General features: G+C 66.1%; 216 protein-coding genes, 1 other RNA gene and 4 pseudogenes (2 of these 221 only partly in view). 118 read left to right on the top strand and 103 right to left on the bottom strand.

The window, feature by feature from the left end:
• Positions 1–296 carry the 5' portion of a hydroxymethylglutaryl-CoA lyase gene (locus ACGLHS_RS01895; RefSeq protein WP_394478145.1) on the bottom strand. Its footprint begins 673 nt before the window's first position, so 296 of the gene's 969 nt are visible here — the first part of the coding sequence; the start codon lies at positions 294–296; its stop codon lies beyond the left edge, outside the window.
• Between the two features lie 126 nt (positions 297–422).
• On the opposite strand from ACGLHS_RS01895, the gene ACGLHS_RS01890 reads away from it, so the two are divergent.
• From ACGLHS_RS01890 to ACGLHS_RS01880, 3 genes and pseudogenes are all read left to right on the top strand, one after another.
• Entirely contained in the window at positions 423–1,331 is a 909-nt protein-coding gene (locus tag ACGLHS_RS01890; RefSeq protein WP_394476358.1) for a LysR substrate-binding domain-containing protein, read from the top strand.
• 133 nt (positions 1,332–1,464) lie between these two features.
• Positions 1,465–2,358, top strand: a pseudogene (locus ACGLHS_RS01885) (MBL fold metallo-hydrolase); the annotation flags it as partial.
• Complete coding sequence (locus ACGLHS_RS01880) at positions 2,352–3,092, top strand: DsbA family protein (protein ID WP_394476356.1); 741 nt, start codon at positions 2,352–2,354, stop codon at positions 3,090–3,092. The pseudogene ACGLHS_RS01885 and the gene ACGLHS_RS01880, both read left to right, overlap by 7 nt.
• A gap of 24 nt (positions 3,093–3,116) precedes the next feature.
• Here ACGLHS_RS01880 and ACGLHS_RS01875 read toward each other — a convergent pair whose 3' ends face one another.
• From ACGLHS_RS01875 to ACGLHS_RS01840, 8 genes are all read right to left on the bottom strand, one after another.
• Complete coding sequence (locus tag ACGLHS_RS01875; protein ID WP_394476353.1) at positions 3,117–3,821, bottom strand: ABC transporter ATP-binding protein; 705 nt, start codon at positions 3,819–3,821, stop codon at positions 3,117–3,119.
• Positions 3,814–4,575 carry an ABC transporter ATP-binding protein gene (locus ACGLHS_RS01870; RefSeq protein WP_394476351.1) on the bottom strand — a complete coding sequence of 254 codons (762 nt, stop codon included), beginning with the start codon at positions 4,573–4,575 and terminating at the stop codon, positions 3,814–3,816. Before ACGLHS_RS01870 ends, ACGLHS_RS01875 begins: the two co-directional genes overlap by 8 nt.
• Entirely contained in the window at positions 4,572–5,570 is a 999-nt protein-coding gene (locus ACGLHS_RS01865; protein ID WP_394476349.1) for a branched-chain amino acid ABC transporter permease, read from the bottom strand. The genes ACGLHS_RS01870 and ACGLHS_RS01865 overlap by 4 nt, the downstream gene beginning before the upstream one ends.
• The gene (locus ACGLHS_RS01860) at positions 5,571–6,443 is read right to left on the bottom strand and encodes a branched-chain amino acid ABC transporter permease (RefSeq protein WP_093236938.1); all 873 of its coding nucleotides are present in this window, start codon (positions 6,441–6,443) and stop codon (positions 5,571–5,573) included.
• A gap of 139 nt (positions 6,444–6,582) precedes the next feature.
• Positions 6,583–7,755: an ABC transporter substrate-binding protein gene (locus ACGLHS_RS01855; RefSeq protein ID WP_394476347.1), complete on the bottom strand. Its 1,173-nt coding sequence runs from the start codon at positions 7,753–7,755 to the stop codon at positions 6,583–6,585.
• A 167-nt stretch (positions 7,756–7,922) separates the two neighbouring features.
• Complete coding sequence (locus tag ACGLHS_RS01850) at positions 7,923–8,909, bottom strand: PDR/VanB family oxidoreductase (RefSeq protein WP_093236936.1); 987 nt, start codon at positions 8,907–8,909, stop codon at positions 7,923–7,925.
• 44 nt (positions 8,910–8,953) lie between these two features.
• Positions 8,954–9,730 carry a GntR family transcriptional regulator gene (locus tag ACGLHS_RS01845; RefSeq protein WP_394476344.1) on the bottom strand — a complete coding sequence of 259 codons (777 nt, stop codon included), beginning with the start codon at positions 9,728–9,730 and terminating at the stop codon, positions 8,954–8,956.
• Positions 9,727–10,848, bottom strand: coding sequence for a Rieske 2Fe-2S domain-containing protein (locus ACGLHS_RS01840; RefSeq protein ID WP_394476342.1), 1,122 nt, complete (start codon positions 10,846–10,848; stop codon positions 9,727–9,729). Before ACGLHS_RS01840 ends, ACGLHS_RS01845 begins: the two co-directional genes overlap by 4 nt.
• A gap of 146 nt (positions 10,849–10,994) precedes the next feature.
• On the opposite strand from ACGLHS_RS01840, the gene ACGLHS_RS01835 reads away from it, so the two are divergent.
• The 4 genes from ACGLHS_RS01835 to ACGLHS_RS01820 all read left to right on the top strand — a co-directional run bounded on the left by ACGLHS_RS01835 (position 10,995) and on the right by ACGLHS_RS01820 (position 16,393).
• Positions 10,995–12,116: a 5-methyltetrahydropteroyltriglutamate--homocysteine S-methyltransferase gene (locus tag ACGLHS_RS01835; protein ID WP_093236933.1), complete on the top strand. Its 1,122-nt coding sequence runs from the start codon at positions 10,995–10,997 to the stop codon at positions 12,114–12,116.
• A 27-nt stretch (positions 12,117–12,143) separates the two neighbouring features.
• A complete protein-coding gene (locus ACGLHS_RS01830) occupies positions 12,144–12,818 on the top strand; it encodes a glutathione S-transferase family protein (RefSeq protein WP_394476339.1) in 675 nt (224 codons plus the stop codon).
• 37 nt (positions 12,819–12,855) lie between these two features.
• Positions 12,856–14,235 carry a phospholipase D-like domain-containing protein gene (locus ACGLHS_RS01825; protein WP_394476337.1) on the top strand — a complete coding sequence of 460 codons (1,380 nt, stop codon included), beginning with the start codon at positions 12,856–12,858 and terminating at the stop codon, positions 14,233–14,235.
• 388 nt (positions 14,236–14,623) lie between these two features.
• A complete protein-coding gene (locus ACGLHS_RS01820; protein ID WP_394476335.1) occupies positions 14,624–16,393 on the top strand; it encodes an Ig-like domain-containing protein in 1,770 nt (589 codons plus the stop codon).
• Between the two features lie 42 nt (positions 16,394–16,435).
• Here the strand turns inward: ACGLHS_RS01820 and ACGLHS_RS01815 are convergent, their stop codons facing one another.
• Positions 16,436–17,542 (bottom strand): ROK family protein, encoded by a 1,107-nt coding sequence (locus tag ACGLHS_RS01815; RefSeq protein WP_394476333.1) that lies wholly within the window; start codon positions 17,540–17,542, stop codon positions 16,436–16,438.
• 111 nt (positions 17,543–17,653) lie between these two features.
• Here ACGLHS_RS01815 and ACGLHS_RS01810 point away from each other — a divergent pair, with 111 nt between their 5' ends.
• Positions 17,654–19,207: a glycine betaine ABC transporter substrate-binding protein gene (locus tag ACGLHS_RS01810; protein WP_394476330.1), complete on the top strand. Its 1,554-nt coding sequence runs from the start codon at positions 17,654–17,656 to the stop codon at positions 19,205–19,207.
• A gap of 7 nt (positions 19,208–19,214) precedes the next feature.
• On the opposite strand, the gene ACGLHS_RS01805 is transcribed toward ACGLHS_RS01810, so the two are convergent.
• The 7 genes from ACGLHS_RS01805 to ACGLHS_RS01775 form a co-directional block, all read right to left on the bottom strand.
• Positions 19,215–20,651, bottom strand: a complete 1,437-nt coding sequence (locus tag ACGLHS_RS01805) for an aldehyde dehydrogenase family protein (protein ID WP_394476328.1) — start codon at positions 20,649–20,651, stop codon at positions 19,215–19,217.
• A 94-nt stretch (positions 20,652–20,745) separates the two neighbouring features.
• Positions 20,746–22,107, bottom strand: a complete 1,362-nt coding sequence (gene gudD / locus ACGLHS_RS01800) for a glucarate dehydratase (protein ID WP_394476326.1) — start codon at positions 22,105–22,107, stop codon at positions 20,746–20,748.
• 16 nt (positions 22,108–22,123) lie between these two features.
• Positions 22,124–23,110, bottom strand: a complete 987-nt coding sequence (locus ACGLHS_RS01795; RefSeq protein ID WP_394476324.1) for a Bug family tripartite tricarboxylate transporter substrate binding protein — start codon at positions 23,108–23,110, stop codon at positions 22,124–22,126.
• Positions 23,111–23,123: 13 nt separating this feature from the next.
• Positions 23,124–23,579, bottom strand: coding sequence for a nuclear transport factor 2 family protein (locus ACGLHS_RS01790; protein WP_394476322.1), 456 nt, complete (start codon positions 23,577–23,579; stop codon positions 23,124–23,126).
• A gap of 43 nt (positions 23,580–23,622) precedes the next feature.
• Positions 23,623–24,534 (bottom strand): 5-dehydro-4-deoxyglucarate dehydratase, encoded by a 912-nt coding sequence (gene kdgD, locus ACGLHS_RS01785; RefSeq protein ID WP_093236925.1) that lies wholly within the window; start codon positions 24,532–24,534, stop codon positions 23,623–23,625.
• A gap of 148 nt (positions 24,535–24,682) precedes the next feature.
• Positions 24,683–25,672, bottom strand: a complete 990-nt coding sequence (locus ACGLHS_RS01780; protein WP_394476318.1) for a Bug family tripartite tricarboxylate transporter substrate binding protein — start codon at positions 25,670–25,672, stop codon at positions 24,683–24,685.
• 114 nt (positions 25,673–25,786) lie between these two features.
• The gene (locus tag ACGLHS_RS01775) at positions 25,787–26,671 is read right to left on the bottom strand and encodes a FadR/GntR family transcriptional regulator (RefSeq protein ID WP_394476316.1); all 885 of its coding nucleotides are present in this window, start codon (positions 26,669–26,671) and stop codon (positions 25,787–25,789) included.
• Positions 26,672–26,787: 116 nt separating this feature from the next.
• On the opposite strand from ACGLHS_RS01775, the gene ACGLHS_RS01770 reads away from it, so the two are divergent.
• The 22 genes and pseudogenes from ACGLHS_RS01770 to ACGLHS_RS01665 all read left to right on the top strand — a co-directional run bounded on the left by ACGLHS_RS01770 (position 26,788) and on the right by ACGLHS_RS01665 (position 50,682).
• Positions 26,788–27,537, top strand: a complete 750-nt coding sequence (locus ACGLHS_RS01770) for an amino acid ABC transporter permease (RefSeq protein WP_394476314.1) — start codon at positions 26,788–26,790, stop codon at positions 27,535–27,537.
• A 29-nt stretch (positions 27,538–27,566) separates the two neighbouring features.
• A complete protein-coding gene (locus ACGLHS_RS01765) occupies positions 27,567–28,190 on the top strand; it encodes an amino acid ABC transporter permease (RefSeq protein ID WP_394478143.1) in 624 nt (207 codons plus the stop codon).
• On the top strand, positions 28,174–28,902 hold the full coding sequence (locus ACGLHS_RS01760) for an amino acid ABC transporter ATP-binding protein (RefSeq protein ID WP_394476311.1): 729 nt from the start codon (positions 28,174–28,176) through the stop codon (positions 28,900–28,902). Before ACGLHS_RS01765 ends, ACGLHS_RS01760 begins: the two co-directional genes overlap by 17 nt.
• 57 nt (positions 28,903–28,959) lie before the next feature.
• Entirely contained in the window at positions 28,960–29,754 is a 795-nt protein-coding gene (locus ACGLHS_RS01755; RefSeq protein WP_394476309.1) for a transporter substrate-binding domain-containing protein, read from the top strand.
• A 13-nt stretch (positions 29,755–29,767) separates the two neighbouring features.
• A complete protein-coding gene (locus tag ACGLHS_RS01750; RefSeq protein WP_394476307.1) occupies positions 29,768–30,586 on the top strand; it encodes an NAD-dependent epimerase/dehydratase family protein in 819 nt (272 codons plus the stop codon).
• Positions 30,576–31,466 carry an SMP-30/gluconolactonase/LRE family protein gene (locus ACGLHS_RS01745; protein WP_394476304.1) on the top strand — a complete coding sequence of 297 codons (891 nt, stop codon included), beginning with the start codon at positions 30,576–30,578 and terminating at the stop codon, positions 31,464–31,466. The genes ACGLHS_RS01750 and ACGLHS_RS01745 overlap by 11 nt, the downstream gene beginning before the upstream one ends.
• A gap of 58 nt (positions 31,467–31,524) precedes the next feature.
• Positions 31,525–32,517, top strand: coding sequence for a TRAP transporter substrate-binding protein (locus ACGLHS_RS01740; RefSeq protein WP_394476302.1), 993 nt, complete (start codon positions 31,525–31,527; stop codon positions 32,515–32,517).
• A gap of 142 nt (positions 32,518–32,659) precedes the next feature.
• Positions 32,660–33,154, top strand: coding sequence for a TRAP transporter small permease (locus ACGLHS_RS01735; RefSeq protein WP_093236917.1), 495 nt, complete (start codon positions 32,660–32,662; stop codon positions 33,152–33,154).
• Positions 33,145–34,497, top strand: a complete 1,353-nt coding sequence (locus ACGLHS_RS01730; protein ID WP_394476299.1) for a TRAP transporter large permease — start codon at positions 33,145–33,147, stop codon at positions 34,495–34,497. Before ACGLHS_RS01735 ends, ACGLHS_RS01730 begins: the two co-directional genes overlap by 10 nt.
• Before the next feature lie 18 nt (positions 34,498–34,515).
• A complete protein-coding gene (gene garD / locus ACGLHS_RS01725) occupies positions 34,516–36,096 on the top strand; it encodes a galactarate dehydratase (protein ID WP_394476297.1) in 1,581 nt (526 codons plus the stop codon).
• 25 nt (positions 36,097–36,121) lie between these two features.
• Entirely contained in the window at positions 36,122–36,883 is a 762-nt protein-coding gene (locus tag ACGLHS_RS01720; protein ID WP_394476295.1) for an SDR family NAD(P)-dependent oxidoreductase, read from the top strand.
• Between the two features lie 54 nt (positions 36,884–36,937).
• A complete protein-coding gene (locus ACGLHS_RS01715; protein ID WP_394476293.1) occupies positions 36,938–37,918 on the top strand; it encodes a tripartite tricarboxylate transporter substrate binding protein in 981 nt (326 codons plus the stop codon).
• Positions 37,919–37,946: 28 nt separating this feature from the next.
• Positions 37,947–38,939 (top strand): Bug family tripartite tricarboxylate transporter substrate binding protein, encoded by a 993-nt coding sequence (locus tag ACGLHS_RS01710; RefSeq protein WP_394476291.1) that lies wholly within the window; start codon positions 37,947–37,949, stop codon positions 38,937–38,939.
• Between the two features lie 150 nt (positions 38,940–39,089).
• Positions 39,090–39,941 carry an archaetidylserine decarboxylase gene (gene asd, locus ACGLHS_RS01705; protein ID WP_093236911.1) on the top strand — a complete coding sequence of 284 codons (852 nt, stop codon included), beginning with the start codon at positions 39,090–39,092 and terminating at the stop codon, positions 39,939–39,941.
• Between the two features lie 177 nt (positions 39,942–40,118).
• Positions 40,119–40,421 (top strand): annotated as a pseudogene (locus tag ACGLHS_RS01700) (winged helix-turn-helix transcriptional regulator); the annotation flags it as partial.
• 214 nt (positions 40,422–40,635) lie between these two features.
• Positions 40,636–40,986, top strand: coding sequence for an FKBP-type peptidyl-prolyl cis-trans isomerase (locus ACGLHS_RS01695; protein WP_394476288.1), 351 nt, complete (start codon positions 40,636–40,638; stop codon positions 40,984–40,986).
• A 218-nt stretch (positions 40,987–41,204) separates the two neighbouring features.
• Entirely contained in the window at positions 41,205–41,777 is a 573-nt protein-coding gene (gene grpE / locus ACGLHS_RS01690; RefSeq protein ID WP_093236909.1) for a nucleotide exchange factor GrpE, read from the top strand.
• Between the two features lie 118 nt (positions 41,778–41,895).
• Positions 41,896–43,833 (top strand): molecular chaperone DnaK, encoded by a 1,938-nt coding sequence (gene dnaK, locus ACGLHS_RS01685; RefSeq protein ID WP_394476285.1) that lies wholly within the window; start codon positions 41,896–41,898, stop codon positions 43,831–43,833.
• A gap of 108 nt (positions 43,834–43,941) precedes the next feature.
• On the top strand, positions 43,942–45,081 hold the full coding sequence (gene dnaJ, locus ACGLHS_RS01680) for a molecular chaperone DnaJ (RefSeq protein ID WP_093236907.1): 1,140 nt from the start codon (positions 43,942–43,944) through the stop codon (positions 45,079–45,081).
• A gap of 803 nt (positions 45,082–45,884) precedes the next feature.
• Entirely contained in the window at positions 45,885–47,807 is a 1,923-nt protein-coding gene (locus ACGLHS_RS01675) for a PrkA family serine protein kinase (protein WP_093236906.1), read from the top strand.
• A 47-nt stretch (positions 47,808–47,854) separates the two neighbouring features.
• The gene (locus ACGLHS_RS01670; protein ID WP_093236905.1) at positions 47,855–49,147 is read left to right on the top strand and encodes a YeaH/YhbH family protein; all 1,293 of its coding nucleotides are present in this window, start codon (positions 47,855–47,857) and stop codon (positions 49,145–49,147) included.
• Entirely contained in the window at positions 49,144–50,682 is a 1,539-nt protein-coding gene (locus ACGLHS_RS01665) for a SpoVR family protein (protein WP_093236904.1), read from the top strand. Before ACGLHS_RS01670 ends, ACGLHS_RS01665 begins: the two co-directional genes overlap by 4 nt.
• Positions 50,683–50,701: 19 nt before the next feature.
• On the opposite strand, the gene aroQ is transcribed toward ACGLHS_RS01665, so the two are convergent.
• A complete protein-coding gene (gene aroQ / locus ACGLHS_RS01660) occupies positions 50,702–51,142 on the bottom strand; it encodes a type II 3-dehydroquinate dehydratase (RefSeq protein WP_394476281.1) in 441 nt (146 codons plus the stop codon).
• 40 nt (positions 51,143–51,182) lie between these two features.
• Positions 51,183–52,154, bottom strand: coding sequence for a LysR family transcriptional regulator (locus ACGLHS_RS01655; RefSeq protein WP_394476279.1), 972 nt, complete (start codon positions 52,152–52,154; stop codon positions 51,183–51,185).
• 158 nt (positions 52,155–52,312) lie between these two features.
• Here ACGLHS_RS01655 and ACGLHS_RS01650 point away from each other — a divergent pair, with 158 nt between their 5' ends.
• Genes ACGLHS_RS01650 through ACGLHS_RS01605 form a run of 10 tightly spaced genes read left to right on the top strand, consistent with a single transcriptional unit; the run spans position 52,313 to position 59,467 of the window.
• A complete protein-coding gene (locus tag ACGLHS_RS01650; RefSeq protein WP_394476276.1) occupies positions 52,313–52,990 on the top strand; it encodes a Rieske 2Fe-2S domain-containing protein in 678 nt (225 codons plus the stop codon).
• Between the two features lie 11 nt (positions 52,991–53,001).
• Positions 53,002–53,844 (top strand): aromatic ring-hydroxylating dioxygenase subunit alpha, encoded by an 843-nt coding sequence (locus tag ACGLHS_RS01645; RefSeq protein ID WP_394476273.1) that lies wholly within the window; start codon positions 53,002–53,004, stop codon positions 53,842–53,844.
• Positions 53,841–54,491 (top strand): glutathione S-transferase family protein, encoded by a 651-nt coding sequence (locus ACGLHS_RS01640; RefSeq protein ID WP_394476271.1) that lies wholly within the window; start codon positions 53,841–53,843, stop codon positions 54,489–54,491. Before ACGLHS_RS01645 ends, ACGLHS_RS01640 begins: the two co-directional genes overlap by 4 nt.
• A gap of 52 nt (positions 54,492–54,543) precedes the next feature.
• Positions 54,544–55,650, top strand: a complete 1,107-nt coding sequence (locus tag ACGLHS_RS01635) for an S-(hydroxymethyl)glutathione dehydrogenase/class III alcohol dehydrogenase (RefSeq protein WP_187108800.1) — start codon at positions 54,544–54,546, stop codon at positions 55,648–55,650.
• Positions 55,651–55,672: 22 nt separating this feature from the next.
• Entirely contained in the window at positions 55,673–56,593 is a 921-nt protein-coding gene (locus ACGLHS_RS01630) for an alpha/beta fold hydrolase (RefSeq protein WP_394476268.1), read from the top strand.
• Positions 56,590–57,468 carry an S-formylglutathione hydrolase gene (gene fghA / locus ACGLHS_RS01625; RefSeq protein WP_394476266.1) on the top strand — a complete coding sequence of 293 codons (879 nt, stop codon included), beginning with the start codon at positions 56,590–56,592 and terminating at the stop codon, positions 57,466–57,468. The genes ACGLHS_RS01630 and fghA overlap by 4 nt, the downstream gene beginning before the upstream one ends.
• A gap of 36 nt (positions 57,469–57,504) precedes the next feature.
• Positions 57,505–57,999 carry a GNAT family N-acetyltransferase gene (locus ACGLHS_RS01620; protein ID WP_394476264.1) on the top strand — a complete coding sequence of 165 codons (495 nt, stop codon included), beginning with the start codon at positions 57,505–57,507 and terminating at the stop codon, positions 57,997–57,999.
• Between the two features lie 25 nt (positions 58,000–58,024).
• Positions 58,025–58,414, top strand: a complete 390-nt coding sequence (locus ACGLHS_RS01615) for a VOC family protein (protein ID WP_394476261.1) — start codon at positions 58,025–58,027, stop codon at positions 58,412–58,414.
• 22 nt (positions 58,415–58,436) lie between these two features.
• Positions 58,437–58,859, top strand: a complete 423-nt coding sequence (locus ACGLHS_RS01610) for a TfoX/Sxy family protein (protein ID WP_394476259.1) — start codon at positions 58,437–58,439, stop codon at positions 58,857–58,859.
• Positions 58,856–59,467 carry a 3'-5' exonuclease gene (locus tag ACGLHS_RS01605; RefSeq protein ID WP_394476257.1) on the top strand — a complete coding sequence of 204 codons (612 nt, stop codon included), beginning with the start codon at positions 58,856–58,858 and terminating at the stop codon, positions 59,465–59,467. The genes ACGLHS_RS01610 and ACGLHS_RS01605 overlap by 4 nt, the downstream gene beginning before the upstream one ends.
• Before the next feature lie 10 nt (positions 59,468–59,477).
• On the opposite strand, the gene ACGLHS_RS01600 is transcribed toward ACGLHS_RS01605, so the two are convergent.
• Positions 59,478–60,206: an alpha/beta fold hydrolase gene (locus tag ACGLHS_RS01600; RefSeq protein WP_394476255.1), complete on the bottom strand. Its 729-nt coding sequence runs from the start codon at positions 60,204–60,206 to the stop codon at positions 59,478–59,480.
• Between the two features lie 138 nt (positions 60,207–60,344).
• On the opposite strand from ACGLHS_RS01600, the gene ACGLHS_RS01595 reads away from it, so the two are divergent.
• From ACGLHS_RS01595 to arsH, 4 genes are read left to right on the top strand one after another with little or no spacing between them, the layout of a single operon-like run.
• A complete protein-coding gene (locus ACGLHS_RS01595) occupies positions 60,345–60,668 on the top strand; it encodes a helix-turn-helix transcriptional regulator (RefSeq protein WP_093236891.1) in 324 nt (107 codons plus the stop codon).
• Between the two features lie 21 nt (positions 60,669–60,689).
• Positions 60,690–61,976, top strand: coding sequence for an arsenic transporter (locus tag ACGLHS_RS01590; protein ID WP_394476252.1), 1,287 nt, complete (start codon positions 60,690–60,692; stop codon positions 61,974–61,976).
• Positions 61,977–62,015: 39 nt separating this feature from the next.
• Complete coding sequence (arsC, locus tag ACGLHS_RS01585; RefSeq protein ID WP_394476249.1) at positions 62,016–62,447, top strand: arsenate reductase (glutaredoxin); 432 nt, start codon at positions 62,016–62,018, stop codon at positions 62,445–62,447.
• Positions 62,416–63,150: an arsenical resistance protein ArsH gene (arsH, locus tag ACGLHS_RS01580; protein ID WP_394476247.1), complete on the top strand. Its 735-nt coding sequence runs from the start codon at positions 62,416–62,418 to the stop codon at positions 63,148–63,150. The genes arsC and arsH overlap by 32 nt, the downstream gene beginning before the upstream one ends.
• A gap of 18 nt (positions 63,151–63,168) precedes the next feature.
• Here arsH and ACGLHS_RS01575 read toward each other — a convergent pair whose 3' ends face one another.
• Complete coding sequence (locus tag ACGLHS_RS01575; RefSeq protein WP_394476244.1) at positions 63,169–64,140, bottom strand: helix-turn-helix domain-containing protein; 972 nt, start codon at positions 64,138–64,140, stop codon at positions 63,169–63,171.
• A gap of 130 nt (positions 64,141–64,270) precedes the next feature.
• Here ACGLHS_RS01575 and gnd point away from each other — a divergent pair, with 130 nt between their 5' ends.
• The 5 genes from gnd (at position 64,271) to ACGLHS_RS01550 (ending at position 72,557) form a co-directional block, all read left to right on the top strand.
• Positions 64,271–65,692, top strand: a complete 1,422-nt coding sequence (gene gnd, locus ACGLHS_RS01570) for a decarboxylating NADP(+)-dependent phosphogluconate dehydrogenase (protein WP_394476242.1) — start codon at positions 64,271–64,273, stop codon at positions 65,690–65,692.
• A gap of 7 nt (positions 65,693–65,699) precedes the next feature.
• Positions 65,700–66,254, top strand: coding sequence for a GNAT family N-acetyltransferase (locus tag ACGLHS_RS01565; RefSeq protein WP_394476240.1), 555 nt, complete (start codon positions 65,700–65,702; stop codon positions 66,252–66,254).
• Positions 66,255–66,474: 220 nt separating this feature from the next.
• Complete coding sequence (locus ACGLHS_RS01560) at positions 66,475–69,711, top strand: efflux RND transporter permease subunit (RefSeq protein ID WP_394478140.1); 3,237 nt, start codon at positions 66,475–66,477, stop codon at positions 69,709–69,711.
• A gap of 93 nt (positions 69,712–69,804) precedes the next feature.
• Entirely contained in the window at positions 69,805–71,064 is a 1,260-nt protein-coding gene (locus ACGLHS_RS01555) for an efflux RND transporter periplasmic adaptor subunit (RefSeq protein WP_394476238.1), read from the top strand.
• A complete protein-coding gene (locus ACGLHS_RS01550; protein WP_394476235.1) occupies positions 71,061–72,557 on the top strand; it encodes an efflux transporter outer membrane subunit in 1,497 nt (498 codons plus the stop codon). Before ACGLHS_RS01555 ends, ACGLHS_RS01550 begins: the two co-directional genes overlap by 4 nt.
• Here the strand turns inward: ACGLHS_RS01550 and ACGLHS_RS01545 are convergent.
• Complete coding sequence (locus tag ACGLHS_RS01545) at positions 72,508–73,602, bottom strand: PA0069 family radical SAM protein (protein WP_394476233.1); 1,095 nt, start codon at positions 73,600–73,602, stop codon at positions 72,508–72,510. The genes ACGLHS_RS01550 and ACGLHS_RS01545 overlap by 50 nt on opposite strands.
• A gap of 121 nt (positions 73,603–73,723) precedes the next feature.
• On the opposite strand from ACGLHS_RS01545, the gene ACGLHS_RS01540 reads away from it, so the two are divergent.
• The 6 genes from ACGLHS_RS01540 (at position 73,724) to ACGLHS_RS01515 (ending at position 77,973) form a co-directional block, all read left to right on the top strand.
• Positions 73,724–74,329, top strand: coding sequence for a GbsR/MarR family transcriptional regulator (locus tag ACGLHS_RS01540; protein WP_394476231.1), 606 nt, complete (start codon positions 73,724–73,726; stop codon positions 74,327–74,329).
• A 60-nt stretch (positions 74,330–74,389) separates the two neighbouring features.
• Complete coding sequence (locus ACGLHS_RS01535; protein WP_394476229.1) at positions 74,390–74,824, top strand: thiol-disulfide oxidoreductase DCC family protein; 435 nt, start codon at positions 74,390–74,392, stop codon at positions 74,822–74,824.
• 72 nt (positions 74,825–74,896) lie between these two features.
• Complete coding sequence (locus tag ACGLHS_RS01530) at positions 74,897–75,853, top strand: class I SAM-dependent methyltransferase (RefSeq protein WP_394476226.1); 957 nt, start codon at positions 74,897–74,899, stop codon at positions 75,851–75,853.
• Positions 75,854–75,936: 83 nt separating this feature from the next.
• A complete protein-coding gene (locus tag ACGLHS_RS01525) occupies positions 75,937–76,986 on the top strand; it encodes an SRPBCC domain-containing protein (RefSeq protein WP_394476221.1) in 1,050 nt (349 codons plus the stop codon).
• Positions 76,983–77,618, top strand: coding sequence for a DUF4166 domain-containing protein (locus ACGLHS_RS01520; protein ID WP_394476218.1), 636 nt, complete (start codon positions 76,983–76,985; stop codon positions 77,616–77,618). The genes ACGLHS_RS01525 and ACGLHS_RS01520 overlap by 4 nt, the downstream gene beginning before the upstream one ends.
• 7 nt (positions 77,619–77,625) lie before the next feature.
• The gene (locus ACGLHS_RS01515) at positions 77,626–77,973 is read left to right on the top strand and encodes a DOPA 4,5-dioxygenase family protein (RefSeq protein ID WP_093236875.1); all 348 of its coding nucleotides are present in this window, start codon (positions 77,626–77,628) and stop codon (positions 77,971–77,973) included.
• Here ACGLHS_RS01515 and ACGLHS_RS01510 read toward each other — a convergent pair.
• Both ACGLHS_RS01510 and ACGLHS_RS01505 read right to left on the bottom strand, forming a co-directional pair.
• A complete protein-coding gene (locus tag ACGLHS_RS01510) occupies positions 77,970–79,292 on the bottom strand; it encodes a Rieske 2Fe-2S domain-containing protein (RefSeq protein WP_394476215.1) in 1,323 nt (440 codons plus the stop codon). The two genes, ACGLHS_RS01515 and ACGLHS_RS01510, sit on opposite strands and share 4 nt — an antisense overlap.
• A 13-nt stretch (positions 79,293–79,305) precedes the next feature.
• A complete protein-coding gene (locus ACGLHS_RS01505) occupies positions 79,306–80,292 on the bottom strand; it encodes a Bug family tripartite tricarboxylate transporter substrate binding protein (RefSeq protein ID WP_394476213.1) in 987 nt (328 codons plus the stop codon).
• 109 nt (positions 80,293–80,401) lie between these two features.
• Between ACGLHS_RS01505 and ACGLHS_RS01500 the strand changes: the two genes are divergently transcribed.
• Positions 80,402–81,223 carry a helix-turn-helix domain-containing protein gene (locus ACGLHS_RS01500; RefSeq protein ID WP_394476211.1) on the top strand — a complete coding sequence of 274 codons (822 nt, stop codon included), beginning with the start codon at positions 80,402–80,404 and terminating at the stop codon, positions 81,221–81,223.
• 38 nt (positions 81,224–81,261) lie between these two features.
• Here ACGLHS_RS01500 and ACGLHS_RS01495 read toward each other — a convergent pair whose 3' ends face one another.
• A complete protein-coding gene (locus ACGLHS_RS01495) occupies positions 81,262–81,918 on the bottom strand; it encodes a glutathione S-transferase (RefSeq protein WP_093236871.1) in 657 nt (218 codons plus the stop codon).
• 80 nt (positions 81,919–81,998) lie between these two features.
• Between ACGLHS_RS01495 and ACGLHS_RS01490 the strand changes: the two genes are divergently transcribed.
• From ACGLHS_RS01490 to ACGLHS_RS01460, 7 genes are all read left to right on the top strand, one after another.
• The gene (locus ACGLHS_RS01490; RefSeq protein ID WP_394476209.1) at positions 81,999–83,216 is read left to right on the top strand and encodes a polyhydroxyalkanoate depolymerase; all 1,218 of its coding nucleotides are present in this window, start codon (positions 81,999–82,001) and stop codon (positions 83,214–83,216) included.
• 93 nt (positions 83,217–83,309) lie between these two features.
• Positions 83,310–83,444 (top strand): hypothetical protein, encoded by a 135-nt coding sequence (locus tag ACGLHS_RS01485; RefSeq protein WP_256327138.1) that lies wholly within the window; start codon positions 83,310–83,312, stop codon positions 83,442–83,444.
• 205 nt (positions 83,445–83,649) lie between these two features.
• Positions 83,650–84,558 carry a universal stress protein gene (locus ACGLHS_RS01480; RefSeq protein WP_394476206.1) on the top strand — a complete coding sequence of 303 codons (909 nt, stop codon included), beginning with the start codon at positions 83,650–83,652 and terminating at the stop codon, positions 84,556–84,558.
• A gap of 7 nt (positions 84,559–84,565) precedes the next feature.
• Positions 84,566–85,192 carry an N-acetyltransferase gene (locus ACGLHS_RS01475; RefSeq protein WP_394476204.1) on the top strand — a complete coding sequence of 209 codons (627 nt, stop codon included), beginning with the start codon at positions 84,566–84,568 and terminating at the stop codon, positions 85,190–85,192.
• A gap of 193 nt (positions 85,193–85,385) precedes the next feature.
• Positions 85,386–85,907 (top strand): contractile injection system protein, VgrG/Pvc8 family, encoded by a 522-nt coding sequence (locus ACGLHS_RS01470; RefSeq protein WP_394476202.1) that lies wholly within the window; start codon positions 85,386–85,388, stop codon positions 85,905–85,907.
• A gap of 119 nt (positions 85,908–86,026) precedes the next feature.
• A complete protein-coding gene (locus ACGLHS_RS01465) occupies positions 86,027–86,908 on the top strand; it encodes a hypothetical protein (RefSeq protein ID WP_394476200.1) in 882 nt (293 codons plus the stop codon).
• Positions 86,905–87,630 carry a putative type VI secretion system effector gene (locus tag ACGLHS_RS01460; RefSeq protein ID WP_394476199.1) on the top strand — a complete coding sequence of 242 codons (726 nt, stop codon included), beginning with the start codon at positions 86,905–86,907 and terminating at the stop codon, positions 87,628–87,630. Before ACGLHS_RS01465 ends, ACGLHS_RS01460 begins: the two co-directional genes overlap by 4 nt.
• Before the next feature lie 82 nt (positions 87,631–87,712).
• On the opposite strand, the gene ACGLHS_RS01455 is transcribed toward ACGLHS_RS01460, so the two are convergent.
• Positions 87,713–88,675 carry a LysR family transcriptional regulator gene (locus ACGLHS_RS01455; RefSeq protein WP_394476198.1) on the bottom strand — a complete coding sequence of 321 codons (963 nt, stop codon included), beginning with the start codon at positions 88,673–88,675 and terminating at the stop codon, positions 87,713–87,715.
• 101 nt (positions 88,676–88,776) lie between these two features.
• Between ACGLHS_RS01455 and ACGLHS_RS01450 the strand changes: the two genes are divergently transcribed.
• From ACGLHS_RS01450 to ACGLHS_RS01440, 3 genes are all read left to right on the top strand, one after another.
• Positions 88,777–89,874 carry an adenosine deaminase gene (locus tag ACGLHS_RS01450; RefSeq protein ID WP_394476197.1) on the top strand — a complete coding sequence of 366 codons (1,098 nt, stop codon included), beginning with the start codon at positions 88,777–88,779 and terminating at the stop codon, positions 89,872–89,874.
• 11 nt (positions 89,875–89,885) lie between these two features.
• Complete coding sequence (locus ACGLHS_RS01445) at positions 89,886–90,878, top strand: Bug family tripartite tricarboxylate transporter substrate binding protein (RefSeq protein WP_394476196.1); 993 nt, start codon at positions 89,886–89,888, stop codon at positions 90,876–90,878.
• A gap of 115 nt (positions 90,879–90,993) precedes the next feature.
• Positions 90,994–91,977: a nucleoside hydrolase gene (locus ACGLHS_RS01440; RefSeq protein ID WP_394478138.1), complete on the top strand. Its 984-nt coding sequence runs from the start codon at positions 90,994–90,996 to the stop codon at positions 91,975–91,977.
• Positions 91,978–92,019: 42 nt separating this feature from the next.
• On the opposite strand, the gene ACGLHS_RS01435 is transcribed toward ACGLHS_RS01440, so the two are convergent.
• Positions 92,020–92,472, bottom strand: coding sequence for a CBS domain-containing protein (locus ACGLHS_RS01435; protein WP_394476195.1), 453 nt, complete (start codon positions 92,470–92,472; stop codon positions 92,020–92,022).
• Positions 92,473–92,615: 143 nt separating this feature from the next.
• Between ACGLHS_RS01435 and ACGLHS_RS01430 the strand changes: the two genes are divergently transcribed.
• Genes ACGLHS_RS01430 through ACGLHS_RS01420 form a run of 3 tightly spaced genes read left to right on the top strand, consistent with a single transcriptional unit; the run spans position 92,616 to position 96,197 of the window.
• Positions 92,616–93,920, top strand: coding sequence for an O-acetylhomoserine aminocarboxypropyltransferase (locus tag ACGLHS_RS01430; protein WP_394476193.1), 1,305 nt, complete (start codon positions 92,616–92,618; stop codon positions 93,918–93,920).
• A gap of 8 nt (positions 93,921–93,928) precedes the next feature.
• Positions 93,929–95,326, top strand: a complete 1,398-nt coding sequence (locus ACGLHS_RS01425) for a hypothetical protein (RefSeq protein ID WP_394476191.1) — start codon at positions 93,929–93,931, stop codon at positions 95,324–95,326.
• A 55-nt stretch (positions 95,327–95,381) separates the two neighbouring features.
• Positions 95,382–96,197 (top strand): alpha/beta fold hydrolase, encoded by an 816-nt coding sequence (locus ACGLHS_RS01420; RefSeq protein ID WP_394476189.1) that lies wholly within the window; start codon positions 95,382–95,384, stop codon positions 96,195–96,197.
• Here ACGLHS_RS01420 and ACGLHS_RS01415 read toward each other — a convergent pair.
• A complete protein-coding gene (locus tag ACGLHS_RS01415) occupies positions 96,181–96,843 on the bottom strand; it encodes an NAD-dependent epimerase/dehydratase family protein (protein ID WP_394476187.1) in 663 nt (220 codons plus the stop codon). The two genes, ACGLHS_RS01420 and ACGLHS_RS01415, sit on opposite strands and share 17 nt — an antisense overlap.
• A 14-nt stretch (positions 96,844–96,857) precedes the next feature.
• Entirely contained in the window at positions 96,858–97,244 is a 387-nt protein-coding gene (locus tag ACGLHS_RS01410) for a thioredoxin family protein (RefSeq protein WP_394476185.1), read from the bottom strand.
• Between the two features lie 102 nt (positions 97,245–97,346).
• Here ACGLHS_RS01410 and ACGLHS_RS01405 point away from each other — a divergent pair, with 102 nt between their 5' ends.
• Positions 97,347–97,685, top strand: a complete 339-nt coding sequence (locus ACGLHS_RS01405) for an Mpo1-like protein (RefSeq protein ID WP_394476183.1) — start codon at positions 97,347–97,349, stop codon at positions 97,683–97,685.
• 31 nt (positions 97,686–97,716) lie between these two features.
• Here ACGLHS_RS01405 and ACGLHS_RS01400 read toward each other — a convergent pair whose 3' ends face one another.
• On the bottom strand, positions 97,717–98,928 hold the full coding sequence (locus ACGLHS_RS01400; RefSeq protein ID WP_394476181.1) for a YihY family inner membrane protein: 1,212 nt from the start codon (positions 98,926–98,928) through the stop codon (positions 97,717–97,719).
• Positions 98,929–98,990: 62 nt separating this feature from the next.
• Between ACGLHS_RS01400 and ACGLHS_RS01395 the strand changes: the two genes are divergently transcribed.
• Both ACGLHS_RS01395 and ACGLHS_RS01390 read left to right on the top strand, forming a co-directional pair.
• Complete coding sequence (locus ACGLHS_RS01395) at positions 98,991–99,398, top strand: DUF2069 domain-containing protein (protein ID WP_394476179.1); 408 nt, start codon at positions 98,991–98,993, stop codon at positions 99,396–99,398.
• Positions 99,395–100,825: an FAD-binding oxidoreductase gene (locus tag ACGLHS_RS01390; protein WP_394476177.1), complete on the top strand. Its 1,431-nt coding sequence runs from the start codon at positions 99,395–99,397 to the stop codon at positions 100,823–100,825. The genes ACGLHS_RS01395 and ACGLHS_RS01390 overlap by 4 nt, the downstream gene beginning before the upstream one ends.
• Positions 100,826–100,964: 139 nt before the next feature.
• On the opposite strand, the gene ACGLHS_RS01385 is transcribed toward ACGLHS_RS01390, so the two are convergent.
• Genes ACGLHS_RS01385 through nthA form a run of 3 tightly spaced genes read right to left on the bottom strand, consistent with a single transcriptional unit; the run spans position 100,965 to position 102,672 of the window.
• Complete coding sequence (locus ACGLHS_RS01385; protein WP_394476175.1) at positions 100,965–101,348, bottom strand: nitrile hydratase accessory protein; 384 nt, start codon at positions 101,346–101,348, stop codon at positions 100,965–100,967.
• The gene (gene nthB, locus ACGLHS_RS01380; protein WP_394476173.1) at positions 101,345–102,010 is read right to left on the bottom strand and encodes a nitrile hydratase subunit beta; all 666 of its coding nucleotides are present in this window, start codon (positions 102,008–102,010) and stop codon (positions 101,345–101,347) included. The genes ACGLHS_RS01385 and nthB overlap by 4 nt, the downstream gene beginning before the upstream one ends.
• Positions 102,007–102,672, bottom strand: a complete 666-nt coding sequence (gene nthA / locus ACGLHS_RS01375) for a nitrile hydratase subunit alpha (protein ID WP_394476171.1) — start codon at positions 102,670–102,672, stop codon at positions 102,007–102,009. The genes nthB and nthA overlap by 4 nt, the downstream gene beginning before the upstream one ends.
• Before the next feature lie 75 nt (positions 102,673–102,747).
• Here nthA and ACGLHS_RS01370 point away from each other — a divergent pair, with 75 nt between their 5' ends.
• Genes ACGLHS_RS01370 through ACGLHS_RS01360 form a run of 3 tightly spaced genes read left to right on the top strand, consistent with a single transcriptional unit; the run spans position 102,748 to position 105,235 of the window.
• The gene (locus tag ACGLHS_RS01370) at positions 102,748–103,590 is read left to right on the top strand and encodes a thymidylate synthase (protein ID WP_093236851.1); all 843 of its coding nucleotides are present in this window, start codon (positions 102,748–102,750) and stop codon (positions 103,588–103,590) included.
• A gap of 5 nt (positions 103,591–103,595) precedes the next feature.
• Positions 103,596–104,117 carry a dihydrofolate reductase gene (locus ACGLHS_RS01365; protein WP_394476169.1) on the top strand — a complete coding sequence of 174 codons (522 nt, stop codon included), beginning with the start codon at positions 103,596–103,598 and terminating at the stop codon, positions 104,115–104,117.
• Positions 104,114–105,235, top strand: coding sequence for a phosphatidate phosphatase App1 family protein (locus ACGLHS_RS01360; protein ID WP_394476167.1), 1,122 nt, complete (start codon positions 104,114–104,116; stop codon positions 105,233–105,235). The genes ACGLHS_RS01365 and ACGLHS_RS01360 overlap by 4 nt, the downstream gene beginning before the upstream one ends.
• Positions 105,236–105,244: 9 nt before the next feature.
• Here ACGLHS_RS01360 and ACGLHS_RS01355 read toward each other — a convergent pair whose 3' ends face one another.
• Entirely contained in the window at positions 105,245–106,510 is a 1,266-nt protein-coding gene (locus tag ACGLHS_RS01355) for an NADH:flavin oxidoreductase/NADH oxidase family protein (RefSeq protein WP_394476165.1), read from the bottom strand.
• Between the two features lie 45 nt (positions 106,511–106,555).
• Between ACGLHS_RS01355 and ACGLHS_RS01350 the strand changes: the two genes are divergently transcribed.
• Positions 106,556–107,050 (top strand): MerR family transcriptional regulator, encoded by a 495-nt coding sequence (locus ACGLHS_RS01350; RefSeq protein WP_394476163.1) that lies wholly within the window; start codon positions 106,556–106,558, stop codon positions 107,048–107,050.
• Positions 107,051–107,100: 50 nt separating this feature from the next.
• Positions 107,101–107,340 carry a hypothetical protein gene (locus ACGLHS_RS01345; RefSeq protein WP_124465467.1) on the top strand — a complete coding sequence of 80 codons (240 nt, stop codon included), beginning with the start codon at positions 107,101–107,103 and terminating at the stop codon, positions 107,338–107,340.
• Between the two features lie 36 nt (positions 107,341–107,376).
• Here ACGLHS_RS01345 and gdhA read toward each other — a convergent pair whose 3' ends face one another.
• The 3 genes from gdhA to ACGLHS_RS01330 form a co-directional block, all read right to left on the bottom strand.
• Positions 107,377–108,720 carry an NADP-specific glutamate dehydrogenase gene (gdhA, locus tag ACGLHS_RS01340; RefSeq protein ID WP_394476161.1) on the bottom strand — a complete coding sequence of 448 codons (1,344 nt, stop codon included), beginning with the start codon at positions 108,718–108,720 and terminating at the stop codon, positions 107,377–107,379.
• 187 nt (positions 108,721–108,907) lie between these two features.
• Complete coding sequence (locus tag ACGLHS_RS01335) at positions 108,908–109,288, bottom strand: hypothetical protein (RefSeq protein ID WP_394476159.1); 381 nt, start codon at positions 109,286–109,288, stop codon at positions 108,908–108,910.
• The gene (locus ACGLHS_RS01330; RefSeq protein ID WP_394476157.1) at positions 109,285–109,932 is read right to left on the bottom strand and encodes a phosphatase PAP2 family protein; all 648 of its coding nucleotides are present in this window, start codon (positions 109,930–109,932) and stop codon (positions 109,285–109,287) included. The genes ACGLHS_RS01335 and ACGLHS_RS01330 overlap by 4 nt, the downstream gene beginning before the upstream one ends.
• Before the next feature lie 310 nt (positions 109,933–110,242).
• On the opposite strand from ACGLHS_RS01330, the gene ACGLHS_RS01325 reads away from it, so the two are divergent.
• From ACGLHS_RS01325 to ACGLHS_RS01310, 4 genes are all read left to right on the top strand, one after another.
• Entirely contained in the window at positions 110,243–111,265 is a 1,023-nt protein-coding gene (locus tag ACGLHS_RS01325; protein WP_394476155.1) for an RNA methyltransferase, read from the top strand.
• Between the two features lie 151 nt (positions 111,266–111,416).
• On the top strand, positions 111,417–113,303 hold the full coding sequence (locus ACGLHS_RS01320; protein WP_394476153.1) for a hypothetical protein: 1,887 nt from the start codon (positions 111,417–111,419) through the stop codon (positions 113,301–113,303).
• A gap of 204 nt (positions 113,304–113,507) precedes the next feature.
• On the top strand, positions 113,508–114,293 hold the full coding sequence (gene xth, locus ACGLHS_RS01315; protein WP_394476151.1) for an exodeoxyribonuclease III: 786 nt from the start codon (positions 113,508–113,510) through the stop codon (positions 114,291–114,293).
• 12 nt (positions 114,294–114,305) lie between these two features.
• On the top strand, positions 114,306–114,863 hold the full coding sequence (locus ACGLHS_RS01310; protein WP_093236840.1) for a hypothetical protein: 558 nt from the start codon (positions 114,306–114,308) through the stop codon (positions 114,861–114,863).
• 27 nt (positions 114,864–114,890) lie between these two features.
• Here the strand turns inward: ACGLHS_RS01310 and ntrC are convergent, their stop codons facing one another.
• From ntrC to ACGLHS_RS01245, 13 genes are all read right to left on the bottom strand, one after another.
• Positions 114,891–116,441 (bottom strand): nitrogen regulation protein NR(I), encoded by a 1,551-nt coding sequence (ntrC, locus tag ACGLHS_RS01305; RefSeq protein ID WP_394476148.1) that lies wholly within the window; start codon positions 116,439–116,441, stop codon positions 114,891–114,893.
• Positions 116,442–116,465: 24 nt separating this feature from the next.
• Positions 116,466–117,545: a nitrogen regulation protein NR(II) gene (glnL, locus tag ACGLHS_RS01300; RefSeq protein WP_093236838.1), complete on the bottom strand. Its 1,080-nt coding sequence runs from the start codon at positions 117,543–117,545 to the stop codon at positions 116,466–116,468.
• Between the two features lie 13 nt (positions 117,546–117,558).
• A complete protein-coding gene (locus tag ACGLHS_RS01295) occupies positions 117,559–118,071 on the bottom strand; it encodes a hypothetical protein (RefSeq protein ID WP_394476146.1) in 513 nt (170 codons plus the stop codon).
• A 146-nt stretch (positions 118,072–118,217) separates the two neighbouring features.
• Positions 118,218–119,633 (bottom strand): type I glutamate--ammonia ligase, encoded by a 1,416-nt coding sequence (gene glnA / locus ACGLHS_RS01290; protein WP_093236836.1) that lies wholly within the window; start codon positions 119,631–119,633, stop codon positions 118,218–118,220.
• A 146-nt stretch (positions 119,634–119,779) separates the two neighbouring features.
• A complete protein-coding gene (locus ACGLHS_RS01285; protein ID WP_394476143.1) occupies positions 119,780–120,580 on the bottom strand; it encodes a competence/damage-inducible protein A in 801 nt (266 codons plus the stop codon).
• Entirely contained in the window at positions 120,577–121,467 is an 891-nt protein-coding gene (locus ACGLHS_RS01280) for an EI24 domain-containing protein (protein ID WP_394476141.1), read from the bottom strand. Before ACGLHS_RS01280 ends, ACGLHS_RS01285 begins: the two co-directional genes overlap by 4 nt.
• 50 nt (positions 121,468–121,517) lie before the next feature.
• Positions 121,518–122,492: a sterol desaturase family protein gene (locus tag ACGLHS_RS01275; RefSeq protein ID WP_093236833.1), complete on the bottom strand. Its 975-nt coding sequence runs from the start codon at positions 122,490–122,492 to the stop codon at positions 121,518–121,520.
• Between the two features lie 9 nt (positions 122,493–122,501).
• Positions 122,502–123,311: a polysaccharide deacetylase family protein gene (locus ACGLHS_RS01270; protein WP_394476139.1), complete on the bottom strand. Its 810-nt coding sequence runs from the start codon at positions 123,309–123,311 to the stop codon at positions 122,502–122,504.
• Positions 123,295–124,311: a YncE family protein gene (locus ACGLHS_RS01265; RefSeq protein WP_093236831.1), complete on the bottom strand. Its 1,017-nt coding sequence runs from the start codon at positions 124,309–124,311 to the stop codon at positions 123,295–123,297. Before ACGLHS_RS01265 ends, ACGLHS_RS01270 begins: the two co-directional genes overlap by 17 nt.
• 90 nt (positions 124,312–124,401) lie before the next feature.
• A complete protein-coding gene (locus tag ACGLHS_RS01260) occupies positions 124,402–125,151 on the bottom strand; it encodes a pseudouridine synthase (RefSeq protein WP_394476137.1) in 750 nt (249 codons plus the stop codon).
• Between the two features lie 61 nt (positions 125,152–125,212).
• Positions 125,213–126,949, bottom strand: coding sequence for a gamma-glutamyltransferase (gene ggt / locus ACGLHS_RS01255; protein ID WP_394476135.1), 1,737 nt, complete (start codon positions 126,947–126,949; stop codon positions 125,213–125,215).
• Positions 126,950–126,993: 44 nt separating this feature from the next.
• Positions 126,994–128,595 carry a methyltransferase regulatory domain-containing protein gene (locus ACGLHS_RS01250; RefSeq protein ID WP_394476133.1) on the bottom strand — a complete coding sequence of 534 codons (1,602 nt, stop codon included), beginning with the start codon at positions 128,593–128,595 and terminating at the stop codon, positions 126,994–126,996.
• Between the two features lie 195 nt (positions 128,596–128,790).
• Positions 128,791–129,084, bottom strand: a complete 294-nt coding sequence (locus tag ACGLHS_RS01245; RefSeq protein WP_394476131.1) for a hypothetical protein — start codon at positions 129,082–129,084, stop codon at positions 128,791–128,793.
• A 50-nt stretch (positions 129,085–129,134) separates the two neighbouring features.
• Here ACGLHS_RS01245 and ACGLHS_RS01240 point away from each other — a divergent pair, with 50 nt between their 5' ends.
• Positions 129,135–129,419, top strand: coding sequence for a hypothetical protein (locus ACGLHS_RS01240; protein WP_394476129.1), 285 nt, complete (start codon positions 129,135–129,137; stop codon positions 129,417–129,419).
• A gap of 294 nt (positions 129,420–129,713) precedes the next feature.
• Here ACGLHS_RS01240 and ACGLHS_RS01235 read toward each other — a convergent pair whose 3' ends face one another.
• The 15 genes from ACGLHS_RS01235 to ACGLHS_RS01165 all read right to left on the bottom strand — a co-directional run bounded on the left by ACGLHS_RS01235 (position 129,714) and on the right by ACGLHS_RS01165 (position 152,309).
• On the bottom strand, positions 129,714–129,953 hold the full coding sequence (locus ACGLHS_RS01235; protein ID WP_394476127.1) for a hypothetical protein: 240 nt from the start codon (positions 129,951–129,953) through the stop codon (positions 129,714–129,716).
• Positions 129,954–130,093: 140 nt separating this feature from the next.
• Positions 130,094–130,324 (bottom strand): hypothetical protein, encoded by a 231-nt coding sequence (locus ACGLHS_RS01230; RefSeq protein WP_093236824.1) that lies wholly within the window; start codon positions 130,322–130,324, stop codon positions 130,094–130,096.
• A 190-nt stretch (positions 130,325–130,514) separates the two neighbouring features.
• Positions 130,515–131,789, bottom strand: a complete 1,275-nt coding sequence (locus ACGLHS_RS01225; protein ID WP_394476125.1) for a TCR/Tet family MFS transporter — start codon at positions 131,787–131,789, stop codon at positions 130,515–130,517.
• Complete coding sequence (locus tag ACGLHS_RS01220) at positions 131,786–132,841, bottom strand: rhamnosyltransferase (RefSeq protein ID WP_394476123.1); 1,056 nt, start codon at positions 132,839–132,841, stop codon at positions 131,786–131,788. Before ACGLHS_RS01220 ends, ACGLHS_RS01225 begins: the two co-directional genes overlap by 4 nt.
• Entirely contained in the window at positions 132,838–134,112 is a 1,275-nt protein-coding gene (locus ACGLHS_RS01215; protein WP_394476121.1) for an acyltransferase family protein, read from the bottom strand. The genes ACGLHS_RS01220 and ACGLHS_RS01215 overlap by 4 nt, the downstream gene beginning before the upstream one ends.
• Positions 134,113–134,302: 190 nt before the next feature.
• Positions 134,303–134,524, bottom strand: coding sequence for an MbtH family protein (locus tag ACGLHS_RS01210; RefSeq protein ID WP_394476119.1), 222 nt, complete (start codon positions 134,522–134,524; stop codon positions 134,303–134,305).
• Between the two features lie 22 nt (positions 134,525–134,546).
• On the bottom strand, positions 134,547–135,866 hold the full coding sequence (locus ACGLHS_RS01205; protein WP_394476117.1) for a glycosyltransferase: 1,320 nt from the start codon (positions 135,864–135,866) through the stop codon (positions 134,547–134,549).
• Positions 135,867–135,874: 8 nt separating this feature from the next.
• Entirely contained in the window at positions 135,875–143,362 is a 7,488-nt protein-coding gene (locus ACGLHS_RS01200) for an amino acid adenylation domain-containing protein (protein ID WP_394476115.1), read from the bottom strand.
• A 949-nt stretch (positions 143,363–144,311) separates the two neighbouring features.
• Complete coding sequence (locus ACGLHS_RS01195; protein ID WP_394476113.1) at positions 144,312–144,965, bottom strand: SMI1/KNR4 family protein; 654 nt, start codon at positions 144,963–144,965, stop codon at positions 144,312–144,314.
• A gap of 184 nt (positions 144,966–145,149) precedes the next feature.
• Positions 145,150–146,607 carry a mechanosensitive ion channel gene (locus tag ACGLHS_RS01190; RefSeq protein ID WP_093236817.1) on the bottom strand — a complete coding sequence of 486 codons (1,458 nt, stop codon included), beginning with the start codon at positions 146,605–146,607 and terminating at the stop codon, positions 145,150–145,152.
• 247 nt (positions 146,608–146,854) lie between these two features.
• Positions 146,855–147,268, bottom strand: a complete 414-nt coding sequence (locus ACGLHS_RS01185; protein WP_394476111.1) for a PaaI family thioesterase — start codon at positions 147,266–147,268, stop codon at positions 146,855–146,857.
• A gap of 24 nt (positions 147,269–147,292) precedes the next feature.
• Positions 147,293–147,676, bottom strand: a complete 384-nt coding sequence (locus ACGLHS_RS01180; protein ID WP_394476109.1) for a PaaI family thioesterase — start codon at positions 147,674–147,676, stop codon at positions 147,293–147,295.
• A gap of 274 nt (positions 147,677–147,950) precedes the next feature.
• Positions 147,951–149,294, bottom strand: coding sequence for a fosfomycin efflux MFS transporter AbaF (gene abaF / locus ACGLHS_RS01175; RefSeq protein WP_394476107.1), 1,344 nt, complete (start codon positions 149,292–149,294; stop codon positions 147,951–147,953).
• Positions 149,295–149,613: 319 nt separating this feature from the next.
• Positions 149,614–150,531 carry a dihydrodipicolinate synthase family protein gene (locus ACGLHS_RS01170; RefSeq protein WP_394476105.1) on the bottom strand — a complete coding sequence of 306 codons (918 nt, stop codon included), beginning with the start codon at positions 150,529–150,531 and terminating at the stop codon, positions 149,614–149,616.
• A 692-nt stretch (positions 150,532–151,223) separates the two neighbouring features.
• Positions 151,224–152,309 (bottom strand): acyltransferase family protein, encoded by a 1,086-nt coding sequence (locus ACGLHS_RS01165; protein ID WP_394476103.1) that lies wholly within the window; start codon positions 152,307–152,309, stop codon positions 151,224–151,226.
• Positions 152,310–152,568: 259 nt separating this feature from the next.
• Here ACGLHS_RS01165 and ACGLHS_RS01160 point away from each other — a divergent pair, with 259 nt between their 5' ends.
• From ACGLHS_RS01160 to ACGLHS_RS01145, 4 genes are all read left to right on the top strand, one after another.
• Positions 152,569–152,790 carry a thermonuclease family protein gene (locus ACGLHS_RS01160; RefSeq protein WP_394476099.1) on the top strand — a complete coding sequence of 74 codons (222 nt, stop codon included), beginning with the start codon at positions 152,569–152,571 and terminating at the stop codon, positions 152,788–152,790.
• 979 nt (positions 152,791–153,769) lie between these two features.
• Positions 153,770–154,585: a hypothetical protein gene (locus ACGLHS_RS01155; protein WP_394476097.1), complete on the top strand. Its 816-nt coding sequence runs from the start codon at positions 153,770–153,772 to the stop codon at positions 154,583–154,585.
• A gap of 74 nt (positions 154,586–154,659) precedes the next feature.
• On the top strand, positions 154,660–155,217 hold the full coding sequence (locus ACGLHS_RS01150) for a thermonuclease family protein (RefSeq protein WP_394476095.1): 558 nt from the start codon (positions 154,660–154,662) through the stop codon (positions 155,215–155,217).
• Positions 155,218–155,362: 145 nt separating this feature from the next.
• Positions 155,363–156,799 carry a hypothetical protein gene (locus ACGLHS_RS01145; RefSeq protein ID WP_394476094.1) on the top strand — a complete coding sequence of 479 codons (1,437 nt, stop codon included), beginning with the start codon at positions 155,363–155,365 and terminating at the stop codon, positions 156,797–156,799.
• 92 nt (positions 156,800–156,891) lie between these two features.
• Here the strand turns inward: ACGLHS_RS01145 and ACGLHS_RS01140 are convergent, their stop codons facing one another.
• The 4 genes and pseudogenes from ACGLHS_RS01140 to ACGLHS_RS01125 form a co-directional block, all read right to left on the bottom strand.
• Positions 156,892–157,473 carry a hypothetical protein gene (locus ACGLHS_RS01140; protein ID WP_394476092.1) on the bottom strand — a complete coding sequence of 194 codons (582 nt, stop codon included), beginning with the start codon at positions 157,471–157,473 and terminating at the stop codon, positions 156,892–156,894.
• Entirely contained in the window at positions 157,470–157,808 is a 339-nt protein-coding gene (locus tag ACGLHS_RS01135; protein ID WP_394476090.1) for a hypothetical protein, read from the bottom strand. The genes ACGLHS_RS01140 and ACGLHS_RS01135 overlap by 4 nt, the downstream gene beginning before the upstream one ends.
• A pseudogene (locus tag ACGLHS_RS01130) lies at positions 157,807–158,289 on the bottom strand (head maturation protease, ClpP-related); the annotation flags it as partial. The gene ACGLHS_RS01135 and the pseudogene ACGLHS_RS01130, both read right to left, overlap by 2 nt.
• Positions 158,286–158,720, bottom strand: a pseudogene (locus tag ACGLHS_RS01125) (phage portal protein); the annotation flags it as partial. The pseudogenes ACGLHS_RS01130 and ACGLHS_RS01125, both read right to left, overlap by 4 nt.
• A gap of 176 nt (positions 158,721–158,896) precedes the next feature.
• Here ACGLHS_RS01125 and ACGLHS_RS01120 point away from each other — a divergent pair.
• Genes ACGLHS_RS01120 through ACGLHS_RS01105 form a run of 4 tightly spaced genes read left to right on the top strand, consistent with a single transcriptional unit; the run spans position 158,897 to position 160,028 of the window.
• Entirely contained in the window at positions 158,897–159,130 is a 234-nt protein-coding gene (locus ACGLHS_RS01120) for a hypothetical protein (protein WP_394476088.1), read from the top strand.
• A 54-nt stretch (positions 159,131–159,184) separates the two neighbouring features.
• The gene (locus ACGLHS_RS01115) at positions 159,185–159,334 is read left to right on the top strand and encodes a hypothetical protein (protein WP_394476087.1); all 150 of its coding nucleotides are present in this window, start codon (positions 159,185–159,187) and stop codon (positions 159,332–159,334) included.
• A complete protein-coding gene (locus ACGLHS_RS01110; RefSeq protein WP_394476085.1) occupies positions 159,331–159,561 on the top strand; it encodes an excisionase in 231 nt (76 codons plus the stop codon). The genes ACGLHS_RS01115 and ACGLHS_RS01110 overlap by 4 nt, the downstream gene beginning before the upstream one ends.
• Complete coding sequence (locus ACGLHS_RS01105; RefSeq protein ID WP_394476083.1) at positions 159,558–160,028, top strand: Arm DNA-binding domain-containing protein; 471 nt, start codon at positions 159,558–159,560, stop codon at positions 160,026–160,028. Before ACGLHS_RS01110 ends, ACGLHS_RS01105 begins: the two co-directional genes overlap by 4 nt.
• A gap of 407 nt (positions 160,029–160,435) precedes the next feature.
• Here the strand turns inward: ACGLHS_RS01105 and ssrA are convergent.
• The 4 genes from ssrA to ompA all read right to left on the bottom strand — a co-directional run bounded on the left by ssrA (position 160,436) and on the right by ompA (position 163,007).
• Positions 160,436–160,822, bottom strand: a transfer-messenger RNA (tmRNA) gene (gene ssrA / locus ACGLHS_RS01100).
• 12 nt (positions 160,823–160,834) lie between these two features.
• Positions 160,835–161,503 (bottom strand): phosphoglycolate phosphatase, encoded by a 669-nt coding sequence (gene gph / locus ACGLHS_RS01095; protein WP_394476081.1) that lies wholly within the window; start codon positions 161,501–161,503, stop codon positions 160,835–160,837.
• Positions 161,500–162,228 (bottom strand): bifunctional 2-polyprenyl-6-hydroxyphenol methylase/3-demethylubiquinol 3-O-methyltransferase UbiG, encoded by a 729-nt coding sequence (gene ubiG, locus ACGLHS_RS01090; RefSeq protein WP_394476079.1) that lies wholly within the window; start codon positions 162,226–162,228, stop codon positions 161,500–161,502. Before ubiG ends, gph begins: the two co-directional genes overlap by 4 nt.
• A 128-nt stretch (positions 162,229–162,356) precedes the next feature.
• Positions 162,357–163,007: an outer membrane protein OmpA gene (gene ompA, locus ACGLHS_RS01085; RefSeq protein ID WP_093236810.1), complete on the bottom strand. Its 651-nt coding sequence runs from the start codon at positions 163,005–163,007 to the stop codon at positions 162,357–162,359.
• A 224-nt stretch (positions 163,008–163,231) separates the two neighbouring features.
• Between ompA and gyrA the strand changes: the two genes are divergently transcribed.
• From gyrA to ACGLHS_RS01030, 11 genes are all read left to right on the top strand, one after another.
• Positions 163,232–165,877 carry a DNA gyrase subunit A gene (gene gyrA, locus ACGLHS_RS01080; protein ID WP_394478136.1) on the top strand — a complete coding sequence of 882 codons (2,646 nt, stop codon included), beginning with the start codon at positions 163,232–163,234 and terminating at the stop codon, positions 165,875–165,877.
• Complete coding sequence (locus ACGLHS_RS01075) at positions 165,874–166,452, top strand: DUF2059 domain-containing protein (protein ID WP_394476076.1); 579 nt, start codon at positions 165,874–165,876, stop codon at positions 166,450–166,452. Before gyrA ends, ACGLHS_RS01075 begins: the two co-directional genes overlap by 4 nt.
• 70 nt (positions 166,453–166,522) lie before the next feature.
• The gene (gene serC, locus ACGLHS_RS01070; protein ID WP_394478134.1) at positions 166,523–167,590 is read left to right on the top strand and encodes a 3-phosphoserine/phosphohydroxythreonine transaminase; all 1,068 of its coding nucleotides are present in this window, start codon (positions 166,523–166,525) and stop codon (positions 167,588–167,590) included.
• 25 nt (positions 167,591–167,615) lie between these two features.
• A complete protein-coding gene (pheA, locus tag ACGLHS_RS01065; RefSeq protein WP_093236806.1) occupies positions 167,616–168,737 on the top strand; it encodes a prephenate dehydratase in 1,122 nt (373 codons plus the stop codon).
• Positions 168,738–168,751: 14 nt separating this feature from the next.
• Positions 168,752–169,642 (top strand): prephenate dehydrogenase/arogenate dehydrogenase family protein, encoded by an 891-nt coding sequence (locus ACGLHS_RS01060; protein ID WP_093236805.1) that lies wholly within the window; start codon positions 168,752–168,754, stop codon positions 169,640–169,642.
• Between the two features lies 1 nt (position 169,643).
• Complete coding sequence (locus ACGLHS_RS01055; protein WP_394476073.1) at positions 169,644–171,698, top strand: bifunctional 3-phosphoshikimate 1-carboxyvinyltransferase/cytidylate kinase; 2,055 nt, start codon at positions 169,644–169,646, stop codon at positions 171,696–171,698.
• A gap of 196 nt (positions 171,699–171,894) precedes the next feature.
• A complete protein-coding gene (gene rpsA, locus ACGLHS_RS01050) occupies positions 171,895–173,583 on the top strand; it encodes a 30S ribosomal protein S1 (RefSeq protein WP_007829366.1) in 1,689 nt (562 codons plus the stop codon).
• Between the two features lie 76 nt (positions 173,584–173,659).
• Positions 173,660–173,986 carry an integration host factor subunit beta gene (locus ACGLHS_RS01045; RefSeq protein WP_394476070.1) on the top strand — a complete coding sequence of 109 codons (327 nt, stop codon included), beginning with the start codon at positions 173,660–173,662 and terminating at the stop codon, positions 173,984–173,986.
• 46 nt (positions 173,987–174,032) lie between these two features.
• A complete protein-coding gene (locus ACGLHS_RS01040; protein WP_093236802.1) occupies positions 174,033–174,368 on the top strand; it encodes a lipopolysaccharide assembly LapA domain-containing protein in 336 nt (111 codons plus the stop codon).
• Positions 174,358–175,527 (top strand): lipopolysaccharide assembly protein LapB, encoded by a 1,170-nt coding sequence (gene lapB / locus ACGLHS_RS01035; RefSeq protein ID WP_093236801.1) that lies wholly within the window; start codon positions 174,358–174,360, stop codon positions 175,525–175,527. Before ACGLHS_RS01040 ends, lapB begins: the two co-directional genes overlap by 11 nt.
• 128 nt (positions 175,528–175,655) lie before the next feature.
• On the top strand, positions 175,656–175,976 hold the full coding sequence (locus ACGLHS_RS01030) for a ComEA family DNA-binding protein (RefSeq protein WP_394476067.1): 321 nt from the start codon (positions 175,656–175,658) through the stop codon (positions 175,974–175,976).
• Positions 175,977–176,137: 161 nt separating this feature from the next.
• Here the strand turns inward: ACGLHS_RS01030 and ACGLHS_RS01025 are convergent, their stop codons facing one another.
• Genes ACGLHS_RS01025 through ACGLHS_RS01015 form a run of 3 tightly spaced genes read right to left on the bottom strand, consistent with a single transcriptional unit; the run spans position 176,138 to position 178,445 of the window.
• Complete coding sequence (locus ACGLHS_RS01025) at positions 176,138–177,109, bottom strand: aspartyl protease family protein (RefSeq protein WP_394476065.1); 972 nt, start codon at positions 177,107–177,109, stop codon at positions 176,138–176,140.
• Between the two features lie 28 nt (positions 177,110–177,137).
• Entirely contained in the window at positions 177,138–177,764 is a 627-nt protein-coding gene (locus ACGLHS_RS01020; protein WP_394476063.1) for a class I SAM-dependent methyltransferase, read from the bottom strand.
• Between the two features lie 48 nt (positions 177,765–177,812).
• Positions 177,813–178,445: a DedA family protein gene (locus tag ACGLHS_RS01015; protein ID WP_394476061.1), complete on the bottom strand. Its 633-nt coding sequence runs from the start codon at positions 178,443–178,445 to the stop codon at positions 177,813–177,815.
• Positions 178,446–178,672: 227 nt separating this feature from the next.
• On the opposite strand from ACGLHS_RS01015, the gene ACGLHS_RS01010 reads away from it, so the two are divergent.
• The 3 genes from ACGLHS_RS01010 to lnt are packed head-to-tail and all read left to right on the top strand — an operon-like array spanning position 178,673 to position 182,252.
• Entirely contained in the window at positions 178,673–179,338 is a 666-nt protein-coding gene (locus tag ACGLHS_RS01010) for a response regulator transcription factor (protein ID WP_093236796.1), read from the top strand.
• Entirely contained in the window at positions 179,335–180,723 is a 1,389-nt protein-coding gene (locus ACGLHS_RS01005; RefSeq protein WP_394476058.1) for a sensor histidine kinase, read from the top strand. The genes ACGLHS_RS01010 and ACGLHS_RS01005 overlap by 4 nt, the downstream gene beginning before the upstream one ends.
• Positions 180,687–182,252, top strand: coding sequence for an apolipoprotein N-acyltransferase (gene lnt / locus ACGLHS_RS01000; protein WP_394476056.1), 1,566 nt, complete (start codon positions 180,687–180,689; stop codon positions 182,250–182,252). Before ACGLHS_RS01005 ends, lnt begins: the two co-directional genes overlap by 37 nt.
• Here lnt and ACGLHS_RS00995 read toward each other — a convergent pair.
• Positions 182,239–182,442: a hypothetical protein gene (locus ACGLHS_RS00995; protein WP_394476054.1), complete on the bottom strand. Its 204-nt coding sequence runs from the start codon at positions 182,440–182,442 to the stop codon at positions 182,239–182,241. The two genes, lnt and ACGLHS_RS00995, sit on opposite strands and share 14 nt — an antisense overlap.
• A gap of 114 nt (positions 182,443–182,556) precedes the next feature.
• The gene (locus tag ACGLHS_RS00990; protein ID WP_394476052.1) at positions 182,557–183,081 is read right to left on the bottom strand and encodes a hypothetical protein; all 525 of its coding nucleotides are present in this window, start codon (positions 183,079–183,081) and stop codon (positions 182,557–182,559) included.
• 463 nt (positions 183,082–183,544) lie between these two features.
• On the opposite strand from ACGLHS_RS00990, the gene ACGLHS_RS00985 reads away from it, so the two are divergent.
• The 10 genes from ACGLHS_RS00985 to mnhG all read left to right on the top strand — a co-directional run bounded on the left by ACGLHS_RS00985 (position 183,545) and on the right by mnhG (position 193,224).
• Positions 183,545–184,513, top strand: a complete 969-nt coding sequence (locus tag ACGLHS_RS00985) for a TRAP transporter substrate-binding protein (RefSeq protein WP_394476050.1) — start codon at positions 183,545–183,547, stop codon at positions 184,511–184,513.
• 89 nt (positions 184,514–184,602) lie between these two features.
• On the top strand, positions 184,603–185,136 hold the full coding sequence (locus ACGLHS_RS00980) for a TRAP transporter small permease (RefSeq protein ID WP_093236790.1): 534 nt from the start codon (positions 184,603–184,605) through the stop codon (positions 185,134–185,136).
• Between the two features lie 51 nt (positions 185,137–185,187).
• On the top strand, positions 185,188–186,501 hold the full coding sequence (locus ACGLHS_RS00975) for a TRAP transporter large permease (protein ID WP_394476047.1): 1,314 nt from the start codon (positions 185,188–185,190) through the stop codon (positions 186,499–186,501).
• A 42-nt stretch (positions 186,502–186,543) separates the two neighbouring features.
• The gene (crcB, locus tag ACGLHS_RS00970; protein ID WP_093236789.1) at positions 186,544–186,921 is read left to right on the top strand and encodes a fluoride efflux transporter CrcB; all 378 of its coding nucleotides are present in this window, start codon (positions 186,544–186,546) and stop codon (positions 186,919–186,921) included.
• 78 nt (positions 186,922–186,999) lie between these two features.
• A complete protein-coding gene (locus tag ACGLHS_RS00965) occupies positions 187,000–189,939 on the top strand; it encodes a monovalent cation/H+ antiporter subunit A (protein WP_394476044.1) in 2,940 nt (979 codons plus the stop codon).
• Entirely contained in the window at positions 189,939–190,289 is a 351-nt protein-coding gene (locus tag ACGLHS_RS00960; protein WP_093236787.1) for a Na+/H+ antiporter subunit C, read from the top strand. The genes ACGLHS_RS00965 and ACGLHS_RS00960 overlap by 1 nt, the downstream gene beginning before the upstream one ends.
• Before the next feature lie 41 nt (positions 190,290–190,330).
• Positions 190,331–192,016: a monovalent cation/H+ antiporter subunit D gene (locus ACGLHS_RS00955; protein WP_394478132.1), complete on the top strand. Its 1,686-nt coding sequence runs from the start codon at positions 190,331–190,333 to the stop codon at positions 192,014–192,016.
• Positions 192,013–192,504: a Na+/H+ antiporter subunit E gene (locus ACGLHS_RS00950; protein WP_394476041.1), complete on the top strand. Its 492-nt coding sequence runs from the start codon at positions 192,013–192,015 to the stop codon at positions 192,502–192,504. Before ACGLHS_RS00955 ends, ACGLHS_RS00950 begins: the two co-directional genes overlap by 4 nt.
• Positions 192,501–192,779: a K+/H+ antiporter subunit F gene (locus ACGLHS_RS00945; RefSeq protein WP_019654754.1), complete on the top strand. Its 279-nt coding sequence runs from the start codon at positions 192,501–192,503 to the stop codon at positions 192,777–192,779. Before ACGLHS_RS00950 ends, ACGLHS_RS00945 begins: the two co-directional genes overlap by 4 nt.
• Before the next feature lie 61 nt (positions 192,780–192,840).
• Entirely contained in the window at positions 192,841–193,224 is a 384-nt protein-coding gene (gene mnhG, locus ACGLHS_RS00940; protein ID WP_093236785.1) for a monovalent cation/H(+) antiporter subunit G, read from the top strand.
• Between the two features lie 22 nt (positions 193,225–193,246).
• Here mnhG and ACGLHS_RS00935 read toward each other — a convergent pair whose 3' ends face one another.
• From ACGLHS_RS00935 to ACGLHS_RS00905, 7 genes are all read right to left on the bottom strand, one after another.
• A complete protein-coding gene (locus ACGLHS_RS00935; RefSeq protein WP_093236784.1) occupies positions 193,247–194,263 on the bottom strand; it encodes an XdhC family protein in 1,017 nt (338 codons plus the stop codon).
• A gap of 14 nt (positions 194,264–194,277) precedes the next feature.
• Complete coding sequence (locus ACGLHS_RS00930) at positions 194,278–194,946, bottom strand: CoxG family protein (RefSeq protein ID WP_394476037.1); 669 nt, start codon at positions 194,944–194,946, stop codon at positions 194,278–194,280.
• A gap of 60 nt (positions 194,947–195,006) precedes the next feature.
• On the bottom strand, positions 195,007–196,221 hold the full coding sequence (locus tag ACGLHS_RS00925; protein ID WP_394476035.1) for a VWA domain-containing protein: 1,215 nt from the start codon (positions 196,219–196,221) through the stop codon (positions 195,007–195,009).
• A gap of 23 nt (positions 196,222–196,244) precedes the next feature.
• Positions 196,245–197,147, bottom strand: a complete 903-nt coding sequence (locus tag ACGLHS_RS00920) for an AAA family ATPase (protein ID WP_394476033.1) — start codon at positions 197,145–197,147, stop codon at positions 196,245–196,247.
• Positions 197,148–197,214: 67 nt separating this feature from the next.
• The gene (locus tag ACGLHS_RS00915; protein WP_093236780.1) at positions 197,215–198,006 is read right to left on the bottom strand and encodes a xanthine dehydrogenase family protein subunit M; all 792 of its coding nucleotides are present in this window, start codon (positions 198,004–198,006) and stop codon (positions 197,215–197,217) included.
• A 20-nt stretch (positions 198,007–198,026) separates the two neighbouring features.
• Complete coding sequence (locus ACGLHS_RS00910; protein ID WP_394476030.1) at positions 198,027–200,411, bottom strand: xanthine dehydrogenase family protein molybdopterin-binding subunit; 2,385 nt, start codon at positions 200,409–200,411, stop codon at positions 198,027–198,029.
• A 13-nt stretch (positions 200,412–200,424) separates the two neighbouring features.
• Positions 200,425–200,922, bottom strand: a complete 498-nt coding sequence (locus tag ACGLHS_RS00905) for a (2Fe-2S)-binding protein (protein WP_093236778.1) — start codon at positions 200,920–200,922, stop codon at positions 200,425–200,427.
• 179 nt (positions 200,923–201,101) lie between these two features.
• On the opposite strand from ACGLHS_RS00905, the gene ACGLHS_RS00900 reads away from it, so the two are divergent.
• On the top strand, positions 201,102–202,241 hold the full coding sequence (locus tag ACGLHS_RS00900) for a helix-turn-helix domain-containing protein (protein ID WP_394476027.1): 1,140 nt from the start codon (positions 201,102–201,104) through the stop codon (positions 202,239–202,241).
• 97 nt (positions 202,242–202,338) lie between these two features.
• On the opposite strand, the gene ACGLHS_RS00895 is transcribed toward ACGLHS_RS00900, so the two are convergent.
• The 10 genes from ACGLHS_RS00895 to ACGLHS_RS00850 all read right to left on the bottom strand — a co-directional run bounded on the left by ACGLHS_RS00895 (position 202,339) and on the right by ACGLHS_RS00850 (position 211,790).
• Positions 202,339–202,716, bottom strand: a complete 378-nt coding sequence (locus ACGLHS_RS00895; protein ID WP_093236776.1) for a nuclear transport factor 2 family protein — start codon at positions 202,714–202,716, stop codon at positions 202,339–202,341.
• 90 nt (positions 202,717–202,806) lie between these two features.
• Complete coding sequence (locus ACGLHS_RS00890; RefSeq protein WP_176800980.1) at positions 202,807–203,172, bottom strand: DUF2845 domain-containing protein; 366 nt, start codon at positions 203,170–203,172, stop codon at positions 202,807–202,809.
• A gap of 69 nt (positions 203,173–203,241) precedes the next feature.
• Positions 203,242–204,714, bottom strand: coding sequence for a M81 family metallopeptidase (locus tag ACGLHS_RS00885; protein ID WP_394476024.1), 1,473 nt, complete (start codon positions 204,712–204,714; stop codon positions 203,242–203,244).
• Positions 204,711–205,829 carry an ABC transporter substrate-binding protein gene (locus ACGLHS_RS00880; protein WP_394476022.1) on the bottom strand — a complete coding sequence of 373 codons (1,119 nt, stop codon included), beginning with the start codon at positions 205,827–205,829 and terminating at the stop codon, positions 204,711–204,713. The genes ACGLHS_RS00885 and ACGLHS_RS00880 overlap by 4 nt, the downstream gene beginning before the upstream one ends.
• Entirely contained in the window at positions 205,826–207,106 is a 1,281-nt protein-coding gene (locus ACGLHS_RS00875; RefSeq protein ID WP_394476020.1) for a Zn-dependent hydrolase, read from the bottom strand. The genes ACGLHS_RS00880 and ACGLHS_RS00875 overlap by 4 nt, the downstream gene beginning before the upstream one ends.
• A 40-nt stretch (positions 207,107–207,146) precedes the next feature.
• Entirely contained in the window at positions 207,147–207,863 is a 717-nt protein-coding gene (locus ACGLHS_RS00870; protein WP_394476018.1) for an ABC transporter ATP-binding protein, read from the bottom strand.
• A complete protein-coding gene (locus ACGLHS_RS00865) occupies positions 207,860–208,630 on the bottom strand; it encodes an ABC transporter ATP-binding protein (protein ID WP_093236770.1) in 771 nt (256 codons plus the stop codon). The genes ACGLHS_RS00870 and ACGLHS_RS00865 overlap by 4 nt, the downstream gene beginning before the upstream one ends.
• A complete protein-coding gene (locus ACGLHS_RS00860; RefSeq protein WP_394476015.1) occupies positions 208,627–209,592 on the bottom strand; it encodes a branched-chain amino acid ABC transporter permease in 966 nt (321 codons plus the stop codon). The genes ACGLHS_RS00865 and ACGLHS_RS00860 overlap by 4 nt, the downstream gene beginning before the upstream one ends.
• Before the next feature lie 5 nt (positions 209,593–209,597).
• Positions 209,598–210,458, bottom strand: a complete 861-nt coding sequence (locus ACGLHS_RS00855) for a branched-chain amino acid ABC transporter permease (protein WP_093236769.1) — start codon at positions 210,456–210,458, stop codon at positions 209,598–209,600.
• A gap of 126 nt (positions 210,459–210,584) precedes the next feature.
• The gene (locus ACGLHS_RS00850) at positions 210,585–211,790 is read right to left on the bottom strand and encodes an ABC transporter substrate-binding protein (protein ID WP_394476012.1); all 1,206 of its coding nucleotides are present in this window, start codon (positions 211,788–211,790) and stop codon (positions 210,585–210,587) included.
• A 207-nt stretch (positions 211,791–211,997) separates the two neighbouring features.
• Here ACGLHS_RS00850 and ACGLHS_RS00845 point away from each other — a divergent pair, with 207 nt between their 5' ends.
• The gene (locus ACGLHS_RS00845; RefSeq protein WP_093236767.1) at positions 211,998–212,762 is read left to right on the top strand and encodes a FadR/GntR family transcriptional regulator; all 765 of its coding nucleotides are present in this window, start codon (positions 211,998–212,000) and stop codon (positions 212,760–212,762) included.
• 12 nt (positions 212,763–212,774) lie between these two features.
• Here ACGLHS_RS00845 and ACGLHS_RS00840 read toward each other — a convergent pair whose 3' ends face one another.
• Together ACGLHS_RS00840 and ACGLHS_RS00835 are read right to left on the bottom strand one after the other, a co-directional pair.
• Entirely contained in the window at positions 212,775–213,233 is a 459-nt protein-coding gene (locus ACGLHS_RS00840) for a GNAT family N-acetyltransferase (protein WP_394476009.1), read from the bottom strand.
• Between the two features lie 20 nt (positions 213,234–213,253).
• Entirely contained in the window at positions 213,254–214,225 is a 972-nt protein-coding gene (locus ACGLHS_RS00835) for a LysR family transcriptional regulator (RefSeq protein ID WP_093236765.1), read from the bottom strand.
• A 107-nt stretch (positions 214,226–214,332) separates the two neighbouring features.
• On the opposite strand from ACGLHS_RS00835, the gene ACGLHS_RS00830 reads away from it, so the two are divergent.
• On the top strand, positions 214,333–215,688 hold the full coding sequence (locus ACGLHS_RS00830) for an aspartate aminotransferase family protein (protein WP_093236764.1): 1,356 nt from the start codon (positions 214,333–214,335) through the stop codon (positions 215,686–215,688).
• Positions 215,689–215,704: 16 nt separating this feature from the next.
• Positions 215,705–217,222, top strand: a complete 1,518-nt coding sequence (locus tag ACGLHS_RS00825) for a CoA-acylating methylmalonate-semialdehyde dehydrogenase (protein WP_394476004.1) — start codon at positions 215,705–215,707, stop codon at positions 217,220–217,222.
• 13 nt (positions 217,223–217,235) lie between these two features.
• Here ACGLHS_RS00825 and ACGLHS_RS00820 read toward each other — a convergent pair whose 3' ends face one another.
• The 6 genes in view from ACGLHS_RS00820 to ACGLHS_RS00795 are tightly spaced (at most 33 nt apart) and all read right to left on the bottom strand, a layout consistent with a single transcriptional unit that may run on beyond the window.
• Entirely contained in the window at positions 217,236–218,624 is a 1,389-nt protein-coding gene (locus ACGLHS_RS00820) for an FAD-dependent oxidoreductase (protein WP_394476002.1), read from the bottom strand.
• A gap of 16 nt (positions 218,625–218,640) precedes the next feature.
• Complete coding sequence (locus ACGLHS_RS00815) at positions 218,641–219,090, bottom strand: GNAT family N-acetyltransferase (RefSeq protein WP_394476000.1); 450 nt, start codon at positions 219,088–219,090, stop codon at positions 218,641–218,643.
• Positions 219,087–219,656 carry a phosphonate degradation HD-domain oxygenase gene (locus ACGLHS_RS00810; RefSeq protein WP_394475997.1) on the bottom strand — a complete coding sequence of 190 codons (570 nt, stop codon included), beginning with the start codon at positions 219,654–219,656 and terminating at the stop codon, positions 219,087–219,089. Before ACGLHS_RS00810 ends, ACGLHS_RS00815 begins: the two co-directional genes overlap by 4 nt.
• 2 nt (positions 219,657–219,658) lie before the next feature.
• Complete coding sequence (gene phnY / locus ACGLHS_RS00805) at positions 219,659–221,107, bottom strand: phosphonoacetaldehyde dehydrogenase (RefSeq protein ID WP_394475995.1); 1,449 nt, start codon at positions 221,105–221,107, stop codon at positions 219,659–219,661.
• A 33-nt stretch (positions 221,108–221,140) separates the two neighbouring features.
• Entirely contained in the window at positions 221,141–222,367 is a 1,227-nt protein-coding gene (gene phnA / locus ACGLHS_RS00800; RefSeq protein WP_394475993.1) for a phosphonoacetate hydrolase, read from the bottom strand.
• 1 nt (position 222,368) lies between these two features.
• Positions 222,369–222,531, bottom strand: the final stretch of a protein-coding gene (locus ACGLHS_RS00795; protein WP_093236757.1) for a phosphonate utilization associated transcriptional regulator. Its footprint extends 566 nt past the window's final position; the window shows 163 of its 729 coding nt (coding positions 567–729); its start codon lies off the right edge, out of view; it ends in the stop codon at positions 222,369–222,371.

Raw genomic sequence — 222,531 nt, 5'->3', positions numbered from 1 at the left:
CGCAGCGCGCCCTTCAGATTGGGCACCAGCACCGACGCGAAAAGCCCCGGCAGCGTCTTCGCATACGCCAGCAGTTCGGCGGTGTCCGCCAGTTGAGGCAGCAGGTGGGCGGGCACGAAGGAGCCGACCTCGATCTCGCGCTGACCCGCCGCATGCGCGGCGCGAATCCATTCGCGCTTGTGCGCCGTGGGCAGCACGCGCGCAATGCTCTGGAGGCCATCGCGCAGCCCCACTTCACGAACAACCGCGCGCGGCGGCAAGAAGGCATGCGTGGCAGGCGCCCCAAAAGCTTCGATCAAGAGACTGTCTCCGTGGGTGATTTGCCGCCGATATTAGGATTTCCCATCGGATTCAGAAGGTAGATTTTGGAAGCCGATCAGTTCCAAAATGGAACACCACATCCACCGGCCCACCACACGCGCATGAGAGACCTCGACCTGACCACCCTTCGCCTGTTCGTCTCCGTCTGCGAAACGCGCAGCATCGCGCGCGCCGGCGAGCAGGCCAGCATCGTCGGCTCGGCGATCAGCAAGCGCCTGGCGCTGCTCGAAGAGACGGTCGGCACGCCGCTGCTGCTGCGCAAGCGCCGCGGCGTGGTACCGACGCCGGCCGGCGAAACGCTGCTGGAGCACGCCCGCGCCATGCTCGGCAGCGCCAACCGCATCGAGCGCGACATGGCGGCCTATGCCGGCGGCGCGCGCGGGCATGTGCGCATCCTGGCCTCGGCCTCGGTGATGGCCGAGTCGCTGGCCGAAGACGTTGCCGACTTCCTGCAAGACCCGGCGCACCGCAACATCCGCGTCGACATGGAAGAGCGCGTGAGCCCGGAGATCGTGCGCGGCATCCGCGAAGGCAGCGCGTCGATCGGCCTGTGCTGGGACGCCGCCGACCTCGAGGGGCTGGAGTCGCGCGGCTACCGCACCGACCACCTGGCCATCGTCGCGCATCCCTCGCACCCCGTGGCGCAACACGGCCATGTGCGCTTCGAGCAGGTACTCGACCATGAATTCGTCGGCATGCCCGCGCTGAGCGCCGTGCAACTGATGCTGGCGCGCGAGGCGGCGGTGGCGGGCAAGCCGATGGTGCACCGCGTGCTGGTGTCCAACTTCGATGCGGCGCTGCGCGTGGTGCGGGCCGGGCTGGCGATCAGCGTGGTGCCGGCGGAAGTGGCGCGGCCCTTCACCGACGCCTACGGCCTGCGGCTGATGCCGCTCACCGACGCCTGGGCGCGGCGCCGGTTCGCGATCTGCTTTCGCGATGAAGCGACGCTTTCGCCCTCGGCGCGTTTGCTGGTCGCGCACCTCGAACGGCGCGCGACCGACGCGCCCTGAGTTGCCTGATTCGTCCGAAAAGAGAAACTATCCATTGCGATGGAGCGGGTTTTTATTTCGTTTCCCGCAACCTAACATTCGAGGCTCATTCGACGCTGTCACGCCTTCCACCTTCCAACGAAAGACCATCATGTTGTTCCGCAGAGCCCTTCTTTCCGCCGCCGCCCTCGCCGCCACGCTGAGCCTCGCCCCGCTGGCCGCCCAGGCCGCCGAGCCGCTCAAGCTCGACGTGTACAACCCCGGCGCCAAGTCGATGTTTCCGGTGTCGTCCGAGCTGGTCACCGGCCAGACCGACGCCGTACTGATCGACGCACAGTTCCAGCGCAACGACGCCGAAGCGCTGGTGCAGAAGATCAAGGCCAGCGGCAAGAAGCTGACCACGGTCTACATCAGCCACAGCGACCCCGACTACTACTTCGGCCTCGACGTGATCCAGGCCGCCTTCCCCGACGCGAAGATCGTCGCCACGCCGCAGACCGTGGCCGCCATCCAGGCCTCGAAAGACGGCAAGCTCGCGCACTGGGGCCCGATCCTGAAGGACAACGCGCCCAAGGCGCTGGTCGTGCCGCAGCCGCTGACCGGCGACAGCATCGAACTGGAAGGCCGCAAGATCCAGGTCGTCGGCCTCGACGGCCCCACGCCCGAACGCAGCTTCGCGTGGATTCCCTCGCTCAAGGCGGTGGTCGGCGGCATTCCGGTGTCGGCCAACATCCATGTGTGGGTGGCCGACACGCAAACGCCGCAATCGCGCCGCGACTGGATCAAGACGCTGGACCGCATCGCAGCCCTGCACCCCAAGACCGTGGTGCCCGGCCACTACCTGCCGAACGCCAACGGCTCGGCGCCGTACACGGTCGCTTCGGTGAAGTTCACGCGCGACTACCTGAAGGCCTTCGAGGTGGAAGCGAACAAGGCCAAGGACTCGGCCGCGCTCATCGCCGCGATGAAGAAGCGCTACCCGAAGCTCGAAGACGCCTCGTCGCTCGAACTGGGCGCCAAGGTCATCAAGGGAGAAATGAAATGGCCGCAGTGAACGAGGCTGCGAACGCGGTCACGCTGCACTACATCTTCGATCCGCTCTGCGGCTGGTGCTATGCCGCCGCGCCGCTGGTCGAAGCCGCGCGCAGCGTGCCGGGCCTGAAGGTCGCGCTCCACGGCGGCGGCATGATGACCGGCGCCAACCGGCGCCCCATCACGCCGCAATGGCGCGACTACGTGATGCCGCACGACCGCCGCATCGCCGAACTCACGGGCCAGCCTTTCGGCGAGGGCTACTTCGAAGGGCTGCTGCGCGATACGGGCGCGGTGATGGATTCCGAGCCGCCGACCACCGCGATCCTCGCGGCCGAATCGCTGCGTGCGGGTGGCGGGCTCGACATGGCCCATCGCCTGCAGCGCGCGCACTATGTCGAAGGCCGCCGCATCGCCGATGCGGATGTGATCGCGGCACTGGCCGTCGAACTCGGCTTCGATGCCGAGGCCTTCGCCGTGTCGTTCAAGCAGCTCTCGGGCGAAGCGACCGCGAAGCACATCGCGGAAAGCCGCCAGCTGCTGCAACGCGCGGGCGGCCAGGGCTTTCCGACCTTCGTGCTGACGCAGCCCGATGGCAGCGCCGGCCGCGTCGACATCGGCCCCTGGCTGGGCCGCGCGGAAGACTGGAAGGCGCAGCTCGCCGAATTCGTCGGGCCGTCGCAAGTAGCGGCCGCTGCAGGCACCGACACAACGCCGCCGATGTGCGGCCCCGACGGCTGCGCGATCTGAAGGCCTGAGGGCTGCGAAGGCCCGCTAGCGCGCCACGCCCAGCAGCCGGTCGAGCACCTCGGGCTGGGTGCGCAGCACCGCGGCCTTGTCGGTGTGCACGATGGTCCCGTGGTCCAGCACCACCGCCTCATCGGAGATCGCAAGGATCGCCTGCGGATGCTGCTCCACGATGATCGCGGCCAGCCCTTCGTCCTGCGTGATGCGGCGGATGGCGCGCAGCAGCTCTTCCACGATGATCGGCGCCAGCCCTTCGAGCGGCTCGTCGAGCAGCAGCAGCTTCGGGTTCAGCACCAGCGCGCGGCCGACGGCCAGCATCTGTTGCTCGCCGCCTGAAAGCTGCGTGCCCAGGTTGGTCTTGCGTTCGGCCAGGCGCGGAAACATCTCGTAGACGCGCTGCGGATTCCACTTGCCCGCCCGCTCCACCGCCGTCAGGTTCTCGTGCACCGTGAGCGACTTGAAGATGTTGCGCTCCTGCGGCACCCAGCCGATGCCGGCCGCGGCGCGCTGGTGCGGTGCCAGCTTGTGCAGCGCCAGCCCACTCAGCGCGATGCTGCCGCCGTGCTGGCGCGTCGCGCCCGCCAGCGTGTTGATCAGCGTGGTCTTGCCGGTGCCGTTGCGGCCCAGCAAGGCCAGCGTCTGGCCTTCGCCGAGCGTGAAAGCCACGTCGTGCAGCACCACGGCCTCGCCGTAGCCGGCGCTCAGGTTTTCTATTCGCAGCAGTTCAGACATGGGCGCTTTCTCCGTGGCCCAGATAGACCTCTTTGACCTTCGGATCGTTGGCGATGGTTTCAGGATCGCCCTCGGTCAGCAACGTGCCGTTGACCAGCACGGTCATGCGGTCGGCAAAGCTGAAGACCAGGTCCATGTCGTGCTCGATCAGCAGCACCGACACGTCGGCCGGCAACGCGGCCACGGTCTGCAGCAGCTCTTCGCGCTCGCCGGCCGGCACACCCGCGACGGGTTCATCCAGCAGCAGCACGCGCGGCTCGCAGGCCAGTGCAATGGCGATCTCCAGCAAGCGGCGCTTGCCGTAGGCCAGATGCTTGACCTGCTGCTTCGCCACGTCGCTCAGATGGAACTGTTCGAGCAGTTGCGTCGCACGTTCGGCCACCGCCTTGCTGGAGCCCAGCGGACGCCACCACTGCGCACCGATGCCCTGGTGCTGCGACACCACGAGCGCCAGCGTTTCAAGCGGCGTCATCGAATCGAACAACTGGTTGATCTGGAAGGTGCGCACCAACCCGCGCGCCACGCGCTTGTGCGGCGCCAGGTTCGTGATGTCTTCGCCGAGCAGCGTGATGCGGCCTTCGGTCGGCGTGAGCACCCCCGTCAGCTGGTTGATGAGCGTGGTCTTGCCCGCGCCGTTGGGACCGATCAGCGCGTGGCGTGCGCCGCGCTTCAGGTCCATCGTCACGTTGTTGGTGGCCGTGATGCCGCCGAAGCGCATCACCAGCCCATGGGTCGAGAGCACGGTATCGCTCATGCCGCACCGCCCTTCTTCTTGCCGGCGCCGAACCAGGTCCAGGGCTTGAGCAGGCGGTCGCGCCCCACGAGCACCAGCAGCACCAAAATCAGCCCGATCCAGAACATCCAGTACTGCGGCGTGACGGCCGACAGCCAGGTCTGCAGCAGCTTGAACACGATGGCGCCGGCCACACCGCCATACAGCCAACCCACGCCGCCGATGACCAGCATCAGCAGCACGTCGGCCGAGCGGTCGAAGGCCAGCACGTCGAGCGAGGCGAAGCCCGTGGTCTGCGCCAGCAGCGCGCCGGCGGCACCGGCCACGCCGGCGGCGATGGTGTAGACCGTCGCGAGCCGCGACACCACCGGGATGCCGATGGCCATGGCGCGCAGCCGGTTGTCGCGAATCGCCTTGAGCGTGGCACCGAACGGCGAATGCACCAGCCGGCGCATCAGCAGGAACAGCACCAGCATCACGGCCAGCGAATACCAGGCGGCTGTGCGGCCGTACAGGTCGAAGTCGAACAGGCCGAGCACCGGCCCCATCACCACGCCCTGCAGGCCATCGGCACCACCGGTGAGCCAGTCGAGCTTGTTGGCCAGTTCGAGCAGCAGCAGCGCGGTGCCGAGCGTGACCATCAGCCGCGTGAGATCGCTGCCGCGCAGGATCGTCACGCTCGCCACGAGCCCCAGCACGGCCGACAGCACGGTCGCCACCACGAGGCCCACCGTCGGGTCGGGCATGACCAGCTTGGCGAACAACGCCGCCGCGTAAGCACCGAAACCGAAGAACGCGGCATGGCCCAGCGACACGATGCCGGTGTAGCCCAGGATCAGGTCGAGCGACATCGCGAACAGCGCGACGATGGCGATCTCGTTGACCAGCAGCGAATGCGAAGGCATGAACAGCGGCAGCGCGAAGGCCACGGCCCACACCACGAATTCAAGCGGACGCCAGCGCGCCTTGCGCAGCAGCGCCGACTGGAAATCGACCGAAGAAGAAGGCGCGCTCATTCAACGGCCCCCTTTGCGCGTGAACAGGCCTTGCGGCCGCCACATCAGGATCAGGATCATCAGCAGGTAGACGGTGAACGCCCCCATCTTCGGAATGAAGTACTTGCCCGCCACGTCGGCAATGCCGAGCAGCAGTGCGGCCGCGAGCGGCCCGGTGATCGACGAGGTGCCGCCGACCGAGACCACGATCAGGAAATAGATCATGTACTTGAGCGGGAAGGTCGGATCGAGCCCGAGAATTTCCGCGCCCAACGCACCGCCCAGCCCCGCAAGGCCGGAGCCCACGGCAAAGGTCAGCAGGAACACGATGTTCACGTTGATGCCCAGCCCCGCCGCCACGCGCGGGTCGTCGACCGCGGCGCGCAGCCGGCTGCCGAAGCGGGTCTTCGACAGGATGAGCTGCAGCACCACGGTGAGCACCGCGCACACGCCGATGATGAACAGGCGGTAGTGCCCCATGCCCAGCAGGAAGGCGCCGTCGCCGATCTCGGTGCGCCCGCGCAGCCACTCGGGCAGTTGCACGTTCTGCTGCGAAGAGCCGACGAAGTAGTCGATGGCGGCCACGGCCATGAAGGCCAGGCCGATGGAAAACAGCACCTGGTCCAGGTGCGACTTGCCATACATCGGCCGGTAGAGCGTGCGTTCGAGCAACGCCCCGGCCAGTGCGACGACGATGAATGCGAGCGGCAGGCAGGCCAGGAACGGCACGCCGAACTTCTGCATCGCGAACACCGTCAGGTAGCCGCCCGCCATCGCGAAGGCACCGTGCGCAAGGTTGATGAAGTTCATCAACCCGAGCGTCACGGCGAGCCCGACTGCAAGCACGAACAACAGCATGCCGTAGGCGATGCCGTCAAAAAGAATGGTCAACATATCAGCTACTCACACAATGGCTGCGCATCGCGGTCTGTTCGGGAAACACCGAGGAACCGGCTTCGCCGGGCCTCAGGTGTTGCCCCGGTGGGGGTTGGCGAAGCGACACGAAGTGCGCGCAGCCTGGGGGCGAGCCTTGTTACTTCGCCTTGCCCGGGTCCTTCACGCTCTTGATCACGTCGAACTCGACGTTGTAGAGCTGGCCGTCTTTCTTCTCGACCTTGCGCAGGTACACGTCCTGCACGATGTCGCGCGTCTGCGCATCGATCAGCACCTGACCGCGCGGGCTCTCGAAGACCTGGCCCTTCATGGCCGCCAGCAGCGCTTCGCCGCCGCCCTGGCCCTTGGTGGTCTTGAGCGCTTCGTAGATCACGCGCATGCCGTCATAGCCGCCCACGGCCATGAAGTTGGGGCGCATCTTCGGGTTGGCCTTCTGGAAGGCTTCGACGAACTTCTTGTTCATCGCCGAGGGGTGCGCGGCCGAGTAGTGATGCGAAGTGACCACGCCGAGCGCGCCGTCGCCCATGTCGTTGAGTTGATCGTCGTCCGTCACGTCGCCGGTGGCGATCATCTTGATGCCGGCCTTGTCCATGCCGCGCTCCAGGAACTGCTTCATGACCGCAGCGCCCGCGCCCGAGGGCACGAAGACGAACAGCGCATCGGGCTTGGCATCGCGCACCTTCTGCAGGAACGGCGCGAAGTCGGGGTTGCGCAGCGGCACGCGCAGCTTCTCGATCACCTTGCCGCCGTTGAGGATGAAGCGCTCGCTGAAGAACTTCTCGGCGTCGTTGCCGGGGCCGTAGTCGGCCACCAGCGTCACGACCGTCTTCACGCCGTTCTTGGGTGCCCAGTCGCCCATGGCGACCGACACCTGCGGCAGCGTGAAGCTCGAACGGATGATGTAGGGCGATGCCTCGGTGATGCTCGACGTGGCGGCGGCCATCACGACTTCGGGCGTCTTCGACTGGGTGGCGATGGGCGCCACGGCCAATGCGAGGGGCGTGAGGCCGAAGCCGGCCAGCACGTTGACCTTGTCGTTCACCACCAGCTCTTGCGCCAGGCGCTTGGTCACGTCGGGCAGGCCGGTGTCGTCCTTGACGATCAGCTCGATCTTCTTGCCGGCGACGGTGTCGCCGTTCTGGGCCATGTACAGGCGCGCCGCGGCCTCGATCTGGCGGCCGGTGGAGGCCGACTGCCCCGTCATCGGGAGGATCAGGCCGATCTTGAACTTGTTGTCCTGGGCACTGGCCAGGGACATGGAAAGCGCAAGCGCCGAGAGGGCTGCGGTCTGGATGAGATGGCGCCTTTGCATGGAAATCTCCTTAGGGGGCGGGAAACGGAACCGGGGCTATTTTCAACACTTTGCAACATTCGGCGGAGCAGGCAATCACCTACCCGGCCTCCGCCGCGAGGCTTTGTTGCGCGATCAACAAATGAACTGCGCGATGATCGCGCAACGCTGTCTTCGACTTGAAAGAATCAGCTGTCGGCGCGGTACGCGGAGTCCAGCGTGAGCGTACCCACCGCGCGTGACACGCACGCGCAGATGCGGGTGGCGGCCTGTTTTTCGTGCTCGCCGAGGAACACGTCGCGGTGGTCGATCTCGCCGTCGACGGCGAGCACGTCCATGGCGCACAGGCCGCACTCGCCGCGCTTGCAGTCCCACAGCGTCTGCACGCCGGCCGCGTCGAGGGCTTCGAGCAGCGTGCAATCGGCCGGCACGGTGATGGCCAGGTCGTGCCGGGGAATGCGGACCTGGAAGGATTGCGTTGCCAGCCGGCCGCTGCTGCCGAAGGTCTCGAAGCGCAGGTCTTCGAGGGGGCGGCCGGCCGCATGCCAGGCGCGCTTGACGGCCTCGAGCATCGGCACCGGGCCGCAGGTGTAGAGCTGGCCGCCGGGCGGCAGCGCGGCGATGGCGGCGGCGAAGTCGATGGGCGCCGAGCCTTCGTGTGCGGCGACGCCCTCGCCCAGCGCTTCGCGCAGTTGGTCGAGGTAGCCGAACTCGCCCGCATGGCGCGCGCCATAAAGCATCTGCACCGGCACGCCGCTGCGCCGCGCATGGGCACCGAGGCGCTGCGCCATCAGCACCAGCGGCGTGATGCCGATGCCGCCCGCCACCAGCAGGTAGCCGGGTGCCGAGAGGTCGAGCGCAAAGTGGTTCTGCGGCGCGCTCACCTGCAGGCGGTCGCCCACGGCCAGCCGCCACATCGCGAGCGAACCGCCACGGCCGTCGTCGAGCCGCTTGACGGCGATGCGCCAGCACTGGCCGTCGCCCTCGCCGACCAGCGAATACGAGCGGGTCTGCACACGGCCCTGCGCCGTCATCACCTGCACCTGCAGGTGAGCGCCGGGCTCATAGGCAGAGGCAAAGCCCGCATCGGGCCGCAGCTCGAACTCGCGCACGGTGGGCGTGACGTCGCGCAGCGCAACGACCTGCGCCTGCATCCATTGAAGATCGCTTTTCATCGGGGGAACACCAACAAGCAAACAGGGAAAGGAAAAGGGGTCAGTCAGCCGCGGCGGCGGATCAGTTGCACGCCGGGCAGCGGGCGTTGCTCGGCGGTGGGCGTGCCATGCAGCGCCTCGCGCAGGTTGCGCCGCGCGATGCGGCTGTGCTCGCGCATGAGCGCTTCGGCGCGCGAGCCTTCGCCGGACTCGATGGCATCGAGCACCTGCACGTGCTGGTCTTGCGCGATCACGAGCATGTCGCGCGCGGCCGGCGAGTTGGCCTGCACGATCACGAAGCCCGAGGGCGAAGCGAACGGCAGGTTGACCACCCGCTCCAGCTGTTGCGCGATGACGGGGCTGCCTGCCATTTCGCAGAGCAGCGCATGAAAGCGCTCGTTGTGCGTCACGTAGCGCGAGAAGGCCGCGTCGTCGAGCGCGGGCTCGCGCAGCAGTTCGTCGATGCGCGTGAGGCAGGCGCGCGCTTCGCGCAGCACCACGGGCGCCGCGCCGCGTTCGGCCGCCAGCCGCGCGACCAGCCCTTCGAGCGTGCCGCGCAGCTCGATGGCGTCGGCCACGTCGCGCTCGGAAAAGGTACGCACCGCATAGCCGCCGTTGGGCAGCGCTTCGAGCAGGCCTTCCTGTTCGAGCCGCATCAGCGCGGTGCGCACCGGCGTGCGCGACACGCCGAGCTGTTCGGAGATGGCCACCTCGGCAATGCGCGCGCCGCCGGGCAGGTCGCCCGCAAGGATCATTTCGCGCAGCCGCAGCTGCGCCTTCACGGCCTGCGAGCTGCCGCTGTCGCCGGGTTCGCCGGCGGGGGAAACGGTGGCGACCTTCATGCTGTCTGCGCCTGTGTTTGCGCTGCCTCGATCGGGCGAATCGGAATCGCGGCACGCGCGGGCTTTTCCTTCTCGACCATGCGGTCGATCAGCCGGCGCGCCCACATCGAACCGGCGTCGATGTTGAGGTTGTAGAACTGATGGTCGGGGTGGTCGTCCATCGCCTTCTGCTGCGCTTCGAGCACGAGTTCGTCTTCACGGAAGATGCCCGCCACGCCTTCGCGCAGCTCGTGCGTCAGGCGTTGTTCGCCCAGGCAGTAGTTGCGCGCGAAGGCCCAGAAGTACAGGCAGGTCTTGTCGGTCTCGGGCGTGATGGTGTTGAGCACGTAGCCGTTGACGCCCTTGCTGCGGTCGCCGGGGTTGCCGTGACTGGGCACCGCGCCGCTGCCCGCCTCGGCCACGCCGACGTCGATGTTCACCGTGCACGGGCCTTCGAAGCGAATGATCTGCCAGCGGTCGACCTTGCCGGTGTAGCCGCGTGCATGGCGGATCTGGCCGCCCCAGAACGGCGGTGGGTCGATGCTTTCCATCCAGCGCGTGACGGTGGCCGAGCGGTCGCCGTGCGTGGCGACGAAAGGCGCCTCGGCCACTTCGCGGTTGCCGATCGAGGAGCCGTGCACGAAGGTCTCGTGCGTGAGGTCCATGAGGTTGTCGACCACGAGCCGGTAGTCGCAGTTGACGCGGATCATCTTGCCGTCGCCGGCCCAGGCGGGGTCGTCGTTCCAGTGCATGTCGGGCACCAGCGCCGGATCGGCCTTGGCCGGATCGCCGGGCCAGATCCACACGAAGCGGTGCTTCTCGACCACCGGAAAGCTGCGCACGCAGGCCGAGGGGTTGAGCGTTTCCTGGCTCGGCATGTGGGTGCAGCGGCCCTGGCTGTTGTAGACGAGGCCGTGGTAGCCGCAAACCAGTTCGTCGCCTTCGAGGCGGCCGAGCGACAGCGGCATGAGGCGGTGCCAGCAGGCGTCTTCGAGCACGGCGACCTGCCCGTCGGTGCGGCGGAACAGCACCACCTTCTGGTTGCAGATCGTGCGCGGCAGCAGGGCGTGACGCACTTCGACGTCGTAGGCAGCGGCGTACCAGGCGTTCAATGGAAAGGCGGTCGTGGGCGTTTTCATGAATACTCAATGTATACAGAAATTAAGAAATTTCCAGCTCAAATCGCCAATTCGAGGGTAAATACCGAGTTATCTGTATACAAACAAGGTAGCTTCGAAGGCTTTACGATTTGCCGTTCGTTTCCCAGCCACGACGGAGTTCATCCATGTCCCAGCACGCCGCCCTGCCCGCCCGCTACGACCACGTGGGCAGTTTCCTGCGCCCCAAATACCTGCTCGAAGCACGCGAGCAGAAGGCCAAGGGTGAGATCACGCCCGAGCAACTGCGCAAGGTCGAAGACCAGGCCATCACCGAGATCGTCAAGTTCCAGGAAGACATTGGCCTCAAGAGCATCACCGACGGCGAGTTCCGCCGCACCTACTTCCACATCGACTTTCTCGACCAGCTCGGCGGCGTGAAGACCGACATTCCAGTCACCATCCGCAAGCCCGACGGCACCGAAGAACTGGCGCCGCCCGCGATGCGCGTGATCGACAAGGTGCGCCACGTCAAGGACATCCAGCTCGCCGACTTCCAGTACCTCAAGAGCCAGGTCTCGGCGGGCCGCACGCCGAAGGTGACCATTCCTTCGCCGACCATGCTGCACTTCCGCGGCGGCCGCGCCGGCATCAGCAAAGAGGCGTATCCCGAACTCGACCCGGTGTTCTACGACGACGTGGCCAAGGCCTACGGCGACGAGCTGCGCTCGCTGGCCGCCGCCGGCTGCACCTACGTGCAGATGGACGACACCAACCTCGCCTACCTGTGCGACGAGCACATGCGCGAAGCGGCCCGCAAGCGCGGCGACGACCCGAACGAACTGCCGCACCGCTACGCCGCCTTCATCAACAAGGTGGTCGCGCAGAAGCCGCCGGGCATGCTGCTGGCCATGCACCTGTGCCGCGGCAACTTCAAGAGCACGCACGCGGCCGCCGGCAACTACGAGCCCGTGGCCGAGGCGCTGCTGAAAGAGATGGACCTCGACGCCTACTTCATGGAATACGACGACGCCCGCTCGGGCGACTTCAAGCCGCTGCGCTACCTGCCCAAGGGCAAGACGGTGGTGCTCGGCCTCGTGACCACGAAGTTCGGCCAGATGGAAGACAAGGACGAGCTCAAGCGCCGCATCGAAGACGCCGCCAAGTACGTGCCGCTCGAGCAGCTCGCGCTGTCGCCGCAGTGCGGCTTCTCGAGCACCGTGCACGGCAACAACATCGCGGTGGAAGCGCAGCGCAACAAGCTGCGCCTGGTGGTCGAGACGGCGCAGGAGGTCTGGGGCTCGACCTGAGGCGTTGTTTCTGGTGAAGTCGGGGGCATGACGACTCACATCTATTCCGGCCCCCTCAGCATGTTCGGCGCCAAGGTCGAGATCGCGGCACGCGAAAAAAACGTGCCCTTCGAACTGGTCATGGTGCCCTTCGTCGAAGGCGACGCCTACGAGCCCAAGCACCCCGAGGTGCTTCGGGTCAACCCCGTCAAGCAGCAGGTGCCCGTGCTGGTCGACGACGAGGTTTCGCTGTTCGATTCGACGCAGATCTTCGAGTACCTCGAAGACCGCTACCCCGCACCGGCATCGCTCGCACTGTGGCCCCAAGGCATTGCCGAGCGGGCCCGCGCGCGGCAGCTGGAGCAGAAGTCCGACGAGGTCTTCTTTCCGAACGTCATCAAGCTCTTCGGCCTGCAGGAGGCCATGCAGAGCCCTCCCGCGATCGCGGCCTGCGCCGGCTGCGCGCGTTTCTACGAAGAAATGGAAGGCCTGCTGGGCACGCGCGAGTACCTCGCGGGCCCGTATTCCTTCGCGGACATCGCCTTCTACATGGCGCACGTGTTCGCCGACCGCAAGGGTGCCGGCATGACCAGCGCCACGCCGCGCCTCGTGGCTTGGCGCGACCGCGTGGGCGACCGGCCGGCCGTGCGCGCGGTGGTCGATCCGATGATGCGGTTCCTGGCCTCGCAAGGGCGCGGCGTGCCGGCCTTCCTGCAGCGCTGACCGGGCGAGAGCGCGGCACTGAGGCATCATCGGCCCCATGCCGAATACAAGGTTCGACTGGCTGCCTTCGCCGTCGCAGCATTTTCTCGTCGTCACTTTTGCGCTGCTGGTCTATGTGCTGACCACGCGCGCACGCCGCGAACAGCGCGCCCCCACCACGGCCATTGCCTGGGTCATGGGGCTGGTACTGCTGCCCTATTTCATCCTGCCGATGTACCTGCTGTTCGGCCAGCGCAAGCTGCGCCCGGCGGGTTCGCCACGGCCGCCGCGCTCGGTGCCGCCGGGGCACTGGGCGGCCGACCTGATCGAGAGCTTCGGCCTTGCGCCGCCGGGGCGCTGCGCGATCCGCATGCACGCCGACGGCGAGGCCGCGCGCGAAGCACTGTGGCAGGTGATCGACGGCGCACGCGAGCGCATCGACGTGTGCACCTTCATCATCGGCAACGACGATCTCGGCCATGCGGTGATCGCGCGGCTGGCGCAGCGCGCGCGCGAAGGCATCAAGGTGCGCGTGCTGCTCGACGGCTTCGGTGCGCTGTCGCTGCCGCGCCATCACTTCGACCTGCTGCGCGCGGCGGGCGGCGAGGTGGCGGTGTTCCGCCCCTTCTTCAGCCTGCGCCGTATCGGCCCGCGCAACCTGCGCAACCACCGCAAGTTCACCATAGCGGACGACGCCTGGCTCTGGTCGGGCGGGCGCAACCTTGCGGGCGAATACTTCACCGGCAACGCCAAGCACCCCGAAGCCTGGCGCGACCTGTCCTTCGACCTGCACGGCAGCGTGGCCGCAGCCGCCTCGCGCCAGTTCGACCACGACTGGACCTCGGTGCGCCCGCGCAAGGCGCGAGCGATCACGGCCGAAGACGTGCCCGAGGGCCCGGGCACCGCCATGGCCCAGTTCCTGCCGAGCGGCCCCGACCAGACCGAGGACACCGCGCACGCCCTCTTGATCGACGCGTGCTTTCGCGCCGAGCACCGCCTGCTGGCGATCACGCCCTACTTCGTGCCCGGCGACGGCCTGCGCGATGCGTTGCGGCTGGCCGCGCGGCGCGGCGTGCAGGTGACCATTGCCATGCCCGCGCAATCGAACCACCGCCTGGCCGACTTCGTGCGCGCCCGCGCCATGCGCGACCTGGCGCGCGCCGGCGTGAGCTTTCGCATGCTGCCCTTCATGGCCCACGCCAAGGCCGTGGTGGTCGATGACGAACTGGCGATGTGCGGCTCGATCAACCTCGACCTGCGCAGCCTGCTGCTCAATCACGAGGCGAACGTGGTGTTCTACGGGCAGGCCGACATCGAATGGCTGGCCGAGTGGATCGAGACCACTGCCTCGGCCGGCGAGCCCTACCGCGCGCGGCGTCCGGGCCTGGTGCGTGACGTGGCCGAGGGGCTGCTGCTCACCGTCGCTTTCCAGCTCTAGGCCCTAAACCCTAGCCAGCCACCGCAGGGCATCCGATGCCCTTTGCCGTGACAAACTGCCCAAATAATAGGCAGGCACTACAGCGGGGCAAGCCCCATTCCTACGGGCCCAAAATTTAAAATTGAGGCCTTACTGGTTACCGCAACGTCGTGTTGGGGAATGAGCGGTCCGCTCTTCATCTCATCGACAGGCAACCAGCCCCCGCACTTCGGAAGCATCGGCGCCCTTCAGGGCGCATCGCCTTCGGCGAATTCGATGTGATGCAAAAGCGTGACCGGCAAAGGTGGTCTCGGGCGGGGTTTGCGTGCTTCGTGCAGCCCGGGTCCATCGGGTCGCCTGAAGCGACTCCCCTTTGATTTTTGCCGAGTCCCCCTGCGGGAAAAAATCGATGCGATCCGTTGATTCGCTGCTGGCGCGTGCGCGCCGGCTGGGCGCAGCCATGCCTTTTTTTGCATTGGCCTGCGCGATGTTGCTGCTGCTTTCCGTGTGCGTGCCCGCCCGGGCTGCTATGGACGAGGTCGGCCGTGCCACGCCCAGCGTGCACCGTCTGAAGTTCTTCGTCGACCCCCAGCTGGTGGCCGACATCGGCGTGCCCGAAGCAGGACGCCGGCTTGCACAGTACGTGGCCGACATCAACACGGTGTTCACGCGCGAAACCGTGCGCAGCTTCGTCTTCGATCCCGCGAAAGACCTGCGCGTCGTCGCGCCGGGGTCGGCGCCGCAGTGCGGCTTCAATGGCGTGGCCGAGCGCGAGGTCGTGCTGTGCGTGTCGAAGTCGCAGAGCGGCTACAGCCACGGCGGCCTGACCACGAGCACCACCTTCCCGCCCAAGGGCGTGACCTGGAACCTCAACTGGACCGCCATTCACGATCCGCTGCGCCTGACGCGCACGATCTCCCCCGCCGCGCCCGAGTCCACCGAGAAGGACTACCTCGGCCGCCAGCTCAAGACCCTGCTGCATGAGCTCGAACACGTTTTCGGCGCGGGCTCCGGCGAGTACTACAACGCCACCGCCGTGACCGACACCACCGGCATCGCGCCGAAGGCCGACCTGGAACTGGCGAACCCGACCGACCGCTACTGGTGGCCGCGCCAGCACTGGCGGCTCGACCCCTTGCTGGGCACCGTCTTCGAGGAGCGCTTCGACCCCGCCGCCAACCGCGTCGCCACGCTGGAGATGATCCGCTTCACCGCAGGCACCAAGGCCAACATCAACACCGACTGGAGCGACTGGCCCCGGCTCGGCACCTCGAAGTACATGGCCGCAACCACCGCCACGCAGGTGCGCGTGACCGACGCCGCGACCGGCGCCGCACTGGCCGGCGCGCTGGTCTCGGTCTGGCGCGACCCCGGCGCGCGCAAGCCGCTGGAGCTTCTGGTGCAAGGCGCGACCGACGCGAACGGCCGCTTCGCCTTCGACTGGCACTGCGGCTTCAGCTGCTTCGCCGTCGGCAAGACGAACCTGCTGGTGAAGGCGCAGTCGCCGGAGCGCGCACCGGGCGCGACCTGGTTCACGATCTTCGATGCCTTCGAGCAGAAGGCCGTGCAGGGCCAGTCGGCCTTCACCATCGACCTGCCGCTCGGCGTTCGCGACACCGACAAGCCGACCGTGTCGCTCGCCGCCCCGGCCATGGCCACGGTCGGCCAGCCCACCACCCTTGCGCCGGTGGCGATCGACAACGTCGGCGTGGCCGGCGTCAAGGTCGTCGGCACCAACAGCCTGCCGATCTGCACCTTCACCGCGCCGCCGTACACCTGCACGTGGACGCCGACCACACCCGGCACGCAGACGATCCACGTGATCGCGATCGATGCGGCGGGCAATGCGTCCGTCGCATCCGCCAACGTGATCGTCAACCCGCCGGCCGACACCGTCGCTCCGAGCGCGACGCTGGCCGCGCCGCAGGACGCGGTGGTGGGCATGGCAACGCGGCTGTCCGCCACGGCTTCCGACAACGTCGGCGTGGCCGAGCTGAAGTTCATCGTCGACGGCCGCACCATGTGTGCGCTGAAGGCCGCGCCCTATGTGTGCGCATGGACGCCCGCGAAGGCCGGCGCCGCCAACATCGAGCTGCGCGTTGCCGACGCGGCCGGCAACATCGTGGCCACCTCGGCCAATGTCCGCGTCGATGCGGGCCTGCGCCCCGAAGACATGTAGTGCAAGGCGAGGCGGCGAGAAAGAACGCCGTCGCCTTGCTTGTCACCCCCGGTTGGTGAAGCTCGCGTTGCCCAGCCCCGTGCCGATGGTCAGCACGCCCCAGTGCCGCACATCGCGCATGAAGGGCAGTTCACTCAGGCCCTGCACCACCGCGTCGTTGTGCATCAGCACCAGCGTCGCGCCCGAGTCCATCATCGGCATGCGGCGCCACAGCGCGCTGGGCAGATGGAAGGCCTCGCTCTCCCAATCGCCGGGCAGGTTCTGTGCGCCGCGAGCAATCGAGCCGTCCTGCCGGATCAGCCCCGGGCAGCCGATGCCGATGAAGGGCGCGAGCCGGATCTTCTTGCGCTCGCTGTAGACCACCATGTCTTCGAGCATGTCGGCGATGTGCTCCACCATGCCACCGCGGTTCGGCCCTTCGTCGGCGTGGCGCCATTTCTCGCGCCGCACCACCTCGGCCAGCGAGAAGTCGGGCGCCCTGCGGTGCCGCGTCTTGACGATGCCGCAGCGCACGTTGGTGCCGCCGATGTCCAGCGCGAGGATCGCGTCGTGCTTCTTCAGCATGGCGGGCGGCGTGAGATGCACCCAGCCGATCAGGCCGCCGTCGTCCACGTTGTGCGACAGGCGGCCAAGCTGCACGTGCAGGCCCATGTCTTCGAGGATGGCCCCCGCTTGCAGAATCGCGCGCTCGCCCACGTCGCTCTCGGGAAAGCCGCCACCGACCACGATGCGCTGCACCTTCCGCCACGAAGGCTGACGCATGAAACGCTGGATCACGAAGGCCAGCTCTTCCGCAAACTCCTCGATGGCGCCGTGCATCACGTCGGCGGCTTCGGAGGCCTTCTTCTCCTGCAGCGCGCGGTCGAGTTCCTTCTTGCTGAGGTCGCGCGAATGCGATCGGCCCAGCGGGTCCTTGCCAGCCTTGCGGCGTCGCTTGCGCCAGCGTTCGAGCAGCTCCCTGAAAGCCGTCTGGCTCGCCTGGTCGCCGACGAAGCCGTCCTTGTCGCGCAACTGCAGGCTGTAGCCGTCGACCTGCAGGCCGGGCAGCTTGCGCAGGCCGTGGACGTCGGGGCCGGGCAGGTCGCTCTTGTGCGGCTTGTGCGGTTGGGGTCTGGTCTTGGCTTTGGTCTTGGGCTGCTTGGACTTCATGGCTGCTAACTATGGACGGCCGCACAGCGCCGGCGCATCGGCTCCGCGCACCTCGGCGTGTAGGAGACGGACGGGTACTCCGCGCAAAGAGATGTCTATACACTGGCCCGGATGCCCCTGCACCGCCGCCTCTGGCACACAGCCCTGTTGCTCTCCCTTGCCTGGCTTGCGGCCATCTCGCCCGCGCAGGCCGCCGACGAGCCGCTGCGCGTCGGCTCCAAGCGCTTCACCGAGTCGTACATCCTGGCCGAGCTGCTGGCACAGACGGCCGCGCCGCACACCGCATCGCCGCCCATGGTGCGGCAAGGGCTGGGCAACACGGCGATCGTCTACGAGGCGCTGCGCTCGGGCGCCATCGACCTCTATGCCGAATACACCGGCACCATCGCGCTCGAAATCCTCAAGGGCTCGCCAGCGGAAACGCGCGAGGCCATGAACGCCGCGCTCGCGCCGATGGGCCTGGGCGTGGCCATTCCGCTCGGCTTCAACGACGGCTATGCGCTGGCGGTGCGGGCGGCCGATGCCGACCGGCTCGGCCTGCGCACGCTGAGCGACCTGGCGAAGCACCCCGAACTCAAGCTCGGCCTGTCGAACGAATTCCTCGGCCGCGCCGATGGCTGGAAGGGGTTGGCCTCGCGCTACGGCTTCACGCAGACGCCGACCGGCCTCGACCACGGCCTGGCCTACGAGGCGGTGGCCGCCAAGCAGATCGACGCCATCGACATCTACACCACCGACGCCAAGATCGACCACCTCGGCCTGCGCGTGCTCGAAGACGACAAGAAATACTTTCCGCGTTACGACGCGGTGGTGCTCTACAGGCTCGACCTGCCCACGCGGCTGCCCAAGGCATGGGCCGCGCTGCAAGCGCTCGAAGGCAAGGTCGACGAGCACGCAATGATCGCGATGAATGCGCGCGCCGAACTGCAGAGCGCGCCCTTCGACGTGATCGCGCGCGACTTCATCGCCAGCACCGGCAAGACCGGCGCGGCACCGGCGCAGGAAGCCCGGCGCGGCTTCACCGCCAAGCTGTTCGGCCCCGACCTCTGGAAGCTGGCGCGCCAGCATTTGCTGCTGGTGGCGTTGTCGGTGGGCGTTGCCATCCTGATCGGCGTGCCCATCGCGATCCTGGTGTTCTCGCACGTGCGGCTGCGTGCCGTGGTGCTCGGCATCGCGAGCCTGCTGCAGACCGTGCCGTCGCTGGCGCTGCTGGCGGTGCTGATCTCGATGCTCGGCGCCATCGGTGCCCTACCCGCGCTGATCGCGCTCACGCTCTATTCGCTGCTGCCGATCATGCGCAACACGGTGACGGGCCTGGCCGAAGTGCCAAACGGCCTGCGGCTGGCCGGCACCGCGCTCGGCATGACGCCGCCGCAGAGCCTGCAGCTCGTGCTGCTGCCGCTGGCGCTGCCCACGCTGCTGGCGGGCGTGCGGACGGCCACGGCGATTGCCATCGGCACCGCGACCATCGCGGCCTTCATCGGCGCGGGCGGTTTCGGCGAACGCATCGTGACGGGGCTGGCCCTCAACGACCGCGAGCTGCTGCTGGCCGGCGCGCTGCCGGCCGCCGCAATGGCGCTGCTGAGCGAAGGCATCTTCGAACTGCTCGAATTCGCGATGCGCCGCCGCAGGCGCGCACCGCCAAGCTCGCTGCCGCCCGCCTGAAGATCGGTCAGGCCAGCGTGTAGGCGGTCTTCACCGTGGTGAAGAACTCCTGCGCGTACTTGCCCTGCTCGCGCGGGCCGTAGCTGCTGCCCTTGCGGCCGCCGAAGGGCACGTGGTAGTCGACGCCCGCCGTCGGCAGGTTGACCATCACCATGCCGGCCTGGCTGTGGCGCTTGAAGTGCGTGGCGTACTTCAGCGAGGTGGTGGCGATGCCGGCCGAGAGGCCGAACTCGGTGTCGTTGGCGGTGGCCAGCGCCTCTTCGTAGTTCTTCACGCGGATCACGCTCGCGACCGGGCCGAAGATTTCTTCCTTGTTGATGCGCATGGCGGCGGCCGATTCGCTGAACAGCGCGGGCGACATGTAGTAGCCATCGGTCTCCAGCTTCAGGCGTTCGCCGCCGGCTGCCAGCGTGGCGCCTTCGCCCTTGCCGATGGCGACGTATTCCATGTCCTGGTCGAGCTGCGACCTCGAAGAGACCGGGCCCACGTCGGTGCCTTGCGCGAGCGCATCGCCGACCTTGATCTTGGCCATGCGCGCCTTCATCGCCTCGATGAACTTCGGGTAGATGCCTTCGGTCACGATGAGCCGGCTCGATGCGGTGCAGCGCTGGCCGGTCGAATAGAAGGCGCTCTGCACGCTCAACTCCACGGCTTGTGCGAGGTCGGCGTCGTCCAGGATCACCTGCGGGTTCTTGCCGCCCATTTCGAGCTGCACCTTCTTGTGGTTGGTGACGCACTGGATCGCGATGTTGCGGCCCACGCCCACCGAGCCGGTGAAGCTGATCGCATGAATGCCGGGGTGATTCACCAGCGCCTCGCCGATCACGCTGCCACGGCCCATCACGAGGTTGAACACGCCGGCCGGAATGCCCGAGCGGCTGATGATCTCGCTCAGTGCCCAGGCGCTGCCCGGCACGAGGTCGGCAGGCTTGAGCACCACGCAGTTGCCGAAGGCCAGTGCCGGTGCGATCTTCCACGCAGGAATGGCAATGGGAAAGTTCCACGGCGTGATGAGGCCGACCACGCCGACCGGCTCGCGCGTGATCTCGACGCCGATGTTGGGCCGCACCGAAGGCAGCACCTCGCCCGACAGGCGCAGGCATTCGCCCGCGAAGAACTTGAAGATCTGGCCCGCACGCGTGGCTTCGCCGATGCCTTCCGCCTTGGTCTTGCCCTCTTCGCGTGCGAGCAGCGTGCCCAGCTCTTCCTTGCGCGCCAGGATCTCGTTGCCGATCTTGTCGAGCGCGTCGGAGCGCGCCTGGATGCTGCCCGTGGCCCAGGCCGGAAAGGCCGCGGTGGCGGCGGCCACGGCGGCATCGACATGCGCCGCGTCGCCTTGCGTGTACTGGCCCAGCACATCGGCCAGGTTGCTCGGGTTGACGTTGGGGCTGTAGCTTGCGCCGGCACGCCATTCGCCCGCGATCAGGTTGTCGAAGTTCTGCATGAGGGGGTTCCTTGCTTTGCTGCTGCTCGATGAAAAGAAAGAAGCCGGAGCGATGAGGCTCCGGCTGCGGGAATGGAAAACGAAGGCTACGCTTTCAACGAACCATGCATGGTTTCTTGTTGTCGAAAGTCCAGTCGGGAATCAGGTATTGCATCGCCTGCGCATCGTTGCGCGCGCCGAGGCCGTGCTTCAGGTAGAGCTGGTGCGCCTTCTCGACTTCGTCCATGTCGAGTTCGATGCCCAGACCGCCGCGCGTCGGCACCTGCACGAAGCCGCCTTCGATCTGCAGCGGTGCCTTGGTCAGGCGCTGGCCGTCCTGCCAGATCCAGTGCGTGTCGATGGCCGTGACCTTGCCGGGTGCAGCGGCAGCCACGTGCGTGAACATCGCGAGCGACACGTCGAAGTGGTTGTTCGAATGCGAGCCCCACGTCAGGCCCCAGGCCTGGCACAGCTGCGCCACGCGCACCGAGCCCTGCATGGTCCAGAAGTGCGGATCGGCCAGCGGGATGTCGACCGATTGCAGCGAGAGGCTGTGCACCATCTCGCGCCAGTCGGTGGCGACCATGTTGGTCGCGGTCGGCAAGCCGGTGGCACGGCGAAACTCGGCCATCACCTCGCGGCCCGAGAACACGCCTTCGGCGCCGCACGGGTCTTCGGCATAGGCCATCACGCCGTGCAGGTCGCGGCACAGGCGGATCGCATCGGCAAGCAGCCAGCCGCCATTCGGGTCGAGCGTGACGCGCGCCTTCGGAAAGCGCTCGTGCAGCGCACAAATGGCCTCGACTTCTTCTTCGCCGCGCAGCACGCCGCCCTTGAGCTTGAAGTCGGTGAAGCCGTAGCGCGCATGCGTGGCTTCGGCCAGGCGCACGATCGATTCGGGCGTCATGGCTTCTTCGTGGCGCAGGCGGAACCAGTCGTTGTCGGCGCCGGGGTCGGTCTCGTAAGGCAGGTCGGTCTTCTTGCGGTCGCCCACGTAGAAGAGGTAGCCGAGCATCTGCACCGCATCGCGCTGCTGGCCTTCGCCGAGCAATGCTGCCACGGGCACTTCGAGGAACTGGCCCAGCAGGTCGAGCAGCGCGGCCTCGACGGCGGTGACCGCGTGGATGGTCACACGCAGGTCGAAGGTCTGCTGGCCGCGGCCGCCACTGTCGCGGCCGGCAAAAGCGCTGCGCAGGCTGTTGAGCACGGCGTTGTGGCGGCCGATGGGCTGACCCACGATGAGGCCGCGCGCATCTTCGAGCGTCTGGCGGATCTTCTCGCCGCCCGGTACTTCGCCGACGCCGGTGTGGCCGGCGCTGTCGGTCAGGATCAGCAGGTTGCGCGTGAAGAAAGGGCCATGGGCGCCGCTGAGGTTCATCAGCATGCTGTCGTGGCCCGCAACGGGCACCACGCGCATGCCGGTGACGACGGGCGCGCCCGACACGGCGTTGGAAACAACGGATTCAGGACTTGTCATCTTCGGGCTTGCTGCTTCAGTCTGCAGTGATGTGGCGTGTGTCGATGAGCGTCTTCCAGCGCGTCCATTCGCGCAACTGGAAGGCGGTGAAATCTTCGGGCGTGCTGGCGACGATTTCAAGACCCTGCTCGAGCATGCGCTTCTTCGTCTCGGGGTCTTGCATGGCGGCGATGACCGCGTCGCTCAGCTTCTTCTTCAGCGCGGGCGGCAGCCCCTTCGGCGCGGCCATGCCTTGCCATGAGTAGACCTCGGCGCCTTTCACGCCGGCTTCGGCCAGCGTGGGTACCTCGGGCAGCACGGGCGAGCGCTTGTCACCGGTGACGGCAATGGCGCGCAGCTTGCCCGCGCGGATGTGCGGCAGCACGGCATTGACGTTCTGGAACGAGAAGTCGACCTGGTTGCCCAGCAGGTCGTTGACTGCCGGCGCACCGCCCTTGTAGGGCACGTGCACGCCTTCGGTTTTCGTCTGCTGCCAGAAGAGTTCGGCCGAGAGATGGTCGGACGAGCCGTTGCCCGAACTCGCGAACGAGACCTTGCCCGGCGTCTTGCGCAGCAGCGCGAGCACGTCGGCCACGGTGCGCTCGGGCCGCGCGACATTCGCGACCAGCACGTTGGGCGCCTGCACGGGCACGCTGATGTAGTCGAAGTCTTTGGTGGCGTCGTAGGGCACGCTCTTTTGCAGATGCGGCGTGACGACGAAGGCGCCGAGCGACGACACGAGCAGCGTGTAGCCGTCAGGCGCCGCGCGCTTGACGAAGCCGGTGCCGATGGTGCCCGTGGCACCGGGGCGGTTGTCGACGACGAAGCTGCCGCCGAGCTTGTTCTGCAGTTGCAGCGCCAGCGCACGCGCCACCATGTCGGTGGAGCCGCCGGCGGGGAACGGCACGACGATGGTCACCGGCTTCTGCTGCGGCCATGCATCGGCCTGGGCCGAGGCATGCAGGGGAAGCAGCGCGGTGGCGGCGAGCGCGAAGCCCGTCGCAAGAAGGTTTCTTCTGTTCATTCGTGCATCCCGGTCAGGGCGCAACGCGCACGGCCTGGCGCGCGAGCAGCTTCCAGTCGCCGCCCTGCTTCTGCCAGACGCCGAGGATCTTCAGGCTGACCTTGCCGGGCTTGCCCGAATCGTTGGTGTCGGCCGTGAAGGTGTGGCGCACGATGGCGGTATGGGCATCGACGACCTTGATGGTCTGGTCGGTGATGGCGATGGTCACGAAGTCGGACTTGCCGTCGAGCAGGTCGCTGATGAAGCTGGCCTTGGTGTCGACCTTGCCGCCCGAGTGGCCGTAGCTCAGGTCGTCGGCCACCAGCGCGCCGAGCGCGGCGGCGGTCGGATCGACCATGGCCACGCGCAGCCGCTCGGCGGCCGCTGCCACATCGGAGGGCGCCGATGCGGCACTGCCCGCGGGCATCATCGCGCAGCCCGAGAACATGGCGGCCGCGGCAGCCACCAGCAGGAACTTCTTGAGGCACATGACGTGTTGTCTCCGTCTTTCTTGTTGTCGCCGTCGAAGTTTTTTACTGCGGGCCGAGCGTGGCGATCAGCGCCTTGAGCTGCTCCATCTCGGCGGGCTTCAGGTCGGTGAGCGGTGCGCGCACCGGGCCGGCGTCGTGGCCGACGATCTTGGCGCCGGCCTTGACGATGCTCACGGCATAGCCAGGCACGCGGTTGCGCAGCTCGAGGTAAGGCATGAAGAAGTTCTTCAGCAGGCGGTGCTGCGTGGGCAGGTCGTCGTTGGCGACCGCGTGATAGAAGTCCATCGCCGTCTTCGGAATGAAGTTGAAGACCGCCGACGAATACACCGGCGTGCCCATGGCCTTGTAGGCCGCGGCATAGACCTCGGCCGTGGGCAGGCCACCCAGGTAGGCGAAGCGGTCGCCCATCTTCTGGTAGATCGCGACCATGGCTTCGATGTCGCCCACGCCATCCTTGAAGCCGACGAGGTTCGGGTTGCGCTCGGCCAGGCCGGCCAGCGTGTCGGGCTTGAGGCGGCTGGTGGCGCGGTTGTAGACGATCACGCCGAACTTCACGCTCTTGCACACGGCCTCGACGTGCGCGGCCAGGCCTTCCTGGCCGGCTTCGGTGAGGTAGTGCGGCAGCAGCAGGATGCCGTGCGCGCCGGCCTTTTCGGCCGCTTGTGCGCACTGGATGGCAAAGCGCGTCGGGCCGCCGGCGCCGGCAATGATCGGCACCTTGCCGCGGCAGGTGTCGACCGCCGTCTGGATGATGCCGGGGTACTCGTCGCCGGTGAGCGAGAAGAACTCGCCCGTGCCACCGGCCGCGAACAGCGCACTGGCGCCGTAGGGCGCGAGCCATTCGAGGCGCTGCTGGTAGCCCTTCTTGTTGAAGTCGCCGTTGCTGTCGAAGTCGGTCAGCGGAAACGAGAGCAGGCCGGAGCCCATGATGGTCTTGAGTTCTTGCGGGTTCATCGGGGATTCCTGGAAAGAGGGAGAAAAAAACTTGAAGGAGCGGGAAGGCGGCTGCCGCCGGGCCGCCCCAAGGCGAGCCGCGCCTCCCCCTCGGGGGGTGGCGAACTACACGGAGCGAAGCGAGTGAGAAGCCGGGGGGCAGGCATGACTAGTCGAGCCGAACGTTGGCTTGCTGGATCACCTGCGCCCAGCGCACGCGCTCCTTGGCGAAGAACTGGTCCTGCTCGGGCGCGGTCATGGTCACGACCTCGGCGCCCTGCCCCGCGAGGCGGGCCCGGATGTCGGGCGTGCGGATGATGCGGGTCAGCTCGCGGTTGAGCCGCGCGACTACCGCGTCGGGCGTGCCGCGCGCCGCGACCACGCCCTGCCAGGTGCCCGACTCGTAGCCGGGCACGCCTTGCTCGGCGATGGTCGGCACGTTGCCGATCAGCGGCATGCGCGTGGCCTTGGACACGGCGATCAGCTTGAGCTTGCCGGCCTGCACCTGCGGGTAGGTGGCGAGCATGCCGTTCATGAGCACCTGCGTCTGGCCCGAGACGGTGTCGAGCACGGCCTGCACGCCGCCCTTGTAGGGCACGTACTCCCACTTGGCGCCGACCTTGCGCTGCAGTTCGATGCCGGCCAGGTGCGCGGTGCTGCCGCTGGCGGTCACGGCAAAGTTCAGGTCGCTCTTCTTCGACAGGTCGACGAGTTCCTTGAGCGTGCTCGCCTGCACCGACGGGTGCACCACCAACAGGTGCGGCGAGTAGGCCAGCATGGCCACGCTGCGCAAATCTTTCGACGGATCGAAAGGCAGCTTGGGGTACAGCGACGGGCTGATGGCCAGCGCGCCGAGGTCGCACAGCATCAGCGTGTAGCCATCGGCCGGCGCCTTGGCCAGCAGGTCGGCGCCGAGGTTGCCGTTGGCACCGGCGCGGTTGTCGATGATCACCGACTGGCCCAGCGCCTCCGACAGCGGCTGGCTGATGGACCGCGCAATGATGTCGGACGATCCGCCCGGCGGGTACGGAACGATGAGCCTGAGCGGCTTCGACGGCCAGTTGCCGCCGCCGCCCTGCGCGAATGCGCGCACCGGCAAGGTGGCGGCCAGCGTCGTGGCCAGTGCGGCACTGAGCGCGCCGCGTCGGTTGAGGGTCATGCTTGCTGCCTCCTGTTGTTCGATCTGCCTCATGGCTTCGCCCGGATGCCGGACAAGAGATCAGTCATCGTACAACTAGAGAAACAACTTGTCCAGCAGGCCGGACAAGAAAATTCAGCGGGAGGGGGTGTTGTCTGACGAAGCGGCGCCCGCAGCCGTACCCGCTGCAGCCGCTTCGGCCTTCGCCTTCTGCTGCGCCGCCTCTTGCGCCATGCGCAGGCGTTCGCGGCTGTTGGTCAGGTGGATGCGCATGGCGGCGCGCGCCGACTCAGGGTCGCGGCGCGCGATGGCCGCGTAGATCTCTTCATGCTCGCGGTTGACGCGGCTCAGATAAGGCGCCCCGCCCTCGTGCGTGCGAATCGCGCTGATGCGCGTGCGCGGAATGATCGTGGTACCCAGGTGCCGCATGATGTCGGCGAAGTACGGGTTGCCGGTCGATTGCGCGATCTGCAGGTGAAAACGGAAGTCGGGCGCCACCGTGTCACCGGCCACCGTCACGTTGTGCTCGAAGTCGTCGAGCGCCTGCCGCATGGCCACCAGCTGCTCGTCGGTGCGCCGGCTGGCGGCGAGCCCGGCCGATTCGGTCTCCAGGCTGATGCGCAGCTCGAGCACGGCCAGCACATCGACGGAGGCGGCGATCTCGCCGGGGTCAAGGCGAAACACCCCGCCCGCCCGCGGCTGCAGCACGAAGGTGCCCACGCCATGCAGCGTCTCGACCAGCCCGCCGGCCTGCAGCTTCGACAGCGCCTCGCGCACCACGGTGCGGCTCACGCCATAGGCTTGCATGATGGCCGACTCGGTCGGCAGCTTGTCGCCGGGGCGCAGCGACTGGTTGCGGATCTTCTCGCCCAGGTCTTCCACCAACCCGTGCGCCAGGCCCCGCGCACGCGGACGCGGGCGCCCCACGAAGGCGGCGCCGGCCGCCGCCGGAGCGGCAGAAGCAGCCGTTTCCGCCGCCTCATCTGACACCAAGGGATTACCCGCAGTCGACTGAACCATGGCCACGATGATAATCTCCAATTAGTTGTACGACAACAGATAACTTATCACTCTGACCCCTTAGCAGCCGCTTCGCATGCCTCGCAGGGGGCATTGGCGATCTCTGCGGCACTCACATGAAGTATTCCCTCGACTTCGCTCCGTTGGCATCGTACTGGCCCGTTTTCATCAACGGCGCATGGCTGACGCTCAAGATGACCGCGCTCGCGGTCGTCGTCGGCGTTTGCGTCGGAACGCTCGTGGCCTTTGCCAAGCGAAGCAGGATCAAGCCGCTGTCGCGCGCCTGCACCGTCTACATCGAGATCGTGCGCAACACGCCCTTCCTCGTGCAGATCTTCCTCCTGTACTTCGGGCTGGCCAGTTTCGGCGTGCGCATGCCGACCTTCGCGGCGGCCGTGCTCGCAATGGTCATCAACATCGCGGCCTATGCGGCGGAGATCATTCGGGCCGGGCTCGAGTCGGTGCCGCGCGGGCAGATCGAGGCGGCCGAATGCCTGGGCCTTTCGAAATGGCGCATCGGCTGGCACGTGATGCTGCAGCCATCCATCGAGAAGGTGTACCCCGCCCTCACGAGCCAGTTCCTCCTGATGATGCAGGCCTCGGCCATGGCCTCGCAGATCTCGGCGGAAGAACTCACGGCCATCGCGAACACCGTGCAGTCGGACACCTTCCGCTCGCTCGAAACCTACATCGTGGTCGCGGCGCTGTACCTCGTGCTGTCGCTCTTCATCAAGCTGGTGACCTGGGCGCTGGGCGAATACCTGTTCCGTCGCCGCCGCGTGGTGCGGCGCGCCGCTGCGCAAGCGGGCAAGGCGCAACCGGCGGCCTCGACGGCCACCGTCGCGATCCACGGGAGCGCCGCGTGAGCCTGGGGCACTTCACCTTCACGCACCTGATGTACCTGGTGCAGGCCATCGGCTGGACGCTGGTGCTCTCGGCCATCGCCTTCGCGCTCGGTGCGGTCGGCGGCTTCGGCCTGATGCTCGCGCGCATCTCGCCGCGTGCGTGGCTGCGCTGGTTCGCGGTGGTCTACATCGAATGCATCCAGGGCATTCCGTTGCTGATCCTGTTGTTCATCGTGTACTTCGGGCTGTCGGTGTATGGCCTGTCGCTGCCCTCGCTGGTGGCGGCCGGGCTGGCGATGATGATTTACGTGAGCGCCTACCTGGGCGACATCTGGCGCGGCTGCATCGAGGCCATGCCCAAGCCGCAGTGGGAGGCCTCCGAGTGCCTGGCCCTCTCGCGCTGGCAGACGCTGCGCCTCGTGATCATTCCGCAGGCCGTGCGCCTGTCGCTGCCGCCCACGGTCGGCTTCCTGGTGCAGATCATCAAGATGACCTCGCTGGCCTCGGTGATCGGCTTCGTCGAGCTCACGCGCGCCGGCCAGATCATCAACAACACCATCTTCCAGCCCTTCCTGGTTTTCTTCCTGGTCGGCGCTTTCTATTTCGCCCTGTGCTATCCGCTGTCGCGCTGGAGCGAAGCGATGGAGAAGAAGCTCAATGTCGCCAATCGTTAAGTTGGATCACGTCTACAAGAGCTTCGGGGCCAACCAGGTCCTGAAGGGCGTCTCGTTCGAGGTCGCCAAGGGCGAGATGATCGCCATCATCGGCGCCAGCGGCTCGGGCAAGAGCACAGCGCTGCGCTGCATCGACCGGCTCGAGGTGATCGACAAGGGCACCATCGAGGTCTGCGGCATCCGCGTCGACAGCCCCGGCGTCGACCTGAAGCAGCTGCGGCTCGAAGTGGGCATCGTGTTCCAGAGCTACAACCTGTTCCCCCACCTCACGGTGCAGGAGAACATCATGCTGGCGCTGCGCCACGTGAAGAAGCAGTCGCGCGGCGAAGCGCACGACGTTGCCCTGCGTGTGCTCGACCAGGTGGGCCTGAAGGAAAAGGCCGGCGCCTACCCCGAGCAACTCTCCGGCGGCCAACAGCAGCGCGTGGCCATCGCACGCTCGCTCGCGATGTCGCCCAAGGTGATGCTGTTCGACGAGGTCACCTCCGCGCTCGACCCACAGCTCACCGGCGAAGTGCTGCGCGTGATGGAAGACCTTGCCGCCGGCGGCATGACCATGCTGCTCGTCACGCACGAGATGGCCTTCGCCAAGCGCGTGGCCGACCGAATCATCTACATGCACCAGGGCACCGTCTGGGAGACCGGCCCCGGCGAAATGCTCGACGCACCCAAGACGCAGGAGCTGCGCGCCTTCCTGAACAACGGGCTGTAAGCAGGCAGCCCGGGTCAATTCATTCGCTCCCACACCAGACAACACCAGGAGATATTCATGAAACTCGGCACCACCTTCACCCGCACATGCATCGCGCTGGCCCTCGTGGCCGGCGCTGCGCAGGCCGCCATGGCCGACCAGCTCGACGACATCAAGAAGGCCGGCAAGGTGCGCGTGGCCATCGCCATGGGCACGCCGCTCTTCAGCTTTGCCGATGCCAACCTGCAGCCCACCGGCTCCGACGTGGACACCGCCACGCAGCTCGCGAAAGACCTGGGCGTGAAGCTGGAGATCGTGTCGATCACCAACGCCGCGCGCGTGCCCACGCTGCAGGCCCAGCGCGCCGACCTCGTGATCGCCGACCTGTCCATCACGCCCGAGCGCGAGAAGGTGGTCGACTTCTCGGTGCCCTACGCCGTCATCAGCATCATCGTGGGCGGTCCCAAGAGCATCAAGGTGACCGACTACGCCGACCTGAACGGCAAGCGCATCGGCCTGACGCGCGCCACGGTGAACGACACGCTCACCACGCAGCAGGCCAAGGGCGCCGAGATCGTGCGCTACGAAGACGACGCCACGCTCATCACCTCGATGGTCACCGGCCAGATCGACCTGTTCTCCAGCACGCCGTCGAACCTGAGCGAGATGGTCAAGCAGGCACCGGCCAAGAACCTGGAGCTGAAGTTCGCGCAGAAAGATTTCGACCTGGGCATCGCGCTGAACAAGGAGCAGCCCAAGCTCAAGGAATGGGTCAACAACTGGGTCGTGACGAACCAGAAGAACGGCAAGCTCAACGCCATCTACAAGAAGTACCACGGCCGCGACCTGCCCGAGCGCATCACCAAGCTGTGAACGGACAAGAACGATGCAAGACAAGAACAAACTTCATCGCCTGCTGCTGACCGGCGCGGCCGGCGGCCTGGGCAAGGTGCTGCGCGAGCGGCTCAAGCCGTATGCCGACGTGCTGCGGCTCTCGGACATCGCATCGCTGGCCCCGGCCACCGACGCGCACGAAGAGGTCGTGCCCTGCGACCTGTCGGACAAGGCGGCGGTCGATGCGCTGGTGAACGGCTGCGACGCCATCGTGCACCTGGGCGGCGTGTCGGTCGAGCGGCCGTTCGAGGAAATCCTCGAAGCCAACATCAAGGGCGTGTTCCACATCTACGAAGCCGCGCGCCGCCATGGCGTCAAGCGCGTGGTGTTCGCCAGCTCGAACCACGTGATCGGCTTCTACAAGCAGAGCGAGCACATCGACGCGCACGCCGCGCGCCGGCCCGACGGCTACTACGGCCTGTCGAAGTCTTTCGGCGAAGACGTGGCGCAGTTCTACTTCGACCGCTGGGGCATCGAGACGGTGAGCATCCGCATCGGCTCGTCGTTCCCCGAACCGGCCAACCGCCGGATGATGAGCACCTGGCTGAGCTACCGCGACCTGACCACGCTGATCGAGAAATCGCTGTTCACGCCCGACGTTAAGCACACGGTGGTCTACGGCATGTCGAACAACCGCGACGTGTGGTGGAACAACAGCGCGGCCGCGCATCTGGGCTTCGTGCCGCAAGACAGCTCGGAGGTGTTCCGCGACAAGGTCGAGGCACAGCCACCCGTCGCGCCGACCGACCCGAACGCCATCTACCAGGGCGGCGCCTTCACCGCACAGGGCCCGTTCGGCGATGCGCGCTGAACTCGTCCTCGACGCGCGCAACGGCACCGGCGAAAGCCCGGTGTGGCATGCGGGCGAGCAGGCGCTCTACTGGGTCGACATTCCGGCGCGCACGCTGAACCGATGGCACGCGGGCGAAGGCCATGCGAAGTGGACGACGAACGAAATGATCGCCTGCATCGCGCCGCGCGCCGACGTGGCCGGCGAATGGATCGCCGGCATGGAAAGCGGCCTCTTCTCGCTGAAGCCGCAAGCCGACGGCACGCTGGCCGCCACACCGTTGGCGCCGGTCGAACACGCGGCCCCGGCCATGCGCTTCAACGATGGCCGCTGCGACCGCCAGGGCCGCTTCTGGGCCGGCACGATGCTGCTCGACATGGCAGCGGGCGCACGCGTCGGCCGCGTCTACAGCTACGGCAAGGGCGACAGCAAGGCCACCCAGCGACTCGACGATTTCATCGTGCCCAACGGCCTGGCCTTCAGCCCCGACGGCCGCACGATGTACCTCTCCGATTCGCACCCCACGGTGCAGGCCATCTGGGCCTTCGACTACGACACCGACAGCGGCACGCCGAGCAACCGCCGCCTGTTCGTCGACATGAAGCCCCTGCCCGGCCGCCCCGATGGCGCGGCAATGGACGTCGACGGCTGCTACTGGATCTGCGGCAACGACGCCGGCCTGGTGCACCGCTTCACGCCCGACGGCCGGCTCGACCGCTCGCTCGAAGTGCCGGTGAAGAAGCCCGCGATGTGCGCCTTCGGCGGCGCGGGCCTCGACACCCTTTTTGTCACCTCCATCCGACCCGGCGGCATCGACCTGTCGGACCAACCACTGGCCGGCGGCGTGTTCGCGCTGCGGCCCGGCGTGCAGGGCATTGCGGAGCCCGCTTTCGGCATCTGACCCCGTTCATCGATTCATCCGCTGCGTTTTCTTTTCATCCACCGAGGAGCCATCAAAAATGAAATCACTACAAATGAAGAAGCTGTCGGGCCTGATCGCGATCGGCCTGATCGCCCTCACGGCAAGCAACGTCACCATGGCGCGGACCTTCCGTTCCGCCGAGGTGCACGCCAAGGACTTCCCGACCAACCAGGCGGTGAAGTTCATGGGCGATGAGTTGTCGAAGGCCACGGGCGGCAAGGACAACATCAAGATCTTTGCCGACAGCTCGCTGGGCTCCGAAAAGGACACGGTCGAACAGGTGAAGATCGGCGCGCTCGACATGGTCCGCGTGAGCAGTGCGTCGTTCCACGGCATCGTGCCGGAGTCGGTCATTCCGTCGCTGCCCTTCCTGTTCCGCGACATCGAGCATTTCCGCAAGGCGATGTACGGCCCGGCTGGCGACAAGGTGCTGGCCGCCTTCGAGAAGGCCGGCTTCATCGGCCTGTGCATGTACGAAAGCGGCGCGCGTTCGGTGTACGCCAAGAAGCCGATCAAGTCGGTGGCCGACATGAAGGGCCTGAAGATCCGCGTGCAGCCTTCCGACCTGATGGTGAGCCTGGTGAGCGCCACGGGTGCATCGCCCACACCCATGCCCATCGCCGAGGTCTACACGGGCCTGAAGACCGGCCTGGTGGACGCCGCCGAGAACAACTACCCCTCGTACGAAGAGGCCAAGCACTTCGAGGCCGCACCGGTCTACTCCGAGACCATGCACGTCATGACGCCCGAAGTGCTGGTGTTCTCCAAGAAGATCTGGGACACGCTCACCAAGGAAGAGCAGGCCGCGATCCGCAAGGCCGCCAAAGACTCCGTGCCCTACTACGTGAAGCTGTGGGAGCCGCGCGAGAAGGACGCCAAGGCGGCCGTCATCAAGGGCGGCGCCAAGATCGTCGCGGCCTCCGAGATCGACCGCAAGGGCTTCGTCGATGTCGAGAAGCCGGTGTGGGACAAGTTCGCGACCACGCCGGAGCAGAAGGCGCTGGTGCAGGAAATCGTCAACACCAAATGAGGCCCACGGTCTTGCGCCCTCCCCTTCCGGGGGAGGGTTGGGGTGGGGGCACGGCGGCTTTGGCCACTGAATGGCGCTCATTGGGCGCAGCCTCCATCCCAACCTTCCCCCGAAGGGGGAAGGAGCAAGACAGGAAACCCCCATGCACTTGCTGACCCACCTGAACGCGCGGCTGTCCCGCTGGGCGATGTACATCGCGTGCGCATGCCTTGTCGGCCTGCTCGCGGTCGTCGTCTACGGCGTGGTGCTGCGCTACGTCTTCAACGACGCCCCGCCGTATGTCGAGCAGGTCGCGCTGCTGCTGGTGATCTCGGTCGCCATGTTCGGCGCCTCCGCCGGCGTGCGCGACGCAGGGCACATCGGCCTCGATTCGCTGGTCAAGGCGCTGCCCGAGAAGGCGCAGTTCTGGTGCAAGGCGCTGGTCTATGTGCTGACCATCGGCTTCGCCATTGCGCTGTTCGCGGGCGGCGCCGAGATGGCTGTCTCGACGCGCGAATCGACGATTCCCACGCTGGGGATTTCCGAAGCCGTGCGCTACGTGCCCGTTCTCTTCGCGGGGGTGCTGATCACCCTCTTTTCTCTCGAGCACCTGGCTGCTCAATTCACCGGCCTGAAGGTCGTTCCATCATGGCATTGACAGTGCTGTCGCTGAGCTTCGTGCTCTTCCTGCTGCTCGGCATGCCGGTGGCCTTTGCCATCGGGCTGAGCTGCCTGGCGACCTTCGCGTACGAAGGCCTGCCGTTCGAGACCGCCATCCAGATGATGGTGTCGGGCATGAACGTGTTCTCGTTCCTGGCCATTCCGTTCTTCATCTTCTCGGGCGAGCTGATGCTGCATGGCGGCATCGCCGACAAGATCGTCGCCTTCGCGCGCAGCCTGGTCGGCCACTGGAAGGGCGGCCTGGGGCTGGCCAACGTGGTGGCCTCCACGCTCTTCGGCGGTGTCTCGGGCTCGCCGGTGGCCGACACCTCGGCCATGGGTGGCGTGATGATCCCGATCATGAAGCGCGAGGGCTACAGCGCGGCCTATGCGGTGAACGTGACGACGCACGCGTCGCTCTCGGGCGCGCTGATGCCGACCTCGCACAACATGATCATCTATGCCTTCGCCGCGCAGGCCGCGGTGGGCACCATCGACGGGCACATCATCAAGGGCGTGTCCATCGGCGACCTGATGTTCGCGGGGCTGATCCCGGTGTTCTGGATCATGGTGTGCATGCTGGTGGCCGCCTACTGGCAGGCCGCCAAGCACGGCTACCCCAAGCGCACCGACGGCAGCACGATGGTCGAGCGCTTCCCGGGCTGGGGCACGGTGTCCAAGACCTTCCTGGCAGCGATTCCCGGGCTGCTGGTGATCGTGATCATTTTGGTGTGCGTGATGCAGGGCGTGGCAACAGCCACCGAGGCGGCGGCCATCGCGGTGACGTACTCGTTGTTGCTCACCGTGGTGGCCTACCGCACGATGACGCGCGAAAAGCTCTTCAAGTCGCTGGCCAAGGCCTCGAAGACCACGGGCGTGATCCTGCTGCTGATCGGCGTGTCGAACATGCTGCGCTACCAGATGGCCTACCTGGAGATTCCTGACGCCATCGAGACGGTGCTGCTGGCCGCAACCTCGAGCCCCTGGCTGATGCTGCTGTACATCAACATCATCCAGATCTTCCTGGGCATCTTCCTGGACATGGCGGCGCACATCCTGATCACCACGCCGCTGTTCTTGCCGCTGGCGATCCAGATGGGCGTGGGCCCGGTGCAGTTCGGGATGATGCTGCTGCTGAACTGCGCACTGGGCCTCGTGCACCCGCCGGTGGGCACGGTGCAGTTCATCGGCTGCGCGATCGGCAAGATATCCATCGGGGAGGCAACGAAAACGGCCTGGCCCTACTATCTGGCGATCTTCATCGCCATCACCCTGGTGACCTACGTGCCGGCCTTCTCCACATGGCTGCCCACGATGCTGACCGGCCACAAGGTGCTGTAAGCAACAAAGGCCCTCACGATGAGCAACGCCGCCGCCGGAGCCTCGCCGCTCTACATCCGCATCCATGTCAACGACAACGTCGCCATCGTCGCGAACGATGGCGGCCTGAAGGCCGGTGCCACGTTCACCGACGGCCTCGTGCTGGTGGACAACGTGCCGCAGGGCCACAAGGTGGCGCTGACCGACCTGGCCGAAGGCGAGGCGATCGTCCGCTACAACGTGGTGATCGGCTACGCGCAGAAGGCGCTGCCGCGCGGCAGCTGGGTGCACGAGCGCGTGATGCGCATGCCGGTGGCACCCGAGCTGGACGGCCTGCCCATCGCGACCGTCAAGCCCCCTGCCCTGCCGCCGCTGGAGGGCTACACCTTCGAGGGCTACCGCAACGCCGACGGCTCGGTGGGTTCGCGCAACATCCTCGCCATCACCGAGACGGTGCAGTGCGTGGCCGGCGTGATCGACTTCGCGGTGCAGCGCATCAAGGCCGAGCTGCTGCCGAAATACCCGAACGTCGACGATGTGGTAGCGCTCGCGCACGGGTACGGCTGCGGCGTGGCCATCGATGCGCCCGACGCCATCGTGCCGATCCGCACGCTGCGCAACATCAGCCTCAATCCGAACTTCGGCGGCGAGGTGATGGTGGTGAGCCTGGGCTGCGAGAAGCTGCAGCCCGAGCGGCTGCTGCCGCCGGGGAGCATTCCCATTGCCGACAAGCGCGGCGAAGCCGATGGCGATGCGGCGCTCGACGTGGTCTGCCTGCAGGACGACGAACACATCGGCTTCCTGTCGATGATCGACTCGGTGATGCGGCAGGCCGAAACCCATCTGGCGCGCCTGAACGCCCGCCGCCGCGAGACCGTGCCTGCCAGCGAGCTGGTGGTGGGCGTGCAGTGCGGCGGAAGCGACGCCTTTTCGGGCGTCACCGCCAACCCCGCCGTGGGCTTTTGCACCGACCTGCTGGTGCGCGCGGGCGCCACCGTGATGTTCTCGGAAGTGACCGAGGTGCGCGACGGCATCGACCAGCTCACCTCGCGCGCGTCCTCGCCCGAAGTGGCCGAGGCCATGATCCGCGAGATGGCCTGGTACGACGCCTACCTGCAGAAGGGCCGCGTCGACCGCAGCGCCAACACCACGCCGGGCAACAAGAAAGGCGGGCTCTCGAACATCGTCGAGAAGGCGATGGGCTCCATCGTCAAGTCGGGCTCGGCGCCGATCACGGGCGTGCTGGCGCCGGGCGAGAAAGCCACGCAGAAGGGCCTGATCTACGCCGCCACGCCGGCCAGCGATTTCATCTGCGGCACGCTGCAGCTGGCGGCCGGCATCAACCTGCACGTGTTCACGACTGGCCGGGGCACGCCTTACGGGCTGGCCGAAGTGCCGGTCATCAAGGTGGCCACGCGCAGCGACCTCGCGCGCCGCTGGCACGACCTGATGGACGTGAACGCGGGCCGCATCGCCGATGGCGAAGCCAGCATCGAGGACGTGGGCTGGGAGCTGTTCCGCCTGATGCTCGATGTGGCCAGCGGCCGCAAGAAGACCTGGGCCGAGCACTGGAAGCTGCACAACGCGCTGGTGCTGTTCAACCCCGCGCCTGTCACCTGAACACCTTCATACGGAGCTCATCATCATGGAAGACCTCAAGGGCAAGACCGCGCTCGTCACCGGCGCCAGCACCGGCATCGGCGCCGCGGTGGCCATCGCGTTCGCAGCGCGCGGCATGCGCGTGGCGGTGCACTACAACAGCTCGGCCGATGCGGCGAACCAGGTGGTCGCCACCATTCGCGCAACCGGCGGCACGGCCTTCGCGGTCAAGGCCGATGTGCGCGACACCGCCGCGATCCGCGACTGCGTGAAGCAGACGGTGGCGGAGTTCGGTCGCATCGACGTGCTGGTCAACAACGCCGGCAGCCTGGTCAAGCGCGTGCCCATCGCCGAATTCGACGATGCACTGTTCGACGAAGTGATGCACATCAACGCGCGCTCGGTGCTCGCCTATTGCCGCGAGGTCGTGCCGCTGATGCGCGCGCAGGGCGGCGGCAACATCATCAACGTGACCTCGGTTGCGGCGCGCACCGGCGGTGGGCCGGCCGCGTACCTGTACGCGGGCTCGAAGGGTTTCGTGAGCACCGCGACGCACGGCCTGGCGAAGGAACTGGTGGGCGACCGCATCCGCGTCAACGCGGTGGCGCCGGGCGTGATCCAGACGCCCTTTCAAGACCGCTTCTCGACGCCCGCGATGCTGGAGAACTTCCGCGCCAGCATTCCGATGGGGCGCATCGGCACGTCCGAGGAATGCGTTGGTGCCTTTCTGTATCTCGCCTCGGAAGAGCTCTCGGGCTATGTCACGGGGCAGGTGATCGAAGTGAACGGAGGGCAGTACATGCCCTGAGTTCCATCGCTTTTTCTTTTCTGCAACCCAAGACCAATAACGGAGACAAGACAGATGACGACGAAATTTCTGCGCAAGCTCGCGGCCCTCTCGGGCGCGGCCTGCCTCGTATTCGGTGCCGCGGCGCCCGCCGCGCAAGCCGCCGGCAACGACTACCCGAACCACACGGTCGAGCTGATCGTGCCCTACCAGCCCGGCGGCGGCACCGACGCGCTGGCCCGTGCCTTTGCCGACGCGAGCCGCAAGCACATGTCGGAGAGCATCGTCATCGTGAACCGCCCCGGCGCGGGCGGCGCCATCGGCTGGAACGAGGTGATCCATTCGCGGCCCGATGGCTACAAGCTGGCGGTGCTCACGGTCGAGCTGCTGACGCTGCCGCACCTGGGGCTGGCCAAGTTCAACTACGACGACTTCCAGCCGATCGCGCAGCTCAACGCCGACCCGGCCGCCATCACGGTGAAGGCCGACTCGCCCTACAACACGATCGAAGAGTTCCTGGCGGCTGCCAAGAAGAAGCCGGGCGAGATGGGCGTGGGCAATTCGGGCACCGGCTCGATCTGGCACCTGGCCGCCTCGGCGCTGGAAGACAAGACGGGCGCGAAGTTCAACCACATCCCGTTCCAGGGCGCGGGCCCGGCCGTGCTGGCGCTGCTCGGCGGCCACGTCGACGCGGTGGCCGTGAGCCCTGCGGAGGTGTCGACCTATGTGCAGGCCGGCAAGCTCAAGATGCTGATGGTGATGGCCGACAAGCGCCTGGCCGCCTTCGACAAGGTGCCCACCGCCAGGGAGCGCGGCATCGACATCTCGATCGGCACATGGCGCGGCCTCGGCGCGCCGAAAAACACGCCGCCCGACGTGATGGCCAAGCTGCGCGACATCGCCGCCAAGACCGCGAAAGAGCCGCTGCTGCGCGAAGTGATGGACAAGCAGAACCTGGGCTACGCCTACACCGACGGCGCCGCCTTCAAGGAAACGCTGGCCAAGGACAACGAGTACTTCAAAGCGCTGATCAACAAGCTCGGCATCAAGCCCTGAGCCGCATGGCGATGAAAGAGACAAGACCATGCAACGCCGCACACTGATCCGCACCGCCCTCGCCTCTTCGCTTGCTACCGGCCTTCCGGCATTCGCGCAGAGCAGCAACAACTGGCCGACGGGCAAGACCATCACGTACCTCGTGCCCTTTCCCGCGGGCGGCACCACCGACGTGCTGGGCCGGCTGATCGGGCAGAAGCTCGGCACCGCGCTGGGCACAACCGTGATCATCGACAACAAGGGCGGCGCGGGCGGCAGCGTGGGCTCGGAGGTGGGCGCACGCGCGGCGCCCGACGGGTTCACGCTGGTCGGCGGCACGATCAGCTCGCACGCGATCAACGTGAGCCTATACCCGAAGATCGGCTACGACCCGATCAAGTCGTTCGCGCCGGTCACGCTGATCGGCACCAACCCGGTGGTGCTGGTGGTGAACCAGGCCAGCCCCTACAAGACCTTGAAGGACGTGATGGCCGCGAGCAAGGCCAGGTCGGGTGGGCTGTCGTCGGCCTCGGCCGGCACGGGGACCTCGCAGCATCTGGCGCTGGAGTTGCTGGCCTACAGGTCGGGCGTGAAGTTCACGCACATTCCGTACAAGGGGAGCGGCCCGGCCATCCAGGACGTGATCGGCGGGCAGGTGGACATGATGTTCGACACCACGGTGGTGGCCGGGCCGCACATCCAGAGCGGCAAGCTGCGCGCCATCGCAGTCACATCGGCCAAGCGGCTCGCCTCGATGCCGGACGTGCCGACGGTGGCCGAGTCGGGCGTGCCGGGGCTGCAGGATTTCGAGGTGGTGTCGTGGCAGGCGATCTTCGTGCCCGCGGGAACGCCGGCGCCTGTCGTCGACCGGCTGCACACCGAGATCCGCAAGATCCTCGCGACGCCGGAGATGCAGGACAAGCTGAAGGGCTTCGGCATGGAGCCCACGGACCTGTCGACCGCGCAGATCGCGGCGTTCCAGAAGGCCGAAGTGGACAAGTGGGCGCAGGTCATCAAGGCCGCGGGCATCAAGGCCGAGTAGCTTTTTTGTTTTCGGGCGCGGCCGGCGGGATTGCGCCGCCGGCCGCCGCACCGCGTGCCGGTGGCCCCAAACCAAGGGAAGCTTCCTACGCCCCGCATGAAGAGCCCTTTATAGAATGCCCCTCCATTCCGAATTCCAGGCTCTCCCCACGTGTCCGACCGCTCTGCCGTACTGCCCCAATATCTGTTTCCGAAACAGGCACTGACCAATTTCGCCGGCTGGGTCGCGGGCAAGGAACGGGGGGCCGTCACGACGTGGATCATCCGGCGCTTCGTGGCCAAGTACAGCGTGAACATGGGCGAGGCGCTCGAATCGGACATCACCTACTACAAGAGCTTCAACCAGTTCTTCACGCGCGCGCTGAAGCCCGATGCGCGGCCGCTCGCGCAAGCCGACCTCATCTGCCCCGTGGACGGTGCGATCAGCCAGTTCGGCGCCATCAAGGGCGACCAGATCTTCCAGGCCAAGGGCCACAACTACACGACCACGGCGCTGGTCGGCGGCGACGCCGCGTTGGCCGCGAAGTTCGCGCACGGCAGCTTCGCCACGCTGTACCTGAGCCCCAAGGACTACCACCGCATCCACATGCCCTGCGACGGGCGGCTGGTGCGCATGATCCACGTGCCGGGCGACCTGTTCTCGGTCAACCCGACCACGGCGCGCGGCGTGCCAGGCCTGTTCGCGCGCAACGAGCGCGTGGTGTGCGTCTTTGAATCGGCGCGTGGCCCGTTCGTGCTGGTGCTGGTGGGCGCCACCATCGTCGGCAGCATGGCCACGGTGTGGCACGGCGTGGTCAATCCGCCGCGCGTGGGTGAACTGCGCGAGTGGCGCTACGACGACCAGCAGATCGACATCCGCAAGGGCGAGGAGATGGGCCGTTTCTTGCTGGGCTCCACGGTCGTCATGCTGTTCCCGGCGCCCGCGCTGGCTTTCAACCCGGACTGGTCGCCCACCCGTGCGATCCGCCTGGGCGAAGCCATGGCAAATTACGCGAATTTGTGAGGCTTTGTCTCACAACCCGCATCCAGCGTGACCCTACAGCTATAAAACTAGTAGCATCCTGATCCTTGCGCTATAGTCGCCGGCCAGCAAGGCGGTCCATAACCAAACACAAGAGCGCGCGACATCGGCCCTGTTCACAAGGCCGCTGGCCCGCCCAGCTTCGAGGAGATGATGTCGATGAGTACCAAGGAAAACGCAGCGGTCAGCCAGTTGCTCGCACTGCTCGAGGCCCGTTATGCGCTCCGTGTGCTCTGGGCCCTGCGCGACGGCCACGCCCAAACCTTCCGGCTGCTGCAGGACAGCGTGGGCGGCATCACTCCCAACACGCTCAACACCCGCATCAAGGAGCTTCGCGAAGCCGGCATCGTGAGCCATGGCAGCGACGGCTACTGCCTCACGCTCAGCGGGCAGGACCTGCTCAAGCGGCTGTCCGACCTGCAGGCCTTTGCCGGCAAGTGGCAGCTGGGCCAGGCCAAGAAGGCGGCAGCTCCTGCCGCTGCGCCAACCACCGCGCCCGCTGCTGCTGCCCCGACGCCCGCACCTGCCGCCGCAGTGCCGACGCCTGCGGTTCCCGCCGCGCCGCCCACCGACGACACCAGCACCAGCTGACCACCGGCAGGCCGCCCCGCCCGGCCTCGGTAAACTCCGCGCCTTCGATCCATTCTTCTCACATCGACGCAAGGAGCGTTTCAAGATGCCTACCACCCCCTCCGGCCTGCAGTACGAAGACACCACCGTCGGCACCGGCGCCGAAGCCAAGGCTGGCCAGCACGTGCACGTGCACTACACCGGCTGGCTCTACAACGATGGCGTGCAAGGCGCCAAGTTCGATTCGAGCCGCGACCGCAACGACCCCTTCGCTTTCTCGCTGGGCGCCGGCCAGGTCATCAAGGGCTGGGACGAAGGCGTGGCCGGCATGAAGATCGGCGGCCAGCGCACGCTGATCATTCCCGCATCGCTGGGCTATGGCGCCCGCGGCGCCGGCGGCGTGATCCCGCCGAACGCCACGCTGAAGTTCGACGTCGAGCTGCTCGACGCGCACTGATCCAGGCTCGCCCCCAGGCTGCGGCGCACATCGTGTCGCGCACGGGGGCTGCACCAGCAGCCCGGCAAAGCCGGTTTCGCGGTGCCTCTGGCTGAAAACATCGGTTTTTGGCCCTCCTGCGGCCCTTTCGGCCGCATTTTTTCGCTTGAAATGCCTTTGGACAGCCCCATGTGGCTGGCTATCGTTTGTTTTCCGGCATCACGCCGGTTCTTTGAAAAATGTCTGACCCGCAACAATCCGCACAGAATTCGCAAATGCTGCAAGGCGAGCCCAGCCCCGAAGAACTGGAGGCCGCGCAAGCCGCCAACGAAGCCGATGCCGTCGCCGCCCTGGCCCAAGCCCAAGGCGAACTCGCTGCCCTTCAGACCAAGAACGCCGAACTGGCCGACCAGTACCTGCGTGCCCAGGCCGACGTGCAGAACGCCCGCCGCCGCGCCGACGACGAGATCACCAAGGCCCGCAAATTCGCTGTCGAAGCGTTTGCCGAGAGCCTGCTGCCGGTGACCGACAGCCTCGAAGCCGGCCTGGCCATCAAGGACGCCACGCCCGAGCAGATCCGCGAAGGCGCCGAAGCCACGTTGCGCCAGCTCAAGAGCGCGCTCGAACGCAACAAGGTGATCGAAGTGGCTCCGGCCCCCGGCACCAAGTTCGACCCGCACCAGCACCAGGCCATCTCGGTGGTGCCCGCCGACCAGGAACCGAACACCGTGGTGACGGTGCTCCAGAAGGGCTACACCATCAACGACCGCGTGCTGCGCCCGGCGCTGGTCACGGTCAGCGCACCGAAGTAACCGGCTCGCATCGGCACACAAGATTCCCACAGGAAATCCCCGCTTCATCCCTTGAATCGCGCTGGGTTATCCACAAGTTCATAACAACATATTTTTCAGGCTTTCAGGAGTAAAGAACATGGCAAAGATCATCGGCATCGACCTCGGCACCACCAACTCGTGCGTGTCGATCATGGAAGGCAACACCACGCGTGTGATCGAGAACTCGGAAGGTGCGCGCACCACGCCGTCGATCGTCGCGTACCAGGAAGACGGTGAAGTCCTCGTCGGTGCCTCGGCCAAGCGCCAGGCCGTCACGAACCCCAAGAACACGCTGTATGCGATCAAGCGCCTGATCGGCCGCAAGTTCGAGGAAAAGGAAGTGCAGAAGGACATCGACCTGATGCCCTACACCATCACCAAGGCCGACAACGGCGACGCATGGGTCGAAGTGCGCGGCAAGAAGATGGCCCCGCAACAGGTCAGCGCCGACATCCTGCGCAAGATGAAGAAGACCGCCGAAGACTACCTCGGCGAAACCGTGACCGAAGCCGTGATCACGGTGCCGGCCTACTTCAACGACGCACAGCGCCAGGCCACCAAGGACGCCGGCCGCATCGCCGGCCTGGACGTCAAGCGCATCATCAACGAGCCCACCGCAGCTGCCCTCGCCTTCGGCCTGGACAAGCAGGACAAGGCCGATCGCAAGATCGCCGTGTATGACCTGGGCGGCGGCACCTTCGACGTGTCGATCATCGAAATCGCGGACGTCGACGGCGAGAAGCAGTTCGAAGTGCTGTCGACCAACGGCGACACCTTCCTGGGCGGCGAAGACTTCGACCAGCGCATCATCGACTACATCATTGCCGAGTTCAAAAAGGAACAAGGCGTCGACCTGAGCAAGGACGTGCTGGCCCTGCAGCGCCTGAAGGAAGCCGCTGAAAAGGCCAAGATCGAACTGTCGAACAGCGCGCAGACCGACATCAACCTGCCCTACATCACGGCCGATGCCTCGGGTCCGAAGCACCTGAACATCAAGCTCACCCGCGCCAAGCTGGAAAGCCTGGTCGACGAGTTGGTCGAGCGCACCATCGCGCCCTGCCGCCTGGCCATCAAGGACGCCGGCATCAGCGTGAGCGACATCAACGACGTGATCCTGGTCGGCGGCATGACCCGCATGCCCAAGGTGCAGGAAAAGGTGAAGGCATTCTTCGGCAAGGAACCGCGCAAGGACGTGAACCCCGACGAAGCCGTGGCTGTCGGCGCCGCCATTCAAGGGCAAGTGCTCTCGGGCGACCGCAAGGACGTGCTGCTGCTCGACGTGACGCCGCTGTCGCTCGGCATCGAGACCATGGGCGGCGTCATGACCAAGATGATCGCCAAGAACACCACGATCCCGACGAAGTTCGCACAGACCTTCTCGACCGCCGAAGACAACCAGCCGGCCGTGACGATCAAGGTGTTCCAGGGCGAGCGCGACATCGCTTCGGGCAACAAGGCGCTCGGCGAGTTCAACCTCGAAGGCATTCCGCCGGCAGCACGCGGCACGCCGCAGATCGAAGTGAGCTTCGACATCGACGCCAACGGCATCCTGCACGTCGGCGCGAAGGACAAGGGCACCGGCAAGGAAAACAAGATCACCATCAAGGCGAACTCCGGCCTCTCCGAAGACGAGATCCAGAAGATGGTGAAGGACGCCGAGATCAACGCAGCCGACGACAAGAAGAAGCTTGAAATCGTGCAAGCCCGCAACCAGGGCGAAGCGATGGTGCACAGCGTGAAGAAGTCGCTGGGCGAGCATGGCGCCAGCCTCGAAGCCGCCGAAAAGGACGCGATCGAAACCGCGATCAAGGACCTGGAAGAAGTCCTCAAGGGCGAAGACAAGGCCGCGATCGAGGAAAAGACCAACACGCTGATGACCGCAAGCCAGAAGCTCGGCGAGAAGATGTATGCCGAATCGCAGGCTGCAGCCGGCGCTTCGGCCGCCAGCGGCCCGGGTGGCGCTGAAGCTTCCGCCAGTGCACAGGCCGACGACAACGTGGTCGACGCCGAAGTCAAGGAAGTCAAGAAGGGCTGATCTTCAGTCCCTTGAGCAAGGCTGGATCACCTCAAGGGGTGCTCCAGCCTTTCTCGCTTCAAGTCACCCGAGTTCCCGCTGCTCCCCTGATCTCCCGATCGACCTGCCATGGCCACCAAACGCGACTATTACGAAACCCTCGGCGTCCCCAAGAACGCGAGCGAGGAAGAAATCAAGAAGGCTTATCGCAAGCTCGCGATGAAGCACCACCCCGACCGCAACCACGGCGACACCTCGAAGGAGGCCGAGGCCAAGTTCAAGGAGGTGAAGGAAGCCTACGAAATGCTGTCGGACGGCCAGAAGCGTGCGGCCTATGACCAGTACGGCCACGCAGGCGTCGACCCCAACATGCGCGGCGGTCCGGGTGCGGAAGGCTTCGGCGGTTTCGCCGAGGCTTTCGGCGACATCTTCGGCGACGTGTTCGGTGGTGGCGGCCGCGGCCGCACCAGCAGCGGCCGCCAGGTGTTCCGCGGCAGCGACCTGAGCTACGCCATGGAGATCACGCTGGAAGAAGCCGCCGAGGGCAAGACCACCGAGATCCGCATCCCCACCTGGGACGAGTGCGAGACCTGCCACGGCTCGGGCGCCAAGCCGGGCACCAAGCCCATCACCTGCACGACCTGCCACGGCGCCGGTGCCGTGCAGATGCGCCAGGGCTTCTTCAGCGTGCAGCAGACCTGCCCCACCTGCCACGGCAGCGGCAAGATCATTCCCGAGCCCTGCACCGCATGCCACGGCCAGGGCAAGATCAAGCGCAACAAGACGCTCGAAGTGAAGATCCGCGCGGGCATCGACGACGGCCAGCGCATGCGCGTCACCGGCAACGGCGAGCCGGGTGTCAACGGCGGCCCTCCGGGCGACCTGTACATCGAAGTGCGGCTCAAGAAGCACGACATCTTCGAACGCGACGGGGACAACCTGCACTGCGTGGTGCCCGTCAGCATGACGACGGCGGCGCTCGGCGGCGAGATCAACGTGCCGACGCTCAAGGGCGCTGCAGCCATCGACATTCCCGAAGGCACGCAGAGTGGCAAGCAGTTCCGGCTGCGCGGCAAGGGCATCAAGGGCGTGAACTCGAGCTACCCGGGCGACCTGTACTGCCACGTGCGCGTCGAGACGCCGGTGAAGCTCACCGAGCACCAGCGCAAGGTGCTGAAGGAGCTCGACGAATCGCTCAAGAAGGGTGGCGACAAGCACAGCCCGACCGACAAGGGCTGGTTCGACAAGGCGAAAGAGTTCTTCAGCTGAAGAACTGGCCTACTCCTGCGGCGATGAGCCGCAGGAAATCGCTGCGCTAACGCGCACCAAGGAAGTGCAACGCCCGTTCAAGGGCCTCGCCCCCACGCTCGTCCAGTTGCAATGTGGGGGTCGCGCCATTTCTTCGTCTGCCACATAGCGCCAAGCACGCAACTCCTGGCCGCAGACTTCACATCGACCTCCGGCTGCTTCACGCCGACCCGAGGCGTCGGCCTCATCGAAATGGTGCGCGCCACCGGCCACGGAGCCGGCTTCAAGCACACAGAAGGTGCTTCTCGCACCCATGCGGAACACGCCGACCGGCGCCCACGCTTCTTTCCCACGCCAACACGCGCAAGCGCCTTCTCAAAAAGTGGCGCGGGGATTGCTTTTATATTTTTTTTTGGTGTGCAATAAACCAAACGGCGGATCACGCGTTATTGCAGGGAGAGGCCGTTTTATTGAGCCCGGAGGCTCAATAGGCGGTGCTTTCTCGGGGAAAACCGAAAAGCGGCTGATGGCCATTCGGTATAGGTGTTTTCACCCGGAGATAATTAAGAAAGCGAGCCCTTGAATTTAACTGAAAATTGAATAGTAGTTCCTCTTTTTTCGAGGAACTTTACTTGTTGGTGTGGTTCTGATTTATGAAATGATTTGCCGGGTTCAATCTTTGCTTTATGCTGATTGTTAGCAGATTGTTGTAGGGGAGTTTTCCACCGCAGGCAGCGGAGGCGGGCACACCTTTTAAATGGCGCGCATTGCCTTTGCTGCAGGCTCCGGGGCCAAAAGCCCACTGACCTGATGGAGGCGTGACCATGGATGTGATCAGCAACTTTGCCGCCCGCTACGAGCGCACTCGCGAGGAAGTCATCTCGCTGCAGGACTACCTTGACACCTGCAAGCGCGATCCCTCGGCCTATGCCACCGCCTCCGAGCGCATGCTGAAGGCCATTGGCGAGCCGGAGCTGGTCGATACGCGCAACGATCCCCGGCTGTCGCGGATCTTCGCGAACAAGGTCATCAAGATCTACCCGGCGTTCAAGGAGTTTTATGGCATGGAAGACGCCATAGAACAGGTGGTCTCGTATTTCCGCCATGCCGCGCAGGGACTGGAAGAAAAGAAACAGATCCTTTACCTGCTGGGCCCCGTCGGCGGTGGCAAGAGCTCCATCGCCGAGCGCCTGAAGCAGCTCATGGAGCGCGTGCCCTTCTATGCCATCCAGGGCTCGCCGGTGAACGAATCGCCCCTGGGCCTGTTCGACACCATCGAAGACGGCGAGATCCTTGAAAAGGAATACAGCATCCCCCGTCGCTACCTGAATCGGATTCTCTCGCCCTGGGCCGTCAAGCGGCTCGAGGAATACGGTGGCGACATCCGCCAGTTCAAGGTGGTCAAGCGCTACCCCTCGGTGCTGCGGCAGATCGCGGTCGCCAAGACCGAGCCCGGCGACGAGAACAACCAGGACATCTCTTCGCTGGTCGGCAAGGTCGACATCCGCAAGCTGGAGACCTATGCCCAGGACGACCCGGACGCCTACGCCTACTCCGGCGGCCTGTGCCTGGCCAACCAGGGCCTGCTGGAGTTCGTGGAAATGTTCAAGGCGCCGATCAAGGTGCTGCACCCGCTGCTGACCGCCACGCAGGAAAGCAACTTCAAGGGCACTGAAGGCTTCGGCGCCATTCCCTTCGACGGCATCGTGCTGGCGCACAGCAACGAGAGCGAGTGGAAGGCCTTTCGCAACAACAAGAACAACGAAGCCTTCCTCGACCGGATCTACATCGTCAAGGTGCCCTACTGCCTGCGCGCCTCGGAAGAAATCAAGATCTACGAGAAGCTCGTGCGCAACTCGTCGCTGGCCCAGGCGCCCTGCGCCCCCGGCACGCTGCGCATGATGGCCCAGCTCTCGGTGCTCACGCGCCTGAAGGAGCCCGAGAACTCCAGCACCTTCAGCAAGATGCAGGTGTACGACGGCGAGAGCCTGAAAGACACCGACCCCAAGGCCAAGTCGATCCAGGAGTACCGCGACTACGCGGGCGTCGACGAAGGCATGAGCGGCGTCTCGACGCGCTTCGCCTTCAAGATCATCTCGAAGGTCTTCAACTTCGACAGCTCCGAAGTTGCCGCCAACCCGGTGCACCTGATGTACGTGCTCGAGCAACAGATCGAGCGCGAGCAGTTCCCGCCCGAGATCGAGCAGAAGTACATCAGCTACATCAAGGAGCTGCTGGCGCCGCGCTATGCCGAGTTCATCGGCAAGGAAATCCAGACCGCCTACCTGGAGAGCTACAGCGAGTACGGCCAGAACATCTTCGACCGCTACGTGACCTACGCCGACTACTGGATCCAGGACCAGGAGTTCCGCGACGTGGACACCGGTGAAGTCTTCGACCGCGCGTCGCTCAATGCCGAACTCGAGAAGATCGAGCGGCCGGCCGGCATCGGCAACCCGAAGGACTTCCGCAACGAGATCGTCAACTTCGTGCTGCGCGCACGGGCCGGCAACGCGGGGCGCAACCCGGCGTGGACCAGCTACGAAAAGCTGCGCGCGGTGATCGAGAAGAAGATGTTCTCCAACACCGAAGAGCTCCTGCCGGTGATCAGCTTCAACACCAAGAGCAGCGCCGACGAGCAGAAGAAGCACGAAGACTTCGTGACCCGCATGGTCGAGAAAGGCTATACGGCCAAGCAGGTTCGCCTGCTGTGCGAGTGGTACCTGCGCGTGCGCAAGAGTTCATAACGACGACCCTTCGTTCGTCCTCTTTTGCAAGGAGCTTTGAAACCATCGTGGCCATCCTGCAGCAGATCATCGACCGCCGGCTATCGGGCAAGAACAAGTCCATTGGCAACCGCGAGCGCTTCCTTCGGCGCTACAAGGGGCAGATCCAGGAAGCGGTGAGGCGCGCCGTCAGCGGCCGCAACATCCGCGAACTGGAGCAAGGCGAAGACGTGACCCTGCCGCGCCACGATGTGTCCGAACCGGTGTTCGGCCACGCCCGTGGCGGTGACCGCGAGTACGTGCACCCAGGCAACCAGGAGTACCTGAAGGGCGACCGCATCAAGCGACCCGAAGGCGGCGCGGGCGGCGGTTCCGGCAGCGGCGAGGCCAGCGACAGCGGCGAAGGCGAGGACGACTTCGTCTTTCACCTCACGCGCGAAGAATTCATGCGCGTGTTTTTCGACGACCTCGCGCTGCCGCACCTCATCCGCACGCAGATCGCCGACGTGCCCGAGTGGAAGAGCCACCGCGCCGGCTTCACGAGCGACGGCTCGCCCAACAACCTGCACGTGGTGCGCTCGATGCGCGGGGCGCTGGCACGGCGCATCGCGCTTGGCGGCGAACCGCGCAAGGAACTCAAGCGCCTCGAAGCGCAGCTCGAGCGCCTCCAGCAGCATCCGCAGGTGACATCGGCGCTGGTCCAGAAAGAAATCCACGAGGTCGAGGAGCGCATCGCCGAGCTGCGCCGCACCATGCGGCACGTGCCCTACATCGACCCCATCGACCTGCGTTACCGCAACCGCGTGAAGACACCGGTGCCCAGTGCCAAGGCCGTGATGTTCTGCCTGATGGACGTGTCGGGTTCGATGGACGAGGCGCGCAAGGACATGGCCAAGCGCTTCTTCATGCTGCTGTACATGTTCCTCACGCGGCACTACGAAAAAATCGACCTCGTGTTCCTGCGCCATCACACGCAGGCACAGGAAGTGACCGAAGAAGAGTTCTTCCATGCCACCGAAACCGGCGGCACGGTGGTGTCGAGCGCGCTGGTGCTGATGGACGAGATCATCAAGGCGCGCTACCCCAGCGGCGAATGGAACGTCTACGGCGCGCAGGCCAGCGACGGCGACAACTGGCACCAGGACAGCGGCCGCTGCCGCGAGCTGCTGGTCGACAACATCCTGCCGGTGGTGCGCTACTACGCGTACGTGCAGGTGGCCGAGACCGAGCAGAACCTGTGGCAGGAGTACCAGCAGCTCGAAGGCGTGCAGCCCAACTTCGCCATGCGCAAGGTGTCCGACGCGCAAGACATCTACCCGGTCTTCCGTGACCTGTTCAAGAAGGAAGGGGTCAACTCATGAACACCGACCGCCCTCCGCCCGACCGTGTCCTGGAGCGCCTGCCCAGCCCCTCCGACTGGACCTTCGAGCTGATCGAGACCTACCACACCGAGATCGCCAAGACCGCCAAGGGCTACGGCCTGGACGTGTACCCCAACCAGCTCGAAGTGATCACGGCCGAGCAGATGATGGACGCCTACGCCAGCGTGGGCATGCCCATGATCTACAGACACTGGTCGTACGGCAAGCAGTTCATCGCGACCGAGAAGAACTACAAGCGCGGCCACATGGGCCTGGCGTACGAGATCGTCATCAACTCCGACCCGTGCATCGCCTACCTGATGGAAGAAAACACCATGGCCATGCAGGCCCTGGTGATCGCCCACGCGGCCTACGGCCACAACAGCTTCTTCAAGGGCAACTACCTGTTCCGGATGTGGACCGATGCGTCGTCCATCATCGACTACCTCGTCTATGCGCGGCACTACATCGCCGAGTGCGAAGAGCGCCACGGCCTCGATGCAGTCGAAGAATTGCTCGACTCCTGCCACGCGCTGATGAACTACGGCGTCGACCGCTATCGCCGTCCGCAGAAGCGCTCGCTGGCGCAGGAAAGCGCACAGCGCGCGGACCGCGAGCGCCACATGCAGCAGCAGGTCAACGACCTTTGGCGCACGTTGCCGCGACGCGCCGAGCAGGCCGCCGAGTCCGAAGCCGGGCGGCGCTTTCCGCCGGAGCCCCAGGAGAACCTGCTCTACTTCATCGAGAAGAACGCCGCGCTGCTCGAACCCTGGCAACGCGAGGTGGTGCGCATCGTGCGCAAGATCGCGCAGTACTTCTATCCGCAGCGCCAGACGCAGGTCATGAACGAAGGCTGGGCCACCTTCTGGCACTACACGCTGCTCAACACCATGTACGACCGCGGCCAGCTCGCCGACGGCTTCATGATGGAGTGGCTCAGCTCGCACACGGGCGTGATCTTCCAGCCGCCGGTGGGGCACCGCGCCTACAGCGGCATCAATCCGTATGCGCTGGGCTTCGCGATGTACACCGATCTGCGGCGCGTCTGCGAGAAGCCGACCGAGGAAGACCGCCGCTGGTTCCCCGACTTCGCAGGCAGCGACTGGCTCAAGACGCTTGACTACGCCATGCGCAACTTCAAGGACGAGAGCTTCATCGGCCAGTTCCTGAGCCCGAAGACGATGCGCGACTTCCGCCTGTTCTCGATCCGCGACTACCAGAGCGAATCCGAGCTCGAGGTGTCGGCCATTCACGACGACAGCGGCTACCACGCCTTGCGCGAGTCGCTGTCACGCCAGTACGACATCAGCAGCCGCGAGCCCGACATCCAGGTGTGGAACGTGGCCACGCGCGGCGACCGCTCGCTGACGCTGCGTCATACGCAACGCAACAACCTGCCGTTGCACGACGGTGCGGAAGAAGTGCTGAAGCACGTCGCAAGGCTCTGGGGCTTCGACGTGCACCTCGAGAGCATCGACAGCGCCGGGCGCATCAGCCGCAGCTGGAAAGCCGCGGCGCCCAGGCAGCAGAACTAGCGGCGGCGGGCGCCGCCGCTCAAGGCACCAGCGCTGCGATGGCCAGCGTGTAGCCCTTCGCGCCCAGCCCCACGATGATCCCGCGCGCGGCGGGCGAGATGTAGGAGTGATGGCGAAACTCTTCGCGCGCATGCACGTTCGAGATGTGCAGCTCGATCACCGGCACGCTCGCGCCCTTGATCGCATCGTGCAGCGCGATCGAGGTGTGGGTGTAGGCACCGGGGTTCATCACCACGCCCAGCATGTTGCCGGCGGCCACTTCGCGGCCGGCTTCCTGGATCCAGTCGATCAGCACGCCTTCGTGGTTCGACTGGCGGCATTCGATCTCGACACCGTGCTTCGCACCCGTTTCCTTGCACAGGCGCTCGACGTCGGCCAGCGTGTCGCGACCGTATTGCTCGGGCTCGCGCGTGCCGAGCAGGTTGAGGTTGGGGCCGTTGAGGACGAGTATTTTCTTCATGATGAGTAAGGCCATGAGGGCAGCAGTCGGACGGCGCCAATTATGGTCTTGTGCCGGCCCTGCGGCGCTTGGCTGCCGACGATCCGACGTAGTAGTTGTACGAGTCGATGTCCACCACGCAGCGCGCCATCAGGTCGACGAAATCGCGCAGCTTCTGGCCCATGTAGCGCTGCCGCTGGTAGGCGCAGTAAATGCGGCGCGGCTCGGGCTGCCACTGCGGCAGCACCGGCACCAGCACGCCCTGCTCCACCTCGGGCCGCACGAAGAAGGCCGGCAGCAGCGCAATGCCCAGGCCGTCGATGCAGAAGGTCTTCATGACCCAGTGGTCGTTGGTCTCGAAGGCGGGCTCCGGGCGAAAGGCATGGCTGCCCGAGGCCCCCGACACCAGCAGCACCTGCGACTGCCCTGAAGGCGCCTTCATCACGATCGACTGGTGCCGTGACAGTTCATCGGGCGCCTGCGGCGTGCCGTGGCGCGCCAGGTACTGCGGGCTCGCATAGAGCCCGTAGTTCAGCTTGCCCAGCAGCTTGGCCACGAGGTTCGGCGCATCGGGCGGCTCCGAGCACACATAGCAATCGACGTCGCCGACCTGCGGCGCATGGAAGCCGTTCGCCACGTCGAGTTGGCAGCGCACGTTCGGATGCGACTCCAGGAACAGCTTGACCACGTGGCAGACGAAGGAGGTGCTGAACTGCGTGTCGGACAGCAGCGAGAGGCTGCCCGACACGCCGGTGGTCAGCTCGTGGATCTCGGTGCTGGCGGCTTCGAGCCGGCCCGTCACCTCGTCGAGCAGCCCTTCGCTGCGCGCAAAGAAAGCGCGGCCGGCCTCGGTGAGCGTGATGCGGCGCGGGCTGCGCATCAGCAGTTGCGCGCCCAGCAGTTTTTCGAGCCGCGTGAGCTGCCGGCTCAAGGTGGCCTTCGACACGCCCGAGAGGCTTTCGGCCTTGGTGAGGCTGCCGCTCCTTGCGACCAGCACGAAGGCCTCGACCAGTGCGAGATCGATGCGGCTCATGCGGGCACGGGCCGGCGTTGCAGGAATGAAAAGTTGCGTCTCTTCATATGGCTTTCTTCGATGCGGCAGACGCGGTACGGTAGACGGCACGGCCGGGGTGGCGCCAATGCTATGCCATCACCGGCACCGAGCCCCACGCCCCTGCCGCCCCACGCACCATGAACACAAGCAACACCGCCCCCTGGCATCCCGTGGCACGGTCGGCCGACCTGCGCCCCGGCGCCAACATCGTCGCCGGCTTTGCCGAAGGCCAGGAGTTCGCCCTCTGGCGTTCGACCGACGGCACCGCGCAAGCATGGGAGAACCGCTGCCCGCACCGCAGCGTGCGCTTCACGCTCGGCCAGGTGATCGAGAACCGGCTGGCCTGCGCTTACCACGGCTGGCAGTACGCGGCCGGCAGCGGGCAATGTACGAGCATCCCGGCGCACCCGGCCATGCAGGCGCCGCGCAACGTCTGCGCGAAGACATTCAACGTAGCCGAGGCGGCGGGAATGCTCTGGGTTCACCTGTCGCCCGAGCCCCTCGTTGCGCCCGCAGAACTGGCCAACGCCGTCCCCGCCGGCTGGCGCTTCTGCCGAACATTGACCGTGCGCGCACCCGCCGGCACGGTGCGCGAAATGCTGGCCCGGCGCGGCCTGTTCGCCGATGGGGCATCTGACGCATGGCGCGGCCAGCTCGATGAGGCCAACACTGTCGCTCTCGTCCTCGACGCCCAGCCCCACCTCGCCTTCGTGCATTTCTGGAGCGATGCGGACCCCGCCTCGAATGCAATGGCGGTCCTGCACACCGCCGTCCGCCGCCTGCGCAGCGAGATCGAAGCCTTTCCCAAAGGTTGAAAGAAGAAGCCATGCCCTTCGTCACCGACGACCCCAACATCCGCAACGACTGGCTGGTCGTCGGACCCGCCACGGCCGAGCCACGCACCACCCGCCTGCTCGGCGAAACGGCGCGGCTCTGGATCGACGCCGACGGCACGCCCCAATGCCGCTTGGGTGATCAGCCGCTCTTGGTGCATTCCCGCTACGGCTACCTCTGGGTCTGCCCCAGCGGCCAGCCCGCGCGCCCGCTGTTCGACTTCCCCGAATACAGCGAGCCCGGCCGCCGCACCATCGACTGCGGCGGCATCGGCGTTGCGGTGTCTGGCCTGCGGGTGATCGAGAACTTCCTGGACATGGCGCACTTCCCCTTCGTGCACGCCGACTATCTCGGCAAGGTGCCGCACACCGAGGTGGCGCAATACCGGGTGCAGGTCGAACCGGCCACCGGCGAGATCTGGGCCACCGACTGCCGCTTCTGGCAACCGCGCGCCTCGGCCGCGCACGATTCGGGCAGCGAGGTGCTCTACAAGTACCGCGTGATGCAGCCCTTCTCGGCCATGCTCTACAAGTCGAGCTTTCGCGCCGGCGAACTCGATGCCATCGGCCTCTTCCTGCAGCCCATCGACGACGAGCATGTGATCGCCCACACGGTCCTCGCCTGCTACGACGACGACTCCACCGATGCCGAGCTCATCGCCTTCCAGCACACGATCTTCGGCCAGGACAAGCCGATCCTGGAGAACCACGCCTTCAAGCGCATGCCGCTCGAAGGCCGCGCCGAAACGCCCACGCGCGGCGACACCTCGTCCGTGACCTACCGCCGCTGGCTGCGCGAGCGCGGCATGCGCTTCGGCGTGAGGGCCGCCGCATGACCAAGATGCTGAAGCTCTACGACTACCCGCTCTCGGGCAACTGCTTCAAGGTGCGGCAGATGCTGGCGTGGCTCGGCGTCGCCCATGAAACCGTGCCGGTCGATTTCTACCCCGGACGCGAGCACAAGTCGGCCGCCTTCCTCGCGAACGTCAACCCGCTCGGCCAGCTCCCGGTGATCGACGACGGCGGCTTCCTGCTGCGCGATGCACAGGCCATCCTGGTCTACCTGGCGAGCCACCACGACGCGCAGGGCCACTGGTATCCCGACGACCCGAAGCTGCGCGGCCAGATCGCGATGTGGCTCGCCACCGCCGACGACATCACGCGCACCGCCTCGGCCGCACGGCTGCACGACGCGCTCGGCTACCACCATCTCGACATCGACGCCTGCCGCGCCGGCGCGCGCGCCGTGTTCCGCGTGCTCGACGACCACCTCGCCGAACAGGCCAGCATGGGCCTGCACTGGCTGGCCTCGGCGCCCGAGCCGACCATTGCCGACCTGGCCTGCTTTCCGTACGTCGCGCTGGCCGGCGAAGGCGGCATTTCGCTGGACGAGTTTCCGGCCCTTCGAAACTGGGTCTGGGATTTCCGACACCTGCCCGGGTTCATTGGCATGTCGGGTATCTTCCCTGCCGGCCCCGCCTGAGTATCCTTGGGCCTTCGCGCCTTTTCCCCTCCCTCTTTTCCCCGAACCCGCCATGAAAACCAAAGCCGCCGTCGCCTGGAAATCCGGAGCCCCGCTCACCATCGAAACCGTCGACCTCGACGGCCCCCGTTTCGGCGAAGTGCTGGTCGAGATCAAGGCCACCGGCATCTGCCACACCGACTACTACACGCTCTCGGGCGCCGACCCCGAAGGCATCTTCCCCGCGATCCTCGGCCATGAAGGCGCAGGCATCGTGGTCGACGTCGGCCCCGGCGTCACCACGCTCAAGAAGGGCGACCACGTCATTCCGCTGTACACGCCCGAGTGCCGCCAGTGCAAGTTCTGCCTCTCGCGCAAGACCAACCTGTGCCAGCTGATCCGCGGCACGCAGGGCAAGGGCCAGATGCCCGACGGCACCAGCCGCTTCAGCCTCGACGGCCAGCCGATCGCCCACTACATGGGCACCAGCACTTTCAGCAACTACACCGTCGCGCCGGAAATCTCGCTCGCCAAGATCCGTGAAGACGCGCCCTTCGACAAGGTCTGCTACATCGGCTGCGGCGTCACCACCGGCATCGGCGCGGTGATCTTCACGGCCAAGGTCGAAGCCGGCGCCAACGTGGTGGTGTTCGGCCTCGGCGGCATCGGCTTGAACGTGATCCAGGGCGCCAAGATGGTGGGCGCCGACAAGATCATCGGCGTCGACCTGAACCCCGAGCGCGAGGCCATGGCCCGCAAGTTCGGCATGACGCACTTCATCAACCCCAAGGACACCGAGAACGTCGTCGATGCCATCGTGCAGCTGACCGACGGCGGTGCCGACTACAGCTTCGAGTGCATCGGCAACACCAAGGTGATGCGCCAGGCGCTCGAATGCACGCACAAGGGCTGGGGCCGCAGCATCATCATCGGCGTGGCCGAGGCGGGTGCAGAAATCAGCACGCGGCCGTTCCAGCTGGTCACCGGCCGCAAATGGGAAGGCTCGGCTTTCGGCGGCGCGCGCGGCCGCACCGACGTGCCGAAGATCGTCGACTGGTACATGGAAGGCAAGATCAACATCGACGACCTGATCACGCACACCATGCCGCTGGAAGACATCAACAAGGGCTTCGACCTGATGAAGCGCGGCGAGTCGATCCGCGGCGTGGTTCTCTACTGAAGTCGACGGGAGGCGCCCCGCCATGAACCGCATGGAACCCTTGCGCAAGGTCGAGGCGGGCGTCCTCGACATCGCGTACTTCGAGACCGGGCCCGCCGACGGCCCGCCCGTGCTGCTGATGCACGGCTTTCCGTACGACATCCACACCTACGCCGAAGTGGCGCCGATGCTCGCGGCGCAAGGCTGCCGCGTGATCGTGCCGTACCTGCGCGGCTATGGCGCCACGCGCTTCCTGAGCGACACCACGCCGCGTTCGGGCGAACAGGCCGCACTGGGTGCCGACCTGCTCGCGCTGCTCGATGCGCTGGCCATTCCGCGCGCGGTGCTGGCCGGCTACGACTGGGGCGGGCGCGCCGCCTGCGTGGTGGCGGCGCTGTGGCCCGAGCGCTGCGCGGGGCTGGTGTCCTTCAACAGCTACAACATCCAGAACATCGCCAAGGCGATGGAGCCGGACGCACCGGCCAACGAACACAGCCTCTGGTACCAGTACTACTTTCACAGCGAACGCGGCCGCGCCGGGCTCGCGAAAGACCGCAAGGCGTTCACGAATCTGCTGTGGAAGCTGTGGTCGCCCACATGGAAGTTCGACGACGCCACCTTCGAGCGCAGCGCCGCCGCGTTCGACCACCCTGATTTCGTGGACGTGGTGATCCAGTCGTACCGCCATCGCTTCGGCCTCGTGTCCGGCGATCCGGCGTATGCGGACATCGAGCGCCGCCTCGCGGCCCAGCCCGCGATCACCGTGCCCACCATCACCTTCGACGGCATCGACGACGGCGTGCGCCCGCCGGCCGAGGCCTCGGCCCACGCGCACCGCTTCAGCGGCCCCCGCTCGCACCGCCTCGTACCGGGCGTGGGCCACAACATGCCCCAGGAAGCGCCACGCACCTTCGCCGACGCCGTGCTCGAACTGGTGCCCGCACTGCACAACTCCCCCCGATGACCGACACCACCCTCAAGACCCTTTCCGAGCACCACGCCTTCGGTGGCGTGCAGAGCTTTCACGAGCACCGCTCGCACGAGATCGGGTTGCCGATGCGCTTCTCGGTCTACCTGCCGCCGCAGGCCGCGCTTGAGCGCGTGCCCGCCCTGCTCTACCTTGCGGGCCTGACCTGCAACGAGGAAACCTTCGCGACCAAGGCCGGCGCCCAGCGCATGGCCGCGAGCCTGGGCCTCGCGCTGATCGCGCCCGACACCAGCCCGCGCGGCGCCGAGCCCGAAAGCCTGCCGGGTGCGAAAGACGACTGGGACTTCGGCATCGGCGCCGGCTTCTACCTCGACGCGACCGCCGAACCCTGGTCCACCCACTGGCGCATGGAAAGCTGGATCGTCCACGAGCTGCTGCCGCTGGTGGCGCAGCACTTCGCCATCGACGGCCAGCGCCTGGGCATCTTCGGCCACTCGATGGGCGGCCACGGCGCGCTCACGCTCGCCATGCGGCACCCGGGGCGCTTCAAGTCGCTGTCGGCCTTCGCGCCGATCTGCGCGCCCACGCAATGCCCGTGGGGCAAGAAGGCGTTCAGCGGCTACCTGGGCGCGCCCGGTGACGACCGCGCCCAGTGGCTGGCGCACGACGCCAGCGCGCTGATGCAGTCGCAGACCGTCGCGCCCTATCCCCACGGCATCCTGATCGACCAGGGCCTGGTCGACAAATTCCTGGCCGAGCAACTGCACCCCGAAGCGTTCGAGGCCGCCTGCTTCGCGGCCGGCCAGCCGCTCACGCTGCGCCGCCACGCGGGCTACGACCACGGCTACTACTTCATCCAGAGCTTCATGGCCGACCACATCGCGCATCACGCGCAAACGCTGCACGGCTGATCGACCTTGGCGGGCACGCGCCGTATCATGGAACGCATGTCCGCCGCTCAAATTCCTGCCTTCCATTTGCGGTCGCGCGATGGCTCCGCCGAAGAGAGCATGGTGCTGGCCGGTATCTGGCGCCGCGCGTGGATTTCCGCCAACCGGGGCGCCGTTTCCATCGAGCCGATCGCGCACTGGCTGCACCGCGTGCAAACCGAATTCGTGCCGCCCGCCGAAGTCGTGCTGGCAGAGCGCGACGGGCAGGTGCTGGCCTTCATGGTGCTGCTGGAGCGGCGCGAGTACGTGGCCCAGCTCTTTGTCGAGCCGCACCTGCGCAACCAGGGACTGGGCAAGGCGCTGCTCGACGAAGCCTGCGTGCGCATTCCCACCGGCTGGCGGCTGCACGTGGCCACCACCAACACCTCGGCCCAGCGCTTCTACGAACGCTATGGCCTCGAACGCGGCACGGTCGACCGGCACCCGACCAGCGGCCGCGAACGCATTGCCTACCATTGGTCGCCTTCGCGCCCGCCGTGGCGCGTGGGTTGAACGGCTCCCCGATTTTTTCTTCTCCATGCGCATCGACCACATCGCACTCTGGACCACCGACCTCGAACGCTGCAAGCGCTTCTACATCGACTACTTCGGCGCCACGGCCGGCGCGGGCTATGTCAATCCGGCGAAGGGTTTTGCCTCGTGCTTCCTGAGCCTGGGCGACGGCGCGCGCATCGAGGCCATGACCACCAGCACGCTCTCGCCCGTGGCGGTCGAAGCCGGCGCGCAGCGCATGGGCTGGACGCACCTGGCCATCAGCGTGGGCTCCGATGCCGCGGTCGACGAACTCACCCAGCGCCTGAAGAGCGACGGCTACCCGCTGCTCGATGGCCCGCGCCGCACCGGCGACGGCTACTACGAGAGCGTGGTGCTCGACCCCGACGGCAACCGCATCGAGATCACCGCATGAACAGCAACACAAGGCCCGCACCATGAGCGCCTTCGTCCAGAGCCTGCATGAAATCTTCGAGCGCCTCGGCCGCATCGAAACGCGCCGCATGTTCGGCGGCCACGGCGTGTGGCACGAGGGCCGCATGATCGCGCTGGTGGCCCGCGACACGCTCTACCTGAAGGCCGATGCCGAAAGCGGCCCGCACTTCGACAGGCTGAACCTGCCACCCTTCACCTACGAGCGGCAGGGCAAGGCGATGCCGATGTCGTACCGGCAGGCGCCGGCCGACCTGTTCGAAGACCGCGAAGAAGCCGCCCTGTGGGGCCGCCGTGCCTACGAAGCCGCGCTGCGCTCGGGCCAGCCACCGAAGAACAAGACACCGGCCGCCAAGAAGAAGGCCGCCAGCAAAACACCCGCAAAGAAAGCCGCAGTGAAGAAGACCAGGAAAGCAGTTCCCCGGTGAGCAACAACAACCCCGCGTTGCCCCCTTTGCCCGAGCGCGAACAGATCGCGCTGCTCGACCCCTTCGAAGGCCTTGGCCTGAAGAACATCGTCGTCGTTGCCACGCTGCAAGACGCCGAACGCGCTGCCGACACGCTGCTGGCCGCGCGCGTGGCCGGCTTCGACACCGAGTCCAAGCCCACCTTCGCCAAGAACGAAGTCTCCGGCGGCCCGCACGTGGTGCAGTTCTCCACGCGCGACACGGCCTGGCTGTTCCAGCTGCATCGCACCGAATGCAACCCGGTGGTGGCCGCGCTGATCGCATCGACCGAACTGCGCAAGGTGGGCTTCGGCCTGTCGGGCGACCTCACGCTGATCCGCAACAAGCTGCAGATCGAGCCGCAGGCGGTGTTCGACATCGACACCGAGTTCCGCCATCGCGGCTATCGCAAGTCGGTGGGCGTGAAGGCGGCGGTGGCGCTGGTGTTCAACCGCCGCTTCGTCAAGTCGCGCAAGGCGACGACCTCGAACTGGGCCCACAAGCAGCTCACGGAAGCGCAGATCCGCTATGCGGCGAACGACGCCTACGCAGCGATCCGCGTGTTCGACGCGCTGTTTCCCGGCGCCTGAAACCGAGGGCTCAGTCCCGACCCGCTTCGACGATGGCTTGCGCCAGCCGCCGTGGGTTCGAGAAAAACATCTCGTGGCTGCCGGGGCATTCCACGAGCCTGAACAAACCCAGCCGTTCCGACAGGCGCGGGTGCCACGGCAGGCTGTGCGGCAGCGCGATGTCCTGCTGGCAGTTGATGTACGACTTGCCCAGCGCCAGTTCGGCCAGCGGCTTCTGCAGCCTGATCTTGTCGGTGAAGGTGCGGTAGGGATGCGGGTTCAGCTTCTCGTAGGCGGCCTGCGCGAGCGCGAGGTCGGCATCGTTGATGAAGGCCTCGCGCCAGACCTCGAAGGGCAGCATCACCGCGTTGCCATTCGCTGAGGCGATGGCGTCGAACATCGTCAGGTAGTGCGGCGGCACCATGTCGTTGAGCGATTCGCCATCGAGCGGCACGAAGGCATTGATGTAGATCAGCCTGCGCAGCCGGTGCGCGATTCGGTCGGCCACGCCCGAGATCACCATGCCGCCGTAGCTGTGGCCCGCCAGGCGGACCTGCGTCAAGTTTTTCTCTTCGATGTAGCGCACGGCCGAGTCGATGGCGTCGCCGAGGCCGGTGTGCGCGCGGTCGTCGCCGGCGCCATTGCCCGCGAGCGTGGGGCAGTGCACGGTGTGCCCCGCTTCGCGCAGGCCGTCGGCCACGGCTTCGATCTCGGCGCCGGTGTGCCAGGCGCCATGGACGAGAACATAGGTGTCGGACATGGTTGTCTCCTTCGTGGTGGGTGAAGGAGCACGACTGTAGAAAAACCAATGCGGTGCCGATGGCCGCGGCCTGCCAGCCCGATGGCCGTTTCGTGCCCGGCCTTTGCCTTCATTCAATAATTCAACGATACTTGAAATATGGAAGAAAACGATGTCGTTCGATCTTTGGCTGCCCTCGCACAGCCAATCCGCCTGCGGGTGTTTCGCGCGCTGGTGGTGGCCGGGCCCGAAGGCCTGACGCCGGGCGCGCTGACCGAGGCGCTCGACGTGCCGGCCACGGGCCTGTCCTTCCACCTCAAGGAGCTGACGAACTCGGGGCTGATCTCGCAGGAGCGGCAGGGCCGCAACCTCGTCTACCGGGCGGCCTTCGAGCGCATGAACGCCCTGCTCGGCTACCTCACGGAAAACTGCTGCCAGGGCGAGCCCTGCCTTGCCGATGGCGCAGCGGGCTGCGGCTGCTGACGACCCCTTGCATTCGCCGACATGCTGACTGCCGCTTTCATCTTCATCTGCACGCTCGTGCTCGTCATCTGGCAGCCGCGCGGGCTGGGCATCGGCTGGAGCGCTTCGCTCGGCGCGCTGGTGGCGCTGGCCCTCGGCGTGGTGCACCTTGCGGACATCCCGGTCGTCTGGGGCATCGTGTGGAACGCCACCGCCACCTTCGTCGCGGTGATCGTCATCAGCCTGCTGCTCGACGAGGCCGGCTTCTTCGAATGGGCCGCCCTGCACGTGGCGCGCTGGGGCGGCGGGCGCGGCCGGCTGCTGTTCGCGTTCATCGTGCTGCTGGGCGCGGCGGTGTCGGCGCTCTTCGCCAACGACGGCGCGGCGCTGATCCTCACGCCCATCGTGATGGCGATGCTGCTCGCGCTCGGCTTCACGCCCGCCGCCACGCTGGCCTTCGTGATGGCGGCCGGCTTCATCGCCGACACGGCGAGCCTGCCGCTGGTGGTGTCGAACCTCGTGAACATCGTGTCGGCCGACTTCTTCAAGATCGGCTTTCGCGACTACGCAGCGGTCATGGTCCCCGTGAACATCGCGTCGGTGCTCGCCAGCCTGGCGATGCTGATGCTCTATTTCCGCCGCGGCATTCCCGCACGCTACGACGTGGCGCAGCTCAAGGCGCCCGCCACCGCCGTGCGCGACCTCGCGACCTTTCGCGCGGGCTGGGTCGTGCTGGTGCTGCTGCTCGTCGGCTTCTTCGGGCTCGAACCGCTCGGCGTGCCGGTCAGCGCCGTGGCCGCCTTCGGTGCCGTGGTGCTGTTCGCGGTGGCGGCGCGCGGCCATGCGATCGACACGCGCAAGGTGCTGCGCGAGGCACCGTGGCAGATCGTCGTCTTCTCGCTGGGCATGTACCTCGTGGTCTACGGGCTGCGCAACGCCGGGCTGACAGGCCACATCGCATCGCTGCTCGATGTGTTCGCCAGGGGCGGCGTGTGGACCGCGGCGCTGGGCACCGGGGTGCTCTCGGCCCTGCTCTCATCGGTCATGAACAACATGCCGACGGTGCTCGTCGGCGCGCTGTCCATCGACGCATCGGGCGCGAGCGGCGTGGTGAAGGAGGCCATGGTCTACGCCAACGTGATCGGCTGCGATCTGGGCCCGAAGATCACGCCCATCGGCAGCCTTGCCACGCTGCTGTGGCTCCACGTGCTCGCGAAGAAGGGCACCACCATCGGCTGGGGCTACTACTTCAAGGTCGGCTTCGTGCTGACGGTGCCGGTGCTGCTGGTCACGCTGGCGGCGCTGGCGCTGCGGCTGGGCATCGGCTGACGCATCCACCCCTCAAGACTTACCTCAAGACGCCACACCATGAGCGACATCACGATCTATCACAACCCCGCCTGCGGCACGTCCAGGAACGTGCTCGCATTGATCCGCAACACGGGCGACGAGCCCGAGGTCATCGAGTACCTGAAGCACCCGCCCGACCGCGCCACGCTGCAGCGCCTGATCGCCGCGATGGCGATGCCGGTGCGCGAGGCAATGCGCCGCAAGGGCACGCCCTACGACGAGCTGGGCCTGGACGATCCGAAGTGGAGCGACGACCAGTTGATCGACTTCATGCTGCAGCACCCCATCCTCATCAACCGGCCCATCGTGGTGACGCCGATCGCCACGCGCCTGTGCCGGCCGTCCGAGGCGGTGCTCGACATCCTGCCGCACCCGCAGCGCGGCCCCTTCACCAAGGAAGACGGCGAGATGGTCATCGATGCAAAGGGCCAGCGTGTCGCCAAGCCTTGAACTGCCCAACCTCGATGCCGAGGCGTTCCGCAAGCCGGACCTGCAACGCCTGCTGCCCGCCAGGCGCGCCACCCACGCCCCGCGCATCCTGCTGCTCTACGGATCGCTGCGCGAGCGCTCCTACAGCCGCCTGCTGACCGAAGAGGCCGCGCGCCTTCTGTGCGCCATGGGTGCCGAGCCCCGCATCTACAACCCCCACGGCCTTCCGCTGCCCGACGGCGCACCCGACGACCATCCGAAGGTGCAGGAACTGCGCGACCTTGCGCAATGGGCCGAAGGCATGGTGTGGACATCGCCCGAACGCCACGGCGCGATGACCGGGATCATGAAGGCGCAGATCGACTGGATACCGCTTTCCGTCGGCTCGGTGCGACCCACGCAAGGCAAGACGCTCGCGGTCATGGAGGTGTCGGGCGGCTCGCAATCGTTCAACGCGGTGAACCAGTTGCGCGTGCTCGGGCGCTGGATGCGCATGCTCACCATCCCCAACCAGTCGTCGGTGGCCAAGGCCTTTCTCGAATTCGACGAGAGCGGCCGCATGAAGCCTTCGCCGTACTACGAGCGCGTGGTCGACGTGATGGAAGAGCTGGTCAAGTTCACGCTGCTCACGCGCGATTGCGCGGACCATCTGGTCGACCGCTACAGCGAGCGGCGCGAGAGCGCGCAAGAACTGTCGAAACGGGTCAACCTGCGCAGCATCTGAGCGCGGGGTTGCGTTGCGTCAACGGCGACGACGCAGTTCGCCGGGCGTGCCGCCCAGATGCCGGCGGCACTGACGAACGAAGTGCGATGCATCGGCCAGCCCGACGCGAAACCCGATCTCCGCAATGCTCAGGCGGTCGAAGCGCACATCGCGCAGCATGCGCTGCGCCGCCTGCATGCGAAAGCCGGCCAGCGCGGTCGCGAAGGTGGTGGCGCCCTCGCCCAGGCAGCGATGCAGGCTGCGTTCCGAAATGCCCAGCCCGCGCGCCACACTAGCGGCCGTCAGGCCGGGTTCGGCATGGCGCTCGCGCGTGGCTTCCAGCACACGCCGCCGCAAGGCCGCACGTCCCTCGTCCGGCGCCTGCACGGGGCCACGCCCCATGGCCAGTGCCAGCAGGCCGCCGAGCTGGTCGCCCAGCAGCTCGGCCGGCAGCGGCGGGTTGGTAGCCAGTGCCGGCGTCAACTGGCGCACGAAGCTGCTGAGCACGCCGCCCCAACCCGCCTGTCCGTCGATGCGCCGCGCCACCAGGTCGCCGGCGTCGGGCAGCCATGCGTCGACCCAGGCGGTCGGCAGCTCGAGCGAGATGGTGTCGGCCGACTGCAGCAGATGAAATTCATAGAGGCGGCGCGAATCGACCAGCACCGCGTCGCCCGGCAGCAGGCGCGCGGCGCGGCCGTCCTGCACGGCGACCCAGGCCGAGTCGGTCTTGCACAGCAGGTAGAAGTAGTTGTGGCGGCTCTGGGCAATGGCCCGGCGCGTGCGATAGACGTCCTGTGCGCTGCCGCGCACCTCGTTGACGACGATGGGGCCGAGCGGCGCCGACACCAGCGTGGCCCCGAAATCCTCCGCCGCCGGGCTGGTCACGTCCATCTCCAGAAAGCCTTCGCAGACCGCGCCGACCCAGTAGTCCAGCCGCTGCGCAGGCGGCACGGTGTCGGTCGACCAGGTGTGGATCGCTGCAGGGGCGGGTGCGGGGGCGATGGCGTTCATGCCGCCAACATAGCCAGCCCGGGCGCATTTGCCAAGCGGGTATAGACGCTCTCCGACGGCGCCCCGGCGCGCCCCCCGGCACAATGGCCGCCATATCCAACCGTCTCCTACCGCACACGAAAGAAGGGCCATGAGCAACAAAAGCGATTTCGGACTGATCGGCCTGGCCGTGATGGGCCAAAACCTCGTGCTGAACGTGGAAAGCCGCGGCTTCCAGGTCAGCGTCTACAACCGCACCGAAGCCACCACCGAGGCCTTCGTCGCCGCCAACCCCGGCAAGAAACTGGTGGGCGCCAAGACGCTCGAAGAGTTCGTTCAAAGCCTGGCCAAGCCCCGCAAGATCCAGATCATGGTCAAGGCCGGCGCGCCGGTCGACCAGGTGATCGAGCAGCTCATTCCGCTGCTCGACAAGGACGACATCGTCATCGACGGCGGCAACAGCCTCTACACCGACACCGAGCGCCGCGACGCGTACCTCTCGAGCAAAGGCCTGCGCTTCATCGGCGCGGGCGTATCGGGCGGCGAGGAAGGCGCGCGCAAGGGCCCGTCGATCATGCCGGGCGGACCGCTGTCCACCTGGGAGGTGATGAAGCCGATCTTCGAGAGCATCGCGGCCAAGGTCGATGGCGAGCCTTGCGTGATTCACATCGGCCCCGGCGGCGCGGGCCACTACGTGAAGATGGTGCACAACGGCATCGAGTACGGCGACATGCAGCTCATCTGCGAGGCCTACAGCCTGTTCAAGGCGGCCGGCTTCAGCACCGACGAAATGGCCGCGATCTTCAACGAGTGGAACGACGGCGAGCTGCAGAGCTACCTGATCCAGATCACCGCCAAGGCGCTGGAGCAGAAAGACCCGGAAACGGGCAAGCCGATCGTCGACCTGATCCTCGACAAGGCCGGCCAGAAGGGCACGGGCCAGTGGACGCTCATCAACGCGGCTGAGAACGCGGTGGTCATCAGCACCATCAACGCCGCCGTCGAGGCGCGCGTGCTGTCGTCGCAGAAGAAGCAGCGCGTGGTGGCCAGCAAGCTGCTGCAGGGGCCGAAGATCGAACTGTCGCTCGAGAAGAAGGCACTGGTGGCCAAGGTGCACGACGCGCTCTATGCCTCGAAGGTCATCAGCTACACGCAGGGCTTCGACCTCATCAAGACGATGGGCGACAAGAAGGACTGGAAGCTCGACCTGGGCGGCATCGCGTCGATCTGGCGCGGCGGCTGCATCATCCGCGCGCGCTTTTTGAACCGAATCACCGACGCCTTCCGCACCGATCCGGCGCTGGGCAACCTGATGCTCGACCCGTTCTTCAAGGACCTGCTCAACCGCACGCAGCAAAGCTGGCGCGAAGTGGTGGCGCTGGCGGTGAGCAACGGCATTCCGGTGCCGGCGTTCAGCGCGTCGCTGGCCTACTACGACAGCTACCGCACGGAGCGGCTGCCGGCCAACCTGCTGCAGGCGCAGCGCGACTTCTTCGGCGCCCACACCTACGAGCGCATCGACAAGCCCGAAGGCCAGTTCTTCCACACGGACTGGCCCGAAGTCATCGGCTGATGCCGCCATGCCGGCCCTCGACTATCCCAGCCACCTGGTCGAGGACTGGCAACTGCGCGACGGCACGCCGGTGCGCATCCGCCCGATCCGCGCGGAAGACTTCGACATGCACTCCGCCTTCGTGGCGGGGCTGTCGAACGAAACGGGCTACCACCGCCTGCTGTCGCCGCGCAAGCCGCAGCCCGACGAACTCTGGCGCATGACCCACATCGACTACGACCGCGAGCTGGCGCTGATCGCGACCACCGGAGCCGATGGCGCCGAGCAGCAGATGGGCGTGGTGCGCTACGTGCGCGGCGACACGCCGGAGACAGCAACGACGGCCGAATTCGCCGTGGTCATCGCCGATGCCTGGCAGCACCGCGGACTGGCCGAAAAACTCATGCGCAAGCTGATCGATGCGGCCGCCCAGGCCGGCGTGCGGCAGCTGGCGGACATCACCCTGTTCGACAACCTCGCGATGCTGCACCTGGCGCGCAAGCTGGGTTTCAAGGTGCAGCGCGATCCGGGCAACCCCAATGTCACGCGACTGCGGCTGATGCTCGAGGCGCCTGTGCGCTGAATCACAGCGCCCCAAAAACAAGCCATCGGGCGACTCGCGGATCGCCAACAGGCCGGCCGCCCGAGTGGCCGAAGGCCTGTGCCCGCCGACGACCGTTGGCGGCCATTGGCGGCAGACATGCACCCTTTTGGTAAAGCGCAACGCCCAAAAAAGCGGCACCAGCAAACTTAAATCTACTTCCTTATGATGCGAAACCTTTTTCCGTCGGAAGCAGAGAGCCCTGTCCATGGTCCAGCTCGCATTGCGTCGCCCGTACACCTTCATCGTCATGGCGATGCTGATCGTGCTGGCCACGCCGTTTGTCCTGGCGCGCATGGCCACGGACATCTTTCCGGAAATCAACATCCCGGTGGTCAGCGTCATCTGGAACTACACCGGCCTGCCGGCGCAGGAGATGGGCCAGCGCATTTCGGGGCAGGTCGAGCGCGGGCTGACCACCACGGTGAGCGACATCGAGCACATCGAGTCGCAGTCGCTCGCGGGCGTGTCGATCATCAAGGTGTTCTTCCAGCCCAGCGCCAACATCGAGATGGCGATCTCGCAGGTGGTGGCCTCGATGCAGGCGCAGGTGCGGCAACTGCCGCCGGGCATCACGCCGCCGCTGGTCATCAAGTATTCGGCCTCGAGCGTGCCGGTGATCCAGCTGGCGCTGTCGAGCCCCACGCGCTCTGAAAACTCGCTGTTCGATTCGACCGTCAATCAGCTGCGCCCGCAGCTCATCACGGTGCCGGGCGCGGCCATTCCGTTTCCGTACGGCGGCAAGAACCGGCTGATATCGGTCGACCTCGACACCCAGGCGCTGCAGGCGCGCGGCCTCTCGCCGGCCGACGTGGTGAACGCGGTGAACACGCAGAACCTGATCCTGCCCTCGGGCACGGCCAAGTTCGGGGCCACCGAATACAACGTGCGCATGAACGGCTCGCCCGATGCCATCGCGGGCCTGAACGACCTGCCGGTGCGCACGGTGAACGGCGCCACCACCTACCTGCGCGACGTGGCCTACGTGCGCGACGGTTTCTCGCCGCAGACCAACGTGGTGCGCCAGGACGGCGTGCGCGGCGTGCTGCTGTCGGTGCTGAAGAACGGCGGTGCGTCCACGCTGGACATCGTGTCGAACATCCGCGCCATGCTGCCCATCGCGGCGCAGACGATGCCGGAAGACATCAAGATCACGCCGCTGTTCGACCAGTCGGTGTTCGTGAAGGCGGCGGTAAAGGGCGTGGTGTTCGAAGCCATCCTGGCCGCCGCGCTCACGGCCGCGATGGTGCTGCTGTTCCTGGGCAACTGGCGCAGCACGCTCATCATCGGGCTGACGATTCCGCTATCGATCCTGGCATCGATCCTGGTGCTGTATTCGCTCGGCGAAACGCTCAACCTCATGACGCTGGGCGGGCTCGCGCTGTCGGTGGGCATATTGGTCGACCAGGCGATCGTGACCATCGAGAACATCGAGCGGCACCTGCACATGGGCACGCCGCTGAAGGAAGCCATTGAGGTGGGCGCGGGCGAGATCGGCTCGGCCGCCTTCGTTTCGACGCTGTGCATCTGCATCGTGTTCGTGCCGATGTTCTTTCTCTCGGGCGTGGCGCGCTTCTTGTTCGTGCCGCTGGCCGAGGCGGTGGTGTTCGCCATGCTGGCCTCTTACCTGCTCTCGCGCACGCTGGTGCCGACGCTGGTGATGCTGCTGATGGGCGGCTCGCACGGCGAGAACGCACCGGTCGAAGGCGCAAGGCAGAGCGCGCTGCAGCGCCTGTACCGCGCGTTCGATCGCCGCTTCGAGCGCGTGCGACGCGCCTACACGCTGGTGCTGTCGGCGGTGCTCTCAAAACGCGCCGGCTTCATCGGCCTGTTCCTCGGCTTCTGCCTGCTGTCGTGCCTGCTCTACCCGGCGCTGGGTCGCGACTTCTTCCCCACAGTCGATGCCGGCCAGATCCGCCTGCACCTGCGCGCGCCCACCGGCACCCGCATCGAGGAAACCGCGCGCCTGACCGACCAGGTCGAGGCCGCCATCCGAGAGCTGGTGCCGCCCGACCAGCTCGAAACCATCCTGGACAACCTGGGTGTGCCCAACAGCGGCATCAACCTGTCGTACAGCAACGCCGGCACCATCGGCACCTTCGACGGCGAGCTGCTGCTGTCGCTGAAGGAAGGCCACAAGCCGACCGAGCAGCATGTGTCGCTGCTGCGGGCCGAGTTGCCCAAGCGCTTTCCGGGCATCGAGTTCTTCTTCCAGCCGGCGGACATCGTCACGCAGATCCTGAACTTCGGCCTGCCCGCGGCCATCGACGTGCAGTTCAGCGGCAACGACGTGGCCGGCAACGCGCTGCGTGCGGCCGAACTGACCAAGGCGATCCGGCAGATTCCCGGCGCGGTCGATGCCCACGTGCACCAGCGCCTGGACGGCCCCGCGCTGAATCTGCAGATGGACCGCACGCGGCTGCAGCAGTACGGCCTGACCGCCGCCAACGTGGGGCAGAACGTGCTCATCGCGCTGTCGGGCAGCTCGCAGACGGCACCCGCCTTCTGGCTCAATCCGGCGAACGGCGTGGTCTACAGCATCGCGGTGCAGACGCCGCAGTACACGGTCGATTCGCTCGACTCGCTGCTCAACATTCCGGTGGGCGCGGGCGGCGGTGCGGGCAGTGGCGCGGGCGGGCCCGGCTCGCAGCAACTGCTGGGCAACCTCGTGAGCACGCAGGCCGACCGGCAGCCGGCCGTGATGTCGCGCTACAACATCGCGCCGGTGATCGACGTGTACGTGAGCGTGCAGGGCACCGACCTGGCCAGCGTGGCGTCGAAGGTGCAGAAGCTGGTCGACGAGATGCGGCCCAAGCTCTCGCGCGGCAGCCGGGTCGACGTGCGCGGGCAGGTGCAGACCATGCAGTCGTCGTTCATCGGCCTGGGCGTGGGCCTGGCGATGGCGATCGTGCTGGTGTACCTGCTGATCGTGGTCACCTTCCAGTCGTGGCTCGACGCGGCCATCATCATCACCGCCCTGCCCGCAGCGCTGGCGGGCATCGCGTGGATGCTGTTCATTACCGGCACCACGCTGAGCGTGCCCGCGCTCACGGGCGCGATCATGACCATGGGCGTGGCCACGGCCAATTCGATCCTGCTGGTGTCGTTCGCGCGCGAGCGACTGGCCGCGAGCATTCCGCCGCTGTCGGCCGCGCTGGAAGCCGGCGCCACCCGCATCCGGCCGGTGCTGATGACGGCGCTGGCGATGATCATCGGCATGATCCCGATGGCGCTGGGCCTGGGCGAAGGCGCCGAGCAGAACGCACCGCTGGGCCGCGCCGTGATCGGCGGGCTGATCTTCGCCACGGTGTCGACATTGTTTTTCGTGCCCGCCGTGTTCGCGGGGGTGCACAGTCGGCTTGCGCACCGCCGGGCGGCACGCGAAGCGCAGCAAGCACAGCATCAACCGCCAGCGGGCGCAACGCCCCAGGAGAACTGAAGCCTTGACCCCCACGCTCATTCACTTCGTGTATTCGCTGCCCCCCGAGGGGGCCGCAGCTCGCCTTGGGAGCGGCCCTGCGCCGAGCTGGTCATGACGGAGCAACGCCACTCGGCATTGGCCATCCACCCCATCGCTGTAGAAGAAGGCGAAGGCGAGTTGCTGCGCCGCCGGCAGATCGTGCGGCGCACGCGCTGGCTGGTGCTGATCGTCCTCGTGCTGCTGGCACTGGGCGCGACGCGCACGGTGGTCGTGCGCATCGCGAATGCGCGGGCGCTCGAAACCGGCACCACCGAGCGCGCAAAGCAGTACGTGCAGACCGCCCTGCCCCGCACGCCCACCGCCGGCCAGACGCTCGCGCTGCCGGGCACGCTGCAGGGTTTCGTGCAGTCGCCGATCTCGGCGCGCGCCAGCGGCTACCTCAAGCGCTGGACCAAGGACATCGGCAGCCGCGTCGAGAAGGGCGAGTTGCTGGCCGAGATCGAGACGCCGGAAATCGACCAACAGCTGTCGCAGGCCGTGGCCGCGCGCGCGCAGGCTGCATCGGGCCTGGAGCTGGCACGCAGCACCGCCGACCGCTGGGAGGCGCTGCGCAAGAAGGACGTGGTCTCGCAGCAGGAACTCGACGAGCGCCGCAGCGCCGTGGCGCAAGCCACCTCGAACGTGGCCGCGGCCGATGCCAACGTGCAGCGGCTCAAGCAGACCGAAGGCTTCAAGCGCGTGGTGGCGCCCTTCGCGGGCGTCATCACGCGGCGCAATGTCGACGTGGGCGACCTGATCGACGCGGGCGCGGGCGGCGGCGCGGGCCGTGCCCTCTTCCTGCTGTCGCAGACCGATCCGCTGCGCGTGTACATCAACGTGCCGCAGGCTTATGCGCAACTCGTCAAGCCGGGCCAGCCGGTGGTCGTGACGCAGGCCGAGCTGCGCGGCCAGAACTTCAAGGGCCAGGTGGCGCGCACGGCGGGCTCGATCGACACGACCACGCGAATGATGCAGGTCGAGGTCTCATTGCCCAACAGCGACGGTGCGCTGCTGCCGGGCGCTTACGTGCAGGTGTCGTTGCCGCTGGCCGCGAGCCGCTCGCTCACGGTGCCGTCGAACGCGTTGCTGTTCCGCGCCGAGGGCACGCGCATCGCGGTGGTCGATGCGCAGGGCCGCGTCGGCCTGCGGGCCGTGACGCTGGGCCGCAACTATGGCGAGAACGTCGAGGTGATCGACGGACTCGACGGCAAGGACCGCATGGTGCTGAACCCCTCCGACTCGCTGGCCGAAGGCGACGTGGTGGCCATCGCACCCGACGCGCCCGCACCGGCTGCCGCCCCGAAGGCGCCCACGCCCAAGGCCCCCGCGTGACACCGCGCCTGCTCGCCACGGCGCTGGCCGCCCTGCTCGCGGCAGGCTGCGCGGTCGGCCCCGACTACAAGGCACCCGACACCCCGCTGCCCGTCAGCTGGAAACTGGAAGAGCCCTGGCGCGTGAGTGCGCCCAACGACAGCGCCGACAAGGGCCCCTGGTGGAAGCGCTTCGGCGACCCGCAGCTCGACGCGCTGCAGGAACAGGCACTGGCCGGCAGCCCCACGCTGGCGATTGCCAGCGCGCGGCTGGCACAGGCACGCGCCACGCTCGCGGGCAGTGAGGCCAGCCAGTTCCCGCAGCTCGGTCTGGGCACGCGCGCCTCGCGGCTCAAGATTTCGGCCAACCGGCCGCTGACCAGCTATGCAACCGCCAACTCGTCGACGGTGCAGAACGACTTCACGGTGTCGCTCAACGCAAGCTACGAGGTCGATCTGGCGGGGCGCGTGCGGCGCACCGTCGAAGGCGCGACGGCCTCGGCTGAGCAATCGGCAGCCGACCTGGAAAACACGCGCCTGCTGCTGGGTGCCGATGTCGCCAGCAACTACTTCAACCTGCGCTCGACCGACATCGAACTCGACGTGGTCGAACGCTCCATCGGCCTGCAGCGCCGCGCGCTGGAGCTGGTCACGGCGCGCCATGACCTGGGCGCGGTGTCGGGGCTCGACGTGGCGCAGCAGCAGTCGCTGCTCGAAACCACGCTGACGCAGGTCGATGTGCTGAAGAAGCAGCGCGCGCAGTACGAGCACGCGCTCGCCACCCTCACGGGCACGCCGGCGCCGAGCTTCGCGCTGCCGGTCGACCTGCGTGCGATCAGCCCGCCAGCGGTGCCACTGGGTGTGCCTTCCGAGATACTGCAGCGCCGGCCCGACGTGGCCTCGGCCGAGCGCGCGATGGCCGCCGCCAATGCGCAGATCGGCGTGGCCACCGCGGCCTTCTATCCGAGCTTCATGATCTCGCCGACCGTGGGCGTGGACAGCCGCCTGATCGAAAGCCTGTTCAACGGCCCCAGCCTGCTGTGGTCGGTCGGCGTGTCGGCCACACAGGTGCTGTTCGACGGCGGCCGCGTGCGCGCGAACGTCGACTTTGCCAAGGCCGGCTACGACGCCACGGTCGGCAACTACCGCCGCACGGTGCTGACGGCCATGCAGGAGGTCGAAGACGGCATCACGGGCCTGTCGGCGCTCGACCGCGCCAACACCCAGGCGCAGTCGGCGGTGGCTGCGGCCCGCCGCGTGCTCGACATGGCGACCAGCCGCTACGAAGGCGGTGCGTCGACCTACCTCGACGTGATCACCGCACAGCAGTCGCTGCTGACGGTGGAGCGCCAGGCCGCGCAGTTGCAAGGCCAGCGCCTGCTGACCTCGGTGTTCCTCGTGAAGGCGCTCGGTGGCGACTGGTGCGACCCCGGTGCAGCCGCTGAATCCGGTGCCACGGCGGACGCTAGAACAGGTTGCCCTGCCCAACAGCGCCAGGTGGTCGGAACGCGGTGAGGTCGAGCGGAATCCGCTCGCGATTGAAGCCCAGCCGGTTCGTCGCCTTCTGGAAGCGCTGGTGGATCAGGTCGGCCCACAGGCCGCTGCCCTTCATGCGCGTGGCGAAGTCGGCGTCGTAGTCCTTGCCGCCGCGCATCTCGTGGATGCGCGCCATGATGCGGTCCGCGCGCTGCGGGTAGTGCAACGCCAGCCACTCCTTGAAGAGCGGTGCCACCTCCCACGGCAGCCGCACCACCGTGTAGAAGGCGCGGCGCGCGCCGGCCTCCCACGCCGCTTCGAGCACATGCTCCATGTCTTCGGTGACGAAGGGAATCTGCGGCGCCACGCTCACGCCCACCGGCACGCCGGCCTCGGCCAGCGTGCGGATGGTGCGCAGGCGCCGGTGCGGCGCGGCCGCGCGCGGCTCCAGCTTGCGGGCCAGTTCGCCGTCGAGCGTGGTGATCGTGATGTACACGGCGACCAGGTGCTCGGCGGCCATGGGTGCGATCAGGTCGAGGTCGCGTTCGATCGCGCTCGACTTGGTGACCAGCGCGAAGGGGTGTCGCACTTCTTTCAGCAGCTCGATGACCGAACGCGTGAGCCGAAGTTCGCGTTCGATGGGCTGGTAGCAATCGGTGGCGGTGCCGATGGCGATCTGGCTCGGCCGGTAGTTCTTGCGCCCGAGTTCGGCGCGCAGCACCTCGACGATGTTGCGCTTGGCGATCAGCTTGGTCTCGAAGTCGAGGCCGGGCGAGAGGTTCAGGTAGCTGTGCGTGGGCCGCGCGAAGCAGTAGATGCAGCCGTGCTCGCAACCGCGATACGGGTTGAGCGAGCGGTCGAAGTAGATGTCGGGCGATTCGTTTTCGGTAAGCACCGACTTCACGTCCTCGAAGCGCACCTCGGTCGCGAGGGGCATCAGCTCTTCGGCTTCGGCCGCGCCTTCTTCGAGCGTGCCCCAGCCGTCGTCGAAGGCATTGCGCTCGTCCTTCGAGAAACGGTGCGCCAGCCGCGTGGCCGCACCACGGCCCTTGATGATGTGGATGGGAACCTGGGCAGCGGGCATGGCAAATCCTTTGGAGTGGAATTTACTGTTTATTCATACAGTATTCCACCAATCCATCGGCGCCATCCTGTTTTTACATTTCTCTCTTGACAGAAATTTAGGAAATCCTAGACTTGCGGGCATGGAACTCACCGACATTCAACGCAAGTTCGTTCTGCACTGGGGCGAAATGGGGTCCATGTGGGGCGTCAACCGCACCGTCTCGCAGATCCACGCCCTGCTCTTCGCCCATGGCAAGCCGATGCACGCCGAAGAGCTGTCCGAGACACTGGGCGTCGCGCGCTCCAACGTCAGCAACAGCCTGAAAGAGCTGCAGGCCTGGAACCTCGTGCGCATCACGCACACCATGGGCGACCGGCGCGACTACTTCGAAACCAGCGTCGACGTGTGGGAGCTGTTCCGCACCGTCGTGCGTGAGCGCAAGGAGCGCGAGTTCGACCCCACCGTGCGCGTGCTGCGCGAGCTGGTGTCCAGCCCCGACTTCCAGAAGGAGCCGGCCGACGCGCAAGACCGCATCCGCTCCACCATGGAACTGATGGACAAGCTCGCCACCTGGGCCGACGAAATGCTGCGGCTGTCGCCCGGCACGCTCGACAAGGTGCTGACGCTGGGCGCCAGCGTGCAGCGGTTCGTGCGCGGGGACGCGGCAGCCACCGACAAGAGCGGCGGCAAGGGCGACAAGGGCGATGACCCCGACGCGCACCACGCCAGCCTGCCGATGATCTGAGGTCTCTTTTTTTGCCCATTTATTTCTGTTTTGACTGAAATATCGAGAACAAAGAACACCATGCCTCGCGCAGCCCTCGCCACCTACCCGTTGACCGTCTATTTCGACGCCACCTGTCCGCTCTGCGTGGCCGAGATGGGTGCGATGAAGGCGCGTGACGCAGCCGGCCGGCTCGACCTCGTCGACTGCTCACCCGCCGGCTTCTGCGGCGGCCCGGCCCCGCGCGAAGCACTGATGACGGCAATGCACGCGGTCGATGCCAGCGGCCGCGTGCTGTCCGGCGTCGCGGCCATTCGCGCCTGCCGCACGGCGGTGGGCCTGCCGGCTGGCGGCTTCCTGCTCGACCTGCCGGTCGTCGGGGCATTGGCCGACCGCGCCTATGCCGGGCTCGCGCGCAACCGCTACCGGCTGCCGCGCTGGCTCATTGCGCGGCTCGTGGGGCGCGGCGCCGTCGCACCAGTCACCTGCGCCGACGACGACAACTGCCGCGTCTGAAAAAGAGAACGCACGAATCACGCTGTCACACCCCCAGGAAATCACAAGAAACCAACGTCCGAAGGAGCCTCGATGCCCAACGTCTTCCAGCCCGACTTCCGCATGCCCGGTGCACCCGACGTGGCACGCCCCGCGATGGCCTCGCCGGCCCTGTCGGCGATCACGCGTGAAGACACGCAAACCTACTTCACCGAGGTTGCCGTCGACTACAGCGCATGGAGCCCGAGCTACAACATGCACTTCGGCTTCTGGCGCGCGGGCCTCAACCCGCTGCGGCGCGAAGGCATGCTGGTGGAGATGAGCCGCACGGTCGGCCGCGCGCTCAGGCTCGATGCATCGGCGAACCCCTCGCAGCGCCGCTGCGTGCTCGACCTGGGCTGCGGCGCCGGCGCCACCGCGCGCACGCTGGTCGGCGACGACGCCTCGCTCTACGCGGTCACCGTGACCAACGTGCCGGTGCAGAACGGCATCGCCGCACGGCTCGACGCCCGGGCCGGCGTGGCCGATCGCGTCGCGCACATCGAAGCCGACTACACGCGCACCGGCCTGCCCGCCGCGCAGGCCGATGGCGCCTGGGCCCTTGAAAGCGCCTGCTACGCCGAAGGCACGGCCAAGGCCGACTTCGTGCGCGAGGCCGCGCGCCTGCTGAAGCCCGGCGCACGGCTGGTGGTGGTCGATGGCTTCCTGCTGCGCAAGAAGCCCGGCCGCATCGCCGGCTGGCTGCATCGCCTGTGGGCCGACAGCTGGGCCGTGCCGACGCTGGCCATGCGCGAAGACTTCATGGCCGCGCTGCGCAACAACGGCTTCGAGGACATTCAATTCAAGTCGCTGCGCTGGCGCATCGCGCCCAGTGCGCTGCACATTCCCGTGCTGGCCACACGCTTCACGCTCGCTGAACTCTGGAAGGCGCGCGGCCGCCTGAGCCCCTGGCGCCGCAAGCACATCGTGGCGAGCTACTGTGCGTTGGCACTGGGCATGTTCTGGCGCGACTTCGACTACGGCATGGTGACGGCCACGCGCAGCGCCTGACAACGAACCCCGGCACGCAAGACGTCGCAGACGACACAAGCAAACGACCGAACAAGCAAGCGCATCGAGGAGAAGAAGATTCCATGAGCACCGAACCCGAAGAAACCCGGCTGTCCGAACTGGCACCGGCCACGACTGAAAACGGCGAGCCGGACGAAACACCGCGGCGCCGCATGCCTTTCGCCTGGTTCTGGCCCCTGCTGGTCGGCGCGGCGGTGGCACTGCTGCTGCGCATTGTCTTCAGCGGCGGACCGGGCCATCGCTTCTCGCCGATGCTCGGCGCCTTCGTCTATTTCGTGCCCTCGCTTTGCGGCGCGGTCACTGTCTACATGGCCGAGCGCATCGAGCGGCGCAGCTGGGGCTACTACCTCTGGGCGCCCTGGGTCTCGACCGCGCTGTTCGTCACCGGCACGCTGGCGGTCTTCATCGAAGGCCTGATCTGCGCGATCGTCATCATCCCGCTGTTCGCCATCATGGGCAGCGTGGGTGGGCTGGCGATGGGCATCGTGTGCCGCATCACCAACTGGCCCAAGCCGGCGCTGTACAGCTTCGCGATGCTGCCGCTGGTGCTCGGCGCCATCGAGCCGCAACTGCCCGACCCCGACCAGTTCTCCTACACCTCGCGCACGCTCTTCGTTGCCGCGCCGGCCGAGCGCGTGTGGCACGAGCTGAACGACGCACGCGACATCCGCCCGAGCGAAGTCGGTGATGCCTGGGCCTACCGCATCGGCGTGCCGATGCCGGTGTCCGGCGTGACCGTCGATGCGCCCGAAGGCCGCGTGCGCCAGGTGCAGTGGCAAAAGAACGTGCACTTCGACGAAATCATCACCGACTGGCAGCCGGGCCGCGTGCTGAAGTGGCGCTACCGCTTCACGCCCGACTCGTTCCCCGCCGGCGCGCTCGACGACCACGTGATGATCGGCGGCCAGTACTTCGACCTGCGCGACTCCACCTACACGCTGACCCCGCGCAACGGCGGCACCGAGCTGCGCATCGATGTGTCGTGGCGCGTGAGCACGCGCTTCAACTGGTACGCGGGTCCGGTCCTGCAGTTCCTGCTGGGCGATGGCGCGGAGCACATCCTGCACTTCTACAAGGCGCGCAGCGAAAGCGCCGTGACGGCCGCGGGATGACGCGGGAGAACGTGCAGTCCGTCTTCCAGCAGGCGCTGGGACCGGCGTGGGAGCAACTCGGCGACGTGATCCGGCGCCACTACACGATGGCGCCCTTCTCCGATGACTACGTGTGCGTTCGCGGCACGATGCGCGAAGTCCACCACGCGCGCTGGGCCGCGCTGCTGATGCCCTTCGGCCGGCTCTTCGGCGCGCTGGTGCCCCACACCGGCACCGATGTGCCGATCGAAGTGCACTATCGCTGCCGCCCCGACAACCCGCACCTGTACTGGGACCGCGTCTTTCACTTCAAGGACCGCCCGGACTTTCACTTCCGCTCGCACATGGAGCACACGCTCGCGCAGGGCAATGAAGTGATCGAGTACGTGCGCTTCGGCATCGGCATGCGGCTCGCGGTGAGCGCCGAAGAAGGCGCGCTGGTGTTCCGCGACCGGGGCTACATCTGGCGCGTGGCCGGCCTGCGCATTCCGCTTCCGCTGGGCCTGCTGCTGGGCACGGCCTATGTGGAAGAAAGGCCCGATCCGTTAGACCCCGACCACTTCACGATGAAGATGCTGCTGCGCCACCGCTGGTTCGGCGATGTCTTCCGCTACAGCGGGCGCTTCCATCTGGCGCGCTTGGGGCCACAATGAGCGCACCATGCCCCGCCGCCCCGAAAACCTCTACGCCCAGTACCACGCCCACGTCTACTTCGCTCCCGCCACGCTGGCGCAGGCCCGCGCGCTTTGCGAGCGGGCGGGCCATGAACTGATGGTGGTCGTGGGCCGCGTGCACGAACGGCTCGTGGGGCCGCATCCGCACTGGAGCTGCCAGTTGGCCTTCGATGCCGCCGAGTTCGACCAGGTGATCGGCTGGCTCGAAGCCAACCGCGACGGCCTCGACGTCTTCGTGCACGGCGTGACGGGCGACGACTTTGCCGACCACACCGCGCATGCGATGTGGCTGGGCAATGAAAGCGTGCTCGACCTGCGGATGTTCCGCCACTAGCCCTTCTGCTCTTCCCCGGCCGGCGCGCCGTGCACCTTGAAGAACCGCGCGCCCTCGACCTTCTGGCCGATCGCCTCTTCGTAGGCCGCGCGCACATCGTCGGGCTGCCCGGCCTGGCCGAAAAAGTCCTTCAGGTAAGGGCCCAGCAGCGGATGCGCGGCCAGCTCGGCGCGCGGCAGGCCGTTGTGCATTTCATCGCGGCAGGCCGATGGCAAATGCACGTCGCGGTTCTTTTCCGGATCGCGGATCAGCCCCTTGGGCTCGTGCGCCGGGTCGACCTGCAGCGCCTCGAGTTCCTCGAAGAAGCGGCGGCGCATCATCACCACGCCCTTGTCGCTCTGGCCCAGCTTCTCGCGCGTGCGGTCAGTCACCGTGCCCTGCCCCACCCAGACCACGAAGTCCTGGTTGGCCACGTGGCTGGTGATCCAGCGGCCGGTGACCGGGTCCTTGATGGGGCCGTACCACGAGGGAATACGCGGCTGCACATACGGCTCCTGTTCGGTCGGCACGCGGCTGAGCACCCACAGCACGCTCAGCGTGTGGTGGTCGTCGATGGGCACGCGCCATTCGAAATGGTGGCCAAGGAAGAAGCCGTTGGGCCACAGCGTGACGCGGCCAGTGGTCCACATCACGTTGTCTTCGCGCTCGCCGCCGCGCAGCCGCTTGTAGACGAAGCCGTGCTCGAACTCTTCGAAGGCGAGCTTGAGGTGCGTGGGCACGTAGGGGCCTTCTTCGCCCTGCAGGCGCGTGGTCCAGTTGTTGTGGGTCCACTCGAAGTGCACCGGGTCGATGGAGTTTTCCTGGCACTGGAACCAGTTGCACGGGATCTCTGCGAACACGGCCTGCGCAAAGCCGTTCCTGACATTGAACAGCTCCCAGTCGGGCAAGAGCGGCGCGGGTTGCGGGCCCATGTAGGCCCACAGCAGCCCGGCCTTCTCCTGCACCGGGTAGGCCTTGATCTTGGTGTTCTTGCGCATGCGCGCATCGGGGTCCAGTGTTTCCTCGAAGGGCTGGTGAATGCATTGCCCGCTCCGGTCGTATTGCCAGCCGTGGTAGCTGCATCGCAGGCCGCACTGCTCGACATAGCCATAGGACATGTCGGCATTGCGGTGCGGGCAGCGGCGGTCGACCAGCCCGTAGTTGCCGCTCAGGTCCTTGTAGAGCACGAGGTCTTCGCCCAGGATGCGCAACGGCTTGACCGCCTTGTCGTCGAACTCGCTCGCGCCCGCGATCGGATGCCAGTAGCGGCGCAGGTAGTCGCCCATCGGCTTGCCGGGGCCTACTTCGGTCAGCAGGCGGTTTTTTTCTTCGCTCAGCATGTGTCGTCTCCCTTCAATCGGCACGGATGCCGAACTCGCGCACCAGCTTGCCGAAGCGCTGGTCGTCGTCCACGATCTGCTGCGCCAGCACCGACGGCGCACCGCCGACAGGCTCGATACCGAGCGCGGCCATCTTGGCCTGCACGTCGGGCATGCGCAGGATGTCGTTGAAGTGCCGGTTCAGCATCTGCACGACCTCGGGCTGCATGCCCTTGGGGCCGAGCAGCCCCATCCATGCGCTCACGTCCACGTCCTTGTAGCCCAGCTCGATGAGCGTGGGCACGGTGGGCATCAGCTTCGTCCGCTGCCGTTCCGCGACGGCGAGCGGCACGAGCTTGCCGGTGGCGATCTGCCCCGCCACGGCACCCGGCGTGATCCAGCCCACGCTGACATGCCCGCCCAGCGCGTCGTTGACGACCGGCGCCACGCCGCGGTACGGCGCATGCGTGATCGCGACGCCGCCATCTTTGTTGAGCAGTTCACCCGCGATGTGCATCGGCGAGCCCGCGCCCGGCGTGCCGTAGGTCAGTGCCTTGCCGGCCTTCGCGTCGGCGATCAGCTGCGGCACGTTCTTGATGCCGGTCGTCGGCGAGGTGACGAGCAGCAGCGGGATGTTGCCGGTCTTCACGATGGGCGTGAAGTCTTTCACCACGTCGTGCGCCACACCGCTGCCCACGCGCAGCACGTGCTGCGCAATGGGGAAGGTGCTGGGCGTGAACAGCAGCGTGTAGCCGTCCGCCGGTGCCTTGGCGACCCAGACGTTGCCGATCATGCCGCTCGCACCGGGCCGGTTGTCGATCAGCACGGGCTGGCCGACACGCTGCGAGAGCTTCTCGGCATAGGTGCGCGCGATGGCGTCGGTGTCGCCGCCGGCCGGATAGGCCACGACGATGGTGATGGGCTTGGCCGGCCATGGCTGCGCGATGGCGGTGCCGGCAAGCAGCAGGGAAAGACCGGCTCCAGCAGCGGCACAAACCGCGTTTCGTCGGGTGAACTTCATGTTGTCTCCTTCTGTGGGAACGACTGTGGTGGGTCGACGCACTGTAGGAACACGGCTTTGAAGGCAGAAGATATAGTTTCACCAGGTGAACCATTTTTCTGGAGACGGCATGTCGGACATCACCGGTGCACAGAGCGTCAAGTCGATCGATGCGCTGCGTCGCGGGCTCGACGTGATGCTGGCGATCCAGCGTTCGTCGGCCGTCACGCTGTCTGAACTGCACCGGCAGACGGGACTGTCGAAGGCCACGCTGCTGCGCATCCTCAAGACACTGCAGCAGGCCGGCTGGACCGAGCGCAGCGAAGTCGACAAGCGCTACGTGCCCACGTCGGCCACGGGGGAGTCGGGGCCGGCCGTGGCATGGCGCACGCGCCTTTCGGCGCTCGCAGCGCCGTCGCGCGCCACGCTGCAGCGCGTGGTGCCATGGCCCATCGACCTGGGTGTGCGGGACGGCACGGCCATGCTGATCCTCGATACCGACCGGCCCCGCAACGGCCTGGCGGTCAACTACCGGGTGCTGGGCTTCCGGCCGCCGATGCTGCTGTCGTCGCTGGGCCGCTGCTACCTGGCGTTCTGCCCCGAAGACGAGCGGCGCGAGATCCTGGCGGCGCTGGCACGTTCGCCGAACGACTTCGACCGCAACGCACGGCGGCCGGAGAACGTTCGCCGCATGGTGGCGCATGCGCGCGACCTCGGGTACGTCGCGCGCGATCCGACCTCGACGCGCATGGACTCGCCCGACCGCTTCGGCGCGGTCTCGGTGCCTGTGCGCCTTGGTGACCTCGTCGTGGGGTGCCTGAGCTGCGCATGGCTGCCGGCGGTGAAGAGCGAGCGCGAGATCGTGGCGGAGCATCTGGCCGACCTGCAGCGGGCGGCGCAGGGTATCGAGCGCAAGCTCCAGCAGGCCGGCTTCGGGCCACCGCCTGCCTGAGGCTTGAAGCTTGGGGCTTGAGAAGGCCTTCTGGCCTACTAGAACTCCGCGTCGAGTTCGTCGATCTCTTCGGGCTCCTGCTTCGCGGCGGCCACCCACTCCTGCATGGGCGGCAACTCCATCACGCGCTTGCAGTAGGCAGCGCAAGTGCTGTCGAGCGCCACGTCGTAGCTCAGGAAGCGCGTGACCACCGGCGCATACATCGCGTCGGCCATGCCCGGCTGCTTGCCGAACAGGAAAGGCCCACCATAGGCCTTGAGGCATTCGCGCCAGATCGCGACGATGCGGTCGATGTCGGCCTGCGCGCGCGACCACACCTTGAAGTTCTTGAAATGCGCCTTGATGTTCATCGGCAGCGCACCGCGCATCGAACTGAAGCCCGAGTGCATCTCGCCGCAGATCGCGCGGCAATGCGCGCGGGCCGCCACGTCGGCCGGCAGCAGCCCGGCCTTGGGCTTGATCTCGTTGAGGTACTCGCCGATGGCCAGCGTGTCCCACACCTTCACGCTGCCGTGCTGCAGCGAAGGCACCAACATCGACGACGACAGCAGCAGCATCTCGGCCTTCATGGCCGGGTCGTCGGGGGGAATGACCTTCTCGCTGAAGTCCAGCCCGGCCAGCCTGCACATCAGCCAGCCGCGCAGTGCCCACGCGCCGTAGTTCTTGCTGCTGATGGTGAGAACGGGTTTGGCCATCGTGAAGCTCCTTGACGATGTGGGCCTGCGTGCAAGCGCCATGCCACCCGGCTGGCCCGCAACTTGCCTGCACCCCTTGCATGCTGTACCGGGCCTACCAGAACCAAGCCGACATGCTTTCGCCATCGCGGCTCGCGGCGCAGTACCTCGGCCAGGCCCTCTGGAAAGAGGGCACCGAGCGCACCATCATGCGGCGCATGGCGGCCCAGTTCGAGGTGTTCTCGCGCATGCGGCTGACCCATTCGAGGCCGCCCTACGGTATCGACGCCGTGGTGGTCGATGGCGCGCAAGTGGCTGTCCATGAAGAGAAAACCCTGGTCTCGCCTTTCGGTACGCTGTTGCATTTCCGCAAGGACACCCAGGCCGTGCACCCGCCTGTGCTGCTGGTTGCACCACTCTCGGGCCATTTCGCGACCTTGCTGCGCGAAACCGTGCGCACCCTGCTGCGCGACCACGACGTGTACCTGACCGACTGGCACAACGCGCGCGACGTGCCTTTGTGGCATGGCGGCTTCAGCCTGGACGACTACACGCTGCAGCTCATCCGTTTTCTCGAAGCCATCGGCCCTGGTGGCCACATGGTCGCGGTGTGCCAGCCCTGCGTGGCCGCGCTCGCCGCCACGGCCCTCATGGCGGAAGACGACAACCCCGCCACGCCGCGCAGCCTCACGCTCATGGCCGGCCCGGTCGATTGCCGCATCAACCCGACGGGCGTGAACACGCTGGCCACCAGCAAGCCCATCGAATGGTTCCGGCGCAACCTCATCAGCCACGTGCCGTGGCCGCATGCGGGCGTGATGCGGCGCGTGTACCCCGGCTTCCTGCAGCTCGCGGCCTTCATGAGCATGAACCCCGAGCGCCACAAGAAGCAGTTCCAGGACATGCTCACCCACCTCGTCGAAGGTGATATCGAGAAGGCCCGCACCATCGGCACCTTCTACGACGAATACCTCGCGGTGAACGACCTGCCCGCCGAGTTCTACCTGGAGACCGTCGAGCGCGTCTTCCAGACCTACGACCTGCCGCGCGGCGTGCTCACCGTGGGCGACCGCACCGTGAACCCCGCCGCCATTCGCCGCACCGCGCTGCTGACGGTGGAAGGCGAACGCGACGACATCTGCGCGGTCGGCCAGACGGTGGCGGCGCAAGACCTCTGCACCGGCATCCGGCCTTACCTCAAGACCCACCACCTGCAGGCCGGCGTGGGCCACTACGGCGTGTTCAGCGGCAGCAAGTGGAATGCACAGATCTACCCACGGGTGCGCGAGACCATTCACGCCGCGGCCGAGCTGCACTGAGGCCACGGCCCCGCTCATTCGAGCTTCCAATCTGGCAGAGGGTGCGGGGCCTTTGATTGCAGACAGGCGTGGGCCTTCCTACACTCGGGGCCCATGCAACGCAAGGCTTTCATCCGCAGCAAGAACCGCTCTCCGGTCGACCTCGAGTCGCTGGCATCGAGCGAATCGCGCGCGGCCGCGCAGGCGGCGGTGATGGCAGGGTCAGAGCTGACCCTCGCACATCCCTGAGCCCGGCGGTCAGCCTCCCCCTTTACAGCGCCATCCACCGACCGCCGGGCCACCACAGCCCCGCGCGGTAGCACCCGCCCGCCCCTCGCGACGGGTTGCGTTCGCGCACGGCACGGTCGCGCTCTCGCCCTCCGATCTTCCGGCTCGCCGCCGCAGCACCGCTGTGGCCGTGCGGCCTGCTTTCTCCTGCGGAAGGAACAGAAGCATGCATATCCAATCCATCCTCGCGATCACCGACCTGTCCGCGCGGGGCCATCGCACGGTTCGACGCGCGGCATCGATTGCCGCGGCGCACGGCGCGCTGCTGAAAATCATGTACGCGCCCATGGCATTCGCCGGCGCCACCGAAACGGGCGCGCATGCCGCGCGCCATCTGGCGGGGCTCGCCATCGAGATGGCCGAAGGCTTCGGCATCCTCGTCAAGAAGGTCGACGACCTGAGCGGCCGCCTCGAAGCCATCGCGCAGGAGGCACGCTGGTGCGACCTGCTGGTGGTCGGCGACGCACGCGACCCTTGCACGCTCGCCGTCTTTCACGGACAGCCCGTGGCGCGATTGCTGCGCGCCGTGCGCAAGCCGGTCCTGGTCGCGCGGCTCGATGCGGCCACGCGCTACCGACGGATTCTGGTAGCAGTCGACCTCACGGATGCATCGAGGCATCTGGTCGAGCTGGCCTGGGCCTTCGACGACACCGCCGAGGTCGAGCTCTTTCACGCACTCAACACCCTGCACGAGGGCAAGCTGCGCTACGCGGACGTGTCCGACTACACCATCAAGTCGCTGCGCCATGCCTGCGCACGGCATGCGCGCGAGCGGATGCTGTCGCTGTCCGACTCGTCGACGGCGCGGCGCAACCGCGTCGTCTCCGCGATCGGCCAGGGCGACCCGGCACGGCAGGCGACCGTTCAGCAGCAGTACTCGAAGGCGGAGCTTCTGGTGGTCGGCAAGCACGGGCACTCGGCCATCGCCGACTTCGTGTTCGGCAGCGTGGCGCAGCGGGTGCTGAAGTGGTCTGTGAGCGATGTGCTGGTCGTGCCGCGCGGCAGCGGCACTTCGTTGCCCGCCCATGCGGAACCGGCAACGCAGGGTGCGTTGCCGCCGGCCTTGAAGCAGTGAGGGCAGCATGGCATTTGCATTGCCTCTCTTCGCCTCGTGCCCCTTTCGGATCATGCGGCCGGCCGAGCTGCGCATCGACGTCGATCCCAGCAAAGGCCGGCCGAGCGAGCCACTCACGCCCGTCCACGAACGCATGCGCGCGCTGGAAGATCGCCTGCAGCCGCTGCACCTGCCGGCGCAGGACGACCCCGACCTGCGCGCCCGCTACCGCGAAGCGGATGGCGAGCTGTATGTCTACATCGAAGACATCCGCCACGAACGCCTCATCGGCTACACCGTGTTCAACCGGCTGATCGAACTGGGCCGCAGGGCCGACCGGCACATCAGGGCTCCGCACTCCCAGTACGACCCGGCTTATCAGCGGCGGGGACTCGCCACGGCGGTGTATCGGTGGGCGCTCAGCAGCGGTATCTGCCTGATGAGCGGCGCGCGGCAATCGCCGGGTGCCAATGCGCTCTGGCAGCGCCTTGCCCGCAGCCACGAGGCAGGGTTCGTCGACTTGCGCGACAAGCGCCTGACTTACCTCGGGGCGGAGATCGATGACGCCACGCTCGGCGAGCTTCACACGCGGATGTTTCTGCTCGGCAACGGCTGGACGCTGGCGCGCTTCAGGCAGGAGGTGCAGATGGATTGAACGATCGGGGCTGGAATGGCAATGCAGCCGAATTGCGGCGGCGACGGTCGGTCATCGGGGTGACGGCATGCATTCCATCACGCCACTCGTGCTGCAATGGTTGCCCGATTCTTTCTCCCGGTTTTTGCCCCCGTGAGCTTCCCATAATCCGCCGCTCAGCCCTTGGCCCCGAGGGCGGATTCAGGGAGAACACATGTCCGCACGCAGTGCTACGCCCTCGCGCACGCTCGAGATCAGCAGCAGCGCCATTCCGTTGATCCTGGGGCGACCTGCGCTGGAGCCGGTACGGCTGTCGGGGCATGAGGGTTTGAATTCGCTGTTCGCCTACGAGCTTCTTCTCAAGACCCCCGATGCCCTGAACCTCGGGGCCAGCGGTGCCGCCGACTTCGATCTCGACAGCTTCATCGGCCGCGAGATCACCTGTTCGATCCAGCTGGATGGCGCGGGCCAGTTCCTGCCCGGCGTTGTCGGCGAGTCCACCGACCACATCGGCGCAGGCGTGCGCCAGATCAACGCCCTGATCACCGACGCCGAGGTCTGGGGCGAGGAAGGCCGGCATGTGCAATACAAGCTCACGCTTCGGCCCTGGCTGCACCTGGCCACCTTGACCATCGACTGTCGGATCTTCCAGAACAAGACCGCTGTCCAGGTGTTGGATGAGTTGCTGGCCGGCCACGACTTCCCTGTGGACAACGCCCGACTCACCTCGTCCTGATCGCCCTTGACAGGCACTTTCGCATCGACAAACTTGCCGACTATGCGAGCGAAAAGATCATCCAGCACATCTTCGGCATTCGGGCCTTCGTGAACCCGGCAGATTCAGCCAATCTGATCATGGCCCAGGCTCAGGAGGACGGACTGAAACGCGCCGAGACTTTGAAGCGCTTGCGCACCGGGCGCACATTCATGGCGGCAGATACACCCGCAATCAAGACAGCGCAATCCGAGACCATGGGAGCGGCGTGGCAAAAGTTCAAGGCCGATACCAGCACACCCGCGAAAGCTGCAACGGTTGCCAGCGCAGGCAAGGACGCGAGACTGGCGTTGGTGGTGGGCCTCATCGAGGGCGTGAACTTCGCGAAACTCATCGCGGACTGCAAGGCCAAGAACGACGCCAAAAGCTGGTTCAGCCTGCTGGCTTCGGGCATGTCGATCACGAGTGCCCTTTTTGATATCGGCACGGTGGCGGCCAAGAACATGCCGGGGATGGGGGCGTCCTCCTGGAGCTATCAAGGGCTGAAGCTGTGGGGTGGATTGTTGAGTGGGGGGGCGACGTTCATTGGGGGGGTGGTTGATTTTTTTGAAGGCTCGAAGAACGAAAAAAATGGGTACTACTGGTTGTCTTGGCTGCTCTATGGAAAAGCGACTATCGGATTCGGTTCTGGAGCCTTGTCTCTTGCTGTCACCTTCACTTACTCCACTCCGCTGATCAAACGATTGGCAGTTCGAACCGTCGCTGGCACGACGGCAGAAGCAGTTGGCGCACGCGGCGCAGCTTTCATCGGGCTTCGAATTTTGGGTATGGCCATCGGTTGGGAGATCACCGTGGTTCTGTTTGGCCTTCAGATCATCATCTGGTGGATCACACCTGATGCGCTGGAGAACTGGATTGATCATTCGGCCTTCGGAAAAAAACGTAGTACTGGTGGGTACAGAACGGCCGAAGAACAGGGTACAAAATTGCGTGAGAGCTTGATTGAGATGGGATTGAAATGAGCGCCGAAAAACAACCTGGCCTCGTGAAGCTCACAGGGGTCATCACGAACTACAAGGTGACGCGCTCAACCGCAAGCTTTATCTTCACCGACAGCGATCGGAATGCAATGGGCGTAGTCGCCATCGCGGCAGCTGCAGTTGGCTTAAGCGGGCCTGCCATCGCAACTGCAAGCACCGCAGCCAACACCGAGGAAGAAGCGGACTACGTCGAATTTGATCTCGATGGGCAGGTCGTAAGAGGTTGGGTTTGGCGAAGCCCCTTCAAGGAGGGTGAGAAGGTGGAGGCTGTCGTTGAATGGCGAGGAGATCACTACGAGACTGCAGGCATTGCCCGACCATCAGATCGCGTCATCGCGCTATATCCGCATTGCTCAAGAGGACGAACAAAGCACATCAGGAATGCGGTGAAATGGTGGTTGATTGGGACGACTTTGATGGTTGCTCTGCTTCTTCTCGCCAGGATTGCCACCTTGCCGATAGAGCTTGCCTTCCGGGGGCTCCTTGAAGAAGGAGCCTTTGTGATCTTGGGTTTCTACCTATTCTTCGGACTGATGGCGTTCCGTTTGGCGCTTAGATGGATGCCTTTCGTTCGATTAACCGAGAAGGTTTTCAGGACACTCGGCAAGTCGAGCCCGAGCAATGTCGATCTGGTCAAGTCAACCAAGGCTCAACGCAAGCCCGATGACCCAGGTGAGTTGGGTACTTTTTACTTTCGCTATTGATCGAGAGAAAATTCAACGGGGCCAACTGCAAAGGCGCCAACGAGCAAGGCGAACGGTTGCCGATCGCGACACGAGCCAACCATCATCCGCCTTGGCGCTTCGCCCGCATCCCCTTGCTCACACGCCGCACAAACGCCTCCCCCGCCTGCGGCAACCGCTCGTGCAGAAAGGCGATCAGCTCCTGCGCCACCACGTTGCGCATCGGCCCCGGCAGGTAGGCGAGCACCACGCGGCGTTCGACGCGTGGCTTCAGCAGCGGCACAACCACCAGTTCCGGGTCGCGCAGCGAGGACGTGTACAGGCGTGGCATCAACCCAAGGGCCTGCCCGCTGCGCACCAAGGCGTAAAGGGTTTCGGAATAACTCACGCGATAGGGCTCCGCGCCCTGCGCGAACTGGGCGCGTGCCGGGTTGCCCAGTGCTGGCATGCTGCCGCTTTCGAACAGCACCAGCCGCTCCTTGCCGATGGCCTCCCAGTTCGCATCGCCGGCTGCGGCCAGCGGGTGATCGCGCCGCACCACCAGCACCAGCGGGTCGCGAAAGAGGTCGATGCAGGTCAGGCCGCCCGGCGGTTCGGTGATGGCGGCCACCGCCATGTCGAGCTGGCCGCTGCGCAGTTCGGCCAGCAGCGTGGTCGATGGCGCATCGCGCCAGGCCAGTTCCACATCGCGCTGGCCGTTCTTGAGAAATTCGCTGGCCTCTGCGGCGACGCGCGCGCTGGCCGAAGGAATCACGCCGATGCGCACGAAGGCGCGGCCGCGTTGCACCGTGCTCTCGATGTCGCGCAGCGCCACCTCGAAGGTGTTGACGAGGAAGTCGGTGCGCGCCAGCACCTCAGCGCCCACCGGCGTGAGTTCGAGCCGATGGGTGGAGCGGGTGAGCAGCTCGGCGCCGAGCAGCTTTTCCATCTGCTTGATGGCATTGCTCAACGCAGGCTGCGTGATTGCCAGCCGTCGCGCGGCCCGACCGAACTGGCCCTCTTCGACCAGCACCGAGAAGAACTGCAGCTGGCGCAACGTGAGCGCACGCAGGGGCAAGGTGGCCATGGGCGTTGTTCCGGTTGCCGGCTCCGGTTATTGATTCAGTGAATCAAATTATAGAAATTCAAAATTTTCCTTATACGGCCTCGATCCCTAGACTGGTCAGCATGACCAGCAGCACCGCCCCCACCTCTGCCCCCCTCACGCTGGAATCGATGCTGCATGCGATTCCCAAGGTCGAGTTGCACTGCCATCTGTTCGGCACCGTGCGCCACGAAACCTTCAAGCAGCTCAACCTGCGCGCCGGCGCGCCGCTCGCAGCCGACGAGATCGAGAGCTTCTACACGCGCGGCGAAAAACCGGTGGGCGTGCTGCGCGTGCTGCGTGCACTCGACGCGCAACTGGTGCGCGGCGCCGGCGACCTGTACCAGCTCACGCTCGAATACCTGCAGGACGCGGCCTCGCACAACGTGCGCTATGCCGAGTTCTTCTGGAACCCGACCGGCACGGTGCACGGCTCCGGCATCCCATACGCCATGGCACAAGGCGCCATCGTTCGCGCGATCCACGATGCGCAGCAGGAGTTCGGCATCGTCGGCCGGCTCATCGCCGCCATCGACCGCGAGGCCAGCGCCGAGGCCGCCGTGGAAATGGTCGAGTGGGTCAAGGCCCACCGTTGCGACGAAGTGATCGGCATCGGCATCGACTACCGCGAGAACGACCGGCCGCCCGAGCTGTTCACTCAGGCCTATGCCGATGCGAAGAAGGCCGGCCTGAAGACCACCGCGCATGCCGGCGAATTCGGCATGCCCTGGACCAACGTGCGCACGGCGCTCGACGTGCTGCAGGTGGACCGCATCGACCACGGCTACACGGTGGTCGACCAGCCCGACTTCGCGCGCCAGTGCGCCGAGCGGGGCGTGATCTTCACGGTGGTGCCCACCAACTCCTACTACCTGCGCACGCTGCCGCCCGAGCGCTGGGCGCTCGATCATCCGATCCGCAAGATGCCCGGCCTGGGCCTGCGCATCCACCCCAACACGGACGACCCGACACTGCACAAGGTCACGCCCACAAAGGCCTGGCTGATGATGGTGCGCGACTTCGGCTTCAACCTCGACGACCTGCGCGGCTTCATGCACAACGGCCTGGACGGCGCGTGGATCGACGACACGCAACGCCGCGCCTGGCGCACGCAGTGGAGCGAGGCGTTCGACACGCTGCGCGCCCGCCTCCACACAGAACCCACTTCCTCTCCTCTTTGATTGTCCACGCCATGAATACGCCCCGCCGCCTGCTCCTCGCCGCTGCGCCTCTCTTCGCCGCGCTCATTGCCGCCCTGCCCACTGCTGCGCTCGCGCAGGCATGGCCGAGCGCCAAGCCCATCACGCTGATCGTTCCCTACACCGCCGGCGGCAGCGTGGACGTGAACGCCCGGCTCGTCGCCCAGCGGCTCGGCGAGCGGCTCAAGCAGTCGGTGGTGATCGAGAACGTGAGCGGCGCGGGCGGTGCCATCGGCGTGGCCAAGGCGGTGAACGCCACGCCCGACGGCTACACGCTGGTGGTGGGCCCCGACAGCGCCATTGCCATCGGCAAGCTGGTCAACCCGACCGCCTTTCGCTTCGACCCGCTGAAAGACCTGGCACCGGTCGGCCTGCTCAACACCGCGCCGATGGTGCTGGTCGCGCGGCCCGGCCTCGAAGCCCAGACCTTCACCGACTTCGTGAAGCTCGCGAAGGCCAAGCCCGGCAGGTACAACTACGCGACCTCGGGCGTCGGCACCGTGCTGCAACTGGCGATGGAGTTGCTGAAGGAACGCAGCGGCATCTTCGTGACGCACGTGCCCTACCGCGGCGGCGCACAGATCGCCACCGACGTGATCGGCGACCAGGTCGACCTGGCGATGCTGGTGAGCACCAGCGCCATTCCGCATGTGAACGGCAAGCGGCTGAAAGCGCTGGGCATCACCAGCAACAAGCGGCTGGCCGCGCTGCCGAACGTGCCCACCTTCGACGAAATGCCCGGCCTGAAGGGCTTCGACATGGTGAGCTGGACCGGCGTTTTCGCGCCCGCGAAGACGCCGCCGGCCGTGGTCGCGCAGATCAACCATGAGTTGAACGCGGTGCTGCAGGAAGAAGGCGTGCGCAGCAAGCTGATGGAGCAAGGCGCGCTGCCGGGCAGCGGCACGCCCGAGTCTTTCGCGAAGTTCGTGCAGGCCGAGTACGCACGCAACCAGAAGATCGTGCAGACCGCCAACATCAAGGAGTGAACGTGCGATGAAGACCGTCTTGTTGTCCCGCCGCGCGCTGGTCGCTTCCGCCGCGGCCGGCCTGGCCGGCATGGCCTTCGCGCAGGCCAACAGCCCGGCCGCGCTGGCACAGGCCATGGCCGGCACGCCGGCCACGCAACTGCCACTCGCGGCACCGGGCAAGCGACAGGTCATCATCGACACCGACCCCGGCCAGGACGACGCCATCGCGCTGCTGATGGCCATGGCCGCGACCGACAAGCTCGATATCAAGGCGCTGACCGTGAGCGTGGGCAACCTGCCGCTCAGCAGGACCGAGAAAAACGCGCGCATCGTGCGCGACTGGGCCAATCGGCCCGACATTCCGGTGTACGCGGGCTACCCGCGCCCGCTGGTGCGCGAGCCGATCTTTGCCGACGACGTGCACGGCAAGACCGGCATGGAAGGCCCGACGCTGCACGAGCCGCGCGGCCCGCTCATGCCGACGCATGCGGTGCAGTACCTGATCGAAACGCTGCGCGCCGCCGCGCCGAAGAGCATCACGCTGGTCGGCCTGGCGCCGCTCACCAACTTCGCGGCCGCCCTCAACGCGGCGCCCGACATCAAGCCCGCCATTGCCGAGATCGTGGTGATGGACGGTTCATGGGGCGTGGGCGGCAACATCACGCCGGCGGCCACCTTCAACATCTACGCCGACCCCGAGGCGGCATCGATCGTGTTCCGCAGCGGCGTGCCGGTGACGGCCCTGTCGCACGACGCAGCGCGCCGCGTGCTGCTGACGCCCGAGCGCATCGTGCCCTTCCGCATCATGGGCAACAACGCCGGCAAGGTGGTGGCCGACATCTTCGATTCGATGATGGCCTATGGCCTGCGTCGCCGGGGCATGGCGGTCGGGCCGATCTACGACCCGTGCGTCATCGCCTACCTGCTGCAGCCCGAGCTGTTCAAGGGCGCGAAGGTGAGCGTGGATGTGGAAACGAAGGGAGAGTTCACGACCGGCGCGACGGTGGTCGACTTTCGCGGCTACAACCGCCGCACGCCCAACACGCTGTGGATCAGCGAGGCCGACGCCGAGGGCTTCTACGCGCTGCTGCGCACGCAGATCGCGCGGCTGCCCTGAGCGAGCGGGCCGCCGCGCCTTTGCGTTTCCTTCAAGGCCGGATCAGCCGGCCTTTTCGTCTTCCGCCGGCCAGTCGCGAATGTAGGCCTTGAGCATCTTGTTCTCGAAGTTCTGGCTGTCCACCACGGCCTTGGCCACGTCGTAGAAGCTGATCACGCCCATCAGCATGCGCTTGTCCATCACGGGCATGTAGCGCGCATGGCGCTCCAGCATGATGCGACGGATTTCGTCGAGGTCGGTCTCGAGCGTGCAGGTGACGGGGGCGTCGTCCATGGCCTTGCGCACGAGCGTGGTGCCGACCTGCCCGCCGTTGTTGACGATGGCCACGATCACCTCGCGGAAGGTGAGCATGCCGACCAGGTCGCCGTGTTCCATGACGACGAGCGAGCCGATGTCTTTCTCCGCCATGGTGGTGGCGGCTTGTGCCAGCTGGTCGTCGGGTGTGATGGTGAAGAGCGTGTTGCCCTTGACGCGAAGGATGTCGCTGACTTTCATCGTGTGCTCCTCTCGGGACTCTATCTCGGCGGCGTGCCGTTTTTGAATATAGCCCACAATCGACGCCGACCTGAACGCCCCTGTCGCGCACGCATGCTTTGCAGGCGTAACGGGGCATTGCGAGAGACAACAGAAAGGCCCAAATGCCCGGTTATTCCGACCCCGGTTTCGACACCCTTGCGCTGCACGCCGGCGCCTCGCCCGACCCAGCCACCGGCGCGCGGGCGGTGCCGATCCACCTGACCACCTCCTTCGTCTTCGAGTCCAGCGACCATGCGGCCGCCCTCTTCAACCTGGAACGCGCGGGCCATGTGTATTCGCGCATCAGCAACCCGACCAACGCGGTGCTGGAGCAGCGCGTGTCGGCGCTCGAAGGCGGCATCGGCGCCATTGCCACCGCCAGCGGCCAGGCGGCGCTGCACCTGTCGGTCGCCACGCTGATGGGCGCGGGCTCGCACATCGTGGCCAGCACGGCGCTGTACGGTGGCTCGCAGAACCTGCTGCATTACACGATGCGACGCTTCGGCATCGAGACCACCTTCGTGAAGCCCGGCGACCTCGACGGCTGGCGCGCGGCGGTGCGGCCTGAAACCAAGCTCTTCTTCGGCGAGACCGTGGGCAACCCCGGGCTCGACGTGCTCGACATCCCGGCCGTGAGCGACATCGCCCATGAAGCCGGCGTGCCGCTGCTGGTCGACTCGACCCTCACCTCGCCCTACCTGATCAAGCCCTTCGACTGGGGCGCCGACCTGGTCTATCACTCGGCGACCAAGTTTCTGTCGGGCCACGGCACGGTGATCGGCGGCGTGGTGGTCGACGGCGGCAGTTTCGACTGGGAAAAGTCCGGCAAATTTGCCGAGCTGACGCAGGCCTACGACGGCTTCCACAACATGGTCTTCAGCGAGGAAAGCACCGTCGGCGCCTTCCTGCTGCGCGCCCGCCGCGAAGGGCTGCGCGACTTCGGCGCCTCGATGAGTCCGCACACGGCGTGGCTGATCCTGCAGGGCATCGAGACGCTGCCGCTGCGCATGGAACGGCACATCGGCAACACGCAGAAGGTGGTCGAATTCCTGGCCACCCATCCATTCGTGTCGCGCGTGGGACATCCGCTGATCGAATCGCACCCGAGCCATGCGCTCGCGCAGAAGCTGCTGCGCCACGGCGCGCGCGGTGCCGGCGCGGTGTTCAGCTTCGACATCAAGGGCAGCCGCGCGCAGGGCAAGGCCTTCATCGAGGCGCTGAAGCTGTTCAGCCATCTGGCGAATGTGGGCGACTGCCGCAGCCTGGTGATCCACCCGGCCAGCACCACGCACTTCCGCATGACCGACGAGGCGTTGGCGGGGGCAGGCATTTCGCAAGGCACGATCCGCCTGTCGATCGGCCTCGAAGACCCGGCCGACCTGATCGACGACTTGAAGCGCGCGCTGAAGGCGGCGGAAAAAGCCTGACCGCGCCGATGGAGCCGACACCGTTCTTCGAATGGCTGAAGGGCCCGGACGCACTCGGCGTCGCGCCGCATTTCTTCGCCATGCGCCCCGACGGCACGCGCGACCGCGAGACCTATTGCGGCTACGGTGACGCGCCGCCGATCGCCCGCGAGCATTTCTGGGCGGCGCCACACCGCATCGAGATGTCGCAGGACTGGGGCCATCCGCCGCGATTTCCCGACCTGGCCGACTGGTCGGGCGACGGCTCGCCGCACGCGAGATGCCTGCTCGTCAGCCTCAGGCTGCACGCGCTGCTGACGCAGTTCAAGCTGCCGGCCCACCGCGCCTACGACGTGGAGGCCCGCTTTCCTGCGTACCACCACGCGCGCTTCGGCGACTTGCGCGCCGAATACCGGTTGATGCACTGGCTCGGCGACGGACAGTGGCTCGACAGCCTGGACCTGGCGCGCACCGCGCTGCGCATCACTGTGCGGCTGCAGAAAGACCGGCCGCGCTACCACCGCGTCTTCGCGGCAGGCAGCTTCGAGACGGCGGCCCAGGTCGCGCAGGCCGCGACCGGGTTCGAGAAGGAACTGCCCCGCACGCCCGGCTACGTTCCGCCGGGGCGCACGCTCGAACATGAGGCGCATGTCATGGCCGAAGCGTTTCAGCCTACCGGCGTGTCCCGCCACGGGCGGCCGGTGCTCGACATGGCATCGGTCCATTGGCCCGTCCATCTACAGCCGCTGGACCTGCTCTGGCTGCCCGATGAAAGCGCACCGCTGGTCAGCAACGACCTGCGCCAGGCGCTGGCGAGCGGCGGTTTCACCGGCATGCGCTTCGGCAAGGAATGGCGCTCGGCCTTCGCCCAGCCCGCCGAGATGCAGAGCCCGGCGTTCCGTGCGGAGCGTGCCGCGCTGCTGTCGCGGATCGCCACCTCACCGGACGCCGACCCCAGCGCTCGCTCGGTGCAAATCTTTGCCGCGCTCCAGGCCCGGCAGCAGGCGCTGACCGCGCAGCCGATCGACGTTGCGCAACTGGTGCTGCCCGCGGCCTACGCCGAGTTGCTGCGCACCGGCCTGCCGGTTCATGCGGAGCCCGATGAGGACGATGAAGGCCAGGATGACGGCGACCTCGACGCGCGAGACCCTCGCCGCTGGCACTGGCTCCCGCGCGAGCGCCTGTGCATGCTGGACGACATCGGCGACGACGGCGACTGGGTGGCCAGCCACCCGGAAGCCGCGCGTGCGCTGCTCGTCGCGCAAGACGAAGGCGGCGACTACCTCGGCTTCCTGCTGCGAGACGGCTCGGAGCTCGAGCTCGACGGCACGCTGATGCATTTCAAGCACGAGACGGGCGAGATCCTGCCGAGCGCGGTCCGCGACTGGGCGCCGCCCCTGCACGCCCGGCCCGCGTCGGCGCGCTGATTGATCCGCCACCTCACACGAACACAAGACACACAAGACCCCAGAAAGAGACGCCATGAGCATCCTTCAAGTCAACGGCCACAGCACCTATTGCTACACCGGCGGCAAGCCCTTCGATGCGGCCAAGCCCACCGCGGTGTTCATCCATGGCGTGCTGAACGACCACAGCGTATGGATTCTTCAGACGCGCTGGTTCGCCAACCACGGCTGGAACGTGCTGGCGGTCGATCTGCCCGGCCACTGCAAGAGCGACGGCCCGCCGCCCGCGAGCGTGGAGGAAGCGGCGCAGTTCGTCATCGCCCTGCTCGATGCGGCCGGCGTCGACAAGGCCGCCCTGATCGGCCACAGCTTCGGCTCGCTGATCGCGCTCGAAGCCGCCGCCCGTGCGCCGCAGCGCGTGACACACCTGGCGATGGTCGGCACGGCGTATCCGATGGTGGTGTCGCCCGCGCTGCTCGAAAGCTCGGTCAGCGATCCGCAACGCGCCATCCATATGGTCAACACCTTCTCGCATTCGCTGATGGCGCCGCCGCCCTCTTCGCTCGGCCCCGGCACCTGGCTCTACGGCAGCTCGCGCGCGCTGATGCGCCGCGTGCTGGCCAGCAACCGCGAGCACAACGTGTTCCACATCGGCTTCAAGGCCTGCAACGACTACGCGAACGGCGAAGCCGCGATGGAGGCCGTGCAATGCCCCGTGCTGTTCCTTCTCGGCGACGCCGACCAGATGACGCCGCCGCGCGCCATCAAGGCACTGGCCGGCAAGGCGCGGCACGGCAAGGTGGTGACGGTGCACGCCGGCCATGCGCTGATGAGCGAGGCACCCGACGAGGTGCTGTTCACACTGCGCGATTTCGTCAGCGCAGCGCGTTGATGTCGGGCGTTTCGAGCAGCACCTTGGGCGCGCCGCGTCGCGCCACGATCAGCATGGCGCGGCCGACCTGCTCGGTGGTGGTCATCCTGTCGGGCCAGAGCCGGTAGGCCAGGCTGAGCAGCGGCGCGATGACGACGTAGAGGCCGTTGTACAACGGCGTCTTCGAGCGCGCGCCGTTCAGCGGCTGGATGACACCGGGGCGAAACATGTAGGCGGCCTTGAACGGCAGGCGCAGCAAGGCGTTTTCGGTCGCGCCCTTCACGCGCGCCCACATGCTGCTGCCGCGCTCCGTGCTGTCGGTGCCGGCGCCCGTCACGTAGGTGAAGGTCATGCCCGGGTTGAGCCGCGCGAGCACCGTGGCAGCCGCGAGCGTCAGGTCGTAGGTGACGCGCTTGTAGTCGGGCTCCTTCATGCCGACGGACGACACGCCCAGGCAGAAGAAGCAGGCGTCGAAACCCTTCAACTCCGACTCGATGCCGCTGTAGTCGTACATGTCCTTGTGGACCAGTTCGTACAGCTTCGGGTGCGTGTTCCCCGTGACGCTGCGCCCGATTGTCACGACGCGCTCCACGTCGGGGGCGAGCAGGCACTCGCGCAGCACGCCCTGCCCCACCATGCCGGTGGCGCCAAAGATCAGGATGTTCATGGAGGAGGTTCCGGTCAGACCGTGAAGACGGTCGGCTTCTTGTTGAGCACGGCAAGCAGCAGGTCGACGTCGAAGCTCGACGGCTTGGGCGGCTGCAGCGCCGAGAGCATGCGCGAGAGCGTCTCGGCATGCGGCAGCAGCGGGCCCAGGAAACGCGTGCCGTCGGCACCGGCGACCAGCAGGGTCGGGAAGGTCTCGACATCGAACGCGTCGGCGATGTCGGCGTGGTCTTCGATGTCGACCCAGGCGAAGCGGAACTGCGGATGCGCGCGCGCCACCTGTTCCAGCAGCGGCCGGTAGTCGCGGCAGGTGCCACACCATTCGGCGCACAGGCACACGACCCAGGGCGCATCGCTGCTGGCCGGCTCGGCGGATTCGGGGGCGGCGGGAAGAGCGCTCAAGACAGATGCGACGAAGGTGTGAATGGAGAGCCGGGGTGGTGCGGCCGGAAGGTCGTGGCTATTATGGACAAAGCCCCTCCCGGGGCGCAGGAGACTCGCACGATGAACACAACGACTGCCACGGGATCTGCCGTCGATCCGCGCCGTTTCAAGAGCTTTGCGGAGTTCTATCCGTTCTACCTGACCGAACACGCCAACGTCACCTGCCGGCGGCTGCACTGCGCCGGCTCGACGATCTCGCTGCTGTGCCTGGTGGCGCTGGTGGTCACGCTCAACCCGCTGTGGCTGCTGGCCGGGCTGGTGGCGGGCTACGGCTTCGCATGGGTCGGGCACTTCGGCTTCGAGAAGAACAAGCCCGCCTCGTTCAAGCGGCCGCTCTACTCGTTCATGGGCGACTGGGCGATGTACCGCGACATCTGGCTGGGCCGGGTCAAGATCTAGATCCCACAGCGCGCGGCGGGCGAATTCGCTCCTAGATCAATAGCACGTCACCCAGACGCAGCGTGCGCAACGGGCCTTTTTGCCAGAGGTCTTCGAGTGGCTCGGCCTGCGGCATCAGCAACTCTTTGAGCAGCGGCTCGATGGGCGTCGAGGGGTCGGCCAGCAGCACGTAGCGCGGGTCTTCGTTGGCAGGTTCTTCAGCCAGCGGCGCGATCCAGTCGAGCACCACCAGCGTTTCGAGCACCGGCGCCAGTTGCAGCGCATCGACCCGCATGCGCGTCACCAGTTCGGTCGCGCCCATGCCCTTGGCCGGCGTGGCCTGCGCGCGCGCCAGGTGCTGCAGCGTTTCCATCGCCAGTTGCAACGGCCAGCCGGCGCTGCCGCCACGCCGCGCCACGCCCGTGAGCAGGCTCGGCAGATAGGCCGCGATGACCGCGCCCAGCAGCACGATCACCCAGGCCACGTAGATCCACACCAGCAGGATCGGGAACGTGGCGAAGGCGCCGTACAGCACCGAGTAGGTCGGCACCAGGCTCAGGTAGTAGGCCAGCACGCGCTTGGCGATCTCGATGGCGGCGGCCACGAAGATGCCGCCGGCCCAGGCATGCGACCAGCGCACATTGGTGTTGGGTACGTAGTGGTACAGCGAGGCCATGCCGACCGCGAGCAGCGCGAACTCGAAGGTGTCGAAGAACAGCTTGACCATGCCGCGCCCGACCACGTCGCTGGTGGCCGAGACCACATAGGAGGTGGTCGACAGGCTCACCGCGAGGATGATCGGCCCCAGCGTGATGGCCGCCCAATAGATCAGCACCCGCTGCGCGAACGGCCTCGGCGTGCGCACGCGCCAGATGTTGTTGAGCGTCTTGTCGATGGTGAGGATCAGCGCGATGGCCGTGATCAGCAGCACGATCAGGCCCGCGATGCCCAGGCCGCTGGCCTTGCTCGCGAACTGGTTCAGGTAGCCGAGCACCTGGCGTGCGATGTTGTCGGGGATCAGGCTCTCGATCAGCCAGCGCTGCAGGCGGCCCTGCATCTTCGCGAACATCGGAAATACCGTGAACAACGCCAGCGCCACCGTGAAGAACGGCACCATCGCGATGGTGGTGGTGAAGGTCAGGCTGCTGGCCGTGAGCCCGAGCCGGTCTTCGCGAAAACGCTCGCCCAGCACCGCTGCCGTGTTGCGCCACGGAAAGCGCGAAAGATCCCTCCAGAGCTGCCTGCGATTCATGGCAGCTATCATGCCATCCGCTCTTTTCGTCGCCGCTGGCCGCCTGCCTGGCGCCCCCCTCTTCGCCGCCCACCGTGTCCGCCACTCCACTCCCGCCTTCTTCCGTCCGCGCCACCCGATGGCTTGCAGTGGGCAGCCTCGTCGGCCTCATCGTGCTGGGCCTGGCCTGGGAGCTGTGGCTGGCGCCGCTGCGCCCCGGCGGCTCGCTGCTCGCGCTCAAGGTGCTGCCGCTCGTCATTCCGCTGGCGGGGCTCTACAAGAACCGCATGTACACCTACCGCTGGGTCAGCCTGATGATCTGGCTCTATTTCACCGAAGGCGTGGTGCGCGCCTGGAGCGACACCAATGGCATGGGGCAGGTCCTCGCGCTCATCGAAGTGCTCCTGTGCCTCGTGCTCTTCGCCGCCTGCGCCTGGCATGTGCGCCTGCGCTTGCGCCACGCCAAGGCCTCCGCCCATTCCCTGGAAGCTTCCACCCCATGACCACTTCTTCCACTGCCCTGATCGACCAACTGCGCGCCATCGTCGGCGCATCGCACGTCCTGAACGAAGGCGACCTGACGGCCTACGAACAGGACTGGCGCAAGCGCTCGCGCGGCAAGTCGCTGGCCGTGGTGCGCCCCGCCAGCACGCAGCAGGTGGCCGACGTGGTCAAGGCCTGCGCGGCGGCCGGTGCGGCCATCGTGCCGCAAGGCGGCAACACCGGGCTGGCGGTCGGCTCCACGCCCGACGACAGCGGCACGCAGGTCGTGCTGAGCCTGCAGCGGCTGAACACCGTCCGCACCATCGACGCCGCCAACCTCACCATGACCGTCGAAGCCGGCTGCATCCTGCAGACGCTGCAGGAGACGGCCGAGAAAGCCGGCTACCTGTTCCCGCTGAGCCTGGCGGCCGAGGGCAGCTGCACCATCGGCGGCAACCTCGCGACCAACGCGGGTGGCACGCAGGTCGTGCGCTACGGCAACACGCGCGAGCTGTGCCTGGGCCTCGAAGTGGTCACGCCGCAGGGCGAGATCTGGGAAGGCACCAGCGGCCTGCGCAAGGACAACACCGGCTACGACCTGCGCGACCTGATGATCGGCAGCGAAGGCACGCTGGGCATCATCACCGCCGCGACGATGAAGCTCTATCCGCTGCCGGCCGCGCAGCTCACGGCCTGGGCCGCCGTGCCTTCGCTCGACCACGCGGTCACGCTGCTGGGCCTGGCGCACAAGCAACTGGGCTCGGGCCTCACGGGCTTCGAGGTGATGGGCAAGTTCGCATTGAGCCTGGTCGCCAAGCACATGCCGCAACTGCGCGTGCCCTTCATCGACGACGCGGCCGTGCCTTACTGCGTGCTGCTGGAGAACTCCGACAGCGAATCCGAAGACCATGCCCGCGCGCGCTTCGAGGCGCTGCTCGAAACCGCCTTCGAAGACGGCTGCGTGACCGATGCGGTGGTGGCCGAGAACCTCACGCAGGCGCATCAGCTCTGGCACATCCGCGAGAACATTCCGCTCGCGCAGGCCGAGGAAGGGCTGAACATCAAGCACGACATCTCGATCCCGGTGTCGCGCATCCCCGCCTTCGTGGCCGAAACCGATGCACTGCTGGCGCACGAGATCGCTGGCGTGCGGCTGGTCAACTTCGGCCACCTGGGCGACGGCAACCTGCACTACAACGTGCAGGCGCCGGAGAACATCGACACCAAGGCCTTCCTGAAGAATGAGGAAGAGCGCATCAACACGCTGGTGTACGACGCGGTCGAGAAGTTCGGCGGTTCGTTCTCGGCCGAACATGGCGTGGGCTCGCTGAAGGTCGACAAGCTTGAAAAGCACAAGTCGCCGGTGGCGCTGGAGATGATGCGGGCGATCAAGCGCGGGCTCGATCCGAAGAACATCCTGAACCCGGGCCGCGTGATCCGCGTCTAGGTCTTTGCATTCCTCCCTCCCCCGCTGGGGGAGGGCCGGGGTGGGGGCACGGCGGCGCTCACATCGAAGCAGCCGCCAATGCGGGGACAGCCCCCATCCCAACCTTCCCCCAGAGGGGGAAGGAGCAAGACAACACCGCTCAATTCGGAAAGTCTTCGCCGCGCAACTCGATCGGCTGCCCATGCGGCGTGCGATCGGCCGCATGGTCCCAGGCATGGCGATAGCGTTCAAGTTCATCGCCGGTGCTGGCGCCCTTCTGCGCCACCAGATGCTCCAGTGCAGCAAGCCAGTGCCGGTAGTAGGTCTCGCCGGTGTCCGGATCGCCCGCGGCCTGCGCGGCGGCAATCTGCGTGGCCAGCGCCTCGGCCCATTCGGTCCACGTGAACAGGCCACCTTCATGCAACGCGAGCGTCATCGCGAAGGCCTGGGCTTCCCATGGCGCATTGAACACCGGACCATCGGCATCGCGGGGCATGCCGGGCGTCAGCGGCACGCCGTTGCGCGGCATGTCGTCGCGCTTCATGCGACCGCCTCCAGATAGCTCTCCCACGCATCGACGGACACCGAGAGGTTCTGGCGCGGTGCACCGTCGCCCCACAGCTCGGCTTCATCGAAGACCACGGTGTACAGCCACTGCGGCTGCTCGCCCAGGCCCTGCGCATTGGCATCGGCGAAGACGTGCGCGCCATGCAGATGCGCGATCACGCCCTGCTTGCCCTGCACATAACCGGGCAGCCGCGTGTGATGGTCGACCTTGCCCCGGTGCATGCGCACCGGCTGGCCGATGGCAAAGCGTGCAGGACTCGTCGCGGGGCGCTCGGTCGCCGAGCCCTTGGCCAACACGGCCGGCACATTCGCGGCCTGCAGCACACGGGCGACGGGCGCGGCCGCGTGGCGTATTTCGCCGGCCGCGATCTCATCGGGAAATATCTGCCCACGCTGCAGCATCAGTTGCTCGAGCGCGGCGAGCCAGATCTGGTAGTAGCTCAGGTCGCGATAGTCGGGCAGCGTCTCGCGCACGGCGCGGCTCGCATCGATGTTCCACGAGCCGGTCGCGCCCATGGCCAACGTGAGCGCCAGCGCGCGCGGCTCCCATGCGGCATGGAACAACTCGCCCTCGGGCTCGGGCGTGACCGGCCCGAAGCCCGGCTGGCCGCCGAGGTCTGCCTTGGTGGTGTAGCTCATGCGGGGCTCCCCTGTTCGGCGGGCGCTTCGATCAGCCGCGTGCCGATCATCGAATCGCGCGAGACCAGCGCGGCCAGTTCGTCTTCGCCCAGATCGCCGGTGCCTGACGGGCGTTGCGGAATCACGAGGTAGCGCACCTCGGCGGTCGAATCCCACACGCGGATGCGCGTGCTGTCGGGCAGCGTCACGCCGAAGTCGGCCAGCACGCCGCGCGGGTCCTTGACGACCCGCGAGCGGTACGGCGCGCTCTTGTACCAGGTGGGCGGCAGGCCCAGCACCGGCCACGGGTAGCAGCTGCACAGCGTGCAGACCACCATGTGGTGCTGTTCGTCGGTGTTCTCGACCGCCACCATGTGTTCGCCCTGCCGCCCCGTATAGCCCAGCGAAGCAATGGCCGCCGTGGCGTCGGCCAGCAGCCATTCGCGAAAGGCCGGATCGACCCAGGCCCGTGCCACCACGCGCGCGCCGTTGCGCGGGCCGATGCGGGTCTGGTAGGTGTCGATCAGCGCATCGAGCGCGGCGGGGTCGATGTAGCCCTTTTGCGTCAGCACGCTTTCGAGCGCGCGGACGCGCAGGTCCATCTCGCCGAGTTCGCTGTGGTCATGGCCGTGGTCATCGCCATGGGCGTGTTCGTGGCCGTTCGTGGGGTGGTCTTGGCTCATGCCCGCCATGCTAAGCCCAGGCACTTAAAATTCGAAACACCCGGCCCCGGCCCGCCAGACACCCTTCTTTCTCTCATGACTTCCACGCCCCACCGCCCCGTCCGCTCCCAGTACGAAGACTTCATGCGCCACGTGGACACCCACGGCGTGCAGAAAAGCGACCGCACCGGCACGGGCACCAAGAGCGTGTTCGGCCACCAGATGCGCTTCGATTTGAACGAAGGCTTTCCGCTGGTGACCACGAAGAAGGTGCACCTCAAGTCCATCATCCAGGAGCTGCTGTGGTTCCTGACCGGCTCGAGCAACAACAACTGGCTCAAGGAGCGCGGCGTCACCATCTGGGACGAATGGGCACGCGAAGACGGTGACCTGGGCCCCGTGTATGGCGTGCAATGGCGCAGTTGGCCCACGCCCGATGGCGGCCACATCGACCAGATCTCCGACGTCATCAAGACGCTGAAGACCAACCCCGATTCGCGCCGCATCATCGTGAGCGCCTGGAACGTGGCCGAGCTGTCGAAGATGGCGCTCATGCCCTGCCATGCGTTCTTCCAGTTCTACGTGGCACCGGCGCAGGCACCCGGCGAGCGCGGCAAGCTGAGCTGCCAGCTCTACCAGCGCAGCGCCGACATCTTCCTGGGCGTGCCCTTCAACATCGCCAGCTACGCGCTGCTCACGCACATGGTGGCGCAGCAGTGCGACCTCGATGTGGGCGACTTCATCTGGACCGGCGGCGACTGCCACATCTACAGCAACCACGCCGAGCAGGTCGCGCTGCAACTGAGCCGCACGCCCTACCCCTACCCCACGCTGAACATCAAGCGCAAGCCGGCTTCGATCTTCGACTACCAGTACGAAGACTTCGAGGTGCTCGACTACCGGCACGGCGACCCGATCAAGGCGCCCGTGGCGGTGTGAGCGCGATGAGCACGCCCCGCATCAACCTCATCTTTGCCCGCGCCGCCAATGGCGTGATCGGTGCCAACAACACCATCCCCTGGCACCTGTCGGAAGACATGGCGCACTTCAAGCAGCAGACCGCCGGTGCGCCGGTGATCATGGGCCGCAAGACCTGGGATTCGCTGCCGCCGCGCTTCCGGCCGCTGCCGGGTCGTCAGAACATCGTGGTGACGCGGCAGGCCGGCTGGCAGGCCGAAGGCGCACAGCGCGTGGGCAGCCTGCAGGAAGCATTCGTACTCTGCGCGCAGCAGCAGCCGAAAGACGTGTGGGTGATCGGCGGCGCGCAGATCTACGCCGAGGCCGAACCCCTCGCACAGCGCGCGGTCGTGACCGAGATTGCGCGCGACTACAAAGGCGATGCCCACGCACCGGTACTCGCCGCCGCCGCATGGCGCGAGACGCAACGCGAGTCGCACGTCTCGGCCAAGGACGGCCTGCCCTTCAGCTTCGTCACCTACGAGCGCGTCGCTTCCACGCACACATGAGCGACGGCGCCCGCCCACCGGCACCTCCGGGCCTTCGGCGCCGGTCCGTGCTGACGGGTGCGGCACTGCTCGCCGGACTGGCGCCGCTGCAGGCACTGTGCGCCGCGGAACCGCTCGCGCCCGATGAAGAAGCGCTCTTCATGACGGGCACCGCACGCCCCACCGCCGATGGCCGGCTCGAAGTCGATGTTCATGCCTGGATCTTCGAGCGCGAGCATCGCTGGGGGCTGAACACGGCCCTGGCGCGCTACCTCGGGCTGAACCTGAAGAAGCTCTCGCCCGCCGCGCGCCTGCGCTTCAACCAGCGCACCGCGCTGTTCCATGCCGAGTCCGAAGAAGACAAGCGGATCGACATCGTTTTCGACGGCGTGCCGGGCCGCACCGCGATGCCGCCCTCAGGCAAGGACGGCCGCAGCAACCTGCGCATGGTGATCGACGCACCGCCCGCCTCGGCATCGCAGGAGTGGCAGCTGTTCCATGGCGTGACGGGCCCCGGCGAACTGCTGCATCGCTTCAGGGGCCAGGCGCTGATCGTGCCCGCGCAAGGCGTGTCGATCATTTCGGACATCGACGACACCATCAAGCACACGCAGGTGCGCGACCGGCGCGAGATGCTGCTCAACACCTTCGCGCGCCGCTTCGAGGCCACGCCTGGCATGGCGGCGTATTACCGCGCATTGGCGAAGACGCCCGGCACGCGCTTTCATTACCTGTCGGCCAGCCCGATCCAGCTCTATCCGGCGCTCTCGGATTTCATTCGCGGTGCCGACTTTCCCGCCGGCAGCATGCACCTGCGCGAGAGCACGACATGGCGCACGCTGGTCCCCGGCGCTGAAGATTCGCGCGCGCACAAGCTCGGCGTGATCGAGCGCCTGTTCACCGAATTCCCGCAGCGCCGCTTCGTGCTGGTGGGCGACTCGGGCGAGGCCGATCCGGAGATCTACGCGCAAGTGATGCGGGCACATCCGGGCCGCATCGACGGCATCGTGATCCGCGATGTGACCGGCGAAGACCGCCGCTCGGACCGCTATCGCGCGACCTTCGAAGGCATCGACCCCGCGCTCTGGCACGTCCTGCTGCCCGACACGACCGCCTGGCCGGTTCAGGCTTCCCGCTAGCAGTGCAGTTCAGGCGGCGCGCGCGGCGTACCAGCGCCGGTAGCGGCGCGTCAACCTGCCCGTGCGAAGCTGATCCATCAACAAGGTCGCGAACGGCGAATGCCGCGCGGCCTGGGTGCGACCAGGACGCAAGCTGCGCAGGCGGCGCTTGACCAACGCCATGCGCGCCAATGCGGCCATGACCTGGTCTTTCCAATCGACCTGCGGCCCTTGCACCGCCCGGTCTTCGCCGGCTTGCCAGCGCGCGGGCAGGTCGGGCGCAACCGCCAGCGCGGTGGCCATGCCGACCACCGCGACGCCGCTGGCCAGTACCTGCTCGGCCACCACGCGGCGGACGATGCCGCCCGTGGTCATCACCGGCATGCGCGCGACGGCGGCCAGTTCTTTCGCGAAGTCCAGGAAGTACGCCTCGCGCGCCAGGGTGCGGCCATCGGCGGCACGGCCCTGCATCGCCGGGCTTTCGTAGCTGCCACCGGACAGTTCGACCAGGTCCACGGGCAATTCGTTGAGCCACAGGATGACCTGCTTCGCGTCGTTCTCCGAAAAACCGCCACGCTGGAAATCGGCGGAGTTCAGCTTCACCGCCACCGAGAAGCCGGGTGCGACGCGGGCCCGCACGGCGCGAACCACATCGAGCAGAAGCCGCGCGCGGTTCTCCAGGCTTCCGCCCCATTGGTCGGTGCGCTGGTTGGTCAGCGGCGAGAGGAACTGCGAGAGCAGGTAGCCGTGCGCCGCATGGATCTGCACACCGGTGAAGCCCGCGCGCTCGGCCGCCTGCGCCGTGGCGGCGAAGCGTTCGACGGTCTCGGCAATCTCCGCGTCGCTCATGGCCTTGGGCTGCACGAAGAGCTTGCTGTGCTTGCCCAGATCCAGCGCCACCGACGACGGCGCCCATGCCATGCCACCCATGTTCGCGCGGACCTGGCGGCCCGGATGGTTGATCTGCATCCACACCTGCGCGCCGCCGCTGCGGGCCGCCTCGGCCCATTGCCTGAAAGGCGCAAGCGGAGTACCCGCTTCCAGGACGACGCCACCCGGCCCTGTGAGCGCGCGGCCGTCGATCATCACGTTGCCGGTGATGAGCAACCCCGCCCCGCCCTGTGCCCAGACGCGGTAGAGGTCATGAAGTGCCGCGCCGGGCAACTGCCCGGCCTCGGCCATGTTCTCTTCCATGGCGGCCTTGGCCAGGCGGTTGGGAAGGAGGCTGCCGTTGGGCAGGGCCAGCGGAGAAAAGAGCAGCGATGAGGTCATGTTCGAGAGCACGTAGCAAGTCATGAAAGGGCGATGCTAAGATTCAAGTCAACTTGAAGGTCAAGCCCCATGAAAATCGGCGAATTGGCAAACAAAACCGGCATGGCCGCCTCGGCCATCCGCTTCTACGAACAAAGCGGGTTGCTGCCGCCGCCCGAGCGCGGTGCCAATGGATACCGCATTTACTCCGATGCTGCGCTGAAGCGACTGCAGCTCGTCCAGATCGCGCAGAACCTCGGGTTCTCGCTCGACAGTCTGCGCAGCGCATTCGCAGGCAGCGAAGATTTTTCACGCGATGACTTGCTCGAACGTCTCGACGCCCGCGTGCGCGAGATCGACCAGCTCATGGCCGGCCTGCGTGTGCAGCGCCAGGACCTCGCCACCATCCGCGCCACGCTGCGCGACACCTGGTCGCAGGGTGAATGCGCGGACCCAGCCGCGCTGGCCGACAGCATGGCAAGCGCCAGAAACAAACTGGCACCTTCGTCTCGACCGAAAAACGAAAAGAACACTTCGGTACACGCTGCGAAAGGCATGCGCACCGCAGGGATTAGGCACGGCTAATTGTTTGTGCGCAAAATGTCCGAACCGCCATCACGACAAGGAGACGGACCATGTCCATGGAATTTCTTCGGGTGCTCTCCGAGCAGAAATTGCCATACGTCGTCCACACGCCCGCAGACATCGACAGGCTGCGCGTGCTGCGTGCGGCCGAGCTGGTGACCGCATTCATTCCGCCTTCGGACCGCACGCCCGACGCGCGCGCGATCCGTCAGCTGGCCCAGGTGGAGTCGATCACCGCCAAGGGAAAACTGGCCCTGAACAAGGCCACCTCGGCGTTCATCGAACTCTGACCGACCGGGCCATACAGGCACGGCAAGGCAAGCGCCTCAGACCACACCCTGCGCCAGCATCGCGTCGGCCACGCGCACGAAACCTGCGATGTTCGCGCCATCGACATAGTTCACGCTGCCGTCCTTGCGCGCACCGTAGTGCAGGCAAGACGCGTGGATGCCCTGCATGATCTGCAGCAGGCGCGCATCGACCTCGTCGCGCGTCCATGACAGGCGCGCGGCGTTCTGGCTCATCTCGAGCCCCGACGTCGCCACGCCACCCGCGTTGCTCGCCTTGCCGGGCGCATACAGCACTCCGTGGCCTTCGAGCACTTTCACGGCCTCCATGGTCGAAGGCATGTTCGCGCCTTCGGCCACGCAGATCACGCCGTTCTTCACCAGCGTGCGTGCGTCTTCTTCGTTGAGTTCGTTCTGCGTTGCGCTCGGCAACGCGACATCGACCGGCACGTGCCACGGCGTCGCGCCGGCCACGAAGCGGGCGCCGGTGCGCTCGGCGTAGTCGCTCACGCGGCCGTAGAGGTGGTTCTTCACGTCCATCAGCACGGCCAGCTTTTCGGTGGTGAAGCCGTCTTCATCGACCACGGAGCCGCTGGAGTCCGACACGGTGACGACCTTCGCGCCCAGCGCCATGGCCTTCTCGATCGTGTACTGCGCCACGTTGCCCGCGCCCGAGACGCTCACGCGCATGCCCTCGAAGCTGCGGCCCTTGCGCTTGAGCATTTCCTGCGCGAAGTAGACGTTGCCGTAGCCGGTGGCCTCGGGCCGGATCAGCGAACCGCCGAAGCTCAGGCCCTTGCCGGTGAAGACGCAATCGGCGCGATTGGTGAGCTTCTTGACCATGCCGGCCATGAAGCCGACTTCGCGCCCGCCCACGCCCACGTCGCCCGCGGGCACGTCGGTGTCGGAGCCGATGTGGCGGAACAGTTCGCTCACGAAGGCCTGGCAGAAGCGCATCACCTCGCCCTGGCTCTTGCCCTTCGGGTCGAAGTCGGCGCCGCCCTTGCCGCCGCCCATGGGCAGCGTGGTCAGCGCGTTCTTGAAGGTCTGCTCGAAGGCCAGGAACTTGAGGATCGACAGGTTGACCGACGGGTGGAAGCGCAAGCCGCCCTTGTACGGCCCGATGGCCAGGCTGTGCTGGATGCGAAAGCCCCGGTTGACCTGCACTTCGCCATGGTCGTCGACCCAGGACACGCGGAACATGATCACGCGCTCGGGCTCCACGAGGCGCTCCAGCAGGCTGTGGGCAACGTACTTCGGGTGCTGCTCGATGTACGGCCAGAGGCTTTCCATCACTTCGGTCACGGCCTGCAGGTACTCGGGCTGTCCGGGGTTGCGTTGTGCGACATGTGCCAGGAAACCCCCGACGGATGCGTGCTTCATTCCAATCCTTCTTCCAAATCAGTGCATAACCTTATGCGGATCGTGCATTTTGCCGGATTGGAGAACCAATTTGACGCATTAATCACCCGTTTTGGTGCGCATTTGGTGGAAGGCAGTCGTCGGTCGCCCCAAATTTGGGAGGCAACCAGAAAAGCTAGGAGGAAAGCGGCCGCAAGCCGCCGCCCGGCTACTGCTCCGCAGGGTCTTCCTCGAAGTGCACTTGCGGCGGCCTGAAGCAACGCACGAAAGCATGGAAGGCGGCGTTCGCGCCCCAAGCCCCGAGTACGGCGGGCAAGACATACAGGGCAATCGAAAGCGCCGACGAGAACATCAGGTCATCGGCAAGGCAAGGCGTCTGTAGCGCGGCAATCGACAGCGCCCGCAAGTGAAACAGGTCCATGCCGGCGAACGCGACCAGCAGGAGGCCGAACACCAGCATCGTCGATCGGGCGAACTGTCGCCCGGCGAGTTGCACGAGAAAGAGGCTGACCGGAATCCCGATCGCGATCGACACCAGCACCCAGAAGAGAAACTGCGCAAAGGCCGTCGGACTCGGGCTGGCGTTCATTCAGCTCCGCGCCCGAAGGAACCCGACAGGCGCCCTTCTTTCACAAGGCGCGGGGCAGTGTCGCGATGGTGCGCGAGCCGAAAGCGCGCCCGCTGGGTAATCGCAAAGGGGCACGCGAAGAACAGGCCGAGCGCCATGCCGAAGGCGATGTCCGCCGGAAAGTGCACGCCGACGTAGACGCGTGCCCAACCCGTGGCCACGGCAAGCAGCAAGAACAACCAGGCGGTGCGACTCAGCGAGGCGCGCGCCATGAAGGCAAACGTGATGAAGAACATCACGCTGGCATGCGTGGAAGGCATCGAGCCGCTGGCGCTGTGCAGGATGTACCCAGGCACGAGCCCCTGCACGAAGGGGCGCTGTATGCCGATGCCCGCCGCGATGAAGTGCGCGATCACCGAGACCCCGACAGCAACCACTGCCACCGCCAACGTGTAGGCGCGGTCCGCAGGCTTTGCAAAGATGGCCCAGCAAAGCACCGCGGCGCACAAAGGACCTCCCCACAAGGCCACCACGCAACCCGTGAGCAGTGCCCATGAGCCCGGGTCTTCACCTGCAGCGATCCAATGAAGGAGTTGAAGGTTGATTTCATTCATACGTCCGGCCTGCCATGAAAATGCCGCGGCGCAGACGCGCCGCAACAGCACGGGACACTCGGGAAATGAGTGGATTCCTGTGAACGAAAAGTCTAGGTTTTGAAGCTGGAATACAGCTGACTTGCGACTCAGGGAAGCCGGGATTTTTGTGAATGACGCGTAAAGCCGTGCGGCCTCGAAACTGGCACGAAGCACCGCAGCTTTACGCCATCGAAAGCGAATGCAACGACAGGGCCGCGAATGAATGCACAGTGGCGGCCGTGCACAATCTGGCCCACGCCAACCTATTGCTCTGTACGTCCGGGCGCCTGCACCGCAGGATCGCCGACGTGTTCATGAGTCCCTTTGCCCCACGCAGCGCATGCGCATCCACGAACTGAAACAACGCCTGCGCGAAGTCGGCGCGGGCCCCAGCCACGAGCAGCGGATCTTGCGGCTGTGGTCCCATGCGCTGCCTCGAAACAGCGGCAGGCGTCTGCCAGCGAGCTTCTTTCCGTCATCGCTGCTGGAAGCGCTGCCGGCCATCGAGGCCGAGCTTGCCGGGCTGGCGCGCGTTCACACGGTGCATCCGGGTGCCGATGGTTCCGAGCGGCTGCTCGTTGCCCTCGCGGACGGCCAGATGGTCGAGAGCGTGCTGCTGCCTCGGGACGGCCTGTGCGTTTCGTCGCAGGTCGGGTGCGCCGTCGGATGCCAGTTCTGCATGACGGGTCGCGACGGATTGCTGCGCCAGGTGGGGAGCGCCGAGATCATTGCCCAGGTCGCGCTCGCGCGCATGCGTCGGCCGGTGCGCAAGGTGGTGTTCATGGGCATGGGCGAACCAGCACACAACCTGGACAACGTGATGGAGGCCATCGAGCTGCTCGGCACAGTGGGCAACGTCGGGCACAAGAACCTCGTGTTCTCGACCGTGGGCGATCCGCGCGTGTTCGAGCGGTTGCAACAGGAGCGCGTGAAGCCCGCGCTGGCACTCTCGCTGCACACGACGCAGGCCGAGCTGCGCAAGAAGCTCCTTCCACGCGCGCCGAGCATGACACCCGAGGAACTGGTCGCCGCGGGCGAGCGCTATGCGCGCGCCACGGGCTACCCGATCCAGTACCAGTGGACGCTGCTGGAAGGCGTCAACGACGGGCCGGAGGAGATCGAAGGCATCGTCAGGCTGCTCTCTGGCAAGTACGGCGTGCTGAACATGATCCCCTTCAACGCGGTGGATGGCGTCGCGTTCAGTCGCACGTCATGGGAGCGCTGCGAGCAGATCGCCCGCACGCTGCACGAGCGGGGCATTCTCACGAAGCTGCGCAATTCGGCCGGACAGGATGTCGATGGCGGATGCGGCCAGTTGCGGGCGCGCGCCACCGAAGCACGGGTGATGTTCCGAAGGGGGTGAAGGGCCCCTCAAGCCTTTGATCTTCGCTGCCCCGGGTAGCCGCAAGTGCCGGGCACCAGTTGCCCGCCCGCATCAGTTCGACGGAACTTGTGGCGCCCGTCGATCTGCGGTGAAAGGTTTGTAAGTAAATGCCGTTACAGTCATCCGCGTCATGGGTCCACGAAATGATGCGCTCGGGTGGCGCCTGCTGCTGCTGACAATGCTCGCGGTCTTGGGGCTGGGGTGGAGCGCTCCGGCGCGGGCCGTGATGGTCGTGGAGCAGGCACAGCTCACGCTGACCCTGCACGGCAAGACGCCGGCCGAGACCCAGAAGCCCCAGACCGTCACGCTGCCCTATCACTGGGATCAGCGGCAAGGCGCGGTCGATGGCGAGGCGCGCTTCACGTTCGAAATTCCGGCGGCCGACCCCACCGTGCCTTTGGCCCTGTTCGTGCCACGCGTGGGCAACAGCTTTCGCGTCTCGGTGGACGGCCAGGAGCTGACGCGGTTTGGCGCCTTCCCGCCGGGGCCCTACGACGATGCCTCTTTCGCGCCGCAATATTTCGTGGTGCCAGCCTCGGGCACGGCCTCACCGCTGCGCATGGAGATCGTCATCGCGGCGCAGGCTGCACGGCAAGGCGGGCTGTCGCCGGTGGTGGTGGGCCGGGAGGACGAGATACGCCCGCTGTACGAACGCGCCTTGTTCTGGCAACTCAGCGGTGGGCGCTTCATCACCATCGTGAGCGGCGTGCTGGGTGCGCTGTCGCTGCTGGTGTGGCTGCGCCAACGCGAGTCGATCTATCTCTACTACGGCCTGGGCGAGTTGTTCTGGTCGGTGCAGACGGCACGCGTGCTGTTCACACATGCGCCGTTGCCCTGGCCCTGGTGGGGCGTGCTGCCGCTGGCGGCCTTCCAGGCGGCGGTGCCGCTGGTGTGCCGCTTCGCCCTGGCAGTGGTGGGGCGCGACGACACCCGCCTGGCGCGCCTCCTGGGCCTGATGGCCTGGATCGCACCGGTGGTGGCCGGGCTCGGCATCATGGTGCCGTGGCTGTGGTTGATGCCGCTGTGGCAGGCGCTGAACCTCGTGGTGGGACTGGCGATGATGGTCGTGGTGTTGCGCGTGGCATCGCGCAGCGCCGTGCTGGAGCACCGCGTGCTGGGCCTGGCCGTGGTGCTGATCGTGCTGTGCGGTGCGCGCGACATCTGGGTCATGCGCACCTCGCCGCAAGCCTACGAGATGGTGCCCTGGATACGCTTCGCCTGGGTGGGCTTCGCCATCTCCCTGGCCTGGGTCATTGCCGAGCGCATGCGCAAGGACTCCCGGGCCGTGGCGGAAATGAACGTCACGCTCGAAGCGGAGCTCGCCGAGCGCAATGCCGCACTGGAGGCCGCCTTCGCACGCGAACGCGAAGGCGAAAAAGCGCGTGGCGCGCTCGAGGAACGCCAGCGCCTCGTGCAGGACCTGCACGATGGCCTTGGAGGACAACTCGTCGGGCTGCTGCGAATGGCCCAACAGCCAGGGGCGGCGCGCGAAGATGTCACGCTGCACCTGCGCGACGCCGTGGACCAGCTCAAGCTCACGGTCGACGCCATGCATGCCGACGAGGGCGATGTAGCCTCGACCCTGGGCAGCGTGCGCTACCGGCTCGGGCCGCGCCTGCAGGCCGCCGGCATCGACCTCCACTGGAACGTCAGCCGCCTGCCGATGATGACGGGCTGGAGCTCGCGCGAGTCGCATCAGATGCAGATGCTGCTGTTCGAGGCCTTCGCCAACATGATGGCGCACTCGGCGGCAACGCGAGCCAGCCTGAATGCGCGACTGATGCCCGTTGAAGGTACGGACAGCGCGACGACCGATGAAACCATCGAGATCCAGCTGTGCGACAACGGCCGTGGCTTCGATGCGGACGCCAGGTTCGCCGGCAAAGGGTTGACGAACATGCGCGCGCGTGCCGCCGCGCTGGGGGGCACGCTCACGCTGCGCTCGCAACCCGGCGAGACTTGCCTGTGCCTGCATCTGGCCGTGCCGGCGGCGATGGCCCCGAAGCTGGCGCCTTAGCCGAAGACCTTGCACGTCAAAAGTCGCGGTTGAGTCGGCCGCTTGCGAGCGCTAACAGGTGAAGCTCGCAGGTGTGTTAGAAAATCCGGGGCGACTCAGGTAGCCTGCATGCAGCCACACGAAGCTCGGGTACATGACCACGTACCACGTACGAAATGAATATTTCCTTCAGCCCCTGATCGAAATCCATCACCTATCAAATTCATGAAAATCGCCACCTGGAACGTCAACTCCCTCACCGCCCGCCTGCAGCACGTGCTCGACTGGCTGGTCGCCAACCCGGTCGACGTGCTCTGCCTGCAAGAGCTGAAGATGACCGACGACAAGTTTCCGCTCGACGTGCTGAAGGCCGCGGGCTACGAAGCGGCCGTGTTCGGTCAGAAAACCTACAACGGCGTGGCGATCCTGAGCCGCGCGCCCGTGAGTGACGTGACGAAGAACATCGGTGGCTTTACCGACGACCAGTCGCGCGTGATCGCCGCCACGGTCGACACGCCATCGGGCCCGGTGCGCGTGGTCGACTGCTACTTCGTGAACGGCCAGGAACCGGGCTCGGAAAAGTTCGCCTACAAGATGAAGTGGCTGGACGCCCTGCGCGAATGGCTGCGCCAGGAGCTCGTGGCGCATCCGAACCTTGTGCTGCTGGGCGACTTCAACATCGTGCTCGAAGACCGCGACAGCTTCGACCCCGTGGGCCTGAAGGAAACGATCCACCACACGACGGAAGAGCGCAACCATTTCAAGGCGCTGCTCGAGCTGGGCCTGAAGGACAGCTTTCGCATGTTCGATCAGCCCGAAAAGAGCTTTTCGTGGTGGGACTACCGCATGCTCGGTTACCAGAAGAACCGCGGGCTGCGCATCGACCACATCCTGGTGAGCGAGCCGCTGGTGCCGCGGGTGAAGGGTTGCGTCATCGACCGGGTGCCGCGCAAATGGGAGAAGCCGAGCGACCACGCGCCCGTGGTGCTTGACCTCGACGTCAACGCCTGAGGCAGCGGGCCGATGACTGCGCGCGCAGCCGCCCCCTGGCACATCGCCGCCCTTCCCAGGGCCCTTCGCACCCTCGCCGTTGCTGCGGCCGCGTTCGCGATCGCCGGCTGCTCGCTGCTGAAGCCGGCGGACAAGACGGAAGACGGCAAGCCAGCGACCGCGACATCCCCGACGGACGAAGCCTCGCCCGGCAGCCGCGATATACCCACCGTTCGGCTCATCACTGCGCAGACGCCGGCCGTGCGCGCCTACCGCAAGATCGGCGCGCGCTACATCTACAGCAAGTACGCAAGCCGCATCTACAAGGGGAAGATCCCGCCGCTGGTCTATGCGGTGGTGGTGGTCGAAACCGACATCGACGCGAGCGGCAAGGTCGTCAACGTGACCTTCAGCCGGGTGCCGAGCCATGCGCCCGAAGTGCCGCCGATGATTGCCGAGCTGATCAAGGCCACGTCGCCATTGCCGAACCCGGGCAAGCTCGGCGGCCACACCTATGTCGACACGTGGCTGTGGGACAAGAGCGGGAAGTTCCAGATCGACTCCATCACCCTGGGCCAGCGCAGCAGGTAGATCAAAAAAGGGCCCCGTCGGGGCCCTTCATTCAATACCCAGTTCCTGGATCTTCCGGGTGATGGTGTTTCGGCCGATGCCAAGTTTTTGCGCGGCTTCGATGCGCCGTCCGCGCGTGTTGGCCAGCGCCGTGAGGATCAACCGGGATTCGAAGCGGCGCGAGAGCACGTCCCACACGTCGGTACGGCCTGCGGCAAGCAGGGCCTGGGCTTCGACCTCGAGGCCGGCCTCCCAACTGCTCACGCCGCTTGAGGCGCCTTCTGCGGCAGCGGGTGCGACAGCCGTGAGTGGTGCCACTGCTTCATGTTCGGTGCCGTGCACCGCCGCAGCGGTCGCGTGCTGCGCGTGCATGGCCACAGGCGCGGCCTCTGCCGCATGCCCATCCGCCGTGGCCGTTGCTGCATTGGCGGCAGCCATCACCTCGGGTGGCAGGTCCTTGGCTTCGATCAGTTGGGCCGGCGCCATCACGGTCAGCCAGTGGCAGATGTTCTCGAGCTGGCGCACGTTGCCCGGGAAACTGAAGGCCGCGAGCTTGGCCAACGCCGCATCGGAAATGCGCTTGGGCTCGACGCCGAGCTGACGTGCGCTCACCTGCAGGAAGTGGCGCGTGAGCGCAGGCACGTCCTCTCCGCGTTCGCGCAATGCGGGCAGGCGCAGGCGGATCACGTTGAGGCGGTGGAACAGGTCTTCGCGGAAACCGCCGAGCTTGACGCGCTGCTCCAGGTCCTGGTGGGTGGCCGCGATCACGCGCACGTTGGCCTTGACCGAGTTGTGGCCGCCCACGCGGTAGAAGTGGCCATCGCTCAGCACGCGCAGCAGGCGCGTCTGCAGGTCGAACGGCATGTCGCCGATTTCGTCGAGGAAGAGCGTGCCGCCTTCGGCTTGCTCGAAGCGGCCGCGCCGCATGGTCTGCGCGCCGGTGAAGGCGCCGCGCTCGTGGCCGAAGAGTTCGCTCTCCAGCAGATCTTTCGGAATGGCGGCGGTGTTGATGGCCACGAAAGGCCCATTGGCGCGTGGCGAATGCTTGTGCAGCGCGCGTGCCACCAGCTCCTTGCCCGAGCCCGACTCGCCAGTGATGAGCACCGTCACGTTGCTTTGCGACAGCCGGCCGATGGCACGGAAGACGTCTTGCATGGCAGGCGCCTGGCCGAGCATTTCGGGCGCGGCGACCATGCGTTCTTCGGCCACTTCCTCGCGCTGGCTTTCATCGACGGCGCGGCGGATCAGCTCGACCGCGCGCGGCAGGTCGAAGGGCTTGGGCAGGTATTCGAAGGCGCCGCCCTGGAAGGCCGACACGGCGCTGTCGAGGTCGGAGAACGCCGTCATGATGATGACCGGCAGGCCGGGGTGCTTGGCCTTGATCTTGTCGAGCAGGTCGAGCCCCGAACCACCCGGCATGCGGATGTCGCTCACCAGGACCTGCGGGCCTTGCTGTTCGTCGTCGTCGGCCTGTTCGAGTGCTGCGAGCACCTCGCGCGTGTTGGTGAAACTGCGCGTGGGCAAGTCTTCGCGCAGCAGAGCCTTCTCGAGCACGAAGCGAATCGATTGGTCGTCATCAACTATCCAGATCGGCTTCATGCATCTCCTTGTTGCCGTGCTGCGCTAGGGCAGCGGTATCAGTATCTTGAAATCGGTCCGGCCCGGGACGCTGTCGCACTCGATCACGCCGTGATGCTGTTGCACAAAAGTTTGCGCAAGCGTCAGCCCAAGCCCTGTCCCGCCTTCCCTGCCCGATACGAGCGGGTAGAAGATGCGGTCCTTGATCGTGTCCGGCACACCCGGTCCATTGTCGATGACATGCAATTCCAGTGCCAGTCGATACCACTGCTTGTTGAAGATCACCTGGCGAGCCACGCGCGTCTTGAAGGTGATCTGCGCATCGCCGGCCGCGCGCCGCTCGGCCAGGGCCTGCGCGGCGTTGTGCACGATGTTGAGGGTGGCCTGGATCAGTTGCTCGCGGTCGCCGCGGAATTCGGGGATCGACACGTCGAAGTCGCGCTCGATGTGCAGGTCGCGCGGAAACTCCGCAAGGATCACCGAGCGCACGCGTTCGCAGACTTCGTGGATGTTGACGTCGCCCACCACGTGCGGGCGGCGGTGCGGCGCCAGCAGGCGATCGACTAGCGTCTGCAGCCGGTCGGCCTCGTGGATGATGACCTGCGTGTATTCGATGAGGTCGCGCGACTCGACCTCCATCTGCAGCAATTGCGCCGCGCCGCGAATGCCGCCGAGCGGGTTCTTGATCTCGTGCGCGAGGTTGCGGATCAGCTCCTTGTTGGCCTGCGCCTGATCGATGAGGCGCTCTTCGCGGTCTTGCCGCACCTGCTGCTCGAGCGGCGACATCTCGATGATGAGTTCACCCGCCTTGTCGCCCTGCGCGAGCGTGACCTGCACCGGCATCAGCTCGTGGTTCACGCGGCGAAGAAAAGCCTCGTAGCGCAGCGTGGCGAAGTCGTTGCTGCGTGCGCCGTCGATGGCGGTGCGCAGCACCTGCGGCTCATGGAAACAGGCGCCGAACTGCGAGCCTTCGAGCGTGCGGCGGGAGGTGCCCAGCGCGTCTTCGAGCCCTGCATTGGCGAACAACACAGACCCGTCGCTGTTGACCACGGCAATCAGCGTGGACAGCAGGTCGAAGGTCTGAAAGCGCACGTTGGCGCCAACCGCCTTCTTCCCGAATGCCATGTCTTCCTTGTGTTTACTGCGGCGTCTGCTTGCTGGCCGGCAGGCGGCCGATTTCACGGCGGATGCCCGCGATGTCGCTTTCATTGCGCGCCAGCTCGGCCTTCATCTCGGCCACGCGGTCGAGGTACTTCTGGTAATTGCGGCCTTCGCTGCCCTGCTTTTCGGGCTCGCCGTTGTTGTATTCCTTCTGCAACTCGGCTTGCCGCGCCTCGGCCTTCTTGAGCTCGGACTCGAGCACCGAGCGGGCCTCGCCGTCGCGGGCGCGCTGGTCGACGCCTTCGACGCGCGGGCTGCCTGCGGGTGCGCGCGCAGCCGCCGAGCCGGAGCCCGACGAACCACCACCGCCCGAGGCCTTCGTGCCCTGCACGACCGTGACGTTGCCGCCTTCCATGACCTTGCAGCCCTTTTGCTGGGCAATGGTGGCGTTGTTGGTGTATTCGTTGCCGCAACGCCAGACGCGCTCTTGCGCGAGCGCCGGCAGCGCTATCAGGGAACCGGCCAGAAAAATGAGGGGAGCAGTCTTCATGTGTATCGGTGGATGGCGCGACAAAGGCGCATTTTCATGCAATTCGACGCCACTGGTGACCAGATGTTCCAGGCCAAGGAAAAAGGACGGCCGAAGCCGTCCTTTCATAACCCATCAGGCTTACACACAGCCTAAGGGTGAGCCAATTACAGCGAGTAGTACATGTCGAACTCGACCGGATGGGTCGCCATGCGGAAGCGCGTGACTTCCTGCATCTTCAGTTCGATGTACGCGTCGATGTACGCATCGGTGAACACGCCGCCCTTGGTCAGGAACGCACGGTCCTTGTCCAGGTATTCCAGCGCCTGGTCGAGGCTGTGGCAGACGGTCGGGATCAGCGCGTCTTCTTCCGGCGGCAGGTGGTACAGGTCCTTGCTGGCGGCTTCGCCCGGATGGATCTTGTTTTCCACGCCGTCGAGGCCGGCCATCAGCAGCGCAGCGAAGCCGAGGTACGGGTTCATCAGCGGATCGGGGAAGCGCGCTTCGACGCGGCGGCCCTTCGGGTTGGCCACGAACGGGATGCGGATCGATGCCGAGCGGTTCTTGGCCGAGTAGGCCAGCTTCACCGGGGCTTCGAAGCCGGGGACCAGGCGCTTGTAGCTGTTGGTGCCGGGGTTCGTGATGGCGTTCAGGGCACGGGCGTGCTTGATGATGCCGCCGATGTAGTGCAGCGCGAAGTCCGAGAGGCCTGCATAGCCGTCGCCTGCGAACAGGTTCTTGCCGTCCTTCCAGACCGACTGGTGCACGTGCATGCCGGAGCCGTTGTCGCCGACGATGGGCTTGGGCATGAAGGTGGCGGTCTTGCCGTAGGCGTGGGCCACGTTGTGGATCACGTACTTCTGCAGCTGGACCCAGTCGGCGCGCTGGACCAGCGTGCTGAACTTGGTGCCGAGTTCCATCTGGCCGGCATTGGCCACTTCATGGTGATGCACTTCGACCGGGATGCCGAGCGATTCGAGCACCAGGCACATTTCCGAGCGCATGTCCTGGAAGCTGTCGACCGGGGGAACCGGGAAGTAGCCGCCCTTGACCGCGGGACGATGGCCGGTGTTGCCGTGTTCGAATTCCTTGTCGGTGTTCCACGAGGCTTCTTCGGATTCGATCTTCACGAAGCAGCCCGACATGTCGTTCTTCCAGCGGACGCCGTCGAACACGAAGAATTCAGGTTCCGGACCGAAGAAAGCGGTGTCGCCCAGGCCCGAAGCCTTCATGTAGGCCTCGGCGCGCTTGGCGAGCGAACGCGGGTCGCGCTCGTAGGCCTTGCCGTCTGCCGGGTCGATCACGTCGCAGGTCAGGATCAGCGTCGTTTCTTCGAAGAACGGGTCGATGTTGGCGGTGTTCGGGTCGGGCATGAGCTGCATGTCCGAGGCTTCGATTCCCTTCCAACCAGCGATGGACGAGCCGTCGAACGCGTGGCCCGAGGTGAATTTGTCTTCATCGAAGTGCGACACAGGCACGGTCACGTGCTGCTCTTTGCCGCGGGTGTCGGTGAAGCGGAAGTCGACGAACTTGACCTCGTTTTCCTTGACGAGCTTGAGTACATCGGCGACGGTCTTTGCCATCAGTTTCTCCTGAGTTGGATGGTGGTTAGGAATACAGGGACGAGGGATGCAGTTTCTGTGCCATTGTCACCTCACCCCGAGAGGCTTTGGTGACCACTGCATACGCCAAATGGAGGCGAAATTTCACCAAATTGGTGCATTCAACATTAACGCACCAATTCAGGGCCAAGCTTGGCATCAAAGGTGTGCAGCCCTTCGATCAGCTGGGCATAGGCGGCATCGAGCCGACCCGGGTCACCCTTGACGCCCAGCTCGATGTGGCGGCCGTATTCAGGGTGATCGACGCTGGGCAGGCTGAACACCTTGATGCCGGCGTGCGTGTCTTCGATGGCCTGCATCAGCGGGGTGAGCGTGGCCTCCATGGCACCGAAAACGATCACGGACTTCTCGGCGACGGCGTTGCGGGTGAACAGCTCGGCATAGCGGCTGTCGAGCACGGATTCGATCATCGGCCAGGCCATGACCGGGAAGCCGGGCACGAAATGCACATGCCCGACGCTGAAGCCCGGGATCTTGTTGTACGGGTTGTAGATGAGCGCGGCGCCCTGCGGGAACACGCCCATGTTGAGCCGGTGGATGTTGTCGGCCCGGTCGGGCTCGTAGGGCACGCCCTGCTCGCGCGCCGTGTCCTGCATGCGCTCGCGGATCAGCAGCTCCGCCTCGGGGTGCAGCGCCAGTGGCAGGCGCAGCGCCTTGGCGGCGCATTGGCGGGTGTGGTCGTCGGGCGTGGCGCCGATGCCGCCGGTCGAGAAGACGATGTCGCCGGAGGCGAAGGCGCGCTCGAGCGCGGCGGTGATGCGCGCGGGCTCGTCGCCGACGTACTCGGCCCAGCTGAGTTGCAGGCCGCGCGCGGCGAGCAGCTCGATGACCTTGGTCATGTGCTTGTCGGCCCGCTTGCCGGAGAGGATCTCGTCGCCGACGACGATGAGACCGAATGCGCGTGTCATGGTGAACCCCATTGAGAAAGAGCGGCCTTGTTGGCTTCCGAGGTCTCGATGGCCTCGGTGCCGCTGCCGGTGGCCGAAGCCTCGGCCGCCGCGCGCTGGGCGCGCAATTGCCCGAGCGCGTCGAGGCAGTAGTGGGCAAACCAGAGCGCCGAAAAAGCAAAGACCAGTGTGTAGATCCAGATGGCGATCGGGATCAGCACGAAGAAAGCGGCGGCAAACAACAGGCCCGAGGCCCAGACGATGCTGGGCGCGGCGCCCAGGTAGCCGCACAGCACGCCGATGCACAGCAGCGGCAGCCGGTGGGCGCGCAGCAGCGCGACGCGCTCTTCGGGGCTGGCATGCTCGGCCAGCGCGTCGAAGCTCATCACGCGGTAGGTGAGCCAGCCCCAGATCAGCGGCGGCAGGATCAGCACCAGCGGCGGAATGAGCCAGAGCGGCATCGAGACCACGAGGGCGATCAGCGCCAGGATGGTGACGCCGAGCGAACGGGCCACGCTGCCGAAGAAAGAAGCGCCCTTCTTCTGTTCGAGCGACGGAAAGCGCCGCTCGGCCACCAGCTTGGTGAGCGCCGGCGCCATGAAGCCGGCAACGATCAGCAGCGAGAGCAGCACGACCAGCGGCGTGGCGGCGAACACCACGACCAGCGGGGCCAGCATGGCCTTGATGTCACTCGAGAAAAGCCGGCCGATCCACGACCAGAAGCTGGCCAGCAGCGGCCAGGCATCGAGCGCGCCGCGCGTCCAGACCACGGCCGCGTCCCAATAGAAGTACCCGAGCACCGAGGCCAGCAGGATCATCAGGCCCAGCGGCAGCAGCGACAGCACGATCACGCGCGGCAGCATGCAGTAGGCGACCGCGCGCCAGAAGGAGTCGAGGAGCAGGCGCATGAGGGTGCGAGGATAACGCCTCGGACCGGGATTTCAGGGGCTTGTGGCCCTCAAGCGCGCCCGACCATTCGCTTCAGGCCCAGCCATTGCTGCGCCCAGAAGCCGCGGCCGTAGTCGCGCACGCGTCCATTGGCGTCGGGCTCGACCTGGTCGCGGATGCCGGTCGGGTCGTAGCGCGCCTCGAAGTTGGCGGTGCCGAACATCATGTCCCACCACGGCAGCAGCACGCCGAAGTTGTGGCCGCCGAGCGTGCTCTTGCCGTTCGATTCGTGGCCCAGCCCGATGCTGTGGTGCAGCCGGTGGAAACGCGGGCTGATCCACAACCGCTCGCCGATGGCGCCAAAGCTCACGCGCAGGTTGGCGTGCTGCAGGCTTTCGCTGAGCTGCGTGAAGGCGACGAAAGCAATGAACTGCCCCGGCGCCACGCCGATCAGTTGCGCCACGATCACGATGAGCGTGTCGTGAATGATGTCGTCGAGCAGGTGGTTGCGGTCGTCGCTCCACATCGTCATCTGGCGCTGCGAGTGGTGCAGCGAATGCAGGCTCCACCACCAGTTGAACTGGTGCTGGCCACGATGGATCCAGTAGCCGACGAAATCGAGCACCACGAGGTAGATGGCAAAGGCGATCCACGGCACGTCGGTCACGCCGGGCCAGACCTCGTCGAGGTGGAACGTGCCCCAGCCGGCCGTGCGCAGGCTGCCCATGGCGTCGTCGAAGAAGGGCTGCAGCGTGAAGAAGATCGCCAGCCGGAACAGGCCGAGCCGATGGATCAGCGTGTACAGCACGTCGATGCGAATGGCGTGGCGGTCGACCACCGGTTCCACCGAGCGCCAACGCTGGAGCGGGCCGATGATCGCGATCAGCACCAGGATCTGGATGAGGCCGACCAGCAGCCAGCCGGTGGCGTCGAAAGCGTCTTCGGTCCAGCCGCCCAGGCCGATGGCATAGACCAGCGGCTGCACGGCCGTCTCGAAGAACCAGCCTTGCAGCGCGGAAAAAACGTCAGTCAGCCAATCGATCACGGCGCGAACTCAGGGGTGGGATGCGATCCAGGCGCGGAAATCCGGGTGCTGGCGCAGCGTTTGAAAACAGAAGCCCTTGGCCTTCAGGCCGACGATCAGCGGCTCCAGGTTGGCCGGCGCCCACGGGTCCTTGCGCGACCAGATGCCCAGGTGCGCGAGCAGGATGTCGCCGGGGCGGATCGTGTCGAGCGCCTGCGTGAGCAGCTTGGCGTTGCTGAACTTCTCGCTCGGCAACTCGTCGCCGAGAAAGCCGGCGGGCGCCCAGCCCACGTATTCATAGCCGCAGGCCTTGGCGGCAGCCAGCAGTTGGGGCGAGGTCTTGCCGCCCGGTGCACGGTACAGCGGCAGCGGCTTCTTGCCGGTGATGGCCTCCAGCCGGTCGGACGACTTGCGGATGTTGGCGCAGTACTCGGCCGCGGTCCAGGTCGACTCCTTGCCGTCCTGCGGGCCGGCCGACGGCCTGATCCGGAAGCTGGGCGGCGAACCCTTGACGTCGCCGCGCCAGTAGGCGTGGTCATAGGTGTGCGAGCCGAATTCATTGCCTTCGGCCGCCCTCGCCTTCCACCACGGCGCCCAGTGGTCGTCGAGGCTGTTGCCATCGGTCTGGGTGCGCTCGGCGGCAGCGAAAAAGGTGACGCGAACGTCCTGCCGCTTGAGCACGTCGGCCACCAGAGGGGCGATGCCCATGTGGCCGGTGTCGAAGGTCAGGTAGACGGGCTTTTCGCAAGAAGCGCCCTGCGCCGCCCAGGCGCCGGGCACCATGGTTCCGGCCAGCAGGAACGAAAGGGCCGTGCCGAAGCGTTTACGTGCGCTTGCCATGGTCCAGGGTCCAGACGCCGTGCGGCGAACGGCCGACGTTGACCTGGCGCACCACCTTCTGGCTGGTCAAGTCGACCACCGTGAGCTTCTTGGCCCAGCGCGAAGTGACATACAGCGTCTTGCCGTCGGCCGACACGTCCATGCAGTCGGGGCCGCCCGGCACGGCGTAGGTCGCGACGACCTTCAGCGTCGCCAGGTCGATGCGGCTGATGGTGTTGGCCACCCGGTTGCTCACGAACACCGTCTTGCCGTCGCCGGCCGAACGGAAGGCGTGGGCGCCCTTGCCGGTCGGGATCTTGCCGACCAGCTTGGGCTGCGCGCCGGCCACGTCGAACACCTGCACGCCGTCTCCGCCGGTCAGGCCCACGAGCAGGGTCTTGTCGTTGTGAACACCGAAGATGTCGGCCGGCATCGGGCCGGTGGAGGTGCGCCACTTGATGGTCTGCGTGGGCAGGTCGACGGCGATCATCTCGTCGCTGTCCTGCATCGTCACGTAGGCGATGGTGCTGGTGTTGTCGATCCAGATGTGGCTGGGCGTCTTGCCGGAGGCGATGCGCTTGGCAAGCTTCAGGTCTTTGCCGTCCCAGCGGTAGACGTCGACGTGGTTCAGGCGGTTGCCCGCCGTCACGAACCACTTCATGTCGCGCGAGAACTGCAGCTGGTACGGATCGATGATGCCGTAGACCACGCGCTGCACTTCGGCCGTGCGGGGGTTCAGGAAGGTCAGCGAATCGCCCGCCGAATTGGCCACGATGACCGACTTTTCGTCGGGGGTCATGTAGATGTGGTGAGGCTCCTTGCCGGTGGCAATGCGCTGCTTTTCCGTCCAGTCGACGGGATTGATCACGCTCACGCTGGCATCCAGCGAATTGAGCACGAAGATCGGAGGCGGCTCGGCCGGCGCGGCGGTGGCGGTGTGTGCCGCCAGGGTTGCGAGCGCCGTCAGGCAGGAGAGCAGGAAGGCCGCGATGCGGCCATTCGGTCGGGCAGGAAGTCGCAAGGGAAGGTTCCGAGAGAGAGCTGTCGATCTTAACGGCCGCAGATGAAGACTCGCTGACTGCCGCAGCCGCCTTTCCGTGACCTTCTGTGGCTATTTGGAAGGCTTCGAAGGCTTGGCCGGCGCGCGCAGCGCGGCGACCTCTTCGCCGGTCAGCCAGCGCCATTGGCCCGGCGCCAGGTCCTCGGGCAGCACCAGGTCGCCGATGCGCGAACGGTGCAGGCCCTCGACCCGGTTGCCGACCGCGGCCAGCATGCGCTTGACCTGGTGGTACTTGCCCTCGGTCAGCGTGAGCCGCAGGTGCAGCGGGCCGTCGGATTCGCAGGCAGCCGCGCGCACCGGCTTCGGGTCGTCGTCGAGCACCACGCCGGCCAGCAGCTTGGCAATCTGCACCTCGTCGACTTCGTGCTTGGCCGTCACTTCGTAGACCTTGGGCACATGGTGCTTGGGCGAACCCATCTTGTGGATGAACTGGCCGTCATCGGTCAGCAGCAGCAGGCCGGTGGTGTCCTGGTCGAGCCGGCCGATGGCCTGCACGCCCTGCACCGCGCCCTTGTTGGGGCGCAGGCGCAGCGGCGACGGCAGCAGCGTGTAGATGCTCGGGTAGGTCGAGGGCTTCTGCGAGCACTCGGTGCCGGCCGGCTTGTGCAGCATCAGGTAGGCCTTCTCGTGGTACGCCCACGCAGTGCCCTGGACGGTGTAGAGCAGGCCCTCGGGATCGAGGTCTTCGAAGGGGTCGTCCACCACGGCGCCCGCGATGGTCACGTGGCCCTGCTGGACCAGGCCCGCGCACACGCGGCGCGTGCCGAAGCCCTGGGTATAGAGGATGTCTTGCAGATGCATGGGAAATGAAAAAAGCGGCCGTGCCGACAGGGGCACGACCGCCTTCGAGTTTGCCGCAGGTTCAGTAGCCTGCTGCAAGGCCGGTGTTGCGGCGGGGATCGTTGGCGCCGTAGAAGCGGTTGTTGCCCACCGGCTTGCCACCCAGCGACGGCGCGCCGACGATGATCGCCGCGAGGTGGTTGGCCGGCTGCGGCACGCCCAGGTTGTGGCCCATGTCGGTCAGGATCTTGCGCGTGTCGGGGCTCAGCGCAAAGGTCTCGACGTTGGTCACGTCGGGCAGCCATTGCTGGTGGAAGCGCGGCGCGTCCACGGCCTCTTGCACGTTCATGCCGTAGTCGATGGCGTTGATCATGGTCAGCATGACGGCGGTGATGATGCGGCTGCCGCCCGGCGTGCCGACCACCATCACGGGCTTGCCGTCCTTGGTCACGATGGTCGGGCTCATCGAGCTCAGCGGACGCTTGCCCGGGGCGATGGCGTTGGCCTCGCCCTGCACCAGGCCGTAAAGGTTGGGCACGCCGACCTTCGAGGTGAAGTCGTCCATCTCGTCGTTCAGCAGCACACCGGTCTTGGCGGCGGTGATCTTGGCGCCGAACCAGTCGTTCAGCGTGTAGGTCACCGAGACCGCGTTGCCCCACTTGTCGGCAATCGAATAGTGGGTGGTGTTGCTGCCTTCATGCGGCGCAACGCCGGGCTTGATGTCCTTCGAGACACCGGCCTTCTTGGGGTCGATCACGGCGCGGATCTTCTCGGCGTAGCCCTTGTCGAGCAGGCGGTCGAGCGGGTTCTTCACGAAGTCCGGGTCGCCCAGGTAGCTGTTGCGGTCCACGTAGGCGTGGCGCATGGCTTCGATCTGGTAGTGCACGGCCTGTGCCGAGTGGTAGCCCAGGTCCTTGAGCGGATAGCCCTCCAGGATGTTGAGCATCTCGCAGATGATCACGCCGCCCGAGCTGGGCGGGGGTGCCGACACGACGTGGTAGCCGCGGTAGTCGCACTCCACCGGTGCGAGTTCGCGCGTCTTGTACTGGTCGAGGTCGGCCTGCGTGATCAGGCCCTTGCCGCCCTGGCTCGACGCCACGATGGCGTTGCCGACCCAGCCCTTGTAGAAGCCGTCGGTGCCCTTGGCGCTGATCTCGCGCAGGGTCTTGGCCAGGTCTTTCTGGACCAGCTTGTCGCCCACCTTGTAGGGCTCGCCCTTGTTCAGGAAGATGGCGGCCGAGGCCGGGTCTTCCTTGAAGTCGGCCGTGGCGGTGCCCAGCAGGTCGATGTCGCCCTGCTCCAGCGCAAAGCCCTTTTCGGCCAGCTGGATCGACGGGGCGAGCAACTCGCCGCGCTTCATCGTGCCGTACTTCTCGCGGGCGTATTCCATGCCCGAGACGCTGCCCGGCACACCCACGGCGAGGTGGCCCTTGGTGCTCAGGCCCTTGATGACGTTGCCGTCCTTGTCGAGGTACATGTTGGCCGTGGCGGCCAGCGGAGCCTTCTCGCGAAAGTCGAGGAAGGTCTTGCGGCCATCGGCCAGTTGCACGGTCATGAAGCCGCCACCGCCGAGGTTGCCCGCTGCCGGGTAGACCACCGCCAGGGCGTAGCCCACGGCCACCGCCGCATCGATGGCATTGCCGCCGCGCTTGAGCACGTCGACGCCGACCCGGGAGGCCAGGTGCTGCGCGCTCACGACCATGCCGTTCTCGGCGGCAACGGGCGCCTGCGACGCGGCGTTCGACGCGCCGGCGGCTGCCAGCGCGAGCACCGCCGCGACGGCGACGTGCAGTTTCGGGGCCCAGTGGATTTTTTGCATGTTGAAGTCTCCTCTGTAGGTTCGATGACGAAAGATGATGATGGTCAGGCCGTGAGCATTGCCTTGCGCCGCAAGTTGTCGAGCGCCAGCGCGACCTGCTGCTGCGCGAACGCCTGCACCGTCGACGGGTCGGTCAGCGGCTTGTCGTCCTTGATGAAGCGCAGGCGCTCGCTGCGCACTTCCGCCGCAAGATGTTCGGCCAGCGCCTGATGTGAACGGGTGCCGTCGAGCAGCGGCAGAAGCGCACGTTCCAGCAGCGTGAGCCCCACGGGCTCGTGCCATTGGTTGCAGCTGCTGGCCGTGGCGCCCGCCGCCGGCGAAAGACCGGGCGCGACGCGCAGCGCGGGCAGCGCTTGCGGCAAGCCGGAAACCGCGGCCGCGACCGGCACCGGGGTGCGCCGGATGCGCAGGGCCCCGAGGATCAGCAGCTCTTCGAGCATCGCCATCACGAGCGCATCGACTTCGGCCACCGGCTGGTTCGTGAGCTGCGCGACGCCGGCAATCAGCGCGTTCGCTGACATCGACGCCGGGTAGCTGGCATCGAGCAACTGCGCCACCGCCTTTTGCGCCGGCACCCGCAGCGTGACCTTCAGGCCGCGGATCGCCTGACAAGGCTGCTCGTGCGCATAGAGCGTGGGCGCACCGCCGCCCTCGACCGCGAAGGTGCCCGCGAACTCCAGCTTGCGGATGCGTGCGGGATCGAGGCGATAACGGATGTTGCCGGCGCTCGCCTGCTTGACCAGCAGGGTCTGGCGAAAGGTGCGGTTGACCAGGAAATCGAGGTACTGCTCCATCAGGATCTGGCTGCCACCGCATTCGCGCAGCAGCGGGCCGCGTACCTTGTCGCCGTAGTTCTGCACGAACATGGTCGACGGTTCCGCATCGCACAGGTAAGCCAGCCCGCGATCCTCCGCGCGTGCGACGAACTCCTTGAAGTAGCACGGCGCATTGCAGGGCTCGAGGAACTCGTGCAGAAGGTAGGAGCTGTTGGCTCCGCGCACGATCGGCATGGTTTCTTCGAGTGTCTTCGCGAGCACGCTGTCGGCGCGGGCCGATTGCTCGAGAAATTCGAGCATGCCGCGCGCATAGGAGAGCTTTTCGTCCGGCGTGTCGCGCGCGCCGCCGCGCAGGATCATCGCGTCGCGCACGATCTCGCGCGCCTTCCAGCCGGGGTACACGTTGTAGCTGACGTAGGCCACGCCATTCGGTGCCAGGTTCTCCGAGCAGACGCGCAGGATCGCGTCCTGCACCGGGCCGGGCACCCAGCTGTAGACGCCGTGGCAGACGATGTAGTCGAACTGGCCGAACGAGGCGTCGATGCCCGAGATGTCGAAGGCTTTCAGTTCAATGTTCGACAGCCCCGCATGACCGATGGCTGCCACGCCTTGCGCGACCTGCACCGTCGAGAGATCGACGCCGAGCGCCTGCGCTTCAGGGTGGCGCGCCGCAAAGGGAATCAGGTTGCCGCCGGCTGCGCAACCGAGTTCCAGAACGCGGGCTGTGCCCGGCGCGGGGGCATCGAGTCCGAAGAGGAATGCCAGCGCTTCCAGGTGCTCCATGGCCGTCTGCGGGAACGGGTGCGAGTCGTAAGGCACCGCGTCGTAGTAGCTGGTCAGCGTGGAGGTCAGGGAATCCGGCACGAACATCCTTTATGGGATCGAAGCAGGCTGCGGCGCCTTGTGTTCCAGACGGGAATGACGGCAATGCGACAGCGCCCGCCGACTATAGCCTCGCGCCCCGGCAAAAAAAAGCGATGCAAAGGCTCTGGGACGCGATCGGGCCGTGGCATAAAAAAAGCCCAGCCGCGAGGCTGGGCTTGAAATCCTTGCTGCTGGCATGCATCAAGGACCCCGCACAGGTTGACCAGCGGGGGACGGTAGACCCGTCAAGGAGAAACCGGGAATGGGTGCCGACACCGATGGAAGATCGGGTCGGCGGATATGGGCACGCGGCGACGCAGCGACCGGAAGAAGCCACTGCGCCGCAGCCTCGTCGGGCCACATCGCCCGCAGCCGCGCATCGCGCCACAGTTCGCGTGCGACCTCTTCCAGTTCGAGGAGGTCGACGCTGTGCCACTGCTGCTGCAGGCGATACGCGCAGGCAGCAATCCAGAGGGTGGCGGGCATGTTTTCCATGCGCGGAGTTTACTGTATATTTGTACAGTCTTTTCACGCAGGATGTCATCATGTCCATGAACGAAGAAACGGTCCCTTCTGCCACGCCTCCCAACCGCGCACTGAGCGAAGCTCTGGCCTGGATCTCCAAATTCGCGCATGCCTGGAAGGCCATCGAGCCGGCGCCCCAGAGCCTCAGCATCGACGGATTCATCATCTGGGGCCCGGTGCTCTACGAAAAGCACAAGGGCGAAGATCCGGTGAAGCTGGCGCAGCAGATGTTCGGCCAGGCCGGCAGCTACGCCAGATATCTCTACCCCGGCCGCGAACCCCGACCGGCCAGCACCGCGTCTTAGAATGGCCCGATGAATTGGCGCACACTGCTTCCGCTCGCTTTGGTCATCACTGGCTGCTCGACCCCTCCTAACGAGGTCACACAGGTTCGCGAAGGCGTTCTGCGCGCCGTGACCTACGTCCAGGCCTCGGACTACTGCGATGCGAAGAACCTGACGCCGCGATGGCTCGGCAAGGCGCCCGCCGAGCAGGGCGTCCTGTTCCAGTGCCGCTGATCTTCAGAAGCGCCAACCATCGGTCCGAAGCCGCCCTCGAGGCGGCTGTTTCTTGTCTGCGCAACGCCCGAGGGCGGGCAGCTACCTCGGCTGCCTCTCGGAAATGATCTCGGCCGCGGTCGGCGCGAACATGCCGCGCCGCAAGGTCCAGATGCAGGCGCCCAGGCGCAGCAGCCTCTCCACGTTGCGGTCATAGGATTCGCTCCCCGCATCCTCCTGCTCGATCAGGTCCGCGATGCAGGCCAGCGCATCTGTTGGCGTGAAGCCTAGGCCCGCACGTGCCATATCAATCGTTGTAGCCAGAACTTTTGTCTTCTCCATGGCGCAATGGTGTCTGTGAAGCTCGCCCGGGGCAAGGCCATGCCTCATCGCGACAGGCACGCCGGGCGCGTGCCGCCTTCAGCAGAAGCGATGCCGGATGCCTTGCGTCGGAGGTGGACGAAAGAACCGGCGTGTCGGGGTCAGTTCCGGGGTCCGGAGACCCATTCCCGGACGAAGTGAAAAGCGCGGACGCGCGCACGCTCGAAGGCACCGTCCCACGTGAGCTGCTGCGTGATCACGAGCGCACATTTCTGCACGCCGCTCAGGCTCAGCTTGGCAACCCCGGCATAGGAGCCGTGGAGCGTTCGGACGATCTCGAAATCGGCAGTCCAGCCCTCAGGCAGTTCAAAGGCGTGTGAAGGTGCTTGCATGATGTATGCAAGATTACGGCGGATACCGCTTACTTTCCAGGAAATAGTACACAGGTATTAACAAAGGTTTACTGGAAACCGAGCCTGCAAACCATTCGGCGACCGTAGGCGTGCCGACGAGCCATGTCGGCGAACCTGTGCCGAAGGCGGTCAAGCGCGCGGCGAAAGCCAGCGCCCCGCCGCGATTCATCTATTTGTCAGCCGCTGCAACGACCTGCCCGCGCGGCCGCATCGACCGACGACCGTCCGCCCACGCGATCAGCCCGCCAATGCCCAGGAACGCCGCAGCCATGAAAAAGGGAGCGCCCGGCAAGTGCACTGGCGCATCCGCCCCGATGAAATAGCCGAAGCTGCCGGCAAACATCGCCGGCCCGACGACGCCCGCCACCGACACCAGGCTCGTCAACGCCCCCTGAACCCGCCCCTGCTCCGCGGCGCCGACCTGTCGGGTGATCAGCGCCTGCGCCGCCGGCCCGGCGAACGCCAGCAAGGTGCCGAACGGCAGCGCGGCCAGCAGCACCCAGCCCGCATCGGCGAAACCGTAGATGACGAAGCCGAGCACGCCGAAGCCCATCCCGAACAACAGGGCACGGCGCTCGCCGAAGCGCTTCACGCCCGGCCCGATCAACAGCGCATTGACCCCCACGCTGAGCACCCCCACCGCGCCGAGCACCCAGCCGACAGCGTCTTCCTTCCAGTGATACCGGTAGTCGGCGAACAGCACGAACACGCTGGGATAAACGTACTGGGCGAGGTTGATGAGGAAAACCACCGCCGCCAGCCCGAACACCTGCGGATAGCGCTTGAACAGCACCAGCGATCCGATCGGGTTGGCATGCGACCAGTCGAACTTGCGGCTGCGCCGCTCGGGCGGCAGCGACTCGGGCAACACGAACCATCCGTAGCAGAAGCTGAGCATCGTCAGGCCGGCCGCGAACCAGAACGGCAGGCGCGGATCGATGTGGCTCAGTTGCCCGCCGAGCACCGGCCCGAACACCAGCCCCATGCCGAAGGCGGCGCCCACGATGCCGTAGCTCCGGGCGCGCTCCTCGGGCGGCGTCACATCGGCGATGTAGGCATTGGCGATGGTGAAGCTGGCCGAGAACACGCCGGACACCACGCGGCCGACGAACAGCCACGGCAGGCTGTTCGCCAGGGCCATGAAAACGAAATCCACGCCCAGCCCCAGGCACGACAGCAGGATCACCGGCCGCCGGCCGAAGCGATCGGACAGCGCGCCCTGGATCGGCGAGCTGACGAACTGGATCGCCGCGAACGCCGTGCCGAACACCGCGATCCAGTACGCCGCCGTCGCGGTGCTGCCGCCGGCCAGGCGCTCCACCAGATGCGGCAGGCCGGGAAGGATCAAGCCGAACGCCAGGAAGTCGATCAGCACCGTGACGAAGATGAAAGCAAGCGCGGCGCGGCGCGCGCGCGGCACCTGAAGGGGCGAGCTGGTCGTCATGAATTCGCGGAAGTTGCCCCGCGCCCCGTTGCCCGATCGCTGCCGCTCAGGTACTTGCCCACCCGGGGATGCGCCTCGCCGAGGCCACCCAGCCTGCCGAACAATCCATCGAAGAAGCCGACCATCAGCGCAACGCTCTTTCTCAAGCGATCGCGCTCGAACATCAGCATCGGCAGGATCTGCTTGAACGTGTAGACGTTGATGAACAGGATCGCGGGAAAGGCACGCACATGCGCCCGCGAGAGGTCCAATGCATTGCGCGCGATGTAGTAGCGCCGCGAGGCCGGATAGTTGATGAAGTGGATCTTCCAGCCGAACAGCGACCTTGCCTCGATCTGGCCGATCTGGTGCCGCAGGACGACGTGCGGATTGAGATACAGCGGCACATCGCGGCGCAGGGCGCGCATGCAGTAGTCGGTGTCCACGTGGTCGATCACGTAGCGCTCGTCGAACCGACCGACCTTGGCCCATGCAGCACGCGAAATCAACGAGCCCGACGAGATCAGGAAGGCGCAGCGAACCAGCGATTCGGTGAAGGGCTGCTGCAGATCGAACTGGTAGACACGCTTGCCTTGAAGGCCGAATTGCGGGATCAGCGCGTCCAGGTTCGTGTCATGAACGAGCGGGCCGATCAGGAAGGCCGCCTCTTCCTCACCACTGCCCTCGCCTCCCCGGCGCCGGGCTGCCATCGCGGCCTCGCGCATGGCATCGAAGTAGCCGGGCGGCAGCTTCGAATCCTGGTCGAGCAGGAAGAAGAGTTCGGCACCCTGCGCTTCAAGTTCGGCGATGCCGCAATTGAAGGCCCCCGCGATGCCGCCGCGATTGCCGTTGTGCCGCACGTGGATGCCTGCATCGACAAGCGCCCGATACCAGTCCCCCGCCTGTGGCGTGTTGTCGACCACGCACAGGTGCGGGCACGAACCGGCAAGCACGTGAAGGTTCGCCACCTGTTCGTCGGTCGGGAAGTAGGTGACGACGACGGCACCGAACGAGAAAGGCACCTCGCGTTTCGACGGGAAGGCGTCGCACTCGTTGCCAGACGGATTGCTCATGGTCGCGTTCCTTGCAGAGGTTGCTTCAATCCATTGCCATGAATGCCGCGGACCGTGGCGCCAGACCGCGCACGCCTGCCACGTGCAATGCCCGGCTTCTCGACGAAGCGATAGCTCGCGACCGATGCCGCCACGAGCAGCAGCGCGCACAGCGTGCCCACCATCCAGTACTGCATCGCCCCGGCCATCGCGAAATCGCGCACTGGTGGCATCGCGAAGATCACGGTCAGCACGAGCCCCTGCAGCAGGTAGATGCTGTAGCTCACCGTGCTCATGCGCCGGGCCACGCGCGTGGCCAACAGGCCATACAGCGTGCTGCCGCTGCAGACCAGGTGGAAGAAGAGCCAGAGCAGCAAGACCTGAACAGGGCCCACCATGTGCGGGAACCCGATGAACACGGCGGCCAGGCAGAGCAGCGCGAGCAGCGAGGCCGCCCACTCCGGCAGGCGCCCTCTGGCCCGGTTCACGCCATCGTTCCGAAGCTGCCATGCCGACAGCATCCCGAGCAGGAACGACGCCAGCACCCAGGCCAGCGCACCGATCACCAGCGCGAGCGTGGGCTTCGTCGGCGAGCCGGCCGACGGCAGCGAAGCGACCGTCAGCGCCGGCAGGCACAGCAACAGCAAGCCGGCGGCAACGAAGCGCGGCGTTCGCCCGCTACGCGCGAGCGGCGCCATCAAACGCAGCGATCCGTAGAACAGCCATTCCACGAAGACCGTCCAGGTCACGCCCGCGAGGATCAAGGTCGTGCCTACGTAGCCGTTGATGTCGGGCTGCTGCGGCACGATGCCAAGGGCCAGCCACTGCAGCGCCGCAGCCAGCACGGACCACGCCGGCTCCCTGAGCACGAACCCGGTTTTCCAGGCGACGACGAGAAACATCAGGCCGACCGCCAGCAGGTACGTCGGGCCGATGCGCCACAACCGGCCGAGGTAGAGGCTGCGCCAATCCGGCCGCCCCTCGGCATCGAGCAATTTGCCCCAGAACAGAAAGCCCGTGATCATGAAGAAGACCCCCACGCCGACCTGTCCGAGCAGGGTGTGGAAGCCCGAGGGCGGAAACGTCCATTCGCCGCGCTCGATGTAGCCGTGGGTCACCATCAGGTGGTGCACGAAGACGCTCAGCGCAAGAAAGCCGCGCAGGCCGTCGAGCGTTGCGGTGCGCTGGTTGCGCTGCAGCGGCTCGTCGGCCGCGCTGAAGACCGGCAGCATCAGCATGCCGAGCACGATCAGCACGAGCACGAAGTACGGCCAGACGGAGAAGACACTCATCGCCGGCGCGGCCTGCGTTGCTGCTGCAGCGTGGCTCGCGGCGGCTTTGCGGGATTGCCGCTTCTCCCCTCCGCAGGTCCGGCGCGCTCCCTGTCGGGCGCGCAGGCGCCGGTCGCATCACCAACTGCCGGCGACTGGAACAGCGATGCATACGCCCACGCGGCACCGCGCCGATGCAGGGCGAACATCCTCATGCCTTGGCGGCATCGAGATCCTTGGCCACCAGCGAGCGCGGCCGCATGTCGCGCCAGTGGGCCTCGATGAACTCGTCGCAGGCTGCCCGATCGGTTGCCGCCAGGGCCACCGTCCAGCCGGCGGGAACGGCGATGAAAGCGGGCCACAGCGAGTGCTGTCCTTCTTCATTCACCAGCACCTGAAAGCTGGCGCTCTTGTCGTCAAACGGATTGCTCATCGTCGGTTTCCTTGTTGGGTGTTCAAGCCATTTCCGCGGATGCGGGGGTGGTCTGCTGAAGCGCGGCGAGGGCCCGCGCGATGCCGTCCAGCGCGTGATGGCGCGCGAAGTCCTCGCGCAGCGCGGCGGCGCGCTGCCGGTAGGTGGAAGGCCCCAGCACCTTGCGCACGGCGTCGCCGATCTGCCGGGCACCGGGCTGGCCACTGCCGAGATTGATTCCTGCCCCCGACCAGGCCACGCGCGCGGCGATCTCGGGCTTTTCCTCGGTGCCGCCCGCCACCACCAGCGGCACGCCGAGGCTGAGCGCGTGGTTGACCGAGCCATAGCCGCCATTGGTGACCATCGCATGCGCCTTGGGCAGCAACCGGTCGTAAGGCAGAAACGGCAGCACGCGGGCGTTGGCCGGCACGTTCGCACCCAACGCGGCAGGCACCGGGCCGCCGGTGGTGGCGATGACCTGAATGCCCTTGTCGCCCGCCAGGGCCTGCAGGGTCGGGCCGATCAATTGCGCCGGGTTCTGGTTGGCCAGCGTGCCCTGCGTGACCAGCACGACCGCGCGGCCGTCGTCCAGTTCGTGCCACCAGTCGGGCAGCGTGAGGTCGCGGCTGGCAGGCCCGAGCAGCGGACCGACGAAATGCACTGACGCCGGCAGATCGCTGCGCGGGTACTCGAAGGACGCGGCCGTGGCCTGCAGGTACAGGTCGGGCAGCGTGACCATGGCGTCGATGAAGAAATCCGGCAGCGCAGGCAAGGCCATGCACGCCAGCAAGGCGTCGAAGTAGCGCTGCACCTCGCCGAACATCGCCTGCTTGAGGTTGGTGTTCATCGAACGGTTGCGCGCCCGTCCTTCGGGTGTGGACGACGGCGGCAGCGCGGTGCCGAAGAAGGCCGTGTCGCAACTGGACAGCGGCAGCGCCGAGATGCCGATGGCAACCACCGCCGGACGGGCCGAGCGCGCGCCCAGCAGCAGCGGAAAGGTGCCGCAGAACATCGTGTCGACCACGATGGCATCGGCCCTGAAGTCCTGCAGGATGCCGCGAAGGCCCTTCAACTGCGGCGCCATCGCATCCGCGAAGAAATGCTTCAGGCCAAAGCACAACTGCGCATGTGCCGAAGACAGGCGCTGGCGTTCGGGAAAGCGCTGGTCGAGCTGCCGGTAGTCGTAGTCAATCGAAGACTCGAATGCCGTGAAGCTGGCGCCGGTCGCCTCGGCCTGCGCCTTGAACTGGCTCGCGGTGTGCACCCGCACCTCGTGCCCCAGGCCCACCAGATGCTGCGCGATGGCCAGCATCGGCAGCACATGCCCCGGCAACGCGGTTGCCGCAATGAGATAGCGTGCCATCGGTCCTCCTACGACTTGCTCGTTTCCAGCGTGCGACGCGCCTTGGTGTCGATGCCCAGATCGACGAAGTAGCGCTGCAGCAGGTCGCGGTCCACCGGCCGGATGGGCGCGCCGATGGCTTCGAGCTGCGCGTGCGTCGCCGCACCGCTCACCTGCGGCGGCGTGGCCGAGGTGTCGTAGCGGTCAAGAATCGCCAGCACCGCCGCCAGGTCGCGGTCTTGCCCGACCGCGAGCCGCGCATGCGCGCGCTGCAGCCAGGGCTCCAGCCCCACCGGTTCGAGCCGCATGCCCAGCCGCTCGAAGACCGGTGGAATGTCGCGCACCCGCAGCGGCGCCTGGCTCATCAGGTGGAACACCTGGCCCCACGAAGCCTGCTGCCCCGCCAGCCCGAGGATGGCGCGCGCCACGTCGTCCACCGGCGTCAGGTTGAGCGGCAGGTCCATGTCGGGAATCGCCTCCAGGTCCGCATAGAGATGCGCCACGCGCCAAATCAGGTCTTCGGCATTGCAGATCGCATGCGTGTGGTCGCCGGTCACCGCGCCCAGCCGGTAGATCGCGACCGGCATGCCGCGCGCCTGTGCTTCGCGGGCCAATGCATCGCCGACCCACTTGCTCTGGCTGTAGCCGTCCACCAGGCCGCGCCACGAAGCCAGCGCGGATTGCTCGGTGACGGTGCCGTCCTTGTTGTTCTGGTCGATCACCGCGAGCGTGGACACGTAATGCATGCTCTTCGGACGGCCTTGCGAAGTCCATTCGAGCAGCGTGACCACGCTCCCGACATTGGCAGGCTTCAGGCTCGCATAGCGATGCAGAAAGTCGACCTGCGCGGCGCAGTGGTAGATGGCGTCGCAGCCATCGCGCACCAGTTGCACCGCGCTGTTGTCGAGGCCGAGTCGCGGCTTGCCGAGGTCGCCGGTCACGACCTTGATGCGCGCGTCGTCCCAGATCGCACCGAGCTGGCGCTGCGCCAGCGTGCGCTTCAGGCGCAGCGTGCCCGCGTTCTCATCGGCGGCACGCACATGGCAGACCACGCAGGCCGATGTGTCGCGCAGCAGCGCGGCCAGCAGGTGGCTGCCGACGAAGCCGCTGGCGCCGGTCAAGAACACCCGCTTCGGCGCGAGCGTCGGCAAGGCACCCTGGCTGCGGATGTGCTCTGGCAGATGCAGTTCGCGCGACAAGTCCAACGGCTCGGCCGCATCGCCGGCGTTGTCGAGCCATGCCGCCAGCTCGGCGATCGACGGTCGGTTGTAGACCTCGGCGTGCGGAAAGTCCGGCCGCATGCGTTCGCGGATGCGCATGCCGAGCTGGATCGCCATCAGCGAATGGCCACCAAGTTCGAAGAAGTTGTCGTGGATGCCGACGCGCTCCAGGTGCAGGGTGTCGGCCCAGAGTTCGGCGAGCTGCTTCTCGGTCGGCGTGCGCGGTTCGGCATAGGGCGCGGCGGCCTGCTGCTCGGGCACCGGCAGCGCCTTGCGGTCGAGCTTTCCGCTCTGGTTCAGCGGCAGCGTCGGCAGGTGGACGAAGGCCGAAGGCACCATGTAGTCGGGCAATGCCTGCGCCATGTGGGCGCGCAACTCTGTCGGCTGCAAGTCGTCCGCAGCGACCACGTAGGCCACCAGTCGCTTGTCGCCCGGTACGTCTTCGCGCACGACCACCGCGGCCTGCGTCACCTGCGGATGCCGCAGCAGCACGGATTCGATCTCGCCGGTCTCGATGCGGAAGCCGCGAATCTTGACTTGCTGGTCGGCACGGCCGAGGAAGTCGAGGCTGCCGTCGCTGCGCCAGCGTGCGAGGTCGCCGCTGCGGTACATGCGGCTGCCGGGCGCGCCGTGCGGGTCGGCGATGAAGCGTTCGGCACTGAGCAGCGGACGGTTCAGGTAGCCGCGCGCCAGGCCGGCGCCCGCGATGTACAGCTCGCCCGCGACGCCGGGGGGCACCGGCTGCAGGTTGTCGTCGAGCACATACATCCGCGTGTTCCAGATCGGCTGGCCGATGGAAGGTTGCGTTTCGCCGGTCATAGGCGCGCTCATGCTCGCGCAGATGGTGATCTCGGTCGGGCCGTAGGCATTGACCATGCGGCGGCCTTGCGACCACCGTGCGGCCAGCGCGGCGGGACAGGCATCGCCGCCCACCACCAGCGTTTGCAGATGAGGAAATTCACCGGGCGGCAATGTCGACAGTGCAGCGGGCGGAATCAACGCGTGGCTGACGGCCTGCCTTTCGAGCAAGTCGGCCAGGTCCGGGCCCAGCAGTTGCTGCGCCGCCGGCACCACCAGCGCGGCGCCGGCATGGAAGGCCATCAGCTCGTCCATGACGGAAGCATCGAAACCGCAGGAAGAGAACTGCAGCACGCGCGAATCGTGGCCGATGGCGAGGCGCTCCGCCATCGCAGTCCCCAGGCTGCTCAGGCCCGCATGAGGCACCACCACGCCCTTGGGCACGCCGGTGGAACCCGAGGTGTAGATGACGTAGGCAGCACTCTGCGGATCGACCGGTTGCACTGGCGCCAGAGGCGCGTCGGACTGGATCGCCAGTGCGGCGACCGTCTCATCGCTGTCGAGCGCCACGCAATGCGGAACACCAGCCAGCTGTGGCAGCAGCACCGCATGGGTCAGCACGGCGGCCGGTGCGGCCTCTTCGAGCACGAAGGCGCTGCGGCCGGCCATGTGATTCGGATCGATCGGCAGGTAGGCCGCGCCCGCCTTGACGATGGCCAGGTGCGCCACCACAAGGTCGAGCGAACGCGGCAGCACTGTCGCGACGATGGCGCCCGCTCCAATGCCTTGCCGGCGCAGCAGATGCGCGAGCCGGTTGGCGCGCACATCGAGCTGGGCATAGCTGAGCGTGGTGTCGTCGAGCACCACCGCTGGCGCATGCGGGCACTCGGCGGCATGCGCCTCGACCATGGCGGCCAGCGTGCGCGGCGGCAGGTCGCGCGTGGGGCCGCTCCAGTCGGCCAGCAGGCGCCGATGCTCTTCGGCACTGAGGATGGCAAGGCTGCCCACGGGCTCGTCGGGCGCTTCGCAAGCCTCTTCCAGCAGACGCACCAGGCGTGCCGCGATGGCCTCGACCGTGGCGCGATCGAACAGGTCGGTGCTGTACTGGATGCCGCCGGCAATGCCACTAGGCAAGCCATCGGCGCCACGCTGCTCGTCGAGGATGAAAGACAGGTCGAACTTCGCGGTGTCGATGGCCACCGGCTGCGGCGTGATCGACAGGCCGGGCAGGCTGAAAGACAAGCGGTTGCTGCCCTGCTGGAACCCGAGCATCACCCGGAACAGCGGCAGGTTGGCGCGCGAGCGCTCCGGCCGCAGCAGCTCCACGATGCGATCGTACGGAAACTCCTGGTTCGCATAGGCCGCGAGGTTGGTGGTGCGCACCCGCACGATCAGTTCGCGCAGGCTCGGCTGCCCCGAGGCATCGGTGCGCAGCACCAGCGCGTTGACGAAGCAGCCGATCAGTTCGTCGAGCGCATGATCGCTGCGGCCTGCGACGGGCGTGCCGATGACGATGTCGTCGCCGCCGCCCAGCCGGTTCAGCAAGCCCGCCAGCGCGGCCTGCAGCACCATGAAGACGCTGGCCTGGCCATCGCGCGCCAACTGCAGCATGCGCTCGTGAACGCGTGCGCCGATCTGCACCGGCACCACGTCGCCGCGGTAGCTGGGAGCAGCCGGGTACGGCCGGTCGGTGGGCAGGCTCATCTGCTCGGGCAGATCGCGCAGGGTCTCGCGCCAGAACTCGCGCTGGCGGCCGGCCATGCTCTCGGGGTCGTCTTCGCTGCCGAGCAGTTCCTGTTGCCACAGCGCGTAGTCGGCGTACTGCAGCGGCAGCGGTGCCCAACCCGGCGCCTTGCCTTCACAGCGCGCGGCATAGGCCACGCTCAGGTCGCGCGCCAGCGGCAACAGCGAAGCGCCATCGCCAACGATGTGGTGCGTGAGCAGCAGCAGCACATGCTCGTCGGAGGCCAGCTTGAACAGGTGCGGACGCAGCGGCGCCGTGTTGCCGAGGTCGAAGCTGGTGCGGGCCGCGGCATGCAGTTGCGCGGCGATCTCGTCTTCGCTGCTGTCGACCTCGATCAGCCATGCGCGCGCCCGTTCGCCTTCGAGGATCTGCTGGTACGGCAGTCCGTCTTCGCTCGGGTAGACGGTGCGCAAGCTTTCATGGCGCTGCATCAGGTCGTCGAGCGCCAACTGCAGCGCCGCGCGGTCGAGCACGCCCGACAGGCGCAGCGCCAGCGGCATGTTGTAGGCGGGGTTCGCGTTCTCGAACTGGTTCATCAGCCACAGGCGGCGCTGCGCGAACGACAGCGGAATGCGCGCGGGGCGTGGCATCGGCGTGATGCTGGGCCGCGACTGCGAGGCCTGGTCCAGCAGCTCGGCAAGGCCGGCGATGGTCGACACCTGGAACAGCGTGTCCACCGGCAGGTCGATCATGAACTGCTGCCGGATCATCGAGATGAGCTGCACGATCATCAGCGAGTGGCCGCCGAGTTCGAAGAAGTTGTCGTGCACGCCGACGCGCTGCAGATGCAGGGTCTCGGCCCAGAGGCCGGCCAGTATCTTTTCGGTGGGCGTGCGCGGTGCGGCGTAGGGCGTGGCGGCTTGCTGCTCGGGCGCCGGCAGCGCCTTGCGGTCGAGCTTGCCGCTCGGGCCAAGCGGCAGGGCCGGCAGGCTGACGAAAGCCGAAGGCACCATGTAGTCGGGCAAGGCCTGCGCCAGGTGCGCGCGCAATTCGGTCGCTTGCGGATCGCTTGCATCCGCTGCAACGACGTAGGCCACGAGGCGCTTGTCGCCCGCTGTGTCTTCACGCGCGATCACTGCCGCCTGTGCAACTTGCGGGTGCTTCAGCAGCACCGATTCGATCTCGCCCGGCTCGATGCGCAGGCCGCGGATCTTCACCTGCTGGTCGGCACGGCCGAGAAAGTCGAGGCTGCCGTCGTGGCGCCAGCATGCAAGGTCGCCGGTGCGGTACATGCGGCTGCCGGGCGCGCCGTGGGGATTGGCGATGAAGCGTTCGGCGCTGAGCAGCGGGCGGTTCAGGTAGCCGCGCGCCAGGCCGACGCCGGCGATGTACAGCTCGCCGGTCACGCCCGGCGGCACCGGCTGCAGGCCGCTGTCGAGCACATGCATCTGCGTGTTCCAGATCGGGCGACCGATGGGAACGCGCTCCGATGTCGATTCGATCTCCGGTGCGCGCAGGCATTCCCACGCGGTGACGTCGACCGCCGCTTCGGTCGGGCCATAGAGGTTGTGCAGTTCGCAGGACAGGTGTTGCTGGAACTGCGATTGCAGCGCGGGCGACAGGGCCTCGCCGCTGCAGATCACGCGACGCAGCGACGTGCACGCGCCGGCCGTGGGTTCGCGCAAAAAGACTTCGAGCATCGAGGGCACGAAGTGCAGCGTGGTGATGCCTTCCCTGCCGATGAGGTCGGCCAGGTAGGCCGCGTCCTTGTGGCCGCCAGGCTTGGCGAGCACCAGCGTCGCGCCGTCGATCAGTGGCCAGAAGAACTCCCAGACCGATACGTCGAAACTCGAAGGCGTTTTCTGCAGCACGCGGTCGTCGGCCTGCAGGCCGTAGCGGTCCTGCATCCAGCGCAGGCGATTGACGATGGCGCGGTGCGACACCACCGCACCCTTCGGCTTGCCGGTGGAGCCCGAGGTGTAGATCACATAGGCCGGATGCGAAGGATCGATCGCAACGCCGGGATTGGTGTCTGCGCAACTCACCAGTTCGGCAATCGTTTGCGGAAGGTCGAGCAGCAGTTGCGACGCCTGCCCCGGCAGTGCCTCCGACAAGGCAACAGTGGTGATCAGGCACACGGGCTCTGCGTCGCCGAGCATGAAGGCGATGCGGTCCTGCGGGAAATCCGGATCGACCGGCAGGTACGCGGCGCCGGTCTTCAGAGCGGCCAGCAACGCGACCATCAACTCGAACGAGCGCGGAATGGCCAGTGCCACGGTGCGCTCCGGACCCGCGCCGCGTGCGCGCAGCAGATGGGCCAATCGATTGGCGCGGCGGTTCAGCTCGTCGTTGCGCATCGCCTGTCCGTCAAAGCGCAATGCAACGCCGCCCGGGTTGCCTGCAAGCTGTGCTTCGATCAATGCAGTGAGGTTGGTGTCGGGCACCGGGTGATCGGTGTCGTTCCAGTCCACCAGCAGTTGCCGGCGCTCACCGGTACTCAGCAGATCGACATGGCCGACGGCCTGGTCCGGTTCGTCGATCACGGCGGCCATGAAGGCCAGCAGCCGGCGCTGGTGATCGGCCAGCACCTGCGCGGTGTAGATCGCAGGGTTGGCGTCGAAGTCGATCTGCAGGTCTTGCCCGTTGCCGCGTTCGTACAGGAAGATGCCCAGGTCTTCGGCCGTGCCGTTGGACAGGTTGCGCAGCTTCGCGGCATGGCCCGCGAAACGCAGGTCGTAGTCGAAGGGCTCGACGTTGACCACGGTCGTGAACAGCTGCCGGTTGTTGACCAACATGTTCAGGTCATTGCGCAGGTACTCGTAGCGGTAGGACTGGTGCCGCAGGATCTGCCGCATCTGCCGTCCGACCTCGCGGATCAGTTCGGGAATGCGCAGCTGCGCGCTCATCGCCAGGCGAAGAGGCAAGGCATTCGCCACCATGGCCGGCACGCGCCGCATCTGGTCGTTGTGGCGCGCCGTGACCGGAATGCCGATCACCATGTCGGCGATGCCCGTCGCGCGGTACAGGTAGGCGGCGGTGGTGGCGATCAGGATCTGCGGCAGCGTGGTGCCGAGTTCCTGTGCAATGCCCTGCAGGGCCTGCACGCTGGCGGCCGGCAGGTGCACGGTCTGGCGCAGCAGGCCACCGACGTTGACCGAGCGACGCTGCGCCAGGCTCAGCGGATCGGGCGCATCGACGAAGCGTTCCATCCAGTACTGACGATCGCGCGGAAAGCGGCCGGACTCGCGGTAGGCGTTTTCTTCGTGGGCAAGCTGCGCGATCGGTGCGAAGCGCGAGGCTTCAGGCACGTCGGTCTGCTGCACGCGCGCGGTGTAGATGTCCGCGAAGCGGCGTGCGATAAGCCCGCCGCCGAAACCGTCGAGCGCGATGTGATGGCAGCGGTGGTACCAGATGTGGCGATCGCCCGCGAGGCGGATCAATGCAGACAACCACAACTGCCCGTTCGCCAGATCGATGTTGCGGCTGAAGTCGGCCTGCATCCACGCTTCGGCGACGGCGCGCGGATCGCTCTCGGCGCTGTAGTCGAGGTACAGGATTTCGCGGCTGAGCGGCGGCACCACGACCTGGCGCGGCCCCTGCCCCGTATCGACGAAACGCAGCCGCGTGGCCTCGGCCTCTTCGACCACCTGCCGCATGGACGCCAGGAAGATGGCCACGTCGATCGGGCCATCGATCTCTATGGCTTCGGCCAAGTTGAAATTGGTGTCGGGCGAGGCGAACTTGGCACCGAGCCACATCGCCATCTGACCCGAGGTAAGGGGCGTTGCGCTGTCCAGCGGATCGATGGTTTGCATGCACTACTCCAGGTCTTGAATGAAATCGGCAACGATGCGTGCGCAATCGAAACGGACAGCTGGCGCCCTCCCTGCACGGGGAGTGCACGGAGAGAAATGCCCCGGCCTCGTTTAACAATCGGCTCACATTTCCAAACCAATGTACAAGTGGTTGCAACGATTTCAGTGACGCTTTTTGGGGTATCAATATTTCGCGTTTGGCACTGAACGCGAAAGATTTCATCCTGAAGTTGCGATCCAAATCGCGGCTTCAAGAATCGAAGGCTTTCATCGTATTTCGAGGGAAAAATGCGCCCGCAGGATGTTGCAGCGCAGCAACTTCTAGTTCGATGCTTAGGGGTATTCCAGAGCCCCTTCCGACCATGCGTGTTGTCGGTACCGAAGGCTGGGTCGGTACTGCCCTTTGGTTGGGTGCGAAGTCAGTCGCGGTGGCAGATCAGCCGGTCAGGTGCGGCGCTCATTGCCGTGCAAGTGACCATGGATGGGCTCCCCCTGGCTCCTGTCACGGTTGCGGGCACCCTTCCTACATGCGTAAGTGAATTTTGGAAGGGGAATCCATTCGGCCGCAATCAACAATCTGCTGACAATTCAACCTGTGAGCAGCGAGATGACTCTGAAAGAATTTTGCAGACTGCATGGGCTCCATCTCGAGAGAGGGAGCCGTGTGCGGTGTGGCAGCAGACTCGGCACAGTCACCGGCACGGCCGGCCTGCTCATTCGGGTGAGATTCGATGGAAATCAGATCAGCAGCCCCTGCGATCCACTCGAAATTCAACCGCTCAATCAGGGCACGTCGGGTGCCTCGCAAGCGATCCATCAAGGCGCCATCGGATCGGCGTAGTGCGCATCACGAGTTGCTGATTTCCGTCGCCGACTGCACTCGATTGAGTAGCGGCAACGGATTGCGATGCGAAGGACGATCGCAAGCCAGCCCCGCTCCCCAGGGCAGTTAGACAAACTCCCCGAAGCTTCCCACCTGATCTTGGCTCGGGTCGAGTGCACGCCCCAGCCATAGTTCGTACCAATCCAGAAACGTCAGCGGCCTGCCGGTCTCGGGATGGAGGATCGGCGTCGCAGAGGCATGCTCATAGCTGTGCCACCAGACTTGCCCGGAGGCGGGACCTCGGAGGATCAGGAGGTTGTACATGCCACACCCTTCGTCCGCGAGGAAGGTCATGCCGCGGTAGATCCGTTCGATGTTCTGCGACCACCGCGCATCTGCCCCCTCGGGTACGGGCGCACAGGGGTTCTCGGCGGTGAACGAAAAATCGGCGGCGTAGTCGATTGCGGCGTCTTCGGCCTCCTCGGCCAGTGGAAACACGCCGTGCATGGGGCCGGCACCGCCGTCGCTCACCTGGGTCAGCCATTCACGATATTCAAGTGGCAGGCGGGCACCCACCCGGCGTTCGAATTCAGCGAGCTCATTCAGGTTCACGGGGGCGCCGAGTTCGTAGCGATGCACGGATGCGCCGTGTATCCCGCACCGGTAGCCGACCACTTCGCGGTCACCGAGATCGATGATGGTGGTCTCCAGGTCCGCCGCCTTCAGCCGGTCGAGTTCGGAGCGGATCTGGACGATCCGATTTGCCAACGCGTGTTCCATGCGTGCATCCTAACGATGGCGGTGCAGACAAAGACGGAACCAAGAGCAGGAACACTGCTTGCCATGACGTGCGAATAAGCAATGGCATCAGGAGGTCTTCAGGCCCTGCGAGGGGCCTCCCTTCTGATCGTCTCGGCAGCAGACTTCAAGCGGAGCGAAGGCGGATGGGCCGCCAGCTCCGCTCTTACTTCCCGGAGATCTTCTGCACCCAGTGGTCCAGCAGCTTGCCGGCCGCTTCGCGTCCACCCAGGCCGAAAGCCAGTGCTGCCGCCACAGCAACAGCGCCCAGCGTGAGCCCAAAGGCCAGGAAGACGATTTCATTGGCAACGCCCATCGCACGCAGGCCCATCGCAATCACCAGCCCGAGGATGGCAAAGCGCGCGATGTTGGCCAGAAGGCCGGAAGAACTCTCAGCACGGCTCAACGCCTGGAAGGCGACGTTGGAAAGCCAGAAGCCGATCAGCATGATCACGCTGCCCAGGACGATGTCGGCCCCGAAACGCGTGAAGGTGCCGAGCATGCTGCGCATCTCGCCGAACCCGAGTTGGTTGGCGGCCTCGACCACCGCGAACAGCATGGCGAAGAACATCAACAAGCCCGACGCCAGCCGCGAAGGCGCAAAGCTGCCGCTGAGCGCCTGGCCCAGCCCGATCTTGGCGGGGAGGCTGTCGGCATCGAGTTGCTCGAGCAGCTTCTTGAGCAGCTCGCTCGCGAACCGCGCAACGAACCACGTCAGCGTAAGGATGATCGCCGCCGCCACGATGTGCGGCACCGCCTCCAGCAATTGGGAAAGCATGCGCGTCGCCGGGCCGCTGATGGCTTCGATCTTGAGCGCGTCGAGTGCGCTGATCAGCGAGGGCACGAAGATCAGGATGTAGACGACGGTGCCCGCCAGCTTGGACAAGCGAAAGCCGCCGTCGAGGCCGATCTTGCTGTTGATGTTGTCGATGCCGCCCGCGGCGAGCAGGTTGGTCACGAGGCCCCGCAGCACCTTGGCCAGCACCCAACCGATCACGCCGATCAGGATGGCCGCGAGGATGTTCGGCGCCATGGCCAGCAGCTTGTCGAGCATGCTCTTCACCGGCTCGAGCAGCCCCGTCATCTGCAAGGCGCCGAGGATGGCCGGCAGGAACAACAGGATGACGAGCCAGAAGATCACGTTGCCGACGCTCTGGGCCATGGGGGCCATGCCGGCCTCGGCACTCAGCTTTTCGTCGAGGCTGGTGGCATCCAATGCCTTGTTCACACCCAGCTTGATCAGGCTGGCCAAGACCCAGGCCACCAGACTCAGCACGGCGGCTGCGAAGACGCGTGGCAAGAAGCGCAGCACGTCCGTCAACATGGTGGCCAGTGGAGAAGACAGTGTTGAAAGGTCCAGCGTGCCCAGCGCGGCCACCAAGCCTGCCAGCAACACGAGCCAGAAGACGACGACGGCGACCGGCGATTCCGCATCGACGCGAGACCCCGTGCTGCTGCTGATGCGCTCGTTCAGGCGCGTGGCATTCAGCAACCGGCGAATGGCGGCGCGCGCCGCCACCGCGATCAACCACCCCAGCGCGAAGATGGCAAGTGCTCCCAGAAGCCGGGGCAACTGATGACCCACCGCGTCTTGCATCGCTACCGTAAATACCGAGATATCCATGGTTTCTTCTCCTTGGTGATTGCCCGGAATGGGCGTCCCTTGGCCGCTCGCGGTTGTTTATAGCAGTTCGATCTGCCAGGGAGAAGCGTGGGTTGGGTGCCTCTGCAAACTCTGTCGGCTCAGGCGTGCCAAATTAACTGCCGCGTTCGGCCGGCAGCAGCAGGCCTTCGCTGCTGCGATCGAATCGGGCCGGCATCAGCGTTTGCAGATGGAGATCAAGCACCGCTCTCGGGTCGGCGCTGCCGTTCTAGAGGCTCGCCAACACCCCGGTTGAAGAGGCCTCGGCGGCCAGCTTGCCGTCGGGGTTGTAGAGCGCGGCTTCGAGAAACGCAATGCGCTTTCCACGCCTGATCACGCGCCCTTCGACCCGTCCTTCGCCCGGACCGACTTTTTCATAGAAGCTCACCTTGATCTCGAGGCTGAAGACAGTCTGCGTCTGGTCCGTGTCATGCATGACGGCATGGGCCATGGCGGCGTCGAGCCAGGCAGTGATGAACCCGCCCTGCGCAATCGTGCCGTTCGTGTGGCAATACTCGCGTCGCACGGTGAAGGCTGCCTGGAGCAGCTTGCGCTCGGGCTCCCACCCGGTCACGTGGAAGTTGCCCATCGATTCGGACAGTGCCTGGCCCGAGCGAATTCGGGCGTCCAGATCGTCGTTCATTGGTTCGTGTCGCTGATGAAGGGGTTATGCCTCGGCACGCCGGGGACGAAAGATTGCGTAGTTCCCGTTCGCGTGCGCCACGAGGACGTCGTCCACGTACAGCCGCGACTCCAGGTTCGCAACGGTCTTGCCCCGGTTGACGAGTTCGGTCTTGCAGACGAGCCGGCCTTGAAACACGGGCTTGAAGTAGTTGATCTTGATCTCAATCGTGGCGCAGATCTCGCCCGCCTCCAGCGTCGGGTAGAGCGCCGATCCCATGCCCGTATCAGCCATAGCGAACAGGACGGCACCGTGCACCACTTCATGGGGATTCAAGTGCTGTGGTGCAACAACCAGCGTCAGCGTGCTCGAGCCGCCCTTCACCTCTTCGATGTTCAGGTCTATCAGTTCTGCGAAAGGGTGATTCATGGTGCCCGCTCGTGGATGGTTCATTGCGCTCGACACAACTGTCGGCATGGCCTGTACACCCATTGTGCCGCCCTGCCCGTCTGCCCCGGGCCTCATGCGCGTTGCATCAAATCGATCGCCCAATCCGCTGGCGTCCTGGCTCCTTCATGGCACGGACTGCGACGCCGCACAGCCCATGCCGCCTCGTCTCCCGAAACAACGCGCCAGAACGAGTGATGAAGAGATTGCCCTTCGACTCGGCGATGAGGCACGGAGTCGAAGACCTGAAGGCGGATCAGTGCGGGCGGCGTGCCGCATCGGCGGCATCGATCTCGCGCAGCGACTTGCCCTTGGTTTCCTTGGCGAAGCTGACGGCGACGATGGAGATCAGCGCCGCGCCGACCAGGTACAGCGCGATAGGCGTGGACGACTTGTAGTGCTTGAGCAGCGTGAGCGAGATCCACGGAGTCAGCGAGCCGGCGAGCAGCGGCGCGACCTGGTAGCACAACGACAGCGCGGTGTAGCGGATCCGTGTGGGAAACAGCTCGGTCATCAGCGCCGAGTACGGCGAATAAGTCATCGACTCGATGCCCAGCCCCAACACGATCGCGGCCATGATGAGCCACTCGTTGCCGGTGTCCATCATGGGAAAGCCGACGAAGCCCCAGAACGCCGTGAGCACTGCGCCGATCATGTACACCGGCTTGCGGCCGATCACATCGGACAGATGGCCCATCACCGGAATCAGCAGGAAGTGGATGGCGTGCGCACCGAACATCAGCAGAAGGATGCGCGAGGTGTTCATGCCCACGATCATCTTCAGATAGGTCAGCGAGAAGGTGACCACCATGTAGTACAGGATGTTCTCCGCGAAGCGGGCGCCGATGCCGATCAGCACTTCGCGCCAGTGGTACTTGAGCACCTGCACGAGGCGCATCTCCTGCTGCTTGACCTCCTGCTGGCGCGCCTGCGACTCCTTGAAGATCGGTGCATCGTCCACCCGCTTGCGGATCCAGTAGCCGATCAGCACGACCACCGCCGAGAACCAGAAGGCCACGCGCCAGCCCCAGCCGAGAAAATCCGATTCGCTCAGCGTCGAGGACAGCAGCAGCAGAACCACCGTGGCGATCAGGTTGCCCGCGGGCACGCCCGCCTGCGGCCAGCTGGCCCAGAAGCCGCGGCGGTTGTCAGGGCTGTGCTCGCTCACGAGGATCACCGCACCGCCCCACTCGCCGCCGAATGCGAAGCCCTGGATCAGCCGCAGGCTCACCAGCAGCACCGGCGCCCAATAGCCGATGGCATCGAAGGTCGGCAGGCAGCCCATCAGAAAGGTGGTGATGCCGACGACGATCAGGCTGATCTGCAGCAACGTCTTGCGGCCGATCTTGTCCCCGTAGTGGCCGAACACGATTCCGCCTAGCGGCCGGGCCGCGAACCCCACCGCGTACAGTGCGAAGGCCGCGAGCACGCCATCGATCGGATTGCCGGTCTGCTTGAAGAAGTGCGTGCCGAACACCAGCGCGGAGGCCGTGCCGTAAAGGAAGAACTCGTACCACTCCGCGATGGACCCGACCATCGACGCGGCGACGACGCGCTTGAGATCGCTGGTGCCTTCTTTCTTGGGAGTGCTCGCTGGCATCGTCTCGATTGCTGCGGTGTTTGACATGGGAACGGATCCTCGAAAGGAAAGTGAGAAAAATGCGCGCAGAAGTCCCCGTCCACGAGATGGCGGCAGCCGACTCGCGCCAAGTGTGTGAGCAAGGGTTCTTTCGCGCGGAGGGCCTCACAGGACGCGAATCCTGCGAGGCGAGCCTGAGGAGCGCTCAGGTATCGATGACTCGGCGCGCAATGCGCGCCAGGTGGTTCAACAGCAGATTCGCTCCGTCGGAAGCGGCCGTGGCCTCGGCACTGACGATGGTCTCGGTCATGCGCAGAGCGGGGGCCGTTGGCCTGGAGGATTACCCGACGACAGATTGATACTGCGCCGGCCGCGTCGCCAGTGCGCGCTTGACGACGCCTTCGATAAAGGCACGCTCCTCGCCGATCAGCGGCAAGCGCGGACGGCGCATGTGCTCGGAGCCCACGCCCACCAGCGCGTCGATGAGCTTCAGGTTCTGCACGAGCTTGGTCGACACATCCAGGTGCAGCATCGGCGTCATCCACTGGTAGAGCTTGAGCGCTTCGGCAAACTTGCCCGCCTTCATCAGGTCGTACAGCGCCACCGTCTCGCGCGGGAAGGCACAACCGACGCCCGCCAGCAGGCCATCGCAACCAAGGGCAAGGCCTTCGTAGGCCAGGTCGTCCACGCCCAGGAACAGCTGGTAGCGGTCGCCCACGGTGTTGCGCAGGTCGGTGATGCGGCGGATGTCGTCGGTGCTCTCCTTGATGGCCGCGATCCATTCGCAGTCGGCCAGCTCGACCATGTGCTGCGGCTTCAGGTCGACGCGGTAGGCCACCGGGTTGTTGTAGACCATGATGGGCTTCTGCGCGGCATTGGCGATGGTGCGCACGTTGAGCATCGCCTCACGTGCATCGGCCACGTAGATCACCGAGGGCATCACCATGAAGCCGGCCACGCCGAGCTTGTTGGCCCCATCGACGTAACGCAGCGCTTCGCGCGTGCTGGTTTCCGACACGTTGGCCAGCACCGGGATGCGGCCATCGGCAGCCTCCAGTGCGATCTTGGCGACCTGCAGTTTCTCTTCGAGCGTCAGCGTGCTGGCTTCGCCGAGCGAGCCGCAGGTCACGAGGCCGTGGATGCCGTTGCGGATCTGGAAGTCGATGTGGCGGGCCGTGCCCTCGGCGTCGATGCTTTCGTCGGCGTGGAACTTGGTGGTGATGGCGGGGAAGATGCCTTGCCAGCGGGGGTTGCTCATGAGTTGCTCCTTTGGTAGCGGTAGGGGTTTCGGCCTTGATATCCATTAAATATATTTGCAATATTTTTATGAGATATCAGTGAAATTGCTATTGACTGCCGCTATGCACACTAGGCACAGGACCCCCCTCACTACCCTGCGGCAATCACGGAGCAACTGTCATGCGCTTCGTGGGAGGCGGTCTATCCGTGCTGGACTTCGCCAATCTCTGATCCGAAGAGGTAGTTCTCGGCGGCGATCAACACAACTTCCGCCCGACTGCCTCCGGTTCGGCCTCGGCTCCTAGCAAATCACATCGAATGCCCTCGCACGATGGAGAGCCGATTTCCCAATGAAAAAGGGCGTTCACTGAACTTCAGTGAACGCCCTTGGACGTTGTGTTGGTTGAGCTGGGGGATTTGAACCCCAAAGCAATCACCCGCAAAGCCTTTATCCATGCGGGTTTCGGCAACTCGGCAGAAAAACGTGTGAGAAACGTGTGAAACCGAAGATGCTGTGCGCCGGTCATTTATCCAACAGCCCCACCGAAACAATTCAACTGGGTAGCGTTGGCAACCCCAAGCACATGGGCGAGCTACATAGGCGAGCTGACCAAGATCGCCTAGAACACCCCTGCTGTGATGGTGACCGCTGACGGCGCTGAGGTCGTGCTGCAATGAAAGAAAAAGCAGCCGTTCCCCTCGAACCAAACTCTAGAACGCCTTAGCACCTACCCCTGCGGATGGAATTGCCGAAGGATTTGGTCCTGTCGAGACTTTTCGCTTTTTCGGCTTGAGGCGAAGCGCTTGCTTTTCGATCAAATGCCATGAGGCAAAAGCGCAGGCAAATGTGCCCAACAGCGTCAACACCTGAAATGTCCACAGCGAAATTTTTTCGCCAAAGAAAAGCATCAGGAGTTGCTGAACAGGGAATGCGTAGATGTACATCCCATAGGAGTAATCACCATAATTTCCTACACGATTTATTCCTTGCGAATCGCGCAATGCCAAGACAAGAAACGCCGGCGGAAGAACAACGTGCAACGCGATGACAAGCGCATTTCCTTTTAGCAACACGAACGCGATCAGCGCAACAGCAGGCCACGCCAATGATTGAAGCCATCGTTTCTCACGCCACATGAACAAAGCCGAGGCGTAGAAAAAAAACGCCGCCAAATCAAACCACTGCGCGCCGTTGATGTGAAGAAATGTCCAAACAGGATGGGTGAACTTCGCATACAAATAAGTTGCAAAAAATCCTACTGCTGCGATGGCAACTAACTTGCGACTTTTGTATACCCCAACCACGCCCAAGGCGAGCAGGACTAGATAGCAAGAGACTTCATATTGAATGGTCCACAGAGAGCCGTTGAACGCGTTGGGAAGCGGATTGTCGGCAAAAGTGCCTGGCAGAGTCCCGAGAATGTCTGAAACGTTGAATTGCTTCAGGAAGGCTGTGACGTTTGCACGAGAGAAATACTCATCCGCTGGCAACGTTGTGATGAATGGACCGACAAGCAAATAGCCAACGATGAAGAAAACATACAACGCCGGAAGGATTCTGAGCGCACGCCTCAGCAGAAAGCGCGGTGCATTTGGATCAGCCACCCAGCTCTGGGCGATCAAATAGCCGCTCAGGATGAAGAAGATGTAGACCGCCAATGTTCCCAAGGACAAACCACCCGTGAAAACATGAAAGGGCTCAGGCAAGCCATACAAGGTAAATCCGTGGCTACAAAGGACTAGAACTGCAGCAAGAAGTCGTGCGAACTCTACGTTATTAGTTTTTCTCAGGCTCATGAAGGGGGGGTTTATGCCGTAGCACTCTTGCAGGCATTTTGTGAAGTCAGCGCTCGATTGTGCATCGTAATGCGAGCGATTTTCACAGCCCTGAAATTCCGAAAGGCTCCAGCCGAAGCTGAGGGTGATAGGGCGACTGCGACGGAGAGACGCTCACCGCTCGACGCGGCCTCCGACAACTACGAGCAAATCAAGGTGCGCTTCAACGGGATCGACGCCTGAGAAAAAGCAGCCGTTCGGCGAGCGCTCGAAACAGGCAATGTCAGGGCTGGTCTACCTGAAGGAAGCTGCGCTCGACTGCCCGACAACTGACCGCTACGGCCGTAGCGTCTGCCACGTCATGGTCTCATCTGCATCTGCGCCGGCCGACCCCAAGACGCTCGATGCAGGCCCTGCGATGGTGACCATCGGGATGGCATGGCGGTATCGAGCCTACGCGCGAGCAGACACAGCAAGAGCGCGGGCGGTAGGAGTTTGCTGAGACCGAGGCGCGGGCCAAGCGCGCGGGCCTATGAGTCAATGCTGACCCGGCGCCGCCGTGGGGTTGGCGCAAGACCCAGAGCCTGGTCAAGCAAACGCTCTGGCAGGTACGCAACCGTCAGATCTGCACCTGTGATTGACGGCCCAGAACGGAGCTATGGTCACTTCGGCCAGAAAGACCTTCGACTTCTTGTGTAGAGCCTTCCAACCATTGCAATTCGCTAGGCGAGTACGGCCTTGACCACGTCATGCCATCCAGGCGCACACGCAGAATCGAACCTCGGACCGTAGTGACGGTGCCGGGCTGGCCCTGGGCCAACACTCACGCGCCTTTCTTGGCGGGGACTTGAAAGCTCCTGCGAATTTCCTCATAGCTCATTCTGAGACGCCCTTCTCCGCACCGTCGCTCCCCTGCAATTCCTCCAGAAAGTAGTACGGGTGCGCGGGAATGACAACTACGGAAATCGGTGGGCCTACTCTGAGGCTACGGCACCGGCGTATCGCTGGTAGCTACTGCCGGCGATGTGGGCACCGTCAGCGAACCTCTCGGTTGCCAGTCCGGGGTTTCCCCTCGCCCAAAATCAGCCCAGCATTGGACTTTAGTCCAATGCGCCAAGAAAGCAGCCCCCATAGGATCGCGCGTCCTTGGAGGGGGCCTTCTCATGTCATTCGTTTCTCGCGCCGCGGATCAGCGCCTTCGGGCAAAGCTCAACCCAATATGTCGCCTCGTACTGGCGACAACGCTGCCGGCGGTCCTCATCTCGTGCGGAGGCGGAGGGGGCGGAGGCGTGCCATTTGCCCCCGTTGCAGTGGCGCCAACACCAGAGATTCCGCCAGCGCCACCAGCACCGTCGCCATCGCCCACTCCGCCCCCGGCTCCAATACCAGAGCCGCCGGCTGCACCGCCACCGCCAGTAGCTCCGCCGCCAGCGGCACAGACAACGACTCTCGTATCCAGCGTAAACACACTGGCACTATCAGTGAACAACCCCGGATTGAACTCAGCACTCACCGGTGTGGCGCGAAAAATCACGATCACGAATACAGGGCTCTACGATGCCAAGGGGCTGAAGACTGCTTCCTCGACGTTGCCACTTGCCACCTCAATTAGCTCAAACTGCAACGGCGTGCTGCCGGCCGGCAGCAGCTGCCAAGTCATGGTGACTCCCGGCGCCACTCCCACGACAGCGCCATTGGCCATGGCGCCAACGCCAGTCAAGTTGCTTGTTTCTGGCGACAACACCAACACTTCGAGCATCGACATCCACATCCTGAGCTACGGCAGTGTGTACCAAGCAGGCTACGTCTTTGCACTGGACGACACCACAGTCTCCACCACCAGCGTCGGCGGCAAGACGTTGGCCCTGTCGCCCGCCTCAAACGGAGAAATATGGGGCCCCGATGGGCCGACCACCGGCATCCCTTACGGCGAGGGCCGGGCGACGACACGGGCCGTCGCCGATCTATTCCAAGGTCAGCCCTCGGCGGCGAAGACTTGCATCAGCAGTTCCGCCGGCGGTTACTCGGATTGGTATCTGCCAGGTTGGTGCGAACTGTGGGGCAGGTGCGGGAGCAACACCCAGTCGCTGCTCAACACACTGTTTAATATCTATCCCGGAATCCGCGATTGGCCTCGTAGCTACTGGGTGGCGGATCCGCAATCGCAATGGGATGCGTCCTCGACCACGACTGCCGTTTCGTACGACTTTCAAGATCAAACCACCAACGTGATCAACCCCCGTAGTCCGCGCAATCAACTCAAGACGACTCGCTGCATGCGCGACCTATCGAGCTGAGCGAACACATGGGGCACTCTGATTGAGGCCATCGGGAACACGCCAAATGCGTTGACGCCCGTTACGATCTTCCGATGCTTGCATCCCGTTCCACCCTCTTTGCCGCCTTGCTCTCGCTGCCTCTCTTCGCGGCAGCCGAGTCGCGCGCTTGCCAGGTCGTGGGTATCAGCGACGGCGACACCATCACCGCGCGTTGCGGCGAGCCGGGTGCCTACGAGCAGGTCAAGGTGCGCATCAACGGCATCGCCGCGCCTGAGAAAAAGCAGCCGTTCGGCGAGCGCGCGAAACAGGCACTGTCGGAGCTGGTCTACATGAAGGAAGCCGCGCTCGACTGCCCGAAGATCGACCGCTACGGCCGCAGTGTCTGCCGTGTCATGGTGGCGCCAGTATCCGCGCCGGCCGGCCCCAAGACGCTCGACGCTGGCCTCGCGATGGTGACCATCGGCATGGCATGGTGGTATCGGGCCTACGCGCGCGAGCAGACGCCACAGGAGCGCGGGCAGTACGAGTTTGCAGAGACCGAGGCGCGGGCGAAGCGTGTGGGCCTGTGGGCCGATGCTGACCCCGTGCCGCCGTGGGACTGGCGCAAGGCGCTGCGTGAAGCACGCAAGCCCGGCGCGAACCCGGCATAGCTACCGCTCAGGGCTCGGTGGCGTCGACTTTCCGGTTGTCGGCCCAGAGTTTCCCCTCACTCAAAATCAGCCCGGCATTGGACTTTAGTCCAATGCGCACGGCGAAAAGCTTCCCTACCATCCCGCGCCGTTGGAGGGACTTCTTATGTTTTTTGCTACATGCGCCGCCGGCCCCAGCCTGTCGGCAAGAATTCAGGCGCTCTCACGTCGCGTGGCGGCTTGCGTGTTGCTTTCAGCGCTGGCCGCGTGCGGCGGTGGTGGTGGTGGTGGTGGTGGAACCAGCTTTCCAGTTCTTCCGATCACGCAGCCCCCAGCACCAAATCAGCCGGACACGCCAGCCCCGCCAGCCCCGATCACCTATCAGGCCACTTTGACGCCGACTGCGGGCGAGGTCACGGTTGGCAAGACGCTACAGCTTGTTGTCTCGATGGTCGACAGCCAAGGGCACGGTGTTCCCAACCCGCCGACCGTCTTCACGAGCAGTGATCCAACGCTGGCCGCCGTAGCGAGCCAGGACGGTGCGGCATCCACAGGTGTCGTGACGGGGGTCGCCAAGGGCCCAGTCCAAATCACGGCGAAGGCCACCGCCCCAGATGGCACGGTGCTCACGCAGCAGGCAACGGTGACGGTCGTTGCTGTACCGCTCACCTACAAGTTTGTGCTGGCCAATCCAACCGTCAACCTGCAATACGGCCAGCCGATGACGGTCAGCGCGACCGTCTTGGCGAGCGACGGATCCGATGTGACCGCTGCGGCCACCGGCTGGAGCTGGAACAGCAGCGACTCCAATGTGGTGGGCATCACACCCAGCGGAGCGACTGCAAGCCTGCTTGCGAACACCGCACGGACCCAAGCTGAGTCCGCCACTATCACGGTCCAAGCCTCGGCACCCAACGGGAACATTGTGAGCGGGCAAATCTCTGCGACCGCCCTACCTCACTACACCTATCGGATTGAGCTTTCGGCGACCACAGCCAAGGTCGCAGCAGACCGTCCCGCCACCATCAATGCCAAAGTCATTCGCAGCGATAGTGTGGATGTCACGTCGGAGTCATCGAACTGGAAATGGACATGGACTTCGCCCCCAATAAGCGAAGGCGACCTGACTCTTCAAACGCTCCCAGCCGCATCCGCCACGTTCAAGTCGACCCGACCAGACTGGTGGGATGAAAACCGCTTTGGGACTGCCACGCCAAGATCAACACCCGATGCAGGACTCGGTGTCACCGTACAAGTTCAAGCAGAGCATGGCAACGACGCGGTCTCGCCCGCGACTCTCGAGACCACGATGTATGCGCGCTTCTCGTTCGTCTACGAAGGCCCCTTCACAATCCCTCCGGACAACGCGTGGCATGGCGGAAAACTCTATTTTGAACACAGCAGCGCAGAAGGCCGGCCGGTCATCCCGTGCATTTCATCATTCGATCTTCCTCGCATCAGGTACTCACAGCAGACCCTCTTGGTCGAATCTCGGTCAAATGGCGCCCCCTCCACAGCAGATCCCAACGTCCTAACTGCCTGCGCAAGCAACGATGGACAACTAGACGTCACTTGGCAACTGAACATCGGCGTAATTCGCTAGAAGTAGCGCGACAACAAGTACATCGACTCCCACCCAATCGGGCAGCGGCAGAACTGCAAGCTGCGCACCGAATGGTGGTAATCACAGCCTTGTCATTCAGGGCTCGGTGGCTTTGGCGAAGCGCTCGCAGATGCTTCCGGCGGCGCCGCGTTCATCAGCGAGCGATCATTTCCAACCACGCCAAGCAAAACTCCTACTTCAGCGTCTCGCTGCTCAACAACGATTCGACCTCGCTCAAGTAGCTCTCGACCTCGCGCAGCCACGCCTGCGAGGACTGCGGATCGATCCGCGATACGGATGCAGGCAGCGGGGTCGATTGCGGCTTGCTCGCGATCACGGGCGGCGTAGGCGGCGAACTGCTTGCGCACCCGGTCAGCATCAACGGCGATAGCGCGGCGACGGCCATCCAGCACGGCCAGCTTCTTTTCGTAGACATCGACGTTCTCCTGTTGGTTCTTGGCATGAGCAGCCACCAGCATGACGGTGCGCTGCAGGTCGGACAGCGCCGCCAGTGCGCGAGCGGTGTTTTCCTTGGCGCGGTCGCGCTGCTCAGCGGCCAGGTCAGAGCGAGCCTTTGCCGCGCGCGTGCGCTCTACGCCTGCTGTCATCAAGGCCGCAGCGAGGCCGAGGCACAGCGCCCAAAGCATCGGTGTGCGGAAGTCGGGCAGCATCACGCTGCCCCCAGCGCCTTGCGCGCACGTATACGTCGGGAAAGCCTGTCTTCGAGGCCGTTCTGGCCGCCGTTGATGCGCTCGGTCTGGCCGATGAAGTCGCCGCGATCAGCCAGGGTGTTCAGGCCCTTTCGCTTCCAGAACATCGCCGCCGACAAAGCGCCCCAGCGTGGCTGCCCCAGCGCCCGTGGGTCTTCCTCGAAGTCGGGCACGATGGTTCCAAGCAGTGCGCGAAGCTCATCGCGCACGAGCGCATGGTTTGCCCGGCCGGTCGTCTGGATGGGGCCATGACCGGCGAAGCGGCGGCCGTCACCAGCATCACGGTTGCCGAGGTTCATCGAACGGTGCCAGGCGAGCCGCGGCATCGGCCATGTCGTGCCGGTTGCCGATGGCGACCGCCCATGCGTTGTGAACCATCAGGAACGCGCCGTCACCCATCAGGATGTCGTCACCAGCCATTGCAATGACGGACGCGGCAGAAGCAGCCAGGCCCATCACGCGAACCGTGACCTTGGCCTTGTGCTCGCGCAACATGTTGTAGATGGCCACGCCTTCGAAGAAATCGCCGCCGGGGGAATTCACGTTGACCGTGACATCCCGGGCACCGATGCTGCGCAGGGCCGCACTCATCCGTTTGGCGGTGAAGCCCTGACCGTCCCACGACTCTCCGATGGCGTCATAGATGGAGATCGAGGCCTCACTCTCCACAGCGGCCCGAACTTCAGGCTGCCAACGCTCCAGTGCGTCAGGACGCACGTCGAACTGCGCCGCGCCGAGGCGGTGGTCGGCCCGGATCTCGGGCAGTTTGATCAGGCTCATGGCTTGGGCTCCGGGGTCGGATTGGCCGGCTGTGTCATGGGGTTGCGCAGCGCGTCGGTCTGCGGGTCGTCGGATTTCGGGAGGTCGGACAGTTCGCGAACCTCGTTCTGTGACATCCAGGGCGCTTGACCGCCAGCACCGAGTGCCTTGGAGAAGAACGCGGCCTGGTCAGCAAGCGTGCCGCGTAGCAGCGCACCCTCGTTGAACTTGAATTGCAGGCGGCCGAACTGGTTCTCAGGGAGAAGACAGCGTGCGGAGGCCTGCTCCCAGGACACGAACCAATGCGAAAGGCCGTACTGGATAAAAAAGATAGCCAGCTGCTGGATGCCGCTGCCCCAACTGGTGTCATCCATCATCAGCAGCGGGCGCGGCACTCCATACATGCGCGCGGCCTCTTCGATCTGGTGATTCCGGTTCTCGATCTGCTGCGATTCCGGAGGCCAAGGAAGACGCTGCGGAGACGACGCCAGCTCAGGACGTGGAGCACCTCGACGAACAGCACGACCCCTATTGCGTCATTCTCCAGGCGCGAGATGTTGCACAAGCTGCAGCGGACATCGCAGCAACGGACATGCACTAGGGCATCCACAGCCTGATCGAAAAGGTGGTGGAGAAAGTCGAACGCGCACACACCGCTCATGCAGAAGGCGCGCATTCCAAGGATATTCACGACAGCGCGAGCCACGAACTCGCGGGACTCTTGGGGATCATCCGCGTGGTGAACAGCGACAGCGTCGACGATGGATTGCTCTACGCGGCCGAAACCCTGGTCATGGTCGCGAAAGCGCAGATCGATGCGGACAACGAGCGAGCAGCAGAAGCCCGAAAGGTTGCAGCATGAAAGTCGCCGTGCCTTCCAAGCCGGCACTTCGGCTGGGTGCCCAAGCCCCAAGGCATGATCGATGCCGACATGGTGGCCTTCACCGTCATGGAGCACATCGACACCGAGCACCCAACCCTCTGGGAAACACTGTTCAGAACCGCCCGAGTGAGCCTGCGCAATGCCATCGTGCGCGCCGTCATGACGGAGGACGCAAAGCGATGACGACTGTCGTGGCCATGGAGTGGATTCCGATGAACCGCTACTGCGAGCTCTACGGCGAGACCGCCGACGCGATCGACAAGCGTTTGCGTAGCGGCCACTGGCTGCGTGACGTGCATGTGCGCCATCCCGCTGGTAGCAAGCAGTCGTGGATCAACGTCACTGCGGTGAACGACTGGGCGGCCGGCCGCAAGACCGATGTGTCATCAAAACGCAGGGCTCGTGCGTGAGTGTCGGCATCACCGTCATCAAGCGCACCAACAAGGAAGTCATCCGCGTCGCGTGCAGCTTTCAGGGCGTGCAGTGCCGAAAGACGCTTGACCTGCCCGGCACGCGCGAGAACCTGCGCTATGCCGAGCGGCTGCGCGGAGAGATCCTCAGGAAAATCGAACACAGCACCTTTCGCTACGACGAGTACTTCCCGTCGCCCCCGAAGTGCAAGGTGTTTGGCCATGGGAAGGGGAAGGGCTCGGATGTAAGCATCAAGCAGCTCCAGGAGGGCTACAGAGACCGTTCCAAAGCCTCACTACAGCCCAGCACCTGGTCCGGCTACAGCAAGGCCATCAACAACGTGCTGATCTCCCAGTTCGGTCACATCCAGGTGGGCGCCCTCAGCGCCAGCACGCTGCGCGAGTGGATCGGGCGCTCGAGGATCAGCGGCAGCGCACCGAGAAAGCCGGTGGGCGGGTATTTTTGAACCCACGCACAGGCAAGGAGTGGACGGACCAGTCCCTTTTGCGCCTATGGCAGCGAACGTGCAAGAAGGGAAAAGCCCGCTACCGTAACCCGTACCAGATGCGGCACACGTTTACCAGCCAGCTTTTGAGCCAAGGCGAAAACCCGGCCTACATCGCCAGCTGCTGGGCCACAAGACGACCGAGATGGTGATCCGGCACTATGGCCGCTGGGTCGAGCAAGGTGTCGACCTGGGCTTTGATCGACCGCCGGTAAAGTATGGCCGCGAGTGCTTGCCGGGGCTCCCCGAAGTCACGGACACGTGCGAATCAGGTGCGAAACGTGTGAATTTGGGGCCGGTGGGGGGCGGATCAGGACGGAGCCAGATCGCGTAAGTCCTTGATTTTATTGGACCTAGCCCTAAGAATATGGTGGAGCTGGGGGGATTTGAACCCCCGTCCGCAAGCCTTCATCGCGCAGTTCTACATGTTTAGTGATCTGATTTAAGTCTCGCTTCCGGAGTCGCGCAGTCACACGCTAAACCGGACGCCAGCACCCTATTTTCTCGTCCCGACCCAAGGTACCCGGATCGGAGCCAGCCCATGTAATTATCTTTGCAGCCGGGAGGTTTCAGATTGCTCTGTCACCCCCTTGCCCAGCCCATCGGCCTGCTGTTGCAAAGCTCACTGGCAATTAAGCAGCGAGTGCGAAACGTTCGTCGTTTGCAGTTAGTTTGTTTGAATCTGTTTTACGAGCGCATTCAGCTCGACATGCCCCGCTGCGACTCCGAACCCACGTCGAAACCAGTGCAGCCCCAAGCCTTCCATTTTAGGCGCTATTGAGGAACTTCAAGAGCTCAAGGGGCGAAGAGATTGAGGCATCGGCCTTCCAGAGCGCCGCATCGGCCTGGGAGCCCATGTAGCCGTAGGTGGCCGCAACGGTCCGCATGCCGGCAGCGCGCCCGGCGATGATGTCGCGCTCGTCGTCGCCAACGTAAATGCAGGCATCGGCAGCAACACCCAACCGACGCGCCGCCTCATGCAGCGGCTCCGGGTGCGGCTTGGCGAATGGGGTGGTGTCTCCGCTCACGATTGCGCGCGCCGTGGCAAAGAGCGGAATCGCGTCGGTCAACGGATCAGTGAAACGAGCGGACTTGTTGGTGACAACGCCCCAAAGCAATCCGCGCTCCTGGATTGCCTCGATCAAGGCCTGGACGCCATCGAATACGTGCGTGTTAAGCAACATGCGCCGCTCGTAGGCGACGAAGAACTCTTCCCGCAACTCGGCAAACTCCGGTGCCTCAGGCGTAATGTCGAACGCCACCCCCAGCATGCCTCGCGCCCCGGCCCCGGCCATGGGTCTGTAACGCTCCAATGGATACGAAGCGAGGCCGCGATCGGTACGCATCTTGTCGGCGGCAGCCCCCAGATCGGGGGCGCTGTCTATCAACGTGCCGTCCAGGTCGAACAGCACTGCTTGTGTCGAAGCAGCTTTCATCCCTGCGAATCCGGCGACGGCGGCTTTTGCGTCGCGAACATGTAGTTGACACTGGTGTCTGCGCTGAGCCAGTAGCGCCGGGTCAACGGGTTGTGCTCCAGGCCACGGGTAGTGCGCAGATCCAGGCCGGCCGCACGGCAGTAGGCGGCGAGTTCGCTGGGACGAATCAGCTTTGCATACTCATGGGTTCCGCGGGGCAGCATGCCAAGCACATACTCGGCGCCCACGATCGCAAGCATGAAGGCCTTCAGATTGCGGTTGATCGTCGAGAAAAACACCCAGCCACCCGGCTTGACCAACGTGGCGCAAGCCTGGATCACCGAAGCCGGCTGCGGCACATGCTCGAGCATTTCCATGCACGTGACGACGTCAAAGCTGCCCGGCTGCTCGGCAGCCAGGGCCTCTGCGCTGATCTCGCGGTACTTGACACCGCGCGTACCGGCTTCAAGGGCATGCAACTGAGCCACCTTGAGCGCTTTGCCCGCCAGATCGATGCCAAGCACCTCTGCGCCTTTTCGCGCCATCGAGTCGGCCAGGATTCCACCGCCACAACCGATATCCAGTACACGGCGCTGTGAAATAGGTGCAATACCGTCTATCCATTCAAGACGCAATGGATTGATTTCATGCAATGGGCGGAATTCACTCTCCAAATCCCACCAGCGATGCGCAAGTTCTGAAAACTTGGCCAGTTCGGCCGGGTCGGCATTCACGTTTTCTGTCATAGGGCGATTATGAAACGAGCAATGGCCCGCAAACACTGCTGGGGCATGACAAGCGGTGGAGTGTCAATTCGACAGGCATAAAAAAACCCCGCCTTGGCGGGGTTTTCATCATCGATGGAATCGAATGATTAGTTGGCGCGGGTGCCGACCACTTCGATTTCAACGCGACGGTTCTTGGCGCGACCTTCCTTGGTCTTGTTGTCAGCCACAGGTTGCGACTTGCCCTTGCCTTCGGTGTAAACGCGGTTGCGTTCGATGCCCTTCGAGACCAGGAAGGCCTTGACGGCTTCAGCGCGACGCACCGACAGACGCTGGTTGTAAGGCACCGTGCCGATCGAGTCGGTATGGCCCACAGCGATGATCACTTCGAGATTGACGCCACGGATCTTCTCGACCAGGTCGGTCAGCTTGGCGCGACCTTCAGGCTTCAGAACCGACTTGTCGAAGTCGAAGAATGCGTCAGCAGCGAAGGTCACCTTCGAAGCGGCGACTTGCGCGGGCGTCGCGGGAGGCGTCACGCCAGGGGTCGGAGCCACAGCGGCCGGAGCGGCAGGAACCAGAGCGCCGTCGCAACCGGCGGCGGCGGTAGCCGGCGTCCAGTTGGCATCGCGCCAGCACAGTTCGTTGGTGCCGTTCTTCCAGACCAGTTCGCCGGTGCCGTTTTGCCAGTTGTCGATCGTAGGACCGCCGTCCGCAGCGGTGACACGGGTCTGCGCGCCGGCGGCAGTGGCGAGCGCAGCGACTGCAAACATCATCGCCACTTTATTCAGTTTCTTCATGGTTCTCCTCTTGGGGAAAAAGCCGCAGCCGCGCTGCGAATCAAGGACGCTTTAAGTGACCACCACCCAAAACGTTGAGGCGATTGTGCCATAGGGTCTTTGGCAAACAGGCCGCTGGACGCCCCCGAAGCGTAGGACGGAGGCGGAATAGCCGCCTAGTGTTGCGGCGGTGCGACACCCCTCACAGCGTAAAATTTCGCCTTCCTGCCGCCAGCCTCTCGCTCATGACCTCCTTCGCCAAAGAAACCCTGCCCATCAGTCTCGAAGAGGAAATGCGCAGCAGCTATCTCGATTACGCCATGAGCGTCATCGTGGGCCGGGCGCTTCCCGATGCGCGCGACGGCCTCAAGCCTGTGCACCGGCGCGTGCTGTTCGCCATGCACGAACTCAACAACGACTGGAACCGGCCGTACAAGAAGTCGGCCCGTATCGTCGGCGACGTGATCGGTAAATATCACCCGCACGGCGACCAGTCGGTCTACGACACCATCGTTCGGTTGGCGCAGGACTTCTCCATGCGCCACATGCTGGTCGACGGCCAGGGCAACTTCGGTTCCGTGGATGGCGACAACGCCGCCGCGATGCGTTATACGGAAATCCGGCTGGCCAAAATTGCGCACGAAATGCTGGCCGATATCGACAAGGAAACTGTCGACTTTCAGGACAATTACGACGGTTCCGAAAAAGAGCCGAAGGTACTGCCCAGCCAGCTGCCGAATTTGCTGGTGAATGGCTCTGGCGGTATTGCCGTCGGCATGGCCACCAATATTCCGCCGCACAACCTGAATGAGGTAGTGGACGCCTGTCTGCACCTGCTGCGCAACCCGCAGGCCAGCATCGACGAATTGATGGAAATCGTGCCCGCGCCCGACTTCCCCACCGCCGGCATCATTTACGGCATCAACGGCGTGAAGGACGGCTACCGCACCGGCCGCGGCAAGGTCGTGATGCGCGCCAAGTGCCACTTCGAGGACATCGACCGCGGCCAGCGCCAGGCGATCATCGTTGACGAGCTCCCCTACCAGGTCAACAAGAAGACCCTGCAGGAGCGCATGGCCGAGCTGGTGCACGAGAAGAAGATCGAAGGCATCAGCCACATCCAGGACGAATCCGACAAGTCGGGCATGCGCCTGGTGATCGAACTCAAGCGCGGCGAAGTGCCCGAGGTGGTGCTCAACAACCTCTACAAGCAGACGCAGCTGCAGGACACCTTCGGCATCAACATGGTGGCGCTGGTCAACGGCCAGCCGAAGCTGTGCAACCTGAAGGACCTGATCGAGGTTTTCCTGCAGCACCGCCGCGAAGTGGTCACGCGCCGCACCGTCTTCACGCTGCGCAAGGCCCGCGAACGCGGCCACGTGCTCGAAGGCCTGGCGGTCGCGTTGGCCAATATCGACGAGTTCATCCGCATCATCCGCGAATCGCCCACGCCGCCGGTCGCCAAGGCCGAGCTGATGACCCGCAGCTGGGACAGCAAGCTGGTGCGCGAGATGCTCACGCGTTCGCGCGCCGATGGCGGCGTGATCAATGCCGACGACTACCGCCCCGAGGGCCTCGAGCGCGAGTACGGCATGGGTGGCGACGGCCTCTATCGCCTGTCGGAAACGCAAGCTCAGGAAATCCTGCAGATGCGCCTGCAGCGCCTGACCGGCCTCGAGCAAGACAAGATCGTTGCCGAGTACAAGGAAGTCATGGCCGAGATCGACGACCTGCTCGACATCCTGGCCAAGCCCGAGCGCGTCTCCATCATCATTGGCGAGGAGCTCGGCGATATCAAGCAGGAGTTCGGCCAGTCGAAGCTCGGCGCTCGCCGCAGCCTGGTCGAGCACAGCGCCTATGACCTCTCGACCGAAGACCTGATCACCCCGACCGACATGGTCGTCACGCTCTCGCACAGCGGCTACATCAAGAGCCAGCCCCTGGGCGAATACCGCGCGCAAAAACGCGGCGGCCGAGGCAAGCAGGCCACGGCCACGAAGGACGACGACTGGATCGACCAGCTCTTCATCGCCAACACGCACGACTACATCCTGTGCTTCTCCAACCGCGGCCGGCTCTACTGGCTCAAGGTCTGGGAAGTGCCGGCAGGTTCGCGCGGCTCGCGCGGCCGGCCGATCGTCAACATGTTCCCGCTGCAGGAAGGCGAGAAGATCAACGTCGCCCTCGCCCTTACCGGCGACAAACGCAACTTCCCGGCCGACCAGTACGTGTTCATGGCGACCTCGATGGGCACGGTCAAAAAGACGGCGCTCGACGAATTCAACAACCCGCGCAAGGGCGGCATCATCGCCGTGAACCTCGACGACGGCGACTACCTGATCGGCGCGGCACTGACCGACGGCAAGCACGACGTGATGCTCTTCAGCGACGGCGGCAAGGCCGTGCGCTTCGCCGAAGACGACGTCCGCCCGCTGGGCCGCAACGCCCGCGGCGTGCGCGGCATGTCGCTGGACCCCGGACAGGGTGTGATCGCGATGCTGGTGGCCGAGGACGAGCAGCAAAGCGTGCTCACCGCCACGGAAAACGGTTACGGAAAGCGAACAAGCATTACGGAATACACGCGCCACGGCCGCGGAACCAAAGGCATGATCGCGATTCAACAGAGTGAGCGCAACGGCAAGGTCGTCGCCGCCACTCTCGTGCATGCGGATGATGAGATCATGCTCATCACCGACAAGGGTGTGCTTGTGCGCACCCGGGTGGCAGAAATTCGCGAATTGGGTCGCGCGACGCAAGGCGTCACGCTGATCGGACTCGACGAAGGCGCCAAACTCAGCGGGCTACAACGTATCGTCGAAAACGACGCGAATGGCGAAAGTGAGCCTGACGCAGACGATACTTCCACATCTTCAACGGAGAATCCTCAGTGAAAAAAATCAAACTCGCACTTCTGACGGTAGCCCTGGCCAGCAGCTCGATGGCTGCAATGGCCCAGGACAAGGCCACGCTCATCAAGCAGTTCATCGACATCCAGCGCCCCGGCATCGAATCGCTGGCACGCGGGCTGGTCGAGCAATCGAGCGCTCCGATCGCGCAGGCAGGTTCGCAGTACCTGCAGACGCAAGTGCCTGAAGCCAAGCGCGAAGCCGCCGCCAAGGCCGCCGATGCCGAGCTGAAGAAGTACTTCGACGACGCCTACCCGATCGTGCGCGACAAGGCCGTTCAACTGGCCCCTGCCGCCCTCACCCCGCTGCTCGAGCAGAACTTCAGCGAAGACGAGCTCAAGCAGCTGCTGGCCTGGATCAACTCGCCCCTGAGCAAGAAGTACCAGGACCTGAACCCGAAGATGCAGACCGCACTGACGGAAAAGCTGGTGGCCGAAACCCGCGCCAGCATCGAACCCAAGATGCGCGCACTCGACGAAAACGTCGCCAAGGCACTCGGCGCCCCGACCGAAGCACCCGCACCCGCCAAGGCGCCAGCCAAGGCACCAGCCAAGAAGTAAAAGCAACGTGACCCAGCAGCAGACGCCGGCCGGCAAGCGCCCCTACAACTTCTCGGCCGGTCCGGCTGCCATGCCGGAGGCGGTGCTGCAACGCGCTGCCTCCGAAATGCTCGACTGGCAGGGCAGCGGCATGAGCGTGATGGAGATGAGCCATCGCGGCAAGGAATTCGGCGCGATCTGCACGCAAGCCGAAGCCGACATCCGCACGTTGCTGGCCGTGCCCTCTCATTTCCACATCCTGTTCATGCAGGGTGGCGGACTTGGCGAAAACGCCATCGTGCCGCTGAACCTGTCGCGCGGCAAAACCGCCGATTTCGTGATCACCGGCAGCTGGAGCGTCAAGTCGCACAAGGAAGCGCAGCGCTACTGCACTGCACGCGTTGCGGCAAGCAACGCCGACAACCAGCACACCCAACTGCCCGATCCCTCGACCTGGCAGCTCAGCCAGGATGCCTCGTACGTGCACGTGTGCAGCAACGAGACCATCAACGGCATCGAATTCCAACAGCTGCCCGACCTTGCCGCGCTCGGCAGCAGCGCGCCGCTCGTCATCGATTTTTCGTCGCACGTCGCCTCGCGCAGCGTCGACTGGAGCCGCGTGGGCCTGGCCTTCGGCGGCGCCCAGAAGAACCTCGGCCCCGCTGGCCTGACGATCGTCGTCGTGCGCGACGACCTGCTCGGCCACGCGCTCGAGATCTGCCCGAGCGCGTTCAACTACAAGACCGTGGCCGACAACAACTCCATGTACAACACCCCGCCGACCTGGGGCATCTACATGGCGGGGCTCACGTTCCAGTGGCTGCTTCAGCAGACCGAGGGCAACCTCACCGGCGTGGCCGCCATGGAGCAACGCAACATCGCGAAGGCGAAGCTGCTGTACGACTTCATCGACGGTTCCGACTTCTACGCCAACCGGATCGATCCGAGCTGCCGCTCGCGCATGAACGTGCCCTTCTTCCTCGCCGACGAGGGCCGCAACGAGGCCTTCCTGGCGGGTGCGCGCGAAGCCGGGCTGCTGCAGCTCAAGGGCCACAAGTCGGTCGGCGGCATGCGCGCCAGCATTTACAACGCCATGCCGCTGGCAGGGGTGCAGGCACTGGTGGGCTACATGCGAGAATTCGAGCGATCGCATGCCTAGGCGCATGCCCTAGCTGCTCGCACCGATGACCGCCTCCGTACCCACACCGCCCTCCTCCCCCGACAATTCCGAAAGCCTTGCCGGTCTGCGCGTGCAGATCGACTCGCTCGACCAGCAACTGCTCAGCCTGCTCAACGAGCGCGCCCACGTGGCCGAGCTGGTCGGCGAGGTCAAGAAGCGCGAGGGCACGCCGTTCTTTCGCCCCGACCGCGTCGCGGCGGTCATCGACAAGATGCAAAAGAGCAATGCGGGTCCGCTCAAGGACCTGCATGTGGCCGCCATCTGGCGCGAAATCATGTCGGCCTGCCTGGCCCTCGAATCGCCGCAGCGCGTGGCTGTTCTGGGCCCCGAAGGCACCTTCTGCGAACAGGCCGCCATCGAGTACTTCGGCGGCGCGGCCGACCTGATCTATTGCGCCAGCTTCGACGAGGTGTTCCATGCCACCGCCGCGGGCAGCGCCCAGTACGGCGTGGTCGGCGTCGAGAACTCGACCGAAGGCGTGGTCACGCGCTCGCTCGACCTGTTTCTGCATTCGCCCACCCACGTCGTCGGTGAAGTCAGCCTGCTGGTGCGCCACCACCTCCTGCGCAGCAGCAACTCGCTCGAAGGCATCGAGGCCGTGCTGGCCCATCCGCAGGCGCTGGCCCAATGCCAGACCTGGTTGTCCAAGCACCTGCCGAACGCCGAGCGCCGCGCCGTCTCGAGCAATGCCGAAGGCGCCCGGCTCGCCGCCACTAACCCGGCCTGGGCCGGTCTCGCGGGCGAGCGCGCCGCCACGCGCTTCGGCCTGCACATCGTGGCGCACGCCATCCAGGACGATTCGTACAACCGCACCCGCTTCTCGGTGATCTGCCTGCCGCAGACGCTGGCCATGCCGCCCGCCTCGGGCCGCGACTGCACGAGCCTGATCGTCTCGGTGCCGAACCGACCCGGCGCCGTGCACGACCTGCTGGTGCCGCTGAAGGCCAACAACGTGTCGATGACGCGCTTCGAGTCGCGCCCCGCCCGCACCGGCCAGTGGGAGTACTACTTCTACATCGACCTCGACGGCCACCCCTCGCAGCCCAACGTGGCCGCGGCGCTGGCCGAACTGCGCGGCCTCTGCGCGTTCTACAAGGTCCTTGGCGCCTACCCCGTCAAAGCCTGAGCCGGACAGACACGATGTTCGAGCAACTGGGATTGATCGGCTGCGGCCTCATGGGCGGCTCCTTTGCGCTCGCGCTCAAGCGCGCGAAGCTGGTGAAACGCGTGGTCGGCTACAGCAAGTCGCCGTCCACCACGGAGCGGGCGCGCCAGCTCGGCGTGATCGACGTGGTGGCGCCTTCCGCGCTGCTGGCGGTGTCGGGCGCCGACATCGTGCTGCTCGCCGTGCCGGTGGCGGCATCGGAGGCCACCTTCAAGGCCATTCGCCACGGCATTTCGAACGAGACGCTCGTGATGGACGTCGGCTCGACAAAAGGCGACGTGATCGAAGCCGCGCGCAACGGCCTGCAGCGGCAGTTTTCGAGCTTCGTGCCGGCGCATCCGATCGCCGGCAAAGAGGTTTCGGGCATCGAGCACGCCGAAGCCTCGCTGTTCACCGGCCGCCAGGTCGTGCTGACGCCGGTCAAGACCACGCTGCGTTCGAACGTGCAACGGGCCTCGCAAGTCTGGAGCGGCATCGGCGCCCACGTCGTCACCATGACGCACGAAGAGCATGACGCCGCCTTCGCCGCCGTGAGCCACCTGCCGCACCTGCTGGCCTTCGCATACACCAATGCCCTCAAGGCGCAGCCGCAGGGCGATCGCTTCCTGAGTCTCGCGGGGCCGGGCTTTCGCGATTTCTCTCGCATCGCCGCGAGCGATCCGGTCATGTGGCGCGACGTGCTGCTCGCCAATCGCGAACAGGTGCTGCTGCAATCACGGGCCTTCCGCCAAGCGCTGGAAGATCTTGAAACCCTCATGACTGCTGGCGACCTGCAGGCGCTGGAGCATTCCATCGCCGCCGCCAGCAAGGCCCGCGCCGCCTGGAAACCCAGCGCCGACGCAGCTTCGTCGCAGCAGGACGTCTGACATGTTCTCGACGGCCTTCCTCGACCTCCCTCCCCTCACGGGTGCCGCCGGCACGGTCCGGCTGCCTGGCTCCAAGAGCATTTCCAACCGCGTGCTGCTGCTGGCTGCGCTTGCCAGCGGCACCACCACCGTTCACGACCTGCTCGACTCCGACGACACCCGGGTGATGCTTGATGCCTTGCGCGCGCTCGGCTGCGGCATCGACCGCACCGGCGACACCCTGCGCGTGACCGGTCTCGGCGGACAGCTGAAACCCAATCCGGACGTGCTGCCGCTGTTCCTCGGCAACGCCGGCACCGCGATGCGTCCGCTGACGGCAGCCCTGTCGCTGCTCGGCGGCGAGTTCGAACTGAGCGGCGTGCCGCGCATGCACGAGCGGCCCATCGGCGACCTGGTCGATGCGCTGACCCAGCTCGGTTGCCAGATCGACTATCTTGGCAATCCCGGCTACCCGCCACTGCGCATTCATCCGGTCGACCATGGCGACCTGGTGCTCGATACGCCGATCCGCGTGCGCGGCGACGTGTCGAGCCAGTTCCTGACCGCCCTGCTGCTGGCGCTGCCGCTCGCGGCCGGAGGTGCTGCCGCCGCTTCGCAGCCAAACGGCGTTGCGGCCGGGCGCGACATCGTGATCGAGGTGGTGGGCGAGCTGATCTCCAAACCCTACATCGAGATCACGCTGAACCTGCTGGCACGCTTCGGCATCGCCGTACGGCGCGACGGCTGGGAGCGCTTCACCATTCCCGCCGGCAGCCGCTACAGCTCGCCGGGCGACATCCACGTTGAAGCCGACGCATCCTCTGCTAGCTATTTCATAGCACTCGGCGCAGTGGCGACCGGCGTATCCGGCAAGAATGGCATCCGGATCGAAGGCGTGGGCGCCGATTCGATCCAGGGCGACATCCGCTTCGTCGATGCCGCGCGGCAGATGGGCGCACAGGTCGACAGCGGCCCCAACTGGCTCGAAGTGCGCCGTGGCGCCTGGCCACTCAAGGCCATCGACATCGACGCCAACCACATCCCCGATGCGGCCATGACGCTCGCCGTCATGGCGCTGTACGCCGACGGCCCGAGCACGTTGCGCAACATCGCCAGCTGGCGGGTCAAGGAAACCGACCGCATCGACGCAATGGCCAACGAGCTGAAGAAGCTGGGCGCCACGGTCGAGGCCGGCCCCGATTTCATCCGCGTGCACCCACTGGCGCAGGGCGACTGGCAACCCGCCAGCATCCGGACCTATGACGACCACCGCGTCGCCATGTGCTTCTCGCTCGCGGCCTTCAACGCCGCGGGGGTGCCGGTGCGCATCCTCGAGCCCCATTGCGTCGCCAAGACCTTCCCCGACTACTTCGAGACCCTGTTCTCGGTGGCCGAAGCCGCCGAAGTGCCGGTGATCTGCATCGACGGCCCGACCGCCTCGGGCAAGGGAACGCTCGCAGCCGAAGTGGGGCGCCTGCTGGGCTACCACTACCTCGATTCGGGCTCGCTCTACCGCGTGACCGGCCTTGCCGCCCGGCATGCCGGGCTGAACGCCGACGCCCAGCACGAGGCGCAGATCGCCGCGCTCGCCGCGGCCCTGCCCCTCCAGTTCACCGAAGGCAAGGTGCTGCTGGCCGGCGAAGACGTCAGCGACGAGATCCGCACCGAAGCCGCCGGCATGGACGCCTCCCGCGTCTCCACGCTGCCGGCCGTGCGCGAGGCGCTTCTGGCCCTGCAACAGCGGTTTCGCCAGCTGCCCGGCCTGGTGGCCGACGGGCGCGACATGGGCACCGTGATCTTTCCGGACGCCACCCTCAAGGTCTATCTCACCGCCAGCGCGGTCCAGCGCGCCGAACGGCGCCATAAGCAGTTGATTTCAAAGGGTATTTCGACTACACTCAACAGTCTTCGCTCCGACTTGGAAGCACGTGACGCCAGGGATTCATCCCGCAGCGTCGCCCCTCTCAAGCCAGCGCAGGATGCCCGCCACCTCGACAACTCCCAGCTGTCCATCGAGCAATCGATCGATCAGGTGTTGGACTGGTGGCAGCAAGTACAGCCCTTCAAGCTCGCTTGAAAGGCTCGCGCCAACCGGATGTTCCGGCTGGCGCATACCGCTCCAGCAGGCTCTTTTCGCGCGACAGCGCACCGGCCTTCTGGTTGTTCAACCAACCCGGGCACCAGCCCACAAAACCGCCGTCTCCAGACCCACAGCAGCCGCACGCAATTTCGCAAGAGCGCCTGCCAACCCTGCCTGACGGAAGGAACCATAAATGTCTGAATCTTTTGCCGACCTATTCGAAGAGTCCCTGAAGCGTTCCGAAATGCGCACCGGCGAGGTCATCACGGCCGAAGTCGTGCGCGTCGAGCACAACCACGTGGTGGTCAACGCCGGCCTGAAGTCCGAAGCGTATGTGCCGATCGAAGAGTTCAAGAACGACAAGGGCGAACTCGAAGTCCAGGCCGGCGATTTCGTTTCCGTTGCCATCGGCAGCGTTGAAAACGGCTACGGCGACACCATCCTCTCGCGCGACACCGCCAAGCGTCTGGCTTCGTGGCTCGCCCTCGAGAAGGCCCTGGAATCGGGCGACTTCGTCACCGGCACCACCAGCGGCAAGGTCAAGGGCGGCCTGACCGTCCTGGTCAACGGCATCCGCGCATTCCTGCCGGGCTCGCTGATCGACACGCGTCCGATCAAGGACCTGACCCCGTACGAAAACAAGACCCTCGAATTCAAGGTCATCAAGCTCGACCGCAAGCGCAACAACGTCGTGCTGTCGCGCCGTGCCGTGGTCGAAGCCAGCATGGGCGAAGAACGCGCCAAGCTGATGGAAACCCTGAAGGAAGGCGCTGTTGTCCGCGGCGTCGTCAAGAACATCACCGAATACGGTGCGTTCGTTGACCTCGGCGGCATCGACGGCCTGCTGCACATCACCGACATGGCATGGCGCCGTGTCCGCCACCCGAGCGAAGTCGTTCAGGCCGGCCAGGAAATCACCGCCAAGATCCTCAAGTTCGACACCGAAAAGAACCGTGTCTCGCTGGGTCTCAAGCAAATGGGCGACGACCCGTGGATGGGCGTTTCGCGCCGCTACCCGCAATCGACCCGCCTGTTCGGCAAGGTCACGAACATTGCCGACTACGGCGCGTTCGTCGAACTCGAACCCGGCATCGAAGGCCTGGTGCACGTCTCCGAAATGGACTGGACCAACAAGAACATCGCTCCGAACAAGATCGTCTCGCTGGGCGACGAAGTCGAAGTCATGGTTCTGGAAATCGACGAAGACAAGCGCCGCATCAGCCTGGGCATGAAGCAGTGCAAGGCCAACCCGTGGCAAGAGTTCGCTCAAAACACGAAGCGTGGCGACCGCGTCAAGGGCCCGATCAAGTCGATCACCGACTTCGGCGTGTTCGTGGGTCTGGCTGCCGGCATCGACGGCCTGGTTCACCTCTCGGACCTCTCGTGGAACGAAGCCGGCGAAACCGCCGTTCGCAACTACAAGAAGGGCCAGGAAGTCGAAGCGATCGTGCTGGCAGTCGATGTCGACCGCGAGCGCATCTCGCTGGGCATCAAGCAGCTCGACAGCGATCCGTTCACCACGTTCACCACCGTGAACGACAAGGGCCAGATCGTGACCGGCAAGGTCAAGACGGTTGACGCCCGCGGCGCTGAAATCGACCTGGGCGAAGACATCATCGGCTACCTGCGTGCTTCGGAAATCTCGCGCGACCGCGTCGAAGATGCCCGCAACGTGCTCAAGGAAGGCGACGAAGTCACCGCCATCGTCGTGAACGTGGATCGCAAGACCCGCAACATCCAGCTGTCGATCAAGCAGAAGGACATGGTCGACGAACAAGGCGCCATGGCCAGCCTGAGCCAGCAGTCGGCACGCGAAAACGCGGGCACGACGAGCCTGGGCGCCCTGCTGCGCGCCAAGCTCGACAACAACGACAGCAAGTAAGCTGAGTCCGAAGACAGAGCAGGCCCTGGGGCCGCTCTGTCTTTTTTTTCGTCTACGTTTTCTGCACTGGCCTCTTATGACCCGCTCTGACCTCGTCGAAGAACTCGCAGCGCGCTTTGCGCAACTCACGCACCGCGATGCCGAATACGCCGTCAAGACCATCCTCGACGCGATGAGCGACGCGCTGGTGTGCGGGCATCGCATCGAGATCCGTGGGTTCGGCAGCTTCTCGGTCAACCGGCGCCCGCCGCGCATCGGCCGCAATCCGCGGTCGGGCGAAAGCGTGCAGATTCCCGAGAAGCGAGTGCCTCACTTCAAGCCGGGCAAGGCCCTGCGCGAAGCCGTGGACGCAAAGACCGCCGAGCTCGACGCGGGCAAGGAAGCCAAGGCTCGCAAGGCCTGATCGACATGGGTACAAACGTAGAATGCTCCCGGCAACGGGAACGGCTATGAAATACCTCCTGTGGCTGCTCAAGGCAGCCATTTTTTTTACGCTCTTCGCTTTCGCGCTGAACAACCAGCACGACGCGACCGTCTATTTCTTCTTCGGTACCTACTGGCGTGCGCCGCTCGTGCTCGTCGTGCTCGCGGCCTTCGCCGGCGGGCTCGTGGTGGGCGCGCTCGGCATGCTGCCGGGCTGGTGGAAGCACCGCGCCGCAGCGGCGCAATTGCCTTCCGCATCCGAAGCCCCGACTCCCGCGGCACCGACGGCCGCTTCCGCCTCTGCGGCAGCGCCATCCATCACCGCCACCGACCTTCCCGCCGTACGTCAACATGGACTTTGATCCCAGCTGGCTGCTGATCGGCCTGCCCGTCGCCTTCGTGCTGGGCTGGCTCGCATCGCGCTTCGACATCCGCCAGCTCAAGCTCGAAAACAGGCAGGCGCCCAAGGCCTACTTCCGCGGCCTCAACTTCCTGCTCAACGAGCAGCAGGACCAGGCCATCGACGCCTTCATCGAGGCCGTGCAGAACGACCCCGACACGCAAGAGCTTCACTTCGCGCTCGGCAACCTGTTCCGCCGTCGTGGCGAGTACCAGCGTGCCGTGCGCGTGCACGAGCACCTGCTGGGCCGTGGCGACCTGAGCCGCAGCGACCGCGAGCGCGCCCAGCACGCACTGGCTCAAGACTTCCTGCGCGCCGGCCTGCTCGATCGCGCCGAAGCCGCGCTGCAGAAGCTCGAAGGCACGCGCTACGAGAACGAGGCGCGCCTCTCGCTGCTGGCCATCTACGAACGCTCGCGCGAGTGGGCCCAGGCCGCCGACGTGGCACAGAAGCTCGATGAATCCGACCAGGCCAGCTACAGCACGCGCCGCGCCCATCACCTGTGCGAACAGGCGACCGAGCGCGTGGCCGCCGGCGACGTTCCGGGCGCCACCAGGCTGCTCGCCCAGGCGGCCGAACTGGCACCGGAAGCACCGCGCCCGGCCATCGACACCGCCACGCTTCAACTGCGCAACGGCGATGCCGCCGCGGCCTTCGACACTCTCGTCGCCCTGAGCGACACCGCCCCGCTCGCGCTGCCGCTGTACGCCGCCGCGCTGCAGCAGGCGGCCGTGGCCGCGCACCGCGAAGGCGAGGCGCTCGCGCTGCTGCAGCGCCGCTATGTCGAGTCGCCATCGATCGACGTGCTCGAGGCCTTGATCGCCCTCGGCGGCACACCGACCGCCACCGCGCAAGACCCGGCCCCCACGCCGCGCGATGGCTACATCGCCCACCTCTCGCAGCAGCCGTCGCTGGTCGCTGCCTCGCGCTGGCTGGCTGGCGAGCGCTTCGAGCACGAGCAGTTCCATCCGCAGGTACAGCGCGCGCTCGACCAGGCCACGCGGCCGCTGATGCGCTACCGCTGCGCGGCATGCGGCTTCGAGGCGCACCAGTACTTCTGGCACTGCCCCGGCTGCCAGGCCTGGGACAGCTATCCGCCTCGCCGCGTCGAAGAACTCTGACCACGGTTCTGAACAATAGTCACGTGGGGGATCGCTCGCCTTTCAGGCGTCAACGCCCCGCTTCCCGAGCCCGTTGAGCCCGAGCCGACGCTTCTGTCGGCTATATCAACAATGAGGGAGTTCAAACAATGTTCAAGAAGATCCTGGCCGCCACGGCCCTGCTGTTCGCGGTCGCATCGTCGTTCGCCGCTGTCGACGTCAACAAGGGCACGGCCGCCGAGCTCGACGGCATCAAGGGCGTCGGCCCCGCGATGTCCAAGCGCATCCTCGATGCGCGCAAGGAAGGCGAATTCAAAGACTGGTCCGACTTCATGCAGCGCGTCAAGGGCGTGAAGGAAAAGAAGGCGGCCAAGCTGTCGACCGACGGCCTGACGGTCAATGGCCAGGCCTTCGGCGGCGCGCCCGCAGCGGCACCCGCCAAGCCGGCCAAGGCACCTGCCAAGCAGTAACGACCCCCTCGGCCCGTCCAGTCATGGGGCGATGCCCGTGAAGGACACATGACCGGCTTGTTCAAGCAAGCCAACCCCAACGCCCGATGAGATCCATCGGGCGTTTTCAATGGCGGCCATGACTGGCCGCCGTCGAGCACGCAAAGCCGTGGCGCGGACGCCTAGTCCCCTTGGGTGAGCCACAACCTCTGGTTGGGATAGTCGACTGTCAATCGGCAGCACGAGAAAAAATCCGTCCCGAGAATTCCATCGATCGATGTTCCTGCTGCGGTGCCGATGGAATCCATCGCATCCGAGATCGACACGAACCTCAATGCGCGACGGACGCCGCCAAGTTCGACGGAAGCAGCACCCACATCCACCTGCACAAGGCCCCCTGCCCCGCTCTGCACACCCGCCCCCGTCGCCGCGACCTGCGCACGCGCAGCGGCCGCGCGCGACAGCATGGTGCCGGAAGCCCCGGTATCGATCTCCAGCGTGAACGGCCCCACGCCATTGACCATCGCCTCGACCAGAATCAGCGGCTTCTTCGCGGCAAACACGAAGCGGATCGCTTCGGCATCGGGGCCCGCGGGCGCCGCCAGATCGATGGTTCGTGCCCGGTGGTCGATGGCGAACCTTCGCTCGCGCAGAAAGTGGTAGCCGACGATGGCATCGACACGTCGCCCCACGGCCATCCGGTCGATCATCGGAACGACGGCGATGTCGGTTGCACCCAGCGTCACCGGGCCCAGTTCGAAGCGCGCGAGCTTCGCCGTCCGATAGCCTTGCCGACGAGGCCCCACGGCGATGGAGTCCGTCGGCACGATCTCCTCCGACAAGGCCAGCGACTGCCGCTTCGCCACGGCGTCACTGACAAACACCGCGAAGGGGGCTGCAGCGCCGGTGTCCACGACCACTGCCATCTTGTCTCGACCGTCACCGCCCTTTGCCTGGACGACGATGAGCGGCGCTTGCGGCGAGGCGTAGTCGAACGGGATGACGCTCGAAGCAGCCTGCGTGCCGGCATCGACATGCCCGCGAGTTCGAGCCCCTTGATCGCTCGCGCAGGACGACAAGCCGACCGCAGCAGCCAGGGCCAACGCAACAAGACGCAGCCTGGGTGCAGTGCACTCGCTGACAGGATTTTTCATCGACGCCAATGCCTCTCGGAATTCCGATTCAAGCAAACAGACCTTCACGGCCTTCGCAACCGACCACGCGGCCACCCGCCATATTGACGCGCCGGAACCGATAAACAAATGCCGGCGGCAGATTCGCCGCAACGAAGCCGATGCGCACCGCATGCAGCCCCATGCGCTCCAGCAGCGCCTGCGGCACCGGGCAACGCGGCAGATAGGTGAACTGATACAGCGCACCATCTGCACGCAGATGCCGCAGGAACGCGCCCCGGATGATCGCCATCGCCTTCTCGACAGGCATGGCCAGCAAGGGGATGCCACTGACGATGGCGCTCGCCCTTTCGCGGCCGAAGAAAACGCCCGTCTGGCCCAGGTGCGCCGCGTCCATCTGAAGCACCCGCACGCCCGGAAACCGTTGCCCCAGCGACCTGGCAAATGCGGGGTCGGCTTCGACCAGCACCAGCCGCTCCCGGGGCACGCCGCGGGCCAGCAGCGCCTGGGTGAAGACGCCGGTGCCCGGCCCCAGTTCGATGACGGGCTCGCTCGACGACCGGATGTCCGAGGTGATGAGCGCCGCCAGCGCGCGGCTGGACGGCGCCACCGCACCGACAAGCTGCGGGTCGCGCAACCAGGAACGCAGGAACAACATTTTTTCGGCAATCGACATGCTTGGACTTTCTTTCAGATGAATGTCACGGCGATTTCTTCCTGGCGCTCACTCGCGGCCACCGGCGTCGTGCGTACGAACCACACGACGCCACACCGCGAGCACCACGACCTCCGCAACCAGTAAAACGATCAAGGTGCCGAAAGCCACGCCGGACGTGTTGCTGGCGCCGCTCCAGCGTGCCGCGACGTGGCCGGCGCAGATGAACAGCGCGTTCCAGAGCACGATGCCCGCCGCCGTTCCGGTGAAGAAGGGCAAGAGCTCGGCGCGGAACATGCCTGCGAGCCCCGGCGCGATCTCTCGCGCCAGCGGAACGAACTGCGCGGAGAACGCGAAGACGAATGCGCCTTCGCGGATGCGGCACTGCGCGACCATCCGCTCCCATCGCGCGGCCGGTATGCGCAAGAACGCCGACACGCGATGCAGCCCCGCCAGCGATCGCCGAGGACCGACCAGAGACCCGGCCGCATGGATGCACAGGCAGCCGGCAAAACTCGCCAGCGCCGTGACGGCAATCGCTTGCGGCAGCGGCCAGCGGCCCTGCGCGCAGGCCACGCCGATCGCAACCAGCAGCGCATGCGCCGGCACGATCGGCACCATGCGCTCGAACAGCGTCACGCCGACCAACCCCATCAATCCTTGCGTGGCAAGCCAGGCCATCGTCATGCCGAGTGGGTCCATGATGCGGTCCCGTTCAGGCACCATCGCGGCCGGAACGCGCACGCGGAAACGACAAGAAGACAGGGAGTTTGCGATCGGGGGTCATGGCGGTCCTTGTGTTGCCGGATGAGCACTGGCAAAGGGCATCTGCACATCCACGACCCGATTCTGTTGAGCGGCGGTTAAGAACTTTTTAATGGCCGTGCAGCATCCTTGCGGCTCCCGATCCGGGAGAAGAAAGAGTCACGATGCACATCCTGTTGGTGGAAGACGATGCAATGCTGGCCAGCGCCGTGGCCGCGGGCCTGAAGCAGAACGGCTGGAGCGTGGAATGCGCCGAAGATGCTGCCGCCGCGCGGCTGGCGCTGACCGATCACCACTTCACCGCGGTCCTGCTCGACCTGCAGTTGCCAGGCGCCTCGGGCCTGAGCGTGCTGACCTTCATGCGCGGCCGCTACGACGGCACCCCGGTGCTCATCGTCACCGCGCGCGACCAGCTCAGCGACCGCGTGCGCGGCCTGGATGCCGGCGCGGACGACTACCTCGTCAAGCCCTTTCAACTCGATGAGCTGTACGCGCGCCTGCGTGCGCTGACGCGCCGCAGCCAGGGCCGCGTGACCGAGGTGCTGACGGCCGGACAGGTCACGCTCGACCCCGCACGGCGCGTGGTCACGCGCGCCAACGAGCCCGTCGCGCTCAGCGCCTACGAGTACCGCACGTTGCTCGCGCTGATGGAGCGCCAGCGCCGCGTCGTCACACGCGACCAGCTCGAGGACATGATCTACGGCGACTCGGGAACCATCGAAAGCAACACCGTCGCGGTCTACGTCCACCAGCTGCGGCGCAAGCTCGGCGAAGACCTCATCGCCACGGTGCACGGCTTCGGCTATCGCATCGGGGAGGCGCAGTCGTGAAGTCGTTGCGCACCCATCTGCTGATCGCGCTGATGACTTCGATCCTGCTGTTCTGGTCCGGCTGGGGCCTGGTGATGTCGTGGACCATGTGGCGCGATCGCGTCGGCTTCGTCGACCGCACGCTGTCGGTCTCGGCGAACCTCGTGCTGCTCTCGATGCCGCCGAACATCGAGCTGCTGTTGGCCGCGCCGCCGGTCAAGCGCACGGTGGCGACGCCCCCGTCATTCGAGAGCGAGGTGGGCGTCGCGTTCCAGGTCTGGGTGCGCGGGCGCAACGTCATGCGCAGCCCCGATGCGGCCGAGGCACCGATGAGGGCCGACTTCACCGACGGCTATTCCCGCGAGCAGATCGGCGGAGAGAGCTTCCGCGTCTTTGCCGTCTCCGATCCCGCGCGCCACATCCATGTTCAAGTCAGTCGGCCGCTGACACGATGGCAGTCCGACCTGTGGAATGCCGTCCAGTTCGCCCTGCTCAATACAGCGGTGATGCTGACCCTGCTCGGCGCCACCATCTGGTGGGTCATCCGCTGGTCGTTCCGGCCGGTCACTGCCGTGCATGACGCGGTTCAAGCCAAGAAGGCACTCGATTTCTCGCCACTGCCGCTGCAAGGGTTGCCGGTCGAGATGCGCCCGCTGATCGAGTCCTTCAACCGCCTGCTCGAGCGATTGCACCGCGCCGTCGAAGGCGAGCGCCGCTTCATCGCCGACGCCGCGCACGAGCTGCGCACGCCGCTGGCGGCACTCGCCGCGCAGGCGCACGTCGCGCAGCGCGCGGGCAGCATCGCGGAGAAGAACGAGTCGCTGATGCAACTGGCCGCCGGCGTGGACCGCACCGCGCGCCTGTCGGAGCAACTGCTCGCGCTGGCGCGGCTCGATGCCGCCACCGACACCGAGCGGCATGTACCGCTGGAGCTGTCGCGGCTGGTCGAGATCGTGGTGCGCGACTTCGAGAGCCTTGCGGCCCGCAAGGGCGTGCAGCTGTCGTTGATCGTCGAGCCCTGCACGATCTGGGGCGATACCGACGAGATGGGCATTCTCTTGCGCAACCTCGTCGACAACGCGCTGCGCTTTACCTGCGACGGCGGAAGGATCGTCATCTCCTGCCGCCGCACGAACGCGAAGGGCGTGCGCGGCGTCTGCCTGCGCGTGGCCGACGACGGGCCCGGCATTCCCGCGTCCGAGCATGCGCGAATCTTCGAGCGCTTCTACCGGGTGCCGGGCGCGGGCCAGTCGGGCAGCGGCATCGGCCTTTCGCTGGTTGCGCGCATCGCCCAGACGCATGACGCGCGGATCGAGCTTGGCGAGGGCTTGCGCGGACGCGGCTTCGCCATCAGCGTCTGCTTTCCCGAATGGCTCGATCCGGCGGACGCGCTGGTCCGCAGCTGACAGCGCAGCAGCCCGCGCGGCCCGTGATGGAACTGCTGCTGGTCGCCGCAGCGGGTGGCCTGCAGACCATCGCTTTCGTGCACACGCAGGCCTGGTGGCTACAGCTTGCGTGTTGCGGCTTTCTGGCATGGCGTGTCGCGCGGCAGGCCAGTGCGGGCCGGGCGGCGCTGCTCGGTGCCGCCTATGGCGCTGCCTGGATGTGGGCGGGCGTGTGGTGGCTCCATGTCAGCATGCATCGCTACGGCGGTATGCCGGCATGGCTGTCGGCGCTGTCCGTCGTGGCGTTCGGTGCTTTTCTATCGCTCTTCCTTGCGCTCGCGCTTGTGCTGTTTGCGCGCTGCCGAAGTGGCGAGCCGCTGCGCGACGCATTGCGCTTCGGGGCGTTCTGGTTGCTCGCGGAACTGGGCCGCGGCGTGGCGCTCACCGGCTTTCCGTGGCTGGCCTCGGGCTATGCCCACGTGGACAGTCCGCTGGCCTCGCTTGCGCCATGGGTGGGCGTGTACGGCGTCGGTGCCGTGGGCGCCACGCTCGCAGCGTGGAGTGTCTTTGCGATCATGCAATGCCGGTCCCGCTGGCGTGGCGTGGCGGCCGGCGCGCTCGTGCTCGGCGTGCTCGCACTGCTCGGGCCCATGCGTTTCACCGAGCCCACGGGCACGTTGAGCGTGACCTTGCTTCAGGGCAACGTGGACCAGAGCGACAAGTTCTCCGCCAAAAAACAAGGCGGCGCACTCGCCTGGCACATGCACGCGTTGACGACGGCGCGCACCGATGTCGTGATCGCACCCGAAACGGCGATCCCGTTCCTGCCGAAGGAGATGCCTGCCGACTTCTGGCCAGTGATCGACCAACGCTTCGCAACGGGCACCACCCACGCTGTGTTCGGCCTGCCGCTGGGGAACGAAGGCACGGGCTATTCGAACTCGGCGATCGCGTTGGCGCCCGGTCGCCCGCACTACCGCTACGACAAGCACCACCTCGTGCCGCTGGGCGAGTTCACGCCGATCGGAATGCGCTGGTTCAAGCGCCTGCTTGACTTGCCATTGGGCGAGCTCAACGCCGGCCCCGCGCGTTCACCCGCCTTCGTCGTGCACGGCGAGCGCCTTGCGATGAGCATCTGCTACGAACAGCTGTTCGGCGAAGAACTCGCATTGCGCTTCGCCAATGCCGCCGACGAACCGACGATGCTCGTCAACCTCGGCAACATCGCATGGTTCGGCGACACCGAGGCCATGCAGCAGGACCTGCAGATCGCCCGCATGCGGTCACTGGAGTTCGAGCGGCCGATGCTGCGCGCGGCCAACACGGGCGCCACCGTGGTCATCGATCACCGGGGCAAGGTTGCGTACGCGTTGCCTGCACACGTGCAGGGGCAACTCGAAGCGAAGGTACAGGGGCGCACCGGAATGACGCCCTATGCGTGGTGGGCGAGCGCGTTCGCGCTCTGGCCGCTGTTCGCGCTGGCCTTGCTGCCAGTGCTGGCGCTGGTGCCGTCGCTTCGGCCCGCGCGTGCGGCTGTCAGCGGCCGGTGAAGCCGAACACCCGCGCGATCCAGCATCTCTTCTTTCGAAAGAGCGTGATGCGCGGATGCAGGTCGGGCGGGTGCGGTGCGCCCGAAGCTGTCGGTTGCTGCTTCGTGTCGCGCCCGCCCACGGACGGCGATGTGCGGGTCCGGGTGCCGAGCCCTGCAAAAGGCATGGTCGGCGAAGGTATCTCTCGCATGGGGGGTCTCCTGATGAGCCGCTCGAGGCCCGTTGGTCCGGCCCGGTCGATCATCCGCTGGAGTTTTTAGAAGTTCATTAAGGCGTCATGAAGAGTGCGGTGCCGCGTGCCGCCTCAAAAGCTGCGGCTGTACGTGAACAGCACCGCCGCGTTGCCGAGCGGCGCGATCTGTATCGAGTCCTGCTTCGTGATGCGGTAGCCCAGCGCCGGGATCACCAGCGGAGAGAAGCCGCCGAAGTTCAGCGGCACCTTTCTCTTGTACTGGCCCACGTAGCCATACATCAGGCCGGCGGTGAGCTTGGCGTAGAGCGACGGGTTGCCGAACAGGTTGTCCCAGCGGTAGCCGTAGTAGGTATAGGCACTGGGCTGGCCGAAGGAGTTGCTGAAGAACCCGGCGCCCCAGAGCCAGTTGTCGGGCAGGCGGCGCTCGAGCCCGATCAGGTAGACGCTGCGGTGCTCCGGACTGCGGCTCCAGTGATAGGCATAGGGCGAGATCGTGAGCTCCCACTTGTCCGCGCTGTTGATGCCGCTCTCGGTGGGCGCGGGCGATGTCTGGGCGTGCACCTGCGAGGCCTGCAGCGCGATCAGGCCGATCAGCGCAAGCGAAGTCAGATGGCGGTGGCCCGCGGAAATTTTCATGTTGGGTTTCCTTGTTTCACCTCCCTCCCTGGTCGGCGGCCCACGCGTTTTTCTGGATCACGGCGCACCGAGGCGGCACCGTTCGAGGCCTGAAAGCGGAAGACCGCCCACAGCCACCCACAAACAGGAAAGCCCCTTTTCGGGGCTCTCGAACATGATCGGCAACCGTACCTTCTCGCACGGCGTGACGCGTTTGGCAGCCACGACTTTAGATGCCGAAGTGCGCGACTTCCTGAGTCGATCCTGAAGTTTTGCCCCGGAGTTTCTGCAACGGCGTTGCCACAAAAGGAAGCCGCCGCCGCAGGCAAACCAGCATCGCGATGCGCGCGACCCTATGCCATCCGCCAACACTCGAGCACCTTTGCCGACCGGCGCGATGGCAGGGAAACACCTCAGCAAGTGGCCTGGAATTTGCTCTTACGCTTCCTTTCGTTTTGCTTTCAACACGTTCCGGAGCGCGCTCATGAATCACAAGTTCGGTATTGCCCTCGCGGGCCTCACCCTTGGTGCCGCGGCTTTCGCGCAGACCAAGTGGGACCTTCCCACCGCCTACCCGGCGACCAACTACCACACCGAAAACATCACGCAGTTCGCGAAAGACGTGGACGCCGCCACCGGCGGCAAAGTCAAGATCACGGTGCACGCCAACGCCTCGCTGTTCAAGGCGCCCGAGATCAAGCGCGCCGTGCAGAGCGGCCAGGCCCAGGCCGGCGAGATCCTCTTGGCCAACTACGCAAACGAAAACCCGATCTACGCACTCGACGGCGTGCCCTTCCTGGCTACCACCTACCCCGAATCGAGAAAGCTCTACGACGCCTCGAAGCCCGCCATGGAAAAGCTGCTCGCGGCGCAGGGCATCAAGGTGCTGTTCGTGGTGCCGTGGGCGCCGCAGGGCATCTATTCCAAGAAAGAGATCAGCTCGGTGGCCGACCTGCGCGGCATCAAGTGGCGGGCCTACAGCCCGGCCACCGCCAAGATCGCGGAGCTCATCGGCGCGCAGCCGGTGCAGATCCAGCAGGCCGAACTCAGCGCGGCCATGGCCACCGGCGTGATCGAAAGCTACATGAGCTCGGGCTCGACCGGCTACGACACCAAGACCTACGAGCACATCAAGAACTTCTACGACACGCAGGCCTGGATTCCCAAGAACGCGATCCTGGTCAACGCCAAGGCCTTCGATGCGCTCGACGCCACCACCAAGGCCGCGGTGACCAAGGCCGCCGCCGACGCCGAAGTGCGCGGCTGGAAGGTCGCGCAGGAAAAGAACGAGGAGTACAAGCGCCTGCTGGCCGAGCGCGGCATGAAGGTGCACAGGCCCTCGCCCAAGCTCGATGCCGACATGCGCCAGGTCGGCGGCATCATGCAGGTCGACTGGCTCAAGGCCGCCGGCCCCGATGGCGCGGCCATCGTCGACACCTACAAGAAGAAATGATGAAGCCCCCACGCTCATCGCTTCGCGTATCGCTGCCCCCCGAGGGGGCGCAGGCCTCCCTTGGGGCGGCACGGCGGGAGACCTGAGCCATGCGCCGCTTTCTCGACCGCCTGTATGACGGTGCAGGCGCGCTCGGCGCGCTCTGCGTGTTCCTGATCTTCGTGCTGATGATCCTGGCCGGCGTGGGCCGGCAGATGAACTGGCATGTGAGCGGGCTCAACGACGTGGTGGCGTGGCTCTGTGCCGCCGCCGCGTTCTTCGCGATGGCGCATGCCTTTCGGCATGGCGACTTCGTGCGCGTGACGCTGCTGCTCGAAGCCGTGCCCCCCAAGACGCGGCGCGTGCTCGACGTGATGTGCCTGCTGGTCGCGGCGGTGTCGGTGTCGTACCTCACCTACTGGGCCACCAGCTTCACGTACGAGAGCTACGAGTTCGCCGAGATGGCGACGGGCCTCGTGGTCATTCCGATCTGGATTCCGCAATCGACCTTCGTGATCGGCTGCTGGCTGCTGCTGATCGCCATGGTCGACGAGCTGGTCGGCGTGGTGCGCGGCGACAAGCCCAGCTACCAGCGCGCCATCGAGGAACGCCACGCCGCGGGCGACTTCTCCTCCGACGTCTGAGCCACAACTACCACCACAACAACAGCAACACAACAGCGACAAAGACACCCGATGTTCGAAAACCTCTGGATGGGCGCGCTGCTGCTCGGGATCATGCTGCTGCTCCTGGCGGGCGGCGTGTGGATCGCGATGACACTGGCCATCGTCGGCTGGGTCGGCCAGGCCTTCTTCACCAACACGCTGCCGGGCAAGAACCTGTTCTCTGCCTTCTGGGAAAGCAATGCGAGCTGGGAGCTCGCGGCGCTGCCGCTGTTCATCTGGATGGGCGAGATCCTTTTCAGAACCAAGCTCAGCGAAGAGATGTTCGAAGGTTTGCGCCCGTGGCTCAACCGCGTGCCGGGCCGGCTGATGCACACCACCATCCTCGGGTGCGGCGTGTTCGGCTCGGTCTCGGGTTCGTCGGCGGCCACCTGCGCGACCATCGCCAAGGTGGCGCTGCCCGAGCTCAAGCGCCGCGGCTACAACGAGAAGCTGGCCATAGGCTCGCTCGCCACGGCGGGCACGCTGGGCATCCTGATTCCGCCGTCGATCACGATGGTGGTGTACGCGGTGGCGGCCGACGCCTCGATCATCCGCATCTTCCTGGCCGGCTTCCTGCCGGGCTTTCTGCTGATGCTGCTGTTCTCGGGCTACATCGGCTGGTGGAGCCTGCGGCACCCCGACCAGGTGCCGCCGGCCGATCCGCCGACCACCTTCATGGAAAAGATCCGCCTCTCGGGCAACCTCATTCCGTGCGCGCTGCTGATCGTCTTCATCGTGTGGGTGCTGGTGGCGGGCTGGGCCACGGCCACCGAGTGCGCGGCCTTCGGCGTGCTGGGCTCGCTGGCCATCGCGGCGTGGGGCCGCAGCCTCACGTGGAAGAACTTCAAGGACGGCATCATGGGCGCCACGCGCACCAGCTGCATGATCATGTTCATCCTGGCCGGCGCGGCGTTCCTCACCAAGACGATGGCCTTCACCGGCATTCCGCGCGAGCTGGCCGAGTGGGTCGACAGCATGCACCTGTCGCCCTACGCGCTCATCGGCGCGCTGGTGCTGGTGTACCTGGTGCTGGGCACGGCGCTCGACGGCATCTCGATGATCGTGCTGACCAGCACGGTGGTGCTGCCGATGATCCAGAAGGCGGGGTTCGACCTGATCTGGTTCGGCATCTTCATCGTGCTGCTGGTCGAGATCGCCGAGGTCACGCCGCCGGTGGGCTTCAACCTCTTCGTGCTGCAGAACATGACCGGAAAAGACAGCAACGTGATCGCCAGGGCGGCCATTCCGTTCTTCTTCTGCCTCGTGCTGTGCATTGCGCTCATCACGCTGTTCCCCAGCATCGTGACGATCCTGCCCGACCTCGTCATGGGCCGCGAGAAGTAGGCCCGGCGGGCTCTACCGGGCCGCTTGCGGATAATCGCGCCCATGCTGCTGAACGCCCTCGTCATCTGCCTCGCCGCCTGCGTCGGCGCCCTCCTGCGCTGGGGTTTCGCGCTCTGGCTCAACCCGGGCAGCGTCATCCCCTGGGGCACGCTCGCGGTCAACCTGATCGGCGGCTACCTGATCGGGGTGGCCATCGGCTTCTTCAGCGGCCTGCCCGACATCAACCCTGCGTGGCGGCTCATGGTCATCACCGGCTTCCTGGGCACGCTCACCACCTTCTCCAGTTTCTCGGCGGAGGTGGTCGGCATGCTCGTCGGCGGCCGCTTCGGGCTGGCCCTGGGCACGATCGCGCTGCACCTGGGCGGCTCGCTCTGCATGACCTGGCTGGGCCTGCGCACCGTGCAGGCCTTCTCGGGTTGACCGCTTCATGAAAACCGCCTGATGTCCTGCGGTTATAGATAGAAGGCATATCAGGGTCGATCGATAGAATTAACCACAATGCCCCTGGTCTTTCTCGTCGCCCTCCCCTTCATTGCCAGCGTGCTGGCCGCGTTGATGCCGTCCAACGCGCGCAACAGGGAGTCGACGCTTGCGGGGCTCGTCGCACTCGGCTGCGCCATCCAGGCCGCATGGTTCTTTCCGCAGATCGCCCATGGCAAGGTGCTGCGGCAAGAGATCGAGTGGCTGCCGGCCCTGGGCCTGAACCTCGTGTTCCGCATGGACGGCTTTGCATGGCTGTTCTGCATGCTGGTGCTGGGCATCGGCGCGCTGGTGGTGCTCTATGCGCGCTACTACATGTCGGCCTCCGACCCGGTGCCGCGCTTCTTCTCGTTCTTCCTCGCGTTCATGGGCGCGATGATGGGCGTGGTGCTCTCGGGCAACCTCATCCAGATGGTGCTGTTCTGGGAGCTCACCAGCCTGTTCTCCTTCTTGCTGATCGGCTACTGGCACCACCGGCGCGACGCGCGGCGCGGCGCGCGCATGGCGCTCACCGTCACCGGCGCGGGCGGGCTTTGCCTGCTGGCCGGCGTGCTGGTGCTGGGCCGCATCGTCGGCAGCTACGACCTCGACGTGGTGCTGGCCTCGGGCGACCTGATCCGCGCGCATGCGCTGTACCCGGTCGCGCTGGTGCTGGTGCTGCTCGGCGCCTTCACCAAGAGCGCGCAGTTCCCGTTCCACTTCTGGCTGCCGCGCGCCATGGCCGCGCCCACGCCGGTGTCGGCCTACCTGCACTCGGCCACGATGGTCAAGCTCGGCGTGTTCCTCATGGCGCGGCTGTGGCCCGTGCTGTCGGGCACCGAGCAGTGGTTCTGGATGGTCGGCGGCGCCGGCGCGATCACGCTGCTGCTCGGCGGCTTTGCCGCGATGTTCCAGCGCGACCTGAAGGCGCTGCTGGCCTACTCGACCATCTCGCACCTCGGGCTCATCACGCTGCTGCTGGGCCTGAACAGCCCGCTGGCGGCGGTGGCGGCGGTCTTCCACGTGATGAACCACGCGACCTTCAAGGCGTCGCTCTTCATGGCGGCCGGCATCATCGACCACGAGACCGGCACGCGCGACATCCGCAAGCTCAGCGGCCTGATGCGGTTGATGCCGATCACGGGCACGCTGGCCATCATCGCCAGCGCCTCGATGGCCGGCGTGCCCTTGCTCAACGGCTTTCTCTCGAAGGAAATGTTCTTCGCCGAGACGGTCTTCATCCAGGCCACGCCCTGGGTCGATTTCAGCCTGCCCGTCATCGCCACCCTCGCGGGCATCTTCAGCGTGGCCTATTCGGCGCGCTTCGTGTTCGACGTGTTCTTCGGCCCGCCCTGCGGCGACGACGTGCCCAAGCACCCGCACGAGCCGCCGCACTGGATGCGCGTGCCGGTCGAGCTGCTGGTGCTGCTGTGCCTGGTGGTGGGCGTGGCGCCGGCCTGGTCGGTCGGTCCGATGCTGGCGGCCGCCGCCACGCCGGTGGTCGGCGGCACGCTGCCCGACTACAGCCTGGCCGTGTGGCACGGCTTCAACCTGCCGCTCCTGATGAGCTTCGTGGCGCTGGCGGGCGGCGCCGCGCTGTACCTGCTGCAGCGTCGGCGCCGCGCGGCGGGCGGCCTCGAGAACACGCCGCTGCTGCACCGCTTCGACGGCCAGGTGATCTTCGAGCACCTCATTGCGCTGCTGAGCGAAGCCGGCCGGCGCAGCCGCCGCCTCTTCGGCACCAAGCGCATGCAGTGGCAGTTGCTGCTGCTGGTGGTGGTGGCTATCGCGGGCGCGACCGCTTCGCTGTGGCTCACGCCCGCCGCGCCCGGTACGCGCGAGTTGTTGCCCTTCTCGCCGATGTTCGCCATGACCTGGCTCATCGGCGGCACCTGCGCGGTGGCGGCCGCGTGGCAGGCCAAGTTCCACCGACTGGCGGCGCTGATGCTGGCCGCGGGCGCGGGCCTGGTCTCTTGCGTCACCTACATCTGGTTCTCGGCCCCCGACCTCGCGCTGACCCAACTGGTGGTCGAGGCCGTGACCACCGTGCTGATCCTGCTGGGCCTGCGCTGGCTGCCGATGCGCAGCAAGGACGTGGTGCAACCCGCGCGCGCACGGCTCAAGCCCTGGGGCCGCCGCGGCCGCGACCTGCTGATCGCCGCCATCGCAGGCAGCGGCATGGCCGCGCTGGCCTGGGCCATGATGACGCGCACCTTCCCGCAGAGCATCTCGCCCTTCTTCCTCGAGCGCGCGCTCACCGAGGGCGGCGGCACGAACGTGGTCAACGTGATGCTGGTCGACTTCCGCGGCTTCGACACCTTCGGCGAGATCACCGTGCTGGGCATCGTGGCGCTCACGGTGTATGCGCTGCTGCGGCGCTTCCGCCCCGCCATCGAATCGATGGCGCTGCCGATCCAGCAGCGGCTGCAGGCCGACGACGGCAGCAGCGACCTGCTGAACCCGCGCCGCGCCAAGGACACCGCCGTCGGCTACCTGATGGTGCCGGCCGTGCTGGTGCGGCTGCTGCTGCCGATCTCGGTGCTGGTGTCGGTCTACTTCTTCATGCGCGGCCACAACGCGCCGGGCGGCGGCTTCGTCGCGGGGCTGGTGATGTCGGTCGCGCTGGTGCTGCAGTTCATCGTGTCGGGCACCGAGTGGGTGGAAGAGCACCTTCGCATCTACCCGCGCCGCTGGATCGCCATCGGCCTGCTGCTGGCGCTGGCCACCGGTGGCGGGGCGGTGTTCTTCGGCTACCCGTTCCTCACCACGCACACCGCGCACCTGCACCTGCCATTGCTGGGCGACGTGCACGTGCCCAGCGCCCTCTTCTTCGACATCGGCGTGTTCGCGCTGGTGCTCGGCGCCACCATGCTGATCCTGACCGCGCTGGCCCACCAGTCGATCCGTAGCCACCGCTGGGCCGACGAGCAGGCCGAAAAAGAAGCCGAAGCCGCCGCCGCAGAGGGAGGAGCCCGCTGATGGAAATCGTGCTCGCACTCGCCATCGGCGTGCTCACCGGCTCCGGCGTCTACATGCTGCTGCGCCCGCGCACCTTCCAGGTCATCATGGGCCTGACTCTGATCTCGTACGCGGTCAATCTCTTCATCTTCAGCATGGGGCGGCTCAAGGTCGACAGCGAGCCGGTGCTCATCAAGGGCCTGACCGCCACGCTGGCCAACACGGCCGACCCGATGCCGCAGGCACTGGTGCTCACCGCCATCGTGATCGGCTTCGCGATGACGGCGCTCTTCCTCGTCGTGATGCTCGCCTCGCGCGGCCTCACCGGCACCGACCACGTGGACGGTGAAGAACGGCAGGAGGCGGAGTGAAAGAAATCTTCCACCTGCTCGACCAGTTGCTCGAGTTCAGCATGCCGCATCTCGTGGCGGTGCCGATCCTCGTGCCCATGCTCACGGCCGCGCTCATGCTGCTGCTGGGCGAGAACCGCCGGCGCGCCAAGTCGGCCCTGAGCGTGGTCTCGGGCCTCGTCGGCCTGCTGGCCGCGCTGGCGCTGCTGCGCTGGGTGAACGCGCCCGACACCGGCGGCGGCCCCGGCTCCATCGGCGTCTACCTGCCCGGCAACTGGCGCGCGCCCTTCGGCATCGTGCTGGTGGCCGACCGGCTTTCGACCATGATGGTGGCGCTCACCGGCGTGATCGCCTTCGCCGCATCGATCTACTCCACCTCGCGCTGGGACCGCGCGGGCGTGCACTTCCACCCGCTGCTGCAGCTGCAGCTCATGGGCCTGAACGGCGCCTTCCTCACGGGCGACCTGTTCAACCTGTTCGTGTTCTTCGAGGTGATGCTCGCGGCCTCCTACGGCCTGCTGCTGCACGGCTCGGGCCGGCTGCGCGTGCAGGCAGGGCTGCACTACATCGCGATCAACCTCGCGGCCTCCTCGCTGTTCCTGATCGGCGCGGCCATCCTGTACGGCGTGACCGGCACGCTCAACATGGCCGACCTGGGCATGCGCATCGCCGAGCTCGCGCCGGGCGACCGCGGCCTGGTGCACGCGGCCACGGCGATCCTCTTCACCGCCTTCTTCGCCAAGGCGGGGGCATGGCCGCTCAACTTCTGGCTGGTGCCGGCGTACAGCTCGGCGGTCTCGCCGGTGGGCGCGGTGTTCGCGCTGCTCACCAAGCTCGGCGTCTACACCGTGCTGCGACTGTGGACGGTGCTCTTCGCGCCCGACACCGGCGCATCGGCCGCCTTCGGCCAGCCGGTGCTGGTCGGCGCGGGCATCGCCACGCTGTTCGTGGCGGCCATGGGCATCGTCGGCACGCAGCGGCTGTCCAACCTCGCGGGCTTCAGCGTGCTGATCTCGGCCGGCACGCTGCTCGCCGCGGTGGGGCTGGGACAGCCGGCCGTGTGGGCGGGCGCGCTCTTCTACATGCTGAGCTCCACCCTCGCGGTGAGCGCCTTCTTCCTGCTGATCGACATGATCGAGCGCTGGCGCAACGCCGGCATCAGCGTGGCGCCGCACGAGGCCGCGGGCAACGCGCCCTTCCTGGCCGAGGACCTGAGCGCGCTGAGCGACGTGAACCTCGACGACGATGCACAGGCGCTCTACGGTCGTGCGATCCCGGCCGGCGTCGCCTTCCTCGGCCTGAGCTTCATGATCTGCACGCTGCTGCTGACCGGCCTGCCCCCGCTGTCGGGCTTCGTCGGCAAGTTCGCGATGCTCTCGGGGCTGATGGGCGGCAGCGGCGCGATCGGCACGGCCGGTTGGATCTTCCTGGTGCTGCTGATCGCCTCCGGCTTCCTCGCCCTGATCGCGCTGACCCGCACCGGCATCCGGCATTTCTGGACCCAGCCGCATGGCAACCTCCCTTCGCTGCCCGCGCTCGAGGTGCTGCCGGTGGCCGGGCTGATCGTCGCCTGCATCGCGCTCACCGTCTGGGCCGAGCCGGTGCTTCGCCACGCGATGGCCACAGCAGAGGGCCTGCGCACGCCCACGGCCTACCGTGCAGCGGTGATGGAGGCACGGCAGGTGCCCAACCCCGTGCCGGCTGCAAAGGCCGACGACAAGGCCGAAGGAAAGGGCGGCACGCCATGAGACGCCTGATCCCCTCTCCGCCCCTGTCCCTGGCGCTGCTCGTCATCTGGCTGCTGCTCAACCAGTCGCTCGAGGCGAGCACGCTGCTGACGGGCGTGCTGCTCGCCATCGCCGTGCCGCTGCTGACCCAGAGCCTGCGGCCCGCCACGGTGCGCATGCGCCGCCCCGGCGTGGCGCTGCGACTGTCCGCCGTCGTGCTCTACGACATGTCGGCGTCGGTGTTCGCGGTGGCGCGCGCGCTGCTCACGCGCCGCAGCGAACGCATCCAGGCGAGCTTCGTGCGCATACCGCTCGACATGCGCGACCCCAACGGCCTCGCGGTGCTCGCGATGATCATGTGCCTCACGCCCGGCACCGCCTGGGGCGAGCTGGCCTTCGACCGCAGCACCCTGCTGATCCACGTGTTCGACCTTGAGGACGAGGCGGCCTTCATCGCGCAGATCAAGACCCGCTACGAACGTCCGCTGATGGAGATCTTCGAATCATGACGCCCATCCTTTTCTGGTCGCTCAAGTTCGCGCTGTTCCTGCTGGCGGTGGCCATGCTCTGCGCCGTCGCTCGCCTGCTGATCGGCCCCTCGGCGCAAGACCGCGTGATGGCGCTGGACTGCCTCTACATCAACGGCATGCTGATGATGCTGGTGCTCGGCATCGTCTACGCGAGCGACGTGTACTTCGCCGCCGCCATGCTGATCGCGCTGTTCGGCTTCGTGAGCTCGACAGCCATGGCCAAGTTCCTGCTGCGCGGGGAGGTGATCGAATGAGCGCCGCGCCAAGCCGCCCCATGCAAGCCCACGCTGCGGTGCGAAGCACGGAGGTATTCCGATGAACGACTTCATCGCGGGCCCGCTGCCGCTGTGGGCCCAGATCGTCACCGCCGTCTTCGCGGTGCTGGGGGCGGCGTTCGCTGCCATTGGCTCCTTCGGCCTTGTGCGGCTGCCGACCTTCTTCAGCCGCATCCACGCGCCCACGCTGGGCGCCACCGGGGGCGTGTGGTCGATGACGGTCGCCACCATCGTGTACTTCTCGGCGCAGGGCCACAGCCTCTCGCTGCACGGGGTGCTGATCGTGCTGTTCGTGGCGCTCACCACGCCGGTCACCACCATCTTCCTGATGCGCGCCGCCTTGTTCCGCGAACGGCAGAAGAACAGCGACGTACCGCCGCCCTCGCCTTCGGACCAGGGCCCGATTCCGCCCTACGAGGGCTGACCGAAAGAAGGCTGCCGCGAAATCACGCGGCCAGCAGCCGCGCCTTGGCCTGCGCCACTTCCACCTCGCGCGGCAGCGTCACCGCGTTCTTCACCGCCAGGATCTCGGCCATGACGCTCACCGCGATCTCGGGCGGCGTCTTGCTGCCGATGTAGATGCCGATCGGCCCGCGCAACCGTGCGAGCGACTCGTCGGTCTGGTCGAAGTGCTCGATCATCCGCTCGCGCCGCGCATCGGCATTGCGCCGCGAGCCGATGGCGCCGACGTAGAAGGCTTCGCTCTGCAACGCTTCGAGCAACGCGAGGTCGTCGAGCTTCGGGTCGTGCGTGAGCGCGACCACGCAGCTGCGGCGGTCGGGCTTGAAGGCCAGCACCGCGTCGTCGGGCATCTCGGTCGTGATGTGCACGCCGGACAACGACCATGCGGTGCGGTACTCGGCGCGCGGGTCGCACAGCGTCACGGCAAAGCCGCTGAACTTGGCCATGGTCGCGAGGTACTCGGCGAGCTGGCCGGCACCGATCAGCAGCATGCGGTACTCGGGGCCGAAGGTGTTGGTGAGCTCGGTGTCGTTCACCGTGAGTTCGTCGGGCGCCGTCGCTTCCGCGAGTTCGACGACCCCGCTGGCCAGCGCGACCGTGCGCCGCATGAGCCGGCCCTGTTCGAGCTGCGTCACCAGCGTATCGAGTGCATCGGCGTCGGGCGCGTATTCGAGCAGCAGCTCCAGCGTGCCGCCGCAGGGCAGGCCGAAGCGGTGCGCCTCGTCGGCGGTGATGCCGTACTTGACGAGCGCGGGCGGCGCGCCCAGCGGCACGTCTTCGCCCTTGCCATGGGCATGGCTGTAGCGCGCGATCAGGTCGTCTTCGATGCAACCGCCCGAGACCGAGCCGACCACCGCGCCGTCTTCGGCCAGCGCCATGATCGAGCCGACCGGCCGCGGCGACGAGCCCCAGGTGCGCACCACGGTGGCCAGCAGCGCACGCTTGCCGGCGCGCCGCCAGTCGCGCAGCGTGCGCAGCACCATGACGTCGAGGTTTTCCATGGCGCGACCTGCGGCTAGCTGGCGTCGCCCGGCGTGGCGGGCGCGTCCTTGTCGTCTTTCTTGCCCAGGCCGATCTTCTTCATCAGGCCCGACATGACGCCGGTTTTTTCCGCCGGCGCCTCGGTCGCTTCCGCGCCGGGCGCGGGCGGCGGACCGTAGCGGCTTTGCATTTCGGCCTCGAAGCGCTTGAAGAAGTCGTCGGCCGTGGACTTGGCCGCGCCGTCGATCAGGCGCTGGCCGAGCTGGGCGATCTTGCCGCCGACCTGGGCCTGCACGGTGTAGTCGAGCTCGCAACCGGCCGGAGGCGAGGCGGCCCCGGCTTCATGGGCAATGGCGGCGTCGGCCTGCACGTCAGCCGTGACAGCCGCAGGAGCGGCTGCACCGGCCAGCGGCTTCAGCGTGACGCTCGACGAGCCCTTGGCAAAGCCGGCCACGCCGCCCTGCCCCTCGAAGGTGAGCTTGTAGCCATCGGGCGCCACGATGTCCGACAGCATCACCTTGCCGTTGAACTTGGCCGACACCGGGCCGATCTTGACCGCGAGCGCGACGCTGTAGGTGTTGTCGCCCGTCAGTTCGAACTTGTCGCAGCCGGGAATGCACTTCTTCAGCGTTTCAGGGTCGTTGAGCGCTTCCCAGGCCTGTTGTTGCGTGACGCCGAGATGGCGGTTTCCGAGCATTTCCATCGTGTCTTCCTTGGTTCTGTCTGGCTGGCGTTGCGGGTGTGGCTGGCCTGGCTGGCCCGGCTATCGGCCGGACCGCATGAGGGCCGCGAGGCTGGCGGCCAGCTGTTCGAGCGCACTGAGATTGTGGACCGCCAGCATCGCGTCCGCTTGCCGGTGCAGCACGCTGGCCCCACGCGCCAGAGGGGCGTAGCCCTCGAAGCGCAGCAGCGGGTTGAGCCACAGCAGGCGGCGCGAATGGCGCTTGAGCCACAGCAGTTCGTCTTCGAGCATGGCGGGCTCGCCGGTGTCCAGCCCGTCGCTGATCACCAGCACCAGCGTGCGGCGGCCGATCAGGCGGCGGGCGTGAGAACGGCGCAGCTCGGCCAGCGAACTGCCCAGCCGCGTGCCGCCCGCGAAATCGTCGATGGCAAGGCTCGCGGCACCGAGCATCGCATCGGTGTCGGCCAGCCGGAAGGCCGGCGTCAGGTCGGTCAGCCGGGTGCCGAAGGCGAACACGTCGCGCCGACCGGCCCGCCGCGTGGCCGCGTGAAGAAACGCGAGCAGCAGCCGCGCATAGCGCTCCATCGAGCCCGACACATCGACCAGCACCAGCAGCGGCAAGGGCTGCTCGCGCCGGGCCAGCCGTGGCAGGCGCAAGATCTCGCCGCCGGTGCGCGCGGCTTCGTGCAGCACGCCGGGCCAATGCATGCGCGCATGCTGCTGGCCCGCATCGCTGGCCACGCGCAGGCGGCGCGAGGGCAGCGCGGGAATGGGCAGGCGGATGTCGCGGGCCAGCCGCTCGACCAGCCGGTACTCGGAAGCGCCGAGCGCGTTGAAGTCCGCATGCTGCAGGCGCTGGCGGTCGCTCGATGTCATGGCGGCATCGAACTCGACCTCCTTGTCGGGCTTGGCCGCGAGCGCGGGTTGGGCCGGGTCGCGCGGTGCGGTGAGCGCCTCGCGCACGCGCGGCCGCCGCTTCGAGGGCTCGGCCTTGCCCTCGGCGCTGGGCAGCATCTGGGCGAGCAGCTTGTTGGCCAGTTCGGGGTCGCGAAACCACGCGTCGAACAGCTCGCGGAACACCATGCGGTCTTGCTCGCGGCTCACCATGACGGCTTCCATCGCGGCACTCAGGTCGAGCTTGTCTTCGACGCCGATCAGCGTGGCGGCCTCGGCGGCGAGCGCGATGCGCATGGCGTCGGTGCGCACGCCCGCACGGCGCAAGGCGCGGCCGAAGGCGGTGATGTTGCCAGCGAGCTTGCCGCTGCGGACGTCGCCGAGTTGCTGGATGCCGGTCATGCGATGGATGGCGCCGCCGCGGTTCAGCGCGCGGCGGGCTCCTCGGGTCGCAGCAGGTCGGACGCCAGCTCGTGCGTGAGCGCGGCCACGTCGTCGCGCTGCTTGAACAGGATGCCGGCGGTGTCGACCACCACTTCGGGGTCGAGCTCGACGGTGTCGAGCGCGATCAGCGCCCTCGCCCACTCGACGCTTTCGGCAATGCCCGGCGCGCGCTGGAAGGCATTGACGAACGGCGCCTCGCGCAGCCGGGCGACAAAGGCCGACACCTGGGCCGAGAGCTTCTCGCCGGCCTGCGGCACCTGGGCGCGCACGATGGCCAGCTCGCGTTCGCGTTCGGGGTAGTCGAGCCAGTGATAGAGGCAGCGCCGCTTGACCGCATCGTTGAGCTCGCGCGTGCGGTTGCTGGTGAGGATGGTGACGGGTGGCACCACCGCGCGCACCGTGCCCAGCTCGGGAATGCTGACCTGGTACTCGCCGAGGTATTCGAGCAGGAAGGCCTCGAAGGGTTCGTCGGCACGGTCCACTTCGTCGATCAGCAGCACGGCGCCGGGTGCCGGCGTCTGCAGGGCTTGCAGCAAGGGGCGGCGGATCAGGTAGTGCGGCTGGTAGACCTCGGCTTCCACATCGCGCGCCGCGCCCGTGGCCTCGGCCGCGCGCATGTGCAGCAACTGCGCCGCGTAGTTCCACTCGTAGAGGGCTTCGCGCTGCTCCAGGCCGTCGTAGCACTGCAGGCGCAGCAACTCGCGGTTGAGCGCCTTCGACAGCGCCTTGGCCAGCTCGGTCTTGCCGACGCCGGGCTCGCCTTCGAGCAGCAGCGGGCGCTGCAGCTTGAGCGCCAGGAACACGGCCGTGGCCAGGCGGCGGTCGGCGAAGTAGCCGGCCTGCACCAACCCGTCGGAGAGGGAATCGATGGTCGGAAAGATCATGGCGAAGCGTAGCGGAAGACGCGAGCTTTTCGCGCCTTCCGGCTCCTGTAGGGCCGCCCTGGCTTCTTCAGCCCAGCGCCTTGGTCACTGCCCGTTGCGTGAGCACGCTGATCAGGTTGGCGCGGTACGCCGCCGAGGCATGCAGGTCGCTGTTGAGGTCGCTGGCGTCGATCTTCACCGCCGCGGCCGCAGCCGCCGTGAAGCTCTTGTTCAGCGCGTCTTCGAGCCCCGTGTGGCGGAACACGCCGTTGCCCGCGCCGGTGACGGCCACGCGCACGCCGCCGTCGTACTGCGCAAGGAAGATGCCCACGAGCGGAAAGTTCGATGCCTTCTGGCGCAGCTTTTCATACACGGCGCGCTTGGGGATCGGAAAGCGGATCGCGGTGATCAGCTCGTCTTCTTCGAGCGCCGTAGTGAACAGGCCCTGAAAGAAATCGTCGGCGGCGATCTCGCGCTTCGACGTGACGACGGTGGCGCCCGAACCCAGCACCGCGCTGGGGTAGCACGCGGCCGGATCGTTGTTGGCGACCGAGCCGCCGATGGTGCCCATCGCACGCACCTGCCGGTCGCCGATGCGCGAGGCCAGGTCGGCCAGCGCCGGGTAGGCGGCCTTCACGTCGGCGTTGTTCGCCACGTCGAGGTGGCGCGACATCGCGCCGATGGTGATGTTGCCGCCGTCCTTCTTGATGCCTGTGAGTTCCTTGATGCCGCTCAGGTCCACGAGCTTTTCGGGCGCCGAGAGCCGCAGCTTCATCGACGCCAGCAGCGTCTGCCCGCCCGCCAGCGGCTTGGCACCGGCGGCGATGAGTTTGGCCGCATCGGCCACGGTGGAAGGCCGTTCGAGTGTGAAGGCATACATGGTGTGATTCCTTCTTTGTTTTAGTGAGTGGCGGCCGCCTGCATCGCTTCCCAGACGCGGCTGGGCGATGCGGGCATATCGAAATCCTTGACGCCCAGTGGCGCCAGCGCGTCGAGCACGGCATTGATGACGGCCGGCGGCGAGCCGATGGCCCCCGCCTCGCCGCAGCCCTTGGTGCCGAGCGGGTTGTGCGTGCACGGGGTGCACACGGTGTCGAGCTTGAACTGCGGAAAGTCGCCCGCTCTTGGCATGGCGTAGTCCATGAAGCTGCCGGTGAGCAGCTGGCCGGTTTCGTTGTCGTACACGCAGTTCTCGAGCAGCGCCTGCCCAATGCCCTGCACCAGCCCGCCGTGCACCTGGCCCTCGACGATCATCGGGTTGATGATGGTGCCGAAGTCGTCCACGGCGGTGAAGCGGTCGATCTTGACCTCGCCGGTCTGCTTGTCGACCTCGACCTCGCAGATGTAGGTGCCCCCCGGAAAGGTGAAGTTGGTCGGGTCGTAGAAGGCGGTTTCGTTCAGGCCCGGTTCGAGCTTGTCGAGCGGATAGTTGTGCGGCACGTAGGCCGTGAGCGCCACTTGCCCGAACGGGATCTTCTTGTCGGTGCCCTTGACCGTGAACTCGCCGTTGGCGAACTCGATGTCGGCGTCGCTCGCCTCCATCAGGTGCGCGGCGATCTTCTTGGCCTTGGTCTCGATCTTGTCGAGCGCCTTCATGATGGCCGCACCGCCCACCGAGATGGAACGCGAGCCGTAGGTGCCCATGCCGAAGGGCACGCGGCCGGTGTCGCCGTGCACCACGTCGACGTTCTCGACCGGAATGCCCAGCCGCGCCGCCACGACCTGGGCGAAGGTGGTTTCATGGCCCTGGCCGTGGCTGTGCGAACCGGTGAACACCGTCACGCTACCGGTCGGGTGCACGCGGATCTCGCCGCACTCGAACAGGCCGGCCCGCGCACCGAGCGCACCCGCGATGTTCGAGGGCGCGATGCCGCAGGCCTCGATGTAGCTCGAATAGCCCATGCCGCGCAGCTTGCCCTTGGCTTCGGTCGCGGCCTTGCGCTGCGCGTAGCCATCGACCTCGGCCAGCACGCGCGCCTTGTCCATGCATGCATGGAAGTCGCCCGTGTCGTACTGCAGCGCCACCGGCGTCTGGTACGGGAAGCTGGTGATGAAGTTGCGCTTGCGGATCTCGTCCTGGCCCAGCTTCATGTCCCACGCGCAGCGCGACACCAGCCGCTCCAGCAGGTAGGTGGCTTCGGGCCGCCCGGCCCCGCGGTAGGCATCGACCGGCGAGGTGTTGGTGAACCACGCATCGACCTCGACGTAGATCTGCGGCGTGGTGTACTGGCCCGCGAGCAGCGTGGCGTAGAGGATGGTCGGTACTGCCGTCGAGAAGGTCGACAGGTAGGCGCCGAGGTTGGCGTCGGTGTGCACCCGCATGGCCAGGAACTTGCCGTCCTTGTCCATGGCCATTTCGGCGTGGCTCACGTGGTCGCGGCCGTGTGCATCGGACAGGAAGCACTCCGAACGCTCCGCCGTCCACTTGATGTTGCGGTTGAGCTGCTTGGCGGCCCAGGTCAGGCACACGTCTTCGGCGTACAGGAAGATCTTGGAGCCGAAGCCGCCGCCCACGTCGGGCGCGATCACGCGCACCTTGTGCTCGGGCAGGCCCAGCACGAAGGCCGTCATAAGCAGGCGTTCGACGTGCGGGTTCTGGTTCGATACATACAGCGTGTAGTCGTCGGTGCCCCGGCTGTAGCTGCCGATGGCCACGCGCGGCTCGATCGGGTTGGGAATCAGCCGGTTGTTGACGAGGTCGAGCTTGGTCACGTGCGCGGCCGTGGCAAACACCGCATCGACCGCCGCCTTGTCGCCCAGCGCCCACTTGTAGCACTGGTTGTCGGGCGCCTCGTCGTGCAGGGTGACGGTACCGGCCTTCTTTGCCGCATCGGCCACACTCACGAGCGCGGGCAGCACGTCGTAGTCGACCACCACCGCCTCGGCGGCGTTCTTGGCCTGCTCGACCGTCTCGGCCACCACCATGGCCACGTGGTCGCCCACGTAGCGCACCTTCTTGATCGCCAGGATCGGGTGCATCGGCTCCTTCATGGGAGTGCCGTCGGGGTTGTTGATGAGCCAGCCGCAGGGCAGCCCGCCCATTTTTCCTTCGATGTCCTTGCCGCTGAAGATGCCGACCACGCCAGGCATCTTCATGGCCTCGGCGATGTCGATGGACTTGATGACGGCGTGCGCGTGCGGCGAGCGAACGAAGACGGCGTGGCTCTGGTTGGCCAGCGTGATGTCGTCGGTGTAGTTGCCGGCACCGGTCAGAAAACGATAGTCTTCCTTGCGCCGCAGGGCTTCGCCGATGTGCGGCAGGTTGGAGAAGTCGGAAGCACCCATGATGCGGCTCCCTTCAGGCGGTGACGGCGGCTTTGACCGGGGTGCCCGAAGCCATCGCCTCGCCGCCCATCTTCACGGCCTTCACGATGTTCTGGTAGCCGGTGCAGCGGCACAGGTTGCCGTCGAGCAGCTCGCGGATCTCGGCTTCGCTCGACTTCGGGTGGTGGGTGCACAGGTCGATGGCGCTCATGACCATGCCCGGCGTGCAGAAACCGCACTGCAGGCCGTGGCACTCCTTGAAGGCCGCCTGCATGGGGTGCATGGTGCCGTCTGCTTCGGCAATGCCCTCGATGGTGGTGATGTCGGCACCGGCCGCCTGGGCGACCAAAACATTGCATGATTTGATGGCTCGGCCGTTGACATGGACGGTGCATGCGCCGCATTGGGCGGTGTCGCAGCCGACGTGGGTGCCAGTCAGGTGAAGGTGCTCGCGGATCGCGTGCACAAGAAAGGTGTTGGGAGGAGCGTCGACCGTGACCGGGCGGCCGTTGACCTTGAAAGCGACCTGCATGTGGCTGTCTCCGTGAAAGGTGATGGCTGATTCAGCAAAAAGCATCTTGGATGCCCACCTTTCGCACTATCCTAGGCAAAACCCTTGACACTTGCACAGACCGCGTGAAATTCTCAAAATGAAACAACTTGCCATTCGGCAAGCCGGGAAAAGACGCCCCACACGCGCGAATTCACACGATGCCTTCCCCTATCGTTTCGCCACTGCCTGAGCGCTCCCTGGCCATCGCCCAAGCGCGCCGCGAGCTGATCCACGGCGAGGCCTCCCGTGCGCGCAGCAACGCCTGCGTCGATTCATGGATCACCCGTTCGTGGCAGCGCTGCCTCGAATCCGGCCGACGCCCCCAGCAACGCGTGAGCTTCGACCCGGTGAGCCAGTCCATCAGCCGCGACACCGCCGAGTGCAACCGGGCATTGGTGTCGGCGGCCCGCCCCGTCATCGAACGGCTGTCGCGCGCCATCGCCGACACCCGTTATTTCGCGATCCTGACCAACGCCGACGGCATCGTGGTCGACGTGGGCACGCTGCCCGACGGCACCGATGCCGCCAGCCGCTATGCGCGCGACATCGGGCGCATCGGCGTCGACCTGTCCGAGCGCGCCATCGGCACCTCGGCCATCGGCACGGCGCTGGCCGAGCAGGAATCGGTATGGCTGCACCGAGGCGAGCACTTCTTCGACGACACCAGCGTCTACAGCTGCGCCGGCGCGCCGCTCTTCGGTCCCCGGGGCGACTGCATCGGCATGCTCGACCTGACGGGCGTCCAGGTGGTCGAGCGGCCCGAGCTGCGGCACCTGGCCACGCTGTCCGCGCGCAGCATCGAGAACATGCTGGTGATGCGCGAGCCCTGCGAACTGCTGCTTCATCTTGCGTGGCCCGGCAGCGCGGGCAGCGAAGCCACCGAGGGCCTGCTGTGCATCAATGCCGGCGGCAGCGTCACCGGCGCCAATGCCGCCGCGCGGCAGATGCTGCACCAGCCGCTGGCGCGCAGCCAGCATGCGCTGAACTTCAACGACCTGTTCGCCCTGCCCTTGCACATGATGTTCGACGCTGCCCGAAGGGGCGATGCGGTGCTCGAAGTGCCGCTCTGGTCGGGCCTGCGCGTGCAGGTGCGGCCCCAGCGCGGTGGTAACGGCGACACGGGCGCCCCGGTTCCCGATGTCCGGCCACGGCTGCGTGACGTGGAAACCGCGCTCATCCGCAAGGCGGTGGCCGATGCCCGCGGCAACGTCGCCGAAGCAGCGCGTGCGCTGGGCATCAGCCGGGCGACGGTCTATCGCAAGCTGTGGCGCGGACGGCCGGCAGGCGCGCCGGACTGAATATCTGAAACACCGCGGAACCGGTTTCGCCGGCCCGCTGGTGTTGCCCCCGGCAAGGGACGGTGCGCGGTGCGTAAAGCCGGGGAGCACTCATTGCTCAAGCGCCAACCGGCACCTTGTCGAGAAAGCCCGTCACCGAGCGCAGCTTGCCCGCATCGAGCTGGACGAAATCGGTCCCCTGGATCAGGTCTTCGGCACCGCTCGGGCCCAGCGTCCACGAAAAGCGCAGGTGGTCGCCATGCGCGTCGGCCTTGCCCAGCAGGTTGAAGCGAAAGCCCGGGTAGCGCTGGTGCACTGCACCGACCAACGCGCTGATCTGCTCGCGGCCGCTGGCCTGCGCCAGCGGATCGACGTAGTGCGCGTTGGCGGTCCAGCCGGCCTCGATCAGTTCGGCGCGGCGTGCGGCGTCGGTTTCGTTCCAGACGGCGATGTAGCCATGGGCAATGGTGGTGGCATCGTGTGCGGCGGTGTTCATGGTGACGATTCCTTTCGGGGTTGAACCCGCAACATCGCGGGGTGAAAGAATGGTCGCGTCACGCGCGCCGAACGTCGATGACGTCTCAGGTCATGGAATCCGGCTGCCGTAGCGGATGCTCTTGAGCGCGCCGTTCTGGAACAGCAACATGGTCTCGAACTGGCCCGAGCCCGGCCGGTAGGTCCACTCCTCGCTCTGGTCGCAGGTGCTGTTGTTGTTCACGATGACGGTCCTGTCCCCCGTCGAGGACGAGGGCGGCACGATCACCTGCGGGTTCGGATCGGGCTTGGCGCAGAAGCTGTCCTTGAACACCGGCTCCCCGCACTTCTGCAGGATGGTGAACTTGGAATCGCCCCTCTGCGCGAAGTCGCGGTTGCAGTTGAGGGTCTGTGCCTGCGCCGGCGCAACGAACGACAGCGCCAGCAAGGCGGCGGGAATGAACAGAGATCGCTTCACGGTGTTTCCTGTGTTTGGCGCAAGCGATGGTAGTGACATTCCGGCGCCTAAGCTGAAGCCGGAACCCGATCAGACCGCGTCGAGCGGATACACCGGCCGTCGCACCTTGCTGAACGGAAACAGGCTGTAGTCCGAACTGGTGACACCCGGGCTGTCGCACTCCACCAGCGCCGCCGACAGCGGCTCGAACACCGGCCGGCAGTACATGCGCGACTTGAGCAGAAGAAAGCGCTCCTTTCGCGGATCGAGCCCCGCGCACTCGAACACGCCGATGTCCCACGGCTCCTGCGTGCGCTCGGTGACCACGATGCGCGCCGTGCCGATGTCGAACAGCACCGTGCGGCCCATGCTGCTGCGCTGGCCGGTGTAGGTGGGGCCGGTGATCACGTACTCGCCGTCGCTGATGGTGCGCACCGTGCCGGTCAGCCGCACCGGCGTCTTCGCAAGGCCGATGCCTTCGAGCGAAACCTTGTTGCCGAGCGCGACCGTCACCTGCGCGCCCTCGCCCGCCGCGATCAGTTCGCGCACCGCCTCGGGGTCGCACAGCGGGCCCACGCCAATGCCATGCAGCCCTTGCGCCAGCGCCTCCTGCAGCACGTCCATGGTGTCGCAGCTGCCGCCCGACATGCAGTTGTCGCCATGGTCGAGCAGCAGCACCGGACGCGTGGCGCCGCTGGCGATGAGCTTCGCACGCTCGACCGATTCGGCCAGTGGCTCGCTGCGGTAGATGAAGGCCTCGCGCTCGGCCCACATCTGACCGGCGATGCGGTCGGCCGTGGCCTGTGCGCGCTCGGGCGATTGCGCATCGACCACGATCACGCTCATGCACGGCGCCTCGATGTCCGAGAGCGAAAAGCCCGCGAGGATCGACACCGCCAGCGATTCCGATTTCTCGGCCTCGCGCGCAGCTTCGATGGCCCGCTGCATCGCACCCGTGAACGACGCGCTGCGCAGCGTGTGCGCCATCAACGGCAACGGGTGCCAGCGCATCGCCGGCTTGCTGTGGCCGGCCAGCATGTCGAACAGCAGGCGGCCGGCGTGCTCGCCGGTCTCGTACATGTCGATGTGCGGATAGGTCTTGAAGCCGACGATCACGTCGGCGTTCTGCACCATGGCAGGCGTGACGTTGGCATGCAGGTCGAGCGCCACGCCAATGGGCACGCCGGGCGCCGCGGCACGCAGCCGCACCAGCAGGTCGCCTTCGCCATCGACGCTGTTCTGCGCCACCATCGCGCCGTGCAGGTCGAGCAGGATCGCGTCGCAGCCCGGTGCCGCATCGACGATGCATTGCGTCAGCGTGGTGTAGGCCTGCGCATCGACCGGCCCGCTCGGGTTGGCCGATGCCGACACCGGCGTGACCAGCGTGGCACCGGCCCGCTCGGCCAGGTCGATGAAGGCCGACATCGCGGTGCGCATGCCCTTGTTGTCCTTGTAGGCCTGCGCACCGAAGGTCGGGCCATCGGGGCCGAAGGCCGCGAGCGGCGTGGGCACGGGCGAGAAGGTGTTGGTCTCGTGGTTGAGACGGGCGATCAGAACTTTCATTGTGCAAACCTTCCACCGCTTGCCAGCATCGTGATGTCGCCGAAATTCGAACCGTTGCGGTTGTCGGGCTTGAACGCCAGCATGTAGCCACCCAGGTTCATGGGCGGCGAATTTTCGATGCTTCGCCTGAGCGATTCCGTCGTGATCGGCCCCTTGACGCGCTGCAGCGCTTCCGCAAAGGCCTTGGCCGTGATGTAGCCCTCGAGTCCGAGGTAAGAGCCTTCGCCCTCGCTGCCGGCACTCTTTCGCGCACGCTGGTACTCGTCGACGATCGGAAAGCGGGTCTTCCAGAACGGCGGCATCACCTGCGACAGCACGATGCCCCGGCTCTTCTCGCCAAGCTCCTTGTAAAGCAGGAAGGAGCTGGCCACCGAGTTCGTGTAGATCTGCGGATGGACCGGCGCAGCAACCAGCGCCCGGATCATGTTGATCGCCGGCATGCCCGCCGCGATGACGTAGACGGCCTGCGCACCGCTGGCAATGACCTGCTGCGCGGCACGCGAGGGCTCCTTGTCCTGCGGATCGAAGCGCAGCGCCAGCACCTGGGACAGCCCGTTCTTGCGCAGCGCGTCCACGGCGTCTTTCTCGATGCCCTTGCCGTAGGCGTCGTCGCTCGAAACGATGGCGATTCGCGTCAGGCCCACCGTCGTCAGATGGGTCATCACGCGCAGCACTTCGTCGGCATACGACTCCCGCACGTGATAGATCGGAACCTTCGGCCCGTGCAGCACCGCCGCGCCGGTCAATCCGCCGAAGATGAAGCTGTCGTACTTCACCGCCACGGGCACCATGGCCGCGCCGATGCCCGTGCCCATGGTGCCGAAGAGGCAGATCACGTGATCGGTGCCGAGCAATTTCTCTGCATTGGCCGCGGCCTTGTCCGGGGCATACACATCGTCGTACGTGATCATCTTGACGGGCCGCCCGCCGATGCCCCCGGCCTTGTTCAACTGGTCGAACAGCAGCGTCTGGCCTTCCATGAATGCGAGGCTGTTGGGCGCCAGCGGCCCCGTGAGCACCGCGGACTGGCCCACCAGGATCGGATCGGCGGCACTCGCCGGCACGGCGGCCCACGCCAGGGCCAGCGCCATCAGGGCGCGGCGCCACGCCTTCACGACACGACTCCCGCGCTTTGCAGCATGGCCTGCAGCAGCACGTTGCAACCTGCCTCCAGGTGCTCAGGCTGCGCGTCTTCGATCTCGTTGTGGCTGATGCCGTCGAGGCAGGGCACGAAGATCATCGCGGTGGGGCACACGCGCGCGAGGTACACCGCGTCGTGGCCAGCGCCGCTGATCACGTTCATCCACGTCAGGCCCTGTGCCTGCGCCGCCTCGCGCACCGCAGACACCAGCTTCGGCGTGAAGGGTTGCGGCGGGAAGTACACGACCTGCTCCACCGTCATCTCGACCTTGCTCCTGGCGGCGATGCGTTGCACCGCTTCCTTCAGCGCCGCGTCCATGGCCGACAGCACCACGTCGTCCGCCGCGCGCAGATCGACGCTGAGCCGCACGCGGCCCGGAATCACGTTGCGCGAGTTCGGGTAGTTCTCGATCCAGCCGACCGTGCCGCGCGCGTGCGGCGCGTGGGCCAAGGCGATGCGGTTCACCTCGATCACCAGTTCGGAGGCCGGCAGCAGCGCGTCTTTCCGCAGCTCCATCGGCGTGGGGCCGGCATGCGCTTCCATGCCCTGCACCACCACGTCGTACCAGCGTTGGCCGAGCGCGCCTTCGACCACCCCGATCACGCGCTCGTTGGCTTCGAGCACCGGGCCCTGTTCGATGTGCGCTTCGAAATACGCGCCCACCGGCGACATCGCTGCAGAAGCCGGCGTGCTGCCGGCATAGCCGATGGCCGCAAGTGCATCGGACACGCTGATGCCGTCGTTGTCGCGTTGCGCCAGCGCATGCTCGAGCGTGAAGGCGTCGACGAAGACGCCCGAGCCCATCATCACGGGCACGAAGCGCGAGCCTTCCTCGTTGGTCCACACCGCCACTTCGAGCGGCGCTTCGGTGACGACGCCCGCATCGTTCAGCGCGCGCACCACTTCGAGCCCCGCGAGCACGCCGTAGTTGCCGTCGAACTTGCCGCCGGTCGGTTGCGTGTCGATGTGGCTGCCGGTCGTGACGGGCGGCAGCGCGTTGTTGCGGCCCGCGCGGCGCGCAAAGATGTTGCCGATGGCGTCCACGCGCAGTGCGCAGCCGGCCTCGCGCGCCCAGCGCGAAAACAGGTCGCGGCCCTGGCGGTCAAGGTCGGTCAACGCCAGGCGGCAGACGCCGCCCTTCTCGGTGCCGCCGACCTGGGCCAGCTGCATCAGCGAATCCCAGAGGCGCCGTCCGTCGATGCGAAGGCCGCGCACATCCGGTGCGGAAGAGGTTGCGATGGTTGTCGTCATGGTTCTTCGAATGAGATTTGAGGGGTGCGCATGCCCGCGTTCAGGCAAGACCGACGCCGAGGTAGCGGTCTTTCACTTCATGGTCAGACATGAAGGCGGCGTTGTCGGCCTCGTGCACGATCACGCCCTGCTCCACGATGTAGTGGCGGTCGGCGAGCTGCACGCACACCTCGAGGTTTTGCTCGACCAGCAGGATGGCGACGCCGGCGGCCTTGATGGTCTTGAGCTGCGCGACGATCTCCTCGACGATCACCGGCGCAAGGCCCTCCACCGGCTCGTCGAGGATCAGCAGGCGCGGGTGGTTCATGAGCGCGCGGCCGATGGCCAGCATCTGCTGCTCGCCGCCCGAGAGTTGCCCGCCACCGTTACGGCGCCGCTCCTTCAGGCGCGGGAAGATGCGATAGATGTCTTCGAGCTGCCAGGGCGATTCGCGGCGCTGGCCGAGCAGCAGGTTTTCTTCCACCGTCAGCAGCTTGAAGATGCCGCGATGCTCGGGCACGAGACACACGCCGCGCGTGGCGATGCGGTGCGGCGGCAGGCCGGCGATGTCGGCGCCCTGAAAGCGCACGCGGCCTCCGGTCGGCGTGACCGCGCCGGCAATGCTTTTCAGCGTCGTCGACTTGCCCGCGCCGTTGCGCCCCAGCAGCGTGACCAGCTCGGCCTCGCCCACGCTCATCGACACGCCCTGCAGCACGTGGCTCTTGCCGTAGTGCGCGTGCAGCGCCTCGACTTCGAGGATGTTCCTTGTCCCGCTCATGCCTTGCCTCCGGTGATCATGTTCCCCAGGTAGGCCGTTCGCACGCGCGCGTCGGCGCGGATGTCGCCCGGCAGGCCTTCGGCCAGCACGCGGCCCAGTTGCATGACGGTCACGGTGTCGGAGATGTCCATCACGATGTTCATGTTGTGTTCGATCAGCACCACGGTGTGCCGGTCGCGCAGGCTGCGAATGAGCTGCTTCATGTCGTCGAGGTCGTCGATGCCCATGCCCGAGGTCGGCTCGTCCAGGAAGATGGCCTTGGGCTTCGCGGCCAGCGCCATGCCCACTTCGAGCCGGCGTTGCTGGCCATGCGAGAGCACGTTGGCCGGCGTGTCGGCGAGCCGTTCGAGGCCGACGCGTGCCAGCACTTCGGCCACCGTCTCCGCGCAGGCGCGGTCGCCGACGGGTGCGCGCCAGCAGTTCATGGCCTGCCGCGGCGCGATGCCCTGCGCCGCCACGCGCAGGTTCTCGCGCACCGACAGGCTCGCGAACAGGCTCGTGACCTGGAACGAGCGCGCCATGCCGCGCTGCACGCGCTTGTAGTCGGGCTCGGCCGTCACGTCGTGGCCGTCGAACAGAATGCGCCCGCCGGTGGTGGTGCCGGTGCCCGTGAGCATGTGGAACAGCGTGGTCTTGCCGGCGCCGTTCGGGCCGATCACCGAGTGCACGGTGTTGGGCTTGATCTTCAGGTCCACGCCGCCGAGCGCCGCGAACTTGCCGTAGTGCTTGGTGACGCCGATGGCTTCGATGAGGACGGGTTGCGTCATGCTTTTTCTCCCTGCGCTTCGGGCGCCTTGCCCACGGGCAGTGCCTGCGTCTTGCGGAACACGCGCCGCCATGCGGCTTCGCCCAGGCCCCACAGGCCGCGCTGCATGCCGATGCTCACGCCTATCAGCAGCAGGCCCAGCAACAGCAGCCATCGCGGCCACAAGGTGGAGAGCCAGTCGGCCAACAGCACATAGAAGGCTGAGCCCAGCACCGAGGCGAAGAGGTTGCCGGTGCCGCCGATCACGGTGATGACCAGGATCATCTCGCTCGTGTGGTACTCGGCATTCGACAGCGGCGCGATGCCGGTCATCATCGCGTGCAGCCCGCCCGCCAGGCCGGTGACGGCACCGGAAATGACGAAGGCCAGCAGCTTGAAGCGCTTGAGGTTGTAGCCCACGGCGGCGGCGCGGTCTTCGTTGTCGCGGATGGCGAGCAGCGTGCGGCCGAAGACCGAATCGGTCACCTTCAGCAGCAGTGCGAACGCGATCAGGAAGATCACCGCCACGAAGGCGTAGTACTTCCATGGCGTGTCCATGAAGGCGGGGCGCGGCACGTCGAGCAGGCCGTTGTCGCCACCGGTGAGGTCCGACGCGGTGTAGGCCACGAAATAGAACATCTGCGCAAAGGCCAGCGTGAGCATCACGAAGTAGGTGCCGCGCTGGCGGATGGCGACCCAGCCGACCAGCGCCGCGCCCAGCGCGCCCATGGCGATGGCCGCGAGCAATGCGAGCGGCATCGGCAACTGCAGGCGCGTGAGCAAAATCGCGATGGTGTAGCTGCCCAGCCCGAAGAAGATGCCCTGCCCGAACGACAGCAGGCCCGTGTAGCCCAGCAGCAGGTTGCAGCCCAGGGCGGCCAGCGCATAGATCAGCACCTCGCTCGCAAGCGAGCCCGAGCGCAGCACCAGCGGCAGGCCCAGCGCGACGATCAGCGCCAGCAGGAATGTGTATTTTCTCGGCATGGCCATCATCCTTTGCGGCCGAGCAGGCCATGCGGGCGCAACAGCAGCACGGCCGCCATCGCGATGTAGATCATCAGGCTCGCCCCCGGCGGCCAGATGGTGCTCATGAGGCTTTGCACGATGCCGATGAGCAGCCCGCCGACCAGCGCGCCGCCGAAGCTGCCGAGCCCGCCGATCACCACCACCACGAAGGCCACGCCGAGCGCCTCGACGCCCATGAAGGGCTCCGCGCCGCGGATCGGTGCGGCCAGCACGCCGGCCAGCGCGGCCGTGGCCGCGCCGAGCGCGAACACGAGGCTGAACACGCGGAACACGTTGATGCCGAGCAGCGAGACCATCTCGGTCGATTCGCTGCCCGCGCGCACCGCGCTGCCCAGGCGCGTGCCTTCGAGCACCCACCACAGCAGCACCGCGAGCACGGCGGTGAAGCCGATCACGAAGAGCCGGTACTTGGGATAGACGAAGGCGCCCCACATGACCACGCCCTGCAGCAGGTCGGGCGTGGGCACGCTGTTGCCCAGCGGCCCCCAGAACACGATCACGATCTCCTGCACCGCGAGCGCAAGGCCCACGGTCACGAGGATGTGGAACTCGTGCGCCTTGGCGTACACGCGGCGCAGCAGCAGCTTTTCAGCCAGCCAGCCCAGCGCGCCGACGAACAGCGGCACCAGCACCAGCGCGGCCCAGAAATCGAGGCCCCATTGCATGGCCTGGTAGCACAGGTAGGCGCCCAGCAGATAGAAAGCGCCGTGCGCGAAGTTCACGAAGCGCAGCAGGCCGAACACGATGGACAAGCCAACGGCCAGCAGGAAATACAGCATGCCGATGCCGATTCCGTTGATGGTCTGGAGCAGGTAGACGGTCATAGGGGTGAGTGGTGGTGGCGCGGCCCTCTTCCTTTCCAGGAACACCGCGGAACCGGCTTTGCCGGGCCGCTGGTGTTGCCCCCTGCAAGGGGGTTGGAGGCCACACGAAGTGGGCAAGCCTGGGGGTTAGCCCAATTTGCAGCCGGTCTTGTCGACGGGAAGGAACGACTTGCCGGAACTCACGACATCGACATAGTCGGCCGGGTTCTTCATCTTCGACTTGGCCTTGCCCTTGAGCAGGTAGTAGTCCTTGATGACCTGGTGGTCGGCCTTGCGGATTTCTTCGGTACCGGTGAGCCCGTCGAACTTCATGCCTTCGAGCGCTGCGATCACCGCCTTCTGGTCGACCGAGCCCGCCTTGACGATGCCGTCGATCAGGATCTTGGTGCAGATGTACGAGCCCGCGAGGCTGTAGTTGGGCACGATCTTGAGCTTGTCGGCGGTGCGCTTGACCAGGTCCTTGTTGAGCGGCGTGTCGGCCGTGTGCCAGTACTGCGCACCGAAGTAGACGCCGTCGCACAGGTCGGCGCCCAGTTCGTCGAACTGCTCCAGGCCCGAGGCCCAGGCCATGAGGATCGTCATGTTCTTGTGCATGCCGAAGCTCACGGCCTGCCGCAGCGCGGCCGACGACTGCGCGCCGAAGTTCAGCAGCAGCAGCACGTCGGGCTTGGCAGCCATGGCGTTGGTGAGGTAGCCGCTGAACTCCTTCTCGTTGAGCGAGTGGTAGCTGTTGCCCACGTGCTCGATGCCCTTCTCCTGGAAGATGTTCTTGGCCGCGCTGAGCAAGCCGTCGCCGAACACGTACTGCGGCGTGATGGTGTACCAGCGCTTGGCCTTGGGCATGCTGGCGATCAGCGGGCGCACCGTCTGCTCGATTGCACCGAAGGTGGGCACCGACCAGCGGAAGGTGGCGGTGTTGCAGTCCTTGCCGGTGATCTCGTCGGCGCCGGCGGTGGTGATGAACAGGCCGCCGGCCTTCTCGGCCTCCTTGCCCATGGCCAGCGCTTCCGACGACAGGATGCCGCCGGCGAAGAACTTCGCGCCCTGCTGCTGCGAGGCTTCCTGCACCTTGCGCACGGCCGTGGCCGGCTTGCCCTCGGTGTCCAGCACCGTGTAGGCCAGCGGGCGCTTCAGCACGCTGCCGTACTGCTCGATGGCCAGCTTCATGCCCAGGTCGGCGTACTTGCCGTTGGCCGCGAACGCACCCGACATCGGGACCGGGCAGCCGAAGCGGATCGCCTCGGCCGACTGGGCAAAGGCGGCGCGGCCGGCCAGCAGGGAAGCGGGGGCGGCCGACAGGGCGGCAAGCTGAAGGAGGTGTCTGCGATGCATGGGAATCTCCGGTCGTGGTGTGGAAGTAAGTGAAAGGGGTGCCTGCGATTGCCGGCGAATTTAAGCGGATAAATAGGATTAATATGCTGGTAAAAACCCGCTAGCAATCCTTGTGCCCAAAACCAACCAGGCCCTCTTCATGACGCCGTTTAAGATCGCGCGCTGTTGCGCATCCCGCGCATCTCCCGATGGGCATGGAGCGTGTGCATGACAGTGGGGCAACACCGCCCAAGGCGGCAAAAGCTCTCGGACGTCATCGTCGAAGACGTCAAGCGATGGATCGTGGCGGAGCGCAAGCAGCCCGGCGACCGGCTACCGAACGAGAAAGAACTGATCGAGCTTTTCGGCTACTCGAAGAGCACGGTGCGCGAGGCATTGAAGGCGCTGGAGGTGCGCGGCCTCATCGCCATCCGCACCGGCCCCGGCGGCGGGGCCTACCTGCAGCAGGTGTCGGTCGACCATGCGTCGGAGCCGCTGCGCAACTTCCTGCACTTCCATCACCTGGACGGGCACCACATCTACCAGCTGCGCAAGGCACTCGAACCCGAGCTGGCCGTGAGCGTGGTCGGCCGGCTCACGCCCGAGCAGTTCGAGCGGCTCGAAGACAACGTGCGCCTGTGCACCCACGAGCCCACGAACGAGGACGAGCTGCGCATGCAGCGCGAGGCCGAACTCGCGTTCCACACCATGTTGGCCGAAGCCTGCCCCAATCCGGTGCTGTCCTTCATGTGCCGCTTTCTCAACGACCTGTTGCGCGACCTCGTGGTCTACAAGAAGGCGCTGGACCATCACCACTTCGGCGAGACCAACGTCGACTACCACACGCAGCTGCTGGCCGCCTACCGCAAGGAAGACGCGGACGAGGTGCGCCGGCTGATGGCCGAGCACATGGTCGATGCCGAGGCGCACATGCACGAGATGGAAGCGCACATCGGCGCCAAGCACCTGCTGCTGCCCAGCGGGCAGCGGTAGCGCCGCAAGGGCCTAGAAGACCCTGCGAAACCGCTCGGCCCTGCCGAAGCGCACAGCAACGGTGCCGTTCGCCTCGAATCCGCAGCGAAGGTAGAACGACCCGGCGTGCGGGTTGCCCGTGACATGGAGTGCCGACGCACCCTGGCGCCGCGAAAGCTCGACACAGTGCGCGACCAATGCCTTGCCGATGCCCCGACGCCACGCCTCGGGCTCGATGAACAATCCATCGAGTTCGGCGCTGCCGTCGTCGTTGGGCAGCACGACGGCGAATCCGGCCACCGCGCCATGGATCTCCGCCACGAATACCCGGCCATCGACGATCTGGTCAAGAGGCAGTTCGATGGCGCCCGGGTCGGCCTGAATCGCCTCGCGATCGCCAGGGTTCGCGAGCGATGCGCGCCGTTGCAGGTCTTCGAGCGCCCGGTGTTCCGACGCACGTGCGACGCGAATATGAAGTGGTGTTTCAGTCATCTTGGGAAGTTTCGGTGCCGTCAGGGCTTCTTTGCGGCGCCATGGGCCTGCTCCAGGCACGCCTGAAACGCCAGCACCGCCCGTGAAGGCTTCGGCGACCGCCGCAACAGGCTCACGAACCGGCACGCATAGTTGAAGCGCGCGGGCAGCACCGCCTTCATCAGGCCGCGCTGCTCGAACACCTGCGCGTAGTGGTCGGGCAGAAAGCCCAGGAAGCGCCCCGAAAGAATCAGCGTGGCAATCGCCTCCTGGTCAAAGCCCGTCGCCTTGCGCGACAGCCTCGCGCGGTGGCTCAGTTCCATGTTGGGCGAGTGATAGCCGAGGCCCGCGAAGTGATGTTCGCCCAACTTCGACCACGTGAGCTTGGCGTGCGGGCTGTCGAACAGCGGATGGCCCTTGCCGCAGTACAGCAGCATCGTCTCGTCGAACAGGTCGGCGTACACCAGGCTCTTCGAGGCGCGGTGCGCCGGGATGATGCCGATCTGGAAGTTGCCCTCCAGCACGCCCTGCTCGATGGCGTTGATCGAACCCACGTGCACCGCCAGGTTCACCTCGGGCGCCATCTCGGTGAAGCGCGCAATGGCCTCGCCGATGCGCGCCTTCGGGTTGGTCGCCGTCTTGTCGAACAGCGCCACTTCCAGCTGCCCGCCCATCCGGTTGTGGATGTCGTCGATGCTGCCGCGAAAGGCATCGACTGAGGCCAGCAGCCGCAGCGTCTCGTCGTACACGCGCTGGCCTTCGGTGGTGAGCGCAAAACCGGCCCGGCCGCGCCGGCACAGCACGAGGCCCAGCCGCGTTTCCAGGTCCTTGACGTGCCGGCTCACGGTGGAGGTGCCGATGTTCAGTTCCAGCTCGGCCGCCGCCATGCCGCCGCAATCGACCACGCTCTTGAACACCTTGAGCAGGCGCAGGTCCATGTCGCTGAGCTGCCCCAGCACGGCGCGGTTGCGGGTGCCCAGGGCGGTGTTTTCGGCTTCGGCCTTTACTTGCATTAATCGTCAAGTGAACATTGATATTGCGCCATTCTCCACACTGAAGGGTCTGCGAACAATCGGCGCATCCCATCACCCTCCGGAGCCCGCCTTGCGCGGGAAGCGCCATGACCCTTGCAGCCCCCGCCATCGAACCGACGCCCGCCCTGCGCACCGACGCCGCCTGGCTCGACGCGCACTGGATGCCCTACACCGGCAACCGCAACTTCAAGGCCGATCCGCGGATCATCGTGGAGGCCAAGGGCGCCTACTTCACCGACAGCGACGGCCGCAAGATCTTCGACGGACTCTCGGGCCTGTGGTGCTCGGGCCTGGGCCACGGCCGCCCTGAAATCACCGAAGCAGTGAGCCGCCAGATCGCCAAGCTCGACTACTCGCCCGCCTTCCAGTTCGGCCACCCGCTCTCGTTTGAGCTGGCCAACAAGATCAAGGAACTGACGCCCGCCGGCCTCGACTATGTGTTCTTCACCGGCTCGGGCTCCGAAGCCGCCGACACCTCGCTGAAGATGGCGCGCGCCTACTGGCGCACCAAGGGCCAGGCCAGCAAGACGCGCCTGATCGGCCGCGAGAAGGGCTACCACGGCGTCAACTACGGCGGCATCTCGGTCGGCGGCATCGCGGCCAACCGCAAGCTGTTCGGCCAAGGTGTGGAAGCCGACCACCTGCCGCACACGCAGATCGCCGCCAACGCCTTCACGCGCGGCATGGCCGAGACCGGCGCCGAGCTGGCCGACCGCCTGCTCGACCTGATCGCGCTGCACGATGCATCGAACATCGCGGCCGTGATCGTGGAGCCCTTCGCCGGTTCGGCCGGCGTGGTGATCCCGCCCAAGGGGTATCTCAAGCGCCTGCGCGACATCTGCACCGCCAACAACATCCTGCTGATTTTTGATGAGGTCATCACCGGTTTCGGCCGCTGCGGCGCGCTCACCGGCGCGGAAGCCTTCGGCGTGACACCCGACATCATGAACATCGCCAAGCAGGTCACCAACGGCGCGCAGCCGCTGGGCGCGGTGGTTGCCAGCAAGGACATCTACGACACCTTCATGGCGGCCGGTGGCCCCGACTACATGCTCGAGTTCCCGCACGGCTACACCTATGGCGCGCACCCGGTGGCCTGCGCCGCCGGCGTCGCCGCGCTCGACGTGCTGCAGAAGGAAGACATGATCGGCCGCGTGAAGACGCTGGCCCCGCACTTCGAGAACGCCGTGCACAGCCTCAAGGGCAGCAAGCACGTGACCGACATCCGCAACTTCGGCCTTGCCGCCGGCCTCACGATCGCCGCGCTGCCCGGCGAGCCCGCACGCCGCCCCTACGAGATCGCGATGAACTGCTGGAAGAAGGGCTTCTACGTGCGCTACGGCGGCGACACCATCCAGCTCGCGCCGCCCTTCATCGCGGAAAAGGCCGAGATCGACCGCATGGTCAACGCGCTGGCCGACGCCCTCGCCGAAACCAACTGATCCAGCGGGCACCACGATGCAACACGACAAGAACGTCACCACCACCATCGGCCACTTCATCGACGGCCAGCGCGTCAGCGGCGGCACCCGCGTGCAGCCGGTGTTCGACCCGGCCACCGGCTTCTCGGACAAGAGCGTCGCGCTCGCCGACAAGCTCACCGTCGAGCAGGCCATCGCGTCGGCGCAGGCGGCCTTTCCGGCCTGGCGCAACACGCCGCCGCTGAAGCGCGCGCGGGTCATGAGCAAGCTCAAGACGCTGCTCGAAGCCAATGCCGACCGCATCGCCGCGCTCATCACGGCCGAGCACGGCAAGGTGCTGTCGGACGCGCACGGCGAGCTGCAGCGCGGCATCGAGAACGTCGAGTACGCGAGCTACGCGCCCGAGCTGCTCAAGGGCGAACACAGCAAGAACGTCGGCCCGGCCATCGACTCGTGGAGCGAGTTCCAGGCGATGGGCGTCACGGCCGGCATCACGCCGTTCAACTTCCCGGTGATGGTGCCGCTGTGGATGTGGCCGATGGCCGTGGCCTGCGGCAACACCTTCGTGCTGAAGCCGTCGGAGCGCACGCCCTCCTCCACCCTGCTGGTGGCCGAGCTGGCGCTCGAAGCCGGCCTGCCGCCAGGCGTGCTGAACGTGGTCAACGGCGACAAGGAAGCCGTCGACACACTGCTGACCGATCCGCGCGTGAAGGCCGTGAGCTTCGTCGGCTCCACCGCGATCGCCGAATACATCTACACCACCGGCTGCGCGCACGGCAAGCGCGTGCAGGCGTTGGGCGGCGCGAAGAACTTCGCCGTGGTCATGCCCGACGCCGACATCGGCAACGCCGTGAGTGCGCTGATGGGCGCGGCCTACGGCTCGTGCGGCGAGCGCTGCATGGCGATCCCGCTGGTCGTGGCCATCGGCGACGGCACAGGCGACGCCGTGGTGGCGGGCCTTTCGGCCGAGATCGCGAAGATGAAGGTCGGCCCGGGCAACGACAACGGCAACGACATGGGCCCGCTGGTCACCAAGCCGCACTTCGAGAAGGTCAAGGCCTTTGTCGATGCAGGCGTGGCGGCGGGTGCCAAGCTGGTGGTCGACGGCCGCGGCGTCAAGGTCGACGGCCATGACGGCGGCTACTACCTCGGCCCGTGCCTCTTCGACGGCGTGAAGCCCGGCATGACGATCTACCAGGAAGAAATCTTCGGCCCGGTGCTCGGCGTAGTCCGCGTGAAGACGCTCGAAGAAGCCATGGCCATGATCGATGCCCACGAGTACGGCAACGGCACCTGCATCTTCACGCGCGACGGCGAGGCCGCGCGCTGGTTCAGCGACAACATCCAGGTCGGCATGGTCGGCATCAACGTGCCGCTGCCGGTGCCCGTGGCGTACCACTCGTTCGGCGGCTGGAAGCGCTCGCTGTTCGGCGACCTGCACGCCTACGGCCCCGACGCTGTGCGCTTCTATACCAAGCGCAAGACCATCACGCAGCGCTGGCCCTCGGCCGGTGTGCGCGAAGGTGCGGTGTTCGCGTTTCCGTCGAACCGCTGACGGCCCCCGCGGGTCAGGCCTTGTCGGCCTTGCCCGCGGCGTTGGCCAGCTTGCTGAGCATGCGGTCCACCAGCCACGGCTGGCGGTTCTCGTCCTCCGCCAGCTCCTTGCGGCGGATCGCGTTGCGCACGACGATCGATCCCACATAGCGCACTGGTTCCGGCGGAAAGTGGCCGAGCGGCCCGTTCGTGATCGGGCTGCGCGTCCATTCGTTGTCCTGGTCGAGCACCAGCGACGACAGGATCTGCCCGCCCATGTAGGTCGGCCCCACGCCGTTGCCCGAGTAGCCGAAGCCGTAGTAGATATGCGGCGCGCCATCGAGCTTGCCGAAGAACGGAAAGCCCGTGACCGACCTGTCCGACGGGCCGTTCCAGCTCGCGGTGATCGGCGTCTCGCGCAATGCCGGAAAGAAGGAATGCAGCGCCTGCGTGAGCTCGGCCTCGTACGGCGAGCGCTCGTCGAACACCTTGGCCATGCGGCCGCCCCACGCGAAGGTGTTGCCGCCCTTGCCCAGCATGATGCGGCCGTCGACCGTGCTGCGGTAGTAGTACACGAAGGTGCGCGAGTCGAGCACCGAGACGCCGTCGGTCAGCCCGATCTGCTGCAGCAACTCGGGGCACCGCTCGGTGATGACCATGTCGCTCGACACGATGGCGATGGTCCGCTCGAACTGCGGGAAGGTGCTGGCCATCCAGGCGTTCATCGCGAGCACCAGCTTCTTCGCGCGCACGCTACCGGTGGGCGTGCGCACGACCACCGGGTGGTCGGTGCTGAAGTCGAGCATTGGCGTGCGCTCATGAATGCGGATGCCCATGGCCAGCGCGACGCGCCGGAGCCCCCGCACCAGCTTGCCCGGATGCACGGTCGCCGCAATCGGCGAATACACGCCCGCCAGGTTGCGCGCGGAGCCCGAGCGCCGCGCCACTTCTTCGGGCGGCAGCGTGCGGTACGAATGGATGCCGCGCGCTTCGAGCGCCTGCATCATCGGATCGAGCGTGCCGATCTGCGCCTGCGAGGTCGCGGTGTAGAGCGTGCCGTCCTGCCGCAGTTCGGCGTCGATGCCGTGCGCGGCGCAGAAGTCGGCGATGTGCTGCACCACCGCCTCGGATGCCTTCACGAGCCGCACGGCCTCGTGTTCGCCGAACAGCCGGCGCAGCGTGAGGAACTTGGCCGACCACGTCAGCAGGCAGCCGCCGTTGCGGCCGCTCGCACCGGCGCCGCAGAGGTCGCTTTCGATGATGACGATGTCAAGCGCGGGCGCCTTCAGCTTGGCTTGAATGGCCGTCCACAAGCCGGTGAAGCCGCCGCCGACGATGCAGACATCGGCGCTGTGTTCGCCCTGCAATGCGGGTGCGAGGTCGCCGTCGTTGAAAAGAGCCTGTTCGATCCAGAAAGGGCGCATGTCGGGCTCGCAGGTTTCAGGGCTTGCGCCGCATCTCGAAAGAAAACTCGGACTCGCGCTCGACGAAGAACCCGAAGCGCTCGTACAGCGCCTTCGCCGGATTCGCCTTCAGCACGCTGAGCGTGAGGTCGACGCCGGCGCGCGCGGCCTCGTCGATGACTTCGGCCAGCAGAGCGGTGCCGATGCCGCCGCCCTGGTAGCCGGGCGCCAGCTGGATCTGGATGACCACCCACTCGTGCGGATCGCGCGACACCTTGAGCAGGCCGACCGGCGCACCCTCGTGCAGCAGGATCTCGGCGCATTCGAAGCGATGCATCAGCCGCGCCATGTGATGCGCGTCGCTGACCTCGCCACCCGAAGCCAGCACGTGGCCGTTCATCGTTCGCTGCCGCAGGTCGAGCAGGAAGGGAATGTCTTCCGGCGTCGCCTGGCGGCGCTGCATGGCGAATGCTCGCGTGGCGCTCATGCCTGGGCTGCTGCAGCGACGGGCTTCGACGCGAGCGCCAAATGCCGCGCGTAATACGCGAGGTGGGGCGTCTTCGCATCGGCCAGCTTGGCCGTGTCGTCCCAGCGCCGCAGGCGCACCGCGTCCATCGCATAGGGCAAGGCCTCGAAGGCCTTGGCCTGCGCCTCGTCGAACACGCCGCCCTGCAGTTGCAGGCTGCGCTTCGAGTCGGGCGACAGCGCTTCGAGATAACCGGGCACGCGCGCGCACAGGAAGCGCTTGGCGTCCACGTGCAATCTGATCGGTTCCAGCGTGGCCGCACCGAACAGCGCGCGAAGAAACGGCAGGCAGCGGTACTGGTGCAGGTCGTCGAGCCCCTGCTGCGTCGGCGTGCCGCCGAAATCGTGCAGCAGGTGGCCCAGGTCGTGCAGCAGCGAGGCGGCGATCAGCGCGCTGTCCGCGCCCTCCTGCTCGGCCAGGTGCGCCGACTGCAGCGCGTGCTCCAGCTGCGTGACGGGCTCGCCGTCGTACTGCGCGTGGCCCTTGGTTTCGAAGAGGCCGACGATATCGGGAATGCTCAGGCTCATGGTTACCAGGGCAGCGAATAGGTCTTGGTGTTGGTGAAGCTCTTCATCGCCTCGAGCACACCCTCCTTGTAGCCCAGGCCCGAGTCCTTGATGCCGCCGAAGGGCGTGAGCTCCAGCCGGTAACCGGGCACCTCGCGCACGTTGACGCTGCCCACATTCAGCTCGCGGATGAAGCGCGTGATGTAGTCCAGCCGATTGGTGCAGACCGCCGACGAGAGGCCGTAGGCCGTGCCGTTGGAGATGCGGATCGCCTCGTCGATGTTCCGGAAGCGGATCACCGGCGACACGGGCCCGAAGGTCTCGTGCTTGGCCACCGTCATCTCCGGGTCCACGTGGTCGAGCACCGTCGGCGAATAGAGCGCACCGCGGCGCTCGTTGCCGTAGCGCAGCTTCGCGCCGGCGGCAATGGCTTCGTTGACCACGGCCTCGAACTGCTTGGCGGCGGCTTCGTCGATCACGGTGCCCATGTCGGTGTCGGGGTCCATCGGGTCGCCGTATTTCAGCGCGCGGGTCTTGGCGACCAGCAGCTCGACGAACTGGTCGGCCACCGACTCGTGCACCAGCATGCGTTTGACCGCCGTGCAGCGCTGGCCCGAGTTCTTGTACGAACCGTTGGCCGCGAGCGTGGCCGCCTCCTCGACGTCGGCGTCTTCCATCACGATGATCGGATCGTTGCCGCCCAGCTCCAGGATCTGGCGCTTGTAGACCGCCTTGCCCGCGATGTACTTGCCGATGGGCACGCCGCCGGTGAAGGTGACGAGGTCGACGTCGGCGTTGGTGAGCAGCTCGTCGGCAATCTCCTTCGGGTCGCCGGTGAGCACCGACAGCATCTGCGGCGGCAGGCCCGCTTCGTACAGGATGTCGGCCAGCAGGAACGCCGTGAGCGGCGTCTTCTCACTGGGCTTGAGCACGATGCGGTTGTTGGTGGCAACGGCCGGCGCCACCTTGTGGATCACCTGGTTCAGCGGATGGTTGAACGGCGTGATGGCGGTGATGGCGCCTTGCAGGGGCTCCCGCATCGTGTAGACCTTGCGGCTCTTGCCGTGGTGCGTGAGGTCGCACGAGAACACCTGGCCGTCGTCCACCAGCGCCTGGTTGGCGGCGAACAGCAGCACGTCGGACGCGCGGCCCACTTCGTACAGCGAGTCCTTGCGCGAGAGGCCCGACTCGAGCGTGATGGTGCGCGACATCTCGTCCAGGCGCGAGGCAATGATCTCGCCCGCGCGCATCAGGATCTTGTAGCGCTCGTAGCGGGTGAGCGTGGGCTTGTAGTCGCGCGCGATGCGCAGCGCATGGCGCACGTCGTCGAGCGTGGCCTTGGGCACGGTGGCGATCACTTCGCCGGTGTACGGATAGGTGACCTCGATCGTGCGGTCGCGATGAACGCGCTCACCGGCGATGCGCAGCGCCTCGCGGTGAACGATGCCTGGCTTCAGGATGGCTTGGCTCATGGGGTGCTCCAGAAGGCGTTATCGCGGTTGTCGTTATTGGGCGTGGTTCAGTGCGATGTCCAGCGCATCGAAGTTGCGAAGGCGCCGGCTCGCGGCGATGCCCGTCACCGGACGGTTGCAGATGAGCGGCACGCGCTGCTCCGACACGCCGCCGTGCGAGCGCAGCGGCACTTCGAGCGCCGACAGGTCGTGGCGGCTCGCCGCGGTGCCGATCACGGTGTTGCGCTCGCTCACCACCACGATGTCGCCGATGCGGTCGGGCGGCAGCTCGAAGCGCTGCGCGGCGTCCTTGCGCGAGAGCACGAGCTCCATGCCCGGCACCTGCTTGATGCGTTCGATCCAGCCGGGAACGCTCGCCTCGTCGGGCGCATAGACGGTGGCGAACGAGCCGAGCGCACCGTGGTGCACCACGTACGGGTCGGTGATCGGCAGGATCACGCGGGCCGTGCCGGCGCCGTACCAGCCGTCGAGCACGTCCTGCAGGTAGATGACGTTGGGCGAGCCGTCGGCGCCGTGCTTGTCGTTCATGCCGTGGTCGGCGGTGACCACGATGGTGGCGCCCAGCGCATCGAGCTGCGCGAGGTAGCCGTCCATCATGGCGTAGAAGGCATTGGCCGCGGGGCTGCCCGGTGCGGCCTTGTGCTGCACGTAGTCGGTGGTCGAGAGGTACATCAGGTCGGGGCGGCGCGACTCCATCAGCTTCACGCCCGACGCGAACACGAACTCCGACAGCTCCGCGCTGTAGACCGAGGGCACGGGCATGCCGACCATGCCGAGCACGTCGTCGATGCCGTTTTCTTCCATCGTCACCTGGTCCGACTTCTCCGACGAGAAGCAGATGCCCTTCATGCGATGGCCCAGGAGCTTGCGCAGCTTGTCCTTGGCCGTGACCACCGCCACCTTGGCGCCCGCATCGGCGAACGCGGCCAGCACGGTGCCGGTGCGCAGGTACTTGGGGTCGTTCATCATCACTTCCTGGCCCAGCTCGCGGTCGAAGAAGTAGTTGCCGCAGATGCCGTGCACCGCGGGCGGCACGCCGGTCACGATCGACAGGTTGTTCGGGTTGGTGAACGAGGGCACCACGCAATCGCCCAGCAGGTTGGCGCCCGACCTGATCATGCGATCGAAGTACGGAGCGACGCCGGCCGCAATGGCCGCATCGAGGTAGGCCGGCTCGCTGCCGTCCACGCACACGACCACGACGGGGCGCGCCATCCAGCGATAGCTCCTGGCATTGACTTCGAGTGTCTCCGGTGTCATTTCAGACTTCCTTTTGGGGTGGGTTGTTCGATGCCACGGCCGCGTCGGAATCGGCGCGGCCGAAGGCCTTGTGCATGCGTGCGCGGCTGCCGGCCACGTGCTCGCGCAGCGCGCGCCCCGCCGTCTCGGGGTTGCCGCTGGCAATCGCGTCGACGATGTGGCTG

The sequence above is a fragment of the Variovorax sp. VaC1 genome, assembly GCF_043658315.1.
Classification (GTDB): Bacteria; Pseudomonadota; Gammaproteobacteria; order Burkholderiales; family Burkholderiaceae_C; genus Variovorax.
Note: the sequence above shows the minus strand (reverse complement) of the source record. Positions and strands in the feature narration are given on the sequence as shown.

What these genes read in the sequence shown, in the direction of transcription:
- ACGLHS_RS01425 (WP_394476191.1), top strand. Translation starts at nt 93,929, where the DNA reads ATGGAGCCGACACCGTTCTTCGAATGGCTGAAGGGCCCGGACGCACTC.
- ACGLHS_RS01020 (WP_394476063.1), bottom strand. Translation starts at nt 177,764, where the DNA reads ATGTCGATTGCCGAAAAAATGTTGTTCCTGCGTTCCTGGTTGCGCGAC.
- aroQ (WP_394476281.1), bottom strand. Translation starts at nt 51,142, where the DNA reads ATGAAGAAAATACTCGTCCTCAACGGCCCCAACCTCAACCTGCTCGGC.
- ACGLHS_RS01750 (WP_394476307.1), top strand. Translation starts at nt 29,768, where the DNA reads ATGCAAGACAAGAACAAACTTCATCGCCTGCTGCTGACCGGCGCGGCC.
- ACGLHS_RS01390 (WP_394476177.1), top strand. Translation starts at nt 99,395, where the DNA reads ATGACCACTTCTTCCACTGCCCTGATCGACCAACTGCGCGCCATCGTC.
- ACGLHS_RS01345 (WP_124465467.1), top strand. Translation starts at nt 107,101, where the DNA reads ATGTCCATGGAATTTCTTCGGGTGCTCTCCGAGCAGAAATTGCCATAC.
- grpE (WP_093236909.1), top strand. Translation starts at nt 41,205, where the DNA reads ATGTCTGACCCGCAACAATCCGCACAGAATTCGCAAATGCTGCAAGGC.
- ACGLHS_RS01835 (WP_093236933.1), top strand. Translation starts at nt 10,995, where the DNA reads ATGTCCCAGCACGCCGCCCTGCCCGCCCGCTACGACCACGTGGGCAGT.
- ACGLHS_RS01615 (WP_394476261.1), top strand. Translation starts at nt 58,025, where the DNA reads ATGCGCATCGACCACATCGCACTCTGGACCACCGACCTCGAACGCTGC.
- ACGLHS_RS01440 (WP_394478138.1), top strand. Translation starts at nt 90,994, where the DNA reads ATGGCCGGCACGCCGGCCACGCAACTGCCACTCGCGGCACCGGGCAAG.
- ACGLHS_RS00855 (WP_093236769.1), bottom strand. Translation starts at nt 210,458, where the DNA reads ATGACCGTCTACCTGCTCCAGACCATCAACGGAATCGGCATCGGCATG.
- ACGLHS_RS01755 (WP_394476309.1), top strand. Translation starts at nt 28,960, where the DNA reads ATGAAACTCGGCACCACCTTCACCCGCACATGCATCGCGCTGGCCCTC.
- phnA (WP_394475993.1), bottom strand. Translation starts at nt 222,367, where the DNA reads ATGACACCGGAGACACTCGAAGTCAATGCCAGGAGCTATCGCTGGATG.
- gdhA (WP_394476161.1), bottom strand. Translation starts at nt 108,720, where the DNA reads ATGAAGCACGCATCCGTCGGGGGTTTCCTGGCACATGTCGCACAACGC.
- ACGLHS_RS01880 (WP_394476356.1), top strand. Translation starts at nt 2,352, where the DNA reads ATGGCCGCAGTGAACGAGGCTGCGAACGCGGTCACGCTGCACTACATC.
- rpsA (WP_007829366.1), top strand. Translation starts at nt 171,895, where the DNA reads ATGTCTGAATCTTTTGCCGACCTATTCGAAGAGTCCCTGAAGCGTTCC.
- ACGLHS_RS01510 (WP_394476215.1), bottom strand. Translation starts at nt 79,292, where the DNA reads ATGCTGAGCGAAGAAAAAAACCGCCTGCTGACCGAAGTAGGCCCCGGC.
- ACGLHS_RS01460 (WP_394476199.1), top strand. Translation starts at nt 86,905, where the DNA reads ATGAGCGCCGAAAAACAACCTGGCCTCGTGAAGCTCACAGGGGTCATC.
- xth (WP_394476151.1), top strand. Translation starts at nt 113,508, where the DNA reads ATGAAAATCGCCACCTGGAACGTCAACTCCCTCACCGCCCGCCTGCAG.
- ACGLHS_RS01190 (WP_093236817.1), bottom strand. Translation starts at nt 146,607, where the DNA reads ATGGATATCTCGGTATTTACGGTAGCGATGCAAGACGCGGTGGGTCAT.
- gnd (WP_394476242.1), top strand. Translation starts at nt 64,271, where the DNA reads ATGAGCAACAAAAGCGATTTCGGACTGATCGGCCTGGCCGTGATGGGC.
- ACGLHS_RS01015 (WP_394476061.1), bottom strand. Translation starts at nt 178,445, where the DNA reads ATGGACCCACTCGGCATGACGATGGCCTGGCTTGCCACGCAAGGATTG.
- ACGLHS_RS01640 (WP_394476271.1), top strand. Translation starts at nt 53,841, where the DNA reads ATGACCAAGATGCTGAAGCTCTACGACTACCCGCTCTCGGGCAACTGC.
- ACGLHS_RS00885 (WP_394476024.1), bottom strand. Translation starts at nt 204,714, where the DNA reads ATGAAAGTTCTGATCGCCCGTCTCAACCACGAGACCAACACCTTCTCG.
- ACGLHS_RS01200 (WP_394476115.1), bottom strand. Translation starts at nt 143,362, where the DNA reads ATGCAAACCATCGATCCGCTGGACAGCGCAACGCCCCTTACCTCGGGT.
- ACGLHS_RS01060 (WP_093236805.1), top strand. Translation starts at nt 168,752, where the DNA reads ATGTTCGAGCAACTGGGATTGATCGGCTGCGGCCTCATGGGCGGCTCC.
- ACGLHS_RS01715 (WP_394476293.1), top strand. Translation starts at nt 36,938, where the DNA reads ATGACGACGAAATTTCTGCGCAAGCTCGCGGCCCTCTCGGGCGCGGCC.
- ACGLHS_RS00810 (WP_394475997.1), bottom strand. Translation starts at nt 219,656, where the DNA reads ATGAGCCTGAGCATTCCCGATATCGTCGGCCTCTTCGAAACCAAGGGC.
- ACGLHS_RS01500 (WP_394476211.1), top strand. Translation starts at nt 80,402, where the DNA reads ATGTCGGACATCACCGGTGCACAGAGCGTCAAGTCGATCGATGCGCTG.
- ACGLHS_RS01455 (WP_394476198.1), bottom strand. Translation starts at nt 88,675, where the DNA reads ATGGCCACCTTGCCCCTGCGTGCGCTCACGTTGCGCCAGCTGCAGTTC.
- ACGLHS_RS00840 (WP_394476009.1), bottom strand. Translation starts at nt 213,233, where the DNA reads ATGACTGAAACACCACTTCATATTCGCGTCGCACGTGCGTCGGAACAC.
- ACGLHS_RS01610 (WP_394476259.1), top strand. Translation starts at nt 58,437, where the DNA reads ATGAGCGCCTTCGTCCAGAGCCTGCATGAAATCTTCGAGCGCCTCGGC.
- ACGLHS_RS01870 (WP_394476351.1), bottom strand. Translation starts at nt 4,575, where the DNA reads ATGAGCGATACCGTGCTCTCGACCCATGGGCTGGTGATGCGCTTCGGC.
- ACGLHS_RS01805 (WP_394476328.1), bottom strand. Translation starts at nt 20,651, where the DNA reads ATGCAGAACTTCGACAACCTGATCGCGGGCGAATGGCGTGCCGGCGCA.
- ACGLHS_RS01850 (WP_093236936.1), bottom strand. Translation starts at nt 8,909, where the DNA reads ATGAAAAGCGATCTTCAATGGATGCAGGCGCAGGTCGTTGCGCTGCGC.
- ACGLHS_RS01210 (WP_394476119.1), bottom strand. Translation starts at nt 134,524, where the DNA reads ATGAGCAATCCGTTTGACGACAAGAGCGCCAGCTTTCAGGTGCTGGTG.
- ACGLHS_RS01710 (WP_394476291.1), top strand. Translation starts at nt 37,947, where the DNA reads ATGCAACGCCGCACACTGATCCGCACCGCCCTCGCCTCTTCGCTTGCT.
- lapB (WP_093236801.1), top strand. Translation starts at nt 174,358, where the DNA reads ATGGACTTTGATCCCAGCTGGCTGCTGATCGGCCTGCCCGTCGCCTTC.
- ACGLHS_RS01620 (WP_394476264.1), top strand. Translation starts at nt 57,505, where the DNA reads ATGTCCGCCGCTCAAATTCCTGCCTTCCATTTGCGGTCGCGCGATGGC.
- ACGLHS_RS01795 (WP_394476324.1), bottom strand. Translation starts at nt 23,110, where the DNA reads ATGAACAGAAGAAACCTTCTTGCGACGGGCTTCGCGCTCGCCGCCACC.
- lnt (WP_394476056.1), top strand. Translation starts at nt 180,687, where the DNA reads ATGGCTCGATCCGGCGGACGCGCTGGTCCGCAGCTGACAGCGCAGCAG.
- ACGLHS_RS00830 (WP_093236764.1), top strand. Translation starts at nt 214,333, where the DNA reads ATGACCCTTGCAGCCCCCGCCATCGAACCGACGCCCGCCCTGCGCACC.
- ACGLHS_RS01320 (WP_394476153.1), top strand. Translation starts at nt 111,417, where the DNA reads ATGGGTCCACGAAATGATGCGCTCGGGTGGCGCCTGCTGCTGCTGACA.
- ACGLHS_RS00850 (WP_394476012.1), bottom strand. Translation starts at nt 211,790, where the DNA reads ATGCATCGCAGACACCTCCTTCAGCTTGCCGCCCTGTCGGCCGCCCCC.
- ACGLHS_RS01030 (WP_394476067.1), top strand. Translation starts at nt 175,656, where the DNA reads ATGTTCAAGAAGATCCTGGCCGCCACGGCCCTGCTGTTCGCGGTCGCA.
- ACGLHS_RS01335 (WP_394476159.1), bottom strand. Translation starts at nt 109,288, where the DNA reads ATGAACGCCAGCCCGAGTCCGACGGCCTTTGCGCAGTTTCTCTTCTGG.
- nthA (WP_394476171.1), bottom strand. Translation starts at nt 102,672, where the DNA reads ATGAGCCAAGACCACCCCACGAACGGCCACGAACACGCCCATGGCGAT.
- ACGLHS_RS01575 (WP_394476244.1), bottom strand. Translation starts at nt 64,140, where the DNA reads ATGAACGCCATCGCCCCCGCACCCGCCCCTGCAGCGATCCACACCTGG.
- ACGLHS_RS01770 (WP_394476314.1), top strand. Translation starts at nt 26,788, where the DNA reads ATGAAGTATTCCCTCGACTTCGCTCCGTTGGCATCGTACTGGCCCGTT.
- ACGLHS_RS00825 (WP_394476004.1), top strand. Translation starts at nt 215,705, where the DNA reads ATGCAACACGACAAGAACGTCACCACCACCATCGGCCACTTCATCGAC.
- ACGLHS_RS01600 (WP_394476255.1), bottom strand. Translation starts at nt 60,206, where the DNA reads ATGTCCGACACCTATGTTCTCGTCCATGGCGCCTGGCACACCGGCGCC.
- ACGLHS_RS01445 (WP_394476196.1), top strand. Translation starts at nt 89,886, where the DNA reads ATGAATACGCCCCGCCGCCTGCTCCTCGCCGCTGCGCCTCTCTTCGCC.
- ACGLHS_RS01765 (WP_394478143.1), top strand. Translation starts at nt 27,567, where the DNA reads ATGTACCTGGTGCAGGCCATCGGCTGGACGCTGGTGCTCTCGGCCATC.
- ACGLHS_RS00905 (WP_093236778.1), bottom strand. Translation starts at nt 200,922, where the DNA reads ATGCAGGTCGCTTTCAAGGTCAACGGCCGCCCGGTCACGGTCGACGCT.
- ACGLHS_RS01860 (WP_093236938.1), bottom strand. Translation starts at nt 6,443, where the DNA reads ATGTTGACCATTCTTTTTGACGGCATCGCCTACGGCATGCTGTTGTTC.
- ACGLHS_RS01635 (WP_187108800.1), top strand. Translation starts at nt 54,544, where the DNA reads ATGAAAACCAAAGCCGCCGTCGCCTGGAAATCCGGAGCCCCGCTCACC.
- ACGLHS_RS01505 (WP_394476213.1), bottom strand. Translation starts at nt 80,292, where the DNA reads ATGAAGTTCACCCGACGAAACGCGGTTTGTGCCGCTGCTGGAGCCGGT.
- phnY (WP_394475995.1), bottom strand. Translation starts at nt 221,107, where the DNA reads ATGAGCCAAGCCATCCTGAAGCCAGGCATCGTTCACCGCGAGGCGCTG.
- ACGLHS_RS01310 (WP_093236840.1), top strand. Translation starts at nt 114,306, where the DNA reads ATGACTGCGCGCGCAGCCGCCCCCTGGCACATCGCCGCCCTTCCCAGG.
- ACGLHS_RS00845 (WP_093236767.1), top strand. Translation starts at nt 211,998, where the DNA reads ATGACAGTGGGGCAACACCGCCCAAGGCGGCAAAAGCTCTCGGACGTC.
- ACGLHS_RS01165 (WP_394476103.1), bottom strand. Translation starts at nt 152,309, where the DNA reads ATGAGCCTGAGAAAAACTAATAACGTAGAGTTCGCACGACTTCTTGCT.
- garD (WP_394476297.1), top strand. Translation starts at nt 34,516, where the DNA reads ATGAGCAACGCCGCCGCCGGAGCCTCGCCGCTCTACATCCGCATCCAT.
- ACGLHS_RS01840 (WP_394476342.1), bottom strand. Translation starts at nt 10,848, where the DNA reads ATGAAAACGCCCACGACCGCCTTTCCATTGAACGCCTGGTACGCCGCT.
- ACGLHS_RS01325 (WP_394476155.1), top strand. Translation starts at nt 110,243, where the DNA reads ATGCGCATCCACGAACTGAAACAACGCCTGCGCGAAGTCGGCGCGGGC.
- ACGLHS_RS01365 (WP_394476169.1), top strand. Translation starts at nt 103,596, where the DNA reads ATGAGCACGCCCCGCATCAACCTCATCTTTGCCCGCGCCGCCAATGGC.
- ACGLHS_RS01415 (WP_394476187.1), bottom strand. Translation starts at nt 96,843, where the DNA reads ATGAACATCCTGATCTTTGGCGCCACCGGCATGGTGGGGCAGGGCGTG.
- gyrA (WP_394478136.1), top strand. Translation starts at nt 163,232, where the DNA reads ATGACCTCCTTCGCCAAAGAAACCCTGCCCATCAGTCTCGAAGAGGAA.
- ACGLHS_RS01235 (WP_394476127.1), bottom strand. Translation starts at nt 129,953, where the DNA reads ATGGAGAAGACAAAAGTTCTGGCTACAACGATTGATATGGCACGTGCG.
- ACGLHS_RS01285 (WP_394476143.1), bottom strand. Translation starts at nt 120,580, where the DNA reads ATGACACGCGCATTCGGTCTCATCGTCGTCGGCGACGAGATCCTCTCC.
- ACGLHS_RS01565 (WP_394476240.1), top strand. Translation starts at nt 65,700, where the DNA reads ATGCCGGCCCTCGACTATCCCAGCCACCTGGTCGAGGACTGGCAACTG.
- ACGLHS_RS00910 (WP_394476030.1), bottom strand. Translation starts at nt 200,411, where the DNA reads ATGGGTGCTTCCGACTTCTCCAACCTGCCGCACATCGGCGAAGCCCTG.
- dnaK (WP_394476285.1), top strand. Translation starts at nt 41,896, where the DNA reads ATGGCAAAGATCATCGGCATCGACCTCGGCACCACCAACTCGTGCGTG.
- ACGLHS_RS00960 (WP_093236787.1), top strand. Translation starts at nt 189,939, where the DNA reads ATGGAAATCGTGCTCGCACTCGCCATCGGCGTGCTCACCGGCTCCGGC.
- ACGLHS_RS01145 (WP_394476094.1), top strand. Translation starts at nt 155,363, where the DNA reads ATGTTTTTTGCTACATGCGCCGCCGGCCCCAGCCTGTCGGCAAGAATT.
- ACGLHS_RS01135 (WP_394476090.1), bottom strand. Translation starts at nt 157,808, where the DNA reads ATGAACCTCGGCAACCGTGATGCTGGTGACGGCCGCCGCTTCGCCGGT.
- ACGLHS_RS01350 (WP_394476163.1), top strand. Translation starts at nt 106,556, where the DNA reads ATGAAAATCGGCGAATTGGCAAACAAAACCGGCATGGCCGCCTCGGCC.
- ACGLHS_RS00815 (WP_394476000.1), bottom strand. Translation starts at nt 219,090, where the DNA reads ATGAGCGCCACGCGAGCATTCGCCATGCAGCGCCGCCAGGCGACGCCG.
- ACGLHS_RS00875 (WP_394476020.1), bottom strand. Translation starts at nt 207,106, where the DNA reads ATGACGACAACCATCGCAACCTCTTCCGCACCGGATGTGCGCGGCCTT.
- ACGLHS_RS01260 (WP_394476137.1), bottom strand. Translation starts at nt 125,151, where the DNA reads ATGCATCTGCAAGACATCCTCTATACCCAGGGCTTCGGCACGCGCCGC.
- ACGLHS_RS01150 (WP_394476095.1), top strand. Translation starts at nt 154,660, where the DNA reads ATGCTTGCATCCCGTTCCACCCTCTTTGCCGCCTTGCTCTCGCTGCCT.
- ACGLHS_RS01360 (WP_394476167.1), top strand. Translation starts at nt 104,114, where the DNA reads ATGAGCGACGGCGCCCGCCCACCGGCACCTCCGGGCCTTCGGCGCCGG.
- ACGLHS_RS01490 (WP_394476209.1), top strand. Translation starts at nt 81,999, where the DNA reads ATGCTGTACCGGGCCTACCAGAACCAAGCCGACATGCTTTCGCCATCG.
- ACGLHS_RS01730 (WP_394476299.1), top strand. Translation starts at nt 33,145, where the DNA reads ATGGCATTGACAGTGCTGTCGCTGAGCTTCGTGCTCTTCCTGCTGCTC.
- ACGLHS_RS01650 (WP_394476276.1), top strand. Translation starts at nt 52,313, where the DNA reads ATGAACACAAGCAACACCGCCCCCTGGCATCCCGTGGCACGGTCGGCC.
- ACGLHS_RS01230 (WP_093236824.1), bottom strand. Translation starts at nt 130,324, where the DNA reads ATGCAAGCACCTTCACACGCCTTTGAACTGCCTGAGGGCTGGACTGCC.
- ACGLHS_RS01420 (WP_394476189.1), top strand. Translation starts at nt 95,382, where the DNA reads ATGAGCATCCTTCAAGTCAACGGCCACAGCACCTATTGCTACACCGGC.
- ACGLHS_RS01430 (WP_394476193.1), top strand. Translation starts at nt 92,616, where the DNA reads ATGCCCGGTTATTCCGACCCCGGTTTCGACACCCTTGCGCTGCACGCC.
- ACGLHS_RS01040 (WP_093236802.1), top strand. Translation starts at nt 174,033, where the DNA reads ATGAAATACCTCCTGTGGCTGCTCAAGGCAGCCATTTTTTTTACGCTC.
- ACGLHS_RS01110 (WP_394476085.1), top strand. Translation starts at nt 159,331, where the DNA reads ATGACGACTGTCGTGGCCATGGAGTGGATTCCGATGAACCGCTACTGC.
- ACGLHS_RS01535 (WP_394476229.1), top strand. Translation starts at nt 74,390, where the DNA reads ATGCCTCGCGCAGCCCTCGCCACCTACCCGTTGACCGTCTATTTCGAC.
- ACGLHS_RS01010 (WP_093236796.1), top strand. Translation starts at nt 178,673, where the DNA reads ATGCACATCCTGTTGGTGGAAGACGATGCAATGCTGGCCAGCGCCGTG.
- ACGLHS_RS00860 (WP_394476015.1), bottom strand. Translation starts at nt 209,592, where the DNA reads ATGCCGAGAAAATACACATTCCTGCTGGCGCTGATCGTCGCGCTGGGC.
- ACGLHS_RS01245 (WP_394476131.1), bottom strand. Translation starts at nt 129,084, where the DNA reads ATGGAAAACATGCCCGCCACCCTCTGGATTGCTGCCTGCGCGTATCGC.
- ACGLHS_RS01865 (WP_394476349.1), bottom strand. Translation starts at nt 5,570, where the DNA reads ATGAGCGCGCCTTCTTCTTCGGTCGATTTCCAGTCGGCGCTGCTGCGC.
- ACGLHS_RS01775 (WP_394476316.1), bottom strand. Translation starts at nt 26,671, where the DNA reads ATGGTTCAGTCGACTGCGGGTAATCCCTTGGTGTCAGATGAGGCGGCG.
- nthB (WP_394476173.1), bottom strand. Translation starts at nt 102,010, where the DNA reads ATGAGCTACACCACCAAGGCAGACCTCGGCGGCCAGCCGGGCTTCGGG.
- ACGLHS_RS01830 (WP_394476339.1), top strand. Translation starts at nt 12,144, where the DNA reads ATGACGACTCACATCTATTCCGGCCCCCTCAGCATGTTCGGCGCCAAG.
- ACGLHS_RS00895 (WP_093236776.1), bottom strand. Translation starts at nt 202,716, where the DNA reads ATGAACACCGCCGCACACGATGCCACCACCATTGCCCATGGCTACATC.
- ACGLHS_RS01595 (WP_093236891.1), top strand. Translation starts at nt 60,345, where the DNA reads ATGGAAGAAAACGATGTCGTTCGATCTTTGGCTGCCCTCGCACAGCCA.
- ACGLHS_RS01295 (WP_394476146.1), bottom strand. Translation starts at nt 118,071, where the DNA reads ATGAAGACTGCTCCCCTCATTTTTCTGGCCGGTTCCCTGATAGCGCTG.
- ACGLHS_RS01185 (WP_394476111.1), bottom strand. Translation starts at nt 147,268, where the DNA reads ATGAACGACGATCTGGACGCCCGAATTCGCTCGGGCCAGGCACTGTCC.
- ACGLHS_RS01590 (WP_394476252.1), top strand. Translation starts at nt 60,690, where the DNA reads ATGCTGACTGCCGCTTTCATCTTCATCTGCACGCTCGTGCTCGTCATC.
- ACGLHS_RS01475 (WP_394476204.1), top strand. Translation starts at nt 84,566, where the DNA reads ATGGCATTTGCATTGCCTCTCTTCGCCTCGTGCCCCTTTCGGATCATG.
- ACGLHS_RS01815 (WP_394476333.1), bottom strand. Translation starts at nt 17,542, where the DNA reads ATGAAGTCCAAGCAGCCCAAGACCAAAGCCAAGACCAGACCCCAACCG.
- ACGLHS_RS00965 (WP_394476044.1), top strand. Translation starts at nt 187,000, where the DNA reads ATGCCCCTGGTCTTTCTCGTCGCCCTCCCCTTCATTGCCAGCGTGCTG.
- ACGLHS_RS01220 (WP_394476123.1), bottom strand. Translation starts at nt 132,841, where the DNA reads ATGAGCAATCCGTCTGGCAACGAGTGCGACGCCTTCCCGTCGAAACGC.
- ACGLHS_RS00820 (WP_394476002.1), bottom strand. Translation starts at nt 218,624, where the DNA reads ATGCGCCCTTTCTGGATCGAACAGGCTCTTTTCAACGACGGCGACCTC.
- gph (WP_394476081.1), bottom strand. Translation starts at nt 161,503, where the DNA reads ATGAAAGCTGCTTCGACACAAGCAGTGCTGTTCGACCTGGACGGCACG.
- gudD (WP_394476326.1), bottom strand. Translation starts at nt 22,107, where the DNA reads ATGACAAGTCCTGAATCCGTTGTTTCCAACGCCGTGTCGGGCGCGCCC.
- ACGLHS_RS01720 (WP_394476295.1), top strand. Translation starts at nt 36,122, where the DNA reads ATGGAAGACCTCAAGGGCAAGACCGCGCTCGTCACCGGCGCCAGCACC.
- ACGLHS_RS00865 (WP_093236770.1), bottom strand. Translation starts at nt 208,630, where the DNA reads ATGACGCAACCCGTCCTCATCGAAGCCATCGGCGTCACCAAGCACTAC.
- crcB (WP_093236789.1), top strand. Translation starts at nt 186,544, where the DNA reads ATGCTGCTGAACGCCCTCGTCATCTGCCTCGCCGCCTGCGTCGGCGCC.
- ACGLHS_RS01545 (WP_394476233.1), bottom strand. Translation starts at nt 73,602, where the DNA reads ATGCCCGCTGCCCAGGTTCCCATCCACATCATCAAGGGCCGTGGTGCG.
- ACGLHS_RS00945 (WP_019654754.1), top strand. Translation starts at nt 192,501, where the DNA reads ATGACGCCCATCCTTTTCTGGTCGCTCAAGTTCGCGCTGTTCCTGCTG.
- pheA (WP_093236806.1), top strand. Translation starts at nt 167,616, where the DNA reads ATGACCGCCTCCGTACCCACACCGCCCTCCTCCCCCGACAATTCCGAA.
- ACGLHS_RS01270 (WP_394476139.1), bottom strand. Translation starts at nt 123,311, where the DNA reads ATGGCAAGCGCACGTAAACGCTTCGGCACGGCCCTTTCGTTCCTGCTG.
- ACGLHS_RS01675 (WP_093236906.1), top strand. Translation starts at nt 45,885, where the DNA reads ATGGATGTGATCAGCAACTTTGCCGCCCGCTACGAGCGCACTCGCGAG.
- ACGLHS_RS01170 (WP_394476105.1), bottom strand. Translation starts at nt 150,531, where the DNA reads ATGAGCAACCCCCGCTGGCAAGGCATCTTCCCCGCCATCACCACCAAG.
- ntrC (WP_394476148.1), bottom strand. Translation starts at nt 116,441, where the DNA reads ATGAAGCCGATCTGGATAGTTGATGACGACCAATCGATTCGCTTCGTG.
- ACGLHS_RS00920 (WP_394476033.1), bottom strand. Translation starts at nt 197,147, where the DNA reads ATGATCTTTCCGACCATCGATTCCCTCTCCGACGGGTTGGTGCAGGCC.
- ACGLHS_RS01115 (WP_394476087.1), top strand. Translation starts at nt 159,185, where the DNA reads ATGATCGATGCCGACATGGTGGCCTTCACCGTCATGGAGCACATCGAC.
- ubiG (WP_394476079.1), bottom strand. Translation starts at nt 162,228, where the DNA reads ATGACAGAAAACGTGAATGCCGACCCGGCCGAACTGGCCAAGTTTTCA.
- ACGLHS_RS01645 (WP_394476273.1), top strand. Translation starts at nt 53,002, where the DNA reads ATGCCCTTCGTCACCGACGACCCCAACATCCGCAACGACTGGCTGGTC.
- ACGLHS_RS01655 (WP_394476279.1), bottom strand. Translation starts at nt 52,154, where the DNA reads ATGAGCCGCATCGATCTCGCACTGGTCGAGGCCTTCGTGCTGGTCGCA.
- ACGLHS_RS00935 (WP_093236784.1), bottom strand. Translation starts at nt 194,263, where the DNA reads ATGGAAAACCTCGACGTCATGGTGCTGCGCACGCTGCGCGACTGGCGG.
- ACGLHS_RS01540 (WP_394476231.1), top strand. Translation starts at nt 73,724, where the DNA reads ATGGAACTCACCGACATTCAACGCAAGTTCGTTCTGCACTGGGGCGAA.
- ACGLHS_RS00870 (WP_394476018.1), bottom strand. Translation starts at nt 207,863, where the DNA reads ATGAGCGGGACAAGGAACATCCTCGAAGTCGAGGCGCTGCACGCGCAC.
- ACGLHS_RS00995 (WP_394476054.1), bottom strand. Translation starts at nt 182,442, where the DNA reads ATGCGAGAGATACCTTCGCCGACCATGCCTTTTGCAGGGCTCGGCACC.
- ACGLHS_RS01465 (WP_394476200.1), top strand. Translation starts at nt 86,027, where the DNA reads ATGGCCCAGGCTCAGGAGGACGGACTGAAACGCGCCGAGACTTTGAAG.
- ACGLHS_RS01530 (WP_394476226.1), top strand. Translation starts at nt 74,897, where the DNA reads ATGCCCAACGTCTTCCAGCCCGACTTCCGCATGCCCGGTGCACCCGAC.
- ACGLHS_RS01250 (WP_394476133.1), bottom strand. Translation starts at nt 128,595, where the DNA reads ATGTTCGTGCCGGATTCCCTGACCTCCACGCTGACCAGCTACTACGAC.
- serC (WP_394478134.1), top strand. Translation starts at nt 166,523, where the DNA reads ATGCCGGAGGCGGTGCTGCAACGCGCTGCCTCCGAAATGCTCGACTGG.
- ACGLHS_RS00980 (WP_093236790.1), top strand. Translation starts at nt 184,603, where the DNA reads ATGCGCCGCTTTCTCGACCGCCTGTATGACGGTGCAGGCGCGCTCGGC.
- ACGLHS_RS00925 (WP_394476035.1), bottom strand. Translation starts at nt 196,221, where the DNA reads ATGACCGGCATCCAGCAACTCGGCGACGTCCGCAGCGGCAAGCTCGCT.
- ACGLHS_RS01810 (WP_394476330.1), top strand. Translation starts at nt 17,654, where the DNA reads ATGCCCCTGCACCGCCGCCTCTGGCACACAGCCCTGTTGCTCTCCCTT.
- ACGLHS_RS01520 (WP_394476218.1), top strand. Translation starts at nt 76,983, where the DNA reads ATGACGCGGGAGAACGTGCAGTCCGTCTTCCAGCAGGCGCTGGGACCG.
- ACGLHS_RS01280 (WP_394476141.1), bottom strand. Translation starts at nt 121,467, where the DNA reads ATGCGCCTGCTCCTCGACTCCTTCTGGCGCGCGGTCGCCTACTGCATG.
- ACGLHS_RS01780 (WP_394476318.1), bottom strand. Translation starts at nt 25,672, where the DNA reads ATGACCCTCAACCGACGCGGCGCGCTCAGTGCCGCACTGGCCACGACG.
- ggt (WP_394476135.1), bottom strand. Translation starts at nt 126,949, where the DNA reads ATGCAAAAAATCCACTGGGCCCCGAAACTGCACGTCGCCGTCGCGGCG.
- ACGLHS_RS00955 (WP_394478132.1), top strand. Translation starts at nt 190,331, where the DNA reads ATGCCGCATCTCGTGGCGGTGCCGATCCTCGTGCCCATGCTCACGGCC.
- ACGLHS_RS00835 (WP_093236765.1), bottom strand. Translation starts at nt 214,225, where the DNA reads ATGCAAGTAAAGGCCGAAGCCGAAAACACCGCCCTGGGCACCCGCAAC.
- ACGLHS_RS01555 (WP_394476238.1), top strand. Translation starts at nt 69,805, where the DNA reads ATGACGGAGCAACGCCACTCGGCATTGGCCATCCACCCCATCGCTGTA.
- ACGLHS_RS01665 (WP_093236904.1), top strand. Translation starts at nt 49,144, where the DNA reads ATGAACACCGACCGCCCTCCGCCCGACCGTGTCCTGGAGCGCCTGCCC.
- ompA (WP_093236810.1), bottom strand. Translation starts at nt 163,007, where the DNA reads ATGAAGAAACTGAATAAAGTGGCGATGATGTTTGCAGTCGCTGCGCTC.
- glnL (WP_093236838.1), bottom strand. Translation starts at nt 117,545, where the DNA reads ATGGCATTCGGGAAGAAGGCGGTTGGCGCCAACGTGCGCTTTCAGACC.
- ACGLHS_RS01790 (WP_394476322.1), bottom strand. Translation starts at nt 23,579, where the DNA reads ATGTGCCTCAAGAAGTTCCTGCTGGTGGCTGCCGCGGCCGCCATGTTC.
- ACGLHS_RS01485 (WP_256327138.1), top strand. Translation starts at nt 83,310, where the DNA reads ATGCAACGCAAGGCTTTCATCCGCAGCAAGAACCGCTCTCCGGTCGAC.
- ACGLHS_RS01180 (WP_394476109.1), bottom strand. Translation starts at nt 147,676, where the DNA reads ATGAATCACCCTTTCGCAGAACTGATAGACCTGAACATCGAAGAGGTG.
- ACGLHS_RS01215 (WP_394476121.1), bottom strand. Translation starts at nt 134,112, where the DNA reads ATGAGTGTCTTCTCCGTCTGGCCGTACTTCGTGCTCGTGCTGATCGTG.
- ACGLHS_RS01405 (WP_394476183.1), top strand. Translation starts at nt 97,347, where the DNA reads ATGAACACAACGACTGCCACGGGATCTGCCGTCGATCCGCGCCGTTTC.
- ACGLHS_RS01055 (WP_394476073.1), top strand. Translation starts at nt 169,644, where the DNA reads ATGTTCTCGACGGCCTTCCTCGACCTCCCTCCCCTCACGGGTGCCGCC.
- dnaJ (WP_093236907.1), top strand. Translation starts at nt 43,942, where the DNA reads ATGGCCACCAAACGCGACTATTACGAAACCCTCGGCGTCCCCAAGAAC.
- ACGLHS_RS01370 (WP_093236851.1), top strand. Translation starts at nt 102,748, where the DNA reads ATGACTTCCACGCCCCACCGCCCCGTCCGCTCCCAGTACGAAGACTTC.
- ACGLHS_RS00985 (WP_394476050.1), top strand. Translation starts at nt 183,545, where the DNA reads ATGAATCACAAGTTCGGTATTGCCCTCGCGGGCCTCACCCTTGGTGCC.
- arsC (WP_394476249.1), top strand. Translation starts at nt 62,016, where the DNA reads ATGAGCGACATCACGATCTATCACAACCCCGCCTGCGGCACGTCCAGG.
- ACGLHS_RS01355 (WP_394476165.1), bottom strand. Translation starts at nt 106,510, where the DNA reads ATGACTTGCTACGTGCTCTCGAACATGACCTCATCGCTGCTCTTTTCT.
- ACGLHS_RS01875 (WP_394476353.1), bottom strand. Translation starts at nt 3,821, where the DNA reads ATGTCTGAACTGCTGCGAATAGAAAACCTGAGCGCCGGCTACGGCGAG.
- ACGLHS_RS01450 (WP_394476197.1), top strand. Translation starts at nt 88,777, where the DNA reads ATGACCAGCAGCACCGCCCCCACCTCTGCCCCCCTCACGCTGGAATCG.
- ACGLHS_RS01845 (WP_394476344.1), bottom strand. Translation starts at nt 9,730, where the DNA reads ATGAAGGTCGCCACCGTTTCCCCCGCCGGCGAACCCGGCGACAGCGGC.
- ACGLHS_RS01435 (WP_394476195.1), bottom strand. Translation starts at nt 92,472, where the DNA reads ATGAAAGTCAGCGACATCCTTCGCGTCAAGGGCAACACGCTCTTCACC.
- ACGLHS_RS01195 (WP_394476113.1), bottom strand. Translation starts at nt 144,965, where the DNA reads ATGGAACACGCGTTGGCAAATCGGATCGTCCAGATCCGCTCCGAACTC.
- mnhG (WP_093236785.1), top strand. Translation starts at nt 192,841, where the DNA reads ATGAACGACTTCATCGCGGGCCCGCTGCCGCTGTGGGCCCAGATCGTC.
- ACGLHS_RS01825 (WP_394476337.1), top strand. Translation starts at nt 12,856, where the DNA reads ATGCCGAATACAAGGTTCGACTGGCTGCCTTCGCCGTCGCAGCATTTT.
- ACGLHS_RS01740 (WP_394476302.1), top strand. Translation starts at nt 31,525, where the DNA reads ATGAAATCACTACAAATGAAGAAGCTGTCGGGCCTGATCGCGATCGGC.
- ACGLHS_RS01025 (WP_394476065.1), bottom strand. Translation starts at nt 177,109, where the DNA reads ATGAAAAATCCTGTCAGCGAGTGCACTGCACCCAGGCTGCGTCTTGTT.
- ACGLHS_RS01160 (WP_394476099.1), top strand. Translation starts at nt 152,569, where the DNA reads ATGTCAGGGCTGGTCTACCTGAAGGAAGCTGCGCTCGACTGCCCGACA.
- ACGLHS_RS00990 (WP_394476052.1), bottom strand. Translation starts at nt 183,081, where the DNA reads ATGAAAATTTCCGCGGGCCACCGCCATCTGACTTCGCTTGCGCTGATC.
- ACGLHS_RS01480 (WP_394476206.1), top strand. Translation starts at nt 83,650, where the DNA reads ATGCATATCCAATCCATCCTCGCGATCACCGACCTGTCCGCGCGGGGC.
- ACGLHS_RS01470 (WP_394476202.1), top strand. Translation starts at nt 85,386, where the DNA reads ATGTCCGCACGCAGTGCTACGCCCTCGCGCACGCTCGAGATCAGCAGC.
- ACGLHS_RS01760 (WP_394476311.1), top strand. Translation starts at nt 28,174, where the DNA reads ATGTCGCCAATCGTTAAGTTGGATCACGTCTACAAGAGCTTCGGGGCC.
- ACGLHS_RS00930 (WP_394476037.1), bottom strand. Translation starts at nt 194,946, where the DNA reads ATGGAAATGCTCGGAAACCGCCATCTCGGCGTCACGCAACAACAGGCC.
- ACGLHS_RS01045 (WP_394476070.1), top strand. Translation starts at nt 173,660, where the DNA reads ATGACCCGCTCTGACCTCGTCGAAGAACTCGCAGCGCGCTTTGCGCAA.
- ACGLHS_RS01495 (WP_093236871.1), bottom strand. Translation starts at nt 81,918, where the DNA reads ATGGCCAAACCCGTTCTCACCATCAGCAGCAAGAACTACGGCGCGTGG.
- ACGLHS_RS00975 (WP_394476047.1), top strand. Translation starts at nt 185,188, where the DNA reads ATGTTCGAAAACCTCTGGATGGGCGCGCTGCTGCTCGGGATCATGCTG.
- ACGLHS_RS01525 (WP_394476221.1), top strand. Translation starts at nt 75,937, where the DNA reads ATGAGCACCGAACCCGAAGAAACCCGGCTGTCCGAACTGGCACCGGCC.
- ACGLHS_RS01745 (WP_394476304.1), top strand. Translation starts at nt 30,576, where the DNA reads ATGCGCGCTGAACTCGTCCTCGACGCGCGCAACGGCACCGGCGAAAGC.
- arsH (WP_394476247.1), top strand. Translation starts at nt 62,416, where the DNA reads ATGCAAAGGGCCAGCGTGTCGCCAAGCCTTGAACTGCCCAACCTCGAT.
- ACGLHS_RS01820 (WP_394476335.1), top strand. Translation starts at nt 14,624, where the DNA reads ATGCGATCCGTTGATTCGCTGCTGGCGCGTGCGCGCCGGCTGGGCGCA.
- glnA (WP_093236836.1), bottom strand. Translation starts at nt 119,633, where the DNA reads ATGGCAAAGACCGTCGCCGATGTACTCAAGCTCGTCAAGGAAAACGAG.
- ACGLHS_RS01735 (WP_093236917.1), top strand. Translation starts at nt 32,660, where the DNA reads ATGCACTTGCTGACCCACCTGAACGCGCGGCTGTCCCGCTGGGCGATG.
- ACGLHS_RS01225 (WP_394476125.1), bottom strand. Translation starts at nt 131,789, where the DNA reads ATGACGACCAGCTCGCCCCTTCAGGTGCCGCGCGCGCGCCGCGCCGCG.
- ACGLHS_RS01205 (WP_394476117.1), bottom strand. Translation starts at nt 135,866, where the DNA reads ATGGCACGCTATCTCATTGCGGCAACCGCGTTGCCGGGGCATGTGCTG.
- ACGLHS_RS01855 (WP_394476347.1), bottom strand. Translation starts at nt 7,755, where the DNA reads ATGCAAAGGCGCCATCTCATCCAGACCGCAGCCCTCTCGGCGCTTGCG.
- ACGLHS_RS01515 (WP_093236875.1), top strand. Translation starts at nt 77,626, where the DNA reads ATGCCCCGCCGCCCCGAAAACCTCTACGCCCAGTACCACGCCCACGTC.
- kdgD (WP_093236925.1), bottom strand. Translation starts at nt 24,534, where the DNA reads ATGAACCCGCAAGAACTCAAGACCATCATGGGCTCCGGCCTGCTCTCG.
- ACGLHS_RS01695 (WP_394476288.1), top strand. Translation starts at nt 40,636, where the DNA reads ATGCCTACCACCCCCTCCGGCCTGCAGTACGAAGACACCACCGTCGGC.
- ACGLHS_RS00950 (WP_394476041.1), top strand. Translation starts at nt 192,013, where the DNA reads ATGAGACGCCTGATCCCCTCTCCGCCCCTGTCCCTGGCGCTGCTCGTC.
- ACGLHS_RS00915 (WP_093236780.1), bottom strand. Translation starts at nt 198,006, where the DNA reads ATGTATGCCTTCACACTCGAACGGCCTTCCACCGTGGCCGATGCGGCC.
- fghA (WP_394476266.1), top strand. Translation starts at nt 56,590, where the DNA reads ATGACCGACACCACCCTCAAGACCCTTTCCGAGCACCACGCCTTCGGT.
- ACGLHS_RS01400 (WP_394476181.1), bottom strand. Translation starts at nt 98,928, where the DNA reads ATGATAGCTGCCATGAATCGCAGGCAGCTCTGGAGGGATCTTTCGCGC.
- ACGLHS_RS01240 (WP_394476129.1), top strand. Translation starts at nt 129,135, where the DNA reads ATGTCCATGAACGAAGAAACGGTCCCTTCTGCCACGCCTCCCAACCGC.
- ACGLHS_RS01630 (WP_394476268.1), top strand. Translation starts at nt 55,673, where the DNA reads ATGAACCGCATGGAACCCTTGCGCAAGGTCGAGGCGGGCGTCCTCGAC.
- abaF (WP_394476107.1), bottom strand. Translation starts at nt 149,294, where the DNA reads ATGCCAGCGAGCACTCCCAAGAAAGAAGGCACCAGCGATCTCAAGCGC.
- ACGLHS_RS01890 (WP_394476358.1), top strand. Translation starts at nt 423, where the DNA reads ATGAGAGACCTCGACCTGACCACCCTTCGCCTGTTCGTCTCCGTCTGC.
- ACGLHS_RS00900 (WP_394476027.1), top strand. Translation starts at nt 201,102, where the DNA reads ATGCCTTCCCCTATCGTTTCGCCACTGCCTGAGCGCTCCCTGGCCATC.
- ACGLHS_RS01385 (WP_394476175.1), bottom strand. Translation starts at nt 101,348, where the DNA reads ATGAAGCGCGACGACATGCCGCGCAACGGCGTGCCGCTGACGCCCGGC.